Genomic DNA, 230,019 nt, shown 5'->3' on the forward strand with positions numbered 1-230,019 from the left:
ACTGCGCTCGCTCATGACTGCGCCTCGCTCACGATCGGCTCCATCATGACCGTGATCACGGCTGTGTTGATTGTTCGCTCACTGCGCTCGCTCATGACTGCGCCTCGCTCACGATCGGCTCCATCATGACCGTGATCACGGCTGTGTTGATTGTTCGCTCACTGCGCTCGCTCATGCCGCGCCCCCGGCACCGACCAGATCGTCCGCGACCAGGAACAGCCGCCGGGCCTCCGCGCGTTGCACCTTGCCGCTCGTGGTCTTCGGAATGCTGCGCGGCGGCACCACCCGAACCCCGGCGGGCAGCACACCGGTGCGCTTGCTCACCGCGACGCGCACCGCTCGGCGCAAAGCGTCGTGTTCGGTTGCCTCCGCACCGGATTCGACGATGAGATGCAATTCCTCCGAAAGCCCTCGGATATCGGAGTGACCAACGGCCGCGACACCACCTAGCCGCACACCAGCGACTTCCTGTGCGGCGAGCTCGAAATCGGTGGGCAGGTAGTTCGCGCCGCGGATGATGATCAGGTCTTTGTGCCTGCCGGTGATGCGCAGCCGACCGTCGCGGAGGTAGCCGATATCGCCGGTGTCCCACCAGCCGTCCCGAGTGGCCGCTGCGGTCTCTTCGGGCAGCCGGAAATAGCCGATGGTCATCGACGGGCCGCGGAATTGGATGCGACCGACGACGTCCGCACCGCACACCACGCCGTCCGCGTCGACGATGCGCACCTCGGTACCGGGCAGCGGTGCGCCGCAGTCGACGATATTCATCGCATCGACGTCGTCTTCCGAAATATCCAGGGCCACACCGTTTCCGGTCAGCGCGCGACGTGACACCGAGTCGTAGGCAACCGGCGCGTGCGGGCGGTTCACGGTGACCGCAAGGGATGCCTCGGCCATGCCGTAGCAGGGCACCAGCGCGTCTTTCGGCAGTCCCCAAGCCGCGAACCGGTCTACGAAGCTCTGCACGGTCGGCGGATGGATCGGCTCGGCGCCGCAGAACAGGAACCGCCAACTCGACAGATCCACGCCCTCGAGTTCGGCGTCGGCAACCCGGGCCGCCGCATATCCGTACGCGAAATTCGGTGCCGCCGTGAATGTCCCGCGATACCGGCCGACCGCACGCAGCCAGTCCCCCGGACTGCGCAGGAATCGGCTCGGTGGCATGAGCACCGCATCGATGCCGCGGAATACCGGCGTCAGGAATCCGCCGATCAGGCCCATATCGTGATGCAGCGGTAGCCAGCCGACCCACGTGTCACCCGCACCCATCGCGGCTGCCTGTGCGATCTGTTCGCAGTTGGCCGCCAGATTCGCGTGGGTGATCTGCACGCCCTTCGGTGTTCCCGTCGAACCGGAGGTCGCCTGGATGAATGCCAGATCCTCCGGTTCGGGGAGTCTGGGTGCCAGCGTCGGCGCGTCGGGTGAACAAGCCCAGGCGTGCAGTACATCGCCATCGATGGCGGCCACGGCGTCCGGCAGTTCTCCCCCTGCGAGTACCGACCGGGTCGCGACCACCGCCGCTGGTTCCAGATAACTGAGTAGCCGAGTGAACTTGTCGCGGAAAATATCCGCCGAACCGAACCCGCCCGGCGTCGCCACCGCGGTCGGCACCGCACCGAGCAGCAGCGCACCGAAGAACGCCGTGACGAACTCCGGGGAGGTGGGCAGACACAGCATCACCCGATCCCCCGGCTCGACACCCTCGGCGGCCAACGCCGCCGCGGTCCTGCCTGCTGCGGACGCGAGATCATCATGCCGCCAGGCAATTTCACCGTCCGAGTCGCCGCGCTCCGGTACGAAAATCGTCGACGGTGCCAACGCTGCACTCCCGGCATTGGCCAGTAGCGCATGCACGATCGTCGGGTGCTGAGGAACCAATGCCGTCACTGCTCACCTCGCACGTAACGCACGATCTCGCCGACGGTATTCAACTGTGCCGCAGCATCTTCCGGAATGACGATGCCGAATGCCTGCTCCAGCTGAATGGTCAGCTCGATCGCGGTCGGCGAATCCAGTCCGTAGTCGATCAATTGCGCGGACGCGTCGATCTCGTCCGCCGAAACCCACAGCACCTCACCGACAATGGCGCGCACCCGCGCCTCGATCTCGGTGGCCGGGGTACTTGCCTGTGTACTCACCCGAGTAACTTCCCTTCGGTCACGCAGGCGCGGACCGACTCCTCGAGATCGACGCCGTCGCCGGTGTCGATGCGGTGGAATCCCACTTCGGGGAAGGCCACCGCGAGGGTGTCGCGCACCTGTAGATATCCCTCACGCAGGGCTCCGAGCCGCTCTGCTGTTTCATGGGCCTCTTTCGGCCCGTTTCCCGAACGTTGCGCGCACCGTGCCGCGGCCTGTACCGGTGGTGCGTCCAGCCACAGCACGGCGTCGGGCAGTGTGGTGCGAAAGCGTTCGGCGAAGCCGGGGACGGTTTCGGTAATGTCGCGGCGCACCAGATCCGCGATCTCCGACAGCAGGTCCCAGATATTCGGGGAGCTGCCGAGCCGGGTGGATTCCGACCGCTGCCAAGCGAGGATGTCGTCGAAGGTGCCCGGCCGGTGGCACTCCAACACGGCCGCGATCTCCTCGGCGCGATCGAGACCGTTCCATTCCGGGCGAGCCAGCGCGACATACAGCGGGCCGTAGACCAGCAATTCGATCAGCGGATGCCGCTCGAATACCAGCACATCCGGCGACCAGGTGGTCAGGAAATGCCGCTCGACCGGACCGAACAGCGTCATCTGCAGATACATCGCGGTGGCCTTCATTTCCAGGCTGCCGATTTCATCGCATCCGATGCTGAAGGCCTTGAGCTGCTCGGAAAGATCCGTCAACGGCACATTCCTGGTGTTGTGGAAGTCCGGGCAGGTCATCGAGGCGAAAGAGCCGGTACCCGGGGCCAATTCGCGCAGCCGCGCCATGACCGAGGATTTGCCCGAACCATCGATGCCGACGATCGCGACGCGGCGGGTCACCGGTCGTCCTCCCGCAGTTGAGCGAGAACGGCCTTGGTGATGTCGGCGGGGGTGTCGGTACCGTCCAGGCGGATCCACCCGAATTCCTCCGACAAGGCCTCCAGCGCATCGTGACTGCGCCGCTGGAAGGTCAGGAAGGTCTCCTCATCGCCGTAGCCGCTCTCGTAGTCGCTGCGCAACTGCTTGCGCCCCAATGCGTCCTGTGGACTCACCGCGAGATAGAAGGTGCGATCGGGTTCCGGGAATCCAGCCGCCAGCTTGCGCAGCACCGCCGGATCGCCGCCGTGCGCGACTTCGGTGGCGAAGTACTTGTACCAGTAGGCATTTGCCAACAGGATGTCCGAACCGCGTTCGGCGGCGAGGTCGAAGGACAACTGCATGGCGTGGAACAGGAAGTGCGCGCGACTCAGCGGGGACAGCAGTTTCAGGTAGCCGTAGATCTCGGCCGGACTGCGCCACGGCAGCTTCGAGGAGACCTTCGGATCGAGGAATGCGTCCCAAATGGTCACGGCGGCAACGCTTTGGCCCTGCGCCTCGAATTCCGCGGCGATGCGGGCCACTTGGGTGGTCTTGCCCGATCCGTCGGCACCGGCGATGCAGATCAGGCGTTTGCGTGCGGTCAGTGGTTCATCCGTTCTGGTGGCCGCCGGGCGTGGGCGCTCCGGGGGCTGGGGTTGTTGCTTGGGCTCAGTTGGCAGTCTCGGCACCGCACGCACAGGCGCGGCGGGCTCACCCGGTTCGGGTGCCTGCGGCACGTCGGGGACCGGGCGCGGACGCTCCCGCGCCTGCTGCGGTTCCGCGCTGACATCGAAAGTTTGCGCGTGGTTGCCTCGACCGGACGGCGGCGCAACCGGCTCGGACGAAGCCTCCAGCACGCTGATGACCCCCACACCGCCGTCGACTCGGATCCGCTGACCAGAGCGGATTGCGGTTGTCGCACCCGCGACATTCAGCACCGCCGGTATTCCGTATTCGCGCCCGATTACCGCCGCGTGCGAGAGCATGCCGCCCACTTCGGTCACCACGGCGGAAACCAACCCGAGCGCGGGTGTCCACCCAGGATCGGTAAACCGAGTTACGAGGATGTCTCCCTCGCGCAGCTGGTCGATATCGGCCAGCGAAGTGATCACTCGCGCGGTGCCCTCCGCGATGCCGGGACTGCAGCCGAGTCCGGTCAGATCGCCCTCGCCGATCTCGCGAACCGCGCCCACGGTGACTCCGCCGCCGAGCTCATGCGGTGGTACCAGGTCCCGGTAGCCCGCGTACACCGCACGGCGATACACGATCTGCGGTGCGAGCGTCGAGATATCCACCCGCCCGGCCGTGAAATCGCACAGCTCATGGATCGACAGCTGGAACACATCATCGGCCTGCTCGAGCGTGCCGGCCGCAGCCAGGCGTACCCCCGCCTCCACGACATACGCGCGCACGACCGCGTAGCACTGCGACGAGAACTCCCGCATGCGCTCGCGCGCGACGAGATACCGGCGCATCCGCTCGACCTGCTTATCCAAAGCCTTGGCGTGCTTCACCCGTGCGAGCGGCTTGGCCCGTACCCGCGCGCGCACCCCGGCGAGTTCGTCTTCGTAGCGTTTGCGCTGATCCACCAGCGTCACATCCGGATCCGCGGGCGGGTTGCCGTGTTCGAGCATGACCGCGATCATCGAGCGCACCCGCTCGGGCGCCTCCGACCAGCGCGGGCTGGTGAGGTCCAGCTCCGCGTCGGCATGGAAGCCCTGCTCGTCGAGGAAGGCACCGAGCGCCTCAACCCACTCGGGACTGTCGAGGCCGTGATCGCTTGCTACCCGGTGCAATTCGACGATGCCGCGCTGCAACTGCATATGGCTGATATCGGCGAGCCCGCCCATCAGGTCGATGGCCGAGGTGGTCGCGCCGGTCGCGGCATCCACCTTGTCGAGCAGTTGCTTGAAGTCGGTCTGGACGCTGGAGTTGTTGTAGATGGTGGTGAAGTAGGTGCGCTCGGTGGCGGCATGGAAGGTGAGCAGGCAGTCCGCCAGATCCGCGACGAAGGTGGCCTGGTCGGTCTGTGGCAGTTCGCGTACTCGCTCGCGCCACACCGCGTATTTCGCGGGCCATTCCGCTGCGAATGCGTCGACCGCAGCCAGTTGATCCTGGTAGCTCTTCTGCACGGCCAGCGCCGCGGGCAGCGCCCTGGCGATCGTCTTCGCATTCGTCGGGGTGCGGTGCGGACCGTTGGGACCGTAGTCGTTGAGCACACCGAGGTCGTCATCGAAATGCTGTTCGTCGAAGCCGGGGATGCGGAAGAAGCACTTCTTCACCGCACTGACATTCCAGTAGGCGCGGCCGTAGTACATGGCCATCCAGTCCGGTTCCACGCCCGGTTCGGCGAGCTTCAACCGCTCGAAGAACCGCTGCATCGAGTACTGGAAAGCGTTGTCGTACAACGAGAACATCATCGGCGTGCAGACCCGCGCCGAGACGCCGCCATCGCGTAGATCGGCATCGGAGAACTGGTCGATATCGGTACGCCAGGTGATCGCGGTAATGGCCCGCGCCTGCAGCAGCCACAGTTTCCCGTCGCCGTCGATGGCCCATTCGATATCCTGCGGGCGGTGCCGGTGCGCCTGCACCGCGAGCATGAGGGCGGCGAGTTCGGCTGTGGCGGTGGCATTCAGCTCGACATCCTCATCACCCGCCGCCCGCTCGACCACCGCGCCGTCGAACAGTCGCAGTGTGTATCTGGTCGGCGTGACATGTCCGGAGACGAGTCGTTCGCCGAGTCCGCGGCAGGCTTCGACCACCGCGTGGTCCTCGATGCCAGTGAGCGCGTCGATGCTGAAACCGACACCGGCACAACGCGCGTCGACCATACGCTGCACCAGAACGGCGACCGGGGCGCCGGCCTCGTGATAGCCGCGCCTGGCCAGATAGGTGCGAACTCGCTCGTTGTGCACCGACTCTCGGCACTGCTCGATATGTTTGCGCAGGGTCGTGACATCGGTGATATCGAGGTACGACTCGTACTGACCGGCGAAACTCGCGTCATCGAGATCTTCGAGCACACCACTCGAACGCGCGGCGACCGGGAAGCCGCCCAGCGCCCGGACCCAGCCTTTCAGGTCGTCATCGGATACCTCGGCCAGATCGAGATCGGCCGTGACGACGAAGCCGGGCGGCACCTCGAATCCGGCCACGATCAGTTCGTGCAGAGTCCCTGCCTTGCCGCCGGCGTGGTCCGGTGCGAAATCGGCCGCGCCGAGGAACATCGGGGCGAATGGAGCTGCGGTGGGAGTTTCGGACACGGTGGAAGCTCCTGTCGGAAGCAGAACCGGGCGCACATCGTGACGGGCGGCCAGGTCGCGGGCGGCGCGTACGCCTGCCACGGTCAGGCCGCCATAGGACGGACTCGCCGTGCGCGGTTCGAAACCGAGCAGTACGGTTTCGGCCATACACGCGTAGACGACCCCGGCGGGCAGCCCGGTTTCGGGAAACGGGGGTGTCTGGCCCAGCGGCAGCGCCATGCGGCCGCCTGAGACCAGGGTGATATTCGGTTGCTGGGACACCGCGGGTGCCACATCGCCGGGGACCGCGAGATCGACCACGAGCACCGGATGGTCGTCGGCCAGTGCTTCGGCGGTGACCACGGGCACGGCCGAATTCGTGGCGGTGAGGACAATGCGACAGGTACGCAGGGCGGTCAGGTCCTCACTGACCGTCACCACGCCGGGCAGACTCGCGGCCACCCGCTCGAGCCGGGACGCCGACCCGGCACGCCCGACCAGGGTCACCGAATCAGCCAGCGGCACAAGCAGTTCCGCCATCACCGCGCCGATATTGCCGAGCGCACCGAGAACACCGATCCGGCGCTGCCCCGGTTCGAGGCGGGCTAGTTCGGCGCGAACCATTTCGTAGGCACAGGCCGCGGTGAGCGAATTACCAGAAGTCACCTTGACGGCGTCCTCCACGACATCGCGCGAGGCATTGGTGACGATGGAGGTGTACCCACCGAGACCGATTACGCTGGCGCCCAACGTGATTGCATGCTCCACCGCCTCCAGCACCAGATCGCGCAGCCAGGCGCGATGTCCGGCGCGCTGGCATTCGATGATCTGTTCGGCCGAAATCGGCACCGCGATCAGGCATACCTCGACCGCTGCGCCCGTCGGCGACGTGACGATCTGTCTGGTCAGTTCGAAGGGTTCAGCCACCCCGCGCAACCGTTCGAACAGGGCGGCGAATTGGCCGTCGGACCATTCGGACAGTTCCGGTGCGAATCTGCGCAGATCCGCGGCGTCGGGCAGATTGGCCAGGAACACGACCCTGGTCGGGGCGTTCCAGTCGCGGGCGACCTCGTTGGTGCGCCGCCGCGATGGCGACCTGCGTTCCGGCACCGGCCAATTCGTGCTGACCGGTGCGGCCAAGTGTGCGAGCAGTCGGGCGTAGTCGCCGCGGTGCATCAGTGCGGCGAGATCGTCGAGCGCCGCTGTCAGCCGGTCCAGCTCGGCGGCGGCGAGGAACGCCGAGGGCTGAATGCGCAGTGTGGTCGGCGCGGAAAGTGTTGGCAGCATGCGAATTCGGTGGGCATGCAGCAGATAACCCGCCACCACATACCCGAACATTTCCGGATCGCAGATCTCGCGCAGCAGTGCGGATGTCGGTTCCGGTGGCGACAATTCGATGCCCTGCAACAGCCCGCGCCCCCGCACGGCGACGATCTCCTCGGGCCAGCGCCGCGCCACCGCGTCGAGCCGCGATCGCAGCCGCGCGCCGGTATCGGCGATCCGGAGCTGGTTGTCCCGCAACAGGTCCAGTGCCGCGTCGGCGACCGCGCAGGACAGATCGTCATCGGCGAAGGTCGAGGTGTGGTACCGGCCGAAGTCGGCAATCGAGCGTTGCCGGTCGACCAGCAGGGCGGAGATCTTCACCAGCCCACCGCCCAGCGATTTCGAGAGCAGGTAGTAGTCCGCGCTCACCTGCGACGGTGATGAGGCGAGGAATGTTCCGGTGCGGCCCATGCCCGACTGGATCTCATCGAATACCAAGGCCGCCGTGTGCCGATCGGCCAACTCGCGCAGTGCCAGCAGCGTCGCGGCCGGAACCTCCCGGACACCGCCCTCACCCTGGATCGGCTCGGTGAATACCGCGGCGATCGGCGAGATCGTGGTCCACGATCGCACCGGCCGACCCGCGCCATCGAAGGTAATCCGGCATACCGGCCGCAGTTCCTCGGCGAACGCATTGGCCACCGCGTCCGGGTCCCAGGTGTCGAGCCTGCGCCGCTCCGGGCCGGGCACCACCAGGTCCGCGGGCGTATCGGCCTGCTCGGTCAGGGCGAAGGCACCGGCTGTCTTGCCATGGAAGGCACCGGTCAGCGAGACGAAAACCGGTCCGCACCGCCGCAATTCGTCTATCTCCCGCAGCGATTCGGTGAGAATCTCGGCGACCGAGCGGCCATCGTCGTCGGATCCGTTGTCGGCCGCGGCAATCGGACGAACATCGTGCAGGCCGTCGCGCCGAACCCGGCGCAGGCCGCGCCGCAGTTCGGTCTCCAGATCGTCGAGGGCGCGGGCATGCGCCACCGCCGCGTGCCGGATCGCCGCCTCCACCGCATCGGCGCCGGTGGACCCGAAGGTCACCACGTGCTCGCGACCGCTCTCGGCGGCCACCGCCTCCGAAAGTCTTCGGGCAAGTCGGGCGGCCCCCGGCCGGACACTGCCCTGGGAGACGAACGGCATCTGCTGATTGAGTTGCGCGGTCGCCACCCGCACCAACGCCGGATGGTTGTGCCCGAACAGCGCCGCACCGAAACCGCCGACAAGATCCAGAACCCGGGTCCCATCCGGCCGGATCAGGTAGTCACTTTCGGCGCCCGCGTACACGACATCCAGATGGCAGGCGCGTAGCAGCCGAGCCAGTCCAGGACGGTTGTGCCGGGCGAAGTCATCGAATAATTCGTCTTCGGAAACAATGGCGGAGGAATTTATTTGTTTCGAAAACAGAACGCCTGCCGACACGACTTATGCTCCGATTCCAGAGTTCCGGTCGGCTGCACACTTGGCGACCACACAGTCGATTACGTCGCGCGCGGTATGCAGGGTCGTGGCCTCGGCATCGGAGATCTCGATACCGAACGCACGCTCGAGTTCGATGACGAGTTCCGCTGAGCGGACCGAGTCCAAGCCATAATCCAGCAACGGCGTATTCACATCGATCGACGGCACCTGCAATCCCCGTGAAAAGAGTTCACGCACCCGTGTACCGACATCATGCAACCCGGTCATCGCACGTCCTCCGACGCGCTCGAACCTGCCGCGTACACCCTGCGCGCAACGCGGGTGCAAACCATCGAATCCGTCGCGTTTGCCAGTAATATTCGCTGGTCAGCGCGGAATTCTCGGTCAGCCGAGACTGCGATCACTTGCCCTCCGATACGGCAATCAGGACTGTCACGTCCGATATTTCGTCCATATGCACAACTGTCAGCAATCACAGTGGTGCATGCACACATCTGTACACCGCCGATTTCCGACTGGCAATGTGAATAGCGCCGACTCAGAGCGCGGTCGAACTTTCAGCAACTGTTTCGCTAATTCGGTCATGCGACATGCGAAGCACTCGGCTAGGTCGCCCAAAAATGGGACCCGACGAGGCTGCGTCTGAGACAATACATTCCGCGGTTCACCGTCACAGATAATTCGTCAATTCGCCCACCCGCCGCGGTGCGGAATCATCTGTCAATAAATGCGCTGTTCACACCCGGTTCACCGAGTGGAATGCAGAGTTTCCGAACCGACCCATCGGTACTTTTGTTTTGCACTGGGCTCTAGCACATTTCGCGCGGAATACAAAGTCACGTAACGCCTTTTTTACCTCGGGTAACCGGTCCTGCGTCATGCCCGAACTTCCGGCTAACTTCTGGTCCCGGCGGCAGATGTGACGGCTCTCATTACCGGCCGGTAGCTCCTCTGACGCACTGTGACCGGTCACAAGCGCCCGACCGCCCGGATAGCGCACTCTCACAGAACCATGCGAACCAGTCCACACGCCCCTTCGGGCAGTTAGTGTGAATGCTCCACACAGCTACACCCGTGGCCGAATAGGAGTCGCCAATGCCCGTCGACCACTCGATCAGGCCGACCCTGACCCTTTCGGGCAAGCCGATGTCGTCCCCACTCAAGGATGTCCGCGCGCTGTCCCGACAGATGGTCGGCCACTTCGTGGACAACGTCATCCCCTGCTCGACGATGCCAGGTGATGCCATTACCGGCGATTTCACCGCCAGCACCCGCGTCTGCCTCGAAATCGCGGTCAGCATGCTCGACGGCAAGGACATCCCGGAGAAGGTGCAGCGGCTCGAGGACCATGCCGCGGGCTGGGCCCGCGAAGGCGTGCCCATCGACACCATCCTGCATTCCATCCACGAGGGCTTCCAGATGGGCCTCCAGCTGGTGGTGTCCAGTGCGACGATCAAGGACTACGACAATCTCGTCGACGGCGCCAAGATGGTCATCGAACTGCTCGATAAGCTCACCTCGGCGATCTCGGTGGCCTACATCCGCGAGCTGCGTGCCGTCGTCAGCGAGCACCACACTGCCGTGCACACGCTCACTTCCGCGCTGCTCGGCGGGCACAGCACCTCGACCATGGCCCGCGAATGCGGTATTGCCATCGCGGAGTCGTATGACGTTCTCGCCGTTGCCATTCCAGCGCATCGCGACGAGCACAATCCGATGCTCGACGCCCAGGTGGTGGCCCGGCGCAAGTTACGTCGGCTGCAGGCCGAACTCGCCACGCAATGTGGAGCGAGCGCGCTGTCGCTGCTGAGCGTGGACGGCGGCACCGTGCTGATCCCCTCGGCCCAATTCGACAACGACGAACTCGACGCGGTGGTGGTCAGGCTCGCGCACGCCGCGCAGGTCGGCATTACCGCGACCATGGTCGTGGCCACGCCGGAACAGATTCCGAACGCCGCCGACCAGGCCCACGAACTCCTGGACATGGTGCAGCGGCTGCAGGCGGTGGCCGGGCTCTACCGCTTCGACGAACTCGCCCTCGAATATCAGCTCACCCGGCCGGGCCCAGGCCGCGAATACCTCGGTTCGCTGCTGGACCCCCTGGACGAACACCCCGAACTGCTGGAGACGCTGCAGCGCCACATCGCCAATAACCTCAACCGCCAGCGCACCGCCCGGGTGCTGCACGTGCACACCAATACGGTCGATTACCGGCTCAAGCGCATCGGACAACTCACCGGCTTCGACCCGTCACAGCCGTCCGGGCTGTGGTACCTGCGCTCTGCTCTGGTCGCGCGCACGTACCGCACCTGATAAAGACGCCCGTACACTCGTGATACCGAAAGGCCCGCCGGAGGATCGCCCGGCGGGCCTTTCAGTGTCAGGCGGGTGCGCCGATCACGAAGGTAGGCCGAGCCCCGCGGCCAGCACCGGCCACGAAGTCTTCAGTGCCTCTTGCCAATACCCCCACGAGTGGGTCCCAGTGGGCTGGAAGTCGTAGGTGGCCGGGATGCCCAGTTGATCGAGTCTGGTGCGCAGGTTCTGGGTGCACCAGCTCACCGCGGATTCGATGACACCGCCGATCACCAGCTGATTGAAGAACCCACGCGGCCCGGGCTGCATGTGGGTACCGTCGTAGACGTCGTACATGCCGGGCACGCCCGTACCGGTAGAGATGAACAGGTGGATGCCGCGCAACCGCTCTGCATGCAGGTACGGATCGTTGGCCGCCCACATCGGATCATTCGACGGCCCATACATATTCATCGTATCGCCGCCGCCCCAACCCTCCACCGCGAGCTTCACGAACTGCTGCCCGATCGGATCACTGATCTGCGCACAACCGCTGTAAGCCGCAACCGCCTGGTACAAACCAGGTTTCGCGATCGGCAACTGCAAAACCGAAGTGCCCGAAGTGGACAGCCCCGCGATCGCATTGACGCCGGTGGTATCGAGTTCGGCATCGATCAGCGGCGGCAACTCCTCGGTGAGGAACGTCTTCCACTTGTACAGACCAAGTTTCGGATCCGGCGCACGCCAGTCTGTGTAGTAGCTCCACTTACCACCCACCGGCTGCACCACATTCACGTCTTTGTCGGCGAGAAACCTCAGCACATCGGTGTTCTTCTGCCAGGTCGCACTGTCCTGCCCACCCCCACCCCCATTCAGCAGATACAACGTCGGCCGCGGTGTCGACCGATCCGCCGGACGCAACACCTTCACCATGATGTCCTGTTGCATCGCAGCGGAATACACCCGCAACTGCACCGTACGATCATCCTCAGCCCACGACCCGGTGATCGACGACGGCGCATCAGCATTCGCGACCGACGGCACCACGACCACACCCGCGGCAACGGCAACCACCGCCAGCGCATGCACCCAACGACCACACAGTATTTCCAAGCCGCTCATGGCCGATCGTTCCCACCTGGGTCCCATTGCTTTCCTTCCTGCAGAAGCGCGCTATTCCTCGGCAGCCGCCACTCATGTTGATCAACGGCGCCGAAACTGCGCCAACGCTAGAACCGCAGAACTCCGCGGCAAATGCGGACCGACAGGGTCTGGACACCTCATGACTGGGCTCCGCACTGCTAGGGGTACGACATAACGAGCCGGGACGGCTCTAGCCGCTACGACCAGACCGAAATGTCAGCCACGCCGCACCGAGAACGGGATCTCGAGGCAGTCCGGTTTCAGCGTTCGAGAGGACGGAGTTTCACCACCCTCTACTTCGCGCAGCTCACGGCCCGACAGAGCACACTGGAGCTTTGGTATGCCGAGGATGCGCAACTCACAGTCGGGGACACTCCGTACGTGGGCACGACGGCGATCTTCGAGCAGCTCGTCCGATTCCCGCAGGCTGGGTACAACGTCAACGCGATCGATGTCCAGTCAGACATCGCTTCCTCTACGCTTCTTCGGGCGACTGGAAATCTCATGCTGGACGGAACTCCAGATGCTCGTCCGTTCGAGACATCATTCACGCTGAACAGCTCCTCGATGATCGCCGACCAGACCTTCCAAGGCATCTAGATCGCGATTGGACGATCCCGCCAGACCTTCGTGTCACGCGATGCCACAAATTGGCTTCAGCTGAAGCGTGCGTTCTCAGGTCGCGCGCTTCTGCCCGGCAGGACCGGACATACCGATGCTGATGAAGCTGTCCGGGTACACGGCGGTTCGCAGCCTCGCGGAGTACGCGCGGGTGTCCGATGAAGGTCTCCTGAACTTCCAGGCCGACACCGATCCCGCCGCGCGTCGCCATGGCCGGCGGCCGGGCGAATAGTCCGTGGCCGGAGACGAACATGATGAGCATTGAGACATCTATCCCGTTGTGCGAAGCGGAATTTCATGTCCTGTGCTAGTGGAGTTGGCCCACTGCCGACGCTGTGACCTGGGGTGGACCGTCCTCGATGGCACAACGAGTGCGTGACTTCACCAATGCAGGTAGTCCGTTCGACTTTCCCGTTGTGCGAAGCGGCATTTTATGTCCTCCGCCGCAGGCCAATAACGTCGGATTCATGGAGTGGAATTTTCAGTCGGCCGAAGAGCTTTCAGCTGCCTTGCGTGCCGGTGCGGTGACCTCGGAGGAACTGACCGACGAGGCGATCGCCCGGATCGAGCGCGACGACAAGGCGATCAACGCGATCTGTGTACCGGACTTCGACAATGCGCGGGCCGCCGCACGCGCTGCCGACCAGGCGCGCGCCCGCGGCGAGGACCGGCCGCTGCTCGGCATTCCGGTAACGGTCAAGGAGTCCTACGACATCGCCGGGCTGCCCACGACCTGGGGCATCCCAGCGCAGCGGGACTATATACCGGCCGAGGACGCGGTACAGGTGTCGCGGTTGAAGGCCGCCGGCGCGGTGATCCTCGGTAAGACCAATGTGCCGTTGACGCTGCGAGATATCCAGAGCTTCAACGAGATCTACGGCACCACCAACAATCCGTGGGATCACGGCCGCACGTCGGGTGGGTCGTCCGGCGGTTCGGCGGCGGCCCTGGCGTGCGGATTCGGCGCGCTGTCCATCGGCTCCGACCTCGCCGGTTCGCTGCGCACCCCCGCGCATTTCTGCGGCATCTACGCACACAAGCCGACACTCGGGCTGGCGCCGACCCGCGGCATGGTCGCGCCGCCCGCACCGGCAATGCCGATCGACCTCGACCTCGCCGTCGTCGGCCCGATGGCGCGCACCGCCCGCGACCTGACGCTGCTGTTGGACGTAATGGCCGGACCGGACCCGCTGACCCACGGCGTCGCCTACGACGTCGCACTGCCGCCCGCGCGCCACGAGCGGCTGGCCGACTTCCGTGTCCTGATCATCGAGGACCATCCGCTCATTCCGACCGGATCGGCGGTGCGGGCGGGCGTGAACAGGGTCGCCGAGGCGCTCGTCGACGCGGGCGCCCGCGTCGAACGGCGCAGTCCGCTGCTGCCCGATCCGACCGAAGCGGCGACGCTCTACATGCTGCTGATGCTGTCGAACGCCGCCACAAGTCTTTCCGTCGACGTGTACGAACAGCTGCAGACCCACGCCGCCGCCCTGAGCGCGGACGACCGGAGTCTCGATGCGGCGCGGCTGCGCGGCATGGTGCTCAGCCACCGCGACTGGGTCGAGGCGAACAACCGTCGCGAACTCCACCGCCACGGCTGGCGGCAGCTCTTCGCCGAGTTCGACGCCGTGGTGTGCCCCATCACGCCCACTCCCGCCTTCCCACACGACCACAACGGAGGTCTGGAGAACCGGCACATCGACATCGACGGCGTCGAGTACCCGTACTTCGACCAGCTCGTCTGGGCCGGTGTGGCGACCATGCCCGGCCTGCCCGCCACCGCCATACCCGCGGGCCGGTCCCCCGAGGGGCTGCCGGTGGGCGTGCAGCTCATCGGTCCGATGTTCGAGGACCGCACCCCACTGCGGCTGGCCGAACTACTCGAGCACAAGATCGGCGGCTTCCAGGCACCGAAGTAACCCGCACCACCGGGTGTCCACCCAGGACGAGGCGCCGTAGAAATCGCAACCGACCACGACGACCCGAGAATCGTTGCAGAAGTCGACATCCGCCATTGCCACGGGGCGTTCGCGGCAACGCACGGTATTGCCGCATTCAGGGCGGTTTGCGACACGAAATACACTGCGGTGCAGCATCGATCGCAGATCGACGCACGAACATGGGTATGGCCGCCCGTCCAGGTCGTCGACCGGGATCCCGCCGAGCCCCCGCTTCCGGGTCCGTCATACGGGCTGAACGAGCACAGAGGCCTAGCCGCCCAGCAGGCGGCGGATCTCCTCGTCCGGATACGGGGTGTTCCGGCTCCCCTGCTGGAACGCACGCATGAACGCGGACATCGCCGCGGCGATCGGCGCGTGCCGGGTGAGGACCGTGGCGGCCTCCTCAGGGATGCCCTCCGGCGGCTTGCCCTCGGCGAAGGCGCGCACCATCGTGGCGCGCGCCTCCCGGTCCTCCCTCCGGAGCCCGTACAGGGCGGTGACCAGCCAGTTCACCAGGTAGGTGGCGGTATAGCCGCGGTCGTAGCTCTGGTTCTGGTCGAAGAACGCGGCCTCCTCCGGCGAGAGATCGAACCCCGAGGAGAGCGCGAGGCCGTAGTCGCCGAAGTAGAGGCGTTGACCGTCGGTCAGGATGTTCTCGAAGTGCGCGTCGAGGTGCAGCAGCCCACGGCTGTTCATGAACGCGATGCCAGCGGCCAGTTCCCGCTCCACCACGGCGCAGGCCCGGTCGGTGGCCTCGTCGCCCGCCTCGATCTGGACGTTCAGCCACTCGTGCAGGGTCTGCGGGATGTACTCCAGGAACAGCGCGATGCTCGCCGAAGAGTCTCGGAGGGCCTCGATTCGGTGACGTACCTGCGGTCGGCCGTCCCAGTAGGCGACGACGCGATCGATGTCGGCGAGCTCCTCCGGCAGCGGCGTCGTGTCCGGCAACACCCGCCAGTGATACATCAGCGGGAAGCCCTCGTGTTCGGCGGCGAGCACCCAGTTCGTCGTCATGGTGTGCACGGCGAGCTCGCGCCAAGCCCCGAAGCCCGCCCCGCCGATGAGGCCAACGCCGTAATGGTAGAACAGCGGCACATCGAACAGGTTCGCCGTGGACCGGACATGCTCCGGCTGTCGTTCCAGATCGGTGAGAGGCACTCGCTTCACGAAAACCGGGGTTCCGGCGACCTCCAGCAGCGCCGACTTCCCGCCGATACCGACGCCGATCGGCACGGCCGCATCCACGAGCTCACGCAACGCATGATCGCTGTGCAACGCCAGGGCCGTGGAGACAGCGCTGTGAGCGCGCAGGCGCGCCGGGCGCGACATGTCACGGCTCGTCGCCGCGTCGCCGGATATCGCCGCGTCAGGTGAACAGGACGTCACTGCAGCATCGATCACGATACTGGCATACCGGTGACGACGCAGAAGCGCGAAATCGTCGACACCGAGCACCCTCGGCACCTCACGCACCGACACATGGTGACCTCAGTTGCTTGGCGTTACCACCGAGCGTGAGACAGAGTCGAAAGTGGGACAGAGCCGTTGCGTTCACAGTCCCCGCCGTCGTCAGTCGACTCCTCAACGTCAGCATCGAAGCAGCGCGCTTGGCGGAAGAGATCCGCGACAACCTCGAAGCCCGCATCATCGAGGCCAAACGCGAGGGCTGGCTCGGCGAAGTCGAGGGCCTCCTGCAAGTCAGCTACAGCGGTGTCGAGGACAAGCTCAGCCAGATCGACGCTTCGCTCCAACGGCGGTCGGCGGGAACCGATCTCGGTATGCCCGCGCTCGGGTCCATTGCTGGAAGGTCTTGTGCACCATGAGAACACAAGAGTTTGTCCGTCGCGGCGGATCAGCGGAATGAACGCACGAAGACAGCGGGCGCGGCCGGTTCCGACGCCGGCGGCGCCGACGCCGGCCCGAGAGGACCCGAACGTGCCGCGCTCGTTACTGCGGCATATCCCCGACCGTCACGTTGGTATCGATGAGTCCGAACACCTCGCCCTGTGGCGCCGCGACCATCGCCATCCGGCCGGCCGGCGAGTCGGAGGCGGGCATCAGGACCCTCGCGCCGAGCTCGGAAGCCCGCGCCACCCCGGCGTCGACGTCGTCGAACTGGAACCAGGTCAGCCAGTAGCTGGGCATGGGATCGCCGGGCATCACGGTGTCGTCGTTCATACCGCCGGCGGGCTGTTCGCCGCCGCGCGGGGTGAACATCGCGTAGATCATGTTCTTACCGTCGCCGATGTCGGCGTAGGTGAAGCCGAAGACGTCGGCGTAGAACTTCTTCGCGGTGTCGAGCTGGCGGGTGTGCAGTTCATTCCAACAGTAGGCACCGTGCTCGTTGTGGACGGCGGCGCCGTTGTGCGCACGCGCCTGCCAGACGCCGAAGGCCGCGCCGACGGTGTCGATTCCGATGAACATGCGCCCGGCGTCGAGCACGTCGAGCGGGGGCATGACCACCTGACCACCGGCCGCGCCCACCTTCTTTGCGATCGCGTCGGCATTGTCGGCGGCGAGGTAGGTCGTCCACACCGAGGGCATCTCGGCCTGCGGTTTCGGGCCGATTCCGGCGACCGCATCCGTGCCCTTCATCCCCATCAGATATCCGCCCGCATCGTCCCCACCGCCGTCGATGGTCCAGCCGAACAGATCGGCGTAGAACTCGCTCGCCTTCACCGGGTCGTCGACCTGGCAATCGACCCAACACGGGGTGCCCTCGGACCAAGGTGTGCTTCGAACAGGCATCGATATCTCCGTTCACTCGTCGGTTGCCAAAGGTCGCGGGCGGGCGTACCGAGCCCACCCGAGAAGGTGCCGGTCACACTGCCTTCTAGTAGTGAACCAGCATCTCCTTGCCGGTGTCTGGAGTTTGCTGAACGTTTACCGTCACCGCAACGGGTCACGACAACCGAATGCCCACCGGGCCGATTGTGCGGAATCGGCCCGGTGGGCACGCCGCCACGCGCCTGCACCGACCGGGAAAAGGAGGCGGGATAGGAATCCGTTTCAACGGGACGGGATCGCGTCGCGGTGGGCGCACCCGCCGAACAGGCTCGGGAGTCGGGGTTCGTCCTGTTCGGCCGCGGTGCACGCCTACTCGGATGTCACAGCTTGCCGCCACCGCCGATCAACCACGGGTTGAAGGCGCAGTCCAGATTCGGATGAGCGGCCGGGTCGAGCGCGTTGAGCGCGATCGACAGCGCGCGCGGCGAGTACATCATCGTCAGGTGATCGGACAGGTCCTGTTCGCAACCGTCCTGCAAGGTGATGTTGTGGACGGTCGAGCCCGGACCCGCCTTCAGGAAAGTCAGGTCGTAGGGGTTGGTGACCTCGTCGTAGCGAGTTCCGACCACGGTGTAGTCGACACCGGGGACGGTGTCGCCGTTCGCGTTGAGCTGGTTCACGAAATCGGAGCCGATGGTCTGCTGGATGCCCGCGTGACCGACGAAGATCTCGATGAAGCCGAGAATGTCGATACCGAAGTTGTTGATGGCCCGGCCCAATGCGCCGATGCCGTCGAGGCTGGTGCCGTGGTGGGTGGCACCGAAGGTGACCAGATTCTTCACCTTGGCCGCACCACCCTCGAACTTGGTGTACCAGTTGGCCAACGAACCGCCCTGCGAGTGGGCGACGATATCGACCTCCGACGCGCCGGTCGCGGCGAGTACTCGATCGACGAAGGCTGCGACCTGTTTGGCCGAATCCTGGATGTAGCCGGTGCCCATCACACCGGGCAGCACCGATCCGAGACCGCCGCCTTCCAGCAGATTCGAACGTCCGTAGTTGAAGGTGAAGACGCAGAAGCCCGCATCCTTCATCGGCTGGCCCATGTAGGCGAACCCGTTGTAGGCGTTCATCCAGGTGCCGTGCAGTGCGACTACTGGGCGCGGATGTTCGGCGGTCGGCTTGCAGTTCCAGTCGTTGGTGCCGGGCGGTGCGACATCGGGATTCAGCAGACCGTAGCCGAACGCGGCCAGCCACGCTGTGCTCGGCGGGCCGTAACCCACTGTGTCACTGGCGTATCCGCCCGATGATCCCGAGCTGCTGCCGGAGCCACCGTAGCAATCACCGGAGCCATTGCCCGATCCCGCACCGCTGCCCGAGGTGCAGGCCGAACCCGAACTGCCCGCGCTGCCGGAGTCGGCCACCGGCGCCGCCTTCCGGCCCGCGGCGATGTAGTCGGCCAGAGTCTGCTCCGTTGGCGCCGGATCGGGATTCGCATTGGCTGCGACCCCGGTCACACTCATGGCGAGCACCGAGACGCCCATCATCACCGCGGCGCTGACCGACCGACCGCATCTACTTCGTTTCATGACATGCCTTCCTGGAGAACGTCAGCGTTCGAGTCGCAGCGCCGAGGTAAGTCGGTCAACGGCACTGAAACTGCGGCAACGCTAAAGCCGGGTGCTGGTGAAACCCATGCGGCGGCAACGTAACTGGACACCTCACCAAACGGCTTTGCCCCTATTAGGGGTGCGGCACAATCGCGGTTTCCGGTGTCGCGGCGACGGCCACAATTCAGACGATCGAATTCGGTGAATTCTCCAGATCACCAACGGATTACGAGGAATTCAGAACATTCGAGAAGACCATGGTTCCACGTTTTCCCCGCCGTCGGCGGCCACCCGACGGCTAATGAGTGGAGCTGCCATGTTCGATCCGATCGAATCCACCGTCCGCTTCGGCCGCGGCATCGCGCGGATGACCGCGGGGACGCTGCTCGGCGCCGCGACGGTGGCGTCGGCATTGCTGCACAGCCCGCCAGCGGTCGCCGATGCCGGCGGCGCGGCCGAGCAGCCACGGGGGATGCTATTCGGTTGGCCGCCAACCGAACCCGCGCCCTCGACACAGCCGCTCGGCTTCCGCGGACCGCAGACCGCGATCGTGGTGCTCGGCTACGGACTGCTACCCGATGGCGAGATGCGACCGGAATTGGTCAGCCGGCTGCACGCCGGATATGCGCAGGCCCTGCTGGCTCCGCTGTCACCGATCATCGTGACCGGCGGGAATCCGCGCAACGGTGTCACCGAGGCGCAGGCGATGGCGGATTGGCTTATCGGACACGGCATTCCGGCCGAGCGCATCCATATCGAGCCCGAAGCGGTGTCCACCGCGCAGAATGCCGAACGTTCGGCTCGGGTCATGCACGATATCGGCATGCGTGACGCCGTTGTAGTGACCTCCGCCGACCATATCGACCGAGCCGCAGCTCTTTTCGGCGATGCGGGCGTAGCCGTCGTCGCCACGCTCACTCCGGAAAAGGTACCGCCACTCGTTTGGGAGTTCGGGCCCAGATTCTGAACCACAGCAATACAGGAGCGAATATGAACAATGGCGCCGTTGATGCCGCTACAGATCCTGCGGACCAGGCCCGCACGTTACTCGACCATCGATATCGATCCGCCGCCACCTACGAGGTCGGGCGGGAAAAGATCCGCGAATTCGCACGCGCGACAAAGAATTTCCACCCCGCGCATTGGAGTGAGGAGGCGGCCGCGCAGCTCGGCTTCGGCGGGTTGATCGCCCCGCCGACATTCGCCTCGATAATCCTGCTGCGGGCCCACCGCGAAATACTCGATACCCTCATCACCGGGTACGATTCACACCGGATTCTGCATGCGGACCAGGTGCTCGATATCGGCAGGCCGCTGGTCGCCGGTGACCGGATCACCTGTGATGTCTATTTCGAATCATTCCATCATTTCGCCGATTACGACGTGCTCGCGGTCAAGAGCGTACTGACCGATCAGCACGGCGAGGTGGTGCAGACCGGTTCCACGGCCCTGCTGACGCGCGGCCCCCAGAGTGCCGGGTTGGCGCAGCGGGTCGGCCGGATCGCCATGGATTCCCTCGATGCGCCATATACGCCTGAGATCGTTGTTCCGGCCGAAGGCGACGGTCTCGTGGCACCGATCTCATCTCGGATACCTTGCACCACGGTCGATTTCGAATCGCTATCGGTCGGTACGGAGTTACCGGCCCGGGTCGTTCAGCTGTCGCGCGGTGATCTGGTCGATTACGCCGGGGTGACCGGTGATGCCGATCCGGGGTTGTTCAGCGAGCAAGCCGCCACCGCGAACGGTCTGCCGACCGTCGTCGTCCCCGGCATGCTCAAACTCGGTCTGGCCGCTGGATATCTCGGCGGCTGGCTCGGCGATCCGGCGGCCGCCACCCGATTCCGCGCCCAGTTCGCGCATTACACGCACTATCTGCGTATTCCGCCGTGGCAGGCCAGCGCCATCGAATTCCGTGGCCGGATAACTTCACTCGATACGCATCACCGCAAGGCCACCGTCGCACTGGACGCAAGGTCGCATGGCCGTCGGCTTTTCGGCTACGCCGCCGCGGAAGTCCTATTCCCCGAACGGGGTTGAAGTCCGGTCCCGGTGACGGCAGCCGGCGGGCTGGAGCGCAGCCGCGCGAGTCTGCGATGCGAGTCCAGCCGCGCGGCGCGGTCGTAAGTGCTGGTGTGGACCAGGATTTCGTCCGCGCCGGTGCGCGCGACCAAGGCCGCCAATGCGTCGGCGACCTCGTCCTCGGTGCCGTGGATATGGTCGCGCAGCGCCTCGTCGAAGATCCGTCGTTCCCGGTCGGTCATCGTCATGGATTCGATCTCCGCAGGTGGAATCAGCACCGGAAATTCGCCGCGCGTCCGGGAATACGCGCTCGACCACGCCTCGGGTAGCAATAGCCGATAGGCTTCCTCGGTGGTGTCGGCGATCACGACCGCGCCGGAAACGACGACATACGGTTCGGTTCCCCATGGCGTCGGGCGGAACCCCGCGCGGTAGCGCTCGATCGCCTCGGCCATGCGGTCCGGTCCAGCGATCGAGGCGATAACCAGCGGCAAACCGAAACGCGCTGCCCGTTCCGCGCCGGATCCGGTCGCCAACAGGAATGCGGGTACCCGCAGCCCCTCCGCGGGCCAAGCGTGCACACCCGACTTGCCGCGCGTGAAGTATTCGAGGACATCGGTGAGTTGCTGATCGAAATCGTCGGCATCGCTCTTGCCGTGTCCGAGTGCCCGCCGCACGCCGTCGGTGAAGCCGACCGAGCGGCCGAGCCCCATATCGATCCGTCCCGGATACAGCGATTCCAAGACCCCGAATTGCTCGGCGACGACCAATGGTTGATGGTTCGGCAGCATCACCCCGCCGGTGCCGATCCGGATCCGCGAGGTCGCCGCCGCCGCGGCCGCGGCCAGCACGGTCGGCGCCGAGCCCGCGACCCCGGGCACACTGTGGTGCTCAGAGACCCAGAACCGGTGATATCCCCAGTCCTCGGCCAAGCGCGCGAACTCCACGGTCTCCCGCAGTGCCTCCGGATGGCTCTGACCGCGTCGGACGCGCGAGCGATCCAGGATCGAAAACCGCACCTGATCGAGTTCCGAAGTCATACCTGTGTCAACACCCCGGGCCCCGCCGCATTCCACCGCACGGATGGTTCTGGATGAAAGAATGGAAATCACACCTGCGTAAACTGGTAGCCGGTCCTGCGGTCGTCGACGCGTATCGCGGCTCGGCACGAACGTCGAGCTCGACGTGGAGGCGCGAATGTCGCGGATCGGCCAGTCATTCCAACGTGCGCGCCGTCGCACCACCATCCTGTGGGGCATCACGCTCGCGGCTGTCATCGTATTGGCGGCAACAGCGGTGCTGGTCGCGGTGCGTCACACCGGTCGGGTGGCGAGTGGTGCGTGTCCGGATGATCCGTTGGCGTCGGCTCCCGGCTGGGCGCCGTCGAACGATCGGGTGGACGTGCCGATCGATGTGCATCCGTTCGTCGGCAACGGCTATCTCGGCTTGCGCGTACCGCCGCGCGGCATGGGATACACCGCGACCGATGAGATGACCGGCTGGCCGCTCTACACGCCCGCATACGACGGCGCTTTCGTCGCCGGACTCTATGCGCATACTCCGGGTGTGGCCGATAACCGCGAGGTCGCGGCGGCCATTCCGAACTGGTCCGGATTGTCGGTCGGTGTCGGTACGCACACCTATTCACCCGCCACGCCCGCTGCCCAGATCTCGAACTTCGCACAAACGCTGCACCTGCGTTGTGGACTGGTGCGGACCCGGCTGACCTGGACCGCGCCCGATGGCAAGGCCACCGATCTGGTCTACGACGTACTCACCGACCAGTCGGATCAGCATGTCGGCGCGGTGCACGTCACGTTGGCGCCGCACTGGTCGGGCGAGATGGTCGTCTCCGATCTCGTCGACGGCGCCGGTGCCCGACGAGTCAGCCAGTCCGAGGTGGGCGCTCGCGATGACGACACGATTCGAGTCGGATTTCGTACCGACGGCACCGATGTCGACGGCGATATCGCCTCCGTGCTACGCCCGGGGGCGGGTATCGCTTCGAACGCGATCGAGCCGACACCACCGGGCCGCGATCTCAGTGCGCGCCAGGATGTTCGGTTTCCGGTGCGCGACGGCGGCACGTATCAGGTGACGAAGTTCGTCGGGGTCGACACCACCCGTACCTCGCCTGATCCGGCGGCGACCGCGTTCGAGGCGGCACAGCGCGCCGTGCGGACGGGATGGGCGAACCTGCTCGCGGAAACAGCCGCGGCATGGCGGGTGCGGTGGCGCGGTGATATCGAGGTGCCCGGCCAGCCCGATATGCAGACCTGGGCGCGCGGTGCGTTGTATTCGCTGTACTCCAGCACGAATCCGAAACAGGACAACAGCATTTCGCCCGTCGGGCTCAGCAGCGACAACTATGGCGGCGCGGTGTTCTGGGATGCGGATATCTGGTCGTTCCCCGGATTGCTGCAGCTCGCACCGGAACTGGCGAAATCCGTGGTGGACTACCGCTTTCGGACGTTGCCCGCCGCGCGCGCGAACGCTCAGCGGCTCGGCTACCGCGGTGCATTCTACCCCTGGACCAGCGCGAGCCGTGGCGATCTCGACGAATGCCACAGCTGGGATCCGCCGCACTGCCTGACCCAGATCCATCTGCAAGGCGATGTTTCCCTGGCGGCCTGGCAGTACTACACGGCTACCGGCGACACCGGCTACCTGCGCGAACGCGGCTGGCCGGTGCTGCGCGCACTCGCCGAATTCTGGGCCTCGCGGGTGACGCGCAACGAGGACGGCAGCTATTCGATTCGCAATGTCGCTGGTCCCGACGAGTACAGCAACGGGGTGAACGACGCGGTCTACACCAATGCCGTCGCTGCCCTGGCCCTGCGCAATGCCGCACGTGCGGCTGAGATTCTGGGTGTACCGCGCCCGCCCGAGTGGACCGTTATCGCCGATGGTCTGCGCATGCCGTTCGATGGCAACCAGCGGATATTCGAACAATTCGACGGCTACACCGGCACTCCCATCAAACAGGCCGACACCGTGCTGCTCATCTACCCCCTGGACTGGCCGATGCCGCCGGATGTCGCGGCCAATGTGCTCGAATACTATTCGGAGCGAACGGATCCCGACGGCCCGGCGATGACCGATTCGGTGCATGCTATCGACGCGGCGAAAATCGGCGTCCCCGGTTGCGCCACCGACACCTTCCTCGAACGCGCCGTCCGCCCGTTCGTCCGCGCCCCCTTCGGCCAATTCGCGGAGGCTCGCGGCGCCAAGGTCGGAGCCGAAGACCCGCTCGCCGGTGCGCCCGCCTTCACGTTCGTCACCGCGGCGGGCGGCTTTTTGCAAACCTTCACCAACGGCCTGCTCGGACTGCGCTTCGACACCGACGAAATCCGCATCGCTCCCACGCTTCCACCAGAGCTCCGCGACGGTCTCAGCATCCATGGAATCCATTGGCAGGGCCGAACTTTCGACGCAACCATCGGCGCCGACAAAACCGAACTGACCCTGACCGACGGCCAACCGCTACAAGTCCGAACCGATACCGAAACCCACCGTCTCGACAGCGAACTGACCATCCCGACCCGCCGCCCCGACCGCACCCCCACCGACAACCTCGCCCGCTGCAAACCAGTCACCACCAGCTCCGACGAGCCGGGCAAATACGCCGAAGCCGCCGTCGACGGCACCCCTGCCACCGGCTGGTCCCCCAACGACCCCACCGCAACCCTCACCGTCGACCTAGGCCAGGAAACTCACGTCGACCGAATCCTCCCCCACTGGACCACCCCCACCCCGACCACCTTCACCACCTCCCCCGACAACCAAACCTGGACCCCCATTACCCCCGACCCAACCACCGGTTCCCTCCCCACTCCCCTCTCAACCCGCTACATCCGCCTAGAACTCACCACCCCAACCCCAAACCCCCACCCCATCCTCCAAGAACTCGAAATCACCGGCCCCCGAACCTGACTCGCAACGACCGGTTTTGCGCACCTCACGGCGGGTCGGGCAGGCCGAGCGCCGGTGCGAGCACGCGCCAGGCCCGCGGCAGTTGGGCCTCGAAATCAGGCCAGGTGTGCATGCCCGTCGGGGCGTAATCGACGGTGGCCGGGATATTCAGCTCCGCCAGTCGTGCGGCGAAGCGTTCGGTACACGAGCGCGCCCCGGCTTCGAGGGCCAGACCACCGCCCGCCGTCTTCAGGGCTTCGACAAGCTCCGGGGAGTGCGATACCGCGACGAGGTCGGCGTCGGTCGGCAGGCCGGTCGCCGCGGACAGGTAGATGGTGGTGCCGCGCAACTGCGGAGCGCCGAGCAGGCTGTCATGCGCACTCCACTCCGGTGATCCAGGTGGGCCCCAAAGGTTTTCGACATTGCCGCCGCGCGACGCGACGGTGATCGTGGTGACGGCGCGGCCGAGATCGTCTGCGGTGGAATAACATCCACTCATCCCCGCGACCGCACGGTAGCGCCCTGGATACCGCTGGGCCAGCATCATGGCCGCCTGCGCCCCCATCGACACACCCGCGATCGCCCGCCGCCCATCGGTTTTCAGATACGACTCGATAATCGGCGGCAGCTCGGCGGTGAGAAAAGTTTCCCACCGATTGAGTCCGAGAGTGGCGTCACGCCGCATCCAGTCGCTGTACATGCTCCCGGTACCACCGCTGGTCAACACCACATCGACCGGCTTGTCCGCGAAGAACTCCGCCGCACGCCCCTTGGTCAGCCATCCGGAGACCGCCTCGCCGTCGACGCCATCGAGCAGATACAGCAATGGACGCGGCCCGGAACCGCTGCCGCGCAACACATCCACCGTAATGACCCGACGCATGGCGGCCGAGGCGATGGCGAAACGTTCGTGGCGCGGCCCGACCGTCTCGATGCTGATCGTTCCGGTCCGTGTCATGGCCGGATCAGTGGCGGGCGGCGGATCCGCGAGTGCGGGCACGGACGCCAGCGCGGCGATGAGGGCCATCGCCGCCGCGGTGATCGGTGCTCGAAAACTCATAATACGACGGCGGCTCGCTCTGCCTGTCTGGCCGCGGCGCGGTCGCGCTGCTCCTCGAAACGTGTTGCCTTGATCGCCAACTCGTCGAGAAAGGCGCCGAGTTCGTCGCGGGCGCGTTCGCCGACGTCGGACAGATCGGTGCGTTCGAAGACATTCCAGGCGCGCAGCACCGGCCGCAGCACGACATCCAGGTGCTGGCGTAAGTCGTAGATGCCGTTCTTGGCCAGGATGACCGCATTTCGCCGGAAGTTGGGCTGGGTGAGTCCGGGCATCTGGAACCGCGTGACGATATCGGTTATCGCACGCAGGGCCTCGTCGGGTGCGAGGTCGAGGGCGGCGGCACTGAGGTTGCGGTAGAAGATCATATGCAGGTTCTCGTCGGCGGCAATCCGTTGCAGCATACGCTCTGCGATGGGCTCATCGCAGGCGGCTCCGGTATTTCTGTGACTTATTCTGGTCGCCAGTTCCTGCAGTGTCACATATGCGACCGAGCGAAGGAACTGCGGCCCCTTCTCCGGTTTCTCGACACCCAATGTCATATGCGCCATTCGGGCCTGTTCGAGTGCCACCGGGTCCACCGCGCGGGTGACCACCAGATAATCGCGCATGACGATCGCATGCCGGTTTTCCTCCGCGGTCCAGCGCCCGACCCAGGTGCCCCAGACTCCGTCCAATGAGAACGACTCCGAGATCTCCCGGTGATAGGAGGGCAGATTGTCCTCGGTGAGCAGGTTGGTCACCATGGCGGTCCGCGCGACCTCCGATAGCTTCGATTGTTCCGGATCCCAGTCGAGGCCGCCCATGGCCGCGAAATTCCGGCCGTCATCCCACGGCACATAATCGTGTGGATTCCACGCCTTGGCCTTGTGCAGATGCTCGTCGAGCTGACGTTCGGCGATAGGCTCCAGTTCGCGCAGAATAGCGAGATCGGTCAACGCGTTCGTCACACGTACTCCTTTGTTCACCCCCGAATCGAAGATAGGTGGACTAGTTCAGGCCGAACGAGTGATCAGTCGATCGTTGGGTGAGATGACGACAGGCCGATGACCAGGCTGGAAGCCATCACAACCCGGCAGATCGGCCAGCCGATAGAGCCCCGGCGGGCGCCCCTCGGCGAGGTGCCGGGCGAGCAGTTCCTGCGCCGACCCGGCCAGTTCGGGAATCCGGGCGGTCTCACCGGAGGCCACCACCGCGGTCAGCGGTACCTCAGCGGCATCGCTGACCAGCTCGAGCACATCCGGGGTGAGCGCGAGGGGTGTCATGGCGGATATCTCGTCGATCGGCACCAGGACCGTGCCGCCCTCATCGGACAGCAGCGACAGCGCTCGGGAACCGAGTGGCATCGCCAACGCCGCCTGGACCCGGCGCAGCTTGCGGCGGGCCGCGGACGCAGCACCGAGTCCGGGTCTTCGCTCGTCCGGATGCGCGGGAATCGCGAGGGCGACCACCTGGTAGGACGCGGCGACACTGATACCGGCGCGCCCGGCCAACCGTGCGACGCCATGCCCGCTGAGCAGGGCCGATACCAGGGTTTGCGCGGCGGTCTGCTGTTCCCGAGCGACCTGGCGGTGTTCGTCCAGATAGGCCGTCGACGCCGCCGTCGTCACCATTTCCAGCACGCGCACGATCAATCCCGCCGCGGCCGCCACCTGATCGGCATCCTCGTCCGCCGCCTGTTCGGCGAGAAATTCCAGCCCGACGCGCACCCCGTCGTGATAGGCGTCCAGCACAGTTTCCAGCGCTACCCCCTCACGCGCCCACCGTGCGGCCGATCCGGTGATCATCGCGGGCTGCTCGGCAACCGGAGCCAACTGCGGTTCGAGTACTTGCGCAGCCTCGGCCACGCAGGTCCGTGTGATAGTACCGAGATCTCCGCGCTGCGTGGCTCGGGCCTGAAAAGTCAAATATTCGACCAGTTTCGATTCCAGACTCGTACTTCCCGAGCCAGCCTGTTTGCCCACCATGACTCTGAAAGGCTAGCGGCGTTCGGACGGAAATCGAATGCCTGGTCCGGTAATTAGGAAAGTCATCACACCGCACCGACAAGCTTGGGCGAAATCACAAGCAGCTGAGCGATTCTCATCGGAATATTTCGGTAATTCGGATGATCGGATATGCTCGGTGCGACCGGAGTGCACCCCCGGGACACTGACGTGAGTGCGCCACCCTGGTACGACGGCTGTAACACCGGGCGACAATCCACCGACGGCATCGAGGACAGCCACCGGCGAACCCACAAGCTGTCCCGTGACCAAATTTGAATCCCTGTGCTGCGGGTCGTGTGCCCGATAGCACCGAGCGCCTTGTACCGTTCCGTTCGGTGAACCCGGACAGTGCAAGGCGACGAGTCGAAGGATGGCATCAGACCATATGAGCGGCACGCGAGAAAAGCTGGAGGAACTCCGGGACATCCTGGAGATCGCCGAGGAACCCGCTGGCGAGACCGGTATCGCGAAACGCAAGACCAAGGGCATACCGAGTGCACGCGAGCGCGTACGCATGCTGCTGGACCAGGGCTCCTTCGTGGAAATGGGCGCGCTGGTGCGCCAGCCGGGCAGCACTGAAGGCATGTACGGCGACGGTGTGGTCACCGGCCGCGGTTACATCGACGGCCGGCCGGTCGTCGTGATCGCCCACGACCAGACCGTGTACGGCGGCTCGGTCGGCGAGATGTTCGGCCGAAAGGTCGCCGCCGCAATGGAATTCGCGCAGGAGAACGCCTGCCCGGTGGTGTCGATCAACGATTCCGGCGGCGCCCGTATCCAGGAGGCGGTCACCTCGCTGGCCTGGTACGCATTGATGTGCCGACGCCAGGAGGATCTGTCCGGCTTCGTGCCGATGGTCGCGGTCATGCTCGGCAAATGCGCGGCCGGTTCGGTATACGGCCCGGTCAATATGGATGTGCTGGTCGCGACCGAGAAATCGTATATGTTCGTCACCGGCCCGGAGGTGATCAAGGGCGTGACGGGCGAGGTGGTCAGCGCCGACGATCTCGGCGGCGCCGCCGCCCTGCAGGCCAACGGCACGGTGCACCATGTCGCCGCCGACGAGCAGGCCGCCTTCGATTGGGTCCGCGGCTATCTGAGCTACCTGCCGTCGAGCTGCCTCGAACAGGCTCCGGTGGTGAATCCGGGACTGGAACCGGAGATCACCGCCCACGACCTCGAGTTGAACTCGATCATTCCGGATTCCGACCGGTCCGGTTATGACATGCACGAGGTGCTACTGCGCATCTTCGATGACGGTGATTTCCACGAGATCAGCGCTGGTACCGCCCAGAACCTGATCACCGGATTCGCCAGGGTCGACGGTCGCAGTGTTGGCGTGGTCGCCAATCAGCCGCAGGTACTCGGCGGCGCACTGGACGGACTGTGCTCGGATAAGGCCGCATATTTCATCCGCCTGTGCGATGCCTTCGGCCTGCCGCTGATCTTCGTCGTCGACACCCCTGGTGTGCTGCCCGGTCTCGAGGAGGAACGCAACGGCGTAATCAAGCGCGGCGGCCGGTTCTTCCGCGCGGTGATCGAGGCCACCGTGCCGATCGTCTCGATCGTGACGCGCAAGGCCTACGGCGGCGGCTATGCGGTGATGGGCTGCAAGCCGCTGGGCGCGGACCTGGCTCTGGCCTGGCCGACGGCACAGATCGCGGTCATGGGCGCCGAGAGCATGGTCGGCATCATCGGCCGCAGGCAGCTGGAGGCGACCCCGCCCGAACAGCGCGCCACCGTGCGTCAGCAGATGATCGATTTCTACAATGCCACCGTGGCCACCCCGTGGACGGCAGCCGAACGCGGCTACATCGATGCCGTGGTCGAGCCGTCGCAGACCCGGCTGGAGATCCGCAAGGCGCTGCGCCTGCTGCGCGAGAAGGGCGCGGTCAGGAAGCACAACCCGCGCAAGCACAGCCTCTTCCCCGTCTAGGCCCAGTTTGTGTTGTGTCACAGTGCAAACGTGCATCGGTCGTGTGATATCCGAGGTTCGTTCGCACGCCGCGCGGCCCGATAGCGCTGTGTCCTAACGTCATCCGTGCCCGACCCGTGTTCGCCGCACGACAGCCGGGCGCGCGGCGTGCCCACCGAGAGTGTCCCTACCCATTCCGAGTGGGTGCGCCGCACTTGCGCACTAGGCTTGATCCGGACGTGTCCCGTGATTGCCCCAAATGCGTTCCACCGTGGCCCATTCGGCCTCCCACAACCGGGCCCTGCGTCGGTCGAGCGCGCGGCGCAGCAGTGCATAGCCGCAGCCGAAGCAGACCGCTATCCCGAAGACCATGCCGGTGCTGATCAGCAGTGCCTTGCTCAGTGCCCGGGTATCCGACGGCGGCTCGGTGACCTTGCCCGAACCGTCGAGCCAAATCTTCACCGTGGCACCGGCTTTCATCACTCCGGTGGCCTGGTAGTCACCGGTATGCGTGACACCCTCGGCGTCGCGCCACTGCACCCGGGCCGGGGTGATGGGCGCGTAGAGCGGTGCCTTGCCGACCTCGATCACCGTCGCGTCGACCTCGTGCAACCGTGCCGCTTCGGCCCGCGCGATGCGATCTTCGGTCTGGTAGATCCGGCCGCCGACCGCCATCGACAGCAGCGGAGCGCTGATCAGGAACAACAGCGCGAGCACCGCGGCGACCGCCAGTTGCAGACGATCCTCACGGCGGCGCATCGGATTTCGATCCAGGCCGACCCGGCGACAGGTGCGGCGGACGACGCTCGGTGACCCGGTTGCTGTGGTCATGACGATGACACCTCGCTCTGGAATTCAGCTGTCAGCCCGTGAAGGGTGTCGAAGAATGTGTCGATGAGATCAGGTAATCCGTCGGTGTCGGTGCCCGCGCCCCAGACCTGCAGGGCGGCGATGAGCAGTCCGGTCCCCGCCGCGACGGCTGCCTCCGGGCGCCGATCCACCGCGGGATCGACACCGAGTCTGGCGGCGATGATCCGCACAGATTCACGCTGCCCGTCGAGTCGGATGCGCTGATAGCCGGCGGCCAGCGTGGGTTCCGCCTCGAAGCGTTGGAACAGCGCCCAGCGCCTGGCCAAGCGCGCCACCTTCGGACCGGTATGTTCGGTGGCCAGCCAGTCGTGCAGGGCATTGCGGTAGGCGACCAGCGGCGACTCGCGCGCGGGGCGGCGGCACAGCGCCTCGTTGAACAGGTGCACGTCCTGATCGATTTCACCGAGTACGGCATCCTCGATGGAAGAGAAATGACGACTGAAGGTCCGCCGGGTGACCCCGGCGCGCTCGGCTATGTCCTCGACGGCCACCGAACCCAACCCGCGCTCGTTGAGCAGGTCGAATGCGGCGCGCGACATTGCCGCGCGACTGCGGAGCGTGCGCAGCCGACGGCCGTCGAGGTCGAGGTCGACTTCGTCGTCGATACCCATACCGGCAGTCTACGCCCTATTGTCCCATCGGGACATTAGTTCGGTGTGATCAGCATCAGGGTTTACGTGCCAGGCCGGTGACAATGAGCTGCTCCCAGACAGTGAGCTCACGGCCGACGGTGCCGACCGATGCCGCGTCGCCCGCGGGCGCATCTGGTCGCCACTGCGCCGATGGGACGATATCGGGCTCCAGGACTTCCAGGTCGCCGAAGAGGCCACGGATCTCCTCGGTGTCGCGCCAGCGGCCGCGCCCGAAGGTGGACTGCAGTTTCTGTTCGGCGGCGGTGGTCTCCGAATTGTGGCCGGAGCGGAAGTGCGTGATGAATACGTGGCTGCCGGACGAAATCTGGTCGTTCCAGAAGCGCACCACGGCGGCTGGATCCTCGTCGTCGTTGAAGTGGTGCAGGATCGAACTGAAGATGACGCCGACGGGCTGCTCGAAATCGATCAGCCGAGCGACATCCGGATGGTCGCGGATCGATTCGGGGGCGCGGGCGTCGGCCTGGATCACTGTGGTGTTCTTATCGGTGACCAGCAGCGCGCGGCCATGTGCGAGCACGATCGGATCGCGGTCGACGTAGACGACCCGGGCGTCGGTGACGTACCGCTTCGCGACCTGATGCACATTGTCGGCGGTCGGCAGGCCGCTGCCGAAGTCGATGAACTGCCGCATACCCGCCCGGGCCATATCGCGCACCCCGCGGATCAGCGCCAGCCTGCTGGTGAAGGCGATCGCCACCGAACCAGGCAGGTTCATCTTGAAGTGATCACCGATCTCCTGGTCGACGAGATAGTTGTCCCTACCGCCGAGCAGATAGTCATAGACCCTGGCGATACTCGGTTTGCTCTGATCGATCTCCCGGTCCAGCCGAGTTGGGGGCGCGGCATCGTCGGTCATTGTCAACACCTTCGTCCACGGGACCTGTGCGGTTCCTATCGTATGAGACCCGGCATCACACCGTACGCACTTGACGAACCCGGCGTCGCACCCGTACCACGCCGAGTTCGGTTGTCCCGCTTATTGTTTTCGGCGTATCAGCGCGGGTCACCCGGCGCCGCTGGATGATCGACCGTCTCCGGATGCCGTTCACACAGGGCGCGCAGCAATCCAGGGGTGTACTCCGGTGGCGCGGCATGGACCGATAGTTGATTGGCCACCGCGCGATACGCGTCGAGGTCGGCGGTCTTGTCCAGATACAGCGCACTGGTGAGTTGCTGCAGATAGACGATGTCGGGGAGATCGGCTTCGGTGAAGCGCAACATGGTGAACGCACCCTCCGCCAACGCCGGACCGCCGACATGATCGGGCAGCACCTGCACGGTGATATGCGGCTCCTCGGCGATGCGCAGCAAATGCTCGAGTTGGGCACGCCACACCGTCGACCCACCGATCGGCCGGCGCAGCGCCGCCTCCTCGACGATCAACCACAGCTGCGGCGGATGCGGGCGACGCAATATCTCTTGACGGCGCAACCGCAGCGCGACCCGCCGCGCGATCGCCTCCGCCGATTCGGCCGGATGCGCCATGGAAAGCAATGCCCGCGCGTAGTCGGCGGTCTGCAGCAGTTCCGGCACCGCCCTCGGCTCGTAGCCGCGGATCAGCTTGGCGGCCTGCTCGAGTCCGAGATAGGTGTCGAACCACTTCGGCAACCAGTCGCTGTCGCGATGCCACCAGCCAGAGGCGTTGGCCTGACGCGCGAGTTCCTTGAACTCCTCGCGCTCTTGCGGGTCGGTGACCCGGTAGAGCGTAAGCAGATCGAGCAGATCGCGTTCCCGGAAACCAGTGCGGCCCAATTCGAGTCGGCTGATCTTGGAATGCGAACCGCGGATCGCCTCGCCGGCATCCTCGCGGGAGATGCCACAGGCCTCACGCAGCCGTCGCATCCGACTGCCGAGCATCATCCGCAGCACGGTCGGCCCACCGTCGGCAGCAGGGTTCTTGCCGGAAAATGAATGTCGCACTTCCGAAGCACGCATTCGACGAGTCTGCCATGAAATAGCCGCACCGCACTAGAACCAAAATGCCCCATTTCCACAAGCATTCGTACATCTGCAAGTACATTGCGGAACCTCCCCGGTTCAGCGCAGTAGCACCTCCGCGGTTGCCCGACCGAACAGCTTGCGACCGTCGGAGATCGCGGTGAGTGCGATGGTCGCCGCGCGGCGGTCCGGATCCAATGCCTTGACCCGCCCGCGGAATTCGACCTCGCACTGCAGGGTCGCCGAGACGGGGGCGAATCCGGCGAACCGCACACCGTATTCGCTGATCGCGGCCGGATCGCCGAGCCAGTCGGTGAGATAGCTCGCGCCGAGCCCCATGGTCAGCAGGCCGTGCGAGACCACACCGGGCAGTCCCGCGGCAACCGCGACATGCTCGCTGAAGTGGATCGGATTCGAATCACCCGATACCCCGGCATAATTCACCAGATCACCGCGCGAGAGCGGCACGACGCGGACGGGCAGTTCGGTACCGACCCGCAGTTCGTCGAACGCCAGCCCGCACGGCACGCGCACCGGAGTCTGGTCCACACCACCATCGGGCAACACCTCGTCGAAGCATTCGACCATGCCGCCGTCCAACGCATGCCGCGGCAGCCGCCGGGTCGCGTCCTGCCGCTGCGACAGCGCCTCGCCGCTCATGATGACGCCATCGACCGCGGTGACCAGTTCGGTGGCCACCTCAGCGCCGGTGCGGGCCACCACGGTGGTGTGCGCGGTCTGCAGCAGTTCCTTGTACTGGTTGGTCAGCACATTCCGGATGACCATGAAGTCCATATCGCTGAACTGCCGGAACGATTCGACATAGGAGTCGCAACGCAGTTGGTCACCGGCGACGAGTGGCCGGTGCGCCCGGATACTCTGCTCGGTCTGCAGCACCTGGCTGAAGTCGTAACCGCTCAGCACCGAATCGAACATCTTGCGCTGGAGCAGCAGCCAGATGATCGAAGAGAAGGTGGGCGGTGCGATGAGTCCGTCGTAGCCGAGCTCCCATGCCGCCTGCTCCTGCCAGTGCGCGGGGTGGCCGCCCCGAACCGCCCGGGCGAATTCACGAATTTTCTCCCGTCCGACCTCGTAATGGTCGGACATCCGATAGTGGCGCCCCACCATCGCGCTGGCTTGTTCAGATCCACTCAAAACCGTCACGTGTCATAAATCGCTACCCCGATGTCAGGCGCAACACTAATAGCTGATCGCCATGAATCTCTTAACATTCATCGGGCGCGGGGGCGCCCTGCAGGCGCTGATCCAGCCAGATCATCGCCTCCGGATAGCCGAGTGCCCCGGCGATGATGTGTTCACCGAGAACGCTGCGATAAACGGCCGAGACTCCGAGCCCGCACTGCTCCCGGTAGAGGTTGCGCGCGCCCTCGGCCGGAATCCAGAATTCCTGCTCACCGTTGTAGATGTAGAGCGGTGTCGCGGACTTGATGCCCCCCATGCGCGTCACGTCATAAATCTCGGTGGCGACCTCGGAGTGCAGCGGATCCGGAATCTTGGCGGCGATGTCAATCGGCAGCATCAGCAACCCGACCGCACCGAATACGCTGCCACACAGGTCTTTCAGCGGTGACGTAGCCGCCCACTGCGCCAGATTGTTCATACTGGCCAGGACCTCCGGACGCTCCCGGCCGACGCCGAAGGTCGCGGCCAGGAAGACCCCCGAGGCGAGGTTGCCGTTCATGCTGCGCCCAAGGATTTCGTAGTCGGCGGGCACACCACCGAGCGCGGCACCGACGATCGATCCGGCCAATTCCGGCGCGTAGCTGTCGATCAGCTTGACGGCGCCCTTAGTGGCGATGGCGCCGCCGGAGTAGCCGGTCATACCGAATCGGCTGTCGCCGAATTCGTCGGGGCGCAATCCGCGCACCGCGCGAATGGCATCGAGCACGGCGTGTCCGGCGACGTAGGGCTCCGCGTAGGCCATCCACGGTCCCTCGTGGTCCGGGATCAGCACCGCGTATCCACGCAGTGCCGCCAATTGCGTTGTGGGCGGCAAGAAGTCGGTGATGCTGGTATTGCGTGACCAGCCGTGCGAGAAGGTGTAGCTCGGCGTGCAGTCCCGGCCGAGCGCGTCGATCGGCAGGTTGTTCACCACGACCGGCCTGTTACCCGGACCGGGCCATGCGGTGGCCGGAATGATCAGTGTCGCGGTGGCATACGAGGCCGCACCCCGCGAATCGGTGGTGCGGTATTTCAGCAGTAGAGCCTGCCGCATCGGCACCAGCACCAGCGGCGCGGCCGTCACGCTGACATCGCGCACCTCCACGAGCTCACCCGGCGCGTAATCCTCCAGATTCGCCGGCCAGGCGTCGAAGATGGGGTCACCAATGGCGCTCGGCGCCGAGGCTTGACGCAGGGCGGCCAGCGCAGGGGACAGGCTGGTGGCCTCCTGCATCGGACCCGAAAGATGCGTCCCGGCAGCGATCGGTGGCGGCGGGATGACACTATCGATCCACTGCTGCAGATCCGGCAGTATCGAAGCGACATCGGTCGGAATCGGCAAAGCGGGCAGGCCAGGAATCGCGGGCGGCGGTTCGGCCGCCGCCTCCCCCATCGCGACCGGACACACCAGCACTAGCGCGAAAACGATGACACGCAAACAGCTCATTGACACATGCCCCAGGGTGCGACGACGGGTTCCCTGGCGCCCGGGGTTTTATGGTGCCTTCGACCCCGAAATGCCCCTGAGTACCGAGGCCAGAAAGTCAGGCTAACCGAGACGACCGGCCCGGATACCTCACTGTGCCCGAGTTGTGTGTGTCATGTCGCCGAATCGCAACAATCCGAGCCGAATCCGCTTGTCCAGCAACGCTGATCCGGCTCGGTCACGATCCGGCATCCGCCGGATCGCACCAGTTCGTTCGTGCTCGTTATCAACAGTTGCTCGGCGCGACCTCCCCTCGGAATCGCGCGTCCAACCAGTTCATCGCCGCCGGAATGCCCAGGACCGCGGCGGTGAGGTGGTCGGGAACCGGGATCTGCTCGGACTGCACCCGCGCCCCGGCCGCGCACCAGCGCTTATCGGTATTCACCACCGCATCGACCGGAATGAGTCCATCGATCGGCGAGTGCCATTCGAAGATCGGCGTTTTCGGCACGCCGTCGTAGAGTTCGAGGCTGTTCTCCTCGACCACCGCGCGTGCGGAGGCATCATTGATCATCGAGGTCGACTTCGCGAAGTCCAGTGCCCCGCGCCCGGCGCCCGTGGCCAGGATGTCATTGGTGCAGCTGTTGGCGATCGCGGCCCGCGCGGCGAGTCCGCGCTCATTCAGTTGGTCACTGAGCGGGAAGCGGTCCGGATACTCCCGCTCCAGGCCGAGTCCGGCCGCCAAGGCTAGTCCGAAGACCGGATGCGAGTTCAAACCGAGGGTCTCCAGCATGGTCACCAGATTCATCGGCACACCGCCCATCGCGGCTCCGGCGATCTCCAGATCCGGCGCGTACTTCGGCGCCAGGGCGGCTGCCCATGCGGTGGCCATACCGCCGCCCGAATACCCGATCATCGACACCGGGCTCTGCTGCGCCTGCAGTTCGGCGACCTGCTTCACCGCGCGGATACCGTCGAGGGTGATCATGCCGCCCAATTTGGCCGCGCCGTAAGCGAAATTCGGACCGAGGTGATCCGGCAGCGCGACGCTCCAGCCGCGCGAGAGCAGCACATTCCAGCCCGGCGCCTCCCGGACGATGAGGTTCGGATCGCCGGTGTAGAGCACCCGCGATACCGAGCACTCGGCGCCGAGCCCGTTGATGATGTGCTGGTAGGAGAGCAAGGGGCCGTCCGGGGCGTGCGACTTCGGAGTGAGCACCGTGGTGGTCGCCGCGATCGGCTGACCTTCGGAGCTGGTGGAGCGGAAGCGCACGACGGTCACGGTGGTATCCGGGAAGATCGCCAGCGGCGGCATCACCCGCGTCGCGATCACATCACCGGGTTTCTTATCCGCCAGATCGGGCGGGGTTGCATAGAAGGGGTCGGGATCAGGGGCGGGATACAGGGGTGTGGTGTGGGCGGCGCCTGCGGTCGCCGTCAACACCATCAGCAGACCGATCGTCATGGCCAGCGACTGTTTGCCGGTCGCTCGAATCACACCGTGGAGTGCGCGAATCGGTCTACGTAGGGCCTGTCTCATCGACGTATTGCCTCCGGGAGAGAGTTTGGTCCAACGTTGCGAACATAGTCGACCACGATTGCCGCGAAGGCAAAGGGCAAGCGAAATGTTTTGAGAAATCACAACTCTCGGATGCGCTAACAGTGGTCGACGGTCCGGCGCCTTCGTGACTGTCTCCGATCGCGAGGTGTCGTATCTGTGACATGTCCAGCAGATCGATCGGACCATGTTCGACACCACGGTGCGGGACTTACCGTCACACCTATCGACGCGGCGAGTCGGGTCGGAAGGAGACGGTGGCATGGACGGCACTGTAAAAACTGGAACGGATTACACCGAGCGAAACTCGGCGTATCCGATGGATATCCAGGATCCACCGACGCGACGGGTCACCGTCCACTTCGACGGTCCGACCCCCGAGGACGCACTCGCTCTCGAGTACGCCGCCACCCGAACCGAGGCGTGGGAATTCACCTCGGCCGCGGTCAACGCCGGACTCACTGTGACGGTCGACAGCAAGGTGCGACCTGGCCTGCGTCGGCTGCCGTGCCGCTCGCTGTGGCACTGACGGCGGCCGTGGCCCCGCTGCCGTAAACCACTGGGCGGCCACATCCCGGTATGGCTGTTGCGCCGCCGCACGATGACTACTCTCGGATGGTGGACACCATGCGGGAGGATCGACGTTGACCCAGCGGAATACCGAACGGGCACGATGGGGGGCCGCCCTGCTGTGCTGCGGCGCGCTGGTCCCGGCCGTGGCGGCGTGCGGCTCCGACGAGACATCCTCGGCCGCGGCGACGACTACGACGACGGCAACTACGGCCGCGCCCGCCCCCACCACTCCCCTTGCCGCGCTGCCGAGCGTCGATCCCTACGCCGGTATGCCGCTCATCGGCCACACCACCTGGACCGAGGGCGTCGACGGCCCCCGCCTGCTGGTCTACCCCACCGAGGCGGGGCGGCGCGAGGCCTTCCCGAATACCGAGGACCGGGCGTGGCAGGAGGTACTCGCGGACTCCCCCGACGCCGATACACCCGGAATGCGTGACCAGTTCGTCTGTCACTGGGTCTGGGCCCGCATGGTGCAGCCCAACAAGGAGAGCTGGAATCTGGAACCGTGGCGGCCGGCGGTCGGCTATGAGGCGACCGTCCAGGCATCGTGTAACCCCGGAGGACCCGAACGCTGACGAAAGGACCCACATGCGCGTTGTCATCGCAGGCGGACACGGAAAGATCGCGCTGCTACTCGGCAAGATACTCACCGGGGGCGGCGACGAAGTCGACAGCCTCATCCGCAATGCCGACCATGCGGACGAGGTCGCGGCTACCGGCGCACGACCGGTTATCTTCGATCTCGAGCACAGCACGGCGGCCGAGCTCGCCGCCGTTGTAAAGGGTTCCGAAGCCGTGATTTTCGCCGCGGGTGCCGGTGCGGGCAGCGGGACGGCCCGCAAGTACACGGTGGACAAGGGCGGTTCGGTGCTGTTGGCCGATGCCGCCGAGGCGGCCGGTGTCCGGCGGTTCGTGCAGATCTCGACCATGGGGGCTGGTAAGCCGCCCGCACCGGGCACCGACGAGGTCTGGGCCGCCTATATCGACGCCAAGACCCAGGCCGAGGACGATCTACGTGCCCGCGATCTCGATTGGACGATCCTGCGCCCCGGGCGGTTGCTCGATACCGCCGCGACCGACCGGGTACTGCTGAGCACGCCACCCCTGCCCTTCGGCAGCATCGCCCGTGCCGACGTGGCCGCCGTCCTCGCCGAAATTCTGCCCGCGTCACAGACCGTGCGCACCACTTTGGAGCTCGTCGCAGGCGACACTTCGGTAACGCGCGCGGTCTCGGATATCGGTAGCCAGTCGGTCGCCGAAGGCGGTGCCCCACTTACCGATTGATATTTTTCGCCGCTAGAGCCGCTAGATTGGAGAACATAACCGTGTTCAGCCGTATCACTTCCATGAAGCTGCGACCCGGATCCCGCGGTGAATTCCTCGATGTGGTCAGCCGCAGTGCCGCCGCATCGGTACGCGAGGAACCTGGTTGCCTGCGATTCGATGTGTGCGCCGACCGCGTTGATCCGCACCGGTTTTTCCTCTACCAGGTCTATATCGATGAGGAGGCCGCCGAAGCGCACCGCTTCACCGAGCATTTCCTCGCCTGGCGCTGCGCGGCCGACCGATATGTGGAGCCGGGCACTCAGGTTCACTACAGCACCGATGTGGTGATCAATGCGAAATGATCGCGCAGAATTCGCTACGCATCCGCGCCGGTTCGCGGATGATTAGCAGGCGCGAAAACCCAACTGCGAACGCATAATCGATCGTGCAGATGTGCTTGCATATGAAAGGCACACCGACCTAAACTCAGTCCCGCAAGGCATTACAGGGGACAACCAGGGGAGGCCGCGTGGGTGAACCGAGGGTCGATGTTGCCAAAGGTTTGCTGCCGCCAGACGTCAGGGGCGTTCGAATGGACCAACCACTTCACGGCGGCCGGCTCGGAATCGCCGAAGCCGCACTGGCCGACCAGCCAGCGAACGGTATAACAACTATGAGCACACCGTCGACCCGAAGCGGACAGCGCAGTACCGCGTACTCGCGAGAAACCGCAGTCGCGTTCGTCATCGATGCCGTCGAGTCAACCGGTGCGGCCACTCGACACGATTTCGATATCGACCGGATCGTCACCACCGCGCATGCGATGGCCGACGACTGGGACCTCGAGGCCCTACAGCCGACGACCTTCTGGCGCATCGCCTCCAGCTTCATCAAGCAGTGATCGGCAAGCACCGACCACTGCATCCAATGATGTAGCAGCGCAACCGAATTGCGTTACACCTCGGGCGGCGATGCCCACTGTGCCGTATATGCCCGCAGTGCGACCTTGGCCTCACGCAACAGATTCGGGTCACCGTCGGGATCGGATCGGAACGCCTCCTGCAGGACGGCATCGCCCATGAGATGGGCTGCGCGGCAGGCGATATCGAGTCCTTCGATATCGGTCACCGCGCCTTGGGCGAGCATGACCTCACGCAGCGTCACCGCCATCCGGCGTTTGTGCTCGCGATCGGCGGCCCGTGCGGCCTCGTTGAAATCCTTGCCGAACCACAGCGCGCGGAAGCCGGGCTCGGCCCGGTAGACCTGGGCGAACGCGTCTATCAGCACGCCGATCGGATCGTCCCAACGCTCGCCGCGCGCGAGCTCGAGCAGCATGGCCGCCTTGGCCTCCAATTGCTCGATATAGGCCGCGGCAAGTGTTTCGATGACCGCATCGCGATCCGGCAGGTACTGATACAGCGAGCCAACCGAAATCCGTGCCTCCGCAGCCACTCTGATCATGGTCAGCGCCTCGACGCCCTCCGTGGCGATCAGTCGATCGGCCACCTCGAGCACCCGCGCCAACCGCTCCCGGCTGCGCGCCTGAATCGGCACGCGACGCAGGCTCGCCTCGGGGAGTGCGCGGATCGGCACGGATTACCTCCGAACGTAATGTGAATCATATTCAGGTTTGGGTAGAGTATCCGGATGACCACCATCGCACCAACTGAACGCGCCCAGGTGGCGGCGGCCTGTCATCGCTTGGCCGCACACGGGTTGCTGATCGGCACCGCGGGCAATGCGAGCCTGCGCTGTGGTGATCTGGTCGCCGTCACGGCTACCGGCGCGGTGCTCGCGGAGGTCACCGTCGAGGACGTCACCGTGGTCGACCTGTCCGGACAGGTGGTCGCGGGGCGCTACGCACCCACCTCCGAGTTGGGTTTGCATCTCGATATCTATCGCGCCTGCGCCACGCAGGCGGTCGTGCACACCCATGCGCCCAAGGCGACTGCCATCGCCTGCGTGCTCGACGAACTGCCGGTCATCCATTACCAGCAGCTGCTGCTCGGCGGTGCGACAACAGTCGCCCCGTTCCATCCCTTCGGCACCGTCGAGCTCGCGGATGCCGTGCGAACGGCGTTGCAGGGCAAGCAGTCCGCGCTTATGGCCAATCACGGCGCGGTCACCATCGGCGCGTCGCTGGACCAGGCCGTCGAATCCGCACTGCTGCTGGAATGGGCCTGCGCGCTGTATCTGGACGCGATGACGATCGGCCGGCCGCGCGAACTCACCCAGCAACAGCAGGCCGCGGTCGTCGAGGTGGCACTGCGCACCGGATACGGCACCCGCAAACCGCTGGAGAAGGGCACCGAATGAACGTAATCGCTTTGGGCGCACATGTTTTGGATATTTTAGTACGACCCGTCGCGGCTGTACCGGAGGGGCAGCAGACCGCCCTGGTCGAGGACATCCGCATCACCCCGGCGGGTACGGCCGCGGGTACCGCGCTGACACTGGCCAAACTCGGCGCGAGCGTACGAACCGCGGGTGCGATCGGCACGGACACCTCCGGCGATATCCTGCTCGCGCTCCTCGCCAAGGCGGGCATCGATACGAAACTGGTGGTGCGCAAGCAAGATCAGCCCACCTCGTCGTCGGTGCTGCCCGTCCGTCCCAATGGCGAGCGTCCCAGCCTGCATCTGTTGGGCGCCAATCCGTTCTACACCCTCGACGATATCGATTGGGCCGCACTGACCGCCGCCGACCATCTGCACCTCGGCGGCCCGGAGCTGATCGGCCCGGCCATTGCCGCGCGAATCCTGCAGCATGCCAAGGACAATGGTGTCAGCACCTCCGTCGATCTGATCGCGCCCGGCGCGCTCGGCAGCCTCGACGCCATCGCCGAGGTCCTCCCGCATACCGACTACTTTCTCCCGAATGACGAACAGGTGCTGGGCTTCACCGGAACCACCGATCTGATGGCGGGCTGCGAAGTGCTCAAGGACGCGGGCGCAGGCATTCTGGCGATCACCCGGGGCGCCGACGGCGCCCTACTCGTCGGTCCGGACAACCATCAGCACATTCCCGCGTTCGCCGTCGACGTGGTCGACACCACCGGCTGCGGCGATGCCTTCTCCGCCGGTTTCATCCGGGCCATCGCACTCGGCCGGAATCTGCGTGCCGCCGCGATACTCGGCAATGCGGTCGCTGCCCTGGTCGCCCGCGGACTCGGCAGCGACCACGGCGATTTCGATCTCGCCGCCGCGGACGCGTTCGCAGCCGAAACGAGCACTATCGACCCGAACGAGCCGGGTCGATAGCGATATCAGGCGTTCTTGGCGTACTCGGCGAGGATCTTCAGCGACTCGCCGGGCGCCTCGGCCTGCACACTCAGCCGGTCCATGACCGAGAGGTACAGTGCCAGATCCTGTTTCCGATCCAGGTACAGCGCACTGGTCAAATGTTCGAGATAGACGATGTCAGGCAGCTCGGTCTCGGCGAATCGCAAGATGCTGAACGAACTACCCGCGGCCGCGTGCTCACCCGCCGAGTACGGTAGGACCTGCACCGTGACGTTCGGTAGCTCCGCCAACTCGATGAGGTGTTCCATCTGCTCGCGATGCACCCGCGAACCACCGACCGGCCGATGCAGCGCGGCCTCATCGATGATCGCCCAGACGATCGGCGGGTCAGCGCGGCGCAACACCTCCTGCCGACGGATGCGAACCTGCACGCGGCGGTCCATATCGGCGTCCTCGTACCCGAGTGACATTACGGCCCTGGCGTATTCGGGCGTCTGCAGCAGCCCGGGCACCAGGTGCGCCTCGTAGGTACGGATCTTGGTCGCGGCCTGCTCCAAACCGAGGTAGGTGCCGAACCAGGATGGCAGCAGGTCGCTGTAGCGATGCCACCAGCCTGGTTCGTTCGCCTGCCGTGCCAGATCAAGGAAACGCTCCCGCTCCTCGACGTCGGTGACGCCGTACAGGGTCAGCAGGTCGCGGATATCGCGTTCCTTGAAACCGGTGCGACCCAACTCGAGACGACTGATCTTGGCGTGTGAACCGCGGATGGCGTCACCTGCGGCCTCACGGGTGATGCCGTTCTTCACCCGGAGGTCACGCAACTGCCCGCCCAGCGCGATCCGCAATACAGTCGGACCACGTTCCACTACAACCGATTGCACACGACCGTCGTCATCGGGTTCTGCGATCATGAAGTCATCTCCGATACTCGGGTTTGACCACAGTGTGTCACAAATACCACATCCAACACACCGCACCGATCGCCTATGTTACCGCTCAGCTAGTCAGGTCGTCGAACTCCCCGGCCTTCGCGCCGCGCACGAACGCGTCGATCTCCGGTCGAGTGTAGAACAGGATGCCACCTTCCGGGTCGCGTGAATTGCGAACGGCGATAGAACCATCCGACGCCTCCGCGACCTCGACGCAGTTACCGCCCGACGGACCACTGAACGAGCTCTTGCGCCACGCACCTTTGATCTTGGGTGTACCGGTGTCGAACATCTTCCCCACTCCTCGGCTGCTTCCAGTGTGAGATGTACGCTCGAGCGGCTTTGCAGATGTGCGCTCAAACGTTCTTGCATTTGCACCAACATCTGCAAGATAGCACGAAGCTCCGCTATGCGGCACAAAAGAATTCAGACCTGCCGGTTCCCTTCGTGGCCCCTGTTCAACGCGTTACGTCAGTGCTGTCCGCGGCTGTGCGCGCCGCACCCGCAATGGGTGATCGACCGCTCGATCCCGCCGGTCTCGTCGGCGCGAATCTTGTACTGTCACAGTGCACATCGGCCGTGCCGGCCACTCGCGACACCCGCCGCCTGAGCAGTCCGGTTCACCGTTTATCAGCTCGCCGAGGAGTCCAGCCCCATGTCCGACGATCACACCCCGCTCATCCGGACCGACATCCCCCATTCCGCGCGCATCTGGAACTACTGGATGGGCGGTAAGGACTATTACGAAATCGACCGGATCGCAGGTGATGCCGGCGTCGAGGTGGACCCGGACATCACCACCATGGCCGTGCAGTCGCGCCAGTTCCTCATTCGTGCGGTGCGTTACCTGACCGGCGAGGAGGGCATCCGCCAGTTCCTCGATATCGGCACCGGCCTGCCGACCATGCAGAACACTCATGAGGTCGCCCAGAGCGTCGCGCCCGAGTCGAAGGTCGTCTACGTCGATAACGATCCACTGGTCCTCACCATGGCGCGCGCGCTGCTCACCAGCACGACCTCCGAGGGCGTAACCACCTATGTCGACTGCGATTACCACGATCCGGAGCAGATCATCGCCGACGCCCGCAACGTACTCAATTTCAATGAGCCGATCGGTGTGATGTTCATGGGCGTGCTCGGCCACGCCAAGTCCTATGACGAGTTGCAGCGCATCGTGCGCACCGTGGTGGCCGCGGTGCCCTCGGGCAGCTTCCTGGTCATGTGGGACGGCACCGACGACAGCAAAGAGTATGTGACGCTGTGTGAGAACTACACCGGCACCGGCGGCGCACCCTATGTTCCCCGCCCGCAGGCCGAAATCCGTGCCGTCTTCGACGGTTTGGAATTGGTCGAGCCCGGATTCGTCTCGATCACCCAGTGGCGCGCCGATGCCGCCGAGGTCGGCCGGATCCGGCCGATCTCCGCCTACGGCGCGGTCGCGCGCAAACCTTAAAGCGCAAGCGGCACAACGGCGGTCATCGGCCACCCGGCCGACGACCGCCGTTCATATTTCTGTTGGTCGTTCGTGCAAATGTACTTGCATCTGTAAGCGCCGACGGCCTAGACTCGGAACCAGAATCGGGGAGGTACGCAGGGAGTTCGCGCCGGCGTCACCACAATCACCTCCCCATCCGGTAGACGCGAGGGGCGATCGAGATGAGTACGCCATTCCGAACTCCGCGCGGGGCCACGATCGCCGGCGGATCCGGGATCAACACCCTGCGGCAATGCTCGGCGCCGGAGTACGCGCCACTCGACTGCGGTGTCGAACCGCGCGGCCTCACCTATCGGCAGGCCCGCGAGATCTTGCATCTGCACGAGGTGCACGGCCCGCAGTGCCGCCAGTGGCTCGCCGCTGCGGCCTACCTGTCTGCCGGACTGGACGACGAATAACGTTCGACCCCAACGGGTCCATCAGAACAGCTTCCAAATCGCTTCGCACACAGTGATGTTCGTGCGGATGTACTTGCATCTGTACGACACACCGCTCTAAACTCGTGCGCGACAAGGGAGTTTCGCATCCGAGAGCCCGTGCCGCTGTCGCCATCGGAATCTCGGCGCCAGAGCCACAGGGGCATTCGCATGAATCCACCACACGCTGCCGGTCGACTCGGGATCGCCGATATCGCCGCGGCCTATGGCACCGAGGCATTGCAGCGGCGCATCGCCGAACTACACGCCAGCGGCCAGCACTACGCCGCCATCGCAATAGAACGCGAAATCCGTAGCGGCGCAGCGGTAGCTGATTCAGAGCTGCGGAATCGGCAAGGCGCAGCTTAGATCCCGCTGCCCGCCGATGAGCCAGGGGTGAAGGTGCACACCGAATTCGGATGTACGGGAACGACGACGCGGGCGAACCGCGCGCAAACGCCGACCCCGAGGCTGATGTCAAGACGGCTGGTCATGAATTTTCGACAATCCGCACCGGAGCGCTGGAGCGTCCCACCACCGCACATGGCACGCATGTGGGCAATCCACAACGTTGCCGCGCCGCAATAGATTTCGCGTAGCCTTCCCTGGTTCATAACCATTTCGTATAGTGATGTAACGATTCGGGCGCAGATCTATCACGTCCGATGTGGCACTGGAAGCGACGCGTATGACCTTCTCCGCGCTGGATCTGTCCGTCGAGCCGACGGAACCTGTCCTCGAGATCGGCGGCCAGCCCGCGTCGATTCCCCTACTCAATACCGACCGCGTCGCCTCGCGCATGGTCGGCTACTTCGCGACGTGTATGGCGCCTTGTCGCACACTGCCCGGGGAGCAGTTGCGCGGCGATGTCACCAAGCTGACCCGCAGCTGCCTGGCACTGGCCGCCGAAATGTTCGACAAGCGCACGGTTCCGGGCGAGGAACAGCTGGGCGAGGTCAGGGAGGCAGCAGCGCAATGGGCCCGTGAGGCGGTGCCGCTGGGCACCATCCTGCGCGCCTACCACGAGGGCCTGCGCATCGCGTTCGGACTGGTGACCGCGCGCGCGAAGGCCGACGATATCGATGAACTGCTGGTCGCCACCGACCTCATGCTCGAATTGCTGGAAGCGATCACCGCGGCGGTTTCGGATGCCTACGTCGAAGAACAGCATCTCGTCGCGCGCGAACACCAGACCGCGACGCAGACACTGGCGTCGGCGCTGCTGAGCGGTCGGGGCAGCTCCGCACTCGCCCGCCAGGCCGGCATCCCCATCGCCGACTCGTATCAGGTGGTCGCGCTATCGATTCCTGAGCATCCGGACGAGCGTGATCCGCGGGTCGACAGCCATGTGGCCGCCCGCAGGAAGCTGCGCCGACTGCAATCGGAACTGGCCACCGCCTTCGAATCCCGGGTGCTCGCCTTGCTGAGCACCAAGGGCGGCACGCTACTGGTCCCGATCGAGGACGACGCACCGGTCCTGACCGCCGAAACGCTGCGACTGCTCGCCGAATCCGCCGAGGTCGCGCTGACCGCCACGCTGGTCACCAGCGAGACCGATCAGATACCCGATGCAGCCGAACAGGCCCACGAACTACTCAATCTGGTGCGGGTCGGCGGACGCAATCCGGGCCTGTATCAGATGGCCGACCTAGCCGTGGAGTACCAGCTCACCCGCGGCGGTCCCGCCACCCGACGCATCGCGACCATTCTCGATCCGCTCGACGCCCACCCCGAACTGTTCGACACCATGCGCGCCTACCTGGGCAACGATATGAACCGCCAGCTCACCGCGCGCCAGCTCTATGTCCACCCGAATACCGTCGATTACCGACTGCGCCGCATCGCTCAGCTGACCTCGATCGATCTGGCCACCTCGGCCGGCATCTCACAGGCCGCTATCGCATTGCTGGCGCGCGATTTGGACCGCAGCGTGGCCCGACGGCTGTAAATTGCAGCCTGATGCGGATTTGTGCTGGTCACGAGATCACAAAGGCGTCATCCTGGTAGTGCCGCGACCTCTGGATGGTGGATTATGCGAATAGCGGAAATCTTGCACAGCAAGGGCAGCGACGTGGCGACCGTCGCGCCCGAGACCACGGTACGGAACCTGCTCGGCACGCTCGCCGAGCGCAATATCGGGGCGGTGGTGGTATCGCCGGACGGCAACCGGATCGCCGGCATTGTCTCCGAGCGCGATGTGGTGCGCAACCTGCACACGCGCGGCGCCGCGCTGCTCGATACGCCCGTCTCGGAGATCATGACCGTCGATGTGCGCACCTGCGCGCCCGACGACCGGGTCGACGGACTGCGCGGCACCATGACCGAGCACCGCATCCGACACCTGCCCGTGGTCCGCGACGGCCGGCTGATCGGCATCGTCAGCATCGGCGATGTGGTCAAGAGCGCGATCTCCGAACTGGCGACCGAACGCCAGCATCTGGTCGAGTATGTACAGGGGCAGTACTGACCCGTCGTGGATATCCGCGACAGGGCCCTTGCTAGTTGCGCTTGTCGAAAGCCGTTGGCTACGAGAAAACTTCGAAGTCGCCCGGGAAAGTGCGTATCGTTGGTGACGTCCAGCGCGGTTCTCGGAGGGAGCGACACCTTGCGGTCACCTGCGTCCGGGACACACCTAGCCCGATCGATCACCACACGGATACCGGCACCATCGCCCCTCGCCACCGTGCGTGAACTTTTTCCGGCGCTGGCAGAATCCACGGAGACCTATCTGGACAGTGCGGCCACCACGCAGAAGCCACTCCCGGTCATCGAGACCATCCACCACTATCACACCTCGCGCACCGCCAACGCCGGTCGCGGCACCTATCCGTGGGCCACCGAGCTGACCACGCGTCTGGCCCGCGTCCGCGATCGCATGGCGACCTTCATCGGCGCCGAATCGTCCGCGGAGGTGGTGTTCACCGGCGGTGCGACCGCGGCACTCAATGCCGTCGCACTGTCCTGGGGTCTGGCCGAACTCGATGACGGCGACGAAATCCTTTACAACCCACGCGATCACGCCTCGAATGTGCACCCGTGGCACCATCTGCGCCAGGTGCTCGCCCGCTTCGGCCGGCGCATCGAACTGGTCCCCTACCGGATGACCGAACTCGGCGAAGCCGATACCGACGACATCCTGGCCAAGGTCGGCCCGCGGACCCGGCTGATCACCACCAGCCATCTGCACCATGTCTTCGGCGGACTCACCACGCTGGAGGAGTTGCGCGGCAAACTCGATCCCCGGATTCTGCTGTGCTTCGACTGCAGTCAGAGCGGAGGGCATATGCCGCTGGACGTGACCGAACTCGGCGCGGACTTCGCGAGCTTCGCCGCGCACAAGATGTTCGGAGCGCCCGGTACCGGAATCCTCTACTGCCACCGTAGAGTTCACGATCGGCTACTGCCGTTCCTGCCCGGCGGGAATACCGGGGTCGAGCTCACCGATACAGGATTGACCTCGACCGGCATGCCGGCACTGCTCGAGGGCGGCACCCAGAACATTCCGGGCATCCTTGCCCTCGGCAGCGCGCTGGAGGTACTGGAATCGCTGGATATCGGGGCGATCGCCGCGCACAATCGCGCACTGACGCTGCGGCTCATCGACAATCTGCGTCCGATACCCAGGCTGGAATTCCTACCCGGTCCGGCACATGCACCGTGCGCAATCGGCTACGGCATCGCGTCCTTCACCCTCGCAGGCATTTCCGCGACCGACCTCGGATTCGTGTTGAGCGAGTTGGGTTTTCTGGTCCGCACCGGCTTACACTGCTCACCCCGGGCTGGCGAGGACGCCACGGACTCGGTACGGGTCAGCACGCACATCTACAACACCGTCGAGGAGATCGACCGGTTCGCGACCTGCGTCAAGACGATTGCCGAGGAGGTCACATGAGAATGGACGACACCCCGCGCTATGACCGGCGGGCGGCGTCCCGGGTATTGGCCGGCCTGGCCCAACCCGGATTGTTCGCCACTCCCATCGCGGTCCCGTCGAATCGAGATATCGAATACACCTGTGCCGCACTGCGTCCCGAGCCCGGCAGTCACCTCACGTATTCACAGCGGCTGTACCTGCAGCAGTTCATGCGGCCCTGCCAGCCCGCGCAGGTCACCAGCGCGACGCACCGCATCGCCTGGACCGATAGCGACGGTGTCCCCAATACCGGCCACTTCCGCGCCGACGGCCTCGGCCCGCTGGTGCCCATCGCCATGCGCGAAACCGTGTTGGTGCTGTGGCATGCGCTTGCCGCGAATTCCGCACTGACACAACGGGTCGACAGCCTCGGCCCACGCGAACACGCGGTTCTCGACGGCACCACCACCGATCACGATCCGTTCGAAATCTTCTGCGTCGGTATCGAGGCCACCGGCCGGGCACTGGCCCAGCACGCACTGCTCGCGCGGCAGACGCCGTATCGCAGTGCGGCCGAATTCGCCAGGGGCATCCACGATTCCGGGATCTTCTCAACGGTCGCCACCCGCTGGTTCTGGGAACTGCAGGCATCCACCTACCGGCGCGGCATGATCCCGGTGACGCTGGCCGCCCAACCCGACGGCACGGTACGCTACACCGCCGATACGGTGGCGACACTGCGCGCGATGAAGGACGCGACGATCGAGGACGCGCACACGGTGATGCGGCGCGCGACCCGCGTCGAGGGACTGAGTATCGACGCGGCCATCGCCAAATATCACGACGACCTCGATCTCATCTCCCGCCAATACGCGCTGCTGCCCGCCAATACTCGACCCGCATGCCTGGCCGCCATGCCACATCATCTCGGCGGCGGGCACTACACACTGTTGCCCCTGGTGGTGGACAAGTTCGTCGAGATCTTCGAACAGCTCGCCGGGCGGATCCGGATCACCGAGGTGAGTGCCGAGCTCGACGAACTCACCGCCGACGCGCCCGCCAGCGCCGAGGATCGGATCTTCTACGTGCCGGATATGAGCTGTCAGCACTGTGTCCGGACGATCACCGGGGTACTGGAAACGATGGGCATCAAGGTGATCGAGATCGATCTGCCCAGTAAACGTGTAGTCGCCGAATTCCGCAGTCCGCGCAATCGGGCCCGCGCCTTCGAGTCGATCCGCGACGGCGGCTACAACCCGGTGACCGAGAAGCCGGCGCGAACAGCATTGGCGCCCACGCAGTCCCAGCCGACGGAATCCGCCGTATGACGGCACCGCTCCCGGCGCTACCCGCGAAGATCCATCCGCTGGTGCGCGCCTTTCTCGATACCCGCGACGGGGTCGAAGAGACGCTGATTCGCTTCGGATCCCCGATCCACCTGGTGTTTCCGCAGGTCTACGCCGAGAACCTGAAACGGTTGCGCGCCGTACTCGACGGCAAGGGCGCGCGCTACCGAATCTGCTACGCGCACAAGGTGAATCAGTCGCGCGCCCTGGTGCGCACCGCCGAACAAGCCGGCATCGCCATCGATGTGGCATCCCCGCAGGAGTTGGCCAGTGCCATCGGAGCCGGATTCGGCCCGGCTCGGATCGAGGTTACCGGGCCGAAAGGTGAAGCGTTTCTGCGTGACCTGATCGATTGTGGCGTCACCATCAATGTCGACAATCTGTGGGAGCTGCGGCGGATCACCGAACTGGCCGGGGACCGCGCGAGAGTTCCGGTGCTGCTGCGGGTTTCCGGTTTCGACGAGACGGCGGTGAGCCGCTTCGGTGTGCCGCTGGCCCATGTGGACGAGGCCTTGGATCTGCTGTCGGCCAACCGTCAGCGAATCGCGTTCCTCGGCTTCGCCTTTCATATCGACTCCGGTGATGCTGCCGAACGCATCCGGGCCATCGACGCCTGCCTCGAGCTGGTCGAGCGCGCCTACGCCTATGGACTCGGCCCTTCGGTGCTGAATATCGGCGGCGGCTTCCGGCAGGTGTTCACCGACGACGCGGACCGCTTCGACGGGTATGTGCGTGCACTGCGCGAATCACTGCTCGGCCGTGGCGAATCGATGAGCTGGTCGAACAATACCTTCGGCTATCACGTTGATGACGGTGCGGTGCATGGCATTCCGGTCTTCCACAAGTACGCGAACACCGTGCCGGCCACACGGATGTTGGACGATCTGCTCGGCGCGTCGCTGGAGCGGCACGGTGGCCGCAGCGTGGCCCAGGTGACCGGGGACAATATGCTCGATATCTGGTTGGAGCCCGGTAAGGCGCTGGTCGATCATGCGGGGGTGACGGTGTCGCGGGTGGAGTTCGTCAAGGAACTCGCCGATGGCACGGTGCTGGTGAATCTGGATCTGAGCCGGGATCAGGTGACTCCAGCGGATCAGGAGGTCATGGTCGATCCGGTGGTCCTGCCCGGTGTCGCGCAGATGCCGAGCACCGCACCCGTTCGGGGCGATGGTGTGACCCCGCTGCGCAGCGCCGCCGACACCATGCCGACATCGCGTCCGGCGGTCGAATCCGGGGCGGTCGGCGTGTATTTCGCCGGACGCCTGTGCTTGGAGCGCGATCTGATCACCAATCACAAGGTGTGGCTGCCCGAGTGCCCGCGCCAAGGTGATCTGGTGATTTTCCCGAATACCGGCGCCTATCACATGGATCTGTCCGCGGCCTCGGCATCGATGCACGCATTGCCCGCGAAACTCGCTGTCGTGCATCGCGGGGACAGTTTCCAGGTCTATCGCGATACCGATTACGAACCGCTCATACCCGTCGGTCTGCCGCCACCGCCCCGCACTCCCCCGCGCGGACCGCGCCGATCGCCACTGCCGCGCCGACCCTCCGGAGCGCCGTAATGCGCTACGACCACATCACCGAGCTGATCGGCAACACGCCGCTGCTGCGGTTGGATCCGGCGGTGCACGGCCTGACCAATGTCGAGCTGTACGCGAAACTGGAGTCGCACAATCCCTTCGGCTCGGTCAAGGACCGGGTGGCCTGGGGCATGATCCGCGACGATCTGGACGAGATCCGTGCGAGCGGGCAGACGCTCATCGAGGCTTCCAGCGGCAATACCGCCAAGGCGCTGCGTATTCTCGGCGCGATACACGGCATCGGCCTGCGAGCGGTGACCAATCGGATCAAGGTTGCCGAGGTGCGGGAACTGTTGCAGCTTTTCGGCACCGAGATCGTCGAGTTGCCCGGGCTGTCCGAATGTCCGGATCCGACCACTCCGAACGATGTGTATTCGGTGATCGAGGCGACCATGAGCAAGGATCCGGGCGCCTACTATCACGCCTCGCAGTACACCAATGAGAAGAATATCGAAGCACATCACCATGGCACCGGCCGTGAGATCCATGAGGATCTGGCCGCCGACGGCATCACCCGCATCGACTATCTGATCGGTGGACTCGGCACCACCGGCTCCACTCGCGGCACCGCCACCTATCTGCGCAAGCACAATCCCGAATTGCGCTGCATCGCTGTGGTTTCCGATCGTTCGGATTTCATACCGGGGATCCGCTCCGAGAGCGAGATGTGGGATGTGGGGCTGTTCCAACCCGATTTCTACGACCGCATCGTGACCATCGATTCCACGCGCGCGGTGGACGCCACCCTCGAACTGGCCACCGGGTACGGCATCCTGGCCGGACCGACCAGCGGCGCGAGCTATGCCGCGGCGCTGGAAACCCTTCGCGAGCAGGCGGTTTCGTCGAACGAACCGGTGGTCGCGGTCGTCATCGTCTGTGATCGACTCGAGCCGTACCTGTCCTATATCAAGAAGCGCAGACCGGAACTCTTCGACCGCGCCGATCGCCGCCGCACACCCACCGCGGCCCAACTCGCCGCGACAGCGTCCGTGTCGCCGGATGAACTGGCCGAACTGGACCGCACCGCCCGCCCGACCATCGTGGACACCCGCGGTGCGATGGCCTACCGCATCGGCCATGTGCCGGGCTCGATCAATATCCGCGACGACCAACTCGACGATATGTTCACCCAAGGCATCCCCTTCTCCCGATCACGCCCCTTGGTCTTCGTCTGTCCGGTCGGGGAACTATCCCTGCGTTTCGCCGCGATCGCCCGCCAGGACGGTTTCGATGCCAGCAGCCTCGGCGGCGGAATCGTCGCCTGGCGCGATTCCGGATTCGCACTCGAACGCGGCGGCTGAACCGTCCCACGGCCCGCGCGCGAAGACCCGATGCGGTGTGCCCAGATGCGGGGTGCCCAGATGCGGTGCGTACAGCCCTGATCTCGTCCCGACCGGCAGGCATTAGTGTGGGCGGGTGCAGAAAGGCCAGGAATCAGCTGACGATGCCGGTCCGCGGATCTGGGGCGGTACAACGCTCACCGAACGTCGGGAGGCGCGCCGCGCCGCGCTACTCGAGGCCGCGCTCGACCTGATCGGGGAATCGGGTGCGGGCGGTGTGACCATGCGCGCGGTATGTCGGCGCGCCAATCTCACCGACCGGTACTTCTATGAGAGCTTCGCAAGCCGAGACGAACTGCTGGATGTGCTCTACCGGCAGATCGCCGAAGAATTCCTGGAACCGATGACGGCCTTCGCTGCCGCCGATCCCTCCCGCGACCGCGTGCTATCGGAGATCCTGGTCGACAAGGTGCTCGCCGATCCGCGCAAGTCCCGACTGTTCCTGGTCGAACCGTATTCGAGTACCGGCCTCGGCCAGACCACCATCGCGGTCATGCCGGTCTTCACCAAGGTTCTGCAGGACCACCTGTTCGCCCATATCGATGATCCGGTGCGCCGCAGATTGGCCGCGCTCACCATGGCCAGCGGTAATGCGGGCATGTTCTCCGCCTGGTTGAACGGATCGCTGCGCGCCACCCGCGAGCAGGTGATCGACCACTGTGTCGCGACGCTGGCCGCCTATCGCTCGCTGTACCAGTCCTGATTCGATTCGCATTCGACTCGCGCGCCGCGGGATTGAACGTTGCGCTGGGCCAGCCGCTGGCCCGCGAGAACATCAGCCCCTGCCTGCCTCGGCTACCCGCCGGACCGGGCACGCCAGTATTCCAGGTTGCTGTGGGTGAGCAGGGTGTGCGGATGGTCGGGCCCGAGGACGCGGATCTGATCGGCGAGCAGCGGCTCGAATTCGGCAATGGCGACGCCGACGTCACCAGCCTCGCCGTGGCACCCAGCCAGGCAATTGCGGGTGTGCAGCGTATCCGGATGATCCGGCCCGAGGATGCGCAACTGATCCGTCAAGAGGGCGGCGTATTCGGTAATGGCCCTCGCGGTTTCGCCGCTCTCCCGGCGCCAGCGCGCGACGCTGATGCGGGTGCGCAGAGTCTGGGCATCATCCGGCCCGAGGATACGGACCTGGTCGACGAGCAGCAGTTCGAATTCGGTGAAGGCGCGGGCCAGCTCGCCCGCCATGGCGCGGGAACGCGCGAGATGCAGTCGGGTGCGCAGGGTTTGCGGGTCTACCGGCCCGAGTATGCGCTCCTGATCGGCGATCAGCTGTTCGAATTCGATGACCGCGCGGCGCAGGCTGCCGCGTTCACTGCGCCAATAGGCCAAGCTGTTTCGCGCGCGCAGTGTCCACGGGTGATCGGTGCCGAGGACGCGAGCGTGGTCGATGACGAGTCGTTCGAAATCCGCGACTGTCCGCTCGAGCTGGCCCATATGGCCGCGCCAATCCGCGATGTCGTAGCGAGTGGTGACGGTGTCGAGATCATCCGCGCCGAGTACCCGGGTCTGATCGCGAGCCAACTCTTCCAATTCGGTGACGGCGGTGGCGAATTCGCCGCTGCGGCCACGGCAGTTCGCGAGATGATTGCGAACCAACAGCGTGACGCGATGATCCGGCCCCATGGCGGCGGTGAAACTCGGTAGCCAGGCGGCCCACAGATCTCGATTGTCCACCACGCGTGTGGTTTCCAGCGATTCGAGATAGCCGAAGGCCGCAGCCGCGGCGCCATAGGCCAGGTAGTGGCGCACCGCCGCGCCACGGGCATAGTCGGCCACGCGCTCGGTCGTGCCCGCCTCGATGGCCGCGATCACCGCGCGGTGCGCATCCTCGCTGTGCACGCCGAGCCGATCGCATTCATCGGTCAGTCCGGGGAGCAGGGCGGCGTGGGCGATACCGAGCGATTCATCGGCCGTCCCGGGACGGCTGCGCGAAACCAGTACACCCAAACCCACTGTGAGATCGCGGATTCCGGCAATGCTCACTTCGGCCCCGAGTTCACGCATCGCCGCGTCAAGCAGCTCCAGCGGCAGCACCGGACCGACACCAGCCGCGACGAGCACACCGAGCACCGCGCCGATCCCCCAGGCATCGGCGATATTCGGTGCGATATCCGGTCCATCGTCGGCCGCGGCCCGAATGGCCGCGCCCACCCGCAGCGCTACCAGACCATCGACCCCGATGTCCTCGGCAACCACCCGATCGGTGACCTCGGTGGCGATCTCGGCCAGTAATCCGGCCAGCAACCAACCTGCTGCGGCTGCGGGGTAATCGGCACGCGCTGTTGGTGTTTCGGCCAACCGGGCATCGATCCAGCCGACCCATTCCTGCTCGTCGACGGCGGCGCGTTCATATCCGGCCGATTCCACAATCGCGGCGATATCCTCGGCCACCGGCTCGGCGACCACGATCCGATGCATATGCCGCAGCTCCGGGTCGTTCTCGAAGCCGAGCCCCTCTCGTATTCCCACGATCACCCGGACGTGCGCGAGCTCAGGTCTGCGGGTCAACTCCGCGACCGCGGCCACCAGCAGTCGCTGGGTGCCCTGCTCCGGTTCGTTCAGCCCGTCCACGACGATGGTGACCCGGCGACCCCATCCGCCCAAGTCCGCGAGCGGTTGGCGCACCTCGACGTCGAAGACATCGGGTGGCGTGACACTGTGTCGAGCCAGGCTCCGCGCCGCCCGGACCGCAGCACGGAAGCCAGGCAGTCGGGTGCTCAATTGTGCGGACAGTTCCGCGGCGACCGCCTCGACCGAACTTCTGACCGTCAAAAATACTGCGGCCGTGATGTATTCGGGTGCGACAGGCAGGGTATCGACGAGGCTCGGCCGGATGAGCATTGCCAGCAGTGTCGATTTTCCGACGCCGGGAGGTCCGATCACCCCGCGCAACCGGTAGCTGCCGGATCCGACGATGTCGTCGAGGGTCTCGCGCACAGCCGGTGTCAGCAGCAGCCTGCGGGTGAGTTGATCGACGAAACCCGCTGCCGGACGACCGGTTACGGCATCGCGGCGGCGAGCGATATTCGGCACCAGCCACAGGCCTGGGTCACCGCTCTCGGCCGCGGATACCGTGCCCGAGGTGAACGACAGATGCTCCGGCTGCTGCCGGGTGCACGCCGCGGCGATCGGATCGACCAGATCCGACGGCAGCAGATTCTCCCCGCGCGAGGGCAGTCCGGCCGCGAAGGTGGACAGCAGCGTTCGGGTGAAGCAGCCGGCATACGCGGGCCCGTCACCGGCGGCGACCAGCAACTCCATCCGACCCGCCGCCCGCGACAGCAGGTCGGTCCAGCGGCGGGCCGCGCCGAGAACGCCCTGTTCGGTCTCACATGCGTCGACGAGAACCACCAGCCCGTCCAGCGCCGATCGGTTCAAACGCTCGCGAATCTCCTGTGTCAGATGGAAGGCGGTATGCGAGTTCGGCACCGCGGGCGAATCTTGACCGAGCAGAAAGAAATCCTCCGCGCTGGTCGCGGTGCCGTGCCCGACGAATCCGATCAGCAGCGTCGCCTGCTCCCGTGCCGCCGCGTCGAATGCCACGTCGACCGCCGTAACCAGCTGTGCCACCGTCGGATTCAGCACCGGACCCGGCACCTCCGTCGCCGCCCGCCAGCCGCCGAATTCGGTCAAGGTTCCATACAGACCGGTAGCCAATTCACCGGTGAACCCCAGTTCCCCCAGTGCCGCACACTCGGACCCGACCACCAGGGCGAGCCTTCCTCCCATATCAGCACCACCATTTCCCGCCGTCGACTCCCCTACGACCTCGACACCCCGACAACGGGCCGCAGCGACTGTTTGCAGGTCCCTCGAAAGGATCAGCCCTGCGTGGTAGGAAGGTACCCGAACACACATCGGGGCAAGTGACAACGGGGGCGGCTGATGGCGGCGATCATCTTGGTGCACGGGATCGCGCAGGAGCAGTACGGCGCGGATCTGTTGGAAGCGCAATGGCTTCCGGCGCTGGCAGCCGGAGTTCGCACGGCCGGATTCGGCGAACTCGCGGATCAACTGTGGCGCGGCCAGCGCCCGGGTGTGCTCGAGGTGCGGATGGCGTTCTACGGCAATGCCTTTCTCGATCCCGGCGCCCAAGGCGGCGGCGGACCGGTCGGTACGGAAGACGACGAACTCACCGAGCGGATCGCCGAGGCGTGGTTGGCCACGGCAGCCGAGCAGGCGGCCGAGCGGCGCGATCGACAGGAAGCGCAACGCTATCTGGACAATTCCGCACTCGGCACCGAGGGCGCACAGGGCTTCGGCCGCAAGGCCAGACCGGCGGCGAATGCGCTGACCAAGCTGAAATGGTTCGCGCCCTTCGGTTTCGGGATGGCCGGCAAATTCGTCAACCGGTCGCTGGCCCAGGTCAGCAGATATCTGTCCGACGAGCAAGTGCGTACTTTTGCGCAGCAACAGGTGCTCGACCTGATCGGTCCGCAGACCCGGCTGGTCATCGGACATTCGCTCGGCTCGGTGGTCGCCTACGAGGCGCTACACCGGACCCAGCAGCCCGCGACGCTGGTTACGCTGGGTTCGCCGTTGGCGCTGCAGTCCATCATCTATCCGCTGCTACGCCCGCAACCGCCCACGGTGCCCGCCGCGCTCACACGTTGGGAGAATTTGGCCGATCGCGACGATATCGTCGCGGCGCATCTGGATCTGGCACCGTATTTCCCGTCCGCGCCCGGACGCGATGTGGTGCCGACGACCCACCCCGAACTCGACAATGGTTCCAGTCCGCACGATGCCGCGCACTATCTCACCAAGAAATCGGTCGGGCGCATCATCGCCGAGTCCCTCTCGTAACCGGAGCCATTGGCGAATCGCGCGTACGCTGACAACTCTGGCACCGAGTGCGAGGAGTTCATCGCGATGACCGACCCCGTGCAAGGTTTGACGGGTACGCTCACCTCGCCGATCCGGGGTCCCGGAATGCTCGGCGAAGTATTGGTTGCGATTCGCGGGGGCACGGAGATATATATCGCGCGGGCGGCCGAGTCGATCTCGGCCGGAGAAACCGTCTTGATCATCGCGGTACAGCCGGGCCGCATCGTCGATGTGGTGCCGTGGATTCCGCTGGAACCGGTCCCGGTCGACGACATCTGACACCGCGACCGAAGTAATGAACTGCTAGGGAGGCACAGTGCTGGGTTATCACGTTCCGGATCCTGACGAAGCAATGCTGGTCAGCGGCGGTAAGAGCAAGGACAACGCGCCCTTCGGCGTCGTCATCGGACGCGGCAAATGGGTGATGCCGTTCTTCCGCAAAGTGAGCTATCTGTCGCTGGCCATGTTCGAGGCCGAGATCAAGGAGCGCTGCGTCACCAAGCAGGCCATCCAGCTCGAGGTGCGCGCGGTGATCGCGTTCAAGGTCGCCAACGACACCCAGTCGATCGTCAATGCGGCCCAACGCTTTCTGTCCGAACAGGAGCGGGAGATGTCGGTGCTGACCGGGCGCATCTTCTCCGGACACCTGCGCTCGATCGTCGGCTCGATGACGGTCGAGGAGATCATCCGCGAACGCCAGCGGCTGGCCGACGAGGTGCTGGTGGCCTCCAAGGTGGAGATGAGCAACATCGGGCTGTGGGTGGATTCGTTCCAAATCCAATCCATCGATGACGGCAATCTGGGATACATCACCGCACTGGCCGCACCGCACAACGCGGCGGTACAGCGCGATGCGCAGATCGCCCAATCACAGGCAGCCCAGCATGCCGCCGAGGCCGAACAGGAATCGCTGCGCCGCCGAGCCGAATATCAGCGCGAGACCGCCATTCTCCAGGCGCAGTATCAGCAGGATATCGATAAGGCCAATGCCGAGGCGGCACAGGCCGGCCCGCTGGCCGAGGCCAAGGCGATGCAGGAGGTGCTCACCGCACAGGCCGAACAGGCGCGCAAAGAGGCCGAGTTGCGCGAGCAGCAGTTGCAGGCCGAAGTCGTGAAACCCGCTCAGGCCGAAGCGGAACGGGTGCGCATCCTCGCCGTGGCCGAGGCCGATCGGACCCGGATCCAGGCCGAGGCGGCGGCCTCGAACAACCGGATCGCCTTGGACCAGTTGCTGATCGAGCAGCTGCCGGAAATCGTCAAGCAGGCCTCCAACGGCCTGGCGAACGCCAACCTGACGGTGCTCAACGGACCCGACGGTGTCGGCGAATTGGTCAACGGAATGGTCGGTCAGGGCCTGACTGTATTCAACTCGTTACAAAAGGCGCTTTCATCCAACGACGGAGAAAATGCGGGCTAAAGTGGCCGAGTAGCGACGGCGCGAGGAGCGGGTGTTGGTGTCCATCGGGAAATTGGTGTCGTTCGACAGTTCGCGGGGATTCGGGTTCATTCGGCCCGACGATGGTGGCCCGGATGTGTTCGTTCATGTGAACGACATCGGACTGGACGAGGACGAACTGCGCCAGGGGCGGGTGTTCGAATTCGATGTGACCGAGGGTGATCGTGGTCCGAAGGCCGTCAACCTCGCCGTGGTCGGCGGTCAACCGCTACCACCCGCTCCTCGGCACAAGAAAGACAAGTCCGGCTCCGGCCAGCTGACCGCCACCGAACACAAACGCCTGATCACCGAGCTGCTATTGGACGCCAGCCCCGCCCTCACCGCCGGTGAGATCCTCACCATCCGCGACCGACTTACCGCCTTCGCCGATCAGCACGGCTGGCTGGAATAGCGCGCAAGCTCCCCATCTTCTCGGCACTTCGGGCGATCCAGGCGAGGTTCACGACCTTGTCGGACCGGGGTTCTACGATCAAGCCACAACCCCGGCCGCACCGATGAATCTGCGTCGACTGCGACGTCGATAAGGGTGAGAGCACGGACCCCGAGGAGGATGCTGTGGACTTACCCGTGATGCCGCCCGTCAGGCCGATGCTGGCGAAAACGGCGCCCTCGGTGCCGCACGAGCCGGGCCTGAGTTACGAACCGAAATGGGACGGCTTTCGCTGTGTGGTGTTCCGCGACGGCGACGAAGTAGAACTCGGTTCCCGCAACGACCGCCCCCTCACCCGCTATTTTCCGGAGGTCGCCGAACTGCTGAAGGCGGCGCTGCCGGATAAATGCGTGGTGGACGGTGAAATCGTGGTGGTCACCGATCAGGGACTCGATTTCGACACCCTGCAGAACCGGTTGCATCCGGCGGCCTCCCGGGTCAACAAGTTGGCCAAGGAAACACCTGCCAGTTTCGTCGCCTTCGATCTGCTCGCCCTCGGCGATAAGGATCTGACCGGTGAACCGTTCGCCGAACGCCGACGGCTGCTGGAGACCATTCTCGATACCGAACTCGCCAGGGTGCATCTGACCCCGATCACCCAGGATCCCGCCGTCGCCGAGGACTGGTTCACCCGCTTCGAGGGTGCGGGTTTCGACGGCGTGATGGTCAAGTCGAACGAGCTGGCGTATCTGCAGGACAAGCGGGTGATGCTCAAGGTCAAACACGAGCGCACCGCCGACTGCGTGGTGGCCGGTTTCCGCTGGCACAAGGACGGCGAAGGCGTCGGATCCCTGCTGCTCGGACTCTTCGACGACGCGGGCAATATGCATCATGTCGGGGTGGCGAGCAGTTTCACCGCAGCCAAACGCAAGTCGCTGGTGGATGAGCTGAAACCGTTGCGGGAGAACGCATTGGCGAATCATCCGTGGCGGGAATGGGCCGATGCGGCGGCGCAGGCGAAGGCCGATGGCAAGATGCCGGGCGGGGTGAGCCGGTGGACCGGCGGTAAGGATCTGTCCTGGGAGGCGCTGCGTCCGGAGTTGGTCGCCGAGGTCCGCTACGAACATGTGCAGTCGGGCCGCTTGCGGCACGGCGGCAGGCTGGTTCGCTTCCGGTCCGATCGCACACCCGAATCGTGTACCTATGCCCAGCTCGACGAGGTCGCGCCGGCCGAATTGAGCGCCATCTTCACCGAAGCCCGGGGGAAATGATGAGCGAGTCGGTCGATATCGAGGTCGACGGCAGAACCGTCACCATCAGCAATCCGAACAAGGTCTATTTCACCAAACGCGGTGAGACGAAACTCGATCTGGTGCGCTACTACCAGGCCGTGGCCGAGCCGTTCCTACAAGTGGTGCGCGATCGGCCGCTGCTGCTGGAGCGGTATCCCGATGGGGCCTCCGGTAAGTCGTGGTTCCAGAAGCGGGTGCCGAAATCCGCGCCGGACTGGCTGCACACCGTCGAGGTCGCCACACCCAATGGCACCACCAGCGATGCCCTTGTCGCCCATGATCTCGCGCACATTCTGTGGGCGGTGAACCAGGGCTGCCTCGGCTTCCACGTCTGGCCCAATCACGTCGACGATCTGAATATCGCCGATGAGCTGCGCATCGACCTGGATCCTTCCCCCGGCATCACCTTCGACGATCTCAAACACGCCGCGGTACTCACCCGCGAGCTGTTCACCGAACTCGGCATCGACTCCCGCATCAAGACCTCGGGCTCGCGCGGATTGCACATTTACGTTGCGCTGGAACCGAAATGGGACGGCTACCAGGTGCGCGCAGCCGCCGTCGCGCTGGCTCGGGAGCTGCAGCGACGGCATCCGGATGAGATCACCGCACAGTGGTGGAAAGAGGAGCGCGGCAACCGCGTCTTCGTCGACTTCAACCAGAATGCCCCGCACAAAACGGTTTTCGGCGCGTGGTGCGCGCGCCCGAAGGTCGGCGCGCAGGTCTCCACGCCGATCGCCTGGTCCGATCTGGAGACCGTGGTCCCAGAGGAATTGACCATTGCCACCGTCCCCGCGCGGCTGGCCGAATCCGGTGACCCGTGGGCGCAGCGACCGGCCCAATCCATCGAGCCGCTGCTGAAAATGTCGGAGCGCGATATGGCATCCGGACTCATGGACGCACCGTGGCCACCGCAATATCCCAAGATGCCGAACGAGCCGCCCCGGGTACAACCGAGCCGGGCCAAGAAGCCGGAAATGGAAGGCTAGCTACCTGAAGGCTATTGCGGCCCGGACCGCTATTCGGTCCACAGCACCCACACCTTGCTCTCACAGGTAACCGCGCGCCCGTCCGCCGTGCGAGCACTCTTGCTCGAACCGTCGCATTTGGTTCCGGGCTCCGCGACGGTACCGCCCACGGTGTACGGACCGTTCCACTGGTAGACACCGCCACTGGCCAGGCACAGCAGAGTGGTGCCGTCGGCCCCCGTACCGATGCGACCCGGCTCGGTGCACACCGTGCCCTTCTTCGGGGTCACCTGGCTCGTCGACGTGGGCGGAGGTGTGATGACGGTCGGCGCGACCGAGGGCTGCACGACGGCGGTCTGGGAGATGGTGGAGGGCAGCGCGACACTCGATACGACGGGGGTCCGGTTCATCCCGGACAGCGCGTCGGAGAAGTTGCCGCCGGACAGCACGACATATCCGGCGATACCGACCACCTCGATCACGCCGAGCAGCAGCGCGCAGACCGCCATGGTCTTACCGCGCGGATGGCTGAACGCGATGAACCCGAACACGATCGCGACCGGGAAGAGGCCGAGCAGCGCGGCCACCAAGGCGACGATCGCATACGGGTTGACGATGGGCGGAACCTCGACCCGTAGTCGACCGGCCCGGGGAGCCCGCCGGGTCGGCGGCTCCACCTCCGGCCAGCGGTCGTTCGGATCGGTATCCGGCCACCGACCGATCGCTCCGGTCTCCGCCTCGTACTCCTCCGGCTGCGCCTCCGGCCAGCGCTCGCGCTCACGGTTATCCGTCCGTGCCATCCAGGTCCCTCTTCCACACCACAAAACCGCGCAGGAACCTCGAACTGCCCGGACCCGCCCCGATACCGACAAAGGATAGGGGCCGACGGCCGCAACATCATCCGAAACGGCCGATCGATCGTCATCAAACCGTAATCGCGAAAGCCGCCATGTCAACTCACCTGTCCTCGTCAGCGGGGTGAACGGTTTCGGTACGGTGCGGTTCGAGCAGTGGAGTAACAAACCGGCAAACACCACTCGCGCGCTACGCCATAGAGGTACATGCTGGTCCCGGAACCTATCTATGCGGCGATTTCGGCACAGGAGGCAGCCATGCGCGGTGGCTCCGGTTCGAGAGGAAAACAATCGCGCCCTTGGCATTCCCACGCGGGCGATCTACTCGGTGACGACTACAACGTTCCCGGCATCATTCTGTGCTTGCTCGGCGTCGTCGCCATGGCGTGCACCCTCACCGCCGCTGGCTACGGTTTCATCGGCTGGACCCAGATCGGCGCGATAGTGACGGCCGCACTGTGGATCACCGGAGTGGGCGCACTGCTGGTCGAGCATCGCCGCGAGGAAGTGATCGAGCTGAAGTACGGTCGCACCGGGCACGCGCCGGGCCATATGCGGCCCGTCCGCTACAGCGCCACCGAACGCAGGCTCGCGCCCGGTGAAAGCCCTTCGGAATTGCCGAAATAGCCCACGCCGCAACGTCAGCGCCCCGGATCCACCTTCGGCATGGTCTCGGTCACCAATGTCATAAGCATGTCGGCCAGCAGCACGTGCACCTGCCCGCGAGTGAGGGTGCCGCGGGTGATCCATTCCCGGCCCGCGACTTTCACCAGACCACCGAATGCGCGGACCATGGCACGCAATTGCGCACTGTGTGCCGATTCCGCGCGCCCGACCATCAGCAGCATCCGCTCGGCGGCCGCGTCATCGGCCTGATCCAGGATCTGTTGCACCTCCGGATCGTCGCCGACGCCCTCATGGCTGGTCACCTTGACCCAGGTGCTGCCGTGTTCGGAGATCACATCCAGCAGCCAGTGCACGCTCGCCTCGACACGTTCCCGGTCGGTGCCGGTCGGTGCGACCATATCGTCCAGGCGCGGCAGGGTGACCATCCGGCGCACGACCGCGAGATACAGGTCGCGCTTATTGCCGAAGTAATGGTTGATCAGCCCGCGCGCGACCCCGGCGCGCTGCGCGAGCTCCGCGGTGGAGACCGCCGCGTAGGGCCGCTCGCCGAACATGTCGATCGCGCACTCCAGGATCTGTGCGCGTCGCTCGTCCGGTTCCAGCCTGCGCCTGCGTGGCTGCGCCTCGGTGTTGTTTCGAGCGACCCGCAAGCGATGATCGCTAGCGGCATCGTTTCGAGCGACCCGCGAGCGATCGCTAGCGGTGAACTCAGAGTGACCTGGCAATGAGATCCTTCATTACCTCGTTGCTGCCCGCGAGGATGCGCAGCACTCGGGCACCGGTGTAGAGCTGGGAAATCGGATACTCCGTCATGTAGCCGTAGCCGCCGAACAGTTGCAGGCAGCGATCGACCACAATACCGAGTTGATCGGTGAGCCAGTACTTCGACATCGCAGCGGTGGGAATATCGAGTTCGCCGCGCAGATGTTTGCTGATGCAGTCGTCGAGGAAGATTCGGCTCACCTTGGCGATGGTCGCGCATTCGGCCATCTCGAATTTGGTGTTCTGCATAGCGAATAACGGCTTGCCGAAGGCCTCGCGCCCCTTGGTGTATTCGACGGTCAGGTCAACCGCCTGCTCCATCATGGCGACCGCGAGGATGCCGGTGACCAGTCGCTCCTGGGCCAGCATCTGCATCATCTGATAGAAACCCTGCCCTTCGGCTTCGCCGAGCAGATTCGACGCGGGCACGCGTAGCCCGTCGAAGAACAGCTCAGCGGTGTCCTGGGCCTTGCCACCGATCTTGTTCAGGATGCGGCCGCGTTTGAAGCCCGGGGTATCGTCGCCGACCTCGGCGAAGATCAGCGAGACGCCCGCCGCGCCCTTGCTCGGATCGGTCTTGGCGGCGATGAGAATGCCGTCGCAGAGCCAGCCATTGGTGATGAAGATCTTCGAGCCGGTGATGACGTACTCGTCGCCCTCGCGGACCGCGCGGGTCTTGATGTTCTGCAGATCCGAGCCGGTGCCCGGTTCGGTCATGCCGATCGACAACACCATCTCCCCGGTCGCGGCCTTGGGCAGCACCCGCTGCTTGAGGTCTTCGGTGCCGAAGTGGTGAATGTACGGCGCGATGATCGAGGTGTGCACGGCCATGCCCATGGAGCCGTCACCCGCGAAGGCCTGTTCCTCGATGATGGCGGCCTCGTGCGCGAAAGTGCCGCCACCGCCGCCGTATTCGGTCGGGATCGCGGTGCAGAGCAGGCCGAGCTCACCGGCCCGGTTGTACAGCGCGCGATCGGGATGCCCCTGTGTGACGAACTTCTCCTCATGCGGGACGACTTCCTTCTCGAAGAAGTTTCGCGCCAGCTCCCGAACCGCCTCGACCTCGTTGTCACTCCATGCCGCGCGTGCCATCGCAGAAATCCTTTGCTCGGTGTCAAATTTGCGGCACTCGCGGGGCCCTACGTGGTCACGCAAGCTATCGCCTTCGGGCCGGTCGCTCCTGCCGCGGGCGCGGGCCTGTCGCACCCGCGTCTCGACATCAGATTGGCGAACTATTGGCACAATGTCAACAAAGCGGATACGCCGCAGGTCGAGTTGGCTTTACGAGGGCGCGGAATGCGATTCAGCCGGTCGGCCGCCGGGCTCGGTTGACGGCCGCGAGCGAGGTGAAGCTCGGGAAATCCGGATCGGCCGAGATGCCCTGACGGCGCAGGAATCCGTCGATCAGCCGCCAGACGAATTCGGTTGCCTGCTCGACGAATTCGTCGGTGCCGTCGGGACGGCGGGCATCCGCATCACCCAGCCACATAGCCCATCGTGGTTTCGTCCCATTGATTCGGGTAATGCGTACTGTCAGTATCGGATCACGTACCGGCGGTACACACGCAGCATTCAGCGCATCGATCGAGGCAAGCAGATGACCGAACCGCTCGACTCCCCCGACCCGACCGGCATTCAACGTCCATACCGCCGGTCCACGGTGCTCGGCGCGAATAGCGAGCTGGCCGTCTTCGAATGGGGCGAGCGCAGTGCGGAACCCCTCGTCTTGGTGCACGGCCTGTCCGATACCCATCTGGTCTGGTCCGCGGTGGCGACGCTGCTGGCCGACGGCTTCCGAGTCATCGCCTATGACGTGCGCGGACACGGTGAATCGGCGAAACCCGCTGTGCCGCAGGACTACCGACTCGATCAACTGGCCGATGATTTCTTCGCGCTGATCGATGCGGTCAGCCCGAAGCGGCCGGTGCACGTCTGCGGACACGGCTGGGGTGCGGTGCAAGTCTGGGAGGCGGTCTGCGACCCGCGTGCCAATACCCGGATCGCCTCGTTCACTGCCGTAGCGGGTCCGAATCTCGATCACGTCGGCATGACACTGCGCGAATTGGCAGGCCAACCACGCCGAGCGCTGGAGCTGATCGCCGACCGGAAATTCTGGCGGCACGGCGTCGGAACGGCCCAGACCGCAGCGCGACGGATCGCCTATCCACCGCGGGTGCGCACCTGGTTGATCGAATGGCTCGGCGGCGTCGCCCGCACGTACGCGCCGATCGCCCCGACCTGGCGCGCGGATCTGGCCGCGGGCGCACGGATCGCCGTGGCCAATCTGCCGCATCATCTGCTGCGGCCGCGTGAGCGCAGCACCGCGGTGCCGGTGCAGTTGGTTGTGGACACCACCGATGTGTTGGTGCCGCCGTTCCTCTACTACGGCAGCGCACGGTGGGTGGATCGGTTGTGGCGCTGCCCGATTCCGGCCGATCACTGGTTGCCGGTGACCGAACCGCTGCTCGTCGCCGAGGCCATCGCGAACTTCGTCGAGGATCTGCACGCCGCGAACGCCAGCATCCCGCAGTGATCGCAGATGCCCGCCAACGGTGGGTGGCCGGGAAATCCGACGGGGTGGTACTTTGCGCGCATGACCGGACCGGGGGAACAACAGAATCAGCCCAACGACGCATGGTGGGCGCAGCAACAGCCGCAGCAGGGACCGCAGTATTCGCAATCGGATCCCACGATGGTCGGGCAGCCGGGTTATCAGTTGCCATCGCAGCCCGCGGTTCCGGTCGTGGGACCGCAAGGCGATGCCGGACCGCAGAGCCCGGCGGAGCAGCAACCCGCTGATCCGACGATGGTGCGGCAGCCATTCGATCAGCCGGTGACCGCGCCCGCCGGATCGGGGACCGGATATCCGCAACCGGGATACCAACAGTCCTCACCCGGATATCCGCAGCCGGGGACACCGCAGGCCGCACCCGGATACCAGCAGAGTGGGGCCCCGCAAGCCACACCCCCCGGCCACCAGTCGGGGACCGGATATCAGCAACCGGCATATCACCAGTCCTCACCCGGATATCCGCAGCCGGGAACACCGCAGGCCGCACCCGGATACCCGCAAGCCGGTTTCCAACAACCCGGATTCGAGCAGCCCCTGTCCGGATTCCCGCAGGCTGCACCGGGTTTCCAACAGCCCGGATACCCGCAACCCGCACCCGGATATCAACAGCCGCCCAAACCCGGCGGCAAAGGCTGGCTTTGGGCGCTCGGCGCGGTCGTCGTCACCTCCGCGGTGTGGGCGGGTGCGATGTTCGCGATCGGCGCGTTCGACGCGGGCAAGGCCGATATCAGCAAGGATGCCGATCTGCGCGGCTACAAGTATGTCGCCAATCTCTGCGATCTCACCGACACCTCGCCCTACACGAGCGCGGGCTTCACGCTGTCGAAGACCGATTCCTCAGGCAATACCTATCCGAAGCACGAGGGCTCCAAGCACGCCGCGGTCGATTCGATGGGGTGCGATGTCCGCTTCACTCCGTCCGGCTCGACTGAGAAGTACGACTACGCCGCCATCTACACCAGCGCGCAGGTGCACAAGCAGACCAATCCGGGACCTGAATTCACCGCGTCGTACGAGACCTGGACCCAGAGCGCATACGGCAAGGACGCGAAGGTCGACAAGATCTCCGGACTCGGCGACGAGGCGTATGTGATCACCGGCAAGCACAAGTCCGACGATCCGACGGCCGATATCTCGTTGGCCATGCGCGACGGCTGGACCACCTACCACATCAGCTGGTCGCAGTATTCGTCCAGTTCGTCGAAGTCCCCGGGCAAGATCCTCAGCGCGTCCGAGGTCACCGATCTGCTGAAGAAGACGGCCACCTCCACAATGAGCAAGCTGCGCAAATAGGTGGCATCCGGTCGGTGCGGACCGCCCGCGCCGACCGGTCCGCATTCGAATGCGACAATGACTGGGTCAACCTCCCAGTTCACGAAGGATAAACCCGCATTCCGATGGTCGAGAACACCGCGTCGACGTCTACCGCACCAACGCCGAGCGGCACCGCCATCGACCCCGATGAGCTGGCGATCTGCCTGCGGGTGCTGGAGCAGGCCGGGCAGTTGGACAAGGACGATCCGGCTTCGGTCACGGTGCAGCGCGCCGTCGGCCATATGTTCAAGAAATTGAAGCAGCGCAAGCGAACCGTGGCCAGGGATTCGGTCGCCGAGGCGGACCGTGCGGTGGTCGCGGCGACCGCGACCGGTTCACCCAATCGCATCGATGACGAAACCGCCGGCATCCCGCTGACCTCGAATGCGGCGGGCGCGAGCGCGGGCACGCTGATCCGGCCGCGGCCCTGCTATGTCTGCAAACAGCGGTATACCCGGGTCGATGCGTTCTACCACCAGCTGTGCCCGGACTGCGCGGCCACCAGCCACGCGAAACGGGACGCCCGTACCGATCTCACCGGACGGCGCGCCTTGCTGACCGGCGGTCGCGCCAAGATCGGCATGTATATAGCGCTGCGACTGCTGCGCGACGGTGCGCACACCACCATCACCACCCGCTTCCCGAACGATGCGATCCGCCGCTTCGCCGCCATGGACGACAGCGCCGACTGGCTGCACCGGCTGCGCATCGTCGGTATCGATCTGCGGGATCCGGCCCAGGTGGTCGCGCTCGCTGATGATGTCGCGGCACAGGGGCCGCTGGATATTCTGATCAACAATGCCGCCCAGACCGTGCGCCGCTCCCCTGGCGCGTACAGCGCGCTGGTCGAGGCCGAATCCGATCCGCTGCCCGCGGGTGTGCTGCCGGATGTGGTGACCTTCGGCAAGACCATGCAGGCGCACCCCACCGCACTCACCGCATCACTGACGCCGTCGCTGTCCTCAGCTGACGTGGCGGAACTGGCCTTGGTCGCGGGATCGGCCACACCGGAACGCATTTCGCGCGGTATCGCCATCGATGCCGGTGGTCTGGTGCCGGATCTGGCGCACACCAACAGCTGGGTGCAGACCGTTGCCGAGGTGGACCCGACCGAACTGCTCGAGGTCCAGCTGTGCAATTCGGTGGCGCCGTTCATTCTGGTTTCGCGGCTGCGCCCGGCAATGGCCGCCGCCGCGGCCAGCCGCAAATACGTCGTGAACGTCTCCGCCATGGAGGGCCAGTTCTCCCGCGCGTACAAGGGGGCCGGCCACCCCCATACGAATATGGCCAAGGCCGCGCTGAATATGTTGACCCGCACCAGCGCCCGCGAAATGTTCGAACAGGACGCCATCCTCATGACCGCCGTGGACACCGGCTGGATCACCGACGAACGCCCGCATTACACCAAACTCCGCCTCGCCGAAGAGGGCTTCCACGCCCCCCTGGACTTGGTGGACGGCGCCGCCCGCGTCTATGACCCCATCGTCCAAGGCGAAGCCGGCACCGACCTCTACGGCTGCTTCCTCAAGGACTACCAGCCCTCACCCTGGTAATCGACGCAGTGCCCAGGGTTACGCTGGGCATATGGTGTATCGGCTGCTGGCTGATGCCACCGCCGCGGTGCATTTCGTATTCGTGGTGTACGTGGTGGTCGGCGGGTTCGTGGCGTGGCGGTGGCCGCGCACCATCTGGCTGCATCTGATCGCATTCGGCTGGGGATTCAGCACGGTGCTGTTCGGATTCGATTGTCCGCTCACGTATTTGGAGAATTGGGCGCGACATCGGGCCGGGATGGCGGGGCTGCCGCCGAGCGGGTTCATCGACCATTATCTGACCGGGGTGATCTACCCGCAGAGTGCGCTGGGTTTGGTGCGTGGGCTGGTCGCGGTGTGCGTGGTGGTGTCGTGGGTGGGCTATGCCTGGAGGGTGCGGACGATGAGGTCGGCGACCTCGGAGACCTTGTCGTCGAGGTAGAAGTGACCGCCGGGGAAGACCGTGCGGTCGAAGGAACCGGTGGTGTGTTCGCGCCATTCCTCGGCCTGCTCCGGCGTCATCGTCGGATCTTCAGTGCTGACCAGGGCCGACACAGCGCAGGACAGCGAGGCGCCCTCGCGATAGCGGTAGGTCTCGATGGCCTGGTAGTCGCTGCGCACCGCGGGCAGTACCAGTTCGGCGAGACTCGGTTCGTCGCGCAGGATCTGGACGGACGCGGGATCGGTTGCCAGGCGCTCCAGATCACCGATCAGATCGTCGTCGGAGCCGAGATGCAGGCGGCCCGGCTCTACGAAAGTCGGTGCCGGACGGCCGGATACGAACAGCGCGATGAGCGACTGCCCCTTGCGTTCCAGGCGGCGTGCGGTTTCGAAGGCCACGGTCGCGCCCATGCTGTGACCGAACAGCGAAAGTTGTTCCACCGGGCCCTGATTCAGCACTTCGTCCACGATCCGATCGACGAGGGTGTCCATATCGCCGATGGTGGGCTCATCGAGCCGGTCCTGCCGACCCGGATACTGCACAGCCGCGACGGCGGTCCCATTGTCGAACCGTTCGGCCAGTGCCCGATACGCCGTGACCGCTCCCCCACCGGGCGGGAAACACAGCAGTTGCCGGCTCGGCGCGGGATGTGCGCGCAACACCCGCAGCCAGTCCGTGGCGGCGATGGCCTTGCCCACGTCGATCTCCTTCACCGTCGGAATTTCACCCGAGATATGTGCCGTACCAATCCAGGACCCGCTGCCACGCTTCAGCGGCGGCGGTCGGGTCGTAGCGAGGTCCGGTGTCGTTGAAGAAGGCGTGGTCCACATTCGGTGCGACGTATATCTCGTGGACGAGACCTGCCCGGTCAAGAGCCGCCTCCGCGGTTGGACGCGAGGCGATTACCCGCTCATCCTTGGCGGCGTAGATCCCGAGTACCGCTGCCTTCGAACCGGACAGATCCCCGTTCTCCGGGAAGGGTCCGTAAAACGGTGTCGCCGCAGCGAGTTCCGGCGTACCCGAGGCCAGCAGCAACCAGACCAGACCGCCGCCGAAGCAGAAGCCGGTGGCACCGATCTTCTGCTCCGGCACCCGCCGTTCCAGCTCGGCGATTCCAGCCCGCAGATCGCCGATGAACTGCTCCGGTGCGATCTTGCCGAGTTCGGCGGTGGCCGCCGCCGGGTCGGTGAAGGCGGCGGTACCGCCGCGTTCGGACAGTAGGTCCACGGCGAGTGCGGAGTATCCGGCTCCCGCGAAACGTGCTGTCACCGAACGGATGTGGTCGGTGAGTCCCTTGTTCTCGTGGATGACGAGCACGCCGCCGCGCGGCTGTGGCGCGGCCGCCCATGCGGCTTGTAGCTGGCGACCGCCCGGTCCGGGAAAGGTGATCGAGGTGGCCGGGACCGCGCCGCTGGTACCCGGTGGGGCCGAGGACGCCCCGGGTTTCGAGCCCGTCGACGCGGAATTCGCCTGGTCGCCGCTGCTGGAGCACGCGGCGAGCAATGCGACCGCGGCGGTGGCGCCGACGCCGAGCATTCCTAGTCGGCGCAGTGCTTCCCGGCGACCGATCAATCCGTCGGCATGGTCGGTGGCTATCTCTTCGGCGATATAACGCTGCAGCGGCGTCATGGCCACGACCCTACTACTGCGGCACAACAACTACTCTCGATCTCGTGATTGCGCACGAACAGCTGGTCCGCGACTACGAGGCCGGAATCGGTGTACCGGCCTCCGGCATCGTCCCCGCCGACGATCCGGGCAGCTGTTTGGCTGCGACGCTACCGGTTTGGGCGCTGGCCGCCGGATCGGTGGCCGCGGTGACGGCCGCGGCGAACCGAATCCGCGACGCACACCATCTCAATCCGGTGCTGCACCGGCTGGAGCCGGTACGGATCACCGCCGCCTTCTCCAGTGAACGCCTGCTGCGCGTCGGCGGTGCGCCCGCCAAGATATTCGCGGATCTGTCCGGATTCTTTCCCACCTTCGACGGCTGGGTCCGCACCCATGTCAACTATCCGCATCACCGCGCGCGATTGCTCGCCTCGCTCGGCCTGCCCGACGACGCCCCCGTCGATCTTGCGGTCGCGCAGATGGCGATGAGCCGGGCCAGCGATATCGAGGAACATGCGGCCGCGCACGGCGCCATCGCGGTCCAGGTGCGTTCCGAGCAGGAGTGGGCGCAGAGTCCGCAGGGCCAGGCCGCCGCATCGGGTCCAGTGGTGGCGATCGACACCCGAATCGACCAGGGCGAGCTCGGCCTGCCGATCGGCGCATCGCCGTTGCAGCCGTTGCGCGGGGTCCGGGTACTCGATCTCACGCGCGTGATCGCCGGACCTGTCGCGACCAGAACCCTTGCGCTGCTCGGCGCCGAGGTGATGCGGATCGACCCGCCGCACCTATCGGAGATCCCATGGCAGTACCACGACACCTGCCAGGGCAAACGCTCCACACTGCTCGATCTGCACCGGCACCTGCCGCAGGTCAACGAGCTGCTCGCCGCCGCCGATGTGCTGATCACCGGATATCGACCGGGCGCGCTGGAAAACGCCGGACTCACCGCCGCCCGTCGACCCGGCCTCGTGCACGGTCGGATATCGGCGTGGGGCGAATCCGGCCCGTGGGGTCGGCGGCGCGGTTTCGACAGCATCGTGCAGGCCGCCGCCGGAATTTCGATTGTCGAGGGCGCACCCGCGGTACCGGGGACGCTCCCCGCGCAGGCGCTCGACCACGCCTCCGGCTATCTGCTCGCGGCCGGTGTGATCGACGCACTGGTCGCCCGCGCACATGACGGCATCGGGCGCGATGTCCGAGTCGCATTGGCGCGCACCGCATCCTGGCTCCTCAATGCGCCCGGCCGCGCCCCGCGTCATCCGCAGGCCGCGCCGCCGAGTCCGATGGCGGCGGTCACCCACGGCAATGTCACCACCGCCGCGCCGGCGCTCGCCGAGTATCCGGATTACGCGTGGCCCGCACCGCGGTACGGTGCTGACCGGCCGGTGTGGCCGCTGCACACCCGGTAGAACTCGCGCTGGTCGACGCCCTCAGGACTCACCGGCCAGGGCCGCGATGGCCTTGGCCAGCCGCGCGCCGTCAGGCAGGTTCCCGCCGTGGGTAATCGTCCACAGGATGCCGAGTCCCTGGGTCAGCACGAAGTACAGTTCGGCGATCGCCAGGGCGGTGTCCGCGTCCAGATCCGGACGTGATTCCCGTAAGGCTCGGGCGATGTCCTCGTATGCACCGTTGAGGCTTTCGTCCATGTACGTCCGTGATTCCGGCGTCCGCGCGACGCGCACCAGATTCTCCAGACTGGCCAGCATGCCGTCCCGGTTGTCCTCGAAGACCTGCGGCATCGCGTTCCACATCTGCGTGAACGCCTCCAGGGGCGGCTGCCCGCTGCCCGCGCGGACCAGCGCCTCCATCCGGTCGCCGATATCGTTGCCGAGCGCCTCCGCGAGCGCCTCGGTGATCAGCCGATCCTTCGAACCGAAGTGGTAGCCGATCGCGGCCAGGCTCACACCCGCCGCCGCCGCTATATCGCGCGCGGTCGTCTTCGCCACGCCACGTTCGATGATGGCCTTACGCGCTCCCGCCAATAGGTCTTCTCGGTTTCCCATGACCTCAGCTTACACACCGCTAAGACATTTGTACTAGACATTCGTGCCAACCACGTGTTAGACATATGTCTGACACACTCGTTCGAGCGATTGGCCCGATAATGAGCACCAACTCCCTCCACATCCTCATCAGCGGCGGCGGCATCGCGGGCAACGCGCTCGCACTGCAGTTGCTGCGAGCAGGCATCCGAACCACCGTCGTCGAGCGCGCACCCAAGCCGCGCCCCGGCGGACAGGCAGTAGACCTGCGCGGACCGAGCCGCGAGATCGCCGAGCGGATGGGACTCATGCCGGGCATTCGCAAGTACCAGCTCGACGAGCGCGGCATGGCCTACGTCGACGAAAACGGCCGGGAGTTCGCCCGGATGCCCGCGGAGATGTTCGACGGCAAGGGTCCGGTGGCCGAAATCGAAATCACCCGAGGCGATTTGAATCAGGTCCTGCTCACCGAACTCGCCAGCACGGCGGGCGAACTCGATTACCGCTACGGGGAATGGATCGCGGCGCTGCGCCAGGACGACACGGGTGTCGAGGTCGACTTCGCATCCGGGCGCACCGAGCGTTTCGATCTGGTCGTCGGTGCGGACGGTGTGCACTCGGCGACCCGACAGCTGGCCTTCGGACCGGAGGAGCGGTTCGTCACCTATCTCGGCGGCTACATGTCGTTCTTCACCATCCCGACCCCAGCCGGAACCGAGCCGGGCTGGTTCAAGATGCATACGGTGCCCAGCGCCGCGGTCGCGATTCGGCCGGATGCCGATCCGGCCACCTCCAAGGCCATCATCACCCTGCGCACCGAGGCCGATCCGGCGCTGCGCCGCGACGTTGCCGCGCAGCAGCGGCTCATCCACGACATGCTGGCCGAGGCGGGATGGGAGACACCGGCGGTACTCGACGCGATGACCACAACCCCGGACTTCTATTTCGACATGCTGGCCCGTGTCGATATGCCTTCGCTGTCGACCGGGCGAGTCACGCTGCTCGGCGACTCCGGCTTCTGCGGCTCCCCGATGACCGGTATGGGTACTGCCATGGCCATTGTCGGCGCCTACGTCCTGGCCGGTGAAATCGCAGCCGCGCCAGATGATCTCGCGACAGCACTGACCCGCTATGAGCAGATCGTCGAACCGTTCCTCGACAAGGCCAAGGAGCTGCCCGGTGGCGGCATCAAGATGATGCTGCCCACTTCCCGCCTCGGCACACGGATGGCCCGCACGAGCATGAAGGTCATGACCTCACGGGTCATGCGTCCGGTAATGCTGCGGATGATGTCGAGTACCGACGACTACGTGCTGCCCACCTACTGAGCCGCCCGGGCCCGCTCGCTACGCTCGACTGGTGCGGCAGAAGATCGTCATGGACGTCGATACCGGGATCGATGATTCACTCGCGCTGCTCTACCTGCTCGCCTCCCCGGAGGCCGAGATCGTGGGAATCGCCGCCACCGCGGGCAATGTGCCCGCACCGCAGGTGGCGGCGAACAATCTCGCCTGGCTGGATGTGTGCCGAGCACCCCATATCGAGGTCGCGCTGGGCGCCGCGGACCCGCTCGCGATCCCGCTGCGCACCACCGAGGACACACATGGGCCGCAGGGTGTCGGTTATGCGCAACTGCCGCCATCGGCCCGGCCGATCTCGTCCCGGTCGGCGGCCCAGATGTGGGTCGATCTGGTGCGCGGGGCTCCCGGCGAGATCATCGGACTCTGCACTGGACCGCTGACGAATCTGGCGCTCGCAGTCCGCCTCGAACCACGGCTACCGCTGCTGCTGCGGCGGCTGGTGATCATGGGCGGAGCCTTCAATCACCCCGGCAACACCACCCCGACCAATGAATGGAATGTGCACGTGGATCCGGAGGCGGCCAAGGAGGTCTTCGATGCCTTCTCCGCCGCCCCCGCCGATCGGCGGCCGATCGTGTGCGCGCTCGATATCACCGAGAGCATCGAGATGCGGCCCAAACATGTGGCGCAACTCGCCGAACGCGCGGGCAGCCTGCCCGTGGAGATGGTTTCGGAGACCGACCCGCCGGAGGCCAGGTCGGCCACGAGCAATCCGATCGTGCGGTACTTCACCGATGCGGTCCGGTTCTACTTCGACTTCCACAAGCTCTACGACCAGGGCTACCTCGCGCATATGCATGATCCGTTCGCGGCGGCGGTCGCGCTGGATCCGGCGCTTGCCACTACTCGACCGGCCACCGTCGATGTCGAACTCGTCGGCGCCATCACCCGGGCAACCACCGTGGCGGACTGGGTGGGCATGTGGGGCCGAGAACCCAACGCCGACATCGTGGTCGGCACCGACCCGGAGGTGTTCTTCGAACGATTGATCACCAGGGTCGGTGACTTCGCCCGCTCGGTCTACCCGCAGGAGGCTGCTCCATGATCGGCGACAGCGACGACAATACCTACCTGACCGATTTCCGCACCCGGCTCGAACTGCCCGGAATCATCGACGTCCATACGCATTTCATGCCGGAGCAGGTCATGGCCAAGGTGTGGGCATACTTCGATTCGGCCGGTCCGCTGGTCGGCCGGGAGTGGCCGATCGCCTACCGCGATGATGAGCAGGTCCGGTTGAAGACATTGCGCGACTTCGGTGTTCGCGCGTTCACCGCACTGGTGTATCCGCACAAGCCGGATATGGCGGCGTGGCTCAACGAATGGACCGCCGACTTCGCCGAACGCACCCCGGACTGCCTGCACACGGCGACGTTCTATCCCGAACATTACGCCGACAGTTACGTCGAGGCGGCGATCGAGCGGGGTGCCCGGGTGTTCAAGGTGCATGTGCAGGTCGGCGACTTCCATCCCGGTGATCCGCTGCTGAATCCGGTGTGGGGCATGATCGAGGACGCCGGAATACCGGTGCTGATCCACTGCGGCTCCGGACCCGTGCCCGGCGAGTACACCGGACCGGAGCCCATTGCCGGTCTGCTGCAACGCTATCCGCGGTTGAAGCTGATCATCGCGCATATGGGCACGCCCGAGTATTCCGAATTCCTGGATCTGGCAGAGGAATATCCGGGCGTGCACCTGGACACGACCATGGTGTGGACCGATTTCACCGAGGCCACGGCCCCCTTTCCGGTCGCCGAGCACGACAGGCTGCATTCTTTGAGCGAGCGCATTTTGTTCGGTAGCGATTTTCCGAACATCCCCTACTCGTACGGACATTCGATCTTCGCACTGGAACGCTTGGAGCTGGGTGATTCTTGGCTGCAGCAGGTGTGCTATCGAAATGCCGCAGGGCTCTTCGGAATCGCGTGATGCTCACATCGAGACGACGGTGAATCTGATCTGCCGGTGCGCGGGCCACTCTGCCGCGTCGAGCAACGCGACGGCGAAATCCGCCATGGAAATCGCTGAGACGCCGTCGGCATTCGTCAGCAGTTCGTCCAGGCCGAGCCGGTAGGTGCCGATTCGCCGACCCGGCACGAGTTCGGCGGGCGGGCTCGAGTACGTCCAGTCGGCGGCGATTTCGACGCGCCAGATGGCGAGTTGATCGAACGCGGCCTCGTCACTCGCGACCACCCTGCGCACCCTCCTCGAGGCCCACGGCCATTCGGTGTGACGCGCTGGGCAGTGATGAACCCGCAGCGGCGTTGCCGCGAGCTCAGCCGTCGAAGGCGTCGAGAAGCTGCTCGGCGGCTAATGCGGCGGTCAATGTACCGTCGCGTACCTGCTTTTCCACTTGCGCGCGAATGGCTTTGACGTTCGGGTTCTCCGCGAGGCGGCGCAGTAGTTGGTCGTGCACCATGGTCCAGGTCCAGTCGACCTGTTGGCGGCGGCGCTTTTCGGCGAATTCACCCGCCTCGGTGAGTACCCGGCGGTGTTGGAGTACGGTGTCCCAGAACTTGTCCAGCCCATGGCCTTCGAGGCCGCTCATAGTGAGCACCGGTGGGCGCCAGAGCGCGTCGTGCGGATGGATGAGGCGCAGTGCCCCGGCCAATTCGCGGGCCGCGGACTTGGCCTCGATCTCGTGCTTGCCGTCGGCTTTGTTCACCGCGACCAGGTCGGCGAGTTCCAGGACGCCTTTCTTGATGCCCTGCAGCTGATCCCCGGTGCGGGCCAGGGTCAGGAAGCAGAATACGTCGACCATATTCGCGACCGTCACTTCGGACTGGCCGACGCCGACGGTCTCCACCAGGATCACGTCGTAGCCCGCGGCCTCCAGCAGCACGATGGTCTCGCGGGTCGCCTTGGCGACACCCCCGAGGGTGCCCGCCGTCGGCGAGGGACGGATATAGGCGTTGCGCTCCAATGCCAGTCGCGCCATGCGCGTCTTGTCACCGAGGATGGAGCCGCCGGTTCGGGTGGAGGACGGGTCGACGGCCAGCACCGCGACCCGATGCCCCTTGCCGATCAGATCCATGCCGAGCGCATCGATGAACGTCGACTTGCCGACGCCGGGAACACCGGTGATGCCGACACGATTCGAGGTGACCGTATCGGTGGGCGGGGTCAGTTTCAGCAGCAGTTGCTGCGCCAGCTCCCGATGATCGGCCCTGGTCGACTCGACCAGAGTGATGGCCCGCGCCAAGGCGGCCCGCTCCTGGGAGCGAACCGCCTGCGCGAGTGCGTCTACATCGATTACACGCTGACGCCCGCCCGTCGCCCGACCACCACCCACCATGGGATCGCTGCGCGATGCTGAAGTCATTGGCTGCTGCCGCCACCGATCTCATGACCGAGCTCGCCGGCCAACTTCTTCAGCAGATCGATCGCGGCATCGGCGATCACTGTGCCGGGCGGGAAGATCGCCGCCGCACCCGCCGCATACAGCTCCTCGAAGTCACCCGGCGGGATGACGCCACCGACGATGACCATGATGTCGGGACGTCCGACATCGGCCAGTGCCTGCCGCAGCGCGGGCACCAGCGTGAGGTGGCCGGCCGCCAGTGAGGACACACCGACGACGTGCACGTCGTTGTCGGCCGCCTGCTGCGCCACCTCTTCCGGGGTCTGGAACAGCGGGCCCACATCGACGTCGAACCCGAGGTCGGCGAAGGCCGTGGCGATCACCTTCTGACCTCGGTCGTGCCCGTCCTGGCCCATCTTGGCGACCAGGATGCGCGGCCGCCGCCCCTCCGCGTCGGCGAATTCTTCGACGAGTTCGATCGCCTTGCTGATATTGGTCACCTTTCCGGCCTCGTCGCGGTACACACCGGCGAGCGTACGGATCTCGGCCTGGTGGCGGCCGTACACCTTTTCCAGTGCATCGGAGATCTCACCGACGGTGGCCTTGGCGCGCGCCGCATTGATGGCCAGCGCGAGCAGGTTGTTCGCCATGCCACCCTCGGAAGAGCCTGCGGCACGGGTCAATTCGGCCAGTGCCCGCTCCACCTCGGCCGAATCACGTTCGGCGCGAAGCCGGTTCAGCTTCTCGATCTGCTCGGCGCGCACCCGCGAATTCTCGACCTTGAGGACCTCGACCTGCTGATCCTCTTCGACCTGGTACTTGTTCACGCCGATCACCGGTTGCTGGCCGGTGTCGATGCGCGCCTGGGTGCGGGCGGCGGCCTCCTCGATGCGCAGCTTCGGGATGCCCTCGCCGATCGCCTGCGCCATACCACCGTGCGCCTCGACCTCGGCGATATGCGCGCGGGCGCGGTTGGCCAGCTGGTGGGTGAGCCATTCCACGTAATACGAACCGCCCCATGGGTCGATCGGCCGCGTGGTGTTGGACTCCTGCTGGATCAGCAGCTGGGTATTGCGGGCGATGCGCGCGGAGAAGTCCGTCGGCAGAGCCAGCGCCTCGTCGAGGGCGTTGGTGTGCAGCGACTGGGTGTGGCCCTGAGTGGCGGCCATCGCCTCGATGCAGGTGCGCGCCACGTTGTTGTACGCGTCCTGCGCGGTCAGCGACCAACCGGAGGTCTGCGAATGCGTTCGCAGCGATAGCGATTTCGCGCTCTTGGGCTCGAACTTCGCCACCAGCTCGCTCCAGAGCAGCCGTCCCGCACGGAGTTTGGCGACCTCCATGAAGAAGTTCATGCCGATGGCCCAGAAGAACGACAGGCGTGGCGCGAACTTGTCGACCTCCATACCCGCGGCGATACCCGCGCGGATGTACTCGACACCGTCGGCGAGAGTGTAGGCCAACTCCAGATCGGCCGTGGCTCCGGCCTCCTGGATGTGGTAGCCGGAGATGGAGATCGAGTTGAACTTCGGCATCTTCGCGCTGGTGTAGGCGAAGATATCGGAGATGATCCGCATCGAGGGCTTGGGCGGGTAGATGTAGGTGTTACGGACCATGAACTCCTTCAGAATGTCGTTCTGAATGGTTCCGGCCAGCTGTTCCGGTGCGACGCCCTGCTCCTCGGCCGCGACCACATACAGCGCGAGGATCGGCAGCACCGCACCGTTCATGGTCATCGACACCGAGACCTGATCCAGCGGAATGTGATCGAAGAGCTGACGCATGTCGAGGATGGAATCGATAGCGACACCGGCCATCCCGACATCACCCTGGACGCGCGGGTGGTCGGAGTCGTAGCCGCGGTGCGTGGCCAGGTCGAAGGCGACCGACAGACCCTTCTGGCCCGCCTGCAGGTTGCGGCGATAGAAGGCATTCGAATCCGCGGCGGTGGAGAAACCCGCGTACTGGCGAATGGTCCACGGCTGGTTCACATACATCGTCGGGTACGGACCACGCAGGAACGGCGCGACGCCGGGCACGCTGTCGAGCGGATAGCCTTCGGCCGCAATGGCATCGCGGTCGGCCTTGGTGAAAACCGGTCGCACGTCGATACCTTCGGGCGTCGACCACACCAACTGTTCGGGGGTGTAGTTGTTCGCCTCGGCCGCGGCACGCACGAAGGCGTCGACCTGTGCTGAGTCGACGGCGGCGGATTCGGCCGGACGTTCGGACAGCGGCACCTCGGCGAAACTGCCGATCCGGTGCTCGATGCCGCCGGGTTCGTCGATTTCGCCCGGCTTGTCGATATGACTCAATGTCATCAGGCTCCCACCTTCTCCAGCAGGTCGGACAGTGCGGCCACCGCATCGATGCGGGCCGCGAGATAACCGTCGGGGCGCTGCGCGTCGCTCAGGTCGGCGACGGCTTTTTCCGCACCGGCCAGCAGCACCGTCCCGATCCCGGCGGCACGCAACTGCTCGACCGCCGGCCCCGCCTGCTCGGCGTAACGCTTGTCCGAACCACATAATACGGCGATCGCGGCACCGGATTCGGTTGCCGCCGTACCGATTCCGGCCACTTCCAGGGGACCGGGGTTGATCGACTCGATACCGCCCGAGGCCAACAGGTTCGCGATGAAAGTGACTCGAACATTGTGTTCGGCCACCGTGCCGAGCGGCACCAGCAGCGCACGTGGTCGCGCCCCCTTGGCCGCGAGGTAGGCGTCCGAGCGGTTGCGCAGCGTCTCGAAGGCGGCGCCGTAGCGCACCACCTGTCCGGGCTGACGCGCGGCCTCCGATAGCGGCTGTTCGGCCAGGTTCGGGAATTCGTTGACACCGGTGACCGCCGTCTTGCGGTGTGCCACATCCGCATCCCGGGCCGACCGGGTCGCGGCGATCCGCTCGGCGAGCAGGCCGGTGTCCAACGCGGCCGGATAACCGCCCGCGGCCTCGAGCTCCTGCATGAACTCCCACGCCTTGGCGGCGAGCGCGGCGGTGAGATCCTCGACGTACCAGGAACCGGCACCCGGATCCTGCACATGCCCCAGATGCGACTCCTCGAGCAGCAGCAGCTGCGTATTGCGAGCCATGCGATTCGCGAACGACTTCGACACGCCGAGCTCGCCGGGCGGCAGCGCAGAATCGAAGGGCAGCACCGTAACCGTGTCCGCTCCACCGACTCCCGCGCCGAAAGCCGCGAGCGTGGTGCGCAGCATATTCACCCATGGGTCGCGCTGGGTCATCATCGCCGCGGAGGTCACCGCATGCTGCGGTGCGTCACCGAATGCGGGCGCGCCGCACACATGCGCTACGCGGGCCCAGAGCTGGCGGGCCGCGCGGAATTTCGCGATGGTGGCGAACTGGTCGTCGGTCGCGGCGAAGCGGAACTCCAACTGCTCGAAGGCATCCGCGATGTCCTGGCCGTCTTCGGTGAGTGCGCGCAGGTAGGCCAGACCGGCCGCCACCGCCGCACCGAGCTCCTGCGCGTCCGAGGCACCCGCATCGTGAAAGACGGTGCCGTCCACCGTGATGGCGCGCACGGTCTCGGGTCGCTGCACCGCCTGACCGGCCAGGGCGATCGCCTCCGCCAGTTCGACATCGGCGGTTCCGGCGAAGCGACTGGTGAGCGGGGCCGCACCCAGCGCGACTCGAATTTCGGTCCGGTCCGCTACCTGGTAACCGTCGAGTTGTGCGAAGACCTGTTGTGCCGCTGCGGAAACCGCATCACCAGCGGCGAGTGTCAGCGGTGCGAGTTCGAACAGCAGACCCGAGAGTGCCGCGGGCAGTTCGGCCACCGGCACACCGCGCTCGCCTGCACCGAGCCACAGTGCACTGATCCCGTTCTCCAGCGTGGCCAAGATCTCGCGATTCGCCGCAGCGCCATCGGCCGCGCCGATGAAAGTGCTGACATACCAGCCGCGCCGCACATCCCTGGTGGCGTCCCGGCCACGGACGAACGGATATTCGCCCGGTAGCGGCAGTTCGGGCCGCTCATCCCCGCGGGTGTACAGCGGGGCGATGGTCAGACCGTCATAGGTCTGTTCCTCGAGCAGCTTTTCTGGCTCCTCCGGAAGTTCGGCGACGTCGACCCTGCGGGCCTTCGCCAGTACCCCCGCCACGCCCTTGCGCCATGCGGCGTAATCAGGCACCGGCTCTGAAGCAATCGGCATAGCTGCTGTTCCTCTTCTCCTCGACGCACACCCTCGTGTGCGCCCGAAACCGTTGCATTCGCCCAGCTCAGCGAGCACATCGGTTAACGAGCATTCGTGCCGTTCCTTCGATGCTAGCGGCAGCTGCGCAGGCGGTTGTCCGTGGCCGCCACTACCAACCGGTAACCTGGCGCGGTGCTCAGGCTCATTCGGGACCCACGCATCCTCGCCCTGCTCGTCGGCGGCGCGGTGCTGTTCATCGCGGCCATGCTGGTCCCGCTGCCGACACCGCAGCAGATGCAGGACTGGGCCACCTCGGTCGGCCCGATCTTCCCGCTGCTGTTCTTCGTGGTCCACGCGCTGGTCACGGTGGCTCCGGTCCCGCGGACCGTACTGACGGTCAGCGCGGGCGTCCTGTTCGGACCCGCACTCGGCATTGTCCTGGCCGCCTCGGCAACCACGGTCAGCGCGGCCCTGGCGATTCTGCTCGTCCGCGCGCTGGACCGAGAGCGCGTCGCCGCCCATCTCACCCATCCGGCGGTGCGCTCCATCGATGAACGCCTCGAACGCCGGGGCTGGCTCGCGGTCGGATCGCTGCGCCTGATCGCCTTCGCCCCGTTCTCGGTGATCAATTACTGCTGCGCCCTCTCCTCGATCCGCTTCTGGCCCTATCTGATCGCCACCGTCATCGGCATCCTCCCGGGAACCGTCGGCACCGTCATCCTGGGCGATGCCCTCACCGGACATACCCACCCCGGCATGCTCGTAGTCTCCGGGGTGCTCATCGCCATCGGCATCATCGGTTTGATCGTCGACGCGCGCTGGTCGCAAACCCACGAAGCGGATCTCGAGACCGCCCAGGTCGCCGTGTCCGACTGACGCACCGGCGTTGCCTGGGCAGCGCATGCACGCCGTGCGTCGATTCCGGTTTGCGGTTGCGTGCGGAGGGCTAATCCGCAACAGCAACGACCGCTCGAAGGGAGGTGACGAACGATGGTGGTACACGCAGTCGAACCAGGGCCGAACGGCAATAACCACGACAACTGGAATCAAGACCCCCGCGAAGATCTAGCCGACGACGTCATCCGACCGTGGGGCCGCTGACACGCTAATCGACGGTCAACTCGATCGGGATGGCGAAGACATCGACCATCGCGCCGTTGCGCAATACCGTCACCGGCATCGAGACCCCGATGGCGTCGCCGAAGAGTTGGCGTTGTATGCCTTGGGCGTCGGCCACTTGCGAGCGGGCGACGCTGAGTACGAGGTCGCCGCGGCGCAGCCCCGCGTGATCGGCGGGGCCGCCGCGGACGACCTCGACAATGCGGACACCGGCATGTTGGCCGGTGCGGGCGGCGACGGCTGCGGGCAGTGGGGCCGGAACGCCGACCAGGCCGAGGTAGGCGCGGCGCACGCGGCCGTCTTTCAGCAGGGTATTGATGATGCGGCGAGTGGTGGCATTGATCGGGATCGCGAGACCGGGTCCGACGCCCGCGACCGCCGTATTGACACCGACTACCCGTCCCGATGAATCGGCAAGTGCGCCACCGGAATTGCCCGGGTTCAGGGCGGCATCGGTTTGGATCACATCCTCGATCACGCGACCGGCTCGGCGAGAGGCGACCGGGACAGCTCGCCCCAGCGCGCTCACCACGCCCGCGGTTACGGAGCCCGCCAACCCCAGCGGGCTCCCGACCGCCACCACCAGTTGGCCGACCACCAGCTTGTCGGCATCGCCGAGTACCACCGCACCCGGCGCACCGGCACGGGCGCGCAGCACGGCGAGATCGGAGAGCGGATCGATGCCGACGACGTCGATGCGTGATTCCACACCGTCCGCGAACACCACATCGCCGCTGCTCGTCGAGCCGACCACATGCGCATTGGTGAGCAGGAATCCGTCATCGGTGAAGACCACCGCGGATCCGCTCCCCCGCCGGGTTCGCACACTCGCAACATGCGGGGTGACCGACGCCGCCACGGCGATGACCGAACGTGAGTACGCGTCCATCGCCGACTCATCGAGATCGTGTCGCCGTGTGGCGTCTTCCGGACCCGACAACGGGATCGACTCGTCGTCCACGCTGACCACCATCCTGCTCATCAGGCGCGCACTCGATATCTAGGCCGCCCTCTCCAGCATCCTCCGCTGGGCCCTGCGCTGCAGGGTGTTCGCCGCAGGCGCAACCGGATTCATCCGACGTTCACCAACGCCGAGGCAGCGCGTTCATGCGGATCCGCGCATAGGCCTACCCAAGTCGCCTGAGACGGTCGCGCGGCAGTGTCGCTCACCCACGGCATAGAGCCCATCGAGGCGCGCTGGGACCCGAGCAGACTGCGCGAGCACAATTGTTGCCGCCCGCGCACAGTGTCAACGGACGGACCTCCCCTGCTACGAATTCGCCTACGCCCCCGGTACGCGATCCAGGAAGCCGTGCACACCGATGATCCGTCCGTCCTCGGCGAGGGTGATCACATCCGTCCCGGCGACCGGCGCGCTCCCGTCGGCCGCGACCAGCTCCCAAGAGAACCGGGCGGTGTCGTGGTGTCCGTCGACCGCACCGAGCTGCCGGAATTCGAAGCCGGGGAACTGCTGGTGCACGCCCCCGATGGCGGCGCTGAGTTGCTCGTGCCCGGCGACATCGGCCAGCGGATCGGTGTAGAAACCGTCCTCGCGCCATGCCGCGGCCACCGCCTTCGCCCGCGCCTCGTCATCGATGGCATTCCACGCCGTGAAGTAGCGCCGTACCGCGTCCTCATACTGAGACATAGCGAATCATCCTCTGCTGGAAGGTATTTCGGTCCTCCGCCGGAAAGCTCCAGCGGATACCTCAACCTTGCCCGCTACCGATCGCGGAGTCGATTACGCGCGAGGTAAGGATCATCGCGCGAACCACCGCGGCCACTGGTGGCCGCGTTCCCACACCGTGTCCCCGGCGACCACGACCAGGTCACAGATCTCCGTGACCGCGCGCCGCGACGCCCAGATGTGCTCTCTGCTCGGCACGATGACCGCATGCGCACCGCAGCGCACGATGGCCGCGAGCAGCCGTGCGACCGGATCACCCTGCGGACCCACCTTCATCGAGACCAACTCGTATCCCATACGAGCCGCGCAGGTGCGGGTGGCCCGCAGATCGTGATCCACCATCGATCCCGAAATATCCCACCGTACGAACCCGATCGCCCAAGGTTTGATCGCCACCCCGTTGCCAAGTGACCCCGTTTCGCTTGCCAACCGCCCGACGCCCTCCCATGGTTCCGACCTGCTCATGTCACCAACCCTGTCTGCCAGCACCCACCCAGAACAGTAGAAAAGCGGCCCGGCGCGGCACCATGGTTTTGCGGGGATTTGCGGAAGTTGTTGACCCATATGGCGCTGACCGGTGACGATTGTGTGCAGCCAGCGCAATGCCCACGCGAGACGAGGCCACTCTGATGCGTATACAACTGCTCGGCGGACCCACCAACAACACCGGCTCGCCCCGGCTCTGGATCGATGAGGATCGACATCTGTATCTCGTGCAGGGCTACCGGGTAGCCCATGACGCAAACCGCGTCGAAATACCGCATATGCTGCTCGGCTGGCTGCAGCCCGGCACGTATATCGGCGCTCCGCTGCTCGATTCGGGGCACGGTTCCTTCACTCTCGCCGGACAGCCGATCACCGATCCGGATGCCCTGGCGCACATGCGGATTCCCGAGCACGAGACCGCAGTCGCGGTCCCGGTCGGACAGAGCCCGTGGGAATGGTAATGCAATGCTCTTCTACACCATCGAGGAAACCAACGATCTCATCCGCGAAACCCGCGGCGACGCTTTCCATCTCGAGGTGTCCGATGATCACTCCCAGGTCTCCGACGAGACCGAACCGATGCGCCGCGTGCTCGCAGGCCTACCGCCGTTCGAGCAGGAGTCCTATCCGCCGTCGTGGCGGGCCTGGGAGGAGCTCACCAGCGAGGTCGCCGGACGCGGCGTGCCGATTCGGCGCGTGCGGGTGGTCTCGGAGCCGCTCACCGACTACGTTCGATTCCTGCACGCGCTCACCGATCGCAATCAGCGCTACGGCGAGGATATCCGCTGGCTGCCAAGGCATCTCGCCGATCCCGCAGAATACACCGCTGACGAATGGTGGCTGCTCGACGCGACGGTCGCCTTTACGATCTTCACCAAGACCGGCGATCTGGCGGGGGCCGCGGTGACTACCGACCCCGTGCTGGTCGCACGCTGTACGACAGTACGAGATACACTGTGGAACAAAGCAATTCCGCACCACGACTACATGCCCGGCGGGCGGAGTGGATGACCGGTGTCGAGCAGTCCCGGCAAGCCTTCGGGGCACGCTTACGTGAACTGCGCAAGGCCGCACATCTGACCGGTGTGCAGCTCGCCGCCGAAGCGGGCTGGCATTCGGCCAAGGTGTCGCGCATCGAACACGGTAAACAAACGCCGAGCGATAGCGATCTGGCCCAGTGGTGCCGACTGTGCGGCGCCGAACTGCTGCTGCCGGACCTGCGTGCGGCACTGGCGAATATCGAGGCGCTCTGGCAGGAGTGGCGGCGCATCGCGGCGACCGGGCATGCCCAGCAGCAGCGCCGCCGCATCGAGTTGGAGGCACGCGCCACCACCATCCGCAATTACGAGAACGCGGTCGTTCCCGGCCTATTGCAGACCGAACCCTATGCCAGGGCGGTACTCGAGTCCTGTATCGATTTCGTCGGCGGTATCGACGATATCGACCGCGCGGTAGCGGCACGAATTGCGCGCCAACGGATTCTGCACCACGGCACCCATCGGATCAGCATCCTGCTGGCCGAACAGGCGCTCTACACCACTGTCGGCGATAACGAGGTGATGGCCGGTCAGCTCGAACGGCTCATCGATCTGATGCCGCTGCCCCGACTCGGGCTCGGCATAATTCCTCGGACGGCGGATTTCCTTTACACCACAACATGTTTCGTATTGCTCGACAAACGCATCGCGGAGGTCGAGACCATCTCAGCGGGTCTCACCATCACCCAACCGCGGGAACTCGCGTATTACGAGAAGACCTGGGCGGCGCTGCACCGACAGGCTCGGTACGGTGAAGCCGCCCGAGCCATCATCACCGATGCGCTGAAACTGCGGTTGACGCAGCTGTAGTCGACGGTAGTCACAGTGCCGCACGGAGTTTTGCGGCATTCTCGTAATCGCGCTGCCATTCGGGGCCGGTCGGGGCGAGGATGACGCGTTCGACACCGGCGTCCCGGTGCGCGGCGAGCAGCTCGACGGCGGCCGAATGATCAGTGGGCAGTACCGGCGCGACCACGGTAACCGCGGGCACAGGTCGATCGAATTGTGCTGCCAGTGTGCGCAATTCGTCGAAATCAGCCGTCAACTGGGCCAGGCCGGGCTGCAGCGTGATCCAGCCGTCGGCGTATTCGGCCGCCCGCCGCCGCGCCCGAGTCCCATTGCCCGCCACCAGGACCGGTGGCATCGCCGATCCGGGGGCCAGCGCCACATCGACGCCGTTGACCGTGGCCGTCGCACCGGTGACGAGGTCGGGCAGCACCCGCAGTGCCTCATCGGTGCGCCGACCACGGTTCTCGAACGTCGTACCGGCCGCGCGCCAACCGATATCGCCGTGTGCCGGATTCCCGGTGCCGACGCCGAGCAGCAGCCGGTTGCCCGATACGTACTGCAGTGTGCTGATCTGCTTGGCTGCCCAAGCCACCGGGCGCAGTGCGAGCAGCATGACGTTGTAGCCGACTCGAATCCGGTCGGTGACGGCGGCCGCGGTTGCGAGCGTCACGGTGCTGTCCAACATGGGCGCGCTCGCCACGAGATGGTCGGTGGACCATACCGATTCGAGGTCGAGTTGTTCGGCGATGCGGGCGGCGGCCCGCACATCGCCGAGGATCGGGTGGGCCGGATCGGGAGTGGAGGTCGGAAGGATCACGCCGATGTCGAAGGTCATGGGCACAACGTTAGGAACAAATCGTGAGCGTTCCAATGGCTCGATCGCTCACCCCCATGCCCGCAACGCTCATTCCGTCGTGGCCGCCTCGGCGGGTTTGCGATGCAAGCCCTTTCGGTCGTAGTACAGAGTCACCACCGCGCCGACAACGAGGCCGATACCCAAACCGAGCACCGCCATCCAGCTACCGCGCGCGAGCCCGGCGGCACCGCCGGCATTGAAGTAGAGGATGGCGCGCACCCCGAGAAAGACCTGGTGCATGGGTTCGAAGGTGGCCAGCCATTCGAAGTACGTCGGCGTCGCCTCGATGGGCACGCTACCTCCCGAGGAGGGCAGGCCGAGCACGATGAACAGGATCAAATTGACCAGCAGACCCGCGGTGCCGAGCGCGGCCAGCACCGACAGCGCGGTCACCCCGACCGCGACGATCGCGAGCACGCAATACAGGAACAGTGCGAGCGGATGATCGAGCGGCACATCCAATGCCGCTGCGACACCGAGGAATACCGCGGAGACGATCGGGGCGGTGACGATGAGGATGGCCCACTTCAACAGCAGGGTACGGAAGCGGGAGATCGGCGCGGTCGGATAGTGCACGTACCACGGGCCGTACTCGGTGGGGGCGAAACCGAGGGCGGAATCGGTCATCGCGTGGATGATCATCGCACCGGTGAATCCGGCGAGCAGCACCATGATCGTATAGAAGAACGCGGACAAACCCTGTCCAGTTCCGTCGGGCAGCGGCCGATACGGATCGACCACCACCTGGATCGGATGGGCGAGCATCAATTGGCTGGCACCGGCAAGCTGTGGCGCCTGGCCGCCCCCGGCAGGTTGCAGCTGGGTCTGCACGGTGTCGGTGAGTTGTTTGCCGACGGTCTCCTGGATGCGAAGCAGCGCCTGATCGGCAATCCGTTGCATGACCCCGGTGGCGAAACTGCCGGCCCGGGGGTTCGTGTGCACCGTGATGATCGGCTGTTCGACCTTGCCCGGCACCACACCGGCCGCGCCGAGGATGGCCAGCCGCTTGGTGAAGTCACTGGGGATGACGATCGCGCCGTAGACCTTGCCCTGGCGCAGTTGCCGTTGCGCCTCGGCGAATCCGAGGATCCGCAGGTCGATCTTATCGGCGGGCAGGTTCGCGACGAGTGCGTCGGTGATCTGATTGCCGACATTGGTGGGCTTGCCGCCCAGGGTATCGCCGTCGTCCTGATTGACCAGCGCGACAGGGAAATCGTGCAAATTCTTGCTCGGATTGACTACGTACGCCAAATACATCGTGGCCAGTAGCGACATGAGCAGGGTGACCACGGCGATCGGGGCGATCCAGGCCCGTGGCCGCAGATGGCGGGCGGCGGTTGCGGCAGTCGTCATGGGCGCACGGTAATCCGTCGCGGCGGTATTTCGGTACCGATCCGGCGCGGGTCGGTGGCTGCTCACACCGCGGGACCGGCACCCATCACCGAGACCGCGGTCACAATCTCGGCGCAGCCAGCCTTTGCGTTCGATGTAGACCAGCGGGTTCACCGCGGCCACCAAGGTCATCAGTGTGGCGGCGAGAAAGCCGTGCTCCCATTCCAATTCGGGCAATGCTTCCGTACGTCCAGTGGCCGCGCTCGCCACGATGCACTGGCGAGCGCCTTTTGGCGGGGCATCCCGCTGACTACATGCGTTCGGGGGCGGCGATGCCCAGGAGGCCAAGTCCGTGCGCTAGCGTCCGGGCGGTCGAATCGCACAGTGCGAGACGGTTTTTCCGTACCTGGTCGGGCGCGGTGAGGACGGGGCAGGTCTCGTAGAAAGACGTGAAGTCGCGTGCGAGAGCATAGAGGTAGCCACACAATCGATGAGGTTCGAGAATGGCCGCGACCTCGACGACAACCGTGCCGTAGGCGTCGAGTTCGAGCGCCAGTGCCCGCTCCGCGGGTGCGAGTGCGATGGTCGGATCGATCCGCACGTCGCGATCGTGCGCTTTGCGCAGGATGGACCGGATCCTGGCGTGCGCGTATTGCAGATAGACGCTGGTATTGCCGTTCAATGCGACCATGCGGTCCAGGTCGAAGGTGTAGTCCTTGACCCGGGATGTGGACAAGTCGGCGTATTTGACCGCGCCGATTCCGGTCGGTTCGGCGATCGCGTCGAGTTCGGCGGCTGACAGTTCCGGATTCCGTTCGGCGACAACGGCTCTGGCCTTCACCACCGCCTCGTTGAGGAGGTCGGTCAGTCGGACCGTGCCGCCCGCACGGGTTTTGAATGGCCGCCCATCCGGACCGAGCACAGTGCCGTATGCGATGTGTTCGGCCTCGATGCCACCGGTCGACCAACCGGCCCGCCGGGCAGCTTCGAAGATCAGCCGAAAGTGCAAGGCCTGACGGGAATCGGTGACATACAGCAGCCGTTCGGCACGCAGGGTCTGCACCCGGTACCGGATAGTCGCCAAATCCGTTGTGTCGTAGCCATATCCGCCGCCCCGCTTGCGCACCATCAGCGGCACCGGCTGGCCGTCAGGGCCATCGACCTCTTCGGAGAATACGACCAGAGCGCCGTCGCTCTCGACGGCGATCCCCTTCTCGACCAGTTCGGCAATGATGTCGGCCAGCATCGGGTTGTAGAACGACTCGCCGACATAATCGTCCGCCGTCAGCAGCACACCGAGCCGATCGTAGATCTCACCGAACGCCCGCTCCGATTCAGCGACGATCTCCCGCCACCGCCGCAAGGTTGCCTCATCGCCGGATTGCAGCGCCACCACCCGAGCCCTGGCCCGCTCCGCGAATGCCGGATCACCGTCGAACTCGGTCCGCGCCGCCTTGTATAGCCGGTCCAATGCCGAAACCGCCGACGAATCGCCGCTCAGCTCATCATGCCGCCAGCGCACCTCCGGATGCTCATCCAGATATTGGATCAGCATCCCGAACTGAGTCCCCCAGTCCCCCAGGTGATTCTGCCGAATCACCGCCGCCCCGAGAAAGGCCAGCACCCGCGCGATGCAGTCGCCGATAACCGTCGTGCGCAGATGCCCGACATGCATTTCCTTGGCGATATTAGGGGCCGAATAGTCGACCACTGTCCGCCGACCGCGCTCGAAATCCGGTACGCCCAAGCGATCGCCAGCTAGACGCGCCGAAACCTGTTCCCACACAGCATGGTCCGACACCGCGAGGTTGAGGAATCCCGGACCGGAGACCGTCACCGCGTCGAGCAGCGCATCATCCGAATCCAATGCCGCGACCAATTCAGCTGCGAACTCAGCGGGCCGCACCCGCACCCGGTTCGCCACCGCAAGCGCGACGTTCGACTGGAAATCCGCACGCTCGGAGCGTCGCACCACCGGATCGGTCCCCACCAGCTCCGGACGAGCGCGACCGATCGCCTCCGCCACGGCCCCGGCAACCCGATCGAGCAGCGGCAACACCCCAGAATCAGCCACGCGCAATCCCTCCTGTCCTTGTGGACCGTGAGTATTGCAGCGCACCCGGTGCCAGGCCGAACCATTTTTCCGCCGCGGACAACGGCACCATCGTCTGGCGCGTCCAAAACCATTCCCACACAACAACACTCGACCCCTGCGCCATCGCGCTCCAACTGGCAACGCTCACCATCGATCTCGCGCCGTAGCCAGCGAATAAATCACCCCGGACCTCGACAAAAGATCCGGGGTGTCCACGGTTTACTGCGACGGCGGCTGCCAGGACTGTCCCTGCGGCCCGTCCGGGCGGAATGGGGGCTGGTGCGGTGGAATCTGCTGCGGCGGGATCTCCTGCCGTGCTGGCATTACCGGCTGGTGCGGGTAGGGCTGGGTTCGGGTGACCGGAGTCGCCACGCCCTCCACCGATGCCCGCGCATCGGCCTCCGCGGCACGCACCGCCTGTTCGATGGCCGGATCGCGGGCCGTATCGAACCAGCCCTCGACATCGGAATCGTCCTCCGGCTTACTCTCCACATCGTCGGCCGGGGCGGGCTCGTAGCGGAATACGCCGTCCTCGCCCTTGGTCGCGAAGTTCTGGGCGAAGCCCTCGAGCGCCTTGCCGAAATCGCTCGGCACCAGCCACACCTTATTCGAGTCACCACGCGCGACCAGCGGCAGGGTCTGCATGTACTGGTAGGCAAGCAGTTCCGGCGTCGGCTTACCGGATTTGATTGCGGCGAAAACCTTTTCGATGGCCTTGGCCTGTCCCTGCGCGTTCAGGTAGGCCGCGGCACGCTCGCCCTGGGCGCGTAGAATCCGGCTCTGCCGTTCACCCTCGGCCGCCAGGATCGAGGACTGCTTGGCACCCTCGGCGGACAGGATCTGCGCCTGCTTGGCGCCCTCGGCCGTCTTGATCTGCGATTCGCGGGTGCCCTCCGCGGTGAGGATCATGGCGCGCTTCTCGCGGTCGGCCTTCATCTGCTTCTCCATCGACTCCTGGATCGATGGCGGCGGGTCGATGCTCTTGAGCTCGACCCGGGCGACGCGCAGTCCCCACCGTCCGGTCGCCTCGTCGAGCACCCCGCGCAGCTGACCATTGATCTGATCGCGGGAGGTCAGCGTCTGCTCCAAGGTCATACCACCGACCACATTGCGCAGGGTGGTCACCGTGAGCTGCTCGACGGCCGCGATGTAGTTGCTGATCTCGTAGACCGCCGCCTGCGGGCTCGTCACCTGGAAGTACACGACGGTGTCGATATGCAGGGTCAGATTGTCCTCGGTGATCACCGGCTGCGGTGGGAAGGACACCACCCGCTCGCGCAGGTCGACCTTCGCCCGAATCCGGTCGGCGAAGGGCACCAGAAACGTCAACTGACCCGAGACGGTGCGCGAATATCGTCCGAGTCGCTCGATGACGGCCGCCTCCGCCTGTGGCACCAGGGCGATCGATTTGAAGACCACCACCACGACCAACAGCACCAGCACGGCGGCAACGATGAGCACAGCCATTTACGGCTCCTTCCAGACGACGGCCGTCGCGCCGTCGATCTTCATGACGTACACCGTGGTTCCCTTCGGATACTCGATCGTCGAATCGAATGGCCGCGCGGTCCACTCTTCGCCACCGATTTTGACCAGGCCGCTGTGCGCGCCGACCGATTCCAACACCAGCGCCTGCTTACCCGGCAGCGCGTCGACATTCGTCGGGATCGGCGGCGGAGTTCCGAAGCGGCGCCGCAGAACTGGCCGCACCCCGAGCAGTAGCACCAGCGCCAGCACCGCGAAGATCACCGCGTCGGCGACCAGCCCGGTATCGGCCACGGCACTGACACCCGCGGTTCCGAGCGCGGCGACGCCCAACATCAGCAGCGTGAGGTCCCCGGTGAGCATCTCCGCGGCCGCGAGCAGCAGGCCCGCGACCAGCCAAACGATTGCGGTCACAGACACACTGTAGTGGCCCGAACCACTTCTGTGGCGCGACAGACCCAAGATCAGCGGCGGCAGTTCGGCGCGCCCCATGGCGCACTCCCCAGCCGTCTGAATCGAAACGACTGTGCGTCCGCTGATTTCGATCGCAATCGGGACACCACCACGATCCGCTGAACCAATCCGGCTGCGCACGCAACAACATCGCGTACGAAGGACGAGAAACCTGGCATGTTATCGATCCGGACGCGCCGATGGCCCGTACCGTCGTCCGCGACCGCCGCAACCACAGGCTCGACCTGCGCGAATTCAGCGCGTGCGGCCCATCCCTCGTCGTGCACGCCGGCACGAATACAGCGCATGATCGACGAAACCGGATTGGACGCCCGGGCGATCGCGGACGACACCATCGTCTATCGAGTGCGCGACGGAGCCTCTGGTCCGTTGTCTGGTCAACGAGCTCATCGCACGTTCCGGGGACGAATACGATCCGATCGATGCGACCACGGATGTACCCGGCGCGATCTGCCAGCGGCTCAATCGCCGCGGCGATACCGATAAGCAGGTCGAGCACAGCTGCTATGTCACCTATAAGCGCTATGTCGCGAACGTCAACAGCGATAACGGAGCCGATGTTCGGCAGAAGGTGGCGGCGCAATACGCGCTGTTCGCCCACAGTCTGTAACCGGCACGCCAACTCGCTTGCGCCGCAACCCGAACCGGCGGTGCTAGCTTCGAGCAGGTGAGTGGGCGTGACTTATATGGCGGAGACATCTTCTCCGGACATTCGCGATCGAAGAAGCGAAGCGTGCCGACGGTCGTGGCCGAACGCGATCTCGTGGTGGAGGATGCGGCGACCGGATTCTGTGGTGCCGTGATCGGATTCGATCGCAGCTATGACGGCGAATTCGTCAAGTTGGAGGATGCGCGCGGTGCGGTGCGGTTGTTCGCATTGCGCGAGGCGGCGTTCCTGATCGACGGTGCGCCCGTCACTCTGGTCCGGCCCGAAGCCGCGGCACCCAAGAAGCCGACCAGGTCGGCGTCGGGTTCGACTCGGGTGGATGGGCTGCGCGCGCAGGTCGCGAAGACGAGCCGGATCTGGGTGGAGGGCGTCCACGATGCCGCGCTGGTGGAGCGGGTCTGGGGACACGATCTGCGGGTCGAGGGCGTGGTTGTCGAACATCTCGAGGGTTTGGACAATCTGGCCGAGCGGCTGACCGAGTTCGCGCCCGGACCGGGGCGGCGCGTCGGTGTGCTGGTCGACCATCTGGTCACCGGTTCGAAAGAAACCCAGCTGACCACCGGTCTCGGCAAGTATGTGCTGGTCACCGGGCATCCGTATATCGACGTGTGGCAGGCCGTGCGCCCGGCCGCGATCGGCATCGCGGCGTGGCCGGAGGTGCCGCGCGGCGAGGATTGGAAGACCGGCATCTGCCGTCGGCTCGGCTGGGGCACACCGCAGCAGGGATGGCGCCGGGTCTACAACGCCGTCGAATCCTTCCGCGATCTGGAATCCCCCCTGATCGGCGCGGTGGAGCGACTCATCGACTTCGTCACCGAACCGGAGTGATCATCGTTATCGGGTCCAATCGCTGAAATCATGTCCCACTCCGCGGAATTCGGCCTGCACGCCCACGACCGCGGCGCACTCGCTGTTCCAGTACTCGCGGTACCGGGCGGCGGATCGATGCGCGCAGCTCACCGGGGTATCCGGCATGGACGCCCCCGAGCCGCGACCCTCCTTTATGCTCGATAATTATGTGCTCTCCTAGTGCCACGCTGACGGTGTGGGCCGGCTCCTGGCTGGCCGGTTGCAGCGCGCCCGACGACATCCTCGAGGCGTTGTACGCCTGGGCACCGCGGCACACCATCGCCGCGGGCGATCCACTGACCGGCGGTCGCGACGACCTGCCGTGGTCCTCCCGCGACAATCTGTCCGGCACCGGAGTCATGGCGCTGCTCAAGGTGATTCGCGAGGCGATGGCACAACCCGGTGCGCAGTTGCGCTTGGTGCTGCCGGTGCCCGGCGATGTGCGCGGACTGCCCACCGGAACCGCCTTCGGCGCGGATGCGATCGAGGCGGGCGAGGGACTGCTGTTCGGTGTGCCAGGCGAGGAGGGCACGGGACTGATCCCACAGTGGGCCGATGACGACACCCTGCAGTGGACCGTCTACAGCACCCAGATTCCGGCCGCGCCCGGCCCGGATATGTCGCTCGGCGAGGCGGAATACACGATGCGCGAAGCGGTGCGCGATGCCGCCGACGCCCTCATGCGCCTGCACACCACCGCCGCTGGCGCGACCATCGACGCCGACCCACGCGAACTCATCGAGGCCGAGCTCGCGGATTACTCCCGCCACGACTATCCGGATTCGATCCCGTTGCGCGCCAGGCGAATCCTCGACAGCGCCGACCACGTCGCCGCGATCCTCACTGTTGCCCAACGCGAACCGGCATCCTCCCCCACCTCCGCCACCGCTACCGGCGCCCAGGAGGACCTCCTGCGCCCACTGTGGGATGCGATCCGCGCTGCCCGGTTGGTGGCAGTGCACGCCGCCGCCCGAGGCAATTCGTAAGGCACTTCGTTCGACGCATAAGGCGGCCGGCGGACCGCGAAGGCGCCATAACACCGGCATCCTCTGGTTGAATAGTCCGAGCGATCGCCTAAATGAACCGGGAGGCGGCATGTTTCGCATATCTCGCATCGCCGCGGCCGTGACCGCCACATTCATCATCGGTCTCGGCGCGCCCGTCGTTCCCGCCACGGCGATCGTGGGTGGAAATACCATCGAGGCGAGCGCCTACCCGTGGCTCGCCGCCGTCGGCAGCCCGTTGTACTTCCTCCGGCCATCCGGGCAATTCTGCGGCGGTGCGCTCATCGCACCCGATCGGGTTGTGACATCGGCGCATTGCGTCGAGTTGGCCCGGCTGCTGCCGCAGGGGATCACCGTCACCTTCGGCCGCACCGACCTGCGCTCGCACGATGGAGTCACCGTGGGGGTCAAGGAGATTCGCATCCACCCGGATTTCCGGGAAACCGATTTCGAGGGCGAGACCGTGCACCACAACGATCTCGCGATCCTCATCCTCGACGAGGCGAGACCTGGGCCGTTCCTGGAAATTGCCACGCCACAGGGCGATCCGCGCACATACGGCAACACCGGCACCATCGTCGGCTGGGGCGCGACCTCTGAGCACGACACCTCGAATACGCTCCTGCGATCCGCCGCCGTCCCGATCGTCCCCAACGTCACGTGCGCCGCCGCCTATGGCTCCGCCTTCGACCCCGCCGATATGCTCTGCGCCGGATCCCCCGACGCCGATACCGCCGAATACGACAGCGGCGATCCACTGCTGGTCGCGGGCCGCCTGATCGGCCTCACCTCATGGGGCAAGGGCAGCGCCCGCCCAGGGTTCCCCGGCGTCTACGCCTACGTCACCACCGTTGGTTTCTGACCAAACACGGCGGACCAGTCGGTATACTCATCTCATGGCGGATGACGAGTCATCCATCGAATTTCCCGAGGCGCCGGTTCTCGTGGTGCAGACAAGGGAACGCGTCTATCGGCTACGTGCTGGGACGGCATATAACGTCGGTCGCGATCCGGCATCCGACGTTATCGTGACCGATCCGCGCGCATCTTCGTTGCACGCCGTGCTGGAGCGGGGTGCGGACGGTTGGGAAATCGAGGACGCGGGCAGCCTCAACGGCACCTTTTTCGACGGTCACCGGGTCGATCGGATGCTGATCGACCATGACGAGACGTTCCAGCTCGGGCACGCCGTGGACGGCGAGCAATTGGCCGTTTCCATCGAGGGGCAAGAAGGACAAACCGGCCAGGAGTCCGATGACGATATCGGGGGAGACACGATGATCGTCTCCGATCCGGGCTACAACCTCGCGGACGAAGCTACGGTCACGAAGTTCCACGCGGGTCTGCCCAGGCGAGTTTCGCGATCGGCACCCTCAGGGGCCCGCCCCAGCGCGGTCGTCCGGATCACCTCGCCGACGCTTCGGATCGGACGCGCGCCAGACAACGACATCGTCGCGCACGACCTCATGCTCTCCCGCCATCACGCCGAGCTGCGCACGATCGGCGACGGCAGGTACCGGATCGTCGACCTCGACAGCCACAACGGCACCTACGTCAACGGCCACCGGATCGACGCCACGGACCTATCCGAATCCGATTTGATCGGCATGGGGCATACCACGTTCCGGCTGGTCGGCGACGAGCTGCGCGAGTTCGTCGACACCGGTGACGTGTCGGTCTCGGTGCAGAACCTCACCGTGCGGACCCCTGAGGGCAAGGTGCTCCTCGACGCAGTGGGCTTCCCCATCTCGCAGCGTTCGCTTGTCGGGGTCATCGGGCCCAGCGGGGCGGGCAAGTCGACGCTACTCGGCGCGGTCACCGGGTTGCGGCCCGCGACGGAGGGGACGGTCCGCTACGACGGACGCGACCTGTACACCAATTACGACGAACTCCGACACCGGATCGGGCTGGTCCCGCAGGAGGACATCCTGCACAACCAGCTTCCGACGCGGCGCGCGCTCCTCTACGCGGCCGAGCTGCGCTTCCCCGGTGACACGCGCAGCGAGGAGCGCGAGCAGCGGGTCGACGAGGTCCTAGAAGAACTCGGCTTGACGCGGCACGCCGAAACCCGCATCGACAAGCTCTCTGGCGGGCAGCGCAAACGTGTCAGCGTCGCAGTGGAGTTGCTGACCAAACCGTCCCTGTTGTTTCTCGACGAACCGACCTCCGGCCTCGACCCGGGCCTGGATAAGACGGTCATGGAAATGCTGTCCGAACTGGCGCACGACGGGCGGACCGTCATCGTCGTTACGCACAGTGTGGCCAATCTTGATTCCTGCGACCGCCTGCTGGTCCTGGTGCCCGGCGGTCGGCTGGCCTATTACGGGCCGCCCGAGGAGGGGCTGCAGCAGTTCGCACAGCGCACTTGGGCCGAGGTTTTCCAGGCATTCGACCGCGAGGAAGACCGCGACTGGGCCGGTGAGTTCCAGAGGTCTTCACGCTTCGAGAACTACGTGGCGGTCGGACTGACCGACGATGTCGGCCCAGCGCAAGTGCGCCCACCGGCGCCGCCGCCCGCGCAGCAGTCCAAGCTTGCCCAGCTCAGTACGTTGTGCCGGCGATATCTGGCGGTGATTGCCTCGGACCGAAGCTATATGGCGCTGCTCGGGGTGATGCCCATACTCCTAGGTGGCTTGATCGCCGCAGTGCCATCGGGCGAGGGCTTCGCCGGGCCGCCGGGATCCAACGTCGACGCCCCGACCAAGCTCATGGTTTTGGCGTTCGCGGCCTGCTTCGTCGGCACCGGCAACTCGATTCGCGAGATCGTCAAGGAGCAGACGATCTACCGCAGAGAACGCGCGGCAGGCCTGTCAGCAGGGGTCTATCTGATGTCGAAACTGCTGGTCCTGGGCGTGATCACCACCCTTCAGGCGGCGGTGTTGGTCCTGATCGGCACCATCGGTGTGGACATGCCACCCAAGGGGCTTTTCACGATGGTCGAGCTGGAGCTGATCCTGGCGATGGCGCTGCTCGGCATCGCATCGCTGGCATTGGGCTTACTGGTATCGGTGTCGGTGAACACCTCGGAGAAGACACTGCCGCTGCTGATTGTGCTATCGATGGCACAACTGGTGCTCACCGGCGGGCTGGTGCGGCTCCCCGGCACACTCGGCCTGGAACAACTGGCCTACCTATCGCCGTCGCGCTGGGGGTTCGGCGCGGGAGCCGCCACCCTCGACCTGGACACTCTCACACCGCACACGGGCGCAGCCGATCCGCTCTGGAAACACACCATGGGCACGTGGCTGCTCGATATGGGAGTCGTCGCCGGGTTGGGGGCAGTCTTCCTCGCGCTGGCCTGGTATCGCCTGTATCAACTGCGCCCACGGCGCCGCGGTGCCCGCAAGGCGACGCTTTGACGCCCAGTGACGCAAACCGGCGGCTGGTTGCCGTCGACGTCTAGGTTGCGGCGGCAGGGCGTCGCGGCGGGGTGCAGCAGTCGATTGCACAGGGGGCACCGTTAACGGTGCAGCCGTAGCCTGGAATGTCGCCGAGTCGGCGTGGCGATTTACCCGCCAGTTGCTCGTCGATCAGTTCGACGACCAACTGGGCGAAGCGGGGATCGGTGCCGGGAGTGGCGGCCCTGGCGAACGCCATGCCGAGTTCGGCGGCCTTATCCCTGGCTTCGTTGTCCAGATCCCAGATGACTTCGAGGTGATCGGAGACGAATCCGACCGGGCACACGACGACCGCATCCACACCCTTGCCCGACAGATCCTCGAGATGATCGACGATATCCGGATCCAGCCACGGAATCCGCGGCGGGCCGGAACGGGACTGCCACACCACGTCGTAATCGGTGAATGCCGTCGCGGCGGCGCACAATCGCGCCGCCTCGGCGACCTGACGACTGTACAGCCGCCCACCATCCGCGCGCGGTCCCGCGGCAATATCGGCCGATACCGGTATCGAGTGCGCGGTGAAAACCAGTCGGGCACCATCGCGACGCTCGGCTGGAAGCGAATCCACCGCAGCACGAATCGCGGCAGCGAAGGCCTCGATCAACAGCGGATGATCGAAGTACTGCCGCAATTTCACCAGCTCCGGCGCGTCCGCCCCGAAAGCCGCACGCGCCCTTGCGATGTCCTCCGCGTACTGCAGACACCCCGAGTATCCACCCCACGCCGAGGTCGGGAATACCAAGGCCGACCGCACACCGTCGGCCGCCATACGCGCGACGGTGTCCTCGACCATCGGATCCCAGTTGCGGTTACCGAAATACACCGGCAATTCGATTCCTGCACCGGCTAATTCGCGATGTACCGCGGCGATGATGTCGCGATTGAGCGCATTGATCGGGGAGACACCGCCGAAATGCAGGTAGTGCTGCGCGACCTCCTCGAGACGTTCGCGCGGCACGCCCCGCCCCCGAGTGACGTTCTCCAGGAACGGCATAACGTCCTCGGGCCGCTCGGGACCGCCGAACGACAGCAGCAGTAGGGCGTCGGCGGCCCGAACCACGGTGTCTCCCTTCGGATTACCTCAGTTGATCGACATGTTCTCCGGGAACCAGGTGTTGTGGCTGGCCCCGCCGTCGACGTAGATGATCGAACCGGTGGTGCCGGGCAGCCAGTCCGAGAGCAGCGTGACGATCGACTTCGCCACCACGGTCGGATCGTCGACATCCCAGCCGATCGGCGACGCTCCATCCCAGTAGGTGTTGAGCTGGTTGAGCTTGGCGGCATCGTCGGTCGCGGTGCCCGCGATGGCCTTGGCCGCGAGGGTCTTGATCGGGCCCGCGGCGATCAGGTTCGAGCGAATGCGCTTGGCGGTGCCGACCTCGCGCGCCACATAGCGGTTCACCGACTCCAGCGCGGCCTTGGCCACACCCATCCAGTTGTAGAACGGCATCGCGGTGCGCGGATCGAAATCCATACCGACGAGCGAACCGCCCTCGTTCATCACCGGCAGCACAGCGCGGGCCAGCGAGGCGTAGCTCCACGCCGAGATCTCGAACGCCTTGGCCGCATCCGGACCGGGACCGTCCAGGAACGGACGTGCCTCCGGACCCATCAGCGTGCGCGGCGCGAAAGCGATCGAGTGCAGCACACCGTCGAGGCCGTCCGGCGCGAGCTCACGGACCTTATCGGCCAGTACGACCAGATCGTCCTCGTTGGTGACATCGAGCGGGATGGCCGGGGCGACCTCTTGCGGCAGCCGCTTGGCGATCCGATCGATCAGCCGCAGCCGCTCCGGAATGCCGGTGATGATCACCTTCGCGCCCTGCTCCTGCGCGACCGCCGCCGCATGGAACGCGATCGAGGAATCGGTGATGATGCCGGTGATCAGGATGGTCTTGCCTTCGAGCAATCCGCCCATGGGTTTTCGGTTCTCCTGTAGTCGAAGTTCAACTGGTTACGCGACCGCCGAACACGTCGGCTTTCGGTTGGGTCAGTGGCCCATGCCCATGCCGCCATCGACCGGGATCACCGCGCCGGACACGTAGGCAGAATCATCGGAGGCCAGGAAGCTGATCACGGCGGCGACGTCTTCCGGCTGGCCCAGGCGCTGCAGCGGAATGAACTTCTTCGCTGTGTCACGCAGATCGTCGGGCAGTTCAGCCGTCATATCGGTCTCGATAAAGCCCGGCGCGACCACATTCGCGGTGATCGAGCGCGAGCCGAGTTCACGGGTGATGGAACGCGCCAGACCGATGACGCCGGCCTTCGACGAGGCGTAGTTGATCTGGCCGGGACCACCGCCGAGGCCGACGACCGAGCCGAGGAAGATCATCCGACCCCAACGTGCCCGCAGCATCGCGCGGTTCGCACGCTTGGCGCAGCGGAATGCACCGGTCAGGTTCGCATCGATGACCTTGGTGAACTGCTCCTCGGTCATACGCATCAGCAGGGTGTCGTCGGTGATGCCCGCATTGGCGACCAACACCTCGACCGGCCCCTGATGCTGCTCCACCTCGGTGAAGGCGGCATCGACCGAATCACTATCCGTCACATCGCATTTCACACCGAACAGTCCGTCCGGAACCCCCGACCCACGATGCGTGACGGCCACCTTGTGCCCGTCGGCAAGCAGACGCTGCGCGACCGCGAGTCCGATACCGCGGTTGCCACCGGTCACCAGGACCGACCGGGATGTGATGTTCGACATGAGGACCAACCTATCTGTTCGGGTTCGTGCGCCACGTCCGGGCCACACATAGTGCTTCTATGTAGAACCGGGCGCGTCGCGACGGCAGGCATTGACGACTACGGCAGGCGTTGACGATAGAGCAAGCCGGTAACTACACCGGCAGCGACAACGAGCATGCCGAGCAAAAGCCATGGTCTGCTGGCATCGCCCCTGGTCATCTCGTAACCGATCTGCTCTTCGAGCGTGTCGTAGACCGCGGTCAACTCGGTCAGGCTCGAAGCGGTATAGAAATCGCCACCGGAGAGTTTGGCGATCTCGCGCAGCGCATCATCGTCGACAGGCACCTTGACGCGTTGCGCGCCTCTACCGTCCTGGTCCGGAATTTCCACCGTGCCCCACGAGGTTCCGAACGAAATCGTCGATACCGGAACGCTTTTGTTCTTCGCAAGGCGAGCCGCGGTGAAACCGTGCCGTGGATTGTCGACGTCCTTGTCGTCGGGCACCGTCTGCTTACCGTCGGACATCAGCACGATGCGCGCGGGCGGCGGCGTTTCCGCACCACCGAGCACAGTGGCAATGGTGTCGATCGACTGCAGCGCGGTGAGAATGCCCTCACCGGTGGCGGTGCGCTCGGCGAGTTTGATGTTGTCGATGGCCGCCTTGACGGCCTCGCGGTTCGTCGTGGGCGGCACCATTACCGAGGCGGTGCCCGCGAAAGTGACGAAGCCGAGGTTGATACCCGGCGGCAACCCGTCGACGAATTCCTTACCGGCCTTCTGCGCCACCTTCAGTCGCGACGGCGGCACATCGGTCGCCTCCATGGACAGCGAAACATCCATCACCAGAACGACTGTCGCGCGATTGCGCGGCACTTTCTTGACCGCCGTCGGCCCCGCGGCCGCGATGGTGAGGAACACCAGACCGACCAACATCAGCGCGATCGGCACATGCCGCATCGGACTCGGTCGCGACGGGGCGACCTTCTCCAGCAGCTCCATATTGGTGAACTGCAGCATGTGCCGGTGGCGGCTGCGCTGAACGAGGATGTAGCCCAACGCGATCAGCACGACAACAGCGAGGAAGCCGAGCCAGACCAGCGCGGTGAAATGCGAAATACTCACTGGCGCGGCGCCCGTCCGCTCGGGGCGCCGAATGCGTGGCGCCGGGTGGACACGAACCGGACCACATCGGAGATCCAGTCCCGGTCGGTCTGCAGGGTGAGCACCGGTGCACCGCAACTGCGGAGGGCCTGTTCGACCTGAACGCGATGACGCTCGGCGGCGGTTGCGAAATCGGCACGCAGCGAAGGCGTCACGCTGAATTCGCGGGTGCGCCCGGTCTCGGGATCGTGCAGCACCACATCACCCACATCGGGCAGCGACAGATCGCGCGGGTCGAGCACCTCGACCGCGAGTAGATCGTGGCGCGCGGAGATGGCGCGCAGCGAGCGCTGCCAGTTGATATCACCGAGGAAGTCGCTGATGACGACCGCGAGTCCGCGCTTGCGCTGCGGGCGACGCAGCGATTCGATCGCCTCGCGCAGATCGCCGCGCACACCGTCGCGGGCGTGCGGGGTCGTCGCGATCTCGCGCAGCATCGACTGCGCGTGCACCCGGCCGCTGCGCGCGGGAATGCGGGTCAACCGCTCACCGGTCGCGACGACCGCGCCGATCCGATTACCGCCGCCGCTGGTGAGGTGGGTGATCGCCGCCGCGGCCGCGACCGCGAGATCGCGCTTCTGACATAGCGCGGTGCCGAAGTCGAGGCTGGCCGACAGATCGACCACCATCCAGGTCTCGAGTTCCCGGTCGGCGATCATCTGCCGTACATGCGGATGGGTGGTGCGGGCGGTGACCGACCAATCCATCTGTCGCACATCGTCGCCCGGCTGGTAGGTCCTGGCCTCGCCCGGCTCCGAGCCGGGGCCCGGAATCAAGCCGAGGTGATCGCCGTGCAGCACACCGTCGAGCCGGCGACGGACGGTCAGTTCCAACGTTCTGAGCGCCGCCGTCAGCTTCGGATCCGACAGTTCGCCCGATCGGAAAGACGGTGGTGCATGTGGAGACATCGGCACTGGTGGAACCGGATCCGATGCCGAGGTCACTTCGGCTGGTTATTGCCGGCGGCCGGAGACATCTGCGCGACCGACGGCTGCGGCACCGCGTCCTGAGGTGCGGGCGGCTGCGGGATCGGCGGCTGCCCGCCGTGCGGTCCCATGGCGGGCGGTGCGGCCGGCACGGGTGCGGACTGACCACCCGGGGCGACCGCCTGCGGTGCGACCTGCGGCAGGCCGACGGTCTGCAGCACGCGCTTGATCACATCGTCGGGGGTGATCTCATCGGCGAGTGCGTCGTAGGACAGTACAAGGCGGTGGCGCAGCACATCCGGAATCACCTCAACGACATCCTGCGGCACCACATAGTCGCGGCCGCGGATCAGCGCCACGGCGCGGGCCGCGGCGATGATGCCGAGGCTGGCGCGCGGCGAGGCGCCGTAGGCGATCCAGCTCGCCACGTCCTGCATGCCGAACTCGCCGGGCTTGCGGGTCGCCGCGATCACCCGGACCACATAATCGACCAGCGCATGGTGCACGAACGTATTCGCGGCCACGCGCTGCAAGCGGATCAGTTCGGTCGGGTCGAGGATCGGCTTGGCCTCCGGCGGGGTGACGCCCATTCGGTAGATGATCTCGCGCTCTTCCTCCACCGACGGGTAGTCGACGACCACCTTGAACAGGAAGCGGTCGCGCTGCGCCTCGGGCAGCGGGTACACGCCCTCGCTCTCGATCGGGTTCTGGGTCGCCATGACCAGGAACGGATCGGGCATCGGGTAGGTCTTGCCGCCGATCGACACATGCCGCTCGGCCATCACCTCGAGCAGTGCGGACTGGACCTTGGCCGGCGCGCGGTTGATCTCGTCGGCAAGCACGAAGTTCGCCACGACCGGGCCGAGTTCGGTATCGAATTCCTCGCGGCCCTGGCGGTAGATGCGGGTACCGATCAGGTCGGTGGGCACCAGGTCGGGGGTGAACTGGACGCGGGCGAACGAACCACCGACCACCTTGGCGAAGGTCTCCACCGCAAGGGTTTTGGCGATACCTGGCACACCCTCGAGCAGTACGTGGCCGCGTGCGAGCACCCCGACGAGCAGCCGTTCGACGAGCCGATCCTGGCCGACGATAACGCGCTTGACCTCGTATATCGCCTTCTCCAGGGTCTGGACGTCACGCTCCAGGGTGCTGGGTGCGGGAGCAGCGGCCTCTTTCGCCAAACTTGCCCCGCTCACACCGTCCGTCGAAGTCACCAACATCCCCGCTTTCGCTTTGGTCCTGTGCGTGCTGCCACAACTATTCCAGGTAATGGCCGCATATGCCGCAACCGGACCCGAGATCACGGCAAATCAACAGGTTCGCGGTCGGGTTCGCGGCGCGGCCCAGCCTAGGGTTACCAGACGAGCCTAGGGGTCAGGTGACGATCCGCACCGCGTACGGCATGATGCCGCCCTCGCGCACCGGAGAAACCCGTACCACCTCGCCGGATTGCGGCGCCTCCACCATCTTCCCGTTTCCGAGGTAGAGCGCGACATGTTCGCTGCCGTTCGGGCCCCAGAACAGCATGTCACCGCGGCTGCGCTCGGCGACGGGCACTCTGGTGCCCGCGTTGTATTGATACCCGCTGTAGTGCGGCAGTGAGACGCCGATACCAGCGAAGGCATAGATCATCAGACCCGAGCAGTCGAAGCCGACCTTGTTGTAATCGCCGAAGCTGTCGGCGACACCGCCGTCGTGGATGCCGAGGGTCGGCCCGTCCTCATCGCCACCGCCCCAGGCATAGACGACACCGATCTGCGACATGGCCCGGTCGACCACGGTTTCGATCGCCTGCGAGCCGGTGATCGACGGCATGGTCGGGCCGGTGGCGCGCGGGCGGGTTTGGCGCGGCGGCGAATCCTGCATCTGGATATGCGGCCGCTTGCCCTCGCCCGCCTGCGCCGCGCGGTCCTTGGCGGCCTGATCCTGGGCCGCACGTGCGGCGGCGGCCGCGGCCGCCGCGCGGATGGCGGCCTCCTCGGCCTTGCGCTGTTCGTCCCAGGCCAGATAGGCCTCGCGTTGCCCTTGCAGCCCGGCCACATTCGCGCGCGCCTGGTCGAGGCGGCCCTGCGCCGCCGTGCGCTCGCGTAGTAGGCCCTCCCGCTGCGCCGCCTGCTGATCCTGTTCGGCCCGCACCGCGGCGACGGCGTTTTCCGCGTCGGTCTTTTTCTGTTCGGCCACCGCGGCGGCCGCGTCGGCGGCCGATTTCGCTTGGCGCGCACTGGCATTCCTATTGCCTTGTGCGATCTGGGCGCGGCGCAGCGAGTCGAGCACCGACTGCTGATTCTTCGATACCAGCGTGAACACCTGGGCGCGGTTGAGCGCGACATCCGGGGTGGCCGAGGACAGATAGGTGACGATGGAGCTCGCCGCGGGCCGGGTGTATGCCTGCACCGCGAACTGGTCGAAGTTGCGCCTGGCCTGGTCGACCTGAGTTCCGGCCTCACTCAGTTCGCGCTGGGTCTGCACCACCGCGGCCGCGGCAGCGTCGGCTGCGTCGCGGGCGTCCTGCAGATCGACCAGCGCCTTGTTGACCTCCTCGCGCTTCTGCGCAATGGCGGCGTCGAGTTCCCGCAGCTTTTGATCCGTCGCCGCGACCTGGTTGATCAGCGCGCCGACCTCGGTCACCCTGGCGTCGGCCTGCGCGCCGGCGTCGGCGATCTGGCTATCGCTCGGGTTGGGTGGAGCAGGCGGCACCGCGGCGACCGGCCCTGCCGTGACGAACACGGCGGCAGTGACCAGCAACCCCAGAGCGACCGACAGCGGACGCCGAGAACCGGCAACGCCGTTGTTGCGCATCGCACCTCCCAAGGACCCGACCAGGCTTAACCTCACGAGCCCCCTGCGACCCATCGCGCTCAGTGGTGCACAGATAGCTCTCTGAACACTCTTTCCCCATCAGTAAACATTCGAACCGTACGACACATCATTCACCAAAGAAACTCTGGCAACAGAACTACAGGCGTGTAATTTGGCCGTTGCCAAGAAATAGCCATATAGGTATGGGGATCCGGCCGGGAAAAACAAACCGGCCGGCACGAAAAGTAGCTGAGCGGATACTCGCTACGAGATGAGATCCCGGTCGTCGCCGCGAGCCGAAACCCCTACCGGCACAGCCCGCTCGGCAGAACGGCGCGACTTCACCCAGTAGAGACCACCGACCACCGCCGCCGTGCCGACAAGCAACACGCTGGTGATCGCAGTCCAGGAGACCTTCTCCGGCTGCTCGAGCCGATCGATGAAAATCTGCGCCGCCTGCGCCGAATGACCCTGGGTGCTCTTGGACGCGTCCTCAGCCCATTCCAGCTTCACCCGGCTGATCGAATCGCTGTAGGTGCCGACCCAGTCGTCACTGAGCGCAACCACGGTTCCGTGCTCGGTGGTGCCGACCTCGGTTGCCAGGTCACGTAGATTGGAGTCGTGGCCTGGATTACCGGGAATCACCACGATGCTGAGTTCGATGCCGTGGGCTCGGGCATCGGCGACGACCGCCTCGAGCGCGTCCTGGTCCTTACCCTTCGGCGTGGCCACATGGTTGTCGGCCACATCCTCCTTGATCTGGGTCAACGTCTTGTCGTCGATACCAGGGGGGAGTTCCGCGCGCAGGGGCGTGAACACCGAGGTGTGCGAGACGGTCATCTTCCATCCGGTCTGTCGAGCCGCATCGGTACGCGAGGCGACGGGCATCCAACACTGCAGGGTGAACCGGTGCAGGCCCACCGGTCACTCCGAACAACTCGAAAGCACAGTACGCGACGGAGTGTCGGACCACCTTCCGACGGCGCACCCAACGGCACCCGCGCGTTTCACAGGACAAGCGTACTGTTAGGCTCGAAGCCGCGAGGAGCCAGTACGTTCCAGCGCTGGAACCCTCCGAACACGTAACCGTAGCGACCGCTTGCAGGTCGCTCGAAAACCAGCCGCGGGCACAGCCCCGCCCGCGGCCACCCTCACAGACGAGTGGAGCTGACGTGACGACAAGTATCGATACTTTCGGCGCAAAGGGCACCCTCGAGGTCGGAAGCAACTCCTACGAGATCTTCCGTCTCTCGGCCGTGCCCGGCACCGAAAAACTCCCCTACGCACTGAAGGTCCTCGCGGAGAATCTGCTCCGCACCGAGGACGGCGCCAATATCACCGCCGATCACATCCGCGCCATCGCGAGCTGGGATCCATCGGCTCAGCCGAACACCGAGATCCAGTTCACCCCGGCCCGCGTGATCATGCAGGACTTCACCGGCGTGCCCTGCATCGTCGACCTGGCCACGATGCGCGAGGCCGTCACTACCCTCGGCGGCGACCCGAGCAAGGTCAACCCGCTCTCCCCCGCCGACATGGTCATCGACCACTCGGTCATCCTGGACGTGTTCGGCCGCGCCGACGCCCTCGAGCGCAACGTCGACCTGGAATACCAGCGCAACGGCGAGCGCTACCAGTTCCTGCGCTGGGGCCAGGGCGCCTTCGACGATTTCAAGGTCGTCCCGCCGGGCGTCGGCATCGTGCACCAGGTCAACATCGAATACCTGGCCCCCACGGTCATGGTCCGCAACGGCCAGGCCTATCCCGACACCTGCGTTGGCACCGACTCGCACACCACCATGGTCAACGGCCTGGGCGTACTGGGTTGGGGCGTCGGCGGTATCGAGGCCGAGGCGGCCATGCTCGGGCAGCCGGTCTCCATGCTCATCCCGCGCGTCGTCGGCTTCAAGCTGACCGGTGAGATCAAGCCGGGCGTGACCGCCACCGACGTGGTGCTCACCGTCACCGAAATGCTGCGCAAGCACGGTGTGGTCGGCAAGTTCGTCGAGTTCTACGGCAAGGGCGTCGCCGAGGTGCCGCTGGCCAACCGGGCCACCCTGGGCAACATGAGCCCCGAATTCGGTTCCACCGCAGCGATCTTCCCGATCGACGGCGAGACCATCAACTACCTGCGCCTCACCGGCCGCACCGACGAGCAGCTCGCGCTGGTCGAGGCGTACGCCAAGGAACAGGGCCTGTGGCACGACGCCGACAACGAACCCGCCTACTCGGAGTACCTCGAGCTGGACCTGAGCACCGTGGTGCCGTCCATCGCCGGCCCGAAGCGTCCGCAGGACCGAATCCTCTTGTCGGACTCCAAGACCGCGTTCCGCAAGGACATCCACAACTACACCAACGACGCGGAGTCCGGCCCGGCCGCCGCCACCCCGCACACGCATCTGGATGAGGCCATCGAGGAGTCCTTCCCGGCCTCGGATCCGGCCGTGCTGTCCTTCGCCGACGACGACGCGATCCTGCCGTCCGCCGCCAACGGCAGTGTCGGCCGTCCGTCCAAGCCGGTCAAGGTCACCGATCCTGAGCGCGGTGACTTCGTGCTCGATCACGGCGCGGTCGTGGTCGCGGGTATCACCTCCTGCACCAACACCTCCAACCCGTCGGTCATGCTGGGCGCGGCCCTGCTGGCTCGTAACGCGGTCGAGAAGGGCCTGTCCTCCAAGCCGTGGGTCAAGACCAACATGGCCCCGGGCTCGCAGGTCGTCTCCGACTACTACGAGAAGGCCGGTCTGTGGCCGTACCTGGAGAAGCTGGGCTTCTACGTGGGCGGTTACGGCTGCACCACCTGCATCGGTAACACCGGTCCGCTGCCGGAGGAGATCTCCAAGGCGATCAACGACAACGATCTGTCGGTCACCGCGGTGCTTTCCGGTAACCGCAACTTCGAGGGTCGTATCTCCCCCGACGTGAAGATGAACTACCTGGCCTCGCCACCGCTGGTCATCGCGTACGCGCTCGCGGGCACCATGGACTTCGACTTCGAGACCGACGCTCTGGGCAAGGACACCGACGGCAACGACGTCTTCCTGAAGGACATCTGGCCGTCCCCGCAGGAGATCGACGACACCATCAAGTCGGCGATCAGCCGGGATATGTTCACCAAGTCCTACGCCACCGTCTTCCAGGGCGACGAGCGCTGGCAGGGCCTGAGCACCCCTGAGGGCGACACCTTCGCGTGGGACCAGAACTCGACCTACGTCCGCAAGGCGCCGTACTTCGACGGCATGGATATGGAGCCGGCTCCGGTCGAGGACATCAAGGGCGCGCGCGTACTCGCGCTGCTCGGCGACTCGGTCACCACCGACCACATCTCCCCGGCCGGTCCGATCAAGCCGGGCACCCCGGCCGCACAGTACCTCGACTCGCACGGCGTGGAGCGCAAGGACTACAACTCCCTGGGCTCGCGTCGCGGTAACCATGAGGTGATGATCCGCGGCACCTTCGCCAACATCCGGCTGCGCAACCAGCTGCTCGACGATGTCTCGGGCGGCTACACCCGTGACTTCACCCAGGACGGCGGCCCGCAGGCGTTCATCTACGACGCCTCGCAGAACTACCAGGCCGCGGGCATCCCGCTGGTCGTGCTGGGCGGTAAAGAGTACGGTTCGGGTTCCTCGCGTGACTGGGCCGCCAAGGGCACCTCGCTGCTGGGTGTGAAGGCCGTCATCACCGAGTCCTTCGAGCGCATCCACCGCTCGAACCTCATTGGTATGGGCGTCATTCCGCTGCAGTTCCCGGCCGGTGAGTCGGCCGCGTCGCTGAAGCTGGACGGCACCGAAACCTTCGACATCGAGGGCATCACCAAGCTGAACGAGGGTGTGACTCCGAAGACCTTGAAGGTCACCGCCACCAAGGAGAACGGCGATGTGGTCACCTTCGACGCGGTGGTCCGGATCGACACCCCCGGTGAGGCCGACTACTACCGCAACGGTGGCATCCTGCAGTACGTGCTGCGCAACATGATTCGCGGCTGAACGACTGTGCCGTAGTAGGTCCGCGCACCGCGTCACCCGCGGTGCGCGGACCTCTTCACATTGCATTGCCCGCTTCGCTCGGAGGAGCCCGCCGAAATGCCCAAAGTCAGTGATGATCACCTCGCCGCCCGGCGTAGTCAGATTCTGGACGGGGCGCGGGCCTGTTTCGCCGAATACGGGTACGACGGTGCGACCGTGCGCCGTCTGGAAGAGGCCATCGGCCTGTCCCGCGGCGCGATTTTCCACCACTTCCGGGACAAGGACGCCCTTTTCCTCGCCCTGGCCCAAGAAGATGCCGACCGCATGGCCGATGTCGCGGCCAATCAGGGTCTGGTGCAGGTCATGCGCGATATGCTCGCCCACCCGGAGCAATTCAATTGGCTCGGAACCCGTTTGGAGATCGCGCGCCGCCTGCGCACCGATCCGGAATTCCGCGCGAGTTGGACCCAGCGTTCTGCCGAACTCACCGCCGCCACCCTGGCCCGCCTGGAACGCCGCAAGGCCGCGGGTGCCCTCCGCGACGACGTTCCCACCGACGTCCTCCTCGGATATCTGGACCTCGTGCTGGACGGTCTCATCGCCCGCATCGCGTCCGGGCACACCAACGAAAACCTTTCGGCGGTATTGGATCTCGTCGAAGCATCGGTGCGCCGCAAGGAATGAAATCGTATGCACCCGACCCCCTCCGCCGACGGCCGACTGCCCTCTAATACACGACTATGTGGTGCTCCGTGCCCGTGTGCTTTTCGAGGAACCGAACTGACCCGGGGCCGGGCTTTTCCGGCGCTCGACGGTTGCGCCGGCCGTTGAAATCTGGAGGGTCGGCGCTTGCCTCAGCGTGGCGCTGCCGGCGTGGCGGCCCACTCGCCGAGTGTGAAATTTGTTCCTGCGCGGCGGATTTCCACCGCTCCCGAGCCGCCGAGATGCGCGGGAATCACCAATTGCCGTTGGTCCGCGGCTTGTTCGAGGATTCGGCGCCTGGTGGTTGCGGCCCGGTGTGGGTCGAGACAAAGGCAGCTGCTGCAGGACGGGTGGAGCAGTTGGATCGGGCTGTGCACCAGGTCACCGACGAAGATCGCGCGATCGGTGCCGGATTCCAGGTGCAGGACCGAGGATCCGGGGGTGTGGCCGGGTGCGGATTCCAGGGTCAGATTGTCATCGATGCGGTAGGTGTCGTCCCATAGGACGGCCTGGTCAGCGCGATGTATCGGTGTGATGCTGTCCTCGTAGATGAGCCGGTCGTCGGGGCGGCGACCGCCGGCGTAGCCGCCTGTGGGGCCGAAGTAGGTGTCGTCGGCGGTCGGGATGAGATACTGCGCGTTGGGGAATGTCGGCATCCACTGGCCATCGACGTCGTGCGTGTTCCAGCCCACGTGATCGCCGTGCAGGTGGGTGTTGACCACGAGATCGACAGCCTGCGGGTGCACACCGGCTTGCGTAAGACGGTTCAGGAAGTCGCCGTGGCGGTGGTGAAACAACGCGCGGCTGGGGCGTTCGCGGCCGTTGCCGACGCCGGTGTCGATCAGGATCGTGCGACCGCCGCTGCGGAGCACCCAGGTTTGGATCGCTCCCACGACCAGTCCGGTGTCGGGTTCCCAATGATCTGGCTCGAGCCAGTCCGTATTGTCCCGCCAGATCTGATCGGTGGTGTCGGGCAGCAGGTCGGTGCCCGGCATCAGGGTGCCCTGCCATTCGACGACACGGAAGATTTCGACGTCGCCCAGCACGATGCTCTGTGAACTTTCCATACCGCCGAGCCTATGGACGCGGATGCGAGTCGATCAATGGGTACTGCGCTCACAAAGATACCCAATCGACTCAGTAGTGAGTGTTCTCAGTAACATCGGCTTATGGATGTGCTGAGCGACGCGATCGCTTCCATACGCCTGGGGCAACCGTCGTCGAGCCGGCTGTATACGCACCAGCGCGACTGGTGCACCCGCCTCGCCCCGCACTTCGGGGCAGGGTTCCATATCGTCCTGCGGGGCAACTGCTGGGTGCTGCCCGATCAGGGGGATCCAGTGATGCTGGGAACAGGTGACGCAGTCTTGCTGCCACACGGAACCGGGCATGTCCTCTCCGATCGGTCCATCGACGCGCAAACTGTGGCGCAGGCCGTTCCGTTCGAGCAATGGCGTGCCGAGCAAGCATCCGAAAGGTCCTCGGACACAGTCGGGTTCGAAGCGTTGTGCGGCAAGTACCGGCTCGACCGACGCGGGCAACACCCCCTTGTGGCGGAGCTGCCGGCGGTCATCCACCTACCAGCCCGCACGGGCGATCACCGCGAACTCCGCGCCGCCATCGACCTACTAGCGCTGGAAGCCGACGAGCGCCGCCCCGGTTCCTGTATCGCCGTTCCGAGCCTGCTCGATTTGCTGCTGGTCTACATGGTCCGCGCGTGGATGACCGAGAGCAGGACAGGTATCTGGTCGGCCGCGCTCACCGATCCGGTCACTGCCAACGCGCTGCGGGCGCTGCACACCGCCCCGGCCGCGTCCTGGAGCAATGACCGCTTGGCCACCGAAGCTGGTGTCTCCCGCGCCACCCTGACCCGCCGATTCGCCACACTGGTGGGCCAGCCGCCGATGGGATATCTGGCCTGGTGGCGCCTGACGCGGGCCGCCGCGCTGCTCCGCGACACCACCGATCCCCTTTCCGCCATTGCCGACCAGGTCGGATACGCCACCGCCTATGCCTTTTCCAACGCGTTCAAGAAACAGTTCGGCACCTCACCCGGCCGCTACCGCCACCACGGCTCCGCTGTTGCCGGGCCAGTCGACACCCCAGATTCCCCCCAGAGCTCCGAGGAATTCCATCATCTGCTGGATCGCGTGATCACGTCCGACACCGTCGACTGAGGACCATAATCATCGACATGGAACTGAACGGAGCCCGTGTCCTGGTCACCGGCGCGACCGGCGGGATCGGGAGCGCGATCGTCGCCGCGGTCGCGGCACGAGGGGCGAGTGTGGTGCTCTCCGGTCGCCGCGCCGAGGCACTGGACCAGGCCGCGACCAAGTTCGGAGCACGCGCAATCGTCGCGGACCTCGCGGTGCCGGGTGGTGCCGAGAAGCTGCTCGCGGAGGCCGGTGACCTCGATGTCGTCATCGCCAATGCCGCATTGCCCGGTTCTGGCGACCTGCTCGACTACTCGCTGACCGAGATCGATCGAGCACTGGAGGTCAATCTGCGCGCCCCCATCGTGCTCGCCCGCCTCGCCGGTGCGCAGATGGCCGAACGCGGCAAGGGGCATCTGGTCTTCATCAACTCTCTGTCCGGCAAGGCTGCATCCGGTAAGGCGGCGATGTACAACGCCACCAAATTCGGACTGCGCGGCTTCGCTTTGGCCTTGCGCGAGGACCTGCAAAGCCGCGGCATCGGTGTCTCCTCGATCTACCCCGGATTCGTCAGGGACGCGGGCATGTTCATCAAATCCGGCGCGGCCCTACCACAGGGCGTCGGCACCCGAAGCCCGGAAGACGTCGCGAACGCCGTGGTCCGAGCGATCGAACGGAACATCGCCGAAACCGACGTAGCCCCCCTCCCGGTCCGCCTCGGCGCGATATTGGCCCTGATCGCCCCCAATCTCTCAACCCGCGTCCAGCGTCTCTTCGGCGCCGACAAGGTAATGACCGAACTAGCCGCTGGTCACCGCGACATGCGCTGAGCCCTACAACAGGATGCGACGCATTTCCCGCAATACACCGTCGCCTCGATCTTCCTCTGCCGCGGCGGTCGTCGACGCAAACGAGCTGGTCAGTGGTGGGACAGGCGGCTGAATATAATGCTGGCGCTGGTGAATCCGAGGGTGGCGAGGATGGCGCACCAGAGGAGGGCGAGGGGGGCGTTGCGGGTGGTGTCGAGGGCGTTCAGGAGTCCGCGCACGGTTTCGATGATCGGGGTGGCAGGTTGGTAGTCGGCGAAGCCGCGCAGCCAGTGGGGCATGGTGGCTGTTTGGACGAAGGCGCTGCTGATGTAGGGGATGAACATGATGGCGTAGGTGAGGCCGCCGGCGGCTTCCGGATTCTTGGCGACTAGGCCGAGGGCGACGGCGATCCAGGAGATGGCGGTGACGAACAGGGTGATGACCGTGAGGGCCGCGAGCCACCCGAGTGGACCGGCCTGGGGGCGGTAGCCGAGTGCGAGCGCCACAGTGACGGCGATCGCGATGGCCGCGAGATTGCGGACAACGCCCTCGGCAACGTGGCCTGCGAGTACCGCCTGACGGAACATCGGCAGCGTGCGGAAGCGGTCGATGCTGCCCCGGGTCATATCGGCGGAGACGGCGGTGGCGGTGATCGATGAGCCGAAACCCGTGCACAGCAACATGATTCCGGGCACCACATAGTCTAGATAGGGCCCACCCACATCGATGGCTCCGCCGAAGACGTAGGTGAACAGCAGCATCACCAGAATCGGCATGAGCAGCGAAATGATGAGGGTGTCGCGGCTGCGCAGAGTGTGCCGGACACAGCGGCGGAACATGACGAGGGTGTCGGCGAAGACGTCGGTCATCGGGCGGCGGCTTCGATGATGTCGGCGGTGCGGGCGGCGGCGTCCTCGCGACTCAGCGTCTTCGCGAATTCCGCTGCGCGGGAGCGGCGTTCGGATGTCAGCAGCGACGCGACGCCTTTTTCCAATCGAGCTTCGGTCAGTCGCGTGAACGGCAGATGCGCACCCACACCGAGACGCTCGACCTGCCCGCCCCACATCGGCTGCTCGAACGACACCGAGCACACCAGCGTCGGCAGTCCGGCGCGCAAACTCTCGAACAGCGTCCCGATACCGCCGTGATGCACCGCCGCAGCGCAGTACGGAAAAACCAGATCGTGCGCGAACGGACCGACAACCTTCACATTCGGTCCCGCCTGCGCATCGGCAATATCGAGATCACTCCAACCCGCACTCACCAACGCCCGCACACCCAGACGAGCAGACACCTCGGTAACCATCGCAAGCACCGCGGCCGTATCCCGAATGGGCATGCTGCCGAATCCGAAGAACACCGGCGGTTCCCCCGCCTCGATCCACGACAGAATTCCCGCATGGTCACCCGCCAAATCGCCTACGGCCGCACGGGCAGCATGATCGAGCGTCAGGAATCCGGTGAACGGCCTGCGCTCATCCCATTCTTCCGGCAATCCGGGAACCAATGCCGGATCATAGATCTGCACTTCGGGAACATGCGCACGCGCCAATACCGCTGCGGTACTCGCCCGCGATTTCGGCAACCCGAGGATCGCGCGTAGATCGTTGAGATAGCGCATGAATACCACGCGGCGCAGATTCTCCGCGGCCGCCCACGTCGCCCTGTTTACGGCCGCAGGCGGATTCCACCGCGGCGGTAGCGCACCCGGAAACGGATATGCGCCATTGCTCCGGCAGGGGAAATAATGCAGGCTGACCAGCGGAACCCCCATTGCCTCCGCAACCGAACTGGCCCGGTCCTCGGTAACGGTGCTCGCCACGATCAGATCCGCGCCCGTGCAAACGTCGATGACCTCCCGATTCATCTGCTGGGCATAATCGGCCATCTGCCGAGCGACCAATTGCATGAGCCGCAGGGTGTTGCCTGCCGCCAGCGCCCGCTGTCCGGCGTCGGAACTGTAGAGCTGCTGCACATCCGGTCCGCAGGCGACGGCGGCAAGTCCGGTGGCCGTGGCGAATTCGACCAGATTCGGCGGCGCACCGAGCAGCACATCATGGCCGCGACGGCGCAGCTCGAGTCCCAAAGCCACGACGGGCTGGACATCACCGCGGGTTCCGGTGAGCGGAATCGCTATTTTCACGGCACTCTTTCGTATCGGGGCCCTGACGGCCGACCGAATAGTCCACAGAATTAAGGGCTCCGCACGGCGGCGATGTGTCAGTACAGTGCCATTGTGCACATAGCGATGTTCGTGGACTACCACCCGGCCACCCTCGGCGGAGTCCAGACCGCGGTCGCTTCGCTGTGCCGTGGACTCGAACGCGCAGGTCACCGCGTCACGCTGTTCGTCGCGCCGCAGCCGGGCGCCGACGAGCTCCCGAATGTGGTGCCGCTGCGCGCCGCAGGTGGTCTCGTTGTCAACGGATTCCCGGTCGTGCTGCCGACCAAGGGCAATGCCGAACTCATCGATGCCGCCTTCGCCGCGCGGGGCCCGATCGACCTCGTGCACACCCACACCACCTACGGCGTAGCCATCGCTGGCATGAAAGCCGCATGGCGACACCGGATTCCGCTCATCCACACCGCCCAGAGCCGCGACGACGCGTTCATCGAGAACACTTCGCTCGCACCGTATCCGGCGGCTTTGGCCCTACGCGCGCTGCACGGCCGGTTCGTACCGCACGATCAGCACATGCCGCACCGCGCCGAAAGCCGTGCGGCACGCCATGCCTGGTGGACGATCGTCGGTCAGGCTCAGGCCGCGGATCGGGTCATCGCGCCGACCCAGCACTTCGCCGATCAACTACTCGCGCACGGGTTGACCCGGCCACTTCGGGTGGTATCCAACGGCGTCGATGACGAGCTGATCGAAAACAGCAGCAGCACACCGGTTGTCGAGCGCGCGGCCGACATACCACTGCGGCTGATCTGGTGCGGGCGGCTATCGGCCGAGAAGCGGCCGCTGGCCGCAATCGAGGCCGTGCGACACCTCGACGACTGCACTCTCGATATCTACGGTGACGGCGACCTGCAGCCCGAGGCGGCCGCCACCATCGCCGAGTATCGGCTCGCGGACCGAATCCGCTTGCACGGCAGGGCCACTCAAGCCGAATGCCTCGCCGCCATGTCCGAAGGCGACGCACTACTGTTCCCCTCGCACGGCTTCGACACGCAGGGCATGGTCCTGCTCGAGGCGGTGGCGGTCGGGCTGCCGATTATCTACTGCGATCCCGATCTCGATGAATCGGTCCCACCCGGGGGCGGCATTCGCACCGCCGATCCATCGCCTGCCGCGATTGCCGACACCGTCGCCGCGCTCAACGCCGATCGCTCCGCGCTCGCGGAAATGCGCCAGATCCTCGGCAAATACGGCGACTCGGTGCGTCAGTCACAGCACATCGGGACGGTGCTCGATATCTATCGACAGGCCCGGGCCGAGTCCGCGCGCAGCCCGGAACTGGTCATGCCGCAATCGCTTTCGGAGGTACCGACCGCTCCCGGTCAGCTGCCGCTGGTCGGCCACAGCCTGCGGGCCCTACGCGACGCTCCCGGCTTCGTGACCTCGCTGGCCGATCTCGGCCCGATCGTGCGCCTGCGGTTCGGCCAGAAGACCGGATATCTGCTCACCACACCGAATCTCGTCCGCGAGATCGGTCTCGGCGATGCCGAACTCAATCGGGATGATCTGCGCGAGGCTATCGAGGATGTAGCGGGCGGATCGGTCAATGTCCTGCGTGGCGAGGAACACAAGCTGCGGCGGCGCATGATCTCGCCCGCGCTGCGCCAGAGCCGCCTTGCCGAGTACACGCGGGCGGCGGCCGATATCGCCGAAACCTGGTCGGCAGCACTGCCTTCGGGCGGTCAGGTGAATCTGATGGACGAGGCACACGGACTCATTCTCGACACGGTCTCCTCGACGCTGTTCACCGCCGATTTCAGCGATGACGCACGGCGTGAGATCCGCGACAGTGTGCCGTGGCTGCTCAGTCAGGTCATTCTGCGCACCGCGCTCCCCCCGCAGGTGCGCCGATTGCGGCTCATTTCGAACTGGCGCTGGCGCACCAAGGCCCGGCACCTGCGCACCGCCATCGGCGCCGTCATCGCCGAATACCGCCGCCGCGACGAGGATTTCAACGATGTGGTCTCGGCGCTCATCCGGCACACCGACAGCGAGACCGGTGCGACCCTGTCCGATGAGCACATCATCGATGAGGCAATCCTCATGCTGGCCGGTGGCGTCGGCTCGATGGCCTCATTGACCGGCTGGCTCTGGCACGAGGTCATGCGCCGCCCACAGATCGCCGAGCGCTTGTACGCCGAACTCGATTCCGTCGTCGGAGCGGGCCCGGTCCGCGCCGATCATCTCGGCGCACTTCCCTACCTGAAACAGGTTGTGGCGGAGACACTTCGGTTCTGGGGCCCATGGATCAGCGCGGGCACCGCCGACGGCGATGTCACTATCGGCGGACTCACCGTTCCCGATGGCACGGCAATAATGTTCTCCCCCTACCTGGTTCAGCACAACAAGCGCTACTACGCCGATCCGGAAACCTTCGACCCGGATCGCTGGTCGCCCGAACGCGCCGCCGATATCGACAAGAAGGCCAACCTCTCGTTCGGCGTCGGCCGTCGTCGCTGCCTGGGCGACCATTTCGCCATGATCGAAATCGGGCTCGCCGCCGCGGCACTGCTGGCCCGCTGGCGCCCGACACCCGACCCGAACTACTTGGTGCGCGCCTCCAATCGAGACTTCGTCCTGTCGCCCTCGGCGCTGCCGGTTACGCTGCACCGGCGTTGAATACTTGCTTGGAGTGCACTCCAGGTGACTAGCGTGGGTCGCATGAGCAAAGTTTGGTTCATTACCGGAGTCTCACGAGGATTCGGCCGTGAATGGGCACTCGCCGCACTGGAGCGCGGCGATCGAGTGGCCGGTACGGCGCGCGATACCAGCACACTCGACGATCTCGTCGCGAAATATCCGGACGCCTTCCTTCCGCTGCGCTTGGACGTCACCGAACGGGACGGCGATTTCGCCGCCGTACAGCAGGCCGCCGAGCGCTTCGGGCGGCTCGATATCGTGATCAACAATGCCGGCTACGGCCAGTTCGGCATGATCGAGGAACTCAGCGAGGACGAGTTCCGCGCACAGTTGGAAACCAATGTCTTCGGCGCACTGTGGGTCACCCAGGCGGCGCTGCCGATCCTGCGGGCCCAGGGCAGCGGCCACATCGTTCAGGTATCGAGCATCGGTGGCATCTCGGCCTTCCAGAACCTCGGCGCGTACCACGCGTCGAAGTGGGCTCTGGAGGGGTTCTCCCAGGCGCTGGCCCAGGAGGTCGCACCCTTCGGGATCCACGTCACCCTGATCGAACCGGGCGGATTCGGCACCGACTGGGCGGGCCCCTCGTCGCGGCATGCCAGCCCACTCCCGGCCTACGATGCCGCCAGGGCTGCCCGAGCCGCCCAACGTTCGGCGGTGCGCCAGGGCGATCCGGCCGCCACGCGCGCTGCCATCCTCGCGGTCGTCGACGCGCCCGAGCCGCCACTGCGCATTTTCCTCGGCGAGGTCCCGCTGACCATCGCCACCGCGGATTACGAATCCCGCCTGGCGCTCTGGCGTGAGTGGCAGCCCATTTCCGCTGCCGCACAGGGGGATTGAGCCGCCCCTGGACTGCGACGCCGCCGGGAAAATGGTGGATCCGCCCCCGGCGGCGCCGACTATCCGAGACCGCGCCTCGCTGCCCGACCCCGGGCGGATCAGTAGTTGGCGTTCAGATAGTTGGCGGCATGGGTCGTCCACAGGACATTCGTGCCGGGCATATTGTGTCCGGAGTAGAGAACGTGCTGCCCATCCGGCCACGGCGTCAGATAACCGATGACCCCGTTGACCGCGGCCGCATAGCGATCGAGATTGCCGATCGGATCGTTCATCAGGAAACGCAGCAACTCGGCGAAGATCAGCGGGGCAACATTGCCGATGCGGGCGCCCTCGACGAACGAGAACGGCGAAATTCCGATATCGATGATCCGCAGCGGTGAGTCAGCCGGTGACGAGGTGATGATATCGCCCGGATTCGCGTACTCCTTGACATCTAGTGCGGGCCAAGCGCCGTGTTCGCCGTGCAAGCCGTAAGTCGTTGCCGGACATAGATTGCCGACCGACTGACCCCGTTTACGCAACGGATTGGCGATATTGACGGCGAAGGCGATTTCCAAGGGTGAGCCGTCGGTGTTCTTGTATTGACCCGACCGCACCCCCTCCAGAATCTTGCTCGCGCAGATACTTCCGAGCGAATAGCTCAAAAGTCCGCAGACATTTGGCGAGTCCTGAATCGCCTTGACGCCCGCCGCGACACCGAGCCGGATCGAGGTGTCCAGCGAAGGGCCCCACAGTTCCGGGCTCGGCCCCACCGAGGCGAGCCAATCCGGCTCGAAGGCGGTGAAACGGTCGGGATCAAGCAGTTTCGTGACATCGTGCAGCATGCCGGTGGGAGTCCCATTGGTATTCCGCGGTTCACCCGTGCCGCGGAGGGTGATGATATCGATCATCACCCCATGGTGAACCGATGACCGCCGTACCACCCGAGTAGCGAACTACCTCATTTCGCGCCGCCCTCGAGGCTGCCGAGCAGTACCCGAGCGATCCGGTCCAGGTCGCGACGATCCTTCGCCGAGAGCACCGACAACATCCTGGTTTCGTTCTCGGTATGCGCGGTGACGACTCTGTCGATCAGCGTGCGGCCCGGGTCGGTGAGCGCGACCCGGATGGCGCGGCGATCCTGCGCATCCGCGATGCGCCGGACCAGCCCCGCCGACTCCAGGCGGTCGAGCCGTCCCGTCATTCCGGCGCGCGACATCATCAGCGTGTCGGCGAGCACCGACGGGTTCAATTCGAACGGCTCGCCCGAACGACGCAGTGCGGCAAGCACATCGAACTCTCCGCGCTGCAAGCCATGGGCGATGAAGACCGCCTCGATATCGCGCTGCGCGACCACAAGCAGCCGCCCCAGCCGTCCGATCACGCCCATCGCCTCCAACTCGAGGTCCGGCCGTTCCCGGCGCCACTGCTCGACGATCGCATCCACCGGATCCCGTTCGATCTCACCCATGGACAAGATTCTATTCGCTGCTATATAGTTCGGTAGCGAATTATCAATCACCGAATCATTTGGAGAGCATCGTGGACGCCACCACCGACCGCACCTTCGCGATCCGCCAGCCGCAGGATGCCGAAACCCTGGCCACCCCGGCGGTCACCATGCGCCTGCTCATCGACTCGAACGAGGCCGGCGGCGCGGTCAGCCACCTGGAGGTCACCATGGATACGGGCGCCGACGGCGCGGCACCGCATTACCACACCAAGTCGGATGAACTGTTCTACGTCGCAGACGGCGAACTGCAGGTACTGGCCGGAGATAAGATCGTCACCGTGGGCGCGGGCGGGTCGATTGTCGTACCCAAGCTCATGCCGCACGCCTTCGGTGCCAGCCCGGACGCCTCCGCACGAATCCTGATCGCACTCATGCCCGCGGTGGAACGCTTCGGCTACTTCCGCCTGCTCGACCGGCTGGTCAAGGGCGAGGCCACCTTCGAAGATCTGGCGGCATCGCAGGAGGAATACGACAACTGGTTCGTCGAGTCTCCCGAATGGTGGGCCGAGCGCAACGCCAACCGGCGCGATTGGTGAAGTGACGCAGATCTTTCGAATCCGCGCGGAGATCAGCACGTTCGACGGTACTGTCGCAGCGGAGGCGCCGACGGAATGCACGGCCGCCAATCCCGGGCAATGTCGACCGCGCAGCACCGTTCGGAAATAGCTCAATGGTTGCCAATGCCTATTCGGGCTTGTGCCGAAAATCTTTCGGCACAAGCGCATCCCGAGCCTGAATTCGGTTTGCCAGCGGCGGTCAAATCTGGCGATCCGAACCGTTCGAGACCCCTTGCGCGATATGATCCAGTTCCCGCTCGGGGGTCCTGGCAAATCGCGAGCAGATCGGAGAGCTCACTATGACCGACGCAATCCACCTTCCCGGTACCGGGCCGGCGGGTGACCGCGTTCCCGCGTTGCAGGGACTGCTGGTGGCCGAGTCGGAACGAGATTTCACGGTCAGAGTGACCGAAGGAACCTGGACCTTCCGCCGCGACGATGTACTGCGAGTCCTCGACTGGACCGACGGCGCGACCGCAGAACACGACGGCCGCCCGGTGCTGATGGATATCCGCCCCGGCGCCACCGCCGACTTCACCCGCCGCCTGCGCATCGACCTCGTCGACCGGCCGATGACGCTGGCCGAAGTACCCTCCGCGGCACTGGGAGATGAAGCGCTGCAACAACTCACCGCATCCTGGGCCGACAGCCTGCAGCTCGCCGATTGCGCGGGCGCCAGCGGAGCGACCTTCACCTACTGCCAAACCAAATCGCTCGCGACAAGCGACGACGGCATAAACTGCGACAGTCTCGACTGAACGGAACTGCGCATGGCGGCGCGCCGGACAGGTTCGGTCCTCATCGTCTCCGAATCCGATGATCTGCACGGTACCGCGATGGCGGCGACGTTGCGAGAACACCACGGGCTCAGCCCGATTCAGCTCGACCTGCGCGACTTTCCGCGCGAATCCGGAAGTTTCCGGCTCGATCGGCACGGCACCGCGCGATCGCTGTCGCATGTGATCGGGCTGGACGATGTCCGCTCGGTCTGGTGGCGCAGACCGCGTCTCGCGCAGGTTCCGGCCGGTGTGCGAGCCTCGGATGACGCCTACCGCCAAGCCGAATGCGATGGCTTCATCCAGGGCATGCTGTGGTCGATCCCCGCGTACTGGGTCAACGATCCCGGCGCCGATCGCACCGCGAGCCGCAAGATCGTGCAGTTGGAGACCGCGCGGCGAGCCGGTTTCGTGATCCCGGAAACCCTCATCACCAACGATCCGGACGAGGCGCGCAGCTTCGTCGAATCACGTTCGGGCTCGGTGGTTTACAAGCGAACCGGCACCGGACGCGCCGAATTCGCCGAGACCCGAATCATCACCAAGGCCGACTTCGGCCGCCTCGCTGGCATCCGCTCCGCGCCGACCACCTTCCAGGACTATGTCGAGGCACGGTGTGATCTGCGTGTGGTCTGGATGGACGGCGTCGAATGGGCGGTGCGCATCGACTCGCAGTCCGGGGTAGGCCGGGTCGATTCCCGGCTCGACACCACCGTCGACTTCGCACCGGAGCATCTGCCCGCCTCGGTCAGCAAGTCGCTGGCCACGCTCATGGGCGCACTCGGCCTCAGCTTCGGCGTGCTGGATCTACGCCTGGGCCTCGACGGCGAGTATTACTTCCTCGAGGTCAACCCGCAGGGCCAGTTCGCGTATCTGGAGATCAAAACGGGCCTGCCGATGTTCCGCAGCCTCGCCAACCTGCTGGTCAATGGCGACGCTGCGGTGCCCGGCTATTAGCGCGCTCGATCCCCCTCGGTGTCGGCGAAATCGATTCGCCGACACCGGGATTGAGATCCAGAAACGCTACTGGCTCTTGCGGCGGTTCGCACCGCCGCGACTGCGGAGTTGCACGTGCGACTCCACCAGCACGTTGTGGACGAAACCGTAGGAACGGCCGGTCGACCGGGCCAGCGATCGGATGCTGGCTCCCGCCTCGTACTGCTTCTTCAGCTGGGTTTGCAAACGGTCGCGTGATTTCCCCGTGACGCGTGTGCCCTTACCCAGTGTGGCCTTGACTTGTGTGGGCCTGTCGCTCATGGCTTCCTCCGAGTCGCCGAGCCGCGTCATTCCAGGCTAGACACTCGGGAAGCTGTGATCAACGGGTCTTTGTGATTAATATCACCGCCGAACCCGTTCTGTGAGGTGAAAACCAACCACCCGCAACGAAATTCCGGCCGGATGACCCCCGATCAGGCCAGCTGAATCAGTTCCAAATACTCCGCCGACCAGTGGTCTTCCTGGCCGTCCGGCAGCAAGATCACCCGCTCCGGGGACAGCGCCTCGGCCGCGCCCGGGTCGTGGGTGACCAGGACGACCGCGCCCGCATAGGTGCGCAGCGCATCGAGGACCTGCTCACGCGAGATCGGGTCCAGGTTGTTGGTCGGCTCGTCGAGCAACAACACATTGGCAGCCGAGGACACCAGCCCGGCCAGCGCCAGACGGGTCTTCTCACCGCCGGAGAGGGTGCCTGCGGGCTGTTCCAGCTGCGGTCCGGAGAACATGAATGCACCGAGCAGGCCGCGCAGCTCCTGCTCCCCCGCGTCCGGTGCGGCGTGGCGGATGTTCTCCCACACCGTGGCCTGATCGTCGAGGGTGTCGTGCTCCTGGGCGAAGTAGCCGACCTTGAGGCCGTGACCGGGCACGAGACCGCCTGCCGTCGGCGTCTCCACCCCGGCGAGCAAGCGCAGCAGAGTGGTCTTACCCGCGCCGTTGAGGCCCAGTACGACGACACGGCTGCCGCGGTCGATGGCCAGGTCGACGCCGGTGAAGATCTCCAGCGAGCCGTAGACCTTGGTCAGGTTCTCGGCCATCAGCGGCGTCTTACCGCAGGCCGCGGGCTCGGGGAATTTGATCCGCGCGACCTTGTCGGCCACCCGAACCTCGTCGAGTTCGGCCATCAAGCGATCCGCGCGCTTGGCCATGTTCTGTGCCGCAGTGGCTTTCGTGGCCTTGGCACCGAGTTTGGCGGCCTGAGCGCGCAGGGCGCCGGCCTTCTTCTCGGCATTGGCGCGTTCGCGACGACGACGCTGTTCATCGGTGGCACGCGCGTCCAGGTATTTCTGCCAGCCCATGTTGTAGACGTCGGCCTCACCGCGCACCGCGTCCAGGAACCAGACCTTGTTCACCACGTCGCCGAGCAGTTCGACATCGTGGCTGATCACGATCAGGCCGCCGTCGTGGTTCTGCAGGAAGCCGCGCAACCAGGTAATGGAGTCGGCGTCGAGATGGTTGGTCGGCTCGTCGAGCAGCAGGATGGTGTCCGAGCGTCCGCCGCTGCCATCGGAGGCGGCGAACAGGATGCGCGCCAACTCGATTCGGCGGCGCTGACCACCGGAGAGCGTGCGCAGCGCCTGGCCGAGCACTCGATCGGGCAGGCCGAGGCTGTTGCAGATGCGCGCCGCTTCGCTCTCGGCCACATAACCGCCGAGCGCCGAGAAGCGCTCCTCCAGCCGACCGTATTTGCGCACCGCCTTCTCGCGTTCGGCATCATCGACCACCTCGGCCATCAACGCCTGCTGCTTTTCCATATCGCGCAGCAGGGTGTCCAGGCCACGAGCGGAGAGCACCCGATCGCGCGCGAGCACGTCCAGATTGCCCTCCCGCGGATCCTGCGGGAGATAGCCGATATCACTGGAGCGCAAAATCTTTCCGGCGTAGGGCTCGCCCTCGCCCGCCAGAATGCGCAGCGTGGTGGTCTTGCCCGCGCCATTGCGGCCGACCAGTCCGATCCGGTCGCCGGCCTGCACCCGCAGTGCGGGCCCAGGGGCCGACAGCAGGGTGCGGACGCCGGCCCGGACCTCCAGGTCCGTCGCGGTGATCACAGGCTTCTCCTACGGGTACGTGGTGCTGGTCGGTTGCTGCTCGATTGTGCGACGCGGAGGCGCACAAGAACCACCGATTTTACCCGGCTCAGGAGGTGCTCCTTACACCTGCGATCCAGGTGTGACCGCACTAACTCTCTGCTCGGCGCTAGACCGATACCCCGGCCAGGCTCGACGCGATGCTGTTGGCATTCGCGACGCGCTGACCACGGGCCTCGCCGGAGCTGCGTTCGTAGTACTGATCGAACGCTGCCGCCGCCGCACCTGGCGAGGTCGCCGATGTGAGATGACTGTACGCACCCGACTCACTGCCCTTCAGCTCGTGAATCATGAAATCGACTTGGAGACGCCAGTCGGTGACCGGCCGGTGTTCGCGGTCGTTGGCGGCAAAAGCCTCGAGTGCTGCCCGTCGGCCACCTTCCCACTGGCAAAGGCCGATGGCTCCTTCGCCGGGGTTGTACGCGCCGGTGTCGAAACCCGATTCAACCTGCATGTTGCCCAAGATGCCCGCTGCTTGCGCTGGTGTGAAGCCCTGCTTGAGCAGGTATTGATAGATTTCGCTGGCCGTCGCTTTCTTACCGCCACTGATGGGTTGAGCACTCGCGCGGTTGCCGAGACCTGCGGGTCCGCTGGTGTTGCGACCGTTTCCACCGCTACCGGTATAGGTGGGGAACTGGTTGCCGCTACCGATCGAATTCGGGGCACTTCCGCTGTCGGTCGACTCCGGGTCGGTTATCTTTCCGGCGTGTTCGTCCAGTGCGTCGTGCGCGTCCTTGACTGTCTTCGCCGTTTGGTCGATCTCTTTATCGATCTTATCGATCGTGTTCATCTGCAACTCGATGCTGCGCGGCAATGGCACATCGGTCAGATTCGGCAGATTGTCGTAACTCAGCTCCTGCTTGACAGTGGCCACCAGGCTTTTTACTTCTTTGTTCACGGTGTTGACTAGGTCGGCCGATTCCGACGCGATCTGGGCGATATTGCTGTCCAGCGAGTTCAGATCGTCTCGATATTTTGCGTCGTCACTTTGTTTGGCATGGTATTTCGTGACGAGCTCGCCGGACTTCAGCTGCGACTCCCCTAGGCCCTTCAAATCCTCGACGGTAATCGACTTCGCCGAGCCGTCGCCCATCGCCTTCACCAACTTCGCCAGCGTCGTCTCTATGCGGCTGATGTAGGCGTTGACGATAGGCGCATCCGGGCGCGATGGCAGCGATGTATCGATAGATGTATCGCCAGCCATTGCTCCACACCTTCCGCCGAAACCCTGTCCGGCAGCGTAATCCGATGCGCCGCGACGTCTGTCGTTCGTACTCCCGGCGCTGGGAACACCGAGCTCGAGCGCTGTCCGGCGTCCGCGGGTTCGACGATCCGGCTACTGCGGTAGCGTGCCATCACATGACGACCGATCTGTTGGGCAAGAGCGCACTCGTTTCCGGAGCCAGCCGGGGCATCGGCAAGGCGGTCGCTGCGGAGTTGCTGCGTCGCGGCGCCAATGTGCTGATCACCGCCCGCAAGCCGGAACCGCTGGAGGAGGCGGCCGCCGAACTACGGGCGCTCGGTCATCGGGGCGAGGTCAGCGCGCTGGCGGGCAATTCAGGTGATCCGGACAGCCGGGCCGCCGCGGTGGGTCGGGTGGTTTCGGAATTCGGCTCGTTGGACATCCTGATAAACAACACCGGCATCAATCCGGTCTACGGCTCGCTCATGGATGCCGATCTGGAGGCGGTGCGCAAGATCTTCGATGTCAATGTCGTCGCCGCACTCGGCTACGTGCAGGAGGCATACCGGGCGTGGATGCGCGATCACGGCGGTGCGGTGGTGAATGTGGCCAGTGTCGCCGGGCTGCGCTCGACCGGCGTGATCGCGGCGTACGGCGCCTCCAAGGCCGCACTGATCCGGCTCACCGACGAACTGGCCTGGCAGCTGGGCCCGAATATTCGGGTGAACGCGGTGGCGCCGGGTGTAATCAAAACCAAGTTCGCCGATGCGCTGTACTCGGCAGATGAGGAGCGGGCCGCGAGCGTGTATCCGATGAAGCGACTCGGCGCGCCGGAGGATGTGGCGCAGTTGATCGGATTCCTGGTGTCGGATGAGGCCAAGTGGATTACCGGTGAGACGATCCGCGTCGACGGTGGATTGCTCTCGACCGGCGGAATCTGAGACGCACCAGGGTAACCCGCTGACCAACGGTGGAACCCAACTGTCCCAAGAGCATCGATGGCCGTGCGGCGAATACCGCACGGCCATCGGTATTTCTACACCCGGGCGGGCTGGCGCAGGGCGTCCGGATCGGGCAGCGACGGCGCGGACGGACCTTCGTCGAATCCGAAACGCTCGTGCAGCTTTTCGAGCGGGCCGGGTGCCCACCAGTTCCAGTCACCGAGCAGTTTCATCACCGCGGGCAGCAGGAAGCCGCGGACCAGAGTCGCATCGACCAGCACCGCCAGCGGCAGACCGATGCCGAAGGACTTCATGAAGGTGATGTCCGAGGCCAGGAATCCGAGGAACACCAGGGAGATCAGGACCGCCGCGGCCGTGACGATCCGGCCGATCTTCTCCAGGCCATGGGCAACGGCGGATTCGTTCTTGCCGGTGTGTTCGTACTCTTCGAGGATCCGCGACAGCAGGAATACCTGATAGTCCATGGCCAGACCGAAGGCGACGCCGAAGAGCATGACCGGCACGGTCGGCGGCAGGTCGCCGGTCACGGTGAAATCGAGCAGGCCGGACAGATGCCCGTCCTGGAAGATCCAGACCAGCGCGCCGAAGGTGGCGGTGAGGCTGAGTGCGCTGAGCACGATCGCGACCAGCGGCAATACCACGCTACCGGTCAGCAGGAACAGCACGACCAACATGATGATCACGACGTAGGCCAGTGCGACGGGCAAGACCGAGGTCACCGCATCGAGGGAATCGGCGCTCGCGGCGGCGATACCGCCGACCAACCGCTGCGAGGGTGCGGGCACCGCGCGCAACTCCTTGGCCACCCGGTCCAGCAGCGCCGGATCGCTGGTATCCGGTGTCACCGAAATGTATGCGGCATCCTTGGTTTCGAAGCGCGCATGCTGTGCCATGGCCGGGGCGAGCTGCCCGCCGTGGGCGTAGCTGCCGGTGGCGGTGTCGACGCGACGGACATTGTCGACTTCGGAGAGCTTCCTGGCGTAGGCGTCCAAACCGGACTTGCCGTCGGGCAGCACAACGAACAGTCCGTTGGTGTCGGTCGCGGCGAACTCACGCTGGATGGTCTCGGTGATCTGACGGTTGTTCATCGACTCCGGCAATGCCCGCTCGTCCGGGAAGCCGAGTTTCACACCGAGGAAGGGGGTCCCGAGCAGCAGCAGGAAGGCCGCGACAGCCAGACCGATCGGCACCGGCTTGCGCATCACGAATACCGCGAGCCGATGCCAGAAACCCTCGCCGGGCGCGGGACGTTGCGGACGGAAGAACCAGCCGAGTTGGCCGCGATCGATGCGACTACCGAGCAGCAGCAGAATCGCGGGCAGCACCGTCAGCGATACCGTCGCGGCGATCGCCGCGACCGCCAGCCCGGCATAACCCATGGAACGCACCGCGAGCAGCGGGAAGAACAACAGGCCCGACAGCGCGACCGCGACAGTGACCGCCGAGAAGGCCACGGTGCGTCCGGCCGAGCGCATGGTCGCGGCGACGGCCGGACCGGTCGCGGCGCCTGCGGCCAATTCGTCGCGGTAGCGGCTGATGATCAGCAGGCTGTAATCGATCGCGAGACCGAGGCCGAGCAGGGTTGCCACATTGGTCGCGGTCGCGGCGAGATCGGTGAACAGGGTGATCAGCCACAGCGCGCCCATGGTGATCATCACGGTCACCGCAGCGACGACCAGCGGCAGGCTGGCCGCCACCAAACCGCCGAATACGAACAGCAGGGCGATCAAGGTGATCGGGAAGGCAATGGATTCACCGAGGACGGCGTCCTTCTCGCTCTGCTGCACCGTCTCGTGCAACAACATCGCGTAACCGCCGACGCGCACTTGCACCGGCCCGTGCGTGCCGCCGTAGCGGTCCGCCAGAGCGCCGACCTTCTGATCGACCGCACCCTCCTCGCCGAGAATGCTGGCGACGATCAGCCCCGACTTGCCATCGCCGCTGCGCAGCGCGGGCGACTTGTCCATCCAATAGGACATGACCCCCGCGACACCCGGCTCATCCTTCAGTTTCAGCGCCAACTTCACTGCGGCCGTTGCGGATTCAGTATCGTCGATCGAGGTGTCGCTGTGCACCAGCAGCACGAAGTTCGGCGGCGCCTGACCGAAGGTATCCCGCAGCATCTCGGTTGCCCGGCTGGATTCGCTGCCGGGATCGCTGTAGCCACCGCCCTGCACGTTGTCGAACAATGTCGAGCTGAGCATCCCCATAACCAGCGCGAGCCCGACAAAGATGCCGAGAATCCATTTGCTGCGCCGCGTAGCGACTGCTTGCAGGTCGCTCGAAATGGTCAGCTTGGTCAGTTCGAACACCGCCACACCCTCATCACTAGTTAAGCCGCTCCGCGTTCGCTCCCTGACGAATCCGCGACGTGCCCGGTTTGCACCTGCCTGGCCACCACCCGCATCGGCAGATACTTCGGATGTACCAGGGCGCCGATCACCGTCTCCTGCACCGCGATACCGGGCATCGGGCGCAGGCGCCAGCGCCCGCCGATCGTAGCAACCTGCAGGGCAACCTCGGTGAGCGAGAACACATTTCCCGGGCACTGCCGGGTGCCCATACCGAACGGCAGGTACGCCCCCTTGGGCCGGGACTCCATCGCCGCAGGCAGCCAGCGGTCCGGGTCGAATTCATCGGGATTCGGGAAGATGGCCGGATCCCGGTGCACCGCAACGGGACACACCAGCAACATGGCGCCCTTCGGCAACGCCTTGCCGCCGAGTTCATAGTTCGCGGGCACATCGCGGACGGTCAGCCACGGCGAGTACATGCGCAGGGTCTCTGTGACGATCCGCTTGGTCAGATCGAGCCGTCCGAGATCGGCGAATTCGGCCGGGCGACCACCCAGCACCGCATCGATCTCGGCATGGAAAGCGGCTTCCAGCTCGGGATTTCGGCCCAGCTCGTGGAACACCCAGGACAGCGTCATGCCGGTTGCCTCGGTGCCGCCGACCAGGAAGTTGATCAGCTCGTCGTGCACCTGGGCATCGGTGAGTGCGACACCGTCGTCGTCGCGGGCCTTGATCAGGGTGTCGAGCAGGTCGCCGTGATCCAGATTCGAGTCGGCGGCCAGATCCGCACGGTAAGCGGCGATGATCTTGCTGGTCGCCGACTTCATACCGGCCACAAGCCCTTCGAAGCGGCGATTGCTGGGCAGTGGCAGTTTGTCGATCCAGGCCGGGCGGGTGACGCGGCGGGCGAGCAGCGTCATGACCGGTGTGAGCATCTCGTGGATTTCGGCGCCGGTCTCCGCGCCGAGGTCGCCGCTGAACAGCGCCCCCGCGACGGTGCGCAGCGCGAGGTCGTGCATCTGCGTATTGACGACCACCATTTGACCGTCGCGCCAGGCATCGGCCTGTTCGGCGCCCAGACGCGTCATCACGGTGGCGTACTGCGCGATGCGACCGCGAGCGAAAGCCGGGGCGATCATGCGACGTTCCCGCCTGTGCTGCGGACCGGACAAGACGGTGACGCCCGCGCCGAGCAGCGCCTGCGCGCGATCGATCATCGAACCCTGATCGGACAGCCCGACGAACGCCTCGCGGATCAGCTCCGGTTCGGTGACGACATAGGTGTCGTAGCCCGGAATCTTCACCCGCACCACGGGTCCGAGATCCGACAGCGTCTGCAAGAAGCGGTAGGGTCTGCGGGCGAGGCGGTGTGAATGTCCGATCAGGGGTAAGGCGCCAGGTGCGGTCGGCACCTCGGCGGTACCGGTCGGACGGCTGGCGAGCGGGGTGGTCATCATGCGAGTCTCCTAGGCGTGGAGCGGCTTTCGCTCGAATGCGTGGCGTCGACCGTCGGTCATCCGCGGCCGATGACGGCGTCGACGCCGCCGACCTGTCCGACCCAGTCGATGTAGGCGGCCAGTCCGTCGGCCAGTGAGACCGTCGGCGCGTAGCCGAAATCCCGGGTGGCGGCGCTGGTGTCGTAGGTACTGGAGACGGTCAGCGCCGCGGTGGTCCAACTGGACAGCGGCGGCGCGTAGCGCTCCTTGATCGCGGGCACCCGCCATATGGTGTCGAAAACCGCGATGGCGGCATCGAAGACCGGTTTGGGAATGATGCGGCTGGGTGGCGTCAGGTCCAAGGCGACGGCGAGATCCTTGACGAACTTCCACAGGTCGACATCCTCGGGATCGGCGAGGAAGTAGGCATTGCCCGCGACCTGGTCCGAGCGCGCCGCCTGCAGACAGGCCTGCGCGGCGTGCTCACAGTAGGTGATCGACACCATGACGTTCTTGCCGCCGGAGAGGTCGGGCAGCTTGCCGGACTTCAGCTTTCGCAGCAGCAGCGTCATCCAGCCCGAGGAACGCGGTCCCCAGATCATCCGCGGTCGCAGCGCGCAGGTCACGAAATCCGGGGTGTTGCTGGACAGGACGAGTTGTTCGGCGGCGGCCTTGGTTTCCACGTACAGACTCTTCGGGGCGGTCACATAAGGTTCGGATTCGTCGATGCTGAAGCGGTCGGTGTCATAGGAGGTTGCCACCGACGGGCTGCTGACGAAGACGAACCGGGCGACACCGGCCTGCTGCGCGGCCTTCATCAGCCGCCGGCTGCCCTCGACATTGGCCTCCCAGAACTGCGCGCGGCTGCCGACCTCGGCGACCAGCCCGGCGCTGTGATAGACCACATCGACGCCCTTACATGCGGTGACCAGCGATTCGTAGTCGCCCAGATCGCCTGCCACCGTTTCGATTTCGGGCACCGTCGACAGATGGCCGAGATCGCTCGACGGCCGAACGATGGCGCGCACGTCATCGCCGGCCGCCATCGCGGCGTCGACGATATGGCTGCCGAGGAATCCGGTTGCCCCGGTGACCAATGCCTTCATGACGTCATCCCCTTTCCGGCCCATGCGGCCAATTCCTCGCGCCCGATCTTGGCGTTGTGCCGGATGTCGACCGGGAATCCGGGATGCGCGCGAAACACCTTGATCGCCCTGGTGAATTCGCGTTCGCGTGCGATGGACCACAGCTCCCGCTGCACCCGTGGGATCTCGGATTCCGCCACCCCGGACCGCAATTCGAAGCACAGCACCGGGATCTGTGCACCCGGTTCGCCGATACCGACGAGCGCGGTGCGGTGCACATCCGGGTGGGTGTTGAAGATCTGTTCGCACTGCACGGTGAACAGGTCACCGGCCGCGGTGCGGACCCGCTGGGCCGAGCGGCCGCAGAACCACAGCCGACCGGAGTCGTCCTGCCAGGCCAGATCGCCGACGCGATGCCAGCGGCGCGCGGTGCCGTCCGGACGGGTCTCGTCGATCTTGTTGCGGGCATCGGCGGCGGGGTTGCGATGATAGGCGGTGCTGACTTGCGCACCGGTGGCGACGATTTCGCCGATCTGCCCCGGTGGAAGCACGAGATCGTCGTGCCAGGTGGGTATTTCGTCATCGGAGATGGCGATGATCCGCACCCGTGTATCACTGTCGGATTCCGCGATCGGGCGGCCGACGCAGGTGCCCGCGCCTTCGGCGGTCTGCTTGCGGGTTTCGTCGAGTTCGGACCATTCGAGGGTGGTCAGCGGCAATGCCTCGGTGGCGCCGTAGGTGGTGAAGACGCGCGCGGACTCCCCGAGCGCGGCCCGAACCCCTTCCAGCGCATCCAGATTCGCGGGAGCGCCCATCGAGATGACCCGAACCAGGCTCGGCAACCTGATCCCGGTTCTGGTCAGATATTCGCCGAGCGGACCGAGCAGCGCAGGCGATGCCGTGACATCCGTGGCCTGGAAACTGCGGACCACATCCGTGAGCAATGCCGGATCTGCCTTGGACACCCGCACCGGATCGACCGGTCCGAGCACCACATGCGCACCCTGCAGCAGATCGAAGATGCCGAACAGCGGCACCGAGGTGAGCGAGACGAAACCCGTCGGGCGACCGTGCAACCGCTCGATCACCCGCAGCGAAGCAGCGAATCCGGCCCTCGTGAACTCCACCCCCTTCGCCGGTCCGGTACTGCCGGTGGTGAAGGCGATCATCAGCAGATCGTCGGGCGAATGGGCGATCTCGGGTGCGACCGCACCAGGCGTCTGTCGCATGGCGAGCAAAGTGTGCCCACCCCAGAACGAGCGTCCAGCCGTCACGTGCAGCCGCACCGAACGGAATGTGCGCCGCGCCGCCAACCGCACCAGATGCGCCAGCGGAATCCCGATGAACGCCTGCGCACCGACACTGCGGAAGCAATGCAGCATGCGGCGCACGCCCATACCCGGATCCACCACCACCGGTACCGCACCGACGCGGAACAGCGCGAAGATCACCGCGAACAGATCGGGATCGGGTTCGACCATGACAATGGTCTTGACGCCCTTGCTGATTCCGATCCGTTGGAATGCCGCGGCATAGGCTTCGACTCGCGCGCCGAGTTCGGCGAAGGTCAGCACCGCGAAGTCGAGATCCGTTGCGCGCTGGGCACGTTCTGGATGCGCCACCGTCGGATAGCTGATGGCGGCCAGGTCGGCGCGGTGTCGGATCTGGTGCTCCAGCAGCGCGCTCAGATCCGCGGTCTGCTGATTCACCCCGCACCGCCGGCGGGCACGGTGTAGCTCACGCAGCCCGCGATCGGACCCGATCCGGCGGCGACCAAGAGCAATTCGTCACCAGCCGACAGCTCGCCTGCCTCGAGCAGCTGGTGATAGCCGATGATCAAGCCCGAGCTACCCCCGTCCAGATCGCCGGTCGCGGCCTGATGCGTTCGGGCGAAACCGAATTCGCTCGCCAGGGTGGCCGCGAAGTCGGGCACCGGGTTATTGGTGACCAGCACGCGCTGTCCCTCCGGACGTTCGGCTAGGTACGAGCGAACCGCGGCAAACGCTGCGCCGCTGACCAATTCCGCGTAGTCGTCGGCGACATCGACGGTGATCGAGCGCTGGCCGTCGTTACCCATCGCTTTCAGATCGAGGTACCCGGCGACACCGGGATGAGTGCCGCCCTCGCGCGGCAGCGGCGCCGGAAGGTGCACGCGATCGAAGCCGGTGCCCTCATCGATCCCTTTGGTCACCAGCAATGCGGCACCGACCGCGGCGTAGCGGAAGTCGGCCGGTGCATGTCCGATGCCGCCCGGATGAGCATCGCTGCCGACGATCAGTACCCGCTCGACGGTGCCGTTCTCCAGCAGCGCACCCGCGGCCTGCAATGCGTTGAGCACGCCGCACGCCCCGTTGCGCAGATCGAGCGAGAAACCCGCCCGCGAGGAGCCGACCTGGTAGTCCAGATGCATCCCCAATTCCTTCTGGATCAGAGCGGCATTGGACGGTTCGACGACATTGCTGTCGCGGTAGACGCCGACATTGATCAGCACGTCGATATCGTTCGGCTCGACACCCGCCCCCGAGAGGCACTCCCCGGCCGCCCGCACGGCGTGGTCGATGGAACCGAGGGTGGGGTCGGCGCTGACGGCGGATCGCCGAATAATGAACGACATTTCATCCCACCAATGCGCTGATAGTTGCCGAAAGGACACCGAAGACCATTCCAGAGGCCGTCGGCACCAAACAGATCTTGGCCCCCTTCGGGATCTCGCCTCGGGAAATGTAGTCGTGCAGTACCAGGAAATGCGTACTTGCCCCGGTGTTGCCATACTTTTCCACGGTCGCCAACCGCGGCGGCATCTCGGTGCCGTGAATCTTGCTGCCGGATTCGGCCAGCTTCTCGGTGAATCCGACGCCGAGCTGATGGAACACGATGAAGTCGAACTTCTCGTCGGCGAATGTGGTGCCGCGCTTTGCGAGGATATCGCTGTGGAATTTCGCCCATGTTTCCCGACGCGGCGCGGCCTGCATGGTGAGATTGTCGGTCAACATGATCATGTTTTCGCTGGCATCGCTCGGTTTGGCGATACACAATGGCGAATACTCGGCGCAAGTCGTCAGATCGACGTAGTGCAGCACGTCTTCCTCGTCGACCGCCGGGTCGAGAATGACCGCGATCGCGGCATCGGCGAGAGTGAGTGCGGCGAACTGTGGATCGCGCGCATCCATGGCCTCGGCGAGGGCGCCTTCGGTTACCGGCGAGATCACCTCGGGCGTGACGACCATGCCATTGCGCACCGCACCCGCGCGAATCAGATTGTCCAGCAGATAGATTCCGGTCATGGTGCCGCCACAGGCATTCGCCACGTCATAGCCGGAGGCATTGACCGCACCGATGCGCCGGGCGATCTCCTGCGACGCCGACGGTTCGAAGACCATATGGAATCCATCATGCACAGTAGTGCCGCCACAGATGATGATGTCCAGTTCGGCGGCGTCTAAACCGGATTTCGCCAGCGCGTCCGCCGCAGCCCGCACGCCGAGGGTGAGGGTGTCCTCACTGGCGCGGTCGACCATATAGCGGTGACCGATGCCGGTAATTCGCTCGACGTCGAACTCGCCGCCGCTTGTCATCCGACTCAGTACTTCTGAAGTGGTGTATTCGCCGGCCGGTAGGGCGGCTCCAAGGGCGCGTAATCGGGAAGAATTCACCGTAGCGGTCCTTTCGACAGAGACGGGCAGCACGAACTTCCCGGCTGGCACGACAATGGCCGCGGGCAGACGATGCGGGAATTCCGTTCCACAGGATCAAGGGAACAGAAAGTTCCGAAATCAACATTGATTTCGGCAATCGGATCAGGATTGCCCGACCCTGGGCAATCCGTTCGACAACGCCGAGCATACGGCGCACCGGACATTGTGACCAGCCGGACGATGACACGAGGCTACTGGCGAGTCACATCGTTGCTGGAAAAGCGAGATCTGACATGATCGCATTATGAAGAATGTCACCGTCGATATCCGTGAACTATCACAACGCAACGGTGACCCGACCGCGCGACAGTAGGCTCCGCACGACCGACGAACCGCGCCGACAACGAAGGGGTGCGCCCTGCACGCCACCGAACTCGCTGTGCCACACCGACATCCGCGCTCGACATCGGATAGGCGATGACCGCGGATCTGATCGTCTGCGGACTCGGACCCGCCGGTCGCGCGCTCGCGCACCGCTGTCTCGCGCACGGAATGTCGGTCACCGCAATCGATCCGGTGCCGGATAGGCGCTGGTCGGCGACGTACGCAGGCTGGCACGACGAGCTGCCACGATGGTTGGATCCGGCGGCCATAGCCAGCACCGTGGCGCATCCGACGGCCTGGGGTACCAGGCCGCATCGACTCGACCGAACCTATGTCGTCTTCAACTCCGCACGGTTGCGGGATTCCCTGAATCTCGACGGCGCACAAATAGTTACCGATCGGGTCGTCGAAATTCGGCACAACACAGTAACTTTGGCTTCGGAAACAAGATTCAGCGCCAAACGTGTTATCGACGCACGAGGAATTCAGCGCTCCCCCGAACTCGCCGAGCAAACCGCGTACGGCGTAATCGTGCGACGCGGCGCCGACATCACACCCCTGTTCATGGACTGGCGGGCGGACAACGGCGCGGAACCCGGTGCGCCACGGTCGTTTCTGTACGCGGTGCCGTTGAGTGCGGAGACGATGTTGCTGGAGGAGACCTGCCTCGCCGGTCGTCCCGCTCTCGACACCGCCGTGCTGCGCGACCGACTGCACCACCGGTTGCGTTCGCGCGGAATCGAACTCACCGGGTCCGAACCTGTGGAACGCGTGCGGTTCCCGGTTCAGGGCGGCCACCCTGGACAGGGGCGATTCGGCGCGGCGGGCGCATTCACCCATCCCGCAACGGGTTACAGCGTCACCGCATCGCTGGCCGCCGCCGACACCGTCGCCCTCGATTCGTCGGCGTGGCCGGCTCGAGCCCGAGCGGTACACGCGTTGCGGTCGGCAGGCCTGCGTGCGCTGCTCGCTCTACCGCCCGAGGACCTTCCCGTCTTCTTCGATGCCTTCTTCACTCTGCCGCCGCAACTACAACGGGCCTATCTATCGGGTCGCACCGATCTCGGCGGCACCGTCGCCGCCATGCGCACCCTCTTCGCCACCCTGCCAGCACCGCTGCGTCGGCGCGTCGCGACCGCGACACTCGGGATTCCGATTCGCTCGCCTATTCGAATGGGTTCGTCCATCATGGAGTAATGGCACGAGCTATCTGGAAAGGCTCGATTGCGTTCGGGCTGGTAAACGTCCCTGTCAAGGTGTACACGGCTACCGAGGACCACGACATTCGGTTCCACCAGGTGCATGCCAAGGACGGTGGGCGGATCAAATACGACCGCGTCTGCACGGTCTGCGGCAAGTCCGTGCAGTACGCCGATATCGATAAGGCCTATGAGTCCCCCGAGGGGGACAAGGTCATCCTGACCGACGAGGACTTCTCGAAGCTGCCCGCCGCCGAGAAGCACGAGATTCCGGTGTTGCAGTTCGTACCCAACGACCAGATCGACCCGATCCTGTTCGAGAAGAGCTACTACCTCGAACCCGACTCGAACACCCCCAAGGCCTACGTGCTGCTGGCGACCACACTGGAGCGCATCGATCGGACCGCGCTCGTGCATTTCACGCTGCGGCAGAAGACCCGCCTCTCGGCGCTGCGAGTACGCGACGGTGTACTGGTACTGCAGACCCTGCTGTGGCCCGATGAGGTGCGTTCCGTCGATTTCGAATCGCTGGACGGTGTCGCCGAGCCGAAGGCGCAGGAGATCAAGATGGCCGAGACGCTGGTCGAGACCATGTCCGACGATTTCGATCCCGAGCAATACACCGATGAGTACCAGATCGAGCTGCAGAAGGTGCTCGACGAGGCCATCGCCAGCGGCACGGGGAAGGTCGTCAGTCAGCCAGAGGAAGCGCCCGCCGCGATGGACGCGGAGGTCGTCGACCTGGTCGCCGCACTGCAACGCAGTCTGGAGGCCAGTGGGCGGCGGACCGCGGAGAGTTCCGGCAAGGCAGCCGCCGAGCCCAAGGCAAAGGCGGCACCGGCGAAGAAGTCCGCCAAAACTGCGGCCAAGAAGACCGCCGCCAAGCCCGCCAAGAAGACCGCGAAGAAAGCAGCGGCCCGCAAGGGCGCATAACCGACCGTTGGCACACTCCCCAGCAAACCGCGCCCTGCCTGCAGTGCCGCCGGGCACCAAGCGGGCGCTGATCCGCGGCGGCCGATTGACCGGTGCGGAGTGCGACGCCCGCTGGGCCGGATCAGAACATGCCGTGCGGGAGTTGATCAGCGTCGGGCACCGGCTGTACGACATCCCAGTGCTCGGTGATCACGCCGTCGACCAGCCGCCAGATATCCACCACCGCCACGCCGCGGGCATCGTCTGGGGCGATCATGTGGTAGTGCACGACGGCGTATTCGTCATCGGTGATGACCCGTTTGATATCGAGTCGGGCGGCGGCCACCGGCGCGTTCGCGATGAACTCGACGAAGGCGTCGCGGCCGGACGGATTACCAGGACTGTGCTCGATAAAGTTCTCGTGCAACAGGTTTCGCAGTATCTCGACATTGCCCCGACTGAACTCGGCCAAGCCGTGCAGTACGAGATCCTTGTTGCGGATTGCCAGGTTGTTCGTCATGCCGGTAACCGTCGCAAGAGCGTGGTACGCCTGTCGATTACCAGGCATGTAATGGCGGCGCCCCACGCGGCGTGGTGATACTGGCCGGGTGGATAGCGAACATCTCGTCGGGGCGATGCTGCGCGAGTGGCGGCTGCGGCGCAGGCTCAGTCAGCTCGAATTGTCCGTGCAATCGGGCATTTCGACGCGGCATGTGAGTTTCGTCGAGACCGGGCGCACCGTTCCGAGTCCGGCGATGGTCGAGCGGTTCGCCCACCATCTGGACATCCCGTTACGCGAACGCAATCGGCTGCTGGTCGCGGCCGGGTATGCGCCGACGTACCGGCATCGCGCACTCGACGATCCGGATCTTGCGCAGGCGCGCGCCGCGGTCCGGCGGGTACTCGATGCCCACGAACCGTTTCCGGCGCTGGCCATCGATCGACAGTGGAATCTGTTGTTCGCCAATAGGGCAGCGGAAGTGTTCTTCGAGGGGGTGGCCGCGGAACTGCTGGAGCCACCCATCAACATGATGCGAATCGGTCTGCATCCCAAGGGGTTCGCGCCGCGCGTGCGGAATATCGAGCAGCTGCGTGGGTTCCTGCTGCCACGACTCGCGCGGCAGGCGGAGCTGTCCGGCGATCCCGAATTGGCCGCGCTGCATATGGAACTGAGTGCGTTCGCATCCGAAGCCGTTCTCCCGCAGGTCGATCCATCCGAGGTCGCACTGTCGATCCAGCTCGAGCACCGCGGCACACAGCTGTCGCTGTTCAATACGATCATGCGCTTCGGTGCGGCCTTCGATGTGACGCTCGACGAGATCGCCATCGAGTCCTACTTTCCTGCCGATCGGACCACCAGCGCCTACCTGCACGCACTCCCCAGGTGATCTTCAGGACTCGGCGGCCCGCGCTTTACCTTCTTCGAAGAAGTCGAGGAGGGCGGCGGCGTTGTTCACCTCCTCGCGCGAGCGCAGCGCGCCGAACGGGGCATTCCAGAATTCGCCGGTGCGCGGCGCCCATGGGCCGACATAGGCGTACGGTTCCGGATGCGCCGAATCTCCCGGTGACACACCGTAATTGACCTCATTGACGGTGCTGGACAGATCGAAATGCTCCGGCCACAGCACCGGGATGACATCGGGCGCCGTGCAGCGCAGCGTCGAATCCCCGAGCGCGAACCAGTCCGCGATGATGCTCGCGGCCTGCGGATCGACTGCGAGCTGGTCGCCGGGGTCGACTCCGGTGGTGTCGGTGTAGACATCGGCCGGTGCCTCGGGTTGGAAGCCCGCGGCGGCGGCGACCTTGTCGAAGGTACCCACGAGCGCGACCCGACCTTCCGGCCACACCAGATCGGTGCCGACCACCGACACCGGCCACTGCGCACCACCGAAACCACCGTGCACCACCCGTAGTCGGATGGTCCCGAACCGCCGATATTGTGGGCCCGCGATCAACAACTCCCCCACCGCGTGCAGCGCGAGCCGGGTGTCCTGATACGTGATGTCGTCCACCCGGAAATCATCGCCGCTGTGGCCCGCTCGCGCTGCCGAATCGGGCCGCGAAATCAGGATGGATGGACGATGACCAGCAGAACCTCGGCGGGCTCATCGTCGACCCGATGCCAGCGGTCGCGCATGGTCGCCGGGAAGGTGATGAAGTCTCGTGCGCCGAGCCGGAATCGACCCGCGCCGACAATTTCCACCTCGATCGCGCCTGAGATGACATAGAGGCTGCTCACGCCGGTCGATTCGAACCATTCGCCGATGTGCTGACCGGGTTCGATCCGGTATTCGATGACCTCGAGCGGACTGTTCGGCCGCATATTCAGCGCCCGGCCGACGGCGGCATCGGGGCGATCGGCGACCGGGATCAACGTACCTTCGTCGGCGCGCACGACTCGGACTCGCTCCGATTCGGGTGCGGGCAGCAGATCGCCCGGGGCGACGCCGAGCGCCGCGGCCAGCCGGTACGTGCTGATCATCGATGGCGCGCTGACGCCGCGCTCGATCTGGCTCAGGAACGGCTGACTGATACCGGCCCGCTTGGCCAGATCTCGCATCGACAGTCCGGACTTCTCCCGCAGCGCCCGCACCACACCGCCGACCAGCGCGGCCAGACTCGATTCGTCGGGGACTGCGGTTTCCGGCACAGCGGAAGTCTGCCCGATCGCCGATGCGGGCGGCGGTCCGGGCTTAACCTGACCGTGACGCTGGTGAACGTTCACGACATATGGATAGCAGATTCTGATTGCTGTCGCTTATCATTAACATGTTGTCGAGGGGAAGGACTCCGTCGTGGAATTCCGAGTGCCGGTCATCGATATCTCCTCCTACGTCGGCGATGGCTCCGCAGCCGAACGCCGGGCCGTCGCCCGCGGAATCGACGACGCCGCAAGTACGGTCGGCTTCATGCAGATCACCGGCCACGCCATCCCGCAGCCGGTGCTGGACAACTTCGCAGCCGCAATCGACAACTTCTTCGACCTCGACCCAGCGATAAAACAGGGCTATCGCACACCGCCCGAAATCAATCGCGGCTACTCACCACCCAAGAGCGAAAGCCTCAGCCTGAGCCTCGGCGTCACATCCGCCACCCGCATGAACGATTACTTCGAGGCATTCAATGTGGGCATCCCCGCGGCCGCCTATCCGGGGGTCGAGTTGTCCGCGAGCGACTACGCCGAAAACCTCTGGCCGGCAGAGGTTCCAGGCTTGCGTGCACCCGTGGAGACCTACTTCGCGCACGCTGCCCGCATCGCGCGAACCCTCACCACCATCTTCGCCGACGCCCTCGAATTGCCCCCGGGCTACTTCACCCGATTCACCGACCATTCCCTCGACGTCCTGCGGATGAACAACTATGCGCTGCCGCCGGGCACCGTCGATCTCGACGGCGAACTCACCGGCATGGGCGAACACACCGACTACGGCATCGTCACCGTCTTGTGGGCGGATCAGGTCCCCGGCCTTCAGGTCGTCGGCGCCGATAACCGTTGGCACGATGTACAACCCGCCGACAATGCCCTGCTGGTCAACCTCGGCGATGTGATGGCGCGTTGGACCAACGAACGCTGGCTGTCCACTCTGCATCGCGTCATGCCGCCGATCACCGATGGCACCATCCAAAGACGTCGCAGCGCAGCCTTTTTCCATGACGGGAATCCGGACGCCGTCATCGAAACGCTTCCCTCCTGCCTCGGCGTGGGCAGCAAATACGCCCCGATCACCGTCGCCGAGCACCTGCGCACGAAACTCGCCGGTTCTCGTGCCCTGCAACCCAATACCAATGCCACACGCGAGGCGGCACGCGCCCTCGCCGCGGCAAGCACCGAACATCTCCCGGAGTGAGCGCGCCACTCACTTGCGGAATTCGGTCTCCAACTCCGCCAGCGTGGCTTGCAGATCGGCCGCGTCATTCGTCTTGAAGATGCCCTGGAATCCGGCCTCCGCCCGAATGGCCGCCTCCACCGCGGGATCGTGGTAAAGCTTTACCAGCGCAAGTAGTTTCGGGTTGTCCCTGTCTTCGGCGCGGGCGGCGAAGATATTGATGTACTGCCGGAGCTCCGGACGTTCGGGATCGTCGGTGAAGATCGTCTCGTTCTTGGTGAGACCTGCGGGGCGTGCGAAGGTGTCATCGACGAATGCGGCGTCGACACTCTCCAGTGATTGTGCGGTCAGTGTCGGATCGATGGTCTTCAGCGTCACCCGCGATGCGTCGGTGTCCACATCCTCGATCTTCGAATCCCAGCTCGCACCGCCCTTCAGCACGATCAGTCCGGCGGCGGCCAAGCCGAGCAGCGGACGGACCTGGTTCGCGGGGTTGTTGCTCAGGGTAATCTGACCGCCCTTGGGTATCTCCGCCACCGACTTGTGCTTGCGCGAGTAAAGCGTGAGCGGGTAGATCTCGGTCGCGCCGATCGGCACCAGGGTGTCGTTATTGCGGACGTTGTAGTTGGCCAGATACCGCACGTGCTGGAACTTGTTGAGATCGATGCGACGTTGTGCCAGTGCGGGATTCGGCTGGTTGTAGTCGGTGAAGTTGACGAATTCGACAGCGATGCCCTGTTCGGCGGCCTTCTTCTTGTAGACATCCCAATGCGGCAGCGAGATGTCGTTCACACCGATGCGCACCACATCCTCACGGTGCTCCCGACCACACGCGACCCCGCCGACAGCCAGGGCAAGGAGCAGGGGAATCACCAGAACACGGCGCAGCAATCGCATTGCAGGCAACCTAGACGCTCGTCCAACTGATTGCCAGAGTTTCGCTCAGCACAATCCAAACCGTTGTCCGCCCCTCGGACGCATCGCTTGGATTATCGGGTTCATATTGCGACAAAGCATTCGGGAGCACGAGTGAAATTCCATCGGGTACTGGCGATCCCGGTCCTGGTAGCCACCGCGGCCCTCACCCTGACGGCGTGCGGCAGCAACGATAAGGCTTCCTCCGACAACGTAGTGCGCATCGGCACCACCGACAAGGACCACGCCTGGGACGTCTTCGAGGAGAAGGCGAAGGCGCAGGGCATCACCCTGCGGATCACCAACTTCTCCGATTACAAGCAGCCCGATCTCGCACTGTCGCAAAAGCAGATCGATCTCAATCTGTTCCAGCATCTGCAGTTCCTCGGCGCCTACAACGTCGCCAATAACGACACCCTGACCCCGATCGCCTCGACCTACATCGTTCCGCTCGGGCTCTACTCCAAGAAGCACAAGTCGCTCGCGAATCTGCCGCAGGGCGCCCAGATCGCGATCCCGAACGATCCGACCAATCAGGCGCGGGCGCTGTTCGTGCTGCAAGCTGCCGGTTTGCTGAAACTCTCGGGCACCAGCAAGGCGCCGACGCCCGCCGATATCGATAAGGCTGCATCCAAGGTCGAAGTGACCCCGGTCGACGCGGCGCAGACCGCGCTCTCGCTGGCCTCGGTCGACGGATCGATCATCAACAACACCTTCCTCGATCGCTCCGGCATCGATCCCAATTCGGCGCTCTACAAGGATGATCCGAAGAATCCGGCGGCCGAGCCGTACATCAATGTCGTGGTGTCCAGAGCCGAGGACAAGAACAACGAGCTGTACCAGAAGGTGGCCGAGCTCTGGCACGATCCGGACGTGCAGCAGGCGCACGCCGAGGTCACCAAGAACACCGCGGTCGAAGTAAAGCGCAGCGGTCCCGAGCTGGAGCAGATCCTGGCGAGGGTGCAGCAGACCATCAAAGACGGCAAGTGAGCGAGCAGAAGGTTCCTGCGGTCGAATTCCGCTCGGTCACGAAGGTTTTCGGCAAGGGCACGGATAAGCAGGTCGCTCTCGACGATATCGAGCTGCGTATCGAGCAGGGCGAAATCTTCGGTGTGATCGGTTATTCCGGCGCGGGCAAGAGCACGCTGGTCCGGCTGATCAACGCGCTGGAAAAGCCGACCACCGGCACTATCGAGGTCTCCGGTACGCCCATCACGGGTGTGCGGGAGGCCGAGGTCCGCCGCATCCGCCGGGATATCGGCATGGTGTTCCAACAGTTCAACCTGTTCCGATCGCGCACGGCCGCAGGCAATATCGAGTATCCGCTGAAGGTCGCGGGCTGGAGGCGCGCCCAACGCAAGGCACGGGTCGAGGAGTTGCTGGAGTTCGTCGGGCTCGCCGATAAGGCCCGCAGCTATCCTGAGCAGCTCTCGGGCGGTCAGAAGCAGCGGGTCGGCATCGCCCGAGCGCTGGCGACCTCGCCGTCATTGCTGCTCGCCGACGAATCGACCTCGGCGCTGGACCCGGAGACCACAGGTGAGGTGCTGCGACTGCTGAAGAAGATCAATCGCGAACTCGGCGTCACCATTGTGGTGATTACACACGAGATGGATGTGATTCGCGCGGTGGCCGATCGCGTTGCGGTACTGGCAGAAGGCAAGATCGTCGAATTGGCCAGCACCTTCGAGGTTTTCGCGACCCCGCAGGCGGCGCCGACGCAGTCTTTCGTCGAGACCGTGCTACACAATCGGCCCGATGCCGAGGAACTGCGACGACTCGGTGAGCTGCACGGTGGTCGGTTGGTCACCGTGGATATCGATGACAAGCGCGGCATCGGTGCCGCGCTGGCCGCGGCCGCGCATGCGGGTGTCGAGTTCGAGGTGGTGTATGGCGGGGTGAGTACGTTGCAGGACAAGACATTCGGCAGCGTGACGCTGGCATTGCACGGTTCGGATGACGATGTGGACAAGGTGATCGAAGCGCTCGGTCACCGGGTCGGCTGAGAGGGGAACTCGTGCATACGGATTGGGACAAACTCCGGCCGGTACTGACCGAGGCCATCGGCACCACCATCTATCTGGTGCTGCTCACCTTCGTCGTCGGCGGATTGATCGGGCTGTTGCTCGGCACCGCCCTGTACACCACTCGCAAGGGCGGACTGCTGGCGAATGCGCCGATCAATGTGCTGCTCAATGTGTTGGTGAATGTGGTCCGGCCGATTCCGTTCATCATCCTGCTGGCGGCGCTCGGCCCCGTCACCCTCGAAGTGGTCGGGACGACGATCGGTACAGAGGCCGCGGCCTTCGTCATGATCGTGGCGGCATCCTTCGGTATCGCCCGCATCGTGGAGCAGAATCTGGTCACCGTGGATCCGGGCGTGATCGAGGCGGCCAGGGCCGTCGGCGCCGGCCCGCTGCGGATCATTCTGACGCTGCTGATCCCGGAAGCTCTGGGGCCCTTGGTGCTCGGCTACACCTTCGTGGTGATCGCCATCGTCGATATGTCCGCCATGGCGGGCACCGTCGGCGGCGGTGGGCTCGGTGATTTCGCGCTGGTCTACGGATATCAGCGCTTCGACTGGCAGGTCACCCTGGTCGCGACGTTGATCATTATCGTCGGTGTGCAGGGGATTCAGTTCCTGGGCAATATCATTGCCCGAAAAGTGCTGCGCCGCTGATCCCTCGGCGCGGGCGCAACCGAATGCGTTCTCGACGCGGATCGCGTCGAGAACGCATTCGGTTTTTCGTCAGCTCGCGTTCGCGGTGCACTGCGAATCGACAATGCGCGGTTCGCGCGGCGCCGAGCTGCCGAAGTTCAGCAGCGGCGGCGGTGCGGTCGGCCCGGCATTGGCGATCGCCTGTTGCTCGGCCTCGGCACGTGTCGGCGCCCAGGCCCAGCCCAGGTGATCATCGCCATTGCGGGCCACGGCCGCGCACGCATTGGCGAATTGCACGATGACATGGCAACCAGACACTCCGCACTGCTGCACCGCGGCACGATCGGAATCCGCCCAGTTCGAGTAGTTGTAAGCCCATCCGAGAGTCGCATCGCCGCGCGCGGAGACCGAAATCGCCAGCGAGCCGTAGAGGGCCTCCTCCGCCTGCGCGGCCCCGGCCCCGCCTGCGACGAACGCACCCGCGGACGCGGCCACCAGACCCATGGCAGCCTTGGACGATAGTGACATGTGTTGCGCTCCCCAGTTCCGAAAATAGCTTCGGCTCGAATCCTGACCGCTTCGATCCTAATTGTCCAAATCTTTGTATCACCAGAGCTGGACATCCGTTGGTCAGCGACCTCCCCGCGCCACAGAAGCTCTCGCCGACGATGCCGTACGGCCCCACGGCGGCACCACATCTCGCCAGTCCGCAGGCCAATTCACCAGCGCGACGGCCATCATGATCACCAGATGAATCGGTGCCGAGGTGCCCTGCCAGATCGGCGCGTCATCGATGAGATGTGTGGTCACCGCGCCGGTCAGCACCAGCACCAGAATGGCCGCGCCCAGGAATCTGCTCTCCCGGCGCGGAAGCACCAGCAGCACGGCAGCGATCAACTCCAGCCCACCGACCACGAACCGCATATTCGGATGAAATCCCCACTCCGCGAACTTCTCGGAATAGGCGGGCCCGAAAATCGTAGACCCGGGCCAGCACTTGGTTGCGAAGCCGACGAAGAACTCGAATCCGAGAAACCAGTAGAGGCCGGTCCGTACCCACGCCCACCGCAAGCGTTGCGACATATATTCCCTCTTCCGCAGGTCATCCACCGCAGTGCGGCGGCGACGGACATCTGCCCGCCACCGCTTTGACCAGGCCCGGCCGGGAAATGTGACGACCGCCGCGTCGCTACCGCCACCTCACCTGCATCGATATCGCCGGTGTGTTGCGCCCCGACGCGTGCACCCGATCTGACGCGACGCCCCTGCCGACGCGCCGATATAGTGACACCTTTTGTCGCCAAACCCCTGCTCTTTGAGTGCCTTTCGGATTCTCGCGCGACGTCTGCGATGAATACCGTTGGGGGGGTCGACTGTGCAGGCGAGACGGAGGGTGACCCTCGATGCTGGTTGTCAACAAACGGGACATGCAAGGGGCCGAACAGTGCGTGCTCGAATGGATACGGACTTGGAACGGTCAATACGTCATTGTGGGGCTTGCTATTTCGGGGCATCCCATACCCGACGGAAACAACGGCCACCCGGGCGACGCGACACGGCAGACGGACGTGGTGGTCATCACTCCGCGCGCCGTGGTCGTGATCGAAGCCCAGGACAGCGATGCGGAGCCAGCTCCGCTGCGCGACGGCGATCCATTCGACCTGAGCCAGCTGGTGCGCAAGCAGCACCCGGATGCCTTCGTCGACCGGCTGATCGTGGTCGTGCCGCCCGGAGAAGCGGCCGTCACACCGGAGCGCGAATCGCGAAAGTCCGGCGGTACCGTGGTCCTCGGCTCGTCGACGGAGTTGCGCGCCTGGTTCCTTCGAACAGCGAACCGGAAGCTGATCTGGACTGCGGAGCAGGCATACGAACTGCTCGGCGGGCTCGGCCTTTCGCACGTGGTCACGATCGAAGAGCTTGTGGCCGAGGGATTTCCGTCGCAAACCGGACGACCTGAGCGTCCGGCATCGAAGGTGCTGGTGCAAGCCTATGCGTCGGTAGGGGTCGGCGCCGTCGAACTTCCCGACGACCCTCGTATGTCGTCGGAGAGGTCACCGGTCAGGACTCCATTCCCGCCATGGCTGCCGACCGAGATCGACGAGGAGCCGTCGGAAAGCGTGGCACGATCGCGCGAAATCGAGCCGCACGCCCTGGCATCCGCGCCGCCGCAGCCAAAGTCGCAGCCGGTGGACCATCCGAACGCGATATACGCGCAGTCGGATCCACAGTTGTCCTCGGCATTCACCGACAGTTGGTCGTCGTGGATCGAGTCCGATGAATCGTCGGACAAGCCGCCGTCCCGCCGTGATCTCGACCGCCGAGGTCGTCGGCACCGAGAGCCGCGCCTGCGGAATTGGTTGCCGAAACCGACCCCGCCGATTCTTGTGGCAACGGCTGCACCACAGCATCACCCTTTGGCCTCGGTTGGGCCGGAACCTGGATCGGCGGAAGAGCCGCACCGTAGGACCGAGACCGGGTCAGTGTCGGACAGTGAGCCGCAGTCATTGTCAACGGCACCGGCCCAACCTCCGGTGATGGTTGGGGCGCAGCCGGTTTCGGAGCAAGCACCGCAGCGTTCACCGGCGTCTGAGTCGCAACCGACGATGGCCCAGCCGCGACCTGTGCGATTGTCGCAGCCAGCCGAGGCACCCGCCGCCGCGCATCCGCGTCGGGCTACGGCTCCTCGGCTGGCGTCCACGGCGCGCCGCTGCCTCATCGCCGTGGCCGCCACAGGGACGAAACTCATCGCGGGCCTGCCGCAACTGCTCGCAACGGCGGTGGTGGCCGGGGCGATAATCGCCACGACCTGGTTACTCATCTCCGAAGGGATGCACCCGAAACCGACTGTCGTCGAGCCGCGTCCGAAATCGAGCACCGAACCGGCCGGGCAGCTGAAACAGCCAGCCACGTCCGAGCCACCTGCGGCACGGTGTTTCCCATTCCAACAGCAGTGCTGATCGACGCTGTCGTCAGAGCCGCCATGTCATAGTGACCCGCAGCGAATTCGCGGTCCTAGACCGTGAAGCCCAAGGCGCGCAGTTGCTCTCGACCGTCTTCGGTGATCTTGTCGGGCCCCCACGGGGGCATCCAGACCCAGTTGATCTTGAGGTCTTCGACCAGACCTGAACGGACCAGTGCGTTGCGGGATTGGTCCTCGATGACATCGGTCAGCGGGCAGGCCGCGGAGGTGAGGGTCATATCGAGGGTGGCGATATTGTCCTGGTCGACGCTCACGCCGTAGACCAGACCGAGGTCGACGACATTGATGCCGAGTTCGGGGTCGACTACGTCGCGCATCGCCTCCTCGATGTCCTCGAGTTGTTTGATGTCCTCGGCCGAAAGTTCAACCTGCTCGGTCGTTTCGATGGCCGGTGTCTCACTCATGACGTTTTTCCATTCGTGGAGATATCGCTGCCCATGGTCCGCTTGGCCTCTTGCGCGGAGGTTATCCGGATCACCGCATCCTTGAACGCCAGCCAGCCGAGCAGTGCGCATTTGACCCGCGCCGGGTACTTGGACACTCCGCTCAACGCGATACCGTCGCCGATCATGTCCTCGTCGCCCTCGACGGTGCCGCGGCTGGAGATCATCTCGTTGTACGAGTCGACCACCTTCAGCGCCTGCTGCACCGGCAGACCGATCACCTGATCGGTGAGGATCGAGGTGGCGGCCTGACTGATCGAACAGCCCTGGCCGTCATAGGACACATCGGCGACGTCACCGTTGTCGTCGAGCTGCACGCGCAAGGTCACCTCGTCACCGCAGGTCGGGTTGACGTGGTGCACCTCGGCACCGAACGGCTCCCGTAGCCCGCGATGATGCGGGTGCTTGTAGTGATCCAGGATCACTTCCTGGTACATCTGCTCCATGCGCATGTCTTATGCAACTCCGAAGAAGCTCTGGGCCTTCCGCACCGCGGCTACCAGCTGGTCTACCTCATCGAGAGTGTTGTAAACCGCGAAAGACGCACGGGCGGTGGCCGGCACGCCGAGACGACGCATCAGCGGCCAAGCGCAGTGGTGGCCCACGCGCACGGCGACGCCCTCGTCGTCCAGAATCTGCCCGACGTCATGGGCGTGGATGCCCTCGACCACGAACGACACCGCTGCGCCGCGATCGATATTCTCGGTCGGTCCGACGATCCGCACGCCCGCGATCGCCGCGAGTCCCTCCAGTGCCGCACCGGTGAGCGTGTGCTCGTGTGCCGCAACGGCTTCCATCCCGATCTGTTCGAGATATCGCACGGCCGCGCCCAATCCGACCACCTGCGAGGTCATCGGCACACCGGCCTCGAAACGCTGTGGCGGCGGCGCGTAAGTGCTGCCCTCCATGGTGACGGTCTCGATCATCGAACCGCCGGTGATGAACGGCGGGGTCTCCTCGAGCAGCGCGCGCCGCCCGTAGAGCACGCCGACACCGGACGGTCCGAGCATCTTGTGCCCGGAGAACGCCGCGAAATCGACACCCAGCTCACGGAAGTTCACCGGCGTATGCGGTACCGACTGGCAGGCGTCCAGCACCGTGAGCGCGCCGACTTCCTTTGCCCGACGCACCAATTCGGCGACGTCGGTGACCGCACCGGTCACATTCGACTGGTGGGTGAACGCGACGACCTTGGTGGCAGGCGACAACTCGAGCGAATCGAGATCGATCCGGCCGTCCTCGGTGATGCCGTACCACTTCAGAGTGGCACCGGTACGGCGCGCGAGTTCCTGCCACGGCACGAGATTCGCGTGGTGTTCGAGCTCGGTGATGACGACCTCGTCGCCGGGACCCACGTGGTACGGGAACCGGTCGTCGGCGAACGAGTAGGTCACCAGGTTCAGCGATTCGGTCGCGTTCTTGGTGAATACGATCTCATCCGCGTCCACGCCGACGAATCGGCCGATATCGGCACGCGCGCCCTCGTACGCGTCGGTCGCCTCCTCGGCGAGCTGGTGCGCACCGCGATGCACCGCCGAATTGCTCTCGGTCAGGAACTGCCGTTCCGCGTCCAGTACCGCGAGCGGACGCTGCGAGGTCGCGCCGGAGTCCAGGTACACCAACGGTTTCCCGTCCCGAACCGTGCGGCTCAGGATCGGGAAGTCGGCCCGGATCCGGGCGACGTCGAGGGTACGGACCGTGGCGGTCATATCAGGCTCCAGCGGTTGCGGACTCGGGGACGGCAGTCGGCGAAGCCGACGGGGTGGGTGAGCTCTGAGTGAAGCGGACGTAGCCATTCGCGTCGAGTTCCTCGGCCAGTTCGGCGCCGCCCTCGGCGACGATGCGACCGCCGACGAATACGTGCACGAATTCGGGCTGGATGTAGCGCAGGATGCGGGTGTAGTGCGTGATCAGCAGCACGCCGCCGTTCTCGCGCTCCTTGTAGCGGTTGACGCCCTCGGAGACGATGCGCAGCGCGTCGACGTCCAGGCCGGAGTCGGTCTCGTCCAGGATGGCGATCTTCGGCTTGAGCAGGCCCAGCTGCAGGATCTCGTGGCGCTTCTTCTCACCGCCGGAGAAACCCTCGTTCACGCTGCGCTCGGCGAAGGCGGCGTCGATTTCCAGCTCGCTCATCGACTCCTTCACCTCCTTGACCCAGGTGCGCAGCTTGGGGGCCTCGCCGCGGACCGCGGTGGCGGCGGTGCGCAGGAAGTTCGACATCGAGACACCAGGCACCTCGACCGGGTACTGCATGGCCAGGAACAGACCCGCGCGCGCCCGCTCGTCGACGGACATCGCGAGGACGTCCTCGCCATCGAGGGTGATCGAGCCGGAGGTCACCGTGTACTTCGGGTGTCCGGCGATCGCGTACGACAGGGTCGACTTGCCGGAGCCGTTCGGGCCCATGATGGCGTGGGTCTCACCGGAGGAGATGGTGAGGTTCACGCCCTTGAGGATCTTGATGGGCTCGCCGGACTCGTCCGGGTTCGCGACCTCGACGTGCAGGTCCTTGATTTCCAGGGTGGTCATCGAATTCGAGTTCCTTTGTGGGGGTAGATGGTTCGGGTATCAGACGCCGATCGCGGCGAGCTCGGCCTCGATGGCCGACTCCAGCCGCTCCCGGATCTCGGGGACCGCGATCTTCTGGATGATCTCGTGGAAGAAGCCGCGCACCACCAGACGGCGGGCCGCATCCTCCGGGATACCGCGAGCACGCAGGTAGAACAGCTGCTCGTCGTCGAAACGACCGGTCGCGGATGCGTGTCCGGCACCGACGATCTCACCGGTCTCGATCTCCAGGTTCGGCACCGAATCGGCACGCGCGCCGTCGGTGAGCACCAGATTGCGGTTCACCTCGAAGGTGTCGGTGCCCTCGGCGGCGGCGCGGATGAGCACGTCACCGACCCACACCGTGCGGGCATCACCCTTGGGCGAATGCGGATCGCCTTGCAGCGCACCCTTGTACAGCACATTGGACTTGCAGTGCGGTACCGCGTGGTCGACGAGCAGGCGCTGCTCGAAGTGCTGACCGGCGTCGGCGAAGTAGAGGCCGAGCAGTTCGGCGTCGCCGCCCGGACCGTCGTAGCGGACGTTCGCGGTGAGACGCACCAGATCGCCGCCGAGTGTTACCGCGATATGCCGCAGGGTGGCGTCGCGACCGAGCTCGGCGTGGTGCGCGGTGGTGTTCACGGCATCATCGGCCCAGTCCTGGACCGCGACGACGGTCAGCTTGGCGCTGTCACCCAGCACGAATTCGACGTTCTCAGCGTAGGTTCCGCTGCCGCGCTGGTCGATGACCACTGTGGCGACGGCGAAATTGCCGAGGCGAATCTGCAGGTGCCCGTAGGCGGTCTTGCCCTCGCCTGGACCTGTGACCGTGACGACTACCGCCTCGGCGACCTCGGTCTCCGCACCGACCGACACGACCGTCGCCGACTCGAAGCCGGAGTATGCCTGGGCGGCGACACGATCCGACGGCACACCGGCTGCGCCGAGACGAGAGTCGGTGCGCGCCACCGTCTCCACGTTCACTCCGGCGACCGAGGAGACCTCGACCGTGGCCTTGCCGTCGCGGACCGCGGTGCCGTCGTGCAGACCGCGCAGTCGACGCAGCGGGGTGAACCGCCACGCCTCGTCCTTGCCCGTAGGCACCTCGAAGGCGTTCACGTCGTAGGAGGTGAAGACCTCACCCTTGTTGGTCGCGGCTCCTGCGCCCGGGTTCTGAATCGGCTTGGCCGTGGGATTCTCGCCCTCGACCGCTCCAATTACGCCAGTCGCCATCAGCCAACGGCCCCTTCCATCTGCAGCTCGATGAGCCGGTTCAGTTCCAGTGCGTATTCCATAGGCAGTTCCTTGGCGATGGGCTCGACGAAGCCGCGCACCACCATCGCCATTGCCTCGTCTTCGGTCATGCCGCGGCTCATCAGGTAGAACAGCTGGTCCTCGGAGACCTTGGAGACAGTCGCCTCATGGCCCATCGTCACGTCGTCCTCGCGGATGTCGACGTACGGGTAGGTGTCGGAGCGACTGATCGTATCGACGAGCAGCGCATCGCATTTCACGGTCGACTTGGAGCCGTGCGCTCCCTTGTTCACCTGCACCAAGCCGCGGTAGGAGGCCCGGCCACCGCCACGCGCCACCGACTTGCTGATGATGGTTGAGGAGGTGTGCGGCGCCAAGTGCAGCATCTTCGCACCGGTGTCCTGGTGCTGACCGGGACCGGCGAAGGCCACCGACAGAACCTCACCACGGGCGTACTCACCGGTCATCCAGACGGCCGGGTACTTCATGGTGACCTTGGAGCCGATGTTGCCGTCGACCCACTCCATGGTCGCGCCCGCCTCGGCCTTGGCCCGCTTGGTGACCAGGTTGAAGACGTTGTTCGACCAGTTCTGGATGGTGGTGTAGCGGCAGCGGCCGCCCTTCTTCACGATGATCTCGACCACCGCGGAGTGCAGCGAATCGGACTTGTAGATCGGCGCGGTGCAGCCCTCGACGTAGTGCACGTAGGCGTCCTCGTCGACGATGATCAGCGTCCGCTCGAACTGACCCATGTTCTCGGTGTTGATCCGGAAGTAGGCCTGCAGCGGAATGTCGACGTGCACGCCCGGCGGCACGTAGATGAACGAACCACCCGACCACACGGCGGTATTCAGCGCGGAGAATTTGTTGTCACCGGCCGGGATGACCGTGCCGAAGTACTGCTCGAAGATCTCCGGGTGCTCACGCAGACCGGTGTCGGTGTCCAGGAAGATGACGCCCTGCTTCTCCAGATCCTCGCGGATGGAGTGGTAGACGACCTCGGACTCGTACTGCGCAGCGACACCGGCAACCAGACGCTGCTTCTCCGCCTCCGGGATGCCCAGCTTGTCGTAGGTGTTCTTGATGTCCTCGGGCAGGTCTTCCCAGCTCTCCGCCTGCTTCTCGCTGGAGCGCACGAAGTACTTGATGTTGTCGAAGTCGATGCCGTCCAGGTTCGAGCCCCAGTTCGGCATGGGCTTGCGATCGAAGATGCGCAGTGCCTTCAGCCGGTGCTCGAGCATCCAGTCGGACTCGTTCTTCTTGGCCGAGATGTCGCGGACGACAGCCTCGGACAGGCCTCGTTGCGCACTGGCACCGGCCACATCCGAATCGGCCCAGCCGTAACCGTATTTGCCCAGGGAAGCAATGGTTTCTTCCTGAGTGAGCGGTTGCACCTGGTCGGTGGTCGTCGTCATTCGGCACTCCTTCCGGAGTCGTTCGTACGTACCGCTGCGGGCTGTGCAGCGGTTTTATGGGAAGCGTTATCGGTGATAGGGAGAACGAACAGCGGCACATGGGTAGTGCACGCGCAGTCGCCGTTGGCGATCGTCGCAAGTCGCTGGACGTGGGTTCCGAGCAGGTCCCGGAAAGCCTCGAGTTCGGCCTCGCACAACTGCGGGAATTCTTCGGCGACGTGGGCCACCGGGCAGTGGTGCTGGCAGATCTGCACGCCCGCGCCGACCTTGCGGGTGGACGCGGCGAATCCGGCGTCGGTGAAGGCCTCGGCGATCTCGTCCGCCTTGGCGGTGGTGGTTTCGGGGGTGTGCTCGGCGACCGGTTCGATGCCCTCGACGATGGTCCGCGCCCGCTCGCGCGCGAAATCGGCAATAGCCTGTTCGCCGCCGATCTCACCGAGCTGGCGAATCGCCGCCCCCGCCAGATCGTCGTAGGCGTGGCCGAGCCGTCCCCGGCCCACGGCCGTCAACTGATATTGCTTGGCGGGGCGGCCGCGACCCTTCTGCTGCCACGGCGCCGAGCGACTGGCCCGCGCCTGACCGGATTCGATCAGTGCGTCCAGGTGCCTACGGACACCGGCCGGCGTCAGGCCGAGCTTGGTGCCGATCGCGGTCGCGGTGATCGGACCCTCTTCGAGCAGCAGCTGGACCACGGCGGCACGAGTATGTCCTTCACCACCCGCGACCAGGGGCGCGGGCGCAGCAACGGGCCCGGCACCGGTGCGGCGACCGGTCCCTCGATCCTCGTCGTGCGGTAAACCCACGGTTTTCACAACACCAGTGTGACGGAATTCGTTCCCGGAATCTAATAAGGGTGCCCTGAGTTGACCGGGCCGATGACCTGCACCGGAGCGCTTTTCCGGCGGTGTTCGGAGGCAACAGGTTCACCACCTGCGGGTCTCGCGCGACGACCAGCCCGAGCACCCGACAGAATTACAAGTGCGATTTAGGCCACACATCGGTGCCGAAAATCCGTCAGCGCACGGCGACCAGCTTCTTCGGGAACGTGAGCAGCGCTTCGACGGCGTGATCCAATCGATGGCAACAGTGGCCACAAGCGAGGGCCGAAAGCAGTGCGAACAAGCCCCGCAGTCGGTTCCGCGGAGCACCGGATACGCCGGTGGCATCGGCTACGCTGACCGCGTGATGTCAGGCGAACACGGCGAACCAGGGGTCGAACGCAGCCGATCGACCACCTCGGGCACCCTGACTCGCCTGCGTCGGACCGCACCGATCAGTACCGCCGTTTCGCTGGGACGTCGGATCATCGGCCTGGATGTTGCGCCCGACCACACCGTCGGCGAAACCCTGCACATCAACGAGCCCGAAGCCGCCGAACTCAACCCGCAGGAGACCGCGCAACTGCGCCGGGTCCGTCTGTTGGGCGCGACGGGTTCGGTGATGATGGCCATCGGCGCGCTCGGTCTCGGCGCCCAACCCACGCTGCAGAATCCGACCTACGGCAAGGCGATTCTCGGGCTGCCCGCGCGTGTGCACAATTCGGGGCTGGCGACGACCATGGTCGGCACGGTTATCGTGATGCTGGCCTGGCTGCTGCTCGGCCGATTCGCACTCGGCTTACAGTCCAACCGCATTCGCCGTATCAGCCGATCGCAACTGGACCGTACGCTGCTGCTGTGGATCATCCCGCTATCGGTCGCGCCGCCGATGTTCAGCCAGGATGTGTATTCCTATCTGGCCCAGGGCGAGATCGCGGCGAGTGGACTCGATCCCTATGACGTCGGCCCGGTACAGGGGCTCGGCCAAGACCACATTCTGACGCGCAGCGTGCCCAATATCTGGCAGAATTCGCCCGCGCCATATGGCCCGCTCTCGATTTGGCTGGGCAAGGGCATCGCCGAAATCGTCGGCGACAATATGCTCGCCGGTGTGCTGCTGCACCGCATGCTTGCGCTACTCGGCGTGGCCTGCATCGTCTGGGCACTGCCCCGACTGGCACAGCGGTGTCGAGTATCGCCCGTGGCCGCCTTGTGGCTCGGCGCCGTGAACCCACTCGTGATATTCCACCTGGTATCCGGTGTGCACAACGAGGCCATGATGCTCGGCCTGATGCTGGTCGGGTTGGAATATTGTCTGGCCGCCCTGAGCAATATCGGCCCGATGCGCGGACACGCACTCGTGCTGCTTCTATCGGGCACCACGCTGATCGCGCTGTCCGCCATGGTCAAGATTCCATCGATGCTGGCTCTGGCATTCGTGTGGATGGCATTGAGCCGAAAATGGGGCGGCGATTGGCGTGCGGTGCTCAGAGCCGCGCTATTCCTCGGTTGTGTCACCGGCGCCGTCATGCTCGCGGTATGTCTGGGTAGCGGTCTCGGTTTCGGCTGGATAGACACACTGACCATGGCCAACTCGGTGCGCAGTTGGATGTCGCTGCCCACCGCGCTCGGTGTAGCCACCGGATTCGGCGGCGTCCTACTGGGATTGGGCGACCACACCACCGCGCTGCTGAGCATCACCCGACCGATCGCGGCGATCGCGGCCGCACTGGTCGTGGTGCGGCTCATGGTGGCCACCTGGCGAGGTCGGCTGCATCCGGTCGGCGCTCTCGGCGTCGCCTTCGGCGCGGTCGTCCTGCTGTTTCCGGTGGTGCAGCCATGGTATCTGCTCTGGGGCATCGTCCCGCTGGCGGCCTGGGCGAGCCGGCCCGCCTTCCGGGTGCCCGCCACGATCGCTTCCGCGGCGATCAGTGTCATGCTCATGCCCTCGGGCAGCGAAATCCCGCCCTTCGTCCTTATCTACGCGGCCTGCATCACTGTTCTCACCTGCACGCTGATGATCCTGGCGACTCGCAAGTCGCTGCCGTGGCGGCTACACCAGCTCGGCGCCGACACCGCGCCCACCGCGGCCGGTCCTTCCGGACCGCGGAGTTGACGAGGCAGGGGTGTCGTCCGGGTCACATCCCTCGACCGCTTACGGTGTGACACCGTGAGGGAGCGAAGCGAGCGAACAATGGGCACAGCACCCTTGGACGCGACGGAGCCGAGCACCGAGGCGCGATGGTGACCGCAGCCTCGGAACCCGCCGTCTGTATCGACGGCGTCGTCAAGCGCTACGGCGAGACCACCGCCGTCGACGGGATCAGCTTCGCCGTCGAACAGGCACAGGTGCTGGCCCTGCTCGGACCCAACGGGGCGGGCAAGACCACGACGGTCGAAATGTGCGAGGGGTTCAAGACCCCCGATGCCGGTTCGGTCCGGGTGCTCGGACTCGATCCGATCGCCGACTCCGACCGGTTGCGGCCGCGCATCGGCGTCATGCTGCAGGGCGGTGGCGCGTACCCGGGTGCGCGTGCCGGCGAGATGCTCGACCTGGTCGCCGCCTACTCCGCCGATCCGCTCGATCCCGAGTGGTTGCTGAAAACCCTTGGCCTACAGGACAACCGGCGCACACCGTACCGACGGCTCTCCGGCGGCCAGCAGCAGCGGCTCGCACTGGCCTGCGCGCTGGTCGGAAAGCCGGAGATCGTCTTCCTCGACGAACCGACCGCGGGTCTGGACGCACAAGCGCGGCTCATCGTGTGGGAGCTGATCGACGCACTGCGCCGCGACGGCGTCACGGTGCTGCTCACCACACACATGATGGACGAGGCCGAACAACTGGCCGACCAACTGGTGATCATCGATCACGGACAGATCGTCGCCTCCGGGACACCTGCCGAGGTGACCGCACACGGCGCGGCCGGCCAACTGCGCTTCACCGCGCCACCCAAACTCGATCTGCACCTGCTGAAAACCGCCCTGCCGGAAGGCTTCTCGCCGCGCGAGACAACTCCCGGACAATATCTGGTCGAGGGCGAGATCGATCCGCAGGTGCTGGCCACGGTGACCGCGTGGTGTGCGCAGCAGAATGTGCTGGCGACCGATATCCGGATCGATCAGCGTCGGCTCGAGGACGTCTTCCTGGAACTCACCGGACGGGACCTACGCGGATGAATCAGCCAGATCTCGCCGGAAACCGCTTCGCGCCGGGCACTTTCACCCCCGATCCGCGTCCGAGCGGTCGCGTCGCCATGATGACCGCGCAGACCCGGCTCGAGCTGATCCTTTTGCTGCGCAATGGCGAACAGTTGCTGCTCACCATGTTCATTCCGATCACACTGCTTGTCGGGCTCAGCCTGTTGCCGTTCGGGGACCTCGGTGAGGACCGCGTCGACAAGATCGTGCCCGCGGTGATGATGGTGGCGGTGATGTCGACCGCCTTCACCGGACAGGCCATCGCGGTCGGATTCGACCGGCGCTACGGTGCGCTCAAACGCCTCGGGGCCACCCCACTCCCCCGCTGGGGCATTGTGGCGGGCAAGAGCGCCGCGGTACTGATCGTGGTGGTGTTACAGGCAATGCTGTTGGGGGCCATCGGATTCGCGCTCGGCTGGCGACCGGAACTCGCCGGGCTCGGGCTCGGCGCGCTGGTGATCGCGCTCGGCACAGCCACTTTCGCGGCAATGGGTCTGCTGCTCGGCGGCACGCTCAAGGCGGAGATCGTGCTGGCACTGGCGAATATCCTCTGGTTCGTCATGCTCGGCATCGCGAGCATCGTATTCGCCTCCGACGATCTACCCGCAGTGGTGAATGTGCTGGTGCGGTTGGTGCCGTCCGGGGCGCTGGCTGACACGCTGGAAGACGCCATGCGCACCAGCATCGACTGGTTCGGCATCGCCGTCCTCGCCGCATGGGGCGGCATCTCCGCCTTCCTCGCCACCCGATTCTTCCGCTTCGACTAACCCGATCAAGATCAGGTGGAAACGGTGGCGCGGGCTTCTCGACCGACGCCGCCATAGTGTCCACCCGATCTTGTTCGAGCGGAACGACGGGGCGTAGTAGACCGGGTGCGGGTGGTGGGAGGGGCCCGGCTACGATTGCTGGGTGCTGTATCGCGCGTTTCTGCGGCTCGTCGATTTACTTCCGCTGCCCTCGTTGCGGGTGCAGCGATTGATTGCTGTCGCGGTCATCGTGTCCCAGGCGGGGATCGCCGTCACCGGGGCGATCGTGCGGGTCACGGCGTCCGGGCTCGGGTGCCCGACTTGGCCGCAGTGCTTCCCTGGCAGCTTCACCCCGACCGGGGTGGCCGAGGTTCCGGTGCTGCATCAGACCGTCGAGTTCAGCAACCGCATGCTGACATTCGCGGTGACGCTGTGCGCGGCGCTCATCGTGCTCGCCGTCACCCGGGCCCGCCGTCGTCGCGAAGTGCTGGTGTACGCGTGGTTGATGCCGGGCGGCACGGTACTGCAGGCGGTCATCGGCGGTATCACCGTGCGCACCGGTTTGCTGTGGTGGACGGTGTCGGTGCATCTGTTGGCGTCGATGCTGATGGTGTGGGTCGCGGTGGTCATGTTCGCGAAGGTGAGCGAACCCGATGATGGCATCGAGGTGATCCAGGCGCCCGCACCCCTGCGCTGGCTCACCGGGCTGAGCGGTGTCGCGCTCGCCGGTGTCCTCATCGCCGGCACGCTGGTCACCGGCGCCGGACCGCACGCGGGCGATAAGAGCATCGAACGACCGGTCGAACGCCTCCAGGTCGAGATCGTCACGCTGGTCCACCTGCACTCGCAACTGCTGGTCGGCTATCTCGCGCTGCTCATCGGTTTGGCCTTCGGCCTCTTCGCAGTCGGCATCACCCCCGCGGTCCGCACACGCCTGCTCGTCCTGCTCGGGCTGGTGTGCGCCCAATCCCTGGTCGGCGTCGTGCAGTACTTCACCGACGTCCCCGCCGCCCTGGTCGCCACCCACGTCGGGGGCGCCGCAGCCTGCACCGCCGCCACCGCCGCCCTCTGGGCCTCCCTCCGCACCCGCGAACGGGTCTCAGCACCGATCCCCAACTCCACCGAACAGTTGGCATAGCGCTTCCGGCATGCTGTTCGGATGGGACCATCAGCACCGAGTACCGCAGCGCCACAACCGTTCCCGGATATCGAGCCATACGAGCGCGGGCTCCTCGATGTCGGCGACAGGAACCAGGTCTACTGGGAGACCAGCGGCAACCCGGACGGCAAGCCCGCGCTCGTAGTACACGGCGGACCGGGCAGCGGCGGCCAGCGCGGATCACGAAAGTTATTCGACCCCACCGTGTATCGAATGCTACGGCGAATGGTCCGATGATCGGATGCAATTCGGCGGTGGGCGCGGCTAATCTGGCAGGCATGCCGGTCACCGTGCTTGTGCCAGATGATTATGGGGTCGGGATATTGGCTCGGCTCGATGGGATACGGCCGGTGCGGTATGCGCCCGGCGAAGCGCTGCCCGCGGCGGCTGAGTTGGCGGAGGTGCTGATCCCGGCATTTCTGGCGCGGCCCGAGTCGATCGATATGGCCGGACTGCCGAAGTTGCGGTTGGTGCAGATGCTCACGGCCGGTGCCGAACGATGGATCGGTCGGCTACCCGACGGGGTGTTGCTGTCGAACGCGCGGGGTGCGCATGGTGGCAGTTCGGCGGAGTGGGTCGTCGCGGCGCTGCTCACCATTTATCGGGAGCTGACGGAGTTCGCCGATTTGCGGCGCGAACGTCGCTGGTATCAACATCGGACAGATACATTGGCGGGTAAGCGGATCCTCGGTATCGGCGCGGGTGATCTCGGTATCGAATTGCGCCGCAGGGTCGAAGCTTTCGACGCTACGTTGACGCTGGTGGGCACGACCGCACGCGACGGTGTGCACGGCGTCGACGAATTGCCCCGATTACTCGGCGAATCCGATGTCGTGGTGCTGATGGTTCCGGTGACCGATCAGACCATCGGCATGGTCGATGCCGAATTCCTGGCGAAGATGGCGGACGGCGCGGTGCTGGTGAATGTCGCGCGCGGACCGATCGTGCGGACCGAAGCGTTATTGGCCGAACTCGTTTCGGGGCGATTGCGCGCGGCCCTGGATGTCACCGACCCGGAGCCGCTACCGCCCGACCACCCGCTATGGTCAGCGCCCGGTCTGCTGTTGACACCGCATGTCGCGGGCAGCACCCGCGGCAGTCTCGAACGCGCCTACTCCGTTGTCGCTGCGGAGGTCGCGAGATTTGCGGCTGGCGAGTTACCGAAAAACCTTGTGCGCGGGGATTATTGAGCCCACACGCAGGCACGCCCCCGACTACCCGAACCGCGGGCGAGTGACGCGCGCGAGTGTTCGGGTCAACGCATCCGATGCCAGTTGCCCACGTTCGATCCGCAGACCCGCGTAGCACGGATCGCCGTTGTCGACGAGCTCGACGATCATCGGCTCATCCAATTGCTCTGCGGCGAAGGCGTATATCTGCTCCAACTTCGGCACGATCAGCCCGTAATCGAGCGCCCGTGCCACCCGTCCCTCCAGCGCGAGCACCGCATCGACGGACATATTCGCCAGCGGATACACCTCGGGAAAAACATTGCGCAGGTCGAGAAATAGACGAACCGAGCTGCGGCGCGGATCGGCCGACCAGCCGCCGAGGCCTCCGAGCCGGCCGAGGGCGAGGGTCGGCCGCGCCACCAGGACGTGGGTGAACAGTACCCGCATGAGCGTCACATTGATCATCAACCGTTCGGCGGGCAGTTCGGCCGCCGCCAAACCTTGATGTTCCAGATAACCGGCGACAATGCTGCGATTGTGCGCCCGGTACCACGCAGCGGGCGCAGGGGCGGTAAGGAATTCGAGCCACAGCCGGGCACCGGGCGTCGACGCATCGCGCGCACCGGCATGATGCAGCAGCGCGGCTTCCAGTTTGTCGTGCAGTAGGCGATCGTTGAGGGCCCGCCACCACGGGCTGCCGGTCTCGGCGTGCAGCACGCCGCGGGCGAGTTCCCATTGCAGGAAGGCGATTTCGGCCCGACGGTAGGCGCGGAGTTCCGGTGGATAGAAGCTTTCGGCGAGCGCGACGCGCTGCTGCGCGTCGGCATGCGCGGCACCGACCCGCCGAGCCGCCAGCTCGCTCGCCTTATCCGCGTTCATCGTCCCCTACTTTACGATCCCCCACTCGGAACCAGAGACCCATCATTATTTTGATGCCCCTTATCGGCGATCCTATTGGTGCTTCGATGAACAGGTACCTAACGTCGATATCGCTACGAACTGGCACTCTGGATACGGAACAGTACGTCGCCCAATTCCCCCGATCAGGAGGCACACGATGTCGAAGGTTCTTTTCGTCATGACCGGCGTCGACTACTGGACGCTCGCCGATGGCACCAAACATCCGACCGGCTACTGGGCCGAAGAGGTGGTGGCGCCGTATAAGGCCATCAAGGCGGCGGGTCACCAAATCGTGGTGGCCACTCCCGGCGGTGTCGTGCCGACCGTCGACCAGGGCAGTCTCGCGCCCGAGGTCAACGGCGGCGCGGACGGTGCCGCGCAGATCGCCCGTACCCTGGCCGATGCGGCGGAACTGCGCAGCCCGATCCGGCTCGAGGACGTCGACCTGGCCGACTACGACGCCGTCTACTACCCGGGCGGACACGGCCCGATGGAAGATCTGCCGGTGAACACCGCCTCCGGTGCGTTGCTCAATGCCGCGCTGGCCTCGGGCAAACCACTCGGCGTCGTCTGCCACGCGCCCGCCGCGCTGCTCGCGACCGCCATCGACGGCGATTCCCCGTTCGTCGGCTACCGTCTCACCGGATTCACCAATGCCGAAGAGACCCAGGCCGGATTTGCTGATAAAGCCAAGTGGCTGCTGCAGGATCGGCTGGTCGAGCTCGGCGTCGATTTCCGTGAGGGCGAGCCGTGGGCCCCGCATATCGAGGTCGATCGCAATCTCTACACCGGCCAGAATCCCGCATCGTCGGCACCGCTCGCGGCGGAGATCGTCGAAGCCCTGAGCTGAGTGGCAATGGCCGCTCCGTCAAGGGAGCGAAGCGGCGCCGTTCGAGCATGTCGATCATTTCACGGAGTCGAACGGCGCGCATGGTGTCACCTCGACATTGGCCGAGATCATTCAGCAGGCGGGTGCGCTCACCTCGATTGCGCGCGAATCCATGCTGCCCGCAATGAATCTCAGCACGAACGGGCACCAGAACGGCGCGGTCGAACTCCCGCAATAGACCACGAGTCGGCGGCGATCCACCAACGGCTCGCCGCCGACTCCCGAAGTACCCCTCGGTAAGGGACGTTGGTCCCTTGTTCGACATTCGGCGTCTCTGCGAACGTGATACGTCCGATCGTCTGCAAGCCGAAAGCGAACTACCCGTGACATCGCTGTTGTGGATCGCGCTGCCCTACGGCGCGTTCCTGTCGTTCGTGCTCGGCCACGTGTGGCGCTACCGGCGCGACGGTTTCCGCAGCTACATCCGCTATCCGGAGATGGACCGCAGTCAGCGGCTCGGATCGACAGCATTCCGGTCGGGGGTCTGCCTCATAGTCCTTATCCGCCTGTTCAAGGTGATCACCGCCGAACCGCACGCCCGCCCCGCCGGTGCGCTGCACGTGGTCACCACGATCGTGCAGATCGGCGGTGTCGCCGCGGCCACGGTCGGGGCGGTCTTGCTGTTCCTACCGGATCTGATCGCGGGTCCGTCGCGCCCGGTGATCACCCCGCTGGACCGCATCACTTTCCCGGCCTTGACGGCCGCGCTGCTGTCCGGAGTGATCATCGAATACGATCCGACCACGGTGGCACGCGAATATCGAACCGGCGAAACGCTTTTCGCCTGGTTCCGCTCGCTGTGCACCATCGATCCGTATCCCGAAGCCATGCAGCACGCACCGCTCATCTATCAGGCGCGCGGCTTGATACTGCTGCTGATCCTGGGCATCTGGCCCTTCACCCGGCTCGCAGGCATCTTCGCGGGCCCGATCGTTCGGCTGGTCCTGCGCGCCGTCCCACGCGAGACTCGCGAATCCGACGGCGCGACCACGCGAGCCTGAACGGCCTCAGTTCTCGTTGCGCGCCTTGGGAAAACGAGTCTGCCGGGCAACCCAACCGGCCATCTTGGCCCAGTGCCCCTTGCGCGGGGTGACCACCGAAATCAGCTCGCGGTCCCATTCATCGGCCTCGGTGAGGCCGTCGACGGTTTCGACCAATTCCTTGGCGGTCGCCAGATCGTCGACCACACGGTCGCCGAGGACACCATCGGAGCCGACCAGGGTGATGCGCACACCCGCACGGCCGATCGGCTGCAGCACGGCGGTGGCGGAACCGCCGTGCTCGGCGACGAATCCCTTGACCGAATCCACTAGGGAACCCGACAGCTGCACGGGGGCGGCGGCTTCAACACTCATGGCGGCTAGTTTACTGACCGGTACGTTCGGGTCCAGCCCCCGTGGGTGTAGAACGGATCTCATGCGCGCTATTCAGGTTTCCGAGCACGGCGGTCCCGAAGTCCTGAACTACGTCGAGGTGCCCGATCCGCAGATCGGCCCGGATCAGCTGCTCGTCGACACCGCGGCGATCGGCATCAACTTCATCGATACCTATATCCGTACCGGCCGCTACCCGCAGGCGGTCCCCTATATTCCCGGTGCCGAGGGCACCGGCGTGGTGGCCGAGGTCGGTGCGAATGTGACCGAATTCGCCGTCGGCGACCGGGTCGCCTGGGCGGCGGCGCCCGGCAGCTATAGCCAGCGGGTCGCGGTACCGGCGGCGGTCGCGGTCAAGGTGCCCGACGGTGTCGACACACCGGTCGCAGCCTCGGCGCTGCTGCAGGGGATGACCGCGCACTACCTGATCGAATCGATTTACAAGCCCGAACCCGGCGAGACCGTGCTGGTGCACGCGGGCGCGGGTGGGGTGGGCCTTTTGCTCACCCAGCTCGCCGTCGCGCGTGGTGTCCGAGTGATCACCACCGTCTCCTCCGACGCGAAGGAGAAGCTGTCCCGCGAGGCGGGCGCGAGCGAGGTCCTGCGCTACACCGATGATCTCGCCGATCGAGTTCGCGCACTTACCGAGGGTGTCGGCGTCGCGGCCGTATACGACGGTGTCGGCGCGGCCACCTTCGAGGCCGGCCTCGCATCTCTGCGGGTACGCGGCATGCTCGCCCTGTTCGGCGCGGCCAGCGGCCCGGTACCGCCCTTCGATCTGCAGCGCCTCAACCCGGCAGGGTCGCTGTTCGTGACCCGCCCCACGCTGGTGCACTACACCCGAGACCGGGCCGAATTGCTCTGGCGTGCAACCGATATCCTCACCGCGATCGCCGACGGCACGCTGCATGTGCGGATCGGCGCCACATACCCGCTGGCCGAAGCCGAGCAGGCGCATCGCGATCTCGAGGGCCGCAAGACCACCGGCTCGATCGTCCTGCTGCCGTAACCCACGCCAACGGCCGCCCGCCCGGCGCGGCCGTTGGCGCCTTGAATCCATTGCCCAGCAGCCCGATTCACCCCCCCGACCGCAACCGAGCCGGTTCCGCCGTCTGGCGGCCGATTCGCGTTCCGACCGCAACCAGATCGGTTCCGCCGCCCGGCACCAGATTCGCCGGATCAGTAGTCCAGTCCGGTCAGACCACGGTAAATGAACCGTGTCAAACCCTCGATCGCCTGCTCGTCGGTCAGCGCGACAGTGCCGTCCTCGACCAGCGCCAACATGCCCTGGGCGACCTGAAACATCATCGCCAGACTGGCATCGATGCTGCTCGGCAGCCGTAATCCCTTGCCGGCCAGGCCATCCAGATGATCGGCGATATCCGCGCGCTGTTCGACGCCGAAATGTCCGAGCACGCGAGCGAAATCCTCGCTGACGATCGCCGCTTGAGTGATCGCGCGCAGCACGGGCGCATGTTCTCGCGAGAAGGCCCAATACCCGGCGACGTGATACCGCACCGCCTCCGGGTCACTGAAATCGGATTTGTGTTCGGGCTGCTCCGCAAGTTCGTCCCCGGCGCTCGCCAGATCGTTCAGCAGCGCCTGGAGTAGCTCCTCCTTGCTCGCGAAGTGGTTGTAGAACGACCCGGCCGCACGCCCCGCGGCCGCGGTGATGTCGGTGATCTTGGTGTTCAAGTAGCCGCGTTCGGCGAACACCCGCCGCGCCGCATCCTTCAGTGCCTGTTCGGTCTCTGCGGACTTCTCTCGGCGACTCGACGTCACTCGCACCACCTCCTTGACACGAAAACCTACCAACCTCCATACTGAATTCAGATTCAGTGAATTTCAATTCAGATTGGTGAAGATCATGAAAGCAGCAGTTCTGCGCAACGCCGGTGAGGTGCCCGTATACGGCGACTTCGACGACCCGCAGGTGACCGAAGGCCGGGAACTGGTCGAACTGGTGGCGGCGGGCATCCACCCGATCGTTCGATCGCTGGCCGCAGGCACGCACTACGGCAGTACCCACGCCTACCCTCTGATCCCGGGCCTCGACGCGGTGGCACGCACCGCCGACGGCGCACTCGTCTACACCGGTTTTCCGCAGGCCCCCTACGGCACGCTGGCCGAACTCATGGCGGTGCCCACGCGGATGCGGATTCCGCTCCCGACCGGCGCCGAACCCGCGCGAATTGCCGGTGGTCTCAACCCTGGATTGTCCTCGTGGCTGGTCCTGCGCGAACGCCGCGACGCACTGCCCAACCAGCAGCTCGGCACCGTGCTGATCCTCGGCGCCACCGGTGCCGCCGGACTGCTGGCCGTGCAGAACGCCTTCATACTCGGCGCGGACCGGGTGATCGCCGCCGGACGCAATCCGTCGGCACTCGAGCGGGCGACGGAATATGGCGCGAACACGGTCACGCTGCAGGACAACAAGGAGGCCACCGCGTCGGTGCTGGCCGAAGCCCTCGGCACCGAGGCGCCGAGCCTGGTGCTCGACTATGTGTGGGGAGCACCGGCCGAGGCCGCCTTCGCAGCCCTCGGACGCCAAGGCCTGACCGAGGACGACGCGGATATCGCATTCATCCAGATCGGCTCCATGGCAGGTGCCGAGGCGGCCGTTCCGGCGGCGCTGCTGCGCAGCCGTCGCATCACGATCTCCGGTAGCGGAGCCGGATCCGTGTCGATGCAGTCGATCCTGGCCGCCATCCCCGAATACATGCAATTGATCGCCGAGGGCCGATTGGACACCGCGGTACAGGAGTTCCCGCTCTCGAAGATCGAAGACGCATGGGTCGCCGCGCAATTCGGCACCGCCCGGGTGGTCGTGGTCCCGGATTGATCAATCGACGGTAAACCGCCAACATGATTCAGTACGGAGAAATCGTGCATACGCAAGTACTCATCGCAGGTGCCGGACCCACCGGCCTCACCCTCGCCATCGACCTGGCCCGCCGCAATATCCCAGTGCGCATCATCGACCGGGCCACCGAATTCTTCGCTGGATCGCGCGGCGACGGTATCCAGCCGCGCACCCTCGAAGTGTTCGACGACCTCGGCGTGCTGGACGCGGTTCGCCGGGCCGGATCACCGACACCGGTCATCCGCGCGTACTCCGGCAATGAATTCGCGGGCGAACATCGGATGGCCGAGCCGGTCGAGCCGACGCCCGCGGTCCCCTACCCCAACCTCTGGGTGCTCGGGCAGTCGCGGACCGAGGCGATCCTGCGCGACCGGCTCGCCGAGTTCGGTGTGCGGGTCGAACTCGCCACGGCGCTGGTCACTTTCGAACAGGACGAGACCGAGGTCAGCGTCGAGCTAGCGCACGACGGCGTCATCGAGACGCTACGTGTCGCCTATCTGGTCGGCGCGGACGGTGGCAAGAGCACGGTCCGCAAGACGCTCGGAGTTCCGTTCGAGGGCACCACCGACGATTCGATCCGCATGTTGCTGGGCGATGTCAGTGCCGACGCACTCGACCACGACTACGGCTACTGGTTCGCGGCGGCCGGTCGCCCGATGGAGGGAATCATATTGTCTCCCTTGCCCGGTGGCAGACAGTTCCAGTTCGGCGCGCCATTGGGCTCCGATGCCGAACCCACTCTCGAGGTGCTGCAAGAGTTCGTCGACCGCTATGCCGAAAATCTGGATATCGTCCTCACCGACCTCACCTGGGCAACTGTGTGGCGGCCGAATATCCGTCTGGCGCAACGGTTCCGAGAGGGTCGGGTATTTCTCGCGGGCGATGCCGCGCATGTGCATCCGCCCACCGGCGGACAGGGCATGAATACCGGTATCCAGGACGCCTACAACCTCGGCTGGAAACTCGCCGCCGCTGTCATGGGCGACGAATCACTGCTGGACAGTTACGAATCCGAGCGCCGCACGGTAGCCGCACGAGTGCTCGGAATCAGTACCGAACTGCTGGACAAGCTGGTCGACGGTGCGCAGGACGCCATGCAGCGCGGCGAGCAGACGCGTCAATTGGATATTAGTTACCGCGATCCCGCCGACGACGGCGTGCTCGTCGCGGGTGACCGCGCACCCGACGCACCGGTCAAAGATGCCGAAGGGCGGCCGATTCGACTGTTCGACCTGTTCCGCGGACCGCATGCGACGCTGCTGTCATTCGGCGAAACCGACGTACAGCCCGAGCCCGGTGTCGAGGTATATACAGTGATCCGACCCGGCGACAAGGCGACTGGACAGTACGTCGTAGATGTCGACGGTCACGCCTTCGCCGCCTATGACGCGGTCGACGGCACCACCGTACGAGTCCGGCCAGACGGATACCTCGGCTGACCTAGCCGAAGAAGCTGCCGATCGTGTCCCATCCGAGCACCGAATCAACCGCGAGACCACAGAACACCACGGCCAGATAGTTGTTGGACTGAAGGAACAGTCGCAGCGGCTTCACCGATTCACCGCGTCGCACACCTGAGTACAGTTGGTGCGCCATGAGCAGGAACCATGCTCCGGCCACGAGCGCGACGGCCGCGTAGACCACACCGGTCGCGGGGACCAGCGCGAGGGTGGTGAGCACGGTGAGCCAGGTGTAGATGACGATCTGCTTGGTGACGGCCTGCTCGGTGGCCACGACCGGCAGCATCGGGACGCCGGCCGCGCGATAGTCCTCCTTGTAGCGCATGGCCAGCGCCCAGGTATGCGGCGGCGTCCAGAAGAAAATGACACCGAACAGCGCGATCGCGGGCCAGCCGATATTTCCGGTCGCCGCCGACCAGCCGACCAACGCCGGCATACATCCGGCCGCGCCACCCCACACAACATTCTGCGAGGTCCGACGCTTGAGGCCGAGGGTGTACACGAAGACGTAGAACAGGATCGTCGCGACGACCAGCAGACCACTGAGCAGATTCGCCTGCCACCACAACCAGGCGAAAGAGCCGATGCCGAGCGTCACCCCGAATACGAAGGCATGTGAGGTCGGCACGGCCTCCCTGGCCAGCGGGCGCTTCGCGGTCCGCTTCATCACCTTGTCGATATCGGCGTCGGCGACACAGTTGAGCGTATTGGCGCTCGCGGCGCCCATCCAACCGCCGAACAGCGTGGCCAGGATCAGTCGGATATCGACGTGTCCGCGGTCGGCCAGCAGCATCGTCGGAATGGTCGCGACCAGCAGCAGCTCGATGACGCGCGGCTTGGTCAACGCGATATAGGCGAGCGGTCGCCGCAATAGTCGGGACAGCAGGCCATCGCCGGTGAACCGGTCGGCCAGCGCCGTCGCGGAGGAGCCGTGTGCGCCATTGCCACCCGGCTGTTGCCCAATCCGCACTATCTCTCCTCGCACGCTGTGCATCGCATCCGGCATGAAACCACTGCCGCGCTCCCCCTGCTCGAGCTGGTGCGAGGCGGCAACTACTACAGACGATGGTAGACCCAGCCGCATAGCCTTCTTTCCATAGCCCCTCGCTCCAGCACCTTGTCGCAGCGATTCGACACCCGGAGTAAGCCGGGTTCCTCACATGCCGGTCATCGGGCACATCTAGGGTAGTTGGGGTAAACCGGTTCGCATTCCACCGCTGCCGTGCGTGCACCCCTCCGCCACCGTCGACGAAACCAATGTCAGGAGAACCTCGGTCGTGTCAGTCACAGACGACATCCGCGCCCTCACTCAGCCGAACCACCCGGACGACTGGACGGATCTGGACACCAAGGCCGTCGACACCGTTCGGGTTCTTGCAGCCGATTCGGTGCAGAACGCCGGGAACGGGCACCCCGGCACCGCGATGAGCCTCGCGCCACTGGCCTACACGCTCTACCAGCGCACCATGCGCCTGGACCCGAGCGATCCGAGCTGGGTCGGCCGCGACCGCTTCGTGCTGTCCTGCGGTCATTCCAGCATCACCCAATACATCCAGCTCTACCTGGCCGGATACGGTCTGGAGCTGAACGATCTCGCGCATCTGCGCAAATGGGGCTCGCTCACCCCCGGCCACCCCGAATTCCGCCACACCGACGGCGTCGAGATCACCACCGGCCCGCTGGGTCAGGGTCTGGCCTCCGCGGTCGGTATGGCCATGGCGGCGCGGCGCGAACGCGGTCTGTTCGATCCGGACGCCGCACCCGGCACCAGCCCGTTCGACCATTTCATCTACGTCATCGCCTCCGACGGTGATATGGAGGAGGGCGTCACGTCCGAGGCCTCCTCACTCGCGGGCACCCAGCAGCTGGGCAACCTGGTCGTGATCTACGACGACAACAAGATCTCCATCGAGGACGACACCACCATCGCCTTCACCGAGGATGTCGCCGAGCGCTACCAGGCCTACGGCTGGCACGTCCAGGTTGTCGAGGGCGGCGAGGACGTCGTCGCCATCGAGGCGGCGCTGGCCGCGGCCAAGGCGGAGACCGGTAAGCCGTCGATCATCGTGCTGCGCACCATCATCGGCTACCCGGCGCCGAACAAGATGAACACCGGCGCCGCGCACGGTGCGGCACTCGGCGCCGACGAAGTGGCCGCGACCAAGAAGATCCTCGGCTTCGATCCGGAGAAGAACTTCCAGGTCGACGACGATGTCATCGCGCACACCCGCAAGGTCATCGAGCGCGGCCAGCAGGCACATGCGGCCTGGCAGCAGCGGTTCGACGCGTGGGCCGCCGCGAACCCGCAGAACAAGGCACTGTTCGATCGGCTGGCCAAGCGTGATCTGCCCGCGGGCTGGGCCGCGAATCTGCCGACCTACGAGGCGGATCCGAAGGGGATCGCCACCCGCAAGGCGTCCGGCAAGGTGCTCGCAGCGCTGGCGCCGGTGCTGCCGGAGCTGTGGGGCGGTTCGGCCGACCTCGCCGAATCCAACAACACCACCATGCCCGACGCGCCGAGCTTCGGTCCGGAGTCGATCTCGACCGGTATGTGGAAGGCCAACCCGTACGGCCGCACCCTGCACTTCGGTGTGCGCGAGCACGCCATGGGCGCGATCCTCAACGGCATCGCGCTGCACGGCCCGACCCGTCCCTACGGCGGCACCTTCCTGGTCTTCTCCGATTACATGCGCCCGGCCGTACGCTTGGCCGCGCTGATGCGGGTGCCCGCGATCTACGTGTGGACGCACGACTCCATCGGCCTCGGCGAGGACGGTCCGACGCATCAGCCGATCGAACATCTGGCCGCGCTGCGCGCGATCGCGGGTCTGAACGTGGTCCGCCCCGGCGATGCCAACGAGACCACCTACGCCTGGCGCACCATCCTCGAGCGCGACAGCAGCGAGCACACCTCACACTTCTCGGTCTCCGAACCCGCCCACCAGGACGGACCGTCCGCACTCGCGCTCACCCGCCAGGATCTGCCGATCCTCGAGGGCACCAGCTACGAAGGTGTGAAGAAGGGCGGCTACGTGCTGGCCGAGGCATCCACCGGCACACCGCAGGTGATCCTGATCGCGACCGGATCCGAGCTGCAGCTCGCGGTCGCCGCCCGCACTACGCTGGAGGCGCAGGGCATCGGTACCCGCGTGGTCTCGATGCCGTGTGTGGAGTGGTTCGACGCGCAGGACAAGGCATATCGGGACGAGGTGCTGCCGCCGTCGGTCGCCGCTCGCGTGGCCGTCGAGGCCGGTATCGCGATGCCGTGGTACCGGTTCACCGGTGACGCGGGCGAGATCGTATCGATCGAGCACTTCGGTGCCTCGGCCGATTTCAAGACCCTGTTCCGCGAGTTCGGGATCACCGCGGAAGCCGTAGTCGCTGCCGCGCAGCGCACCCTGGAAAACGTGAAGGGATAAGAGCTCATGGCACAGAACGAAAACCTCGCCGCCCTCTCCGCCGCGGGCGTCTCGGTGTGGCTCGATGATCTTTCGCGGGACCGGATCCAATCCGGCAACCTGGCCGAGCTCATCGAAACCCGTAGCGTCGTCGGCATCACCACCAATCCGACCATCTTCCAGGGCGCCCTGAGTCAGGGCCACGCCTACGACGCCCAGGTGAAAGAGCTCGCCGCCCAAGGCGCGGATGTGGATTCGGCGATCCGGACCATCACCACCGACGATGTGCGTGCGGCCTGCGATGTGCTGGCCGGGGTATACGAGGCCAGCAACGGTGTCGACGGCCGGGTCTCCATCGAGGTCGACCCGCGCCTGGCTTTCGATGCCGAGCAGACGGTCGCGCAGGCCATCGACCTGTGGAAGACGGTGGACCGGCCCAACCTGTTCATCAAGATTCCGGCCACCGAGGCGGGCCTGCCCGCGATCACCCGGGTGATCGCGGAGGGCATCAGCGTCAACGTGACGCTGATCTTCTCGGTCAAGCGTTACCGCGAGGTGATGGGCGCCTACCTCGACGGTCTGCGCAATGCCAAGGGCGCCAGCCACGATCTGGCCAAGATCCATTCGGTCGCTTCGTTCTTCGTCTCCCGCGTGGACACCGAGATCGATAAGCGACTCGAGGCGATCGGTACGCCGGAGGCACTGGCACTGCGCGGACAGGCGGGTGTCGCCAATGCGCGCCTGGCCTACGCCGAATACCAGGATGTATTCGATGGTGGTGCGCACACCTCGACCTATCAGCATCTGGCCGCCGCAGGTGCGAATCGGCAACGGCCGCTGTGGGCTTCGACGGGCGTGAAGAATCCGGAGTACTCCGACACGCTGTATGTCACCGAACTGGTGGCGCCGAATACGGTGAACACGCTGCCGGAGAAGACCCTCGAGGCGGTCGCCGATCACGGTGCGGTCCGTGGCGATGCCGTCAGCGGTACCGCCGCGGCCGCGCAGGAGATCTTCGACAAGCTCACCGCGATCGGCATCGACCTCGACGATGTGTTCGAGGTACTCGAGCGCGAGGGTGTGGAGAAGTTCGAGAAGTCGTGGGAGGAGCTGCTTTCCGCCACGGCAGGTGAACTGGCCAAGACCGGGGATAACTGACCCGATGGCCGGCACTCAGACGAATATCTGGAAGAACCCGCTCCGCGACGAGCGGGACAAGCGGGTCCCGCGGATCGCGGGACCGTGCAGCATGGTGATCTTCGGCGTCACCGGCGATCTGTCCCGGAAGAAACTGATGCCGGCCATCTACGATCTGTCGAACCGGGGGCTGCTGCCCCCGGGCTTCGCACTGGTCGGCTTCGCCCGCCGTGACTATGCGGACGAGGACTTCGCGAACGTCGTGCTCGAAGCGGTAAAAGCGCACGCGCGCACACCCTTTCGGCAGGAGGTCTGGGACCATCTGGCCGAGGGCATCCGCTTCGTGCAGGGCTCCTTCGACGACGATTCCGCCTTCGCCAAACTCGCCGACGTGCTGGCGAAGCTGGACAAGGACCGCGGCACCGGCGGCAATCACGCCTTCTACCTGTCGATTCCGCCGAATATGTTCCCGGTGGTGCTCGATCAGCTCTCCCAGCACAAATTGGCCCAACCGACGAAAACCGATGGCGAGGGCCGCAAGCCGTGGCGTCGGGTGGTGATCGAGAAGCCGTTCGGCCATGATCTGGACAGTGCGGTCGAACTCAACGCACTGGTCAACCGGGTGTTCCCGGAGGAGACGGTCTTCCGCATCGATCACTATCTCGGCAAGGAGACGGTGCAGAACATCCTGGCGCTGCGCTTCGCCAACCAGCTCTACGAACCGATCTGGAATGCCAATTACGTCGACCATGTGCAGATCACCATGGCCGAAGACATCGGATTGGGCGGTCGCGCAGGCTATTACGACGGTATCGGCGCCGCCCGCGATGTCATCCAGAACCACCTGCTGCAGTTGCTCGCGCTGACCGCCATGGAGGAGCCGATCAGCTTCGAGCCCAAGCAGCTGCAGGCGGAGAAGATCAAGGTGCTATCGGCGACCAAACTCGTCGAGCCCCTTGATGAAACCACCGCACGCGGCCAGTACGCGGAGGGCTGGCAAGGCGGCGAGCATGTGGTCGGACTGCTCGACGAGGAAGGTTTCGACCCGCAATCGCGCACCGAGACCTACGCGGCGCTCACCCTCGAGGTCGACACCCGACGCTGGGCGGGTGTGCCGTTCTACCTGCGCACCGGAAAACGCCTGGGCCGCAGGGTGACCGAGATCGCGGTGGTGTTCAAGCGGGCACCGCATCTGCCGTTCGACCAGACCATGACCGAGGATCTCGGGCAGAACGCACTGGTTATTCGGGTGCAGCCCGATGAGGGTATTACCACCCGGTTCGGTTCGAAGGTGCCGGGGTCGAGCATGGAAGTGCGCGACGTCAATATGGATTTCAGCTACGGCGAGGCGTTCACCGAATCCTCTCCCGAGGCCTACGAACGTCTGATCCTCGATGTGCTGCTCGGGGTGCCGTCCCTGTTCCCGGTGAACGCGGAGGTCGAATTGTCCTGGCGCATCCTGGATCCGGTGCTCGAGCACTGGGCCGCCGACGGTAAGCCCGAACAGTACGAGGCGGGGACCTGGGGTCCGGCCTCGGCCGACGAGGTATTGGCCCGCACCGGGCGCGAATGGCGGCGGCCATGATCGTCGACATGCCGCAGACCACCACCTCCGAGGTCACCAAACGCCTGGTGCGCCTTCGGGAGAGCAATGGCGTGATCACCATGGGCCGGGTGCTGACACTGGTCGTATGCACGCTGGACAGCTCCGAGGCCGAGGACGCTATCGACGCAGCCAATGACGCAAGCCGCGAACATCCCTGTCGCGTGGTCGTATTGGCGCGCGGCGATCGCGAGGCCGAGACCCGGTTGGATGCCCAGATCCGCGTGGGCGGTGATGCCGGCGCGGCCGAGGTGATAGTGCTGCGACTGCAGGGTGATCTGATCAACCACGAGAGCAGCGTCGTCATCCCGTTCCTGCTGCCGGACACCCCGGTGGTGGCCTGGTGGCCGCGTGGCGCACCGGAGTTCCCGTCCAAGGATTCGGTGGGACGCTTGGCGACTCGCCGCATCACCGACGCCACCTTCGCCGCCGATCCGCAGGCGACGATCAAGAAGCAACTGGGCTCCTACGCCTCCGGTGATACCGATCTGGCGTGGAGTCGCATCACCTATTGGCGGGCGCTGTTGGCGGCCGCCATGGACGAACCGCCGTTCGAGCCGGTGGATTCGGTGATCGTCTCCGGACTGCGCGACGAACCGGCGCTGGATATGCTCGCCGGCTGGTTGGCCGCCCGCCTCGACTGCCCGGTGCGCCGCCGCTCGGGTGCGTTGCGGGTGGAGGTGCGTCGCCCGACGGTGTCGATCGCTATCGAGCGGCCGCAGACCGGGCGCACCGCGACATTGACCCGCACCGGTGACCCGGATCAGCGAATCGCATTGGCGCGCCGGGAAACTCGCGACTGCCTCGCCGAGGAACTGCGACGGCTGGATGCCGACGAGATCTATGCCGAGGCGCTCGCCGGAATCGAGAAGGTGACCTATGAGTGAGCGCGCGAACTTCCCCGCGCACACCGTCCGAGTACACGACGACACCGACGCCTTGATTGCCGCCGCGGCCGCACAATTCGTCGCCGTCGTGGTGGCCGCGCAGGCGGCACGTGGGTCCGCATCAGTGGTGTTGACCGGCGGTGGGACCGGGATCGGGCTGTTGGAATTGGTCCGCAAGACACCCGGCGATATCGACTGGACACAGCTCGATGTGTTCTGGGGCGACGAACGATTCGTGCCAGCGGGCGATTCCGAGCGCAATGATCTGCAGGCACGGCAGGCGCTGCTGGATCATGTGCCGGTGGATCCGTCGCGGGTGCATCCGGTCGCCACCTCCGATGGCGAATATCCGGATCCGGTCGAGGCCGCCGCCGAGTATGCGGCGGCGGTGCACGCGCACTTGGCCGAGTACGGGGCCTTCGATCTGCATCTGCTCGGTATGGGCGGCGAGGGGCATGTGAATTCGCTGTTCCCGCATACCGATGCGGTACGGGAACAGCACGAACTCGTTGTCGCGGTAACGGATTCGCCCAAACCGCCGCCGGTGCGAGTCACGCTGACACTGCCCGCGGTGCGGCACAGTCGCCATGTTGTGCTGGTCGTCGGTGGTGTGGCCAAGGCCGACGCGGTGGCCGCGGCGGTTGCGGGCGCGGATCCGGTAGAGATCCCCGCGGCGGGTGCCGGCGGGTCGGAATCCACTACGTGGCTGTTGGATCGGGATGCCGCCGCGGCATTGCCGGGTGCCGCGAGCTAACTGAGCAGTTCCTGCGCGGTTGCGCCGAGGACCAGTTCGCGCACCCGTGGTGAGCCGGTGGCGCGTTCGACGGTGGTGCGTGCGATGACCGGATCGCCGTAGGGGGCATCGGATCCGAAAAGGGTGCGCTCGGGAATTTCGGCTATCGCCAGGCGGACCGCGAAAATGATACTGGCAGTGGACAGTTCGAGGTACATATTCGGGGTGTCGCGGACCAGTTCGATCGCGTCCATCCAGTGCGCTCCGCCGAGTTGGGAGACCACGAGCGGCACGCGTGGATAGCGGCGCGCAAGGTCGGTCAGGGTGCGCAGGTCGGCGGCGGTCGTGGGCGCGGCGCCGTGGACGACGACAGGCAATCCACCATGGTCGGTGGCGGCACGGAGTACCGGCTCGATGAGCCCGGCCTGGTCGGGAGGCGGGGTCAACTCACCGATGCCGCGCAGTCCACGTCCGACTACCTCGCGTTCGACGATCGCTTCGGCGTCGGGCGCGTCGAGCGGCACCGAGGCGAAGCCGATGAAGCGGTCCGGGTAGGCCGCGAGGGCGGCGTCGAGTTCGCGGGTGGCCGCTTCGCGGCCGAGGCCGCCGCCTGCGAGCGCCTGAGTCAGCAGGTCCATCTCTGCGCGGAGTTCGGTGAGGGTTCCGGCCCGTTCCGGATGCGGTCGGGTCATGAAGAGGACGGTCTTGTCCACACCCGCCTCGTCGAGTAGCGCGATGTGGTCGGCGAGCGGTTCGTGGACGTGGCTGTGTGCGTCGATGATCAACGTTTCTCCTGACGGAATCGAGTTACGGTCTCGAGTGTTGATCCCTGACACCATGGGAAGGTCAAATCATGCTGATCGGTGAGCTGGCCAGCCGCACCCGCACCAGCGAGCGGCTGCTGCGGTATTACGAGCGAGTCGGGCTGCTGTCGGCCGAACGCCGCCACAATGGGTATCGCGAGTACGACGCGAATGCCGAGCAGCGTGTCGGGCAGATTCGCGCATTGCTCGCTGCGGGACTCTCGACGCGGGTGATCGGGCGGCTGCTGCCGTGCACGGTCGCCGATGGCGCGTTGCGGGCCTGTCCTGGCGTATTGCCCGCGTTGCGGGATCGGCTGGCGGAGTTGGATCGTCGGGCCGTTGAGCTCGATGTCGCTCGCGATCTGCTGCGGCGGACGATCGAGGAAACAGAACAGTCACGCTGACGCTGCGCCCATTCCGAATGTGCCGATAAATCCGCGATTCGACACCGGGGTACTAGGAGAAATTTCTTGCAACTGCCGAGGTGATCAGAATACTTTCGGAAATCGTACTGAAATCAGGTCCCTGGAGCGGCAGCCGTCGGAGATGATCACAGCGTGACCGAACAGCGAGTCGACCTCGAGGAGCGGTTCCGTGCCGAGCTATCGGCGCTGGAGCCACGGCCGAGCCGTCCTGTCGAACAGCCGCTCGAGGGTGTCGTGCTCACCGGAGCCCAGTGCCTCGATCTTTTCGAATCACAGGCGACCAGTAGGCATCTCGATCTCGCGGCACGCCGGTTGGGCACAGCCAAGCGCGGCTATTACAGCATCGGGTCCTCCGGACACGAGGGCAATGCGGCGGTCGCGGCTGCCCTGCGCTGCACCGATCCGGCGCTGCTGCACTATCGCTCGGGGGCATTCTTCGTGCACCGGGCCAGGCAGGTGCCCGGTCTCGACCCGATCCGGGATGTGCTACTCGGCGTCGTCGCGGCGGCCGCTGAACCGATATCGGGCGGCCGTCATAAGGTTTTCGGCAGCAAACCGGCTGCGGTGATCCCGCAGACGTCAACCATCGCGTCACATCTGCCGCGCGCCGTCGGCCTCGCCTTCGCGATCGAACGCGCGGCTCGGCTCGGCGTCGCCTGCGAATGGCCGTCGGATTCGGTGGTGCTGTGTAGTTTCGGCGATGCGTCGGCCAATCACTCCACCGCCGCCGGAGCCATCAATGCCGCGATTCACACTGCGCGCCAAGGGGTTCCACTGCCGCTGCTGTTCGTATGCGAGGACAATGGGATCGGCATCAGCGTCCCGACCCCGCCCGGCTGGATCGAACAGTCCTACGGCATCCGCCTAGGCCTGCAGTATTTCGACGCCGACGGCTGCGATCTCCTCGACGCCGCGACAACCGCGACCCAGGCGGTCGACTGGGTGCGCGAACACCGCAAGCCGGCCTTCCTCCACCTGAGCACCGTACGGCTCATGGGCCATGCCGGATCCGATGTCGAATCCGCCTACCGCAGCCCCACCGATATCGCCGCCGACCTGCGCCGGGACCCGGTGATTGCAACCGGGCGCCTCCTGATCACCTCCGGCGTCGCAACCCCGACCGAAGTCATCGCACGATACGACGAAATCGGTGGCCGAGTCGCCGCCATGGCCGAATCGGTTTGTCGCGAACCGAAGTTGACCTCCGCCGCTGCGGTGATGGCACCGTTGGCCCCGCTACATCCGGACCGGGTGCGGGCCGATGTCTTGCGTCGAGGCCCGCTCGGGTCTGGTGTCAGAACATCAGCTCAGGTACCGGAGACCGTCGACACCATCGTTCGCGACATCGCGATGAGCGGCAGGCCCGCCCGCGACACCCACAAGCGCCGCCAAGGCACAGCGGAACAAACAGTTACGCAAGATGGTTCGGCGACGCTGGCGCAGGCGATCAATCAGACGCTGGCCGCACTGCTCGACCGGGACAACGACGTCCTGGTGTTCGGCGAGGATGTCGGCCGCAAGGGCGGCGTCTACGGTGTCACCAAGGGCCTGCAGAAGCAGTTCGGAGTGCGCCGTGTCTTCGATACGCTGCTCGACGAACAGAGCGTGCTCGGCACGGCCCTAGGCGCCGGACTCGCCGGATTCGTGCCGATTCCGGAGATCCAATATCTCGCCTACGTGCACAATGCCGCCGACCAGTTGCGCGGGGAAGCCGCCACACTGTCGTACTTCTCCCAGGGGCAATACCGGAATCCGATGGTCGTGCGCATCGCCGGATACGGCTATCAGAAGGGGTTCGGCGGCCACTTCCACAACGACAATTCCATCGCGGCACTGCGCGATATCCCGGGCCTGATCATCGCCTCCCCCGCCCGCGCCGATGACGCCGCCGCCATGCTCCGCACCTGCGTCTGCGCCGCTCGCGTCGACGGCCGCGTCTGCGTCTACCTCGAACCCATCGCCCTCTACCACACCCGCGACCTGCACCATCCTGGCGATAATGCCTGGCTCGCAACACCTTCCGATACCGACCACATCGCCATCGGCCGCGCCCGCGTCTACGGCGACGGCCCCGACCTCACCATCGTCACCTTCGCCAACGGCGTCCCCATGAGCCTGCGGGTAGCCCAACGCCTCTCATCTCGCGGTATCCGAGCCCGCGTGCTCGACCTCCGCTGGCTATCCCCTCTCCCTGTCGATGACCTACTCGAGCACGCCCGCGCCACCGGCCGAGTCCTCATCGCCGACGAAACGCGCCACACCGGCGGCGTCTCCGAATCCCTCTGCGCCGCCCTGATCGACGCCGGTTTCAACGGCCACCTAACCCGCGTAACCAGCGAAGACTCCTTTATCCCCCTCGGCCCGGCCGCCGGCACCGTCCTCCTCGACGAACCCCGAATCGAATCAGCCGCCACCGAACTCGCCAACCGCTGAACCCACGCGGTACTCGCCAACCCCTCGCATCGGCGAGTACCGCGCGCCCGTTGGTCGGCTATCGCCGCAACCGCAGCACCGCTTCCAGAAATTCGCGCATCGACGGCCGAAACCCGTTGCGCGGCTCGTGGATCCATCGCCGAAAACCGCGCCGCTCGTCATCGGGAGATGGCAGCACAACGTATTTCGGCGCAACGCCGATATTCCAGCGCAGCAGCGCGGGCGTCAGACTCTCCGGACATGGCCCGGACGGTCCGGTTAGAAAGGTCCACCGCCGTGACGCCGGGTGTTCGATCACCGGCCCCAACGGCCCATGCTGTTCCGCGACGAATTCCGTTGCCAGCCGGGAGGGCATCACCACCGCACTGACCGGTCCGGTCTGCACGATGATCCGCGTCTCGGTCTCGGGCAGGATGACGGCGGGCAGTTCCAGATCGCGCTGGTAGTGCCGGCAGCGTTGCGCGGTTGTCTCTGCGCTACTGGGCATTTCGCACCGCCCGACAATCGTTCGTGGCTGTAGTCATCCGACATCCCCTCCGCCCCCGCGACGCAGGGATGGTCCTCGATGACGCCCCTGCCTCGGCGTGCCGTGATATCTTTGATGCGGTAATGCTAGCGTGATTATCACGCTTCAGGAAGTGAATCGGATGAGTAGGCTCAGACCGATACGCTGGGGAGCCATGGGAACTCGATTACGGACCGCGCGAAAATTGTTGCTGGGACGCGAAATCGAGCATATGGTCCGCACCGGGGGCGTCAGTCAGACCGAGGCCGGCAAGATCATCGAGTCGACCCAGAGCCGAATCAATCAGTTGATCAATGGAGTCGGCGCCATCAGCGTCGGCGATCTCGAACTCCTCGCAACGACACTGGGTTTCACCGACCCCGGCTATATCGAGACGCTCAAGGAACTGCGTCGCGACAATCACAAGCGCGGTTTCTGGACCACCGGCCACCGCCGCGCCTACGTCGAGGACCTGCGACTGCTCGTCGATCTGGAGGCGCATGCCAGCCTGTTGCGCACCGCCGAGGCGGAGATCATGCCGGGACTCATCCAGTGCGAGTCCTATATTCGCGCACTGCACGAACCGGTCACCCCGGTCGCGGCGGACCGCGTCACCGTCGAGGAGTCGGTGCATGCGCGGCTGGCCCGGCAACAGGTGCTGACCGAGGCGGACCCACCGGAGTTCCGCGCGATCCTGTCCGAATCCTGTCTGCGCCGCGAATACGGCGGGCGCGAGGTGATGCTCGAACAACTCGAGCATCTGTCGAATCTGTCCAGGCGGCCGAATATCCTGATCCAGGTGCTCCCATTCACCGTCACCACGCGCGGGGCCGGGATGGAGGACCGGTACACGCTGGTACGGGTGCCGTCGCCGGGTGCGGCGGGTGATCTCGAGATGGCGATCGTGGAGAGTCAGGGCGATATCCGCTATATCGATGACAAACCCGCGGTGGCCGCCCGCGAAACCGTATGGTCCCGGCTCAGTGCCGCCGCACTCGGCGCCGAGGACTCCCGGAAATTCATGGAGCACGTCGCACGATCATTCCGCCGCAAGACATTTACCAGCACTTGACGAATCAGGAGCCCCCGGATGTCCGCCGACTTCGAGCCCCGCGAAATCAATGCGAGCCGACCATCCGCCGCCCGCATGTACCACTACTACCTGTCCGGGGAAGCTGTCTTCGAGGTCGACAAAATCTTCGGTGAGCGGCTGTTCGAAATACTTCCGTTCCTCGACGTGTGGGCCCACCACAATCGCGGATTCCTGCGCCGCGCGACACGATTCATGGTGGAGCAGGGCATCCGGCAATTCCTCGATATCGGTTCCGGACTACCCACCGTCGGCAATACACATGAGGTCGCGCGGGAAGTCGCGCCGGATTCGCGCGTGGTCTATGTCGACAACGATCTGGAAGCGGTCAATCGCGCCCACGACCTGCTGCTGCACGGCGATGCCCTCGACAACACCGCCATCATCGAGGCCGATCTGCGTTACCCCGACCTGATTCTGGACCATCCGGATACCCGGCGGCTGATCGACTTCGGGCAACCGCTCGGCCTCTTGGTCGTCAGCGTCTGGCCATTCGTACCCGACGCCGATCACCCGCACGACCTGATGGCGCGACTGCGCGACCGGCTCCCCTCCGGCAGCTATGCCGCGATGACCCACGTTTCCTTGGACGACGCCGGCCCGGAGATCAAGCAGCAAATGGCTGCGGCCGCCGCACTCTATGACGAAACCTCCGATCCGGTGACCTTGCGCACGCGCGCCGAGTTCACCGCGCTCTACGACGGCCTCGATCTGGTCGAACCCGGTATCGCCTACGCGCCGGACTGGCGCCCCGACCAACCGGTCGACCTGGAAGATACGGCGCGGCCGTGTAATTTCGCCGCCGTTGGCTATAAGCGTTAAAGGACGAGCAACGGGTCTGCCAACCCGGCGCAACTCCTGCTCCACCCCGTTGAAAGGACATGCAATGACGCAGCCCACCTTCACCGTCGCCGAATTCCGCAAGGCGACCTTCAGCTCGCCCAACCAGAACTGCGTGCGCGTCGCACGTAAGAACGGGTGGACTGCGGTCTGGGACGACAAGCTCGCCGATGAGCGCTACACGCCCGGAATGTCATTGCCCGACAACGAAATTCTTGTCTTCACCGATGAACAGTTCGACGCTTTCCAGGCCGGTATGCGTTCGGGCCGCGCCGAGGATCGGCATCTGGCGATATCGCGACGTGACGGCGGATACATCTTCCATGCCGCCATTCCCCAGCCGATCGATGGCGTGAAACTACGCTTCGACGAGAACGAGTTCGATGCCTTCCGGCGGGGCGTGCTGAACCACGAATTCGATTGCGCGCGATTCATCGCCGCCTGAGTACATCCCGATAACGCCGCCGAATCCGACACGCGGTAGCTCACTTCCCGTGAATCGGATTCGGCGGCGTGACCGAGGAAATACAGTGGACACACGGTGACCAGCGGCGAAAGGGCACGGCTATGACCATGATGTCCATGCTCGGCGAGGTACGACCCGAACACGATCGGGCGATCGAGGAAGGCCGGGTGCTCCTGCACTTTTTGCGGTCGTTCCGCATGCCCGTACTCGACGTATGGTCCGCCTGCGCCGAACACCGGCAATTGGATCGCTGGTTCGGCAAAGTCACCGCGGGCAACGGCAACCTGACCATCGAACCATTCGACGGTCCCGTCCCCGGCCCCATCGCGATCCGCGTCGAAGACTGCCGCGCACCGCATGATCTGGTGATCCATATCGATGGCGGCATCCTCGAACTGCATATGACCCAGGTCGGGGTCGTGACCAATCTCGAACTGATCCGCCGCCATATCTGCCCGGCCGACGCCGGCTCGGTCGGCCCGCGCTGGCAGTACCTGCTGGACCGCCTCACCGCCTACCTGGACCGACGCCCTCTGCCCAGCTGGGCCGACTACCCTGAATTGACCAACGAATACCGCTGACCCGGCTATTGCGTGAGAGCTGGATCCGGGACCAGGTCGCGCAGGTGACTGGTGATCAGGGCGTTGACCTCGTCGGTGCGTTCCAACTGCACGAGGTGACCCGCGTCCGCGATCTTGGTGACGGCGCGCAGATCGGGAACGTTCGCGCGCAGGGTTGCCAGCGGATCGCGCCCGCTGAATCCCTCCATATCCGGATCTCGATCGCCGTAGAGGAAATACGTCGGAACAGAGACCTCGGCGTCGGCGAATTCAGCGGTGAGTGCCCAGTTCCGATCGAGCACCCGGTACCAATTGAGCCCGCCGGTGAATCCGGTGTGCTCGAAATCCTTTGCCAGGGTGTCGAATTCGGCGATGGAAAGCCAGCGCCACGGCAACAGCGGGGCTTCGGGGAGAACGTCCAGGTAGCCGGTGCCCTCGGCCGGGAAGCGCCAGGTGTCGAGGTAGTGGTAGTCGGCGCTGAGCGAATAGTAGACGCGAGCCAGGAATTCCCTCGAGCGGCCGCCCAATTCGGCATCGGCCACGGCGGGCTTCTGAAAATAGTCCAGGTGCAGGAAGTGACGCTGGGCGGCCTTGGCCCATAATTGCGATGGCGCGCGCGGCGGCCGCGGGGCGAACGGATTATTGAGCACGATGACACCGCTGACCCGCTCCGGCGCGCGCAACGCCAACTCCCACACGAGCGCGGCCCCGAAGTCCAGGCCGACGAAGACCGCCTGCTCGGCGCCCATGTCATCGAGCAGTGCGAGTAGATCGCCGATGACTGCGCGGTTGGTGTAGTCCTCGATATCGGTAGGCACATCGGTACGCCCGTATCCGCGCAAATCCGGCGCAACGGCCCGGTAGCCCGCCGCGGCGACGGCCGCGAGCTGGCGATGCCACACGAACCAAGTATGCGGAAAGCCGTGGCAAAAGATCACCGGATGACCCTCGCCCTGTTCTGTGACATGCATGCGAATGCCGTTGCTCGTCACGAACCGATGAATCAATTCCACTACGGCCTCCAATAGCTAGAACGTGTTCTTGTTTCACGGTAATGTCCCGGGATCGTGAACGGAATACCTCAGGTTCTAGGCGGCCGGGTCGCGGTGGTGACCGGCGCGAGCCGCGGCATCGGCAAGGGCATCGCGCTGGAGTTGGGTACGGCAGGCGCCACCGTGTACGTCACCGGGCGCTCGGCCGTACCGGGACGCCTACCGGGGACCGTGCACGCGACCGCGGCCGAGATCGACCTGCTCGGTGGCGTCGGGGTTCCGGTCGTCTGCGATCACCGCGACGATGATGCGGTCGAGCGACTATTCGAGCGGATCCGTAATGAGCACGGCCGACTCGATGTACTGGTGAACAATGTCTACAACGCCCCAGCCGCCGCGCGCTGGTTGGGCAAACCGTTCTGGGAGGTGCCGCCGCAGGCCTGGGATGAGACCTTCGATGTCGGCGTCCGATCACATTATGTCGCAAGCGTTTTCGCGGCCCCCCTGCTGATCGAATCGGCAGGCCTGATCGCCAATATCTCCTCCCCCGGCGCCGAGCGCTACATGCACAACGCGGTATACGGCGTAGCCAAGGCCGCGCTGGACCGGCTCACCTCCGATATGGCCGACGACCTCGCCGAGTCGGGCGTCACAGTGGTCTCGCTCTGGCCCGGAATCGTCGATACCGAACTGCTGCAAATGGTGCCACGCGATAAGGACGGCCGGCGCGTCGTCACCCTGCCCGGTGAGGGCAGCTATGACCTCGACAACGCCGAATCCCCCCGCTTTCCGGGTCGCGCCGTCGTCGCACTGGCCGCCGATCCGGACCGCTGCCAACGATCCGGATCGGCTTGGCGCATAGCGGATCTCGCCGAGGAATACGGTTTCACCGACGTCGACGGCCGCATCCCGCGCAACGACTGAGATTCAGACGAGACTCAGGAAGCGCTGCACCGATCGCAACGGCGTCGGCTTGATCCGCCAGGTCAGATAGATATGCGAGCGCGGCGCATCCACGATGTCGAGATAGACCACGCCCGGATGCGGTGCCCGAGTGCGCGCCAGCACCGGCACAATCCCGATACCGCGTTCCGCCGCGACGAGCTCGATCCATTCGTCGAAATTCGTACAGGTGATGACGGTTCTGTTGGGATCGGGCGCGTCCCACGATTCGGCAGTGGTGGTGCCGGAAACGGTATTGGCCACCAGCGGATAGTGCGCGAGATCAGACCAGCGCACCTCGACCGCGGTTGCCAGCGGCGAATGCACCGAAACCGCCAGCACCCGCCGCTCCGAATCGATTTCGCGGGATTCGAGATGGTGCGGCAGCCAGATATCGTTGCGGTGGATGGCGATATCGATCGAGCGGTCATCGAGTGCCGCCATCGGATCCTCCACGCGGCGCAACGAAATCCGGCCGCCCAGCGCCTCGAAGCGGGTGCGGATCGCGGCGAACCAGGCATCGGGCAGCAGCCAGGAGAAGCCGACCTCGATCGTGGCGCGCATGCGCAGGTCCGCCTGGACGGTCTCGATATCGCCGATGATGCGTCTGCTGTGCTCGAGCAGTTCGGCTCCCTCGTCGGTCAGCTCGAAACGCCGGGATGTGCGCTCGATCAACCGGCATTCGACCAGACGCTCCAACTGCTGGATGGTTCGGGTCAGCGCGGGCTGGCTGAGGTGTAGCCGGGCGGCGGCGCGGGTGTAGTTCGCTTCCTCGCAAAGCGCCAGGTACGCCCGCAGGTGCCGCAGCTCGATATCCATGCGTCGAGCGTATACATCGTGCACAGAAAGCATTTCACAGGCTGGGAAACGGATCATACCGTCGAATCTTGTGACCGCATCGGCTCTCCTCGACACCCCACGCCGCACCCTCGCACCGGCACTGGCCGCAGGTGCGGGCCTTGCCGGCGCTGTCGGTGTCGGACGCTTCGCCTACACACCGCTACTGCCCACGATGGTGGACGCGCACCGCATCGATGCCCACGCCGGCGCGCTCATCGCCGCCGCCAACTATGCGGGCTATCTGACGGGCGCGGTGCTGCTCGCACGTCGTCCGGATCTGAACAGCCGCAATACTTTTCGCATTTCGGCAGTGGTTCTGGTGGCCAGCGAAGCCCTGGTCGCGATGCCCGGCCCCGTGATGCTCCCGGCGCTGCTACGACTGATCGCGGGGGTGGCCAGTGCGGTGATCTTCGTCGGCTGCGCCGGCGCGATCGCTCGCCTCGGTGGCCGCCCGCACGCGGCGGGCATCGCCTTCGGCGGGGTCGGATTCGGTATCGCGTTCACCGGATTGCTCGCGCTCGCAGCGCGACCGACGATGTCCTGGCAGGGCCTGTGGCTCGGTGCCGCCGGACTGACCGCTGCGCTCTTGCTGCCCGCCTTCGGACTGGATATTCACGGCTTGCGGAGCATCGAGGTGGTCCGCGCGAAACGTACGAGTACGGCTTGGCGCGCGCTGTTCATCGCCTACACGCTCGAAGGCGTCGGCTATATCGTGCTGGGCACCTTCTTGGTCGCCGCCGTCGGCGCGCACAACGCGACGGTCGGGTCGGCGATGTGGGTGATCGTCGGCGGGGCCGCCGCACCGGCGGTGCTCTGGAGCATTGCCGCCCATCGCTGGACGCCGACGACCGCCTTGGTACTCGCGCTTCTCGCGCAGTGCGCGTCGTCGGCCCTGCTCGCCTGCTCGACGACCATGTGGTCGGCGATCATCGCGGCGGCGCTGTTCGGCGGGACGTTCATGGGCATCTGCATGCTCGCGATCCAGATCGGCATCGAATTGACCGACCACCGGGCTACGGCCACACTCACCGCGGGCTATGGTGCGGGGCAGATGCTGGGTCCACTGGTCGTCGCACCGGTAATCGGCGACGGTTATTCGACGGCTTTCGTAATCGCGACCCTCGTGTTGGCGGTGGCGACAGCGGCTGCCGTCATCGTCGCCAGGCAACTCAAGCGAACTTGATCTCCAAGCCGATACCGAGAATGGCGATGAGCCAGATCAAGCCGGTGAAGATGGTGATGCGGTCGAGGTTCTTCTCGACGACGGTCGACCCCGAAAGGCTGGACTGCACGCCGCCACCAAACAAGCTGGACAGACCTCCACCTTTGGCGCGGTGCAGCAGCACCAGCAGCACCAGCAGCACGCTGGTGATGATCAGGAGGATATCCAGGAACATCCGCATGCCGGACAGTCTATGGGTGTGCGTCGTTACCCGCATAATCCACCCCGGCTCGACGCGACCTACGGTGTGTCTACCGCGACCAGGTGTGTGGTGGTGTCCTGGCCGATCATGAACTCCGCGACGGCGCGTTCGCGCAGTTGGTCCTGGGCGGTCAGGCGTACCTGATGCTGGTGCATATGCTCCGACCACGAGCGCACCACGAATGCCTCCACATAGCGGTCGACCACCCCGACATCGCGATACAGCCGCCATTCCATCGCGCCGGTGCGCTGCATGGACCGTCCGACGAACACCATCGCGGCCAGGAATTCATCGACCTTCTCCGGCGGGACATCGTAGGTGCGCAGCACCAGCACCGGTCCGTCCTCAGGATCCGGTTCGACCACGAGTTGCGGTTCCGGCCAGAAGGCGCTCGGGCTCAGATCCAATTCCTCCGCATTGTGGCGGATCGGCAGCCAGACCGAACTCAGCGCGGAACCTGCCAACAGCACCGCCGCCACCAGTAGCGCGGCCACCGGGCCAACCGCGCCCGCGACCAGCCCCCATACCAGCGAACCGAGTGCCTGGCCGCCCATGAACACCAGCATGTACACCGACAACCCACGCGCCCGCACCCACGCCGGCAGCAGCAGTTGCATGGTCGCGTTCATCGTCGACATGGCCAGCAGCCAGGCGAATCCGGCTCCGACCAACAGCACGAGCACCACAGGCACGCTGTGCAGCACAGCCGCACCCGCCGATGCGATGCCGAACAAGATCGCGGCCGCGGTCAAACGCTGTGTGGGGGTCAGCAGCGTGCGCACCCGCCCCAGGCCGACCGCACCCGTCACCGCGCCGAGGCCGAGCGCGCCGAGCAGCAGACCGTAGCCGGATGAGGACAAGCCGAGCTCGTCACGGGCGATCACGGGCAGCAGCGCCCACACCGCGCTCGCCGGGGCGATGAACAGAATCGAGCGCAACAGCACCCGACGGATCGCGGGCGCGGCGCGAATGAACCGGGTGCCCGCCTGCAGCGCGGCCAGCGGACGTTCACTGGGCAGCTTCCGTTCCTTCGCCGGTCTGCGCCAACTGACCAACACTGTGACAATGCCGACGAATGAGACCGCATTCAGCGCGAACACCAGCGTCGGCCCCGACACCGAAACCAGCACACCCGCGATGGCGGGCCCGACCGCGCGCCCGATATTGATATTCATGCTGCCCAGCGCCGCGGCGGATGGAATCTCTTCGCGCGCAACGAGTTCTGGCTGTATGGCCTGCCAAGACGGTCCCGTCAACGCCTGCCCGCACCCGAGCAGGAACAGCAACGTCAACAGCACGCCGGGAGTCGTGTGCCCAGTCGCCGTCGATACCGCGAGCACCGCTGCCAACACCGCCATAGCCGACTGCGCCCCCACCAACAACCTGCGCCGATCCAACAGATCCGCCAACACCCCCGACGGAATCGACAACAGCATCACCGGCAATGTCGTCGCCGTCTGTACGAATGCCACCAATGTCGCGGCATTGGGCGCGTCGACCAGAATCCACTGCGCCCCAACGGTTTGCATCCAGGTACCCAGATTCGAGACCAACTGCGCGATCCAGAGCGCCCGATAGATTCGCGACCGTAACGGCGCCCAAGTGGATAAAGGTGTCGTCGCATCGGCAGTGGTCACGGGCCCGAGCATAGCTACGGGTCGAAATACGTGCCGTTCGCTATTTCGCTCAACGGTGCGCTGGTGCTGGCAACGGCCTGGGCGCGGGTCCGTCCGATGGCAGGCCGGGGCTGCTGGTCGAGCAGCGGGATCGGCCGCCGCAGATCGACCATGGTCGCCAGCGGGATCGGGTCTTCGCGCTCGATGCCGGGCCGGACCGCTGGTTGTTTGTGGTCGGCAGCTGAGTTGCGCGGTTTCCAGCGGCGACGCCCGTACCATCGGCTACATGTCGGCTACAACGGTGCGCGTCGGGGTTCTGCTGGCTATGGCGGCCGGTCTGGTGGCCGGGTGTTCGGGTGATGACAAGCAAGAGGAGAAACCGGCGGGGTCTCCGATGGGACGGACATTTGTTTCGACCGGGGTCGTGGGGCAGCAGATTCCTGGCGGCGGGCCGATGATCCTCACCTTTGCCGATGGCAAGATCTCGGCGAATTCCGGCTGTAATACGGCCGACGGCACGGTGGATCTGACCAATGGGATCCTGCACGTCGGGACGCTCGCGAGCACACTGCTGGCATGTCCGGAGGAACGTGACCAGGCCGATAGTTGGCAGGACAAGGTGTTGACGTCGCTGCCCAAATGGCGGATCGACGATTCGACACTGACGCTGACCGGGAAGGAAATAACGGTCACTTTGCTGGACAAGAAGGTCGCCCAGCCCGATAAGCCGCTCATCGGCACGACATGGATCATCTCCGCCTTGATGACGCCCGATGCGCAGATCCGTTCGCAGACGCTGGACGATGTGAAGCCCACGCTCACCATCGCGGCGGACGGTGGGGTCTCCGGCAACACCGGATGCAATCGTATGACCGGTCACGCCACCCCATCACCGGCCGCAAACGGTCCGGACGTCACGTTCCAGATCGGAACCACGAAGATGGCGTGCGCACCGGAGATCATGGAGGTCGAGCAGGGGGTGCTGAAGGCACTCGACGGCAAGACGACGGCCACCGTTGACGCGGACACGCTGATCCTGCGCAATACCAACGGCTTCGGCCTGACACTGCGCGCGGCGTAGCCGTGGACGAAAATGCCTCCCGCACACCGGATCTGCGCCACCCAGACCGCAAACGCACCTGGCATGTGGAGATCGGTCCGTGGCCTGATCTTCCGTCCGCCCACATCGAGAAGATGCCCACGCCGCCGTCACCGGTGACCCTCGTGCGCTACGCGGAGCTCTACACCGCCGCCGGGCGCGCCCGCCGCACCGAAGACGGCGGCTGGGATGTGGATGCCGTCACCGCACTACTAGCCGCGCGAGACGAATTCCTGCACACCATCTTCACTTTGGGCTTCATCGACCCCGATGGCGCGCTCCTGGCCGAATGCTCGGTCGGCATTTCCGGTACCACGGCCGTGCTGTACATCGTGCACGCCACCAAGCAGCCCGCCGAACTCGCCCACCTCCTGCGCGGCACCCTGTACCGGTTACATGTGCACTATCCGGACGTCCGGACCGCCGAGATCTCGATGGACCCGCGCGACGAGCCACTCGAGCTGGCACTAACAGCCAGCGGTTTCATCGTGAATCACCTCTGATTCCGACTACTTCCGCGTCAGGATCACACGGTCCGCAATCCGCTCCGCCTCCCCGGGCGGCGCGAAGTAGAGTTCCATGGTCACCCGATCCGCCGACTCCAGTTCGATCACCGTCCGCATCGGAATCGGCTTGCCGACGAACTGCGGACCGAGCACGCCCGGATCGGTGAACTCCCCGGCCACCTCGATGTCGGCAGCGCCGCCGCTGCCCTTGGCGCCCTTGTAGGTCATCATCATCGGCGTCACGCTGTCCACCGTCGACCATTCGTAGCGGTCGTCGGTCGGCGAATAACCGAGTGTGCCGAGCCGGTAGTACGGTTTGCCGCCGAAGGTCCCCTCGGCCTCCTCCTGCATGAAGTTATTGCCCGTCTTGCCGATCCAGTGCCAGCGTGAGGTGATATCGCTCTTGATCGGATTGTCCGCGGTTCCGCCCGCGATAAAGGTCGACTTCGCGCCGTTCCATTCGCCCACCAGCTGGTCCAGCTTCTGGTGCCCGGCATCCTGGTTGGTGGGAGCCGCCTCGGAACTCGATATGGTTTCCACCGGTGATGGGGAATCGTCGGAGCATCCGGCCCCGAACGCGGTGAACGCCATAAGCGCAACCGTGACCAGTGCGCGCGCCTTCGTTGATCTCACGTGAAAGTCCTTGTCGGCCAACTGGATCTTCAGACGCGAACAGCATCGCACCACCGGCACCGGTACGCCTCGCCCCGAGCGGGAAGTCCCGAACGCAAATCAGCCCGGCAACACGCGATCAGGCGTGCTACCGGGCTGGTTTGAACATTCACCCGTCAGGGCAGCGGACCACCCGCGGCAATCGCGGACAGCGTGGCGAATTCGTCACCCTTGAGCGACGCACCGCCGACAAGTGCGCCGTCGATATCGGTCTGCGCGACCAACTCGCCGACGTTCTTGGCATTCACCGACCCCCCGTAGAGCACCCGCACACCCGCCGCGACCTCGGCGGAGGCCAGTTCGACGAGCTCCGCGCGAATCGCACCGCAGACTTCCTGCGCGTCGGCGGGGGTTGCGACCTTACCGGTGCCGATGGCCCAGACCGGCTCGTAGGCGATGACGATCTTCGAAACCTCTTCGGCCGTCAGGCCTTTGAGCGAGCCGCGCAACTGCTCGAGGTTGTACTCGACGTGGGTCTTCGCCTCGCGGACATTGAGACCCTCGCCGATGCACACGATCGGGGTGATCCCGTACTTCAGCGCCTGCTTCGTCTTGGCCAGCACGGTGGCGTCGTCCTCTGAGTGGTACTGCCGCCGCTCCGAGTGGCCCACGACCGCGAAGGTGCAGCCCAGCTTGGACAGCATCGCGGCGCTGATCTCACCGGTGTACGCGCCCGCGTCGTGTGTCGAAACATCCTGCGCACCATAGGTGAGCAGCAGCTTGTCACCCTCGACGAGAGTCTGCACGCTGCGGATATCGGTGAACGGCGGAATCACCGCGACGTCGACCTTGGCGAAGTACTTCTCCGGCAGCGCGAAGGCGATCTTCTGCACCAGGGCGATGGCCTCGAGGTGGTTGAGGTTCATCTTCCAGTTGCCCGCGATGAGCGGTTTGCGTGCCATGGTTCAGTCCTCCAGTACCGCGATACCGGGCAATTCCTTGCCCTCGAGGTATTCCAGGGATGCGCCGCCACCGGTGGAGATGTGCGAGAAACCGTCATCGGGCAGGCCGAGCGCGCGCACGGCTGCGGCCGAATCGCCACCGCCGACAACGGTGAACGCACCCTTGCCCGTCGCCGTCACGATCGCCTCAGCGATACCCCGGGTACCGGCGGCGAAGTTCTCGAACTCGAATACGCCCATCGGGCCGTTCCAGAACACCGTCTTCGCCTCGGTGAGCAGTACCGCGAACCGGTCCACCGACTCGGGACCGACATCCAATCCGAGCCAGCCGTCCGGAATCTCGTGGGCGGGCACCACCTTCGAATCCGCGTCGGCCGCGAACTTATCCGCGACGACGATATCGCGTGGCAGGTGGATGACATCCGCGTAGCGCTCCAGCAGGCCCTTGCAGGTCTCGATCATCTCCTCCTGCAGCAGCGAGCCGCCGACCGAAAGCCCCTGTGCGGCAAGGAAGGTGAAGCACATGCCGCCGCCGATCACCAGGGTGTCGACCTTGGGGGCCAGTGCCTCGATGACGGCCAGCTTGTCGGAGACCTTGGAACCGCCGAGCACGACCGCGTACGGGCGCTGCGAGTTCTCGGTCAGCTTGGCCAGCACCTCGACCTCGGCGGCGACCAGCGTGCCCGCGTAATGCGGCAGCAACTCGGCCACGTCGTAGACCGAAGCCTGCTTGCGGTGCACCACACCGAAGCCGTCGGAGACGAACGCGCCATCATCGCCGACCAACTCGACCAGCGCCGCCGCCAGCTTGGCCCGCTCGGCATCGTCCTTGCTGGTTTCGCGCGGATCGAAGCGCACATTCTCCAGCAGCAGCACATCGCCGTCGGTCAGGCCCTCCGAGCGTGACAGCGCGTCGTAGCCGACGACGTCACCGGCCAGCTGGACATTGCGGCCCAGCAGCTCGGCCAGCTTCACCGCGACCGGGGCGAGAGAGAACTTCGGATCCGGCTCACCCTTCGGGCGGCCCAGATGCGCCGTGACGACCACCTTGGCGCCGGCCTCGACCAGCGCCCGCAGCGTCGGCACCGAGGCGATGATGCGGCCCGGGTCGGTAATCTCGCCGTTCTCGTCGAGGGGGACGTTCAGATCGGAGCGCACGAGCACGCCCCGACCCTCGACACCCTCGTTCAGCAGATCCTGGAGCGTCTTGACTGCCATGCGCGTCAGAGCGACTTGCCGACGAGGCCGATGAGGTCGGCCAGGCGGTTGGAGTAGCCCCACTCGTTGTCGTACCAGGAGTACACCTTCACCTGGTCGTCGATGACCTTGGTCAGCGGCGCGTCGAAGATCGACGAATGCGGGTCGGTGACGATATCGCTGGACACGATCGGGTCCACGCTGTACTTCAGGATGCCCTTGAGCGGGCCATCCGCGGCGGCCTTGAACGCGGCGTTGATCTCCTCGACCGTGGCCTTCTTGGCCAGATCCGCGGTCAGGTCGGTGATCGAACCGGTGGGGATCGGGACGCGCAGCGAGTAGCCGTCCAGCTTGCCGTTCAGCTCGGGCAGCACCAGGCCGATGGCCTTCGCGGCGCCGGTGCTGGTCGGCACGATGTTCAGCGCGGCAGCGCGGGCGCGGCGCAGATCCTTGTGCGGGCCGTCCTGCAGGTTCTGGTCCTGGGTGTAGGCGTGAATGGTGGTCATCAGACCCTTGACGATGCCGAACTCGTCGTTGAGGACCTTCGCCAGCGGACCGAGGCAGTTGGTGGTGCAGGAGGCGTTGGAGATGATGTTCTGGCTGCCGTCGTACTTGTCGTCGTTGACGCCCATGACGACGGTCAGATCCTCACCCTTGGCGGGCGCGGAGATGATGACCTTCTTGGCGCCCGCGGCGATGTGGCCCTTCGCCTTGGTCGCGTCGGTGAAAATGCCGGTGGATTCGACGACCACGTCGACGCCGAGGTCACCCCATGGCAGGGCGGCCGGGCCCTCCTTGATGGCCAGCGCCTTGATCCGCTGCTCGCCGACCACGATGGTGTCATCGCCGTCCAGCGACACGTCCTGCGGCAGGCGGCCCAGGATCGAGTCGTACTTCAGCAGAGTGGCCAGCGTCGCGTTGTCGGTGAGGTCGTTGACCGCGACGATCTCGATGTCGGTGGTGCCGAGCGCCTTCTGCGCCTCCACCGCCCGGAAGAAGTTACGTCCGATACGGCCGAAGCCGTTGATGCCTACCCGGACAGTCACGTTATCGCTCCTCAGCTTTCAAGCGGATTCATTCCGATGCCATAACCACACTAGTGCCCAGCCGTGCACTCTCCGACACGCACCTGGCATTCGTGAGGACGTGGGACCTGCGCAGACGCCCGTCCGTGTGGTTTCAGCGCACTAGTGCGCCGTCCGCGCCCTTGTTTCCGCTCACTACGGAATCCGATGCTCACCACGGCCACATGCCGCCCGAGCAGGTCCGACACCCGTGACCGCGGCGGCCTGGCGCCGGACCTCGGACCGTTAGCCGGGTAGACAGCTCAGCCTCGGAAAATACGAATCGCCGCCCATCCGGACGGCGATTCGGCTCACGCTTCGTCGAGCAGTTCGGCGGTGACGGCCGATTCGGTATCGGGTACGCCCAACTCCTTGGCCCGGCGGTCCGCCATCGACAGCAGCCGTCGAATCCGGCCTGCCACAGCGTCTTTCGTCATCGGCGGATCGGCGAGCTGGCCGAGTTCCTCCAGTGACGCCTGGCGGTGCTGCACCCGCAGCTTGCCAGCGGCGGCCAAATGGTCGGGCACCTCGTCGCCCAGAATATCCAGTGCGCGTTCGACTCTCGCGGCGGCGGCGACCGCGGCACGGGCCGATCGGCGCAGATTCGCATCGTCGAAATTGGCCAGGCGGTTCGCGGTGGCCCGCACCTCGCGGCGCAGCCTGCGCTCCTCCCAGACGATCCGGGTGTCCTGCGCACCCATCCGGGTCAGCAGTGCGCCGATCGCCTCGCCGTCGCGCACCACGACCCGATCGGTGCCGCGCACCTCACGCGCCTTGGCGGTGATGCCGAGCCGCCGCGCCGCGCCGACGAGCGCCAGCGCGGCCTCCGGACCGGGGCAGCTGACCTCGAGCGCCGAGGAGCGACCCGGTTCGGTGAGCGAGCCATGCGCGAGAAACGCTCCACGCCAAGCGGCTTCGGCATCGCCGATACTGCCACCGACCACCTGGGCGGGCAGACCTCGCACTGGACGTCCGCGCACATCGAGCAGACCGGTCTGTCTGGCCAGCGCCTCGCCCTCCTTGGACACCCGCACCACATAGCGCGAGGTCTTGCGTAGACCGCCCGCGCCGAGCACGTGCACATCGGAGCCGTAGCCGTACAGCTCGAAGATCTCCCGCCGTAGCCGCCGCGCGATGGAACCCATATCCACCTCGGCCTCGACGATCACCCGCCCGCCGACGATGTGCAGGCCGCCGGCAAACCGCAGCAGCGCAGACAGTTCCGCCTTGCGGGAACTCACCTGCGAGACCGTGAGCCTGCTCAGTTCGTCCTTCACTTCGGCTGTCATCGCCACGAGACGCGCTCCTTTCCACCCAACCCGGAACGCACATCCTGACCCATGTGCCGTCCCTCGACTCGAAGCCCTGCCATATGTGGCCGAGGTTGCCGGATCAGCTGATCCAGTGCGGCGGCAAGCTTTCCGGGGTGATGCCGGTCGGTTCCCGCTTCGGCGACATCGGAGAAGGTTACTCGCGCCCGCAATTGTTCGGCAGCCCTGGCCACATGTTCTCTTTCGCGACCTTCCGGCACCGACCCGGAATCGACCAGTACCTCGTCGACCACGAATTCCGGTGCGTGCTGGGACAATACATGGAGATGGCGTTCCGCGGAGAAACCCGCCGTTTCTCCCGGCTCCGCGGCCAGATTCAGCACCAGGACTTTGCGCGCTCTGGTATACACCAGCGCATCACGCAATTCGGGCACCAGCACGTGCGGAATCACGCTGGTGAACCAGGAACCCGGGCCCAGCACAACGACATCGGCGTGTTCGATGGCCGAGGTGGCCTCCGGACTGGCGGGCGGATCGGACGGAATCAGCCGCACGCGCCGCACCTTACCCGGTGTCGTCGCGATGGCGACCTGGCCGCGGATGCAGCGGCTCACGCGTGGGTCCGCTTCCAGCCCAGAAACATCCGCCTCGATATCGAGGGCGATGGGCGACATCGGCAGCACCCGCCCGGTGATACGCAACATCTTGGCGACCTCGTCCAGCGCAGCGACCGGATCGCCGAGCACCTCGGTCAGCCCGGCGAGGATCAGATTGCCGACCGAATGTCCGGCGAGTGCGCCAGTGCCGCCGAAGCGATGCTGCACGGTGCGCGTCCACACATCCTCACCGTCGGCGGCCAGCGCCGCGAGGGCCATGCGCAGATCGCCGGGCGGTGGCACACCGAGTTCGGCGCGCAGTCTGCCCGATGAACCGCCGTCATCGGCGACGGTCACCACCGCGCTGATCTTTCTGGTCAGCCGCCGCACCGCGGTGAGCGTCGCGTACAGGCCGTGCCCGCCACCGAGCGCAACTATGGCGGGATCCGATTCCCACCCCGTCATTCGCGCCCCAGATCCCGGTGCACGACTCGTACGACATCGGCTGGACCGGATTTCTCTGCCTGCAGTGAATCGAACACCGCGGAGCCGATCAGTTCGCCGAGTGCCTCGGCGATCGCAACGCTGCGGTGTTTACCTCCGGTGCAGCCAACTGCCACCGTCATGTATCGCTTCCCCTCTTGGCGGTAACCATTCGTCGTCAGGTCGACCAGGTGGTGGCAGGTGCTCAAGTAATCGGCCGCGCCGGGACGCGACAATACATACTCGCTGACCACGGTCTCCTGTCCCGAATGTTCCCGAAGTTCCGGTATCCAATGCGGATTGGGTAGAAAACGCACATCCAACACCATGTCCGCATCGAGTGGAACCCCGTACTTGAATCCGAATGACTGCACCGTCAGCTGCAGTGCGGTGGGCGCCCCGCCGCCGTAGGCCTCCTCCAACTTGCGGTGGAGCTGGTGGATCGAGAGTTCGGTCGTGTCGATCACCAGGTCGGCCGCCGTTTTCACGGCAGACAGGCGTATCCGTTCGGCCGCGATGCCCGCCGAGAGCGTACCGTCGGCGCTTTCGCTCTGCAGCGGGTGGCGTCGGCGCGCGAAGCCGAAGCGTCGGATCAGCACGTCATCGGAGGCCTCCAGGAACAAGATCCTGGTCGGTACTCCCGCCGATCGCAGCTGATCGGTGACCGCCGAGAGATCGCCGGTGAAGAAGCGGCTGCGCACATCCATGACCAGCGCGAGGCGGCGAATCGGCGGTTCGGCGGAGGCGCCGAGTTCCACCATCGGGCCGATCAGCTCCGGTGGCAGGTTATCGGTGACATACCAACCCAGATCCTCGAGTACACGGGCGGCGGTGCCGCGACCCGCGCCGGATAGGCCGGTCACGATGACCACCTCGACCTTCGGCTGCGGTGGGTTGCCGTCGCCGCGTTCGACAGGTGCGCCGAGAGTGCCCGCGGGACCGGTCCGCCCAGCGGTCGACCGCGGGCTGCCCGCACTGTTGTTCGATTCGACGCGTGTCATGTCCTACCGGATCTGTGTCAGGGTGCCTGTCGATCATCCCGCACCGGTTCCGGTATCGGGCGCAGACACACAACGTAGGTGTCTTATTCCTCCCGCAATGCGGCCAAAACAGCGTTCGCGGTCGCCACACCGATGCCGGGCACCTCGGTTATCTGCTCGACGGTGGCCTCCTTCAGTTTGGCAACCGACCCGAAATGCGTAACGAGCGCGGTCCGGCGGGACTCGCCCAGGCCACGCACCGAGTCCAATGCGGATGCGGTCATCCGGCGGGAGCGTTTGCTGCGGTGGAACGTGATGGCGAAGCGGTGCGCCTCGTCGCGCACCCGTTGCAGCAGATATAGCGACTCGCTATTGCGCGGCATGATCACCGGATCGCTCTCCCCCGGCACCCACACCTCCTCCAGCCGTTTGGCCAGACCGATCACCGCGACATCGGTGATGCCGAGTTGGTCGAGGACCTCGACGGCGGCGGCCACCTGAGGTGCGCCGCCGTCGACTACATAGAGATTGGGCGGGTAGGCGAATTTCCGCGGACGGCCGGTGCGTGGATCAATGCCAGGACGTGCGGTTAGTTCGAGATCGCCGTCGGCATGTCCTTCCTCCGGGCCGGATGCCAGTTCCTCGGCCGCAAGTTCGTCGCGTTCACGGCGCAGGCGATAGAACCGCCGCCTGGTCACCTCCGCGATGCTGCCGACATCGTCGGAGCGGCCCTCGCCCGCGGCCTCCTTGATCGCGTAGTGTCGGTACTCGGACTTGCGCGGCAGCCCGTCTTCGAACACCACCAGCGAAGCCACCACATCAGTGCCCTGCACGTGGCTGATATCCACACACTCGATTCGTAGCGGCGCGCTGTCCAGATCGAGGGCATCTTGAATGTCTTGCAGTGCAGCGGATCTCGAGGTCAGATCGCCCGCGCGCTTGAGTTTGTGCTGGGCCAGCGCCTCCATCGCATTGCGCTGCACAGTTTCGGCGAGCGCCTTCTTGTCACCGCGCTGGGGCACCCGCAGCCGCACCGCCGAGCCGCGCAGTTTGCTCAGCCATTCCTCCACCTGCTCGGCATCGGCGGGCAGTTCCGGCACCAGCACCTCGCGCGGCACCGCAGTGGCGGGTTGTTCGGCCTCGCCGTGTTCGTCCTCGCCCTGTTCGGCCTGCGCGGCCTGTTCGCCGTAGAACTGGGTGAGGAACTGCTCGACCAGCGCGGCCACCTCGCCACCGGCCTCCTGGCCGTCGATGGCGTCGCCGGATTTGTCGACCACCCAGCCGCGCTGACCGCGCACGCGGCCGTCGCGGACGTGGAAGATCTGCACCGCCACCTCGAGTTCATCGATGGCGAAGGCGACCACATCGGCGTCGGTGCCGGTGCCGAGGACGACGGCCTGCTTCTCCAGTGCCCGCCGTAGCGCTTGAACGTCGTCGCGGAGCCGGGCGGCGGTTTCGAAGTCCAGGTCCTCGGCGGCGTCGTGCATCCGGCGCTCCAAATCGCGCACCATGCGATCGGTGCGCCCGGCCAGGAAGTCGCAGAAGTCCTCGACGATCCGGCGATGCTCGTCGGCATCGACGCGGCCGATGCACGGGGCCGAGCATTTGTCGATATAGCCGAGCAGGCACGGCCGCCCGATCTGGTTGTGCCGCTTGAAGACTCCGTTGGAACAGGTGCGCGCGGGAAAGACACGCAGCAGCAGATCCAGGGTTTCCCGAATGGCCCAGGCGTGCGCGTACGGACCGAAGTACCGCACCCCCTTCTTGCGCGCGCCGCGATAGACGAACAGCCGCGGGTACTCCTCGTTCAAGGTGACCGCCAGCACCGGATACGACTTGTCGTCCCGATACCGCACGTTGAATCGGGGATCGAACTCCTTGATCCAGTTGTATTCCAGCTGAAGGGCTTCCACTTCGGTGGAGACCACGGTCCATTCGACGCTCGCCGCTGTGGTGACCATCTGCTTGGTCCGCGGATGCAGCGAAGCCACATCGGCGAAGTACGAATTCAACCTGCTGCGCAGGCTCTTCGCCTTGCCGACATAGATCACACGCCCGTGTGCGTCCCGGAATTTGTAGACACCGGGTTCAATGGGAATCGTGCCCGGCTTCGGCCGGTAGGTCGCGGGATCTGCCACGGATCCAAGCCTATCTACCGGCCCCGACACATCCGCACGGGCGGCTCAGCCGAAGCGGCGGGCACTGGCGACGATCGCATCGCACAGCGCCTGCTCGGGCGCGGACAGGGTCGTGCGACGGCGCATCAAGACGAATTCGAGGTCGCCGAGAACCGGAAGTCGCGGGTCGACGAGGACGCGCAGACCGTCCGGGATCAGGGTTTCGGCATGCACGATGACGCCGAGACCGGCGAGGACGGCAGCGCGCAGGCCGAGCTGGCTGTCGCTGGTGCAGGTCACGCGCCAGGTCCTGGCGTCGCGTTCGAGAGCCTGCAGTGCGATCCGGCGGGTCAGGCTGGGCGGCGGATAGGTGACCAGCGGGACCGGATCGTCGAATTCCGTTGGGGCCGAACGGCCCGCCCACACCAGGCGATCGCGCCAGAGCAGTTCGCCGTGCCGCTCACCGGGCAGGCGTTTGCCGACGACCAAGTCGAGTTCGCCGGTTTCCATGCGGGTTTTGAGGTTTTCGCTCAGGCCGACGGTGAGTTCCAGATCGACCCCCGGATGGGTGCGCTGGAATTCCAGGAGTACGTCGGGGAGTTCGTGGGCCATCACATCATCGGAGGCACCGAGACGGATCAAGCCCGTAAGGGTGGAGTCGGAGAAGTAGCGCTCGGCCGCACCCTGCGCGTCGAGGATGGTGCGGGCGAAGCCGACCATGGCCGCGCCGTCGGCGGTCAGCGCGAGATTGCGGGTATCGCGGCGGAACAACTCGCGGCCCGCGGCCTTCTCCAAACGGGCGATATGGCCGCTGATCGTCGACTGACGCAGACCGAGTATGCGACCGGCGGCGGTGAAACCGCCCGCGCGTTCGACGGCGAGGAAGGTGCGCAGCAGTTCGGGTTCGAACACGCTCCAATTATCACAGTTTGCGTTTATAGATATCGTTCTGAACGCCTACCGCGTTCAATTCGTGGAGTCGTAGGGTCGACGGGTGAAGTTCCTCGCCAAACTCCGTCTCGATGCGTTCATGCTCGGCATCCTGGCCAGCGTCGCGGTTGCCGCGCTGTTGCCCGCGCGGGGCGTGGCGGGCGATGCGCTCGACTGGATCACCAAGGTCGCGATCGGTGTGCTGTTCCTGTTGTACGGCGCCCGACTCGAGCCCCGAGAGGCACTCGCCGGTTTGCGGCATTGGCGATTGCATTCGACGGTGCTGGCGGTGACCTATCTGGTCTTCCCCCTGATCGGGCTGGCGTTGCGCGTGCTGGTGCCGTCGGTGCTGACCGATGATCTCTACACCGGCGTGCTCTTCCTGTGTCTGGTGCCGTCGACCGTGCAGTCATCGATCGCCTTCACCTCGGTTGCTCGCGGGAACGTGGCGGGCGCGGTGGTCAGCGCGTCGCTGTCGAATCTGATCGGCGTCTTCGCGACCCCGCTGCTGGTCATGCTGCTCATGGACACCACCGGCAATGCCACCGTCTCCCCCACCGCGCTCCTCGCGATCGTCGTTCAGTTGCTACTGCCCTTCCTGGCAGGCCAACTCTTGCGCCCCCGGATGACCTGGCTGCTGCGGCATGCCACTGTCACCAGGGCCGTGGATCGCGGCTCGGTCTATCTCGTCGTCTATGCCGCCTTCAGCGCGGGCATGGTGGAACACATCTGGAGCGGTATTTCGCCGCGGGCACTACTGGCCACCGTCGCGGTTTGCGCAGGCATTCTCGCCCTGGTCCTGACGATCACCACCTTCGGCAGTCGCCACCTGAGCTTCTCCCGTCCCGATCAGATCGTCACGGTGTTCTGCGGCTCGAAGAAGAGCTTGGCCACTGGGCTCCCCATGGCCTCGGTCCTCTTCGCGGGACACTCGGTCGGCCTGATCGTGTTGCCGCTCATGGTCTTTCACCAGATCCAGCTATTGACCTGCACGGTCCTCGCCCAGCGCTACGCGCGATCAGCACTCGTGACTGCCGAGCCGGCCGCACAACCCGCCTGATCCGGAGTATTCACCACTCGGCGTCGGTGACCCGGATGTCGAACCACGCCTTGGCCTCTGGTCGCCACAGCTGGTAGACGATCGTCGCCGACGCACCCAGCGCGAACAGGACGACGATCAGCCCGGCCAAGTCGGGGACAGCCTCGACGTGAATCCGCAGCACCGCGACGCACTGCACCGCGGCCGACACGATCGCGACGCGGCGCACCCGCGACCCACGGCCGAGGACCAGTACGGCGAGGCCGAGCACCCAACTGCAGCCGAATTGCAGGGTCGCGGATCTGGCCGCCTCGTCCCCGGCGATCAAGCCCATGACGACCGGATAGGCGAGGCCGAAGCCCGCAAGTCCCAATGCGGCTTCTCTGGCCTCGCGGACCGATTCGGGCAGGCCGACGGGACGCGCCGTCCGCACCGCCGAAGATTCGAAATATGCCTCGGCTTCATCCATGGCCACTCCCCGTCGAGCTTGCGCACCGTGATGTGGTGGGCGTCACAGCAAGCTAATTCAGTTCAGGGACATCGACATTCAGGAACAGCAGAGTGTGTCGTAGGTCACATACTGGATATTAGGCCAGTTCGTGTCGCCGCAGCACCTCGAGCAGACCTTCGGTGCGCTCGACCGTCGGCAACGGATCGACCAGCGCGAAACCGCAGCCCGCCGCTACCGCACCACCATCGGCCACGGCACTGTCGCCGACCATGAGCGCCATTTCGGGACGCACACCGAGTTGTTCCACCGCGGCCAGGAAGATCCGTGGATCCGGCTTCACCGCACCGACTTCGAACGACAGCGTGTGCGCGGCGACGAGCCGATCCCAACCGTTGGCGGCGAACGCCGGGCGGATATCGAAGGCGATATTGCTCACCACTGCGACCGGGATACCCTGTGCCGCAAGGGTTTTCAGCACGGAACCGGTATCCGGGTACGGTGTCCAGACCAGCGGGTCGAGCATCCAGTCGTAGAGCCGCTCGACCAACGCCGGTGTCGGCAGCCCGGCTTGTCGCAGCACCTCGTGGTAGGAGCTTCGGTGCATTGCCGGATCCAGATCCCGCCGCTCCCAGGCCAGCTGGCCCTCGGCATCGAAGACCGCACTGGCACCGACCGGCCTCGTCATCCGATCCAGGATCGCCTCCTGCTGCGACCGGTCCAGGGGTTTGCCATCGGCCCCGACCAGATCGGCCCAGGTTTCATCGGGTTCCAGCCGGAAGAGCGTGCCGGAGAAGTCGAACAACACCGCCTCGATCGCCACCGTGCCAGGTTACCGACGGCTGGCTTCGAGCGGCGACCTCAGCGCTCAATCCCGCAGAAATCGCATCCCAACGGGTGCCCAATGCGATTGCCCACTAACCGTTTTCGCTGAACTCACCAGTGCTGGGCACCGGATTCCACGCGACGCTCGCCGATCGGCGATACAGTGCGGTCCATGAGTGGCACGCGAAGAACCTGGGTCAGCGCCGCGGCGGCGCTCACGCTCATCGTCGGCGTTGTCAGCGGATGTTCATCCGATGACACACCGGCGAACGCGGCGTGTAGTGCGACGCCGAACGGGACCCCGGTGGTCGCGACCTCAGCGGGTGCGGCACCTGGCGCGACCAAGGATTTGAGCACCAATCCGGAGATCGCGACCGGCTACCGATCCGATATGACGGCGGTGCGCACCAAGACCTATGCGGTGTCCACGGCCAACCCGGTCTCTACCAAGGCCGCCTGCGAGGTGCTGAGCAACGGCGGCACGGCCGCGGATGCACTCATCGCGGCGCAGATGGTGCTCGGGTTGGTGGAGCCGCAGGCCTCCGGCATCGGTGGTGGCTCGTTCATGCTCTATTACGACGCGGCCAGCAAGAGCGTGGAGGCGTACGACGGTCGGGAGATCGCCCCGGCGGCGGCGACCGAGAATTATCTGCGCTGGGTCAGCGATACCGATCGGACCGAGCCGAAGCCGAGTGCCCGTGCGAGCGGACGCTCGATCGGCGTGCCCGGCGTCTTGCGCATGCTGGAACTGGCGCATCGCGACCACGGCAAGACCGCTTGGCGGGACCTGTTCGACCCGGCCATCGGGCTGGCCGATCGCGGCTTCCCGATCAGTCCGCGCCTGGCCGGTCAGATCGTCGAATCCGCCAAGGATCTCGCGGTGGACGAGTCCGCGAAGGCCTACTTCCTCAATCCGGACGGCACCCCGAAACGGGCCGACACCCTACTGACCAACCCGGCAATGTCCAAGACTTTGAACGCCATTGCCACCGACGGCGCGAATGCCTTCTATACCGGCGCCATCGCCCACGACATCGTCGACGCGGCCGGATCCACTGCGGGCGGGCGCACCCCGAGCCTCGTCACCGCCAACGACCTCGCCGGATATCAGGCCAAGAAGCGGACCGCACTCTGCACGAACTACCGCACGCACGAGATCTGCGGTATGCCGAGCCCGTCCTCGGGCGGCATCACCGTCGCGGCCACCCTCGGCATCCTGGAGAACTTCGACCTGTCCGCGCTGAGGCCGGACAATATCGACCGCAACGGCGGCAAACCGAAGGCCGAAGCGGTGCATCTGATCTCGGAGGCCGAGCGGCTCGCCTACGCCGACCGGAACAAGTACGTCGCCGATACGGATTTCATTCCGCTGCCGGGTAATTCGCCGCAGACCCTGCTGAACAGGGATTATCTGAAGCAGCGCGCCGGTCTCATCGATCCCGGCCACAGCATGGGCACCGCGCAGCCCGGCGATTTCGGCCCGGTGCCGCTGGGCGTCGGGCCACAGCCGCCCGAGCACGGCACCAGCCATATTTCGGTGGTCGATAAATACGGCAATGCCGCCTCGATGACCACCACGGTGGAATCGGCCTTCGGATCGTTCCATCTCGTCGACGGATTCGTGCTGAACAACCAGCTCACCGATTTTTCCGCCGATCCGCTCGGCACCGATGGCGCCCCCGTCGCCAATCGCGTGCAGCCGGGTAAGCGGCCGCGCAGCTCGATGAGCCCGACTCTGGTCTTCGACCACAATGCCGACGGCTCCCGCGGCGATCTGACCCAGGTCGCCGGCTCCCCCGGCGGTTCGGTGATCATCCAGTTCGTCGTGAAAGCCCTGATCGGCGTCCTGGATTGGGGCCTGGACCCACAACAGGCGGTCTCCGCGCTCGCCTTCGGCGCCGGAAACAGTCCGGCGACCGGCGTCGGCGGCGAGCACCCCGCCATCAATGCCACCGATAACGGCGATCACGATCCGCTGGTCCTACGCCTGCGCGAACTCGGCCACCAAGTCTCGGTCGCACCCCAATCCAGCGGCCTCAGCGCATTGCAGCGCGACGGCGATGGCTGGATCGGCGGTGCGGACCCGAGGCGCGAAGGCGCCGTCCTCGGCGACACCCGCTGACCTGCTGCTGCTCTATCCGGTCCGCAGCATCGGATAGAGCACCGGCCGATGCGCGAATCGCGGAACAGCGGCAAGGCTGTTCGGCGGCGAGCCGCAATCGGCTAGAAGTTGCCATAAGCGGATCGTTAGTGAATGCATCGGCGAGTACGCGGGCTTCGGATCTCATGCAATCCGATAGCAATACACCCGCCTACTCCTGCGCGGCAGTATATTTCGCGCCCAGCATCCGCAGCTTGTCCAAGGCCTCGACAGCGCGTTGCTTGTCGTTGGAGCGGATTGCCATGAGGGGGACGTAGTCGTCGTCGACCAGTTCGAGGCGGGCCCAGGACTTTCGGTCCGGAAAGGAGACACCGCGGATGTACTCCCAGGGGAATTCGGTGTCACCCAGGATGTTCCGCACCGAGACGCCGCGCTTGCCGACACGTACGCGCGGCCGGGTCAGTAGGAGCACCGCTGCCGCACCGAGTACGCCGATGCCGATCATCGCGAACTGGTCCGCGAGGCGGAAGTTCACGCCCGTCGAACCGTGACGCAATAGTAAGCCGCCTGCGGTGAACCCGGCGACGAGCAGCACCGCGACGGTCCATGCGGTCCGAACCGCGCGATTCGGCCGCACCTCGAGCTCCCACTCGCCGGAGCTCGATTCGGTAGCCGCGGCCTGGCCTCTACGCCAGATGCGAACGACCGGCATGGTCTACGGCCGCAGAGCGCGCAGCGTCAACGCGGCATCGAGTGCTGCCGCGGCCGCCTGTTCGCCCTTGTTCTCGGCGGAGCCCGGCAATCCGGCCCTGTCCAGCGCCTCCGCCTCGTTATTGGTGGTCAGCACGCCGTTGGCCACGGGCGTACCCGCATCGAGCGATACCCGCGTGAGACCGGCCGTCACCGCATCACAGACGTATTCGAAATGCGGTGTGCCACCGCGGATCACCACACCGAGCGCGACCACCGCGTCATGTGAGCGGGCCAATTCCTGAGCAACCACCGGAAGTTCCATCGCACCCGCGCACCGCACCACGGTGATGTGCTCGACGCCCGCATCCTTGGCCACCTTCTCCGCATTCGCGACGAGGGTGTCGCAGATCTGGGTGTGCCAACGCGAGGCGACGATGCCGAGTTTCAGATCCTTGGCATCCGACAGCTCGAAGCTGGGTACGCCAGTGCCGCTCATGCCCGCGCCTCGCTGGCGCTCGGCTTCGGCATGCGCGATGCACGCTGTGACATGGTTGGCTCGCTGCGCTCGCTCACTGAATTCCCTTCCAGGCTGCGTCGATGTGAGAAATCACTGCGCGGTCTCGCCGAGATCGAGTTCATCCAACCCGATCAGGTCGTGGCCCATCCGGTCCCGCTTGGTTCGCAGGTACCGCAGGTTTTCGGCATTGGCGCGCAACGGCATCGGCACCCGCTCGGTGATCTTCAGCCCATAGCCGTCCAGTCCGACGCGCTTGGCCGGATTGTTGGTGAGCAGGCGCATGGACCGGATCCCGAGATCCACCAGGATCTGCGCGCCGGTGCCGTAGTCGCGGGCGTCGGCGGGCAGGCCGAGCTCCAGATTCGCATCGACGGTATCGTGACCAGAATCCTGCAGCTGGTAAGCCTGCAGCTTGTGCATCAGACCGATGCCGCGACCCTCGTGTCCGCGCATGTAGAGGACCACACCGCGACCCTCCTGGGCCACCATCTCCAGTGCGGCGTCCAACTGCGGACCGCAATCGCAGCGCAGAGAACCGAAGACGTCGCCGGTGAGGCACTCGGAATGCACCCGCACCAACACATCGTCACCGTCATCGATATCGCCGCGCACCAACGCGACATGTTCGACATCGTCGTAGATGCTCTGATAGCCGACGGCCTTGAATTCGCCGTGCGCCGTGGGGATCCTGGCCTCGGCGACCCGAATGACCTGCTTCTCGTGCTTGCGCCGCCAGGCGATCATCTCCGCGATGGAGATCAGCGCCAGATTGTGCTCGTCGGCGAAAACGCGCAGCTCCTCGGTGCGGGCCATATGGCCCTCGTCCTTCTGGCTCACGATCTCGCAGATGACACCGGCAGGCTGCAATCCGGCCATCCGCGCCAGATCGACCGCGGCCTCGGTGTGGCCGGGACGACGCAGCACGCCGCCCTCCTTGGCGCGCAACGGAACCACGTGACCCGGACGGGTCAGATCGTCGGCCTTCGCATTCGGGTCGGCGAGTAGTCGCATGGTGGTGGCACGGTCGGCGCCGGAGATACCGGTGGTGATGCCCTCCCTGGCATCGACCGACACGGTGTAGGCGGTGCCGTGCTTGTCCTGGTTCTGCGCGTACATCGGCGGCAGGCCGAGCCGATCGCAGTCCTCGCCTGTGAGCGGCACACAGATATAACCCGAGGTGTAGCGAATCATGAAGGCGACCAGCTCGGGGGTCGCCTTTTCCGCCGCGAAGATGAGGTCGCCCTCGTTCTCACGGTCCTCGTCGTCGACGACGACGACCGCCTTACCGGCGGCGATATCGGCGACTGCGCGCTCGATGGTGTCGAACCTGGTCACGTCTGTTGTGCTCCATCTCGAAATAGGTGCCCCCATACAGTACTGTGCTCAACCTGCCGCACCTGCGGCGCGGCGTGTTCACGGGCCCCTGCTGTCTCGCGTCCGAGCGGTCGAGACATACGACTGCGTCGTATGCGCTTCGGCCACTCGGCTGTGTTCGATGGCCGAGCCTTCGGCGCGGACGCGAGCCGGGCCGCGAGCGGTCGCTCGTAGAATTCGCTCCGTGGTGGCCGCCAGGGTGGGAGCGGCACGTTCAGCACAGCGTCTACTCGCTGTCAGCCGCGCTGTTGGAGGCGTTCGACGTACTTGGCGATGACATCCACTTCCAGGTTCACCGTGGCGCCGACGGCGGCGGCGCCCAGGTTCGTCATGGACAGCGTGGTCGGGATCAGCGAGACCTCGAACCAGTCCTGATTGCCGTCGGCTGCGGGCACGTCGGCGATGCCGAGACCCGAGACGGTCAGCGAGATGCCGTCGACGGTGATCGAACCCTTCTCCACTACATAGCGGGCGATCGCGTCGGGCAGCGAGATCCGCACGACCTCCCAGTTCTCCGACGGCGTGCGCGTGAGCACGGTGCCGGTGCCGTCGACGTGGCCCTGCACCAGGTGGCCGCCGAGCCTGCTGTTCAGCGCGGCCGCACGCTCGAGATTCACCCGTGAACCCGTGCCGAGTCCGCCGATGCTGGAACGGTTCAGCGTCTCCTGCATCACGTCGACGGTGAACGAATCGCCGTCGACCACATCGACAACGGTCAGGCAGACGCCGTTGACGGCGATCGAATCACCGTGCCCGGCATCGGAAGTGACCAGCTTGCCCCGGATCGTCAGCCGAGCGGCATCGGCCAGCTCTTCGGTGGCGACGATCTCGCCGAGTTCCTCGACGATGCCTGTGAACATGCCTTGACTCCCTGTCGCGTGGTTTCTACGGTGCCGAACAGCCGGGATCCGGCGACTATTCCCGCCGGTACGCCGATCCCTCCTCAGCCTAACGACGCCGGGTCGTAGACGGCACCGCGGTTCCAGCCAGCGGGGCGGTGGATACCGGGGGTTCGGCAAGTAGCCGGTAAGCCGACCGCAGAGCACCGCGGCTCGCGCCGAACCAGCGGCAATTATTTTTCGAAGCGAAATATTACGCATCCGTGCGGAAATATCGCTGTTTTCCGGCGACAATAATTTTTCATTACCAGTTCCGGAACCACACGAATGGATTTCATCCGTCGCACATAGTATCTAGCATGTTGTAATACCCAACGGAGACACGATTAGACCAAAACCTTGCGCAGCGCCGAAAAGGATCGCAAGATTGTTATGTAGCTGATTCCTATGCTTCAACTTCGACCCGAGCAGTTCGGTGCGGAACGGTTCTACCCGGTCCGACGTGGCCCGGCGAGTTCGTACCCAGCGAAATCCACCACTCGAGGAAGCCGGAGACAGCAGTGGGTCAAATCAGGTTGGACACGAATGGGGGTGTTGCGTGACCACTCTTGTCGATTCGACGCTCGAAGTTCGCTGCGTGCAGTACCGGAGCGAATTTCATATGCCGGCTTCGATCGACCCGACGTCCCGCCGCATCCTGCTCCATATCGGCACCTATTACGGGGCGATCACGATGCCCGCCGACCTGGGCGAACAGGTGCAGCAGCAGCTCATCCAGGCGCAGATCGCAGCACCGGTGGTGCACCACCCGCGAGCCGAGCGCTGGACCTTCATCACCGGTCCGGCCCGTCCCGATACCCTCAGCGTGGCCGTCTCCGCGGAGCTGTTCCGGATCTACGCGACCGTCGCATGCACGGGGAGTCAGGTCGCGCTGCCCTCACCGGATGACGAGCGCACCGGCTACCGCACCTGGATCCAGCCGCCGGAGAACGCGACAACCCTGCCACCGCTCAGCGCGGTGATCGAGGCGACGCGCGCCATCGGCAGCCGGAAAGTGCCCGCCCGCTAGCAGTTTCGTGACTAGGAGCTGCGCAGCGCCGCGGCTTGCTGCCGCAGCTTTTCGACGGTCGCACCCGGGTCGGCGGTGTTGTAGATCGCGGATCCGGCGACGAAACAATCGATGCCTGCCTCCGCGGCGGCCTCGATCGTGTCGGCATTGATGCCGCCGTCGATTTCCACGATCAAACGCAGTTCGCCCGCGTCCACCAGTCGGCGCACGATTCGCGCCTTTTCCAACACATGTGCAATGAACGACTGTCCGCCGAAGCCCGGCTCCACGCTCATCACCAGCAGTGTGTCGAAGTGGCGCAGGATCTCCAGATACGGCTCGATCGGCGTATTCGGCTTCACCGAAAGACCGGCCTTGGCACCGGCCGCGCGAATATCGCGCGCGACCGCGATCGGATCGTCGGTCGCCTCGGCATGGAAGGTGACGTTGTACGCACCCGCCTCCGCGTAGGGCGGAGCCCAGCGGGCCGGATCCTCGATCATCAAATGGCAGTCGAGCGGAATGTCGGTGGCCTTCAACAGACTTTCGACCACCGGAAGCCCGAGGGTGAGATTCGGCACGAAGTGTGCGTCCATCACATCGACATGCAACCAATCGGCGCCATGCACCGCGTTTGCCTCATCCGCGAGGCGTGCGAAGTCGGCGGAGAGGATGGATGGGGCGATCATCGGCGTGGGCGGGCGCGTAAACGTCGAACTGGACACATCGCGGGAGCTTACCGGTACCTAGGGTTGCTCCGGCCGGGAGTGGGTAGCCTGCATAGGGTGATCAACATTTCGGCGGAACAGGGGCTCTACAGCACCCCGGTGGAGATTCGGGTGGCTGCGTCGGTGACGCAGCTGCCGATCGTGCGCGGGCTCGCCGAAACACTGGTGCTGCTCAGCGATTTCACCCTCGACGAGGTGGCCGATGTCCGGCTGGCCGTTGACGAGGTGTGCTCGACGCTGATCGCGGTCGCGGCACCGGCGACCAGCCTGCACTGCCGGTTCACCGTGGGTGACACCGAATTGCTCGTCAAGGTGACCGGCCTAGCCGGGACGGAGGGGCTGCCGGATCAGCGCAGCTTCGGCTGGCATGTACTGCGCACCCTCACCGATGAAGTACAAGCGACACAGGACCCGTTCGACTCGGCCGCATCCGGATATCCGACGACGGTGGAGTTCCGTCGGGTCCGGGGGAAAGCGTAGTGGCGGACGAGAACACTGTGTCCGACGCCGAGCAGAACGACGCCGAACCCGTGCTGACCGAAGAAGCCCAGGACGACGCCGAACCCGTGCTGACCGAAGAAGCCGCAGAGGAAGTCGAAACCCTCCAGGCGTCCGGCGCGGGGTACGACGATGTCGGCGCGCTGTTCGAGCAGCTCGCCGCAAGTAAACCGGGCACCGCGCGGCATACCGCACTGCGTGCAGAGCTGATCGGCCGGTGCATTCCGCTCGCGGATCACATCGCCCGCAAATTCAGTGGGCGCGGTGAGCCGTTCGACGATCTCACGCAGGTCGCGCGGGTCGGTTTGGTGCATGCGGTGGACCGTTTCGATATTTCGCGCGGCTCGAATTTCCTGTCCTTCGCGGTGCCGACGATCATGGGTGAGGTGCGTCGCTATTTCCGCGACAACACTTGGGCCATGCGGGTACCGAGACGGGTGAAGGAGACCCATCTGCGCATCGGCGCGGCCATCGACGCGCTCTCGCAAACCCTCGGCCGCTCCCCGACCGCGAAAGAGATTGCGGCCGAACTCGATGTGGATCCCGACGAGGTGACCCAGGCCGTCATCGCGGGCAACGCCTACCAGCCGAGCTCGATCGACGCCGCCTCACTCGGTCGCGATACCGAGGCATCGCTGCTCGACACCCTCGGCGAGGAGGAGTCGCAATTCGACCGGGTCGAGGAGTATGTCGCGATCCGTCCGCTGCTCGCCGGACTCCCGGAACGCGAACGCCGCATCCTCACCATGCGGTTTTTCGAATCGATGACGCAGACCCAGATCGCCCAGCGGATGGGGATCTCGCAGATGCACGTCTCGCGCATTCTCGCGAAGACCCTTGCCCGTCTGCGCGAACAGTCGGCCCGCGACTGAGTAGCCTCAGCGTGCCTGTTGTTTGCGAAGTTTCGCGGGCGCCGTCAAGCACCAGGCGGCGTCGAGCAGTTCGCGGAGGTGATCGGGCTCGATCCGGTCGAGGTCGATGAGGATGTAGGGGTATCCGTCGTAGTGCGGGGTGGTGTAGAAAGCCGGATCACCGGAGGTGAGCATGGCATCCTTCTCCGCCATCTCGCACAGCAGTACGAGTCCGCCCTCGGCCTCCGACCGCAACCGCGCGAACCCCTTTCCGCTCACCTTCAGCGCGGGACTGCGCCACCACGTCGACTCCGCCACCTCGGGAAGTTCGGTGGCCAGCGCCACCACCTGCTGCCATGTCATCGCCACGCGATTCAGTCTGCGCCGCCGACGCGCCTGTGGCTTGGACGAATGTCGCCTCGGAGTGTGGACCTCCTGTGGTCTTTTCGGGCCGACCGATGCAACGGCCGACAACAATGATGTGCGACGACCCGAACCGCGACATGGCTCGCTACCGGTCCGACTGCCAGAGGGCGATCCTGGCAGGTCGCCGGACCCGCCTCGGAGCAGGTGCTACTCGAGAGGCTTCCGCAGGGCGGCGAGGAACATGGCGTCGGTGCCGTGGCGATGTGGCCAGAGTTGGGCGCCGGGGCCATCGCCGATATCGGTGACGCCGGGCAGGAGCTCGCGGGTGTCGAGTTGGATGGCGTTGGTGCGGCGGGCCGCGTCGGCGACGACGGCGACGGTCTCCAGGAGATGGGGGGAGCAGGTCGAGTAGAGGACCACGCCGCCGGGGCGCAGGAGATCCCATGCGCCGGCGAGGAGTTCGCGTTGCAGGACAACCAGTTCGGCGACATCGGAAGGGGTACGCCGCCAGCGGGCCTCTGGGCGGCGACGCAGTGCGCCTAGGCCGGTGCACGGTGCGTCGACGAGGATGCGGTCGTAGCCAGGGGCGAGGCCGCTGTTGCGACCGTCGGCAACGTGCACGTCGACGGGTAGGTCGCGGACCGTCTTGCGGACCAGCTCGGCGCGGTGTTCTGCCGGTTCGACCGCGTCGACGCGATGGCCGTCTATTGCGGCGATCGCACCGAGCAGGGCCGCTTTGCCACCGGGTCCGGCGCACAGATCGAGCCAGCGGCCGTTGTCCGTACCTTCCAGTTCTGCTCGGGTCAGCGCGAGTGCAACGAGTTGACTGCCCTCGTCCTGTACTGCCGCCATACCTTCGCGGACCGGCTCCAGCTTGCCGGGATCGCCGCCGCCGTCGAGGTAGACCGCGTACGGCGACCACTTGCCCTCTTCACCGCCGGTCACCAGTGCCAGTTCCTCAGCGGTGATATCGCCGGGACGAGCCACCAGATGCACGATCGGCCGAGCATCATCGGCCGCCAGCACATCCCGCAGTTCCCCGGCCCGAGCGCCGAGCGCATCCGCGAACGCCTGCGCGATCCAGACCGGATGCGCGAATTCGAATGCCAACCGGCCCACCGGATCTCGCGGCGCGAGTTCGTCCACCCAGGCATCGACGGACTTCTCCCCCGCCCGCCGCAGCACGGCATTCACGAAACCCGCTTTGCCCGCGCCGAATTCCGTGCGCGCCAATGCCACCGAGGTATCCACCGCCGCATGCGCCCCGATCCGGGTCCGCAGCAACTGATACACCCCGACCCGCAGCACATCCAGCAGCGGCCCATCGATCTCGTCAACCGGCCGCCCAGCACCCGCCGCGATCACCGCATCCAGCAGCCCGAGCGAACGGCAGGTCCCGTAGGTCAGCTCGGTCGCCAACGCCGCATCCCGCCCCGAAATCCGCCGCTCCCGCAGCAACCCTGGCAGCACAAGATTCGCGTAAGCCTCCCGCTCCCGCACCGCCCGCAACACATCCCGCGCCACGAGCCGCACCGGATCGCCGTATGCTACTGAATCCTTTGGCCGCCCACGGCCTTTCGTTGCTTCGGCAGGCCTGTCCGAAGCGCCACCGGCTCGGCCTGCCGCTGCAGCCGAACCCCGCGCAGGATTCGAACGCCGCTCACCACCACCCGCAGCCTGTCGCCCCTCGTTCGATCCGGCCGAACTGGACTTCGCCGGGCGGTTGGCCCGCCGCTGCCCGCCGGACGCCGCATCGCTCTCACCCCGCGCATGTCGGTCATTGCCAGACCGACTCGTGCCCCGGAGGCTGTCATCCCGTGCCGAAGACCGCCTCGTGGCATCGCCACGCCTCTCCGGATCGTCCTGTCCGCCGACTCCTCGGCCCTGCCATCCACCGCGCACCGAGCCTTTGTCCTGCGCCGAGCGCGAACCTTTGCGCTGCGACGAACCGTCCCCCGATGATGCGGACTTGCGCTGTTCGGTCATATTCCGCCGCTCTGATCGGGGCCGTGGCGCATCGCCACGGGTCTGGTCGGTGCGCCACGGTCGAGCTTCGTCGTCGCGCCGTATGGACTGCGAATTCTTCTGTTGTGCACCACTTTTCGATGACGTCGCGCGGGTGAGCCAACCGCCGTCGACGGATTTCTCGGCGGACTTGCGATTCGTCATCACTCGACCACCGCGCCAGGCTGCAGGCGCGCGCCGCGAGCCCAGTCGAGGGCGGACATCATGCGTTTGCCTTGTGGCTGAATCTGATCGAGGCGGACCGCGGTGGTCGCGGTGCCGACGAAGACGCCGGACTTGCGGACCTCGATCGCCCGTTCCGGCAGGACCTCCTCGACCATCTCGACCGGACCGACCTTCAAGCGGCTACCGTTCACCTCGGTCCAGGCACCGGGCGCGGGGGTGACCGAGCGAATGCGACGATTGATCGCCAGCGCGGGCTGATCCCAGCGGATATGTCCGGCCTCGACCGGCACCTTGGGTGCGTAGGAAACACCGTCATGAGCTTGCGGAACAGCTTGCAGCGTCCCGTCTTCCACGCCGTCGAGCGTCTTCTCGAGCAGTACCGCCCCGGTGTTCGAGAGCCGGTCGAGCAACGCGCCCGCGGTATCGGTCACCGCGATCTTCTCGGTCACCACACCGAAAACCGGCCCGGTATCCAAGCCCGCCTCGATCTGGAACGTGGACGCGCCAGTGATCTCGTCGCCCGCGTCGATTGCCGCCTGGACCGGCGCCGCGCCGCGCCAAGCAGGCAAAAGCGAGAAATGCAGATTGATCCAGCCGAACCGAGGGATATCGAGCACCCGCTGCGGAAGCAGCGCACCGTATGCCACCACCGGACAACAATCGGGCGACAATTCGGTGAGCTGCTCGATGAATTCGGGCTCGGCGGGGCGCCGCGGCGTCAGCACCGGAATGCCGTGCTCATCGGCGAGCCGCCCGACCGGCGACCGCTGCACCTTGCGCCCGCGCCCGGCGACCGCATCGGGGCGGGTCAGCACGGCGAGCACCTCGTGCCGCTCCGAATCGATGAAACGCTGCAGCGACGGGACCGCCGGTTCCGGTGTCCCCGCGAAGACAATGCGCATCAGCGGCCCCGTCCGAACGGTCCGGCCTCGGTCGAGCCGAGCGCACGCGAACTGCGCACGGTGATACCCGCGCTGAACCAATCGGATTCGCGAATGGTGCGCATCGCCTCCTTGCGCTGTGCGGGATCGAGCCGATCGATGAACAGCACACCGTCCAAATGATCGGTCTCGTGCTGCACGCACCGGGCCAGCAGGCCCTCAGCCGCGAATTCCACCGGCTTACCGTTCACGTCGACACCGGCTGCCCGCACCCGCAGCGCACGCCGCGTGTCATAGCGCAGCCCGGGAATCGACAGGCAGCCCTCGGGCCCGACCTGCTCCTCCGCACCGACCACCTCATAGGTCGGATTGATCAGATGTCCCCTGGCGTCCTCGGTGTCGTAGACGAAAACCCGCAGACCGACGCCGATCTGCGGCGCCGCCATCCCGACCCCGCCGTCGTCGTGCATGGTCTCGGTCAGATCGGTGACCAACTGCCGCAGCTCACGATCGAATTCGGTGACCTCCGCCGCACGTGATCGCAGGATGGGATCGCCGAAGAGGCGAACGGGCTGAATGGTCACGGTGGCGGCTCCCCAAAACGATGAACACGGTCGATTCATTCTAGAGAGCGACCCCGTTCACACCGATCTCCCCGACCGAACGGGGAAAAGCTGGTAGAACTCCAGTGCGGTCCGGGCGGGGTGTTCATCCCTCCGCCCGGCCGCCCGCGCTTGTCAAGGTTATTTCCGGCGTGTTTCCGAGCGCGGCTGAACGTCGACCGCATCGCCGAACCGACGTAGCGTCGATGGGGTGATTGTTCCTGAGCACCTGCCGACTACCGTCGGCGAGTTGCGCGCGGGCGGCCATCTGCCGCGCAGCGTGAAGTCCGAGATTCGCGAGAACCTGTTGTCCCGGTTGGGTTCCGGCGACGATCCCTGGCCGGGCATCGTCGGCTTCGATCGAACCGTCCTGCCGCAGCTGGAACGTGCGCTGCTGGCCGGCCACGATGTCGTACTGCTCGGTGAGCGCGGCCAAGGCAAGACCCGGCTGCTGCGCACCATGATCGGCCTGCTCGACGAGTGGACACCCGTCATCGCGGGTACTGAACTGGGCGAGCATCCGCTCGCACCGATCAGCCCGGCCGGTCGCCGACTGGCCGAGGAATTGGGCGATGACCTGCCGGTCACCTGGCGGCACCGCTCCGAGCGCTATGCGGAGAAACTCGCCACGCCGGACACCTCCGTCGGTGACCTGATCGGCGATGTCGACCCGGTCAAGGTGGCCGAGGGCCGCAGCCTCGGTGATCCCGAGACCATCCACTTCGGACTCGTACCGCGCGCCCACCGCGGCATCGTCGCCATCAACGAACTGCCCGATCTCGCCGAACGCATTCAGGTCGCGCTGCTGAATGTGATGGAGGAGCGCGATATCCAGGTCCGCGGTTACACGCTGCGACTGCCGCTCGACGTGCTGCTCGTCGCCACGGCCAACCCCGAGGACTACACCAACCGCGGCCGGATCATCACCCCGCTGAAGGATCGGTTCGGCGCGGAGATCCGCACCCACTACCCGCTGAGCGTCTCGGCCGAGGTGGCGCTGGTCCGGCAGGAGGCCGAACTGGTGGCCGAGGTCGGCGACCCGCTGATCGAGGTGCTCGCCCGGTTCGTGCGGCACCTGCGCGAATCGTCCGCCATCGACCAGCGCTCCGGTGTGTCCGCGCGATTCGCGGTCGCCGCCGCGGAAACCGTGGCCGCCGCCGCACTGCGCAGATCGGCGCTCACCGGCGAACACCCCGCCGTCGCGCGTCCCGTCGACCTGGAATCCGTACCCGCGGTATTGCGCGGCAAGCTGGAATTCGAGTCCGGTGAGGAAGGACGTGAGCAGGAGCATCTCACGCACTTGATGCGGCGTTCGTTCGCCGAGACCGGGAGTGCGCTGCTCGGTGGGCTGAACCTGCGACCGTTGGCGGAGGCAGTCGGCGACGGACATCTGGTCACCACCGGCGAACGAGTCCCCGGTAAAGACGTGCTGTCCGCGTTGCCGGAACTACCCGTCCTGCACGAGGTCGCGCGTCGGCTCGGGGTCGGCGCCGACGAACCGCCTGCTCGGATCGCATCGGCGGTCGAATTCGCGCTGGAAGCCCTCTACCTGGCCCGCCAGATAGCCAAGGACTCCGACGACGGCGTCGCGGTGTACGGCTCGTGACCGCCCCGGACCGCTACGCCTACGGGCCCTATCACGACGGGCCCGATCCACTGGCACCCCCGCTCGATCTGCGCGAGGCACTGGACCAGATCGGGCGCGACGTGATGGAGGGCAGCTCACCCCGCACCGCATTGGAGGAGCTGCTGCGCCGCGGTATGCGCGAAATGCGGGGGCTCGATGAGCTCACCCGGCAGGTGTGGCAGCGCCGCGCGGAGATCAGTCGACGACACCGGCTCGACGGCACCCTGCAACAGGTCCGTGAACTGCTGGAGCAGGCTCTGAAAGCCGAGCGACGCGAATTGTTTCCGGATCCATCCGACGACGCCAGATTCGCCGAAGCACAGCTGGACGCCTTGCCGCCGAGCACCGCGGCCGCCGTCAACGAGCTGGCCGAATACCAGTGGCGATCCGAAGCCGGCAGGGAGAGCTATCAGAAGATCCGCGACCTGCTCGGTCAGGAGCTGCTCGAATCACGGTTTCAGGGCATGAAACAGGCGCTGGAGAACACCACACCCGAGGATGTCGAGCGCGTCGGACGGATGCTGTCCGATCTGAACGATCTGCTCGCCGCGCATGCACGAGGCGAGGACACCGAACAGCAGTTCGCCGAATTCATGGCCGAGCATGGCGAGTTCTTCCCGGAGAATCCGCGCAATACCGATGAGCTGATCGATGCGCTCGCCGCCAGGTCTGCCGCCGCACAGCGCATGCTGAACTCGATGTCCGCCGAGCAGCAAGCCGAACTGGCCGGGCTGATCGGGCAGGCATTCGGCGATCCGCTCATTGCCCAGCAGGTCGCCGCCCTCGACGCCGCCCTGCGGGCGCTGCGACCGGGCGAGGACTGGGACTCCGCCCAACGGTTTCGCGGCAACGACCCGTTGGGCCTCGGTGCGGGCACCCAAGCCCTGCAGGATCTCGCCGAACTGGACGCGCTCGCCGAGCAGCTGAGCCAGTCCTATCCGGGCGCCAGCCTCGAGGATATCGATCTGGATGCCCTGGCCCGCCAACTCGGCGACGACGCGAGCGTGGATGCCGCCCGGCTCGCCGAACTGGAACGCGAACTGCGCAGACAGGGCGTATTCGAACGGGCGCCGGACGGCTCACTGCGGTTGACGCCCAAGGCTTTACGACGGCTCGGCGAGACCGCGCTGCGCGATGTCATCGGGCAGTTGCGGTCTCGACGCGGCGAGCGGGATACCCGGTTGGCCGGTGCGGCGGGGGAGCCGACGGGCGCCACTCGCACATGGCAGTTCGGCGATACCGAACCGTGGGACGTACCGAAGACCGTGCGCAATGCGGTGCTGCGTTCGATGTCGGTGGGCAGTCGCAGCGTCACGCTCGATGTGTCCGATGTCGAGATCATGGAAACCGAGCAGCGCTCGCGGGCCGCGGTCGCGCTCTGCGTAGACACCTCGTGGTCGATGGTGCAGGAGGGCCGGTGGCTGCCGATGAAGCGCACCGCCCTCGCGGTGCATCAGTTGATCAGCACTCGATTCCGCTCCGACGCACTGAGCCTGATCACCTTCGGTCGGCACGCCACCACCGTCGATATCGGCGAACTGACTGCGCTGGAAGGCGTGTGGGAACAGGGCACGAACCTGCACCACGCACTGCTGCTGGCGGCGCGCCATCTGCGCAGACATCCGGACGCGGTGCCCGTCGTGCTCGTCGTGACCGATGGCGAGCCGACTGCGCATCTGGAGCCGAACGGTGCGGCGTACTTCAATTGGCCGACCGCGCCGCGCACGCTGGCCGTGACGATGGCCCAGGTCGATGCCCTGGCCAAACTCGGCGCGTCGGTGACCGTCTTCATGCTCGGCGAGGATCCGAGCCTGGCCGCGTTCGTCGATTTGGTGGCCCGCCGCAGCCGCGGTCGCGTGGTGGCGCCGGATCTGGACGGACTCGGCGCCGCAGTGGTCAGCGACTACCTGCGCGGCAGGCGCGGTTGATCCGCTGGTCGCTGACCACGTGGTGATACAGCGACATCGCCTCGACCCCGAGCACTTCGGCCAACCGACGTATTGTCAGCCCTTCGATACCACTCTCGTCGGCGATGCCGATCGCCGCGGAGAGTACTCGCATCCGGCTCAACGGGATTCGAGACTCGCCTTCGGCGCGCATCTAAGAATCCACCCACACGGCGAAAATCCGGTATGGACAGCAGAACCGGGCGGAGGGCGATACCTCCGCCCGGTCGCCAGGGTCAGGAATGTCCGGCGATGATGACCTCGGGGATACCGGTGCCGAGCGGCACGTCCCGGCACGTCGGAGCGGGTGCGTGGACCGGGTCCAGCGTCCGCAGCAGCAGTTCCTGCACGAATGGGTCGTAGACCATGTGGAAGTGACCGGTCAGGTCGACCGCGCACTCGTCCTGTAGTGCGATGTTCTCCACATTCGGGCCGTGCAATGCGATATTGCTGAAGGGCTGAATCATCTCGTCGACGCGGCTGCCGATGGTCACGTAGTGCGGGCCGGGCACGGTGTCACCACCCGCGTTGAGTTCGGCCATCAGGGGCGACCCCTGCACCTGCTGCACCGCCGCGAGTGAGGTGACCCGCGCGAAGGCCTGCAGCGCACCCGGAATCGATTGCGCCACCGGCACCAGTCCGTACATCACCCCGCCGTAGCTCGGCGATGCAAGGCCGATCCACTTGCCGACCTTCGGCGCGCCATCGAGCTTGTTCACGTAGTAGCGAGTGACGTTGGCGCCCTGGGAAAATCCGACGATATCGACCTGGGTGGCATTGGTGGCGGCCAGCACCTGGTCGACGAATGCGCCGAACTGGTAGGCGCTCACCGCGATGTCCTCCGTGCCCCAGGTGTCCTTGCCGGGGGCGCCGCCGTAGTTGAGCGCGAAGACGCAGAAGCCGAGCGCCGAGACCTGCGGTCCGATGGCCGCCCAGTCGGAGTAGGCCGACGAATCGGTGCCGTGCGCCAGGACGACCGGGCGGGGATGCTCGGCGGTCGGCTTGCAGTCGAAGTTGTTGGTACCGGCCGGAGCCGCGTTCTTGTGCGTCTTCTGATAGACCGCAGCGGCCAGATGGTCCGGCTGTTCAGGACCGATTCGGGTGGGTACATCCGGCGGGCGATATCCGGCGACCGGCGCACTCACCGCCTCGGGATCAGCTGGTTGAGCGCCCGCGATCGGTGCCGCGCCGGAGCCGAAAACGACGGCTCCGGCCAAGACACCGGCAAACGCAACTCGCTTGAACTGTGATACTCCCCAACCCCACTGACCGTTCGGCTGTTCCATATCACAATGATGTACCCGATCGGCTCGAAAAGTGCACGCTCGAGCGATGTTTCACATTGCCATCACTTTTCGGGGGCATCGTCTTCGGCGAGAATGCGGTATAACGACTTACGCGCCTCGGTGAGCACCTCCGCGGCCCGAGTCGCCTGCTGCGGAGTACCCGCCGCCGCGACCTGAGCGGCCGCACCCATCAGCTGTCCGATGAGCGCACGCAGATCCATCGCCTGAGTGCCGACGTCCTCCTTGACATCGGCCCAGGGATCGCCGAGTTCGTCCCGATGCTCGGCGACGTAGGTCTCGCCCGCGGCGGTGAGCTTCGCGGTCTTGCGTCCGGCGACCTTCTCGATGAGCACCAGACCCTCGTCCTCGAGCTGCGCGAGCGCCGGGTAGATGGATCCCGGGCTCGGGCGCCAGACATCGTCGCTGCGCTCCCTGATCTGCTGAATCAGCTCGTAGCCGTGCATCGGACGCTCGGTGAGCAGCAACAACACCGCGGCACGCACGTCGCCGCGCCTGCCCCGACCGCCGCGGCCGCGCCCACGTCCGAATCCCGGACCGAAACCGGGCCCGAAACCAGGACCGAAGCCCGGGCCGAACTCGGGTCCGAAACCGTGCCGCCCCCCGCGGCGATGCTGGTGACGACCGGCGTCGACCTCGTCGTGCCCCGGCTTCCGCCAGCGGCCACGACCTCTGAATTCTCCGTATTCGATGTTTTCCATGTCAGCCTCCTTGGGCTCTCGTGTATATCTCACGCTATCGACGATATATCGGCAATGCATCGCATGCAAGAGTGATGCGTGACACGAACCGACCGGATGCTCTGATACGAGGAAGGGCCGCACATCGTCGACGCGCGGCCCGTGTCGGGACATGTCACACGAGCGAGATGTGCTGGTTGAGCAAGTCACCAACGAGCCGCCAGATGGCGGTCGACACCCGCGGACGGCAACCGAAGCCGTTATGTCGCAAGCGAATCGATCCAGCGCTCGAGCCGATGCCCCTCGGTCACCATGAGTTCCGGATCGCGGAAGGTATTGGTCAGCAACGAAATCCCCTGATAGGCGGCGAACAGCGCGACCGCGAGCTCTTCCGCATCCACGCGCCCCATTGCGGTGAACTGCTGCTCGATCCAGTCGAGCAGCGTGCGAATACTCGCCGCCGATGCCAGCTCCAGCCCGTCGCCACGTTTACCCAGCTCCGAGGCCAGAGTTCCGGTGGGACAACCGAATTGCACGGCGCGGTCTCGCTGGTCGACCCAGCCCCGAACCAGGGCCTTAAGCCGATCTCGCGGCTCGGCGCAGTGCTCCAGCGCGGTGATCAAGTCCCGCAACGTCTGCGCATGCGCGCCGAGTGCCGCCTCGACCAGCTGATCTTTGGTCTTGAAGTAGTAGTACACATTGCCGAGCGGAACCTCGGCGGTCCGCGCGATATCGGCGATGGTCGTCTTCTCGACGCCCTGCTCATGGAACACCTGGGCGGCCGCGGCGGCGAGGCGTTCCCGCTTGCCCAACTTGGGCGGCGTGCGCCGACCTTCGACCGAGTTAGTCATACAACTAACTATAGACAAGCGCTCGATCGGTCGACTACGGTCATTTTAGTCAGCCAACTAACTCAGGAGTGAACGTGATCGTAGTGACCGGAGCGACGGGCAATATCGGACGCAACCTCGTGCAGCATCTCGCCGCCGCCGGCGAGCAGGTGACCGCCGTATCTCGCGCGAACAAGGACATCGCAGTGCCCGACGGCGTGCGGCACCGGCGGGCCGATCTCGCCGAACCCGAAAGCCTCTCCCCCGCAGTCGAAAACGCGGATGCGCTCTTCCTGCTGCTGACCGGACCACAGTTGGTAACCGGACCTGATCCGGCGCGGTTCATCGAGGTCGCCGCGGCGGGCGGGGTCAAGAAGGTGGTGCTGCTGTCGTCGCAGGCGACGGGTACCAGGCCCGAACTCGCCTCACACGCGCGACTGCATGCGTTCGAGTCCGCGCTGCAACGGTCGGAGTTGGACTGGACGATTCTGCGGCCCACCGGATTCTTCTCCAACACCTACGCGTGGATCGAGTCGATCCGGGCTCAGCAGTTGATTGCCGCACCCTTCGCCGATATCGCACTGCCCGCCATCGATCCCGGCGATATCGCCGAGGTCGCCGCGACTGTATTGCGCACCGACGGCCACTCCGGGCGCACCTACGAACTGACCGGACCCGCAGCGATCAGCCCGCGCCAGCAGGCCCGTGCCGTCGAAGATGCGTTGGGAACCCCGCTGCGGTTCGTCGAACTCACCCGCGAGCAGGCGCGTTCCGGCATGTTGCGATTTATGCCGGAGGATGTCGCGGATGGCACGCTCGATATCCTCGGCACGCCGACGTCTGCCGAGCAGCAGGTCAGCGCCGATGTCGAACGGGTGCTCGGGCGGCCAGCGACCTCCTATGCCGAATGGGCGCGACGCAATCGCGCCATCTTCGGCTAACCCTGGCCACCGAGCCGAATTCGCTGCTCGCCCTCGCGATCTCGCACAGCGCTGCCGAGGGCGAGCAGCTTCTCAGCCGATGTCGACAGGATCGATTTGAACGCGGAGCGGGGCGTCGGAGCGATGGGTGCTGCGGACGGCCTGGGCGGCGGTAAGAGCGCGGGCCAGGGCGGCGCCGGAGGAGCGGTTCACGCGCAGGAGCATGCGTTCGACTTCGGCCGGGGTATCGCCGCTGTCGAAGGGTTTGCGGGCCCCCGGTGGGAGAGGTACTGGGCCGAGTAGGTCGACATTATCTGGAAGCTTTGCGGCTGAGAGCAATTCGGCGATGGAGTCCGAAGTACCGTCGATGACGGCCATTCGCACCGAGGGTGGAAAGCCGACCTCGGCGCGGCTGGCCACCTCGGCGCGGGCGTGGCCGAGCGGATCCCAGCGCAGTAGCGCTTGGACGGTCGGCGGCGAGGGTTCGGCCATGACGATGACCTGGCCGTGATTGCGCACCAGGGTGGCGGCCGACATCCAGCGGCGCAGCGTGTCCTCGGCGGCGCGCAGGTCCGCACGGCTCAGTAGCGCCCAGCCGTCGAGCAGCAGCGCGACGCCATAACCGCCGGGCAGCACCGGCTCCGCGCCGACGGTCGCGACAATCACCTGCGGGCCCGGTTCCACCGTGTCGAGCATCGCGCCGCCACTGGATCCGCGAATCGGCACGCCGGGGAACGCACGACCCAACTCCTCGGCGGTGCGAGCCGCGCCGATCACCACCGCACGCAGCGCCCTGGAAGCGCAAGCCGGACAGCGGAATGCGGCCTCGGTGATTCCGCACCAGCGGCACGCGGGACTATGCGCGGTCTCGCCCCGATGCCCGGCTCGTCCGTCCGGCAGGGAAAGTGGGCCATTGCAGTGCCGACATCGGGCGGGTGTACGGCATTTCGCGCAGGCCAGCGCCGGAATATATCCGCGCCGCGGCACCTGCACCAGCACCGCCGCACCTTCCGCGAGTGCGGATCGCGCGGCAGCGTAACCAACGGCCGGAATGCGGACCGCCCGCGCGACCGGGTCGCGCTCCATCGCGATATCGGAGTCACCCGGCGCACTGATGCGCGGCGAGAATTTGCGCACCACAGCACGATCGGCGACCAGATCATGCGCCCACCCCGAATCGACCACCGCCTGGATCTCCGCCGTCCGCGCGAATCCGGCAGCAACGAATGCCGCCCCGGTCTCATGCGCCCTCAGCATCGCGACTTCACGCGCATGTGGATACGGCGCCCGTGGCTCGGCATAGGTGTCGTCCCCGTCATCCCAGATCGCGATCAACCCGAGATCGATCGTGGGCGCGAACACCGCACTGCGCGTCCCGACAATCACCCGCGCAGTTCCCCGCAATGCCGCCAACCACCGCCGATACCGCGCGGCCGGTCCCAACCCTGCCGCCAATCCGACCGCCGAATCGCCCACCAGCCGAACGCATTCGGCCAACACCCGATCCAGATCCCGCTGATCCGGCACCATCAGAATCGCACTGCGCCCCCGCCCGACGACGACCGCCGCCAACTCCGCCAACCGCCGCGCCCAATCCTCCCCCGGCACCGCCTGCCACCCAGCCCGCACCCCTTTCCCCTGCCCCAGCGACGCCACAAACGTCACCCCATGGATATACCGCTCCCACGACGGCAAATCCACACCGTCCGGCACACCCGTCCGACCCGAATCAACCAGCGCCACAGTGTCATTCGCAGATTCGTTCGCAAGGACAGCGCCCACATCCGTTGCCGCGACGGCCTCCTCCGACTCCGCATCCGTGTTGGCTGCACCGGCCGAACCGGTCCCCTCCTGCCCTGCCGACATCCCGGCACCAGAATCCGCCACCGATTCGGTCGAATCAGCTGACGGCGGCTCCGATCCAGCACCAACAGCCGCCTCGTGGTCGACCCATCGCACGGGCGCCGGAACAGTACCGGACCGATCGCATGCAACGTCGACCGCCTCGTCCTCGCGACCCTCGGTGCGCGCCCCAGCGGAATGATCGAGCGTCGCGACCGCATCGACGGACGCAGCGGATTCGACAGAGACGGCGGTTGTCGCCGTCTGCGTCGTTCGATCCGCAGCTTCACCAGAGCCGCCATCAATTGATTCGGACGAATCTTCTTGCGGCACTTCGGGTTCGGCTGCCTTCTTCGAGCCGCCGTTCTCGGTGCGCGCATGGCGCGGCGGAATCGCGAGGCGCAGGACGTCGGCGCGCGTGCCTGCGTAGCGGGCGGCTACGGCAGTGGCGAGTCGCAGGATTTCCGGGGTCAGGACGCGTTCGGCGGAGACCACGCGTTCGAGTTCGACCAGTTTGCCGGTGTGTTCGCTATGGGACAGACGGGCCAGCAGATATCCATCGACGAGGCGGCCGGCGAACCGGACTCGGACCCGGACACCGGGTTGGGCGATTTCGTCCAACTCCGGGGGGACCAGATAGTCGAAGTCGCGGTCCAGGTGAGCAGGCGACAGCAGCGGGAGCACCCGAGCGATCGGGTGTCCCGCTGCTGTCGAATCGTGCCCCGCCGCGGCTCCGGCATCCGCGGGAGCCATGGCGGTGAGGTCCGCTGTGGATTGGTGCACGCGGCCCCGATGTAACTACAGGCCTACGGCCGCGCGCAGCTTGTCGGCACGGTCTGTGTGCTCCCAGGGCAGGTCGACGTCGGTGCGGCCGAAGTGGCCGTACGCGGCGGTCGGCGCGTAGATCGGGCGCAGCAGGTCGAGGTCGCGGATGATCGCGCCGGGGCGCAGATCGAAGACCTCGGTGATCGCCGTTGCGATTCGCGCCGGATCGACCTTCTCGGTGCCGAAGGTTTCGACGAACAGACCCACCGGTGCGGCCTTGCCGATGGCATAGGCGACCTGGACCTCGACCCGGTCGGCAAGTCCGGCCGCGACCACATTCTTGGCGACCCAGCGCATGGCGTAGGCGGCCGAGCGGTCCACCTTCGACGGATCCTTACCGGAGAACGCGCCACCACCGTGGCGCGCCATACCGCCGTAGGTATCGACGATGATCTTGCGACCGGTCAGGCCGGCGTCGCCCATCGGGCCACCGAGGACGAATTTGCCGGTCGGATTGACCAGCAGCCGGATATCGGAGGTGTCCAGGGTGGGCAGTTCCAGATCGGCAACCACCGCATCGACGACCTTCTCGCGGATATCGGGGGCGAGCAGATTGTCCAGGTCGATATCGGCGGCGTGCTGGGTGGAGATGACTACCGTGTCGAGGCGAACCGGGCGATCCCCGTCGTATTCGATGGTCACCTGGGTCTTGCCGTCCGGACGCAGGTACGGCAGCACGCCCGACTTGCGGACCTCGGTCAGCCGACGCGAAAGCCGGTGTGCAAGTGCGATCGGCAGCGGCATCAGCTCGGGAGTGTCGGTGTTGGCGTAGCCGAACATCAGGCCCTGGTCGCCCGCGCCCTGCCGCTCGATCTCGTCATCCGATCCGGCGGTGCGCGCCTCGTGCGAGGTGTCGACGCCCTGTGCGATATCCGGCGACTGCGCGCCGATCGCAATGTTCACACCGCAGGAATTTCCGTCGAAACCCTTTGCCGACGAGTCGTATCCGATTTCCAGAACCTTTTCGCGGACAATTTTCGGAATATCCGCATAAGCCGATGTGGTGACCTCACCCGCGACGTGGACTTGGCCGGTGGTAACGAGAGTTTCCACCGCGACCCGGCTGTGCGGATCCGCCGCAAGCAGGGCGTCGAGGATGGAATCGCTGATGGCGTCACAGATCTTGTCCGGATGACCTTCGGTCACGGACTCACTGGTGAAAAGGCGGCTGCCGGACGTGGGCACAGTTCTTCCCTCTCCCTCAACGGGTTACTCGTATCGGATTGCGACGGTAACGCGATGCGGCCACCGCACAACCCTTCATTCAGACTATTCCAAACCACCGACGCGACGGGGTTGTCGACAGGCAACTGTCTCAGACTATTGAAATCCGTCGACATATCGGGCCGGGGCTCCAGCCTCCAACACATCGACCAGTCCGGGTTGCGGTCGACAACAGCCTAACCATCACGCGGCGGCGTATCCACCGGACACCCTGGGTGCCCAGCAAACCAAGCGCCGCAATGGGTCTCAGCGCAGCA

Annotated in this window: 217 protein-coding genes (1 of these 217 only partly in view); 101 read left to right on the forward strand and 116 right to left on the reverse strand. The window is 65.6% G+C overall.

From position 1 onward, the window contains the following. Nucleotides 1-171 precede the first annotated feature (171 nt). Genes ACIBJI_RS05080 through ACIBJI_RS05100 form a run of 5 tightly spaced genes read right to left on the reverse strand, consistent with a single transcriptional unit; the run spans nt 172 to nt 9,237 of the window. Nucleotides 172-1,887 (reverse strand): fatty acyl-AMP ligase, encoded by a 1,716-nt coding sequence (locus ACIBJI_RS05080; protein WP_364340632.1) that lies wholly within the window; start codon nt 1,885-1,887, stop codon nt 172-174. Further along, complete coding sequence (locus ACIBJI_RS05085; protein WP_364340630.1) at nt 1,884-2,138, reverse strand: acyl carrier protein; 255 nt, start codon at nt 2,136-2,138, stop codon at nt 1,884-1,886. Before ACIBJI_RS05085 ends, ACIBJI_RS05080 begins: the two co-directional genes overlap by 4 nt. After that, on the reverse strand, nt 2,135-2,974 hold the full coding sequence (locus ACIBJI_RS05090) for a hypothetical protein (protein ID WP_364340628.1): 840 nt from the start codon (nt 2,972-2,974) through the stop codon (nt 2,135-2,137). Before ACIBJI_RS05090 ends, ACIBJI_RS05085 begins: the two co-directional genes overlap by 4 nt. After that, entirely contained in the window at nt 2,971-8,970 is a 6,000-nt protein-coding gene (locus ACIBJI_RS05095) for an aminotransferase class III-fold pyridoxal phosphate-dependent enzyme (RefSeq protein WP_397083121.1), read from the reverse strand. Before ACIBJI_RS05095 ends, ACIBJI_RS05090 begins: the two co-directional genes overlap by 4 nt. Nucleotides 8,971-8,973: 3 nt before the next feature. Further along, nucleotides 8,974-9,237 (reverse strand): acyl carrier protein, encoded by a 264-nt coding sequence (locus tag ACIBJI_RS05100; protein ID WP_364340624.1) that lies wholly within the window; start codon nt 9,235-9,237, stop codon nt 8,974-8,976. A gap of 828 nt (nt 9,238-10,065) precedes the next feature. On the opposite strand from ACIBJI_RS05100, the gene ACIBJI_RS05105 reads away from it, so the two are divergent. Next, complete coding sequence (locus ACIBJI_RS05105; protein ID WP_364340622.1) at nt 10,066-11,283, forward strand: helix-turn-helix domain-containing protein; 1,218 nt, start codon at nt 10,066-10,068, stop codon at nt 11,281-11,283. Between the two features lie 84 nt (nt 11,284-11,367). Here the strand turns inward: ACIBJI_RS05105 and ACIBJI_RS05110 are convergent, their stop codons facing one another. Then, the gene (locus tag ACIBJI_RS05110; protein ID WP_364340620.1) at nt 11,368-12,384 is read right to left on the reverse strand and encodes an alpha/beta hydrolase family protein; all 1,017 of its coding nucleotides are present in this window, start codon (nt 12,382-12,384) and stop codon (nt 11,368-11,370) included. Nucleotides 12,385-12,618: 234 nt separating this feature from the next. Between ACIBJI_RS05110 and ACIBJI_RS05115 the strand changes: the two genes are divergently transcribed. From ACIBJI_RS05115 to ACIBJI_RS05125, 3 genes are all read left to right on the forward strand, one after another. Beyond that, complete coding sequence (locus ACIBJI_RS05115; RefSeq protein WP_364340618.1) at nt 12,619-13,005, forward strand: ketosteroid isomerase family protein; 387 nt, start codon at nt 12,619-12,621, stop codon at nt 13,003-13,005. Between the two features lie 115 nt (nt 13,006-13,120). Continuing rightward, a complete protein-coding gene (locus ACIBJI_RS05120) occupies nt 13,121-13,258 on the forward strand; it encodes a hypothetical protein (protein ID WP_364340616.1) in 138 nt (45 codons plus the stop codon). 235 nt (nt 13,259-13,493) lie between these two features. Further along, entirely contained in the window at nt 13,494-14,945 is a 1,452-nt protein-coding gene (locus ACIBJI_RS05125; protein ID WP_364340614.1) for an amidase, read from the forward strand. 291 nt (nt 14,946-15,236) lie between these two features. On the opposite strand, the gene ACIBJI_RS05130 is transcribed toward ACIBJI_RS05125, so the two are convergent. Next, nucleotides 15,237-16,295 (reverse strand): protein kinase family protein, encoded by a 1,059-nt coding sequence (locus tag ACIBJI_RS05130; protein WP_397083722.1) that lies wholly within the window; start codon nt 16,293-16,295, stop codon nt 15,237-15,239. 278 nt (nt 16,296-16,573) lie between these two features. On the opposite strand from ACIBJI_RS05130, the gene ACIBJI_RS05135 reads away from it, so the two are divergent. After that, entirely contained in the window at nt 16,574-16,789 is a 216-nt protein-coding gene (locus ACIBJI_RS05135; protein WP_364340610.1) for a hypothetical protein, read from the forward strand. Nucleotides 16,790-16,913: 124 nt separating this feature from the next. Here ACIBJI_RS05135 and ACIBJI_RS05140 read toward each other — a convergent pair whose 3' ends face one another. Both ACIBJI_RS05140 and ACIBJI_RS05145 read right to left on the reverse strand, forming a co-directional pair. Beyond that, the gene (locus ACIBJI_RS05140) at nt 16,914-17,714 is read right to left on the reverse strand and encodes a VOC family protein (RefSeq protein WP_364340608.1); all 801 of its coding nucleotides are present in this window, start codon (nt 17,712-17,714) and stop codon (nt 16,914-16,916) included. 359 nt (nt 17,715-18,073) lie between these two features. Continuing rightward, a complete protein-coding gene (locus ACIBJI_RS05145) occupies nt 18,074-19,282 on the reverse strand; it encodes an alpha/beta fold hydrolase (RefSeq protein WP_364340606.1) in 1,209 nt (402 codons plus the stop codon). 337 nt (nt 19,283-19,619) lie between these two features. On the opposite strand from ACIBJI_RS05145, the gene ACIBJI_RS05150 reads away from it, so the two are divergent. Both ACIBJI_RS05150 and ACIBJI_RS05155 read left to right on the forward strand, forming a co-directional pair. Next, entirely contained in the window at nt 19,620-20,270 is a 651-nt protein-coding gene (locus ACIBJI_RS05150) for a YdcF family protein (protein WP_364340604.1), read from the forward strand. 23 nt (nt 20,271-20,293) lie between these two features. Next, nucleotides 20,294-21,343: a fused (3R)-hydroxyacyl-ACP dehydratase subunits HadA/HadB gene (locus tag ACIBJI_RS05155; protein WP_364340602.1), complete on the forward strand. Its 1,050-nt coding sequence runs from the start codon at nt 20,294-20,296 to the stop codon at nt 21,341-21,343. Here ACIBJI_RS05155 and ACIBJI_RS05160 read toward each other — a convergent pair. Next, complete coding sequence (locus tag ACIBJI_RS05160) at nt 21,304-22,365, reverse strand: LLM class flavin-dependent oxidoreductase (RefSeq protein WP_364340600.1); 1,062 nt, start codon at nt 22,363-22,365, stop codon at nt 21,304-21,306. The genes ACIBJI_RS05155 and ACIBJI_RS05160 overlap by 40 nt on opposite strands. Before the next feature lie 157 nt (nt 22,366-22,522). Here ACIBJI_RS05160 and ACIBJI_RS05165 point away from each other — a divergent pair, with 157 nt between their 5' ends. After that, entirely contained in the window at nt 22,523-25,258 is a 2,736-nt protein-coding gene (locus ACIBJI_RS05165; RefSeq protein WP_397083125.1) for a discoidin domain-containing protein, read from the forward strand. 25 nt (nt 25,259-25,283) lie between these two features. Here ACIBJI_RS05165 and ACIBJI_RS05170 read toward each other — a convergent pair whose 3' ends face one another. From ACIBJI_RS05170 to ACIBJI_RS05180, 3 genes are read right to left on the reverse strand one after another with little or no spacing between them, the layout of a single operon-like run. Further along, nucleotides 25,284-26,297, reverse strand: a complete 1,014-nt coding sequence (locus ACIBJI_RS05170; protein ID WP_397083127.1) for an alpha/beta hydrolase — start codon at nt 26,295-26,297, stop codon at nt 25,284-25,286. Then, nucleotides 26,294-27,244 (reverse strand): acyl-ACP desaturase, encoded by a 951-nt coding sequence (locus tag ACIBJI_RS05175; protein WP_364340594.1) that lies wholly within the window; start codon nt 27,242-27,244, stop codon nt 26,294-26,296. The genes ACIBJI_RS05170 and ACIBJI_RS05175 overlap by 4 nt, the downstream gene beginning before the upstream one ends. Nucleotides 27,245-27,289: 45 nt before the next feature. Then, nucleotides 27,290-28,141: a transcriptional regulator gene (locus ACIBJI_RS05180; RefSeq protein ID WP_397083129.1), complete on the reverse strand. Its 852-nt coding sequence runs from the start codon at nt 28,139-28,141 to the stop codon at nt 27,290-27,292. Nucleotides 28,142-28,667: 526 nt separating this feature from the next. Between ACIBJI_RS05180 and ACIBJI_RS05185 the strand changes: the two genes are divergently transcribed. Then, complete coding sequence (locus tag ACIBJI_RS05185) at nt 28,668-30,218, forward strand: acyl-CoA carboxylase subunit beta (RefSeq protein ID WP_397083131.1); 1,551 nt, start codon at nt 28,668-28,670, stop codon at nt 30,216-30,218. A 201-nt stretch (nt 30,219-30,419) separates the two neighbouring features. On the opposite strand, the gene ACIBJI_RS05190 is transcribed toward ACIBJI_RS05185, so the two are convergent. The 7 genes from ACIBJI_RS05190 to ACIBJI_RS05220 form a co-directional block, all read right to left on the reverse strand. Next, nucleotides 30,420-31,028, reverse strand: coding sequence for a hypothetical protein (locus ACIBJI_RS05190; RefSeq protein WP_364340588.1), 609 nt, complete (start codon nt 31,026-31,028; stop codon nt 30,420-30,422). Then, on the reverse strand, nt 31,025-31,678 hold the full coding sequence (locus ACIBJI_RS05195; protein WP_364340586.1) for a helix-turn-helix domain-containing protein: 654 nt from the start codon (nt 31,676-31,678) through the stop codon (nt 31,025-31,027). Before ACIBJI_RS05195 ends, ACIBJI_RS05190 begins: the two co-directional genes overlap by 4 nt. Nucleotides 31,679-31,733: 55 nt before the next feature. Beyond that, nucleotides 31,734-32,576 carry an SAM-dependent methyltransferase gene (locus tag ACIBJI_RS05200; RefSeq protein WP_397083133.1) on the reverse strand — a complete coding sequence of 281 codons (843 nt, stop codon included), beginning with the start codon at nt 32,574-32,576 and terminating at the stop codon, nt 31,734-31,736. Nucleotides 32,577-32,713: 137 nt separating this feature from the next. Then, on the reverse strand, nt 32,714-33,655 hold the full coding sequence (locus tag ACIBJI_RS05205; protein WP_397083135.1) for a helix-turn-helix domain-containing protein: 942 nt from the start codon (nt 33,653-33,655) through the stop codon (nt 32,714-32,716). Nucleotides 33,656-33,757: 102 nt separating this feature from the next. After that, nucleotides 33,758-34,786 carry a fused (3R)-hydroxyacyl-ACP dehydratase subunits HadA/HadB gene (locus tag ACIBJI_RS05210; RefSeq protein WP_397083724.1) on the reverse strand — a complete coding sequence of 343 codons (1,029 nt, stop codon included), beginning with the start codon at nt 34,784-34,786 and terminating at the stop codon, nt 33,758-33,760. A 97-nt stretch (nt 34,787-34,883) separates the two neighbouring features. Further along, nucleotides 34,884-36,287: a lipase family protein gene (locus tag ACIBJI_RS05215; protein ID WP_396955262.1), complete on the reverse strand. Its 1,404-nt coding sequence runs from the start codon at nt 36,285-36,287 to the stop codon at nt 34,884-34,886. A gap of 265 nt (nt 36,288-36,552) precedes the next feature. Beyond that, nucleotides 36,553-37,731, reverse strand: a complete 1,179-nt coding sequence (locus tag ACIBJI_RS05220) for a lipase family protein (protein WP_396955261.1) — start codon at nt 37,729-37,731, stop codon at nt 36,553-36,555. A gap of 355 nt (nt 37,732-38,086) precedes the next feature. On the opposite strand from ACIBJI_RS05220, the gene ACIBJI_RS05225 reads away from it, so the two are divergent. From ACIBJI_RS05225 to ACIBJI_RS05245, 5 genes are all read left to right on the forward strand, one after another. Further along, nucleotides 38,087-38,353, forward strand: a complete 267-nt coding sequence (locus tag ACIBJI_RS05225; RefSeq protein ID WP_364340578.1) for a hypothetical protein — start codon at nt 38,087-38,089, stop codon at nt 38,351-38,353. A 115-nt stretch (nt 38,354-38,468) separates the two neighbouring features. Next, complete coding sequence (locus ACIBJI_RS05230; protein WP_364340576.1) at nt 38,469-38,972, forward strand: DUF2599 domain-containing protein; 504 nt, start codon at nt 38,469-38,471, stop codon at nt 38,970-38,972. A 13-nt stretch (nt 38,973-38,985) separates the two neighbouring features. After that, nucleotides 38,986-39,681: an NAD(P)H-binding protein gene (locus ACIBJI_RS05235; protein WP_364340574.1), complete on the forward strand. Its 696-nt coding sequence runs from the start codon at nt 38,986-38,988 to the stop codon at nt 39,679-39,681. 62 nt (nt 39,682-39,743) lie between these two features. Further along, nucleotides 39,744-40,025: a putative quinol monooxygenase gene (locus ACIBJI_RS05240; RefSeq protein WP_364340571.1), complete on the forward strand. Its 282-nt coding sequence runs from the start codon at nt 39,744-39,746 to the stop codon at nt 40,023-40,025. A 311-nt stretch (nt 40,026-40,336) separates the two neighbouring features. Next, complete coding sequence (locus ACIBJI_RS05245) at nt 40,337-40,564, forward strand: hypothetical protein (RefSeq protein WP_364340569.1); 228 nt, start codon at nt 40,337-40,339, stop codon at nt 40,562-40,564. Between the two features lie 53 nt (nt 40,565-40,617). On the opposite strand, the gene ACIBJI_RS05250 is transcribed toward ACIBJI_RS05245, so the two are convergent. Next, the gene (locus tag ACIBJI_RS05250; RefSeq protein ID WP_397083138.1) at nt 40,618-41,256 is read right to left on the reverse strand and encodes a TetR/AcrR family transcriptional regulator; all 639 of its coding nucleotides are present in this window, start codon (nt 41,254-41,256) and stop codon (nt 40,618-40,620) included. Nucleotides 41,257-41,310: 54 nt separating this feature from the next. Between ACIBJI_RS05250 and ACIBJI_RS05255 the strand changes: the two genes are divergently transcribed. Beyond that, nucleotides 41,311-41,979 carry a class II aldolase/adducin family protein gene (locus ACIBJI_RS05255; RefSeq protein WP_364340565.1) on the forward strand — a complete coding sequence of 223 codons (669 nt, stop codon included), beginning with the start codon at nt 41,311-41,313 and terminating at the stop codon, nt 41,977-41,979. Beyond that, nucleotides 41,976-42,923: a carbohydrate kinase family protein gene (locus ACIBJI_RS05260; protein WP_397083140.1), complete on the forward strand. Its 948-nt coding sequence runs from the start codon at nt 41,976-41,978 to the stop codon at nt 42,921-42,923. Before ACIBJI_RS05255 ends, ACIBJI_RS05260 begins: the two co-directional genes overlap by 4 nt. 5 nt (nt 42,924-42,928) lie before the next feature. On the opposite strand, the gene ACIBJI_RS05265 is transcribed toward ACIBJI_RS05260, so the two are convergent. After that, entirely contained in the window at nt 42,929-43,816 is an 888-nt protein-coding gene (locus ACIBJI_RS05265; protein ID WP_364340561.1) for a helix-turn-helix transcriptional regulator, read from the reverse strand. 85 nt (nt 43,817-43,901) lie between these two features. Beyond that, nucleotides 43,902-44,126: a DUF397 domain-containing protein gene (locus ACIBJI_RS05270; protein ID WP_085998535.1), complete on the reverse strand. Its 225-nt coding sequence runs from the start codon at nt 44,124-44,126 to the stop codon at nt 43,902-43,904. A gap of 363 nt (nt 44,127-44,489) precedes the next feature. Here ACIBJI_RS05270 and ACIBJI_RS05275 point away from each other — a divergent pair, with 363 nt between their 5' ends. The 10 genes from ACIBJI_RS05275 to ACIBJI_RS05320 all read left to right on the forward strand — a co-directional run bounded on the left by ACIBJI_RS05275 (nt 44,490) and on the right by ACIBJI_RS05320 (nt 54,570). Beyond that, nucleotides 44,490-45,287, forward strand: coding sequence for an SAM-dependent methyltransferase (locus ACIBJI_RS05275; protein ID WP_364340558.1), 798 nt, complete (start codon nt 44,490-44,492; stop codon nt 45,285-45,287). Nucleotides 45,288-45,490: 203 nt separating this feature from the next. Then, nucleotides 45,491-45,727 (forward strand): hypothetical protein, encoded by a 237-nt coding sequence (locus ACIBJI_RS05280; RefSeq protein ID WP_364340556.1) that lies wholly within the window; start codon nt 45,491-45,493, stop codon nt 45,725-45,727. A 189-nt stretch (nt 45,728-45,916) separates the two neighbouring features. Then, a complete protein-coding gene (locus ACIBJI_RS05285) occupies nt 45,917-46,114 on the forward strand; it encodes a hypothetical protein (RefSeq protein ID WP_364340554.1) in 198 nt (65 codons plus the stop codon). 298 nt (nt 46,115-46,412) lie between these two features. After that, entirely contained in the window at nt 46,413-47,693 is a 1,281-nt protein-coding gene (locus tag ACIBJI_RS05290) for a helix-turn-helix domain-containing protein (protein WP_364340552.1), read from the forward strand. A gap of 84 nt (nt 47,694-47,777) precedes the next feature. Beyond that, nucleotides 47,778-48,212, forward strand: a complete 435-nt coding sequence (locus ACIBJI_RS05295) for a CBS domain-containing protein (RefSeq protein WP_364340550.1) — start codon at nt 47,778-47,780, stop codon at nt 48,210-48,212. A gap of 216 nt (nt 48,213-48,428) precedes the next feature. Further along, nucleotides 48,429-49,637, forward strand: a complete 1,209-nt coding sequence (locus ACIBJI_RS05300) for an aminotransferase class V-fold PLP-dependent enzyme (protein ID WP_397083143.1) — start codon at nt 48,429-48,431, stop codon at nt 49,635-49,637. After that, the gene (locus ACIBJI_RS05305) at nt 49,634-50,926 is read left to right on the forward strand and encodes a heavy-metal-associated domain-containing protein (protein WP_397083145.1); all 1,293 of its coding nucleotides are present in this window, start codon (nt 49,634-49,636) and stop codon (nt 50,924-50,926) included. The genes ACIBJI_RS05300 and ACIBJI_RS05305 overlap by 4 nt, the downstream gene beginning before the upstream one ends. Further along, nucleotides 50,923-52,509, forward strand: a complete 1,587-nt coding sequence (locus ACIBJI_RS05310; protein ID WP_397083147.1) for an alanine racemase — start codon at nt 50,923-50,925, stop codon at nt 52,507-52,509. The genes ACIBJI_RS05305 and ACIBJI_RS05310 overlap by 4 nt, the downstream gene beginning before the upstream one ends. Further along, a complete protein-coding gene (locus tag ACIBJI_RS05315) occupies nt 52,509-53,828 on the forward strand; it encodes a pyridoxal-phosphate dependent enzyme (RefSeq protein ID WP_364340540.1) in 1,320 nt (439 codons plus the stop codon). The genes ACIBJI_RS05310 and ACIBJI_RS05315 overlap by 1 nt, the downstream gene beginning before the upstream one ends. Nucleotides 53,829-53,943: 115 nt before the next feature. Then, nucleotides 53,944-54,570, forward strand: coding sequence for a TetR/AcrR family transcriptional regulator (locus ACIBJI_RS05320; RefSeq protein WP_364340538.1), 627 nt, complete (start codon nt 53,944-53,946; stop codon nt 54,568-54,570). A gap of 92 nt (nt 54,571-54,662) precedes the next feature. Here the strand turns inward: ACIBJI_RS05320 and ACIBJI_RS05325 are convergent, their stop codons facing one another. Beyond that, entirely contained in the window at nt 54,663-57,599 is a 2,937-nt protein-coding gene (locus ACIBJI_RS05325) for a tetratricopeptide repeat protein (RefSeq protein ID WP_396955141.1), read from the reverse strand. 156 nt (nt 57,600-57,755) lie between these two features. On the opposite strand from ACIBJI_RS05325, the gene ACIBJI_RS05330 reads away from it, so the two are divergent. The 6 genes from ACIBJI_RS05330 to ligD all read left to right on the forward strand — a co-directional run bounded on the left by ACIBJI_RS05330 (nt 57,756) and on the right by ligD (nt 62,804). Further along, nucleotides 57,756-58,676: a hypothetical protein gene (locus ACIBJI_RS05330; RefSeq protein WP_364340534.1), complete on the forward strand. Its 921-nt coding sequence runs from the start codon at nt 57,756-57,758 to the stop codon at nt 58,674-58,676. 66 nt (nt 58,677-58,742) lie between these two features. Then, on the forward strand, nt 58,743-58,976 hold the full coding sequence (locus ACIBJI_RS05335; RefSeq protein ID WP_364340532.1) for a hypothetical protein: 234 nt from the start codon (nt 58,743-58,745) through the stop codon (nt 58,974-58,976). Between the two features lie 37 nt (nt 58,977-59,013). Then, nucleotides 59,014-60,114, forward strand: a complete 1,101-nt coding sequence (locus tag ACIBJI_RS05340; protein ID WP_364340530.1) for an SPFH domain-containing protein — start codon at nt 59,014-59,016, stop codon at nt 60,112-60,114. A 31-nt stretch (nt 60,115-60,145) separates the two neighbouring features. Beyond that, the gene (locus ACIBJI_RS05345; RefSeq protein WP_364340528.1) at nt 60,146-60,544 is read left to right on the forward strand and encodes a cold shock domain-containing protein; all 399 of its coding nucleotides are present in this window, start codon (nt 60,146-60,148) and stop codon (nt 60,542-60,544) included. 164 nt (nt 60,545-60,708) lie between these two features. After that, nucleotides 60,709-61,794, forward strand: coding sequence for an ATP-dependent DNA ligase (locus ACIBJI_RS05350; RefSeq protein ID WP_364340526.1), 1,086 nt, complete (start codon nt 60,709-60,711; stop codon nt 61,792-61,794). Then, nucleotides 61,794-62,804, forward strand: a complete 1,011-nt coding sequence (gene ligD, locus ACIBJI_RS05355; protein WP_396955140.1) for a non-homologous end-joining DNA ligase — start codon at nt 61,794-61,796, stop codon at nt 62,802-62,804. The genes ACIBJI_RS05350 and ligD overlap by 1 nt, the downstream gene beginning before the upstream one ends. A gap of 29 nt (nt 62,805-62,833) precedes the next feature. Here the strand turns inward: ligD and ACIBJI_RS05360 are convergent, their stop codons facing one another. Beyond that, the gene (locus ACIBJI_RS05360) at nt 62,834-63,583 is read right to left on the reverse strand and encodes a DUF4190 domain-containing protein (RefSeq protein WP_364340523.1); all 750 of its coding nucleotides are present in this window, start codon (nt 63,581-63,583) and stop codon (nt 62,834-62,836) included. A gap of 312 nt (nt 63,584-63,895) precedes the next feature. Between ACIBJI_RS05360 and ACIBJI_RS05365 the strand changes: the two genes are divergently transcribed. Continuing rightward, on the forward strand, nt 63,896-64,264 hold the full coding sequence (locus ACIBJI_RS05365) for a hypothetical protein (protein ID WP_397083149.1): 369 nt from the start codon (nt 63,896-63,898) through the stop codon (nt 64,262-64,264). Between the two features lie 14 nt (nt 64,265-64,278). Here ACIBJI_RS05365 and ACIBJI_RS05370 read toward each other — a convergent pair whose 3' ends face one another. The 3 genes from ACIBJI_RS05370 to ACIBJI_RS05380 all read right to left on the reverse strand — a co-directional run bounded on the left by ACIBJI_RS05370 (nt 64,279) and on the right by ACIBJI_RS05380 (nt 66,515). Next, on the reverse strand, nt 64,279-64,914 hold the full coding sequence (locus ACIBJI_RS05370; protein WP_397083151.1) for a TetR/AcrR family transcriptional regulator: 636 nt from the start codon (nt 64,912-64,914) through the stop codon (nt 64,279-64,281). 58 nt (nt 64,915-64,972) lie between these two features. Further along, nucleotides 64,973-66,118 (reverse strand): acyl-CoA dehydrogenase family protein, encoded by a 1,146-nt coding sequence (locus ACIBJI_RS05375; protein ID WP_397083153.1) that lies wholly within the window; start codon nt 66,116-66,118, stop codon nt 64,973-64,975. 211 nt (nt 66,119-66,329) lie between these two features. Continuing rightward, the gene (locus ACIBJI_RS05380; RefSeq protein ID WP_396955136.1) at nt 66,330-66,515 is read right to left on the reverse strand and encodes a hypothetical protein; all 186 of its coding nucleotides are present in this window, start codon (nt 66,513-66,515) and stop codon (nt 66,330-66,332) included. Between the two features lie 108 nt (nt 66,516-66,623). Here ACIBJI_RS05380 and ACIBJI_RS05385 point away from each other — a divergent pair, with 108 nt between their 5' ends. The 4 genes from ACIBJI_RS05385 to ACIBJI_RS05400 all read left to right on the forward strand — a co-directional run bounded on the left by ACIBJI_RS05385 (nt 66,624) and on the right by ACIBJI_RS05400 (nt 70,886). Further along, nucleotides 66,624-67,559, forward strand: a complete 936-nt coding sequence (locus tag ACIBJI_RS05385; protein ID WP_364340512.1) for an alpha/beta fold hydrolase — start codon at nt 66,624-66,626, stop codon at nt 67,557-67,559. Between the two features lie 60 nt (nt 67,560-67,619). After that, nucleotides 67,620-68,891 carry a hypothetical protein gene (locus ACIBJI_RS05390; protein ID WP_364340510.1) on the forward strand — a complete coding sequence of 424 codons (1,272 nt, stop codon included), beginning with the start codon at nt 67,620-67,622 and terminating at the stop codon, nt 68,889-68,891. 104 nt (nt 68,892-68,995) lie between these two features. After that, nucleotides 68,996-70,465: an SDR family NAD(P)-dependent oxidoreductase gene (locus tag ACIBJI_RS05395; protein WP_364340508.1), complete on the forward strand. Its 1,470-nt coding sequence runs from the start codon at nt 68,996-68,998 to the stop codon at nt 70,463-70,465. Nucleotides 70,466-70,496: 31 nt separating this feature from the next. Beyond that, nucleotides 70,497-70,886: a DUF2784 domain-containing protein gene (locus ACIBJI_RS05400; RefSeq protein WP_364340506.1), complete on the forward strand. Its 390-nt coding sequence runs from the start codon at nt 70,497-70,499 to the stop codon at nt 70,884-70,886. On the opposite strand, the gene ACIBJI_RS05405 is transcribed toward ACIBJI_RS05400, so the two are convergent. Together ACIBJI_RS05405 and ACIBJI_RS05410 are read right to left on the reverse strand one after the other, a co-directional pair. Then, a complete protein-coding gene (locus tag ACIBJI_RS05405; RefSeq protein ID WP_396955135.1) occupies nt 70,826-71,599 on the reverse strand; it encodes a thioesterase II family protein in 774 nt (257 codons plus the stop codon). The genes ACIBJI_RS05400 and ACIBJI_RS05405 overlap by 61 nt on opposite strands. A 10-nt stretch (nt 71,600-71,609) precedes the next feature. Next, on the reverse strand, nt 71,610-72,515 hold the full coding sequence (locus ACIBJI_RS05410; protein WP_397083155.1) for a dienelactone hydrolase family protein: 906 nt from the start codon (nt 72,513-72,515) through the stop codon (nt 71,610-71,612). A 44-nt stretch (nt 72,516-72,559) separates the two neighbouring features. Here ACIBJI_RS05410 and ACIBJI_RS05415 point away from each other — a divergent pair, with 44 nt between their 5' ends. Then, nucleotides 72,560-73,906, forward strand: a complete 1,347-nt coding sequence (locus ACIBJI_RS05415) for a CoA transferase (RefSeq protein WP_397083157.1) — start codon at nt 72,560-72,562, stop codon at nt 73,904-73,906. A 21-nt stretch (nt 73,907-73,927) separates the two neighbouring features. Here ACIBJI_RS05415 and ACIBJI_RS05420 read toward each other — a convergent pair whose 3' ends face one another. Continuing rightward, nucleotides 73,928-74,500 (reverse strand): TetR/AcrR family transcriptional regulator, encoded by a 573-nt coding sequence (locus ACIBJI_RS05420; RefSeq protein ID WP_364340498.1) that lies wholly within the window; start codon nt 74,498-74,500, stop codon nt 73,928-73,930. Between the two features lie 101 nt (nt 74,501-74,601). Here ACIBJI_RS05420 and ACIBJI_RS05425 point away from each other — a divergent pair, with 101 nt between their 5' ends. Genes ACIBJI_RS05425 through ACIBJI_RS05435 form a run of 3 tightly spaced genes read left to right on the forward strand, consistent with a single transcriptional unit; the run spans nt 74,602 to nt 77,769 of the window. Beyond that, entirely contained in the window at nt 74,602-75,807 is a 1,206-nt protein-coding gene (locus ACIBJI_RS05425; RefSeq protein WP_364340496.1) for an FAD-dependent monooxygenase, read from the forward strand. A 49-nt stretch (nt 75,808-75,856) separates the two neighbouring features. After that, nucleotides 75,857-76,885 carry a nucleoside hydrolase gene (locus ACIBJI_RS05430; protein WP_397083726.1) on the forward strand — a complete coding sequence of 343 codons (1,029 nt, stop codon included), beginning with the start codon at nt 75,857-75,859 and terminating at the stop codon, nt 76,883-76,885. Continuing rightward, complete coding sequence (locus ACIBJI_RS05435; RefSeq protein WP_396955132.1) at nt 76,882-77,769, forward strand: amidohydrolase family protein; 888 nt, start codon at nt 76,882-76,884, stop codon at nt 77,767-77,769. The genes ACIBJI_RS05430 and ACIBJI_RS05435 overlap by 4 nt, the downstream gene beginning before the upstream one ends. Before the next feature lie 3 nt (nt 77,770-77,772). Here ACIBJI_RS05435 and ACIBJI_RS05440 read toward each other — a convergent pair whose 3' ends face one another. From ACIBJI_RS05440 to ACIBJI_RS05455, 4 genes are all read right to left on the reverse strand, one after another. Further along, nucleotides 77,773-78,033, reverse strand: coding sequence for a hypothetical protein (locus ACIBJI_RS05440; RefSeq protein WP_364340492.1), 261 nt, complete (start codon nt 78,031-78,033; stop codon nt 77,773-77,775). A gap of 82 nt (nt 78,034-78,115) precedes the next feature. Then, nucleotides 78,116-79,135, reverse strand: coding sequence for a methylmalonyl Co-A mutase-associated GTPase MeaB (gene meaB / locus ACIBJI_RS05445; protein WP_364340730.1), 1,020 nt, complete (start codon nt 79,133-79,135; stop codon nt 78,116-78,118). Nucleotides 79,136-79,158: 23 nt separating this feature from the next. Continuing rightward, nucleotides 79,159-81,459 (reverse strand): methylmalonyl-CoA mutase, encoded by a 2,301-nt coding sequence (gene scpA, locus ACIBJI_RS05450; protein WP_364340489.1) that lies wholly within the window; start codon nt 81,457-81,459, stop codon nt 79,159-79,161. Further along, a complete protein-coding gene (locus ACIBJI_RS05455) occupies nt 81,459-83,306 on the reverse strand; it encodes a methylmalonyl-CoA mutase family protein (protein ID WP_397083160.1) in 1,848 nt (615 codons plus the stop codon). The genes scpA and ACIBJI_RS05455 overlap by 1 nt, the downstream gene beginning before the upstream one ends. 174 nt (nt 83,307-83,480) lie before the next feature. Here ACIBJI_RS05455 and ACIBJI_RS05460 point away from each other — a divergent pair, with 174 nt between their 5' ends. Further along, a complete protein-coding gene (locus tag ACIBJI_RS05460; RefSeq protein WP_397083162.1) occupies nt 83,481-84,164 on the forward strand; it encodes a TVP38/TMEM64 family protein in 684 nt (227 codons plus the stop codon). Nucleotides 84,165-84,393: 229 nt separating this feature from the next. On the opposite strand, the gene ACIBJI_RS05465 is transcribed toward ACIBJI_RS05460, so the two are convergent. The 3 genes from ACIBJI_RS05465 to ACIBJI_RS05475 all read right to left on the reverse strand — a co-directional run bounded on the left by ACIBJI_RS05465 (nt 84,394) and on the right by ACIBJI_RS05475 (nt 86,559). Beyond that, complete coding sequence (locus ACIBJI_RS05465; protein ID WP_397083729.1) at nt 84,394-85,296, reverse strand: S1C family serine protease; 903 nt, start codon at nt 85,294-85,296, stop codon at nt 84,394-84,396. A gap of 393 nt (nt 85,297-85,689) precedes the next feature. Beyond that, nucleotides 85,690-86,055: a nuclear transport factor 2 family protein gene (locus ACIBJI_RS05470; RefSeq protein ID WP_396955128.1), complete on the reverse strand. Its 366-nt coding sequence runs from the start codon at nt 86,053-86,055 to the stop codon at nt 85,690-85,692. 111 nt (nt 86,056-86,166) lie between these two features. Continuing rightward, nucleotides 86,167-86,559, reverse strand: a complete 393-nt coding sequence (locus ACIBJI_RS05475) for a hypothetical protein (RefSeq protein WP_364340480.1) — start codon at nt 86,557-86,559, stop codon at nt 86,167-86,169. Between the two features lie 164 nt (nt 86,560-86,723). On the opposite strand from ACIBJI_RS05475, the gene ACIBJI_RS05480 reads away from it, so the two are divergent. Genes ACIBJI_RS05480 through ACIBJI_RS05490 form a run of 3 tightly spaced genes read left to right on the forward strand, consistent with a single transcriptional unit; the run spans nt 86,724 to nt 88,427 of the window. After that, nucleotides 86,724-87,041 carry a hypothetical protein gene (locus tag ACIBJI_RS05480; protein WP_040691888.1) on the forward strand — a complete coding sequence of 106 codons (318 nt, stop codon included), beginning with the start codon at nt 86,724-86,726 and terminating at the stop codon, nt 87,039-87,041. 4 nt (nt 87,042-87,045) lie between these two features. Beyond that, nucleotides 87,046-87,591 (forward strand): DUF6879 family protein, encoded by a 546-nt coding sequence (locus ACIBJI_RS05485; protein ID WP_364340477.1) that lies wholly within the window; start codon nt 87,046-87,048, stop codon nt 87,589-87,591. Further along, nucleotides 87,588-88,427: a helix-turn-helix transcriptional regulator gene (locus ACIBJI_RS05490; protein ID WP_364340475.1), complete on the forward strand. Its 840-nt coding sequence runs from the start codon at nt 87,588-87,590 to the stop codon at nt 88,425-88,427. The genes ACIBJI_RS05485 and ACIBJI_RS05490 overlap by 4 nt, the downstream gene beginning before the upstream one ends. Nucleotides 88,428-88,437: 10 nt before the next feature. On the opposite strand, the gene ACIBJI_RS05495 is transcribed toward ACIBJI_RS05490, so the two are convergent. From ACIBJI_RS05495 to ACIBJI_RS05515, 5 genes are all read right to left on the reverse strand, one after another. Further along, nucleotides 88,438-89,241, reverse strand: coding sequence for an LLM class flavin-dependent oxidoreductase (locus tag ACIBJI_RS05495; RefSeq protein ID WP_397083164.1), 804 nt, complete (start codon nt 89,239-89,241; stop codon nt 88,438-88,440). 69 nt (nt 89,242-89,310) lie between these two features. Beyond that, a complete protein-coding gene (locus ACIBJI_RS05500; protein WP_397083167.1) occupies nt 89,311-90,615 on the reverse strand; it encodes a YhgE/Pip domain-containing protein in 1,305 nt (434 codons plus the stop codon). Nucleotides 90,616-90,904: 289 nt separating this feature from the next. Continuing rightward, on the reverse strand, nt 90,905-92,668 hold the full coding sequence (argS, locus tag ACIBJI_RS05505; protein WP_397083169.1) for an arginine--tRNA ligase: 1,764 nt from the start codon (nt 92,666-92,668) through the stop codon (nt 90,905-90,907). Nucleotides 92,669-92,908: 240 nt separating this feature from the next. Beyond that, a complete protein-coding gene (locus ACIBJI_RS05510; RefSeq protein WP_397083171.1) occupies nt 92,909-94,156 on the reverse strand; it encodes an SPFH domain-containing protein in 1,248 nt (415 codons plus the stop codon). Continuing rightward, nucleotides 94,157-94,588, reverse strand: a complete 432-nt coding sequence (locus tag ACIBJI_RS05515; RefSeq protein WP_364340465.1) for an NfeD family protein — start codon at nt 94,586-94,588, stop codon at nt 94,157-94,159. Nucleotides 94,589-95,315: 727 nt separating this feature from the next. On the opposite strand from ACIBJI_RS05515, the gene ACIBJI_RS05520 reads away from it, so the two are divergent. From ACIBJI_RS05520 to ACIBJI_RS05535, 4 genes are all read left to right on the forward strand, one after another. Beyond that, nucleotides 95,316-96,143, forward strand: coding sequence for a DUF3097 domain-containing protein (locus ACIBJI_RS05520; protein ID WP_364340463.1), 828 nt, complete (start codon nt 95,316-95,318; stop codon nt 96,141-96,143). Between the two features lie 188 nt (nt 96,144-96,331). Then, a complete protein-coding gene (locus tag ACIBJI_RS05525) occupies nt 96,332-97,150 on the forward strand; it encodes a hypothetical protein (RefSeq protein WP_364340461.1) in 819 nt (272 codons plus the stop codon). A gap of 109 nt (nt 97,151-97,259) precedes the next feature. After that, a complete protein-coding gene (locus ACIBJI_RS05530; protein ID WP_397083173.1) occupies nt 97,260-98,030 on the forward strand; it encodes a S1 family peptidase in 771 nt (256 codons plus the stop codon). Between the two features lie 34 nt (nt 98,031-98,064). Continuing rightward, nucleotides 98,065-100,527 (forward strand): FHA domain-containing protein, encoded by a 2,463-nt coding sequence (locus tag ACIBJI_RS05535; protein ID WP_397083175.1) that lies wholly within the window; start codon nt 98,065-98,067, stop codon nt 100,525-100,527. Between the two features lie 40 nt (nt 100,528-100,567). On the opposite strand, the gene ACIBJI_RS05540 is transcribed toward ACIBJI_RS05535, so the two are convergent. The 8 genes from ACIBJI_RS05540 to ACIBJI_RS05575 form a co-directional block, all read right to left on the reverse strand. Continuing rightward, the gene (locus ACIBJI_RS05540) at nt 100,568-101,629 is read right to left on the reverse strand and encodes a ferrochelatase (protein ID WP_397083177.1); all 1,062 of its coding nucleotides are present in this window, start codon (nt 101,627-101,629) and stop codon (nt 100,568-100,570) included. Nucleotides 101,630-101,650: 21 nt separating this feature from the next. Continuing rightward, entirely contained in the window at nt 101,651-102,487 is an 837-nt protein-coding gene (gene inhA, locus ACIBJI_RS05545) for an NADH-dependent enoyl-ACP reductase InhA (RefSeq protein ID WP_364340453.1), read from the reverse strand. Between the two features lie 72 nt (nt 102,488-102,559). Further along, nucleotides 102,560-103,276 (reverse strand): 3-oxoacyl-ACP reductase FabG1, encoded by a 717-nt coding sequence (fabG1, locus tag ACIBJI_RS05550; protein ID WP_364340451.1) that lies wholly within the window; start codon nt 103,274-103,276, stop codon nt 102,560-102,562. A gap of 98 nt (nt 103,277-103,374) precedes the next feature. Continuing rightward, nucleotides 103,375-104,379: a VWA domain-containing protein gene (locus tag ACIBJI_RS05555; protein ID WP_364340449.1), complete on the reverse strand. Its 1,005-nt coding sequence runs from the start codon at nt 104,377-104,379 to the stop codon at nt 103,375-103,377. Beyond that, the gene (locus ACIBJI_RS05560; RefSeq protein WP_364340447.1) at nt 104,376-105,326 is read right to left on the reverse strand and encodes a DUF58 domain-containing protein; all 951 of its coding nucleotides are present in this window, start codon (nt 105,324-105,326) and stop codon (nt 104,376-104,378) included. Before ACIBJI_RS05560 ends, ACIBJI_RS05555 begins: the two co-directional genes overlap by 4 nt. 32 nt (nt 105,327-105,358) lie before the next feature. Further along, nucleotides 105,359-106,567: a MoxR family ATPase gene (locus ACIBJI_RS05565; protein WP_364340445.1), complete on the reverse strand. Its 1,209-nt coding sequence runs from the start codon at nt 106,565-106,567 to the stop codon at nt 105,359-105,361. Between the two features lie 154 nt (nt 106,568-106,721). Further along, complete coding sequence (locus ACIBJI_RS05570; RefSeq protein ID WP_364340443.1) at nt 106,722-108,146, reverse strand: NlpC/P60 family protein; 1,425 nt, start codon at nt 108,144-108,146, stop codon at nt 106,722-106,724. A 264-nt stretch (nt 108,147-108,410) separates the two neighbouring features. Further along, complete coding sequence (locus tag ACIBJI_RS05575; RefSeq protein ID WP_364340441.1) at nt 108,411-108,986, reverse strand: DUF6676 family protein; 576 nt, start codon at nt 108,984-108,986, stop codon at nt 108,411-108,413. 332 nt (nt 108,987-109,318) lie between these two features. Between ACIBJI_RS05575 and ACIBJI_RS05580 the strand changes: the two genes are divergently transcribed. Next, nucleotides 109,319-112,135: an aconitate hydratase gene (locus tag ACIBJI_RS05580; RefSeq protein ID WP_364340439.1), complete on the forward strand. Its 2,817-nt coding sequence runs from the start codon at nt 109,319-109,321 to the stop codon at nt 112,133-112,135. 96 nt (nt 112,136-112,231) lie between these two features. Beyond that, nucleotides 112,232-112,798, forward strand: coding sequence for a TetR/AcrR family transcriptional regulator (locus tag ACIBJI_RS05585; RefSeq protein ID WP_040691943.1), 567 nt, complete (start codon nt 112,232-112,234; stop codon nt 112,796-112,798). A gap of 170 nt (nt 112,799-112,968) precedes the next feature. Here ACIBJI_RS05585 and ACIBJI_RS05590 read toward each other — a convergent pair whose 3' ends face one another. Then, nucleotides 112,969-113,883 carry an MBL fold metallo-hydrolase gene (locus tag ACIBJI_RS05590; RefSeq protein WP_364340436.1) on the reverse strand — a complete coding sequence of 305 codons (915 nt, stop codon included), beginning with the start codon at nt 113,881-113,883 and terminating at the stop codon, nt 112,969-112,971. 102 nt (nt 113,884-113,985) lie between these two features. On the opposite strand from ACIBJI_RS05590, the gene ACIBJI_RS05595 reads away from it, so the two are divergent. Further along, nucleotides 113,986-114,993 (forward strand): AraC family transcriptional regulator, encoded by a 1,008-nt coding sequence (locus ACIBJI_RS05595; RefSeq protein ID WP_397083181.1) that lies wholly within the window; start codon nt 113,986-113,988, stop codon nt 114,991-114,993. A 17-nt stretch (nt 114,994-115,010) separates the two neighbouring features. After that, nucleotides 115,011-115,802 carry an SDR family NAD(P)-dependent oxidoreductase gene (locus tag ACIBJI_RS05600; RefSeq protein WP_364340431.1) on the forward strand — a complete coding sequence of 264 codons (792 nt, stop codon included), beginning with the start codon at nt 115,011-115,013 and terminating at the stop codon, nt 115,800-115,802. Between the two features lie 89 nt (nt 115,803-115,891). Here the strand turns inward: ACIBJI_RS05600 and ACIBJI_RS05605 are convergent, their stop codons facing one another. Together ACIBJI_RS05605 and ACIBJI_RS05610 are read right to left on the reverse strand one after the other, a co-directional pair. Next, nucleotides 115,892-116,650, reverse strand: a complete 759-nt coding sequence (locus ACIBJI_RS05605) for an ABC transporter permease (RefSeq protein WP_364340429.1) — start codon at nt 116,648-116,650, stop codon at nt 115,892-115,894. Then, complete coding sequence (locus ACIBJI_RS05610) at nt 116,647-117,924, reverse strand: glycosyltransferase (RefSeq protein ID WP_364340427.1); 1,278 nt, start codon at nt 117,922-117,924, stop codon at nt 116,647-116,649. Before ACIBJI_RS05610 ends, ACIBJI_RS05605 begins: the two co-directional genes overlap by 4 nt. A gap of 93 nt (nt 117,925-118,017) precedes the next feature. On the opposite strand from ACIBJI_RS05610, the gene ACIBJI_RS05615 reads away from it, so the two are divergent. Continuing rightward, nucleotides 118,018-120,582, forward strand: a complete 2,565-nt coding sequence (locus tag ACIBJI_RS05615) for a cytochrome P450 (RefSeq protein ID WP_364340425.1) — start codon at nt 118,018-118,020, stop codon at nt 120,580-120,582. A gap of 42 nt (nt 120,583-120,624) precedes the next feature. Further along, complete coding sequence (locus ACIBJI_RS05620) at nt 120,625-121,443, forward strand: SDR family oxidoreductase (RefSeq protein ID WP_364340423.1); 819 nt, start codon at nt 120,625-120,627, stop codon at nt 121,441-121,443. A 98-nt stretch (nt 121,444-121,541) separates the two neighbouring features. Here the strand turns inward: ACIBJI_RS05620 and ACIBJI_RS05625 are convergent, their stop codons facing one another. Then, entirely contained in the window at nt 121,542-122,333 is a 792-nt protein-coding gene (locus ACIBJI_RS05625) for a hypothetical protein (RefSeq protein ID WP_397083184.1), read from the reverse strand. A 50-nt stretch (nt 122,334-122,383) separates the two neighbouring features. Next, nucleotides 122,384-122,893, reverse strand: a complete 510-nt coding sequence (locus ACIBJI_RS05630) for a MarR family transcriptional regulator (RefSeq protein ID WP_364340419.1) — start codon at nt 122,891-122,893, stop codon at nt 122,384-122,386. A 149-nt stretch (nt 122,894-123,042) separates the two neighbouring features. On the opposite strand from ACIBJI_RS05630, the gene ACIBJI_RS05635 reads away from it, so the two are divergent. From ACIBJI_RS05635 to ACIBJI_RS05645, 3 genes are all read left to right on the forward strand, one after another. After that, a complete protein-coding gene (locus tag ACIBJI_RS05635; RefSeq protein ID WP_364340726.1) occupies nt 123,043-123,471 on the forward strand; it encodes a cupin domain-containing protein in 429 nt (142 codons plus the stop codon). 320 nt (nt 123,472-123,791) lie between these two features. Then, the gene (locus ACIBJI_RS05640; protein WP_364340417.1) at nt 123,792-124,250 is read left to right on the forward strand and encodes a hypothetical protein; all 459 of its coding nucleotides are present in this window, start codon (nt 123,792-123,794) and stop codon (nt 124,248-124,250) included. Nucleotides 124,251-124,262: 12 nt separating this feature from the next. Beyond that, a complete protein-coding gene (locus ACIBJI_RS05645) occupies nt 124,263-125,225 on the forward strand; it encodes a hypothetical protein (protein WP_364340415.1) in 963 nt (320 codons plus the stop codon). Nucleotides 125,226-125,291: 66 nt separating this feature from the next. On the opposite strand, the gene ACIBJI_RS05650 is transcribed toward ACIBJI_RS05645, so the two are convergent. From ACIBJI_RS05650 to ACIBJI_RS05660, 3 genes are all read right to left on the reverse strand, one after another. Next, nucleotides 125,292-125,525: a helix-turn-helix domain-containing protein gene (locus tag ACIBJI_RS05650; protein WP_040692003.1), complete on the reverse strand. Its 234-nt coding sequence runs from the start codon at nt 125,523-125,525 to the stop codon at nt 125,292-125,294. A gap of 152 nt (nt 125,526-125,677) precedes the next feature. Then, on the reverse strand, nt 125,678-127,309 hold the full coding sequence (locus ACIBJI_RS05655) for an ABC-F family ATP-binding cassette domain-containing protein (protein WP_364340412.1): 1,632 nt from the start codon (nt 127,307-127,309) through the stop codon (nt 125,678-125,680). 148 nt (nt 127,310-127,457) lie between these two features. Continuing rightward, nucleotides 127,458-128,552, reverse strand: a complete 1,095-nt coding sequence (locus ACIBJI_RS05660; RefSeq protein ID WP_397083186.1) for a phage tail tip lysozyme — start codon at nt 128,550-128,552, stop codon at nt 127,458-127,460. A 155-nt stretch (nt 128,553-128,707) separates the two neighbouring features. Here ACIBJI_RS05660 and ACIBJI_RS05665 point away from each other — a divergent pair, with 155 nt between their 5' ends. After that, nucleotides 128,708-129,472 (forward strand): SDR family oxidoreductase, encoded by a 765-nt coding sequence (locus ACIBJI_RS05665; protein WP_396955114.1) that lies wholly within the window; start codon nt 128,708-128,710, stop codon nt 129,470-129,472. A gap of 95 nt (nt 129,473-129,567) precedes the next feature. Here ACIBJI_RS05665 and ACIBJI_RS05670 read toward each other — a convergent pair whose 3' ends face one another. From ACIBJI_RS05670 to ACIBJI_RS05695, 6 genes are read right to left on the reverse strand one after another with little or no spacing between them, the layout of a single operon-like run. Then, complete coding sequence (locus tag ACIBJI_RS05670) at nt 129,568-131,805, reverse strand: MMPL family transporter (RefSeq protein WP_397083188.1); 2,238 nt, start codon at nt 131,803-131,805, stop codon at nt 129,568-129,570. A 20-nt stretch (nt 131,806-131,825) separates the two neighbouring features. Beyond that, a complete protein-coding gene (locus ACIBJI_RS05675) occupies nt 131,826-133,244 on the reverse strand; it encodes a cytochrome P450 (RefSeq protein ID WP_364340402.1) in 1,419 nt (472 codons plus the stop codon). 56 nt (nt 133,245-133,300) lie between these two features. After that, nucleotides 133,301-134,353, reverse strand: coding sequence for an NAD-dependent epimerase/dehydratase family protein (locus ACIBJI_RS05680; protein ID WP_397083191.1), 1,053 nt, complete (start codon nt 134,351-134,353; stop codon nt 133,301-133,303). Then, nucleotides 134,326-136,017 (reverse strand): fatty acid CoA ligase family protein, encoded by a 1,692-nt coding sequence (locus ACIBJI_RS05685; RefSeq protein ID WP_364340398.1) that lies wholly within the window; start codon nt 136,015-136,017, stop codon nt 134,326-134,328. Before ACIBJI_RS05685 ends, ACIBJI_RS05680 begins: the two co-directional genes overlap by 28 nt. After that, a complete protein-coding gene (locus ACIBJI_RS05690; protein ID WP_364340396.1) occupies nt 136,014-136,922 on the reverse strand; it encodes a hypothetical protein in 909 nt (302 codons plus the stop codon). The genes ACIBJI_RS05685 and ACIBJI_RS05690 overlap by 4 nt, the downstream gene beginning before the upstream one ends. Nucleotide 136,923: 1 nt before the next feature. Continuing rightward, nucleotides 136,924-137,961: a 3-oxoacyl-ACP synthase III family protein gene (locus ACIBJI_RS05695; protein WP_396955109.1), complete on the reverse strand. Its 1,038-nt coding sequence runs from the start codon at nt 137,959-137,961 to the stop codon at nt 136,924-136,926. Between the two features lie 459 nt (nt 137,962-138,420). Here ACIBJI_RS05695 and ACIBJI_RS05700 point away from each other — a divergent pair, with 459 nt between their 5' ends. Both ACIBJI_RS05700 and ACIBJI_RS05705 read left to right on the forward strand, forming a co-directional pair. Continuing rightward, on the forward strand, nt 138,421-139,524 hold the full coding sequence (locus ACIBJI_RS05700; protein ID WP_397083193.1) for a lycopene cyclase family protein: 1,104 nt from the start codon (nt 138,421-138,423) through the stop codon (nt 139,522-139,524). Then, nucleotides 139,524-140,459 carry a Ku protein gene (locus ACIBJI_RS05705; RefSeq protein ID WP_396955107.1) on the forward strand — a complete coding sequence of 312 codons (936 nt, stop codon included), beginning with the start codon at nt 139,524-139,526 and terminating at the stop codon, nt 140,457-140,459. The genes ACIBJI_RS05700 and ACIBJI_RS05705 overlap by 1 nt, the downstream gene beginning before the upstream one ends. Before the next feature lie 121 nt (nt 140,460-140,580). Here ACIBJI_RS05705 and ACIBJI_RS05710 read toward each other — a convergent pair whose 3' ends face one another. Beyond that, nucleotides 140,581-140,958, reverse strand: coding sequence for a nuclear transport factor 2 family protein (locus tag ACIBJI_RS05710; RefSeq protein ID WP_364340388.1), 378 nt, complete (start codon nt 140,956-140,958; stop codon nt 140,581-140,583). An 88-nt stretch (nt 140,959-141,046) separates the two neighbouring features. Here ACIBJI_RS05710 and ACIBJI_RS05715 point away from each other — a divergent pair, with 88 nt between their 5' ends. Next, nucleotides 141,047-141,826, forward strand: a complete 780-nt coding sequence (locus tag ACIBJI_RS05715) for a helix-turn-helix domain-containing protein (RefSeq protein WP_397083195.1) — start codon at nt 141,047-141,049, stop codon at nt 141,824-141,826. A 3-nt stretch (nt 141,827-141,829) separates the two neighbouring features. Here the strand turns inward: ACIBJI_RS05715 and ACIBJI_RS05720 are convergent, their stop codons facing one another. Together ACIBJI_RS05720 and ACIBJI_RS05725 are read right to left on the reverse strand one after the other, a co-directional pair. Then, nucleotides 141,830-142,450 carry a hypothetical protein gene (locus tag ACIBJI_RS05720; RefSeq protein ID WP_396955106.1) on the reverse strand — a complete coding sequence of 207 codons (621 nt, stop codon included), beginning with the start codon at nt 142,448-142,450 and terminating at the stop codon, nt 141,830-141,832. 53 nt (nt 142,451-142,503) lie between these two features. Then, a complete protein-coding gene (locus ACIBJI_RS05725) occupies nt 142,504-143,088 on the reverse strand; it encodes a helix-turn-helix domain-containing protein (protein ID WP_396955105.1) in 585 nt (194 codons plus the stop codon). Between the two features lie 145 nt (nt 143,089-143,233). On the opposite strand from ACIBJI_RS05725, the gene ACIBJI_RS05730 reads away from it, so the two are divergent. After that, complete coding sequence (locus ACIBJI_RS05730) at nt 143,234-144,286, forward strand: isopenicillin N synthase family dioxygenase (RefSeq protein WP_397083197.1); 1,053 nt, start codon at nt 143,234-143,236, stop codon at nt 144,284-144,286. Nucleotides 144,287-144,295: 9 nt separating this feature from the next. Here the strand turns inward: ACIBJI_RS05730 and ACIBJI_RS05735 are convergent, their stop codons facing one another. After that, nucleotides 144,296-145,162 (reverse strand): MetQ/NlpA family ABC transporter substrate-binding protein, encoded by an 867-nt coding sequence (locus tag ACIBJI_RS05735; RefSeq protein WP_364340374.1) that lies wholly within the window; start codon nt 145,160-145,162, stop codon nt 144,296-144,298. Nucleotides 145,163-145,294: 132 nt separating this feature from the next. On the opposite strand from ACIBJI_RS05735, the gene ACIBJI_RS05740 reads away from it, so the two are divergent. From ACIBJI_RS05740 to ACIBJI_RS05750, 3 genes are read left to right on the forward strand one after another with little or no spacing between them, the layout of a single operon-like run. Continuing rightward, nucleotides 145,295-146,170: a MetQ/NlpA family ABC transporter substrate-binding protein gene (locus tag ACIBJI_RS05740; RefSeq protein WP_396955103.1), complete on the forward strand. Its 876-nt coding sequence runs from the start codon at nt 145,295-145,297 to the stop codon at nt 146,168-146,170. After that, the gene (locus ACIBJI_RS05745) at nt 146,167-147,183 is read left to right on the forward strand and encodes a methionine ABC transporter ATP-binding protein (RefSeq protein WP_364340371.1); all 1,017 of its coding nucleotides are present in this window, start codon (nt 146,167-146,169) and stop codon (nt 147,181-147,183) included. Before ACIBJI_RS05740 ends, ACIBJI_RS05745 begins: the two co-directional genes overlap by 4 nt. An 11-nt stretch (nt 147,184-147,194) precedes the next feature. Continuing rightward, nucleotides 147,195-147,857, forward strand: a complete 663-nt coding sequence (locus ACIBJI_RS05750) for a methionine ABC transporter permease (RefSeq protein ID WP_364340369.1) — start codon at nt 147,195-147,197, stop codon at nt 147,855-147,857. A 69-nt stretch (nt 147,858-147,926) separates the two neighbouring features. On the opposite strand, the gene ACIBJI_RS05755 is transcribed toward ACIBJI_RS05750, so the two are convergent. Both ACIBJI_RS05755 and ACIBJI_RS05760 read right to left on the reverse strand, forming a co-directional pair. Further along, entirely contained in the window at nt 147,927-148,364 is a 438-nt protein-coding gene (locus tag ACIBJI_RS05755; RefSeq protein WP_364340367.1) for a DUF4189 domain-containing protein, read from the reverse strand. A gap of 102 nt (nt 148,365-148,466) precedes the next feature. After that, nucleotides 148,467-148,919, reverse strand: a complete 453-nt coding sequence (locus tag ACIBJI_RS05760; protein WP_364340365.1) for a DoxX family protein — start codon at nt 148,917-148,919, stop codon at nt 148,467-148,469. 320 nt (nt 148,920-149,239) lie between these two features. Here ACIBJI_RS05760 and ACIBJI_RS05765 point away from each other — a divergent pair, with 320 nt between their 5' ends. After that, nucleotides 149,240-150,793, forward strand: coding sequence for a hypothetical protein (locus ACIBJI_RS05765; protein ID WP_364340363.1), 1,554 nt, complete (start codon nt 149,240-149,242; stop codon nt 150,791-150,793). A gap of 55 nt (nt 150,794-150,848) precedes the next feature. Here the strand turns inward: ACIBJI_RS05765 and ACIBJI_RS05770 are convergent, their stop codons facing one another. From ACIBJI_RS05770 to ACIBJI_RS05800, 7 genes are read right to left on the reverse strand one after another with little or no spacing between them, the layout of a single operon-like run. Beyond that, nucleotides 150,849-151,220 (reverse strand): metal-sulfur cluster assembly factor, encoded by a 372-nt coding sequence (locus ACIBJI_RS05770; protein ID WP_364340361.1) that lies wholly within the window; start codon nt 151,218-151,220, stop codon nt 150,849-150,851. Beyond that, complete coding sequence (gene sufU, locus ACIBJI_RS05775; protein ID WP_364340359.1) at nt 151,217-151,711, reverse strand: Fe-S cluster assembly sulfur transfer protein SufU; 495 nt, start codon at nt 151,709-151,711, stop codon at nt 151,217-151,219. The genes ACIBJI_RS05770 and sufU overlap by 4 nt, the downstream gene beginning before the upstream one ends. Nucleotides 151,712-151,714: 3 nt before the next feature. Next, nucleotides 151,715-152,968 (reverse strand): cysteine desulfurase, encoded by a 1,254-nt coding sequence (locus tag ACIBJI_RS05780; RefSeq protein ID WP_364340357.1) that lies wholly within the window; start codon nt 152,966-152,968, stop codon nt 151,715-151,717. A 1-nt stretch (nt 152,969) separates the two neighbouring features. Then, nucleotides 152,970-153,788 carry a Fe-S cluster assembly ATPase SufC gene (sufC, locus tag ACIBJI_RS05785; RefSeq protein WP_397083200.1) on the reverse strand — a complete coding sequence of 273 codons (819 nt, stop codon included), beginning with the start codon at nt 153,786-153,788 and terminating at the stop codon, nt 152,970-152,972. 39 nt (nt 153,789-153,827) lie between these two features. After that, the gene (gene sufD / locus ACIBJI_RS05790) at nt 153,828-155,039 is read right to left on the reverse strand and encodes a Fe-S cluster assembly protein SufD (protein WP_364340353.1); all 1,212 of its coding nucleotides are present in this window, start codon (nt 155,037-155,039) and stop codon (nt 153,828-153,830) included. After that, entirely contained in the window at nt 155,039-156,475 is a 1,437-nt protein-coding gene (gene sufB, locus ACIBJI_RS05795; protein WP_364340351.1) for a Fe-S cluster assembly protein SufB, read from the reverse strand. The genes sufD and sufB overlap by 1 nt, the downstream gene beginning before the upstream one ends. Next, nucleotides 156,472-157,287: a helix-turn-helix transcriptional regulator gene (locus tag ACIBJI_RS05800; protein ID WP_396955100.1), complete on the reverse strand. Its 816-nt coding sequence runs from the start codon at nt 157,285-157,287 to the stop codon at nt 156,472-156,474. Before ACIBJI_RS05800 ends, sufB begins: the two co-directional genes overlap by 4 nt. Nucleotides 157,288-157,660: 373 nt before the next feature. Here ACIBJI_RS05800 and mptB point away from each other — a divergent pair, with 373 nt between their 5' ends. From mptB to ACIBJI_RS05830, 6 genes are all read left to right on the forward strand, one after another. Beyond that, complete coding sequence (gene mptB, locus ACIBJI_RS05805) at nt 157,661-159,409, forward strand: polyprenol phosphomannose-dependent alpha 1,6 mannosyltransferase MptB (RefSeq protein ID WP_396955258.1); 1,749 nt, start codon at nt 157,661-157,663, stop codon at nt 159,407-159,409. A 125-nt stretch (nt 159,410-159,534) separates the two neighbouring features. After that, nucleotides 159,535-160,470 (forward strand): ABC transporter ATP-binding protein, encoded by a 936-nt coding sequence (locus tag ACIBJI_RS05810; RefSeq protein WP_396955099.1) that lies wholly within the window; start codon nt 159,535-159,537, stop codon nt 160,468-160,470. Next, on the forward strand, nt 160,467-161,258 hold the full coding sequence (locus ACIBJI_RS05815; protein WP_364340343.1) for an ABC transporter permease: 792 nt from the start codon (nt 160,467-160,469) through the stop codon (nt 161,256-161,258). Before ACIBJI_RS05810 ends, ACIBJI_RS05815 begins: the two co-directional genes overlap by 4 nt. A 142-nt stretch (nt 161,259-161,400) precedes the next feature. Next, a complete protein-coding gene (locus tag ACIBJI_RS05820; protein WP_364340341.1) occupies nt 161,401-162,375 on the forward strand; it encodes a heme A synthase in 975 nt (324 codons plus the stop codon). Between the two features lie 21 nt (nt 162,376-162,396). Continuing rightward, a complete protein-coding gene (locus ACIBJI_RS05825) occupies nt 162,397-162,633 on the forward strand; it encodes a hypothetical protein (RefSeq protein WP_397083203.1) in 237 nt (78 codons plus the stop codon). 41 nt (nt 162,634-162,674) lie between these two features. Beyond that, entirely contained in the window at nt 162,675-163,586 is a 912-nt protein-coding gene (locus tag ACIBJI_RS05830) for a 2-hydroxyacid dehydrogenase (protein WP_397083205.1), read from the forward strand. 24 nt (nt 163,587-163,610) lie between these two features. On the opposite strand, the gene ACIBJI_RS05835 is transcribed toward ACIBJI_RS05830, so the two are convergent. Further along, nucleotides 163,611-164,447, reverse strand: coding sequence for a hypothetical protein (locus tag ACIBJI_RS05835; RefSeq protein WP_364340335.1), 837 nt, complete (start codon nt 164,445-164,447; stop codon nt 163,611-163,613). 178 nt (nt 164,448-164,625) lie between these two features. Between ACIBJI_RS05835 and ACIBJI_RS05840 the strand changes: the two genes are divergently transcribed. Continuing rightward, nucleotides 164,626-165,318, forward strand: coding sequence for a type 1 glutamine amidotransferase domain-containing protein (locus ACIBJI_RS05840; RefSeq protein WP_364340333.1), 693 nt, complete (start codon nt 164,626-164,628; stop codon nt 165,316-165,318). A 362-nt stretch (nt 165,319-165,680) separates the two neighbouring features. Then, nucleotides 165,681-166,358, forward strand: a complete 678-nt coding sequence (locus ACIBJI_RS05845; RefSeq protein WP_364340331.1) for a respiratory nitrate reductase subunit gamma — start codon at nt 165,681-165,683, stop codon at nt 166,356-166,358. A 6-nt stretch (nt 166,359-166,364) separates the two neighbouring features. Here ACIBJI_RS05845 and ACIBJI_RS05850 read toward each other — a convergent pair whose 3' ends face one another. After that, nucleotides 166,365-166,712 (reverse strand): hypothetical protein, encoded by a 348-nt coding sequence (locus tag ACIBJI_RS05850; RefSeq protein WP_397083208.1) that lies wholly within the window; start codon nt 166,710-166,712, stop codon nt 166,365-166,367. A 61-nt stretch (nt 166,713-166,773) separates the two neighbouring features. Between ACIBJI_RS05850 and ACIBJI_RS05855 the strand changes: the two genes are divergently transcribed. Beyond that, the gene (locus ACIBJI_RS05855; protein ID WP_397083210.1) at nt 166,774-167,739 is read left to right on the forward strand and encodes a quinone oxidoreductase family protein; all 966 of its coding nucleotides are present in this window, start codon (nt 166,774-166,776) and stop codon (nt 167,737-167,739) included. Between the two features lie 170 nt (nt 167,740-167,909). On the opposite strand, the gene ACIBJI_RS05860 is transcribed toward ACIBJI_RS05855, so the two are convergent. Further along, the gene (locus tag ACIBJI_RS05860; RefSeq protein WP_396955092.1) at nt 167,910-168,512 is read right to left on the reverse strand and encodes a TetR/AcrR family transcriptional regulator; all 603 of its coding nucleotides are present in this window, start codon (nt 168,510-168,512) and stop codon (nt 167,910-167,912) included. Nucleotides 168,513-168,597: 85 nt separating this feature from the next. Here ACIBJI_RS05860 and ACIBJI_RS05865 point away from each other — a divergent pair, with 85 nt between their 5' ends. Both ACIBJI_RS05865 and ACIBJI_RS05870 read left to right on the forward strand, forming a co-directional pair. After that, entirely contained in the window at nt 168,598-169,572 is a 975-nt protein-coding gene (locus ACIBJI_RS05865; protein ID WP_396955091.1) for a zinc-binding dehydrogenase, read from the forward strand. Nucleotides 169,573-169,616: 44 nt separating this feature from the next. Next, entirely contained in the window at nt 169,617-171,032 is a 1,416-nt protein-coding gene (locus ACIBJI_RS05870) for an FAD-dependent monooxygenase (RefSeq protein WP_397083213.1), read from the forward strand. 1 nt (nt 171,033) lies between these two features. Here the strand turns inward: ACIBJI_RS05870 and ACIBJI_RS05875 are convergent, their stop codons facing one another. After that, complete coding sequence (locus ACIBJI_RS05875) at nt 171,034-172,023, reverse strand: heme o synthase (RefSeq protein WP_364340320.1); 990 nt, start codon at nt 172,021-172,023, stop codon at nt 171,034-171,036. Nucleotides 172,024-172,330: 307 nt separating this feature from the next. Here ACIBJI_RS05875 and tkt point away from each other — a divergent pair, with 307 nt between their 5' ends. Genes tkt through pgl form a run of 5 tightly spaced genes read left to right on the forward strand, consistent with a single transcriptional unit; the run spans nt 172,331 to nt 178,832 of the window. Continuing rightward, a complete protein-coding gene (gene tkt, locus ACIBJI_RS05880; protein ID WP_364340318.1) occupies nt 172,331-174,472 on the forward strand; it encodes a transketolase in 2,142 nt (713 codons plus the stop codon). Between the two features lie 6 nt (nt 174,473-174,478). Next, a complete protein-coding gene (tal, locus tag ACIBJI_RS05885; RefSeq protein ID WP_364340316.1) occupies nt 174,479-175,609 on the forward strand; it encodes a transaldolase in 1,131 nt (376 codons plus the stop codon). A gap of 4 nt (nt 175,610-175,613) precedes the next feature. After that, on the forward strand, nt 175,614-177,173 hold the full coding sequence (gene zwf, locus ACIBJI_RS05890; protein ID WP_396955089.1) for a glucose-6-phosphate dehydrogenase: 1,560 nt from the start codon (nt 175,614-175,616) through the stop codon (nt 177,171-177,173). After that, on the forward strand, nt 177,170-178,078 hold the full coding sequence (gene opcA / locus ACIBJI_RS05895; RefSeq protein WP_364340312.1) for a glucose-6-phosphate dehydrogenase assembly protein OpcA: 909 nt from the start codon (nt 177,170-177,172) through the stop codon (nt 178,076-178,078). The genes zwf and opcA overlap by 4 nt, the downstream gene beginning before the upstream one ends. Beyond that, complete coding sequence (gene pgl, locus ACIBJI_RS05900) at nt 178,071-178,832, forward strand: 6-phosphogluconolactonase (RefSeq protein WP_396955088.1); 762 nt, start codon at nt 178,071-178,073, stop codon at nt 178,830-178,832. The genes opcA and pgl overlap by 8 nt, the downstream gene beginning before the upstream one ends. Here the strand turns inward: pgl and ACIBJI_RS05905 are convergent. Further along, nucleotides 178,829-179,596, reverse strand: coding sequence for an amidohydrolase family protein (locus tag ACIBJI_RS05905; RefSeq protein ID WP_397083216.1), 768 nt, complete (start codon nt 179,594-179,596; stop codon nt 178,829-178,831). The two genes, pgl and ACIBJI_RS05905, sit on opposite strands and share 4 nt — an antisense overlap. Nucleotides 179,597-179,664: 68 nt before the next feature. On the opposite strand from ACIBJI_RS05905, the gene ACIBJI_RS05910 reads away from it, so the two are divergent. Both ACIBJI_RS05910 and ACIBJI_RS05915 read left to right on the forward strand, forming a co-directional pair. Then, nucleotides 179,665-180,018: a MerR family transcriptional regulator gene (locus ACIBJI_RS05910; RefSeq protein ID WP_364340306.1), complete on the forward strand. Its 354-nt coding sequence runs from the start codon at nt 179,665-179,667 to the stop codon at nt 180,016-180,018. Between the two features lie 153 nt (nt 180,019-180,171). Continuing rightward, nucleotides 180,172-182,472: a thiamine pyrophosphate-dependent enzyme gene (locus tag ACIBJI_RS05915; protein WP_364340304.1), complete on the forward strand. Its 2,301-nt coding sequence runs from the start codon at nt 180,172-180,174 to the stop codon at nt 182,470-182,472. A gap of 58 nt (nt 182,473-182,530) precedes the next feature. On the opposite strand, the gene ACIBJI_RS05920 is transcribed toward ACIBJI_RS05915, so the two are convergent. Further along, on the reverse strand, nt 182,531-182,959 hold the full coding sequence (locus tag ACIBJI_RS05920; protein WP_396955085.1) for a hypothetical protein: 429 nt from the start codon (nt 182,957-182,959) through the stop codon (nt 182,531-182,533). A gap of 193 nt (nt 182,960-183,152) precedes the next feature. Between ACIBJI_RS05920 and ACIBJI_RS05925 the strand changes: the two genes are divergently transcribed. The 4 genes from ACIBJI_RS05925 to ACIBJI_RS05940 all read left to right on the forward strand — a co-directional run bounded on the left by ACIBJI_RS05925 (nt 183,153) and on the right by ACIBJI_RS05940 (nt 185,954). After that, a complete protein-coding gene (locus ACIBJI_RS05925; protein WP_364340300.1) occupies nt 183,153-184,049 on the forward strand; it encodes a Scr1 family TA system antitoxin-like transcriptional regulator in 897 nt (298 codons plus the stop codon). 18 nt (nt 184,050-184,067) lie between these two features. Beyond that, entirely contained in the window at nt 184,068-184,889 is an 822-nt protein-coding gene (locus ACIBJI_RS05930) for an SAM-dependent methyltransferase (RefSeq protein ID WP_364340297.1), read from the forward strand. A gap of 64 nt (nt 184,890-184,953) precedes the next feature. Next, nucleotides 184,954-185,352 (forward strand): DUF397 domain-containing protein, encoded by a 399-nt coding sequence (locus ACIBJI_RS05935; RefSeq protein ID WP_397083219.1) that lies wholly within the window; start codon nt 184,954-184,956, stop codon nt 185,350-185,352. A 68-nt stretch (nt 185,353-185,420) separates the two neighbouring features. Continuing rightward, nucleotides 185,421-185,954 carry a hypothetical protein gene (locus ACIBJI_RS05940; protein WP_364340293.1) on the forward strand — a complete coding sequence of 178 codons (534 nt, stop codon included), beginning with the start codon at nt 185,421-185,423 and terminating at the stop codon, nt 185,952-185,954. Nucleotides 185,955-185,959: 5 nt separating this feature from the next. On the opposite strand, the gene ACIBJI_RS05945 is transcribed toward ACIBJI_RS05940, so the two are convergent. Continuing rightward, nucleotides 185,960-186,946 carry an alpha/beta fold hydrolase gene (locus tag ACIBJI_RS05945; RefSeq protein WP_397083222.1) on the reverse strand — a complete coding sequence of 329 codons (987 nt, stop codon included), beginning with the start codon at nt 186,944-186,946 and terminating at the stop codon, nt 185,960-185,962. 54 nt (nt 186,947-187,000) lie between these two features. Between ACIBJI_RS05945 and ACIBJI_RS05950 the strand changes: the two genes are divergently transcribed. Then, on the forward strand, nt 187,001-187,849 hold the full coding sequence (locus tag ACIBJI_RS05950) for an SDR family NAD(P)-dependent oxidoreductase (RefSeq protein WP_364340288.1): 849 nt from the start codon (nt 187,001-187,003) through the stop codon (nt 187,847-187,849). A 3-nt stretch (nt 187,850-187,852) separates the two neighbouring features. Here ACIBJI_RS05950 and ACIBJI_RS05955 read toward each other — a convergent pair whose 3' ends face one another. After that, nucleotides 187,853-188,686 carry a LysR family transcriptional regulator gene (locus ACIBJI_RS05955; protein ID WP_364340286.1) on the reverse strand — a complete coding sequence of 278 codons (834 nt, stop codon included), beginning with the start codon at nt 188,684-188,686 and terminating at the stop codon, nt 187,853-187,855. Between the two features lie 70 nt (nt 188,687-188,756). Here ACIBJI_RS05955 and ACIBJI_RS05960 point away from each other — a divergent pair, with 70 nt between their 5' ends. After that, nucleotides 188,757-189,890, forward strand: a complete 1,134-nt coding sequence (locus ACIBJI_RS05960) for a YbfB/YjiJ family MFS transporter (protein WP_396955081.1) — start codon at nt 188,757-188,759, stop codon at nt 189,888-189,890. Here the strand turns inward: ACIBJI_RS05960 and secG are convergent. From secG to ACIBJI_RS05975, 3 genes are read right to left on the reverse strand one after another with little or no spacing between them, the layout of a single operon-like run. Further along, complete coding sequence (gene secG / locus ACIBJI_RS05965) at nt 189,877-190,110, reverse strand: preprotein translocase subunit SecG (protein ID WP_062991810.1); 234 nt, start codon at nt 190,108-190,110, stop codon at nt 189,877-189,879. The genes ACIBJI_RS05960 and secG overlap by 14 nt on opposite strands. Nucleotides 190,111-190,169: 59 nt before the next feature. After that, on the reverse strand, nt 190,170-191,780 hold the full coding sequence (locus tag ACIBJI_RS05970) for an MFS transporter (protein ID WP_364340280.1): 1,611 nt from the start codon (nt 191,778-191,780) through the stop codon (nt 190,170-190,172). Between the two features lie 2 nt (nt 191,781-191,782). Continuing rightward, on the reverse strand, nt 191,783-191,920 hold the full coding sequence (locus ACIBJI_RS05975) for a hypothetical protein (RefSeq protein ID WP_396955080.1): 138 nt from the start codon (nt 191,918-191,920) through the stop codon (nt 191,783-191,785). Between the two features lie 113 nt (nt 191,921-192,033). Here ACIBJI_RS05975 and ACIBJI_RS05980 point away from each other — a divergent pair, with 113 nt between their 5' ends. Together ACIBJI_RS05980 and ACIBJI_RS05985 are read left to right on the forward strand one after the other, a co-directional pair. Continuing rightward, nucleotides 192,034-192,828 (forward strand): META domain-containing protein, encoded by a 795-nt coding sequence (locus tag ACIBJI_RS05980; RefSeq protein WP_364340278.1) that lies wholly within the window; start codon nt 192,034-192,036, stop codon nt 192,826-192,828. Between the two features lie 2 nt (nt 192,829-192,830). Continuing rightward, nucleotides 192,831-193,349, forward strand: a complete 519-nt coding sequence (locus tag ACIBJI_RS05985) for a hypothetical protein (RefSeq protein ID WP_397083225.1) — start codon at nt 192,831-192,833, stop codon at nt 193,347-193,349. A 6-nt stretch (nt 193,350-193,355) separates the two neighbouring features. Here ACIBJI_RS05985 and ACIBJI_RS05990 read toward each other — a convergent pair whose 3' ends face one another. The 9 genes from ACIBJI_RS05990 to ACIBJI_RS06030 all read right to left on the reverse strand — a co-directional run bounded on the left by ACIBJI_RS05990 (nt 193,356) and on the right by ACIBJI_RS06030 (nt 203,546). Next, nucleotides 193,356-193,985: a DUF1579 family protein gene (locus tag ACIBJI_RS05990; protein WP_397083227.1), complete on the reverse strand. Its 630-nt coding sequence runs from the start codon at nt 193,983-193,985 to the stop codon at nt 193,356-193,358. Nucleotides 193,986-194,140: 155 nt separating this feature from the next. Next, nucleotides 194,141-194,926, reverse strand: coding sequence for a triose-phosphate isomerase (gene tpiA, locus ACIBJI_RS05995; protein ID WP_364340272.1), 786 nt, complete (start codon nt 194,924-194,926; stop codon nt 194,141-194,143). Nucleotides 194,927-194,929: 3 nt separating this feature from the next. Then, nucleotides 194,930-196,144, reverse strand: a complete 1,215-nt coding sequence (locus ACIBJI_RS06000; protein ID WP_364340270.1) for a phosphoglycerate kinase — start codon at nt 196,142-196,144, stop codon at nt 194,930-194,932. Nucleotides 196,145-196,149: 5 nt separating this feature from the next. Then, entirely contained in the window at nt 196,150-197,169 is a 1,020-nt protein-coding gene (gene gap, locus ACIBJI_RS06005) for a type I glyceraldehyde-3-phosphate dehydrogenase (protein WP_327099906.1), read from the reverse strand. 329 nt (nt 197,170-197,498) lie between these two features. Further along, nucleotides 197,499-198,482 carry a DNA-binding protein WhiA gene (whiA, locus tag ACIBJI_RS06010; RefSeq protein ID WP_364340266.1) on the reverse strand — a complete coding sequence of 328 codons (984 nt, stop codon included), beginning with the start codon at nt 198,480-198,482 and terminating at the stop codon, nt 197,499-197,501. Further along, nucleotides 198,473-199,519: a uridine diphosphate-N-acetylglucosamine-binding protein YvcK gene (gene yvcK, locus ACIBJI_RS06015; protein WP_364340264.1), complete on the reverse strand. Its 1,047-nt coding sequence runs from the start codon at nt 199,517-199,519 to the stop codon at nt 198,473-198,475. The genes whiA and yvcK overlap by 10 nt, the downstream gene beginning before the upstream one ends. After that, a complete protein-coding gene (gene rapZ, locus ACIBJI_RS06020) occupies nt 199,516-200,538 on the reverse strand; it encodes an RNase adapter RapZ (RefSeq protein ID WP_364340262.1) in 1,023 nt (340 codons plus the stop codon). Before rapZ ends, yvcK begins: the two co-directional genes overlap by 4 nt. 83 nt (nt 200,539-200,621) lie before the next feature. Continuing rightward, nucleotides 200,622-202,655 (reverse strand): excinuclease ABC subunit UvrC, encoded by a 2,034-nt coding sequence (gene uvrC, locus ACIBJI_RS06025; RefSeq protein ID WP_397083230.1) that lies wholly within the window; start codon nt 202,653-202,655, stop codon nt 200,622-200,624. Between the two features lie 45 nt (nt 202,656-202,700). Further along, entirely contained in the window at nt 202,701-203,546 is an 846-nt protein-coding gene (locus tag ACIBJI_RS06030; RefSeq protein ID WP_364340258.1) for a LysR family transcriptional regulator, read from the reverse strand. An 82-nt stretch (nt 203,547-203,628) separates the two neighbouring features. Between ACIBJI_RS06030 and ACIBJI_RS06035 the strand changes: the two genes are divergently transcribed. After that, on the forward strand, nt 203,629-204,624 hold the full coding sequence (locus ACIBJI_RS06035) for a bile acid:sodium symporter family protein (RefSeq protein ID WP_364340256.1): 996 nt from the start codon (nt 203,629-203,631) through the stop codon (nt 204,622-204,624). A gap of 10 nt (nt 204,625-204,634) precedes the next feature. Here ACIBJI_RS06035 and ACIBJI_RS06040 read toward each other — a convergent pair whose 3' ends face one another. Together ACIBJI_RS06040 and ACIBJI_RS06045 are read right to left on the reverse strand one after the other, a co-directional pair. Then, complete coding sequence (locus tag ACIBJI_RS06040) at nt 204,635-205,072, reverse strand: hypothetical protein (RefSeq protein WP_364340254.1); 438 nt, start codon at nt 205,070-205,072, stop codon at nt 204,635-204,637. 118 nt (nt 205,073-205,190) lie between these two features. Next, entirely contained in the window at nt 205,191-205,874 is a 684-nt protein-coding gene (locus ACIBJI_RS06045) for an HAD family hydrolase (RefSeq protein ID WP_396955075.1), read from the reverse strand. 174 nt (nt 205,875-206,048) lie between these two features. On the opposite strand from ACIBJI_RS06045, the gene ACIBJI_RS06050 reads away from it, so the two are divergent. After that, complete coding sequence (locus tag ACIBJI_RS06050) at nt 206,049-207,998, forward strand: gamma-glutamyltransferase family protein (RefSeq protein ID WP_397083233.1); 1,950 nt, start codon at nt 206,049-206,051, stop codon at nt 207,996-207,998. Nucleotides 207,999-208,188: 190 nt separating this feature from the next. Here the strand turns inward: ACIBJI_RS06050 and ACIBJI_RS06055 are convergent, their stop codons facing one another. The 4 genes from ACIBJI_RS06055 to ACIBJI_RS06070 all read right to left on the reverse strand — a co-directional run bounded on the left by ACIBJI_RS06055 (nt 208,189) and on the right by ACIBJI_RS06070 (nt 211,421). Continuing rightward, a complete protein-coding gene (locus tag ACIBJI_RS06055) occupies nt 208,189-208,689 on the reverse strand; it encodes a PH domain-containing protein (protein ID WP_397083235.1) in 501 nt (166 codons plus the stop codon). 3 nt (nt 208,690-208,692) lie between these two features. Further along, nucleotides 208,693-209,166 carry a 6,7-dimethyl-8-ribityllumazine synthase gene (ribH, locus tag ACIBJI_RS06060; RefSeq protein ID WP_364340246.1) on the reverse strand — a complete coding sequence of 158 codons (474 nt, stop codon included), beginning with the start codon at nt 209,164-209,166 and terminating at the stop codon, nt 208,693-208,695. Nucleotides 209,167-209,277: 111 nt separating this feature from the next. Then, entirely contained in the window at nt 209,278-210,522 is a 1,245-nt protein-coding gene (locus ACIBJI_RS06065; protein WP_040692104.1) for a bifunctional 3,4-dihydroxy-2-butanone-4-phosphate synthase/GTP cyclohydrolase II, read from the reverse strand. A 275-nt stretch (nt 210,523-210,797) separates the two neighbouring features. Then, complete coding sequence (locus ACIBJI_RS06070; RefSeq protein WP_364340244.1) at nt 210,798-211,421, reverse strand: riboflavin synthase; 624 nt, start codon at nt 211,419-211,421, stop codon at nt 210,798-210,800. Nucleotides 211,422-212,061: 640 nt separating this feature from the next. On the opposite strand from ACIBJI_RS06070, the gene ACIBJI_RS06075 reads away from it, so the two are divergent. Continuing rightward, a complete protein-coding gene (locus ACIBJI_RS06075) occupies nt 212,062-212,469 on the forward strand; it encodes a hypothetical protein (protein WP_364340242.1) in 408 nt (135 codons plus the stop codon). An 11-nt stretch (nt 212,470-212,480) separates the two neighbouring features. Here ACIBJI_RS06075 and rpe read toward each other — a convergent pair whose 3' ends face one another. Further along, nucleotides 212,481-213,137 carry a ribulose-phosphate 3-epimerase gene (rpe, locus tag ACIBJI_RS06080; protein ID WP_364340722.1) on the reverse strand — a complete coding sequence of 219 codons (657 nt, stop codon included), beginning with the start codon at nt 213,135-213,137 and terminating at the stop codon, nt 212,481-212,483. A 96-nt stretch (nt 213,138-213,233) separates the two neighbouring features. Here rpe and ACIBJI_RS06085 point away from each other — a divergent pair, with 96 nt between their 5' ends. Then, a complete protein-coding gene (locus ACIBJI_RS06085) occupies nt 213,234-213,656 on the forward strand; it encodes an anti-sigma factor (RefSeq protein ID WP_364340241.1) in 423 nt (140 codons plus the stop codon). An 86-nt stretch (nt 213,657-213,742) separates the two neighbouring features. Next, complete coding sequence (locus ACIBJI_RS06090; RefSeq protein ID WP_396955257.1) at nt 213,743-214,546, forward strand: RNA polymerase sigma factor SigF; 804 nt, start codon at nt 213,743-213,745, stop codon at nt 214,544-214,546. 6 nt (nt 214,547-214,552) lie between these two features. Here ACIBJI_RS06090 and ACIBJI_RS06095 read toward each other — a convergent pair whose 3' ends face one another. The 4 genes from ACIBJI_RS06095 to def form a co-directional block, all read right to left on the reverse strand. Next, nucleotides 214,553-214,888 (reverse strand): MmcQ/YjbR family DNA-binding protein, encoded by a 336-nt coding sequence (locus ACIBJI_RS06095; RefSeq protein WP_364340720.1) that lies wholly within the window; start codon nt 214,886-214,888, stop codon nt 214,553-214,555. Nucleotides 214,889-215,098: 210 nt separating this feature from the next. Further along, nucleotides 215,099-216,415: an RsmB/NOP family class I SAM-dependent RNA methyltransferase gene (locus tag ACIBJI_RS06100; protein ID WP_397083237.1), complete on the reverse strand. Its 1,317-nt coding sequence runs from the start codon at nt 216,413-216,415 to the stop codon at nt 215,099-215,101. Between the two features lie 644 nt (nt 216,416-217,059). Continuing rightward, nucleotides 217,060-217,983: a methionyl-tRNA formyltransferase gene (gene fmt / locus ACIBJI_RS06105; protein WP_364340235.1), complete on the reverse strand. Its 924-nt coding sequence runs from the start codon at nt 217,981-217,983 to the stop codon at nt 217,060-217,062. Continuing rightward, the gene (def, locus tag ACIBJI_RS06110; protein ID WP_040692128.1) at nt 217,983-218,546 is read right to left on the reverse strand and encodes a peptide deformylase; all 564 of its coding nucleotides are present in this window, start codon (nt 218,544-218,546) and stop codon (nt 217,983-217,985) included. Before def ends, fmt begins: the two co-directional genes overlap by 1 nt. Nucleotides 218,547-218,775: 229 nt before the next feature. Between def and ACIBJI_RS06115 the strand changes: the two genes are divergently transcribed. Both ACIBJI_RS06115 and ACIBJI_RS06120 read left to right on the forward strand, forming a co-directional pair. Next, nucleotides 218,776-220,170, forward strand: a complete 1,395-nt coding sequence (locus tag ACIBJI_RS06115; RefSeq protein WP_397083240.1) for an ATP-binding protein — start codon at nt 218,776-218,778, stop codon at nt 220,168-220,170. Next, a complete protein-coding gene (locus ACIBJI_RS06120; protein WP_397083242.1) occupies nt 220,167-222,119 on the forward strand; it encodes a VWA domain-containing protein in 1,953 nt (650 codons plus the stop codon). Before ACIBJI_RS06115 ends, ACIBJI_RS06120 begins: the two co-directional genes overlap by 4 nt. Here the strand turns inward: ACIBJI_RS06120 and ACIBJI_RS06125 are convergent. The 4 genes from ACIBJI_RS06125 to ACIBJI_RS06140 form a co-directional block, all read right to left on the reverse strand. Then, nucleotides 222,088-222,291, reverse strand: a complete 204-nt coding sequence (locus ACIBJI_RS06125) for a hypothetical protein (RefSeq protein WP_364340225.1) — start codon at nt 222,289-222,291, stop codon at nt 222,088-222,090. The genes ACIBJI_RS06120 and ACIBJI_RS06125 overlap by 32 nt on opposite strands. 82 nt (nt 222,292-222,373) lie before the next feature. Next, complete coding sequence (locus ACIBJI_RS06130) at nt 222,374-223,423, reverse strand: esterase/lipase family protein (protein ID WP_396955070.1); 1,050 nt, start codon at nt 223,421-223,423, stop codon at nt 222,374-222,376. A 62-nt stretch (nt 223,424-223,485) separates the two neighbouring features. Continuing rightward, nucleotides 223,486-224,142 carry a PadR family transcriptional regulator gene (locus ACIBJI_RS06135; protein WP_364340221.1) on the reverse strand — a complete coding sequence of 219 codons (657 nt, stop codon included), beginning with the start codon at nt 224,140-224,142 and terminating at the stop codon, nt 223,486-223,488. A 239-nt stretch (nt 224,143-224,381) separates the two neighbouring features. Continuing rightward, the gene (locus ACIBJI_RS06140; RefSeq protein ID WP_364340219.1) at nt 224,382-224,972 is read right to left on the reverse strand and encodes a TetR/AcrR family transcriptional regulator; all 591 of its coding nucleotides are present in this window, start codon (nt 224,970-224,972) and stop codon (nt 224,382-224,384) included. 74 nt (nt 224,973-225,046) lie between these two features. On the opposite strand from ACIBJI_RS06140, the gene ACIBJI_RS06145 reads away from it, so the two are divergent. Further along, nucleotides 225,047-225,892, forward strand: a complete 846-nt coding sequence (locus ACIBJI_RS06145) for an NAD(P)H-binding protein (RefSeq protein WP_364340217.1) — start codon at nt 225,047-225,049, stop codon at nt 225,890-225,892. Nucleotides 225,893-225,964: 72 nt separating this feature from the next. On the opposite strand, the gene ACIBJI_RS06150 is transcribed toward ACIBJI_RS06145, so the two are convergent. The 3 genes from ACIBJI_RS06150 to coaBC form a co-directional block, all read right to left on the reverse strand. Next, complete coding sequence (locus tag ACIBJI_RS06150) at nt 225,965-228,496, reverse strand: primosomal protein N' (RefSeq protein ID WP_397083244.1); 2,532 nt, start codon at nt 228,494-228,496, stop codon at nt 225,965-225,967. Nucleotides 228,497-228,511: 15 nt separating this feature from the next. Next, nucleotides 228,512-229,723, reverse strand: a complete 1,212-nt coding sequence (gene metK / locus ACIBJI_RS06155) for a methionine adenosyltransferase (protein ID WP_364340216.1) — start codon at nt 229,721-229,723, stop codon at nt 228,512-228,514. A gap of 285 nt (nt 229,724-230,008) precedes the next feature. Beyond that, nucleotides 230,009-230,019: the end of a bifunctional phosphopantothenoylcysteine decarboxylase/phosphopantothenate--cysteine ligase CoaBC gene (gene coaBC / locus ACIBJI_RS06160; protein ID WP_364340214.1), read on the reverse strand. The gene runs 1,213 nt beyond the window's last position; the window shows 11 of its 1,224 coding nt (coding positions 1,214-1,224); its start codon lies off the right edge, out of view; it ends in the stop codon at nt 230,009-230,011.

This window comes from Nocardia sp. NPDC050408 (assembly GCF_044458905.1).
Classification (GTDB): domain Bacteria; phylum Actinomycetota; class Actinomycetes; order Mycobacteriales; family Mycobacteriaceae; genus Nocardia.

What these genes read in the sequence shown, in the direction of transcription:
- ACIBJI_RS05100 (WP_364340624.1), bottom strand. Translation starts at nt 9,237, where the DNA reads ATGACCGGGTTGCATGATGTCGGTACACGGGTGCGTGAACTCTTTTCA.
- ACIBJI_RS05105 (WP_364340622.1), top strand. Translation starts at nt 10,066, where the DNA reads ATGCCCGTCGACCACTCGATCAGGCCGACCCTGACCCTTTCGGGCAAG.
- ACIBJI_RS05110 (WP_364340620.1), bottom strand. Translation starts at nt 12,384, where the DNA reads ATGAGCGGCTTGGAAATACTGTGTGGTCGTTGGGTGCATGCGCTGGCG.
- ACIBJI_RS05115 (WP_364340618.1), top strand. Translation starts at nt 12,619, where the DNA reads ATGTCAGCCACGCCGCACCGAGAACGGGATCTCGAGGCAGTCCGGTTT.
- ACIBJI_RS05120 (WP_364340616.1), top strand. Translation starts at nt 13,121, where the DNA reads ATGCTGATGAAGCTGTCCGGGTACACGGCGGTTCGCAGCCTCGCGGAG.
- ACIBJI_RS05125 (WP_364340614.1), top strand. Translation starts at nt 13,494, where the DNA reads ATGGAGTGGAATTTTCAGTCGGCCGAAGAGCTTTCAGCTGCCTTGCGT.
- ACIBJI_RS05130 (WP_397083722.1), bottom strand. Translation starts at nt 16,295, where the DNA reads ATGTCGCGCCCGGCGCGCCTGCGCGCTCACAGCGCTGTCTCCACGGCC.
- ACIBJI_RS05140 (WP_364340608.1), bottom strand. Translation starts at nt 17,714, where the DNA reads ATGCCTGTTCGAAGCACACCTTGGTCCGAGGGCACCCCGTGTTGGGTC.
- ACIBJI_RS05145 (WP_364340606.1), bottom strand. Translation starts at nt 19,282, where the DNA reads ATGAAACGAAGTAGATGCGGTCGGTCGGTCAGCGCCGCGGTGATGATG.
- ACIBJI_RS05150 (WP_364340604.1), top strand. Translation starts at nt 19,620, where the DNA reads ATGTTCGATCCGATCGAATCCACCGTCCGCTTCGGCCGCGGCATCGCG.
- ACIBJI_RS05155 (WP_364340602.1), top strand. Translation starts at nt 20,294, where the DNA reads ATGAACAATGGCGCCGTTGATGCCGCTACAGATCCTGCGGACCAGGCC.
- ACIBJI_RS05160 (WP_364340600.1), bottom strand. Translation starts at nt 22,365, where the DNA reads ATGACTTCGGAACTCGATCAGGTGCGGTTTTCGATCCTGGATCGCTCG.
- ACIBJI_RS05165 (WP_397083125.1), top strand. Translation starts at nt 22,523, where the DNA reads ATGTCGCGGATCGGCCAGTCATTCCAACGTGCGCGCCGTCGCACCACC.
- ACIBJI_RS05170 (WP_397083127.1), bottom strand. Translation starts at nt 26,297, where the DNA reads ATGAGTTTTCGAGCACCGATCACCGCGGCGGCGATGGCCCTCATCGCC.
- ACIBJI_RS05185 (WP_397083131.1), top strand. Translation starts at nt 28,668, where the DNA reads ATGAGCGGCACGCGAGAAAAGCTGGAGGAACTCCGGGACATCCTGGAG.
- ACIBJI_RS05190 (WP_364340588.1), bottom strand. Translation starts at nt 31,028, where the DNA reads ATGACCACAGCAACCGGGTCACCGAGCGTCGTCCGCCGCACCTGTCGC.
- ACIBJI_RS05195 (WP_364340586.1), bottom strand. Translation starts at nt 31,678, where the DNA reads ATGGGTATCGACGACGAAGTCGACCTCGACCTCGACGGCCGTCGGCTG.
- ACIBJI_RS05200 (WP_397083133.1), bottom strand. Translation starts at nt 32,576, where the DNA reads ATGACCGACGATGCCGCGCCCCCAACTCGGCTGGACCGGGAGATCGAT.
- ACIBJI_RS05205 (WP_397083135.1), bottom strand. Translation starts at nt 33,655, where the DNA reads ATGCGTGCTTCGGAAGTGCGACATTCATTTTCCGGCAAGAACCCTGCT.
- ACIBJI_RS05210 (WP_397083724.1), bottom strand. Translation starts at nt 34,786, where the DNA reads ATGGTGGGGCGCCACTATCGGATGTCCGACCATTACGAGGTCGGACGG.
- ACIBJI_RS05215 (WP_396955262.1), bottom strand. Translation starts at nt 36,287, where the DNA reads ATGAGCTGTTTGCGTGTCATCGTTTTCGCGCTAGTGCTGGTGTGTCCG.
- ACIBJI_RS05220 (WP_396955261.1), bottom strand. Translation starts at nt 37,731, where the DNA reads ATGACGATCGGTCTGCTGATGGTGTTGACGGCGACCGCAGGCGCCGCC.
- ACIBJI_RS05225 (WP_364340578.1), top strand. Translation starts at nt 38,087, where the DNA reads ATGGACGGCACTGTAAAAACTGGAACGGATTACACCGAGCGAAACTCG.
- ACIBJI_RS05235 (WP_364340574.1), top strand. Translation starts at nt 38,986, where the DNA reads ATGCGCGTTGTCATCGCAGGCGGACACGGAAAGATCGCGCTGCTACTC.
- ACIBJI_RS05240 (WP_364340571.1), top strand. Translation starts at nt 39,744, where the DNA reads ATGAAGCTGCGACCCGGATCCCGCGGTGAATTCCTCGATGTGGTCAGC.
- ACIBJI_RS05245 (WP_364340569.1), top strand. Translation starts at nt 40,337, where the DNA reads ATGAGCACACCGTCGACCCGAAGCGGACAGCGCAGTACCGCGTACTCG.
- ACIBJI_RS05255 (WP_364340565.1), top strand. Translation starts at nt 41,311, where the DNA reads ATGACCACCATCGCACCAACTGAACGCGCCCAGGTGGCGGCGGCCTGT.
- ACIBJI_RS05260 (WP_397083140.1), top strand. Translation starts at nt 41,976, where the DNA reads ATGAACGTAATCGCTTTGGGCGCACATGTTTTGGATATTTTAGTACGA.
- ACIBJI_RS05265 (WP_364340561.1), bottom strand. Translation starts at nt 43,816, where the DNA reads ATGATCGCAGAACCCGATGACGACGGTCGTGTGCAATCGGTTGTAGTG.
- ACIBJI_RS05270 (WP_085998535.1), bottom strand. Translation starts at nt 44,126, where the DNA reads ATGTTCGACACCGGTACACCCAAGATCAAAGGTGCGTGGCGCAAGAGC.
- ACIBJI_RS05275 (WP_364340558.1), top strand. Translation starts at nt 44,490, where the DNA reads ATGTCCGACGATCACACCCCGCTCATCCGGACCGACATCCCCCATTCC.
- ACIBJI_RS05280 (WP_364340556.1), top strand. Translation starts at nt 45,491, where the DNA reads ATGAGTACGCCATTCCGAACTCCGCGCGGGGCCACGATCGCCGGCGGA.
- ACIBJI_RS05285 (WP_364340554.1), top strand. Translation starts at nt 45,917, where the DNA reads ATGAATCCACCACACGCTGCCGGTCGACTCGGGATCGCCGATATCGCC.
- ACIBJI_RS05295 (WP_364340550.1), top strand. Translation starts at nt 47,778, where the DNA reads ATGCGAATAGCGGAAATCTTGCACAGCAAGGGCAGCGACGTGGCGACC.
- ACIBJI_RS05305 (WP_397083145.1), top strand. Translation starts at nt 49,634, where the DNA reads ATGAGAATGGACGACACCCCGCGCTATGACCGGCGGGCGGCGTCCCGG.
- ACIBJI_RS05310 (WP_397083147.1), top strand. Translation starts at nt 50,923, where the DNA reads ATGACGGCACCGCTCCCGGCGCTACCCGCGAAGATCCATCCGCTGGTG.
- ACIBJI_RS05315 (WP_364340540.1), top strand. Translation starts at nt 52,509, where the DNA reads ATGCGCTACGACCACATCACCGAGCTGATCGGCAACACGCCGCTGCTG.
- ACIBJI_RS05325 (WP_396955141.1), bottom strand. Translation starts at nt 57,599, where the DNA reads ATGGGAGGAAGGCTCGCCCTGGTGGTCGGGTCCGAGTGTGCGGCACTG.
- ACIBJI_RS05330 (WP_364340534.1), top strand. Translation starts at nt 57,756, where the DNA reads ATGGCGGCGATCATCTTGGTGCACGGGATCGCGCAGGAGCAGTACGGC.
- ACIBJI_RS05335 (WP_364340532.1), top strand. Translation starts at nt 58,743, where the DNA reads ATGACCGACCCCGTGCAAGGTTTGACGGGTACGCTCACCTCGCCGATC.
- ligD (WP_396955140.1), top strand. Translation starts at nt 61,794, where the DNA reads ATGAGCGAGTCGGTCGATATCGAGGTCGACGGCAGAACCGTCACCATC.
- ACIBJI_RS05360 (WP_364340523.1), bottom strand. Translation starts at nt 63,583, where the DNA reads ATGGCACGGACGGATAACCGTGAGCGCGAGCGCTGGCCGGAGGCGCAG.
- ACIBJI_RS05365 (WP_397083149.1), top strand. Translation starts at nt 63,896, where the DNA reads ATGCGCGGTGGCTCCGGTTCGAGAGGAAAACAATCGCGCCCTTGGCAT.
- ACIBJI_RS05375 (WP_397083153.1), bottom strand. Translation starts at nt 66,118, where the DNA reads ATGGCACGCGCGGCATGGAGTGACAACGAGGTCGAGGCGGTTCGGGAG.
- ACIBJI_RS05380 (WP_396955136.1), bottom strand. Translation starts at nt 66,515, where the DNA reads ATGTGGCTGGGTGATGCGGATGCCCGCCGTCCCGACGGCACCGACGAA.
- ACIBJI_RS05385 (WP_364340512.1), top strand. Translation starts at nt 66,624, where the DNA reads ATGACCGAACCGCTCGACTCCCCCGACCCGACCGGCATTCAACGTCCA.
- ACIBJI_RS05390 (WP_364340510.1), top strand. Translation starts at nt 67,620, where the DNA reads ATGACCGGACCGGGGGAACAACAGAATCAGCCCAACGACGCATGGTGG.
- ACIBJI_RS05395 (WP_364340508.1), top strand. Translation starts at nt 68,996, where the DNA reads ATGGTCGAGAACACCGCGTCGACGTCTACCGCACCAACGCCGAGCGGC.
- ACIBJI_RS05400 (WP_364340506.1), top strand. Translation starts at nt 70,497, where the DNA reads ATGGTGTATCGGCTGCTGGCTGATGCCACCGCCGCGGTGCATTTCGTA.
- ACIBJI_RS05410 (WP_397083155.1), bottom strand. Translation starts at nt 72,515, where the DNA reads ATGACGCCGCTGCAGCGTTATATCGCCGAAGAGATAGCCACCGACCAT.
- ACIBJI_RS05420 (WP_364340498.1), bottom strand. Translation starts at nt 74,500, where the DNA reads ATGGGAAACCGAGAAGACCTATTGGCGGGAGCGCGTAAGGCCATCATC.
- ACIBJI_RS05425 (WP_364340496.1), top strand. Translation starts at nt 74,602, where the DNA reads ATGAGCACCAACTCCCTCCACATCCTCATCAGCGGCGGCGGCATCGCG.
- ACIBJI_RS05430 (WP_397083726.1), top strand. Translation starts at nt 75,857, where the DNA reads ATGGACGTCGATACCGGGATCGATGATTCACTCGCGCTGCTCTACCTG.
- ACIBJI_RS05435 (WP_396955132.1), top strand. Translation starts at nt 76,882, where the DNA reads ATGATCGGCGACAGCGACGACAATACCTACCTGACCGATTTCCGCACC.
- meaB (WP_364340730.1), bottom strand. Translation starts at nt 79,135, where the DNA reads ATGGTGGGTGGTGGTCGGGCGACGGGCGGGCGTCAGCGTGTAATCGAT.
- scpA (WP_364340489.1), bottom strand. Translation starts at nt 81,459, where the DNA reads ATGACATTGAGTCATATCGACAAGCCGGGCGAAATCGACGAACCCGGC.
- ACIBJI_RS05455 (WP_397083160.1), bottom strand. Translation starts at nt 83,306, where the DNA reads ATGCCGATTGCTTCAGAGCCGGTGCCTGATTACGCCGCATGGCGCAAG.
- ACIBJI_RS05465 (WP_397083729.1), bottom strand. Translation starts at nt 85,296, where the DNA reads ATGGACGCGTACTCACGTTCGGTCATCGCCGTGGCGGCGTCGGTCACC.
- ACIBJI_RS05470 (WP_396955128.1), bottom strand. Translation starts at nt 86,055, where the DNA reads ATGTCTCAGTATGAGGACGCGGTACGGCGCTACTTCACGGCGTGGAAT.
- ACIBJI_RS05475 (WP_364340480.1), bottom strand. Translation starts at nt 86,559, where the DNA reads ATGAGCAGGTCGGAACCATGGGAGGGCGTCGGGCGGTTGGCAAGCGAA.
- ACIBJI_RS05480 (WP_040691888.1), top strand. Translation starts at nt 86,724, where the DNA reads ATGCGTATACAACTGCTCGGCGGACCCACCAACAACACCGGCTCGCCC.
- ACIBJI_RS05485 (WP_364340477.1), top strand. Translation starts at nt 87,046, where the DNA reads ATGCTCTTCTACACCATCGAGGAAACCAACGATCTCATCCGCGAAACC.
- ACIBJI_RS05490 (WP_364340475.1), top strand. Translation starts at nt 87,588, where the DNA reads ATGACCGGTGTCGAGCAGTCCCGGCAAGCCTTCGGGGCACGCTTACGT.
- ACIBJI_RS05495 (WP_397083164.1), bottom strand. Translation starts at nt 89,241, where the DNA reads ATGACCTTCGACATCGGCGTGATCCTTCCGACCTCCACTCCCGATCCG.
- ACIBJI_RS05500 (WP_397083167.1), bottom strand. Translation starts at nt 90,615, where the DNA reads ATGACGACTGCCGCAACCGCCGCCCGCCATCTGCGGCCACGGGCCTGG.
- ACIBJI_RS05510 (WP_397083171.1), bottom strand. Translation starts at nt 94,156, where the DNA reads ATGGCTGTGCTCATCGTTGCCGCCGTGCTGGTGCTGTTGGTCGTGGTG.
- ACIBJI_RS05525 (WP_364340461.1), top strand. Translation starts at nt 96,332, where the DNA reads ATGTGCTCTCCTAGTGCCACGCTGACGGTGTGGGCCGGCTCCTGGCTG.
- ACIBJI_RS05530 (WP_397083173.1), top strand. Translation starts at nt 97,260, where the DNA reads ATGTTTCGCATATCTCGCATCGCCGCGGCCGTGACCGCCACATTCATC.
- ACIBJI_RS05535 (WP_397083175.1), top strand. Translation starts at nt 98,065, where the DNA reads ATGGCGGATGACGAGTCATCCATCGAATTTCCCGAGGCGCCGGTTCTC.
- inhA (WP_364340453.1), bottom strand. Translation starts at nt 102,487, where the DNA reads ATGGGCGGATTGCTCGAAGGCAAGACCATCCTGATCACCGGCATCATC.
- fabG1 (WP_364340451.1), bottom strand. Translation starts at nt 103,276, where the DNA reads ATGTCGAACATCACATCCCGGTCGGTCCTGGTGACCGGTGGCAACCGC.
- ACIBJI_RS05560 (WP_364340447.1), bottom strand. Translation starts at nt 105,326, where the DNA reads ATGTCTCCACATGCACCACCGTCTTTCCGATCGGGCGAACTGTCGGAT.
- ACIBJI_RS05565 (WP_364340445.1), bottom strand. Translation starts at nt 106,567, where the DNA reads ATGTTGGTGACTTCGACGGACGGTGTGAGCGGGGCAAGTTTGGCGAAA.
- ACIBJI_RS05570 (WP_364340443.1), bottom strand. Translation starts at nt 108,146, where the DNA reads ATGCGCAACAACGGCGTTGCCGGTTCTCGGCGTCCGCTGTCGGTCGCT.
- ACIBJI_RS05575 (WP_364340441.1), bottom strand. Translation starts at nt 108,986, where the DNA reads ATGACCGTCTCGCACACCTCGGTGTTCACGCCCCTGCGCGCGGAACTC.
- ACIBJI_RS05585 (WP_040691943.1), top strand. Translation starts at nt 112,232, where the DNA reads ATGCCCAAAGTCAGTGATGATCACCTCGCCGCCCGGCGTAGTCAGATT.
- ACIBJI_RS05590 (WP_364340436.1), bottom strand. Translation starts at nt 113,883, where the DNA reads ATGGAAAGTTCACAGAGCATCGTGCTGGGCGACGTCGAAATCTTCCGT.
- ACIBJI_RS05595 (WP_397083181.1), top strand. Translation starts at nt 113,986, where the DNA reads ATGGATGTGCTGAGCGACGCGATCGCTTCCATACGCCTGGGGCAACCG.
- ACIBJI_RS05600 (WP_364340431.1), top strand. Translation starts at nt 115,011, where the DNA reads ATGGAACTGAACGGAGCCCGTGTCCTGGTCACCGGCGCGACCGGCGGG.
- ACIBJI_RS05605 (WP_364340429.1), bottom strand. Translation starts at nt 116,650, where the DNA reads ATGACCGACGTCTTCGCCGACACCCTCGTCATGTTCCGCCGCTGTGTC.
- ACIBJI_RS05620 (WP_364340423.1), top strand. Translation starts at nt 120,625, where the DNA reads ATGAGCAAAGTTTGGTTCATTACCGGAGTCTCACGAGGATTCGGCCGT.
- ACIBJI_RS05625 (WP_397083184.1), bottom strand. Translation starts at nt 122,333, where the DNA reads ATGATCGATATCATCACCCTCCGCGGCACGGGTGAACCGCGGAATACC.
- ACIBJI_RS05630 (WP_364340419.1), bottom strand. Translation starts at nt 122,893, where the DNA reads ATGGGTGAGATCGAACGGGATCCGGTGGATGCGATCGTCGAGCAGTGG.
- ACIBJI_RS05635 (WP_364340726.1), top strand. Translation starts at nt 123,043, where the DNA reads ATGCGCCTGCTCATCGACTCGAACGAGGCCGGCGGCGCGGTCAGCCAC.
- ACIBJI_RS05640 (WP_364340417.1), top strand. Translation starts at nt 123,792, where the DNA reads ATGACCGACGCAATCCACCTTCCCGGTACCGGGCCGGCGGGTGACCGC.
- ACIBJI_RS05645 (WP_364340415.1), top strand. Translation starts at nt 124,263, where the DNA reads ATGGCGGCGCGCCGGACAGGTTCGGTCCTCATCGTCTCCGAATCCGAT.
- ACIBJI_RS05650 (WP_040692003.1), bottom strand. Translation starts at nt 125,525, where the DNA reads ATGAGCGACAGGCCCACACAAGTCAAGGCCACACTGGGTAAGGGCACA.
- ACIBJI_RS05660 (WP_397083186.1), bottom strand. Translation starts at nt 128,552, where the DNA reads ATGGCTGGCGATACATCTATCGATACATCGCTGCCATCGCGCCCGGAT.
- ACIBJI_RS05665 (WP_396955114.1), top strand. Translation starts at nt 128,708, where the DNA reads ATGACGACCGATCTGTTGGGCAAGAGCGCACTCGTTTCCGGAGCCAGC.
- ACIBJI_RS05675 (WP_364340402.1), bottom strand. Translation starts at nt 133,244, where the DNA reads ATGATGACCACCCCGCTCGCCAGCCGTCCGACCGGTACCGCCGAGGTG.
- ACIBJI_RS05680 (WP_397083191.1), bottom strand. Translation starts at nt 134,353, where the DNA reads ATGGGCCGGAAAGGGGATGACGTCATGAAGGCATTGGTCACCGGGGCA.
- ACIBJI_RS05690 (WP_364340396.1), bottom strand. Translation starts at nt 136,922, where the DNA reads ATGTCGTTCATTATTCGGCGATCCGCCGTCAGCGCCGACCCCACCCTC.
- ACIBJI_RS05700 (WP_397083193.1), top strand. Translation starts at nt 138,421, where the DNA reads ATGACCGCGGATCTGATCGTCTGCGGACTCGGACCCGCCGGTCGCGCG.
- ACIBJI_RS05705 (WP_396955107.1), top strand. Translation starts at nt 139,524, where the DNA reads ATGGCACGAGCTATCTGGAAAGGCTCGATTGCGTTCGGGCTGGTAAAC.
- ACIBJI_RS05710 (WP_364340388.1), bottom strand. Translation starts at nt 140,958, where the DNA reads ATGACGAACAACCTGGCAATCCGCAACAAGGATCTCGTACTGCACGGC.
- ACIBJI_RS05735 (WP_364340374.1), bottom strand. Translation starts at nt 145,162, where the DNA reads ATGCGATTGCTGCGCCGTGTTCTGGTGATTCCCCTGCTCCTTGCCCTG.
- ACIBJI_RS05755 (WP_364340367.1), bottom strand. Translation starts at nt 148,364, where the DNA reads ATGTCACTATCGTCCAAGGCTGCCATGGGTCTGGTGGCCGCGTCCGCG.
- ACIBJI_RS05760 (WP_364340365.1), bottom strand. Translation starts at nt 148,919, where the DNA reads ATGTCGCAACGCTTGCGGTGGGCGTGGGTACGGACCGGCCTCTACTGG.
- ACIBJI_RS05765 (WP_364340363.1), top strand. Translation starts at nt 149,240, where the DNA reads ATGCTGGTTGTCAACAAACGGGACATGCAAGGGGCCGAACAGTGCGTG.
- ACIBJI_RS05770 (WP_364340361.1), bottom strand. Translation starts at nt 151,220, where the DNA reads ATGAGTGAGACACCGGCCATCGAAACGACCGAGCAGGTTGAACTTTCG.
- sufU (WP_364340359.1), bottom strand. Translation starts at nt 151,711, where the DNA reads ATGCGCATGGAGCAGATGTACCAGGAAGTGATCCTGGATCACTACAAG.
- ACIBJI_RS05780 (WP_364340357.1), bottom strand. Translation starts at nt 152,968, where the DNA reads ATGACCGCCACGGTCCGTACCCTCGACGTCGCCCGGATCCGGGCCGAC.
- sufC (WP_397083200.1), bottom strand. Translation starts at nt 153,788, where the DNA reads ATGACCACCCTGGAAATCAAGGACCTGCACGTCGAGGTCGCGAACCCG.
- sufD (WP_364340353.1), bottom strand. Translation starts at nt 155,039, where the DNA reads ATGGCGACTGGCGTAATTGGAGCGGTCGAGGGCGAGAATCCCACGGCC.
- sufB (WP_364340351.1), bottom strand. Translation starts at nt 156,475, where the DNA reads ATGACGACGACCACCGACCAGGTGCAACCGCTCACTCAGGAAGAAACC.
- mptB (WP_396955258.1), top strand. Translation starts at nt 157,661, where the DNA reads ATGTCAGGCGAACACGGCGAACCAGGGGTCGAACGCAGCCGATCGACC.
- ACIBJI_RS05810 (WP_396955099.1), top strand. Translation starts at nt 159,535, where the DNA reads ATGGTGACCGCAGCCTCGGAACCCGCCGTCTGTATCGACGGCGTCGTC.
- ACIBJI_RS05815 (WP_364340343.1), top strand. Translation starts at nt 160,467, where the DNA reads ATGAATCAGCCAGATCTCGCCGGAAACCGCTTCGCGCCGGGCACTTTC.
- ACIBJI_RS05825 (WP_397083203.1), top strand. Translation starts at nt 162,397, where the DNA reads ATGGGACCATCAGCACCGAGTACCGCAGCGCCACAACCGTTCCCGGAT.
- ACIBJI_RS05830 (WP_397083205.1), top strand. Translation starts at nt 162,675, where the DNA reads ATGCCGGTCACCGTGCTTGTGCCAGATGATTATGGGGTCGGGATATTG.
- ACIBJI_RS05835 (WP_364340335.1), bottom strand. Translation starts at nt 164,447, where the DNA reads ATGAACGCGGATAAGGCGAGCGAGCTGGCGGCTCGGCGGGTCGGTGCC.
- ACIBJI_RS05840 (WP_364340333.1), top strand. Translation starts at nt 164,626, where the DNA reads ATGTCGAAGGTTCTTTTCGTCATGACCGGCGTCGACTACTGGACGCTC.
- ACIBJI_RS05850 (WP_397083208.1), bottom strand. Translation starts at nt 166,712, where the DNA reads ATGAGTGTTGAAGCCGCCGCCCCCGTGCAGCTGTCGGGTTCCCTAGTG.
- ACIBJI_RS05855 (WP_397083210.1), top strand. Translation starts at nt 166,774, where the DNA reads ATGCGCGCTATTCAGGTTTCCGAGCACGGCGGTCCCGAAGTCCTGAAC.
- ACIBJI_RS05865 (WP_396955091.1), top strand. Translation starts at nt 168,598, where the DNA reads ATGAAAGCAGCAGTTCTGCGCAACGCCGGTGAGGTGCCCGTATACGGC.
- tal (WP_364340316.1), top strand. Translation starts at nt 174,479, where the DNA reads ATGGCACAGAACGAAAACCTCGCCGCCCTCTCCGCCGCGGGCGTCTCG.
- zwf (WP_396955089.1), top strand. Translation starts at nt 175,614, where the DNA reads ATGGCCGGCACTCAGACGAATATCTGGAAGAACCCGCTCCGCGACGAG.
- opcA (WP_364340312.1), top strand. Translation starts at nt 177,170, where the DNA reads ATGATCGTCGACATGCCGCAGACCACCACCTCCGAGGTCACCAAACGC.
- pgl (WP_396955088.1), top strand. Translation starts at nt 178,071, where the DNA reads ATGAGTGAGCGCGCGAACTTCCCCGCGCACACCGTCCGAGTACACGAC.
- ACIBJI_RS05910 (WP_364340306.1), top strand. Translation starts at nt 179,665, where the DNA reads ATGCTGATCGGTGAGCTGGCCAGCCGCACCCGCACCAGCGAGCGGCTG.
- ACIBJI_RS05920 (WP_396955085.1), bottom strand. Translation starts at nt 182,959, where the DNA reads ATGCCCAGTAGCGCAGAGACAACCGCGCAACGCTGCCGGCACTACCAG.
- ACIBJI_RS05925 (WP_364340300.1), top strand. Translation starts at nt 183,153, where the DNA reads ATGGGAACTCGATTACGGACCGCGCGAAAATTGTTGCTGGGACGCGAA.
- ACIBJI_RS05930 (WP_364340297.1), top strand. Translation starts at nt 184,068, where the DNA reads ATGTCCGCCGACTTCGAGCCCCGCGAAATCAATGCGAGCCGACCATCC.
- ACIBJI_RS05935 (WP_397083219.1), top strand. Translation starts at nt 184,954, where the DNA reads ATGACGCAGCCCACCTTCACCGTCGCCGAATTCCGCAAGGCGACCTTC.
- ACIBJI_RS05955 (WP_364340286.1), bottom strand. Translation starts at nt 188,686, where the DNA reads ATGGATATCGAGCTGCGGCACCTGCGGGCGTACCTGGCGCTTTGCGAG.
- secG (WP_062991810.1), bottom strand. Translation starts at nt 190,110, where the DNA reads ATGCGGATGTTCCTGGATATCCTCCTGATCATCACCAGCGTGCTGCTG.
- ACIBJI_RS05970 (WP_364340280.1), bottom strand. Translation starts at nt 191,780, where the DNA reads ATGCTCGGGCCCGTGACCACTGCCGATGCGACGACACCTTTATCCACT.
- ACIBJI_RS05975 (WP_396955080.1), bottom strand. Translation starts at nt 191,920, where the DNA reads ATGGTCGATCTGCGGCGGCCGATCCCGCTGCTCGACCAGCAGCCCCGG.
- ACIBJI_RS05980 (WP_364340278.1), top strand. Translation starts at nt 192,034, where the DNA reads ATGTCGGCTACAACGGTGCGCGTCGGGGTTCTGCTGGCTATGGCGGCC.
- tpiA (WP_364340272.1), bottom strand. Translation starts at nt 194,926, where the DNA reads ATGGCACGCAAACCGCTCATCGCGGGCAACTGGAAGATGAACCTCAAC.
- ACIBJI_RS06000 (WP_364340270.1), bottom strand. Translation starts at nt 196,144, where the DNA reads ATGGCAGTCAAGACGCTCCAGGATCTGCTGAACGAGGGTGTCGAGGGT.
- yvcK (WP_364340264.1), bottom strand. Translation starts at nt 199,519, where the DNA reads ATGACGGGGTGGGAATCGGATCCCGCCATAGTTGCGCTCGGTGGCGGG.
- rapZ (WP_364340262.1), bottom strand. Translation starts at nt 200,538, where the DNA reads ATGACACGCGTCGAATCGAACAACAGTGCGGGCAGCCCGCGGTCGACC.
- ACIBJI_RS06040 (WP_364340254.1), bottom strand. Translation starts at nt 205,072, where the DNA reads ATGGATGAAGCCGAGGCATATTTCGAATCTTCGGCGGTGCGGACGGCG.
- ACIBJI_RS06050 (WP_397083233.1), top strand. Translation starts at nt 206,049, where the DNA reads ATGAGTGGCACGCGAAGAACCTGGGTCAGCGCCGCGGCGGCGCTCACG.
- ACIBJI_RS06055 (WP_397083235.1), bottom strand. Translation starts at nt 208,689, where the DNA reads ATGCCGGTCGTTCGCATCTGGCGTAGAGGCCAGGCCGCGGCTACCGAA.
- ribH (WP_364340246.1), bottom strand. Translation starts at nt 209,166, where the DNA reads ATGAGCGGCACTGGCGTACCCAGCTTCGAGCTGTCGGATGCCAAGGAT.
- ACIBJI_RS06070 (WP_364340244.1), bottom strand. Translation starts at nt 211,421, where the DNA reads ATGTTCACAGGCATCGTCGAGGAACTCGGCGAGATCGTCGCCACCGAA.
- ACIBJI_RS06075 (WP_364340242.1), top strand. Translation starts at nt 212,062, where the DNA reads ATGCCGGCTTCGATCGACCCGACGTCCCGCCGCATCCTGCTCCATATC.
- rpe (WP_364340722.1), bottom strand. Translation starts at nt 213,137, where the DNA reads ATGATCGCCCCATCCATCCTCTCCGCCGACTTCGCACGCCTCGCGGAT.
- ACIBJI_RS06095 (WP_364340720.1), bottom strand. Translation starts at nt 214,888, where the DNA reads ATGACATGGCAGCAGGTGGTGGCGCTGGCCACCGAACTTCCCGAGGTG.
- fmt (WP_364340235.1), bottom strand. Translation starts at nt 217,983, where the DNA reads ATGCGCATTGTCTTCGCGGGGACACCGGAACCGGCGGTCCCGTCGCTG.
- ACIBJI_RS06125 (WP_364340225.1), bottom strand. Translation starts at nt 222,291, where the DNA reads ATGCGCGCCGAAGGCGAGTCTCGAATCCCGTTGAGCCGGATGCGAGTA.
- ACIBJI_RS06130 (WP_396955070.1), bottom strand. Translation starts at nt 223,423, where the DNA reads ATGGAACAGCCGAACGGTCAGTGGGGTTGGGGAGTATCACAGTTCAAG.
- ACIBJI_RS06135 (WP_364340221.1), bottom strand. Translation starts at nt 224,142, where the DNA reads ATGGAAAACATCGAATACGGAGAATTCAGAGGTCGTGGCCGCTGGCGG.
- ACIBJI_RS06140 (WP_364340219.1), bottom strand. Translation starts at nt 224,972, where the DNA reads ATGACTAACTCGGTCGAAGGTCGGCGCACGCCGCCCAAGTTGGGCAAG.